The sequence below is a fragment of the Paenibacillus sp. FSL K6-2862 genome (genome assembly GCF_038005125.1).
GTDB classification, from domain to species: Bacteria; Bacillota; Bacilli; order Paenibacillales; family Paenibacillaceae; genus Paenibacillus; species Paenibacillus illinoisensis_A.
Genome location: NZ_JBBOSN010000001.1, coordinates 3254900 through 3485585 on the forward strand (window position 1 = coordinate 3254900; position 230686 = coordinate 3485585).

The following is a 230686-nucleotide window of genomic DNA, read 5'->3' on the forward strand; positions in this document are numbered from 1 at the left end:
GCGATTCAAAGGCATTCACCTGGATATCGAGCCCTACACACTGCCGGAATGGAATTCCGACCGGGATGCACTTTTGACAGAGTGGGCTGCCAATATCTCTTTTTTCCAGGAAGAAACGAAGAAGGACAGCAGTTTGGAGACCAGTGCCGATCTGGCCGTGTGGCTGGATAGCTCCCCTTTGCCTGGACAGGACATGTCTGTTAGTGAATTTATGATCCGCACATTGGATCATGTCTCTCTCATGGCTTTCCGTAACAACGCTGAAGGGTCCAATGGCATTGCGGCAGTGGTCAGTCAGGAGATGGAAATCGCCGACCGTTTAGGTAAACCGCTGCTGATTTCGGTAGAAATGAAAGAGAATCACGAAGGCGCACATATCTCATTTTACGAAAAAGGTGCTGCCGAGATGGAACAGCAGCTTGCGAAGCTGCCTGAACTGCTGAAGGCTTATGAAGCCTACCAAGGTAACATGGTACATGCGTACGATTACTGGATTAATGCCAAGCCTTAAATTGGGCTGGTTATATAGGAAATGTTTGTTCTCGGGACTTCACATGGGGTGAGGTTCCGGGATTTTTTTGTGGAAAAAAGTTGGATTCGTGTCACCGAATAGGCTCCTGCACAATACGATGTACGGTGATGAAGAGAGCTGAAGCAAGGGAGGAAACAGACTATGGCTGTTATTAAAGCCAACTCAGAAGACGTCAGGCTGCTGGCAAGGCTTATGAGGGCAGAGGCTGAAGGTGACGGCGTACAGGGCATGCTGCTTGTAGGTAATGTGGGTGTGAACCGGGTACTGGTTGACTGTCTGGATTTTGGGGATATTCGTGATATTAACCGCATGGTATTTCAAAATCCCGGTGGGTTCGAATCGACGCAAAAAGGCTACTTCTATCAGCGGGCAAGACAATCCGAGATTCGTTTGGCACAACGTGTAATCAATGGAGAACGGATTTGGCCAGCCAGCAATGCCCTTTGGTTTTTCAGACCTGTAGGCGACTGTCCTGCAACGTGGTATAACCAGCAAAATACGGGCCGTTTCAAAGCGCACTGTTTTTTCAGTCCGACAGGTGAAGATTGTCCGGAAGTTTATTAAATTTTAGGAGGAATTACAATGATTAATCAACCATATCAACCAACAACACAGGCAATGGGTCAACAAGCCAACTCGCAAGTTCAAGGAACATCCTACAAAATCGGTAACGGCGCGCCTTCGATGTCACCAACACCAGGCATGGTTTCTCCAAGTATGGTTTCACCAAGCATGGTTTCTCCAAGCTCTACAAGCGTACCACCGCTTGTATCCAGCGGCAGTCCAATGACGCCAACAGGTGGAGTTGTAACGACAACTGCGCCGCAGTTTGAACAATCATACATCGAAAATATCCTGCGCCTGAACCTCGGTAAATTTGGAACGTTCTACATGACATATGAAGGTAACAAGGAATGGAATGCCCGCATTTTTCAAGGAGTCATTGAAGCTGCTGGACGGGACCATATCATTATCAGCGATCCAAAAACAGGAAGACGTATTATGCTGTTAATGGTTAACTTCGATTATGCTACGTTTGATGAGCCATTGTTGTACCAATATCCAGGCGTTATCGGAAACTTTCCTCAAGCTCCAAGCAGATTCTAATTCGTTGTAACAGGGGGGTCTCCATACAAAATGTTTAACCAGGCTGTCCCGCATGTGGAATGAAATCCACAAGTGGGACAGTTTTTTTTCGTTATAATGGAGATTATAGTAACCTTTACTCGCAATCATGGCACTTATACATATACAGGCTGAGCAAGACGCTCGCAGAGAGGAGTTTACATCATTGAACGAGTGGATTGAGGGAGCCATCCGGGGCGAGCCTGAGGCTTATGAGCAATTAATGAAACAGTTCCGCGGAATGGCGCTTGCTGTAGCTTATAACAAACTGGAGGATGCTTTCTGGGCTGAAGATATTGTACAGGAGGCGTTCACAGAAGCATTCGCTAATCTGTCGAAGCTGGAGACAGCCGAAGCCTTTCCAGGATGGTTCAAAGTGATTGTTGAACGGCAGTGCTACCGTTGGTTAAGGCGCAAGCAGCACAGCACTTCCCCTGAACAGGAGTTAATGTACAACATCGATTCGAGCGAAGAGAGGGACAACCCTGAACAGCTTGTTTTGCAAAAGGAACGGTATCGGATTCTTCGCGATTCCATATCCAGTCTGCCGTTATCCATGCAGCATGTCGTGGACGTGTTCTATTTTCAGGGATATTCGCTTAAGGAAATTTCCGATTTCCTTAGCGTATCTGTTCCGGCATTGAAGAAAAGACTGTTCGATGCCAGGGCGAAGCTGAGGCGCAGATTACCTGTGGCGGACGTTATAACCGTATTTAATGAACTTTATGAAGGGGGCAAAGGCATGCTGCATATTACCAATGGGGATCATGCTGCAGATCGTTTGCGGCAAAGCGGGATCGAAGGAGAGGTTATGGTCTGGCGGGAACTTTACACCTTTGGTCCTGTCGTCCAAGATATGGGGAACGAGTTGGAGAGAAGCAAGCGCGCTGCCTATCTGGAACAGCAATTAGGGATTCCCCAGACGGAATATCTGCAAATTGCGGAACTGGAGCGAAAGCTGCATGCGTTTCATCAGTACAAGGAGATTGTACTCTGGTTTGAATATGATCTCTATGATCAGACGATGTTATCTTATCTGCTGCATGTTTTTAATGATCAATCGCTTGGGGATACCAAGCTGAATCTATTATGTATTGATGCTTATCCGGGAATAGAGAACTTTCGGGGACTGGGCCAGCTTACCCCCGGACAGATCGGACGTTTGTCTGGTACGTGGCATGTCATGGGGACGGAGGAGATTAAGGCGGGAAGTCAGTTCTGGCTAGCGTACACCTCTTCCGATATTCAGGATCACATGGATTATTTAAAACAAAACAATACGGTTCTCCCATTTGCGCATACTGCATTTGAAGCTCACTTGACCCGCCTGCCTTCACAGTCCAATGGTCTGGGTGCAATTGAACAAGCGACTCTGGAAGCTGTGAGTCAAGGTGTTGATCATCCATATCCACTCTTTAAGCATGTGAGTGAGCGGCTGCATGTGTTGGGAATGGGAGACTTGGAATATTGGGCACATCTGAGAAGAATGACCAATGACCCCCATGCTCTACTACAGATTAGCGGAGCAAACACGTTCCCTGATTTCACCCAGCACCAAGAACATTTCCGTAATGCAGTCTTGTCTCTGACTGAGCTCGGCATCCAGGTACTCGCTGAAGAAGCAGACTATGCAGAATTAAGAAAAGACGAAATGTGGATTGGAGGTTTGTGGAACGCACAAGGCGAAGAACCTCATTGGCGATGGGATACGGCGTCCCGTTTCCCTGTCAAAATAAGCACATAAGGTTATGTCCTTAAATCGCAGTACCATAAAAGAGTATTCCCCTATTGAGGATATCCAGGGGAATACTCTTTTTACATTTTACTTGGAATTCAATTTTGACACCCACCGAGCACGAGATATAAACAATAAACCTGTATGAGATTTGTTCAACATAGTCAGTTAGCAAATGTAAATAAGACGGCGTATTCGCTACCTTTGTAAAGTAATTTGCTGGTTAGCATCATTTCGTTGTCATAGGACACGGATTGACTGTGTAGTTTAGAGTTATATAATAAAAGAAGCATATCCTTTTATTCGACACAATCCAGAAGGAGGTGGAAGCATTGGGAAGTTGAACCTGCATATGAGCGGCAGAATGGCTAATATCCTACATTTTCGAAGGAGGTGGACCTATTTGCCGAAGAATGACGGCGAATAGGATGACAATTTGAGTGACCCCTTACCGAGTATATTAAATTTATTTTTAATTGCTTTGCTTGTTTTGATGAACGGTTTTTTTGTCTCGGCAGAATTCGCGATGGTAAAAGTTCGCGGCAGCCGAATTGAGGCTTTGGTGGAAGCAGGCAACAAAAGAGCCATCTATGCTTCCAATATTGTACGTAACCTGGATGCCTATCTGTCTGCGTGCCAATTGGGCATAACGCTGGCTTCCCTGGGACTCGGCTGGCTCGGAGAGCCTGCCATTGCACACTTGCTTGAGCCCATGTTTACCGCGTTTGGACTCGGCCCGGTATATGTACACGGAATTTCGATTGTGATTGCATTTGTTATTATTACGATTTTGCATATTGTACTCGGGGAACTTGCTCCCAAGACGATGGCAATCCGCAAATCGGAGACGGTCACGTTATGGTCTGCGGTACTGCTTACGTTCTTTTACAAATTGATGTATCCTTTTATCTGGGCTTTGAATGGCATGGCAAACAGCCTGCTGAGATTGTTTCGAATGGCACCTGCTTCGGAGCATGACTCGGCACATAGTGAAGATGAAATTCGTATTCTGATGAAAGAAAGCAATAAGAGCGGTTTAATTGACAATACTGAATTGGCGCTTGTTGATAATATATTTGATTTTACGGCAACAACTGCCCGTGAAATTATGATTCCGCGGACGGAAATGATCTGTCTGAACGCCAATCAGTCCATGCTAGAAAATCTGGAAATCGCCAGTGAAAGCATGCGAACCCGCTATCCCGTCTATAACGGTGACAAGGACCACATTATCGGCTTTATTCACATCAAAGACCTGATGCGGTCCCAGCTCACAGATACCATTTCTGTAATCCGACCAATTCTCGCTGTTCCCGATTCGACGCCAATCAGTGATCTGCTGAAGCGTATGCAGCGCAGCAAGACACAGATTGCCATTCTGATTGATGAATACGGCGGAACTTCAGGAATGGTAACGCTGGAGGATATTATGGAAGAGATCGTGGGCGAGATTCAGGATGAGTTCGATCAGGAGCGTCCTGCCATTGAGAAAGTGGATGAGATGGAATACTCCATTGATGGCATGATGCTGATTGAAGAAGTCAGTGAGCGATTCGAACTGGATATGGATCGGAGCGACTATGACACGATTGGTGGCTGGCTGTACTCCAGAGTGGAGACGATTCCGCCTGAAGTCGGTCAATCGGTTGAATATGGAGGATATGTTTTCGTCATTCAGGAGACGGAGCATAAGCGGATTTCACGGGTAAATGTAATTAAGCTTGAAATGTTGGTTGAGGAAGAAGGGGCTTAAGCTTAGCTGCTTCATTCCAGAGAGAGTTATTCGAAGCAGTCTAGGATGATATTTCATCCTGGGCTGCTTTTTTCATGCTTATAAGATTTCAAAACCTTAGGCTGAGGTGCATGATATTAAGCTCGGTATGGCTGTTCTCCCTATGGAACATTCCGTGCAGGCTAGATTAAATGTTACAGTTTTCTGGATTTGGATTAAAGTAATAATTATATCTGATTTTGCTCATAGGATGAGTATTGACAAAGGAATACCATATCCCGCATATTTAACTTAAACACTTTATAAAGTATATTTATTAATCCGAATGATCGACTACATCAAGAGAGGAGTTACAAAGATGGCAACCTGGTTTCTCATCGTAATCTATCTGGCTTTTATAAGCCTGGGACTTCCGGATTCACTGCTTGGATCTGCATGGCCGGTCATATGGCCGGAAATAGGTTCCTCCGTAGGCTCAGCAGGTCTCATTTCCATGATTATTGCCGCAGGCACCATCGTCTCCAGTCTGGCAAGTGGGAAAATGATACAAAAAATGGGCACAGGTAACATTACATTGTTCAGCTGTTTGCTAACCGCAATTTCGTTGATTGGATTTTCCATGGCACCGTCCATGATATGGTTTATGATCTTGGCCGTTCCGCTTGGCCTTGGCGCAGGAGCCGTGGATGCAGCGTTGAATCATTACGTCGCTGCAAATTACCAAGCGCATCATATGAACTGGCTGCATTGCTTCTGGGGCGTTGGCGCTACCATGGGCCCAATCATCATGGCTGGTTATATAGCGGATCAGAACTTTTGGAGAGGCGGTTATGCTGCAGTTGGTGTCATCCAGTTCGTACTGGTTATCGTACTTCTGTTAACGCTGCCGTTTTGGAAAAGGGTAGCTGCATTGCGTGAGACCGCACCAACAATTATGACCGATAACGAGACAAATTCGGAAATACGTATGCCAGGGAACGTCTTGAAATTAAGAGGCGTTAAGCCCTCATTGCTCGCTTTTCTGCTTTATTGCGGGGTTGAAACTACAATGGGCTTATGGGGAGCCAGTTACTTGGTTGGAACGAGAAGCATTTCGGCAGAGATGGCCGCGGGCTGGATCTCTCTTTATTACGGAGGTATCACGTTTGGCAGGTTCATTACAGGTTTTATCTCGTTAAGAGTCCAGAATCGATTATTGATTCGCTATGGGCAATGGATCACGATCCTCGGAGGACTCCTTTTACTGCTTCCGCTTCCTTCATCATTTTCGGTAGCAGGTTTTATTTTAGTCGGGCTGGGTCTTGCTCCAATCTACCCTGGACTTTTGCATGAAACGCCGGCTCGCTTCGGGAAAGAGAACTCCGTCAAGTTAATGGGATACCAGATGGCTGTCGCTTATAGCGGTACGACGCTGCTTCCTCCGCTTTTTGGGTTTCTTGCAGCGAAGACCAGTACAGATTCATTTCCGGTTGTCGTGCTTGTGCTGCTCATATTGATGTTATTTAGCGCGGAAACCGTGAATCGCATACTTCTAAGATCTCAGAATGTGGGGAGGTGAGAAAATGGCATATGTTATTTTAGCTGTTATCATCTGGGCCTCAGCCTATGCGTGTTTAGCGTTGTCGAAACAGTCTATGGAAGTGAAACCGATGCGCTCCGTCGATGATTGGTTCGAGTGACGGATGTACGGTCGTTAAAAAGTGGGTTGACATGAAACCAGTTACATGGATTACGCTTGTTATGTAGTCTAATTGCATACCGATTCCGTGAGAACATGATCATCCTATGTTTCTGCCCTCTTTATAAACATACATTATAAAGCGGGTGTGAAAAGTGTTATAAATTATCTTTAAACAAAGAGGGGATTGCTACATGATTAAACTTGTTGTAACTGACTTAGATGGAACGTTCCTCAATAACAAGGGATTATTCGATATTGAATTATTCAACAAAGTGCATGCAGAAATGAAGAAACAAGGAATGACCTTTGTGGCATGCACAGGAAAACAGTGTGAACGGGTAGAGAAGTTGTTTGGAGAACATGGCAAGGGGATATGGGTCCTTGGAGATAGTGCAGCCAGAATCAAGAAAGATGGGGAAGTCGTAAAAGAATTCAGCATTGAACGAGAACTTGCTTTACAAAGCATTGAATCGATACAACGTTTTGCTCCAGACCTGACCCTCATAGTATGTGCAAGCGATGCAGCATATGTTCATTCTTCCATCCCAGAGGAGATGTACAACGTGGTTAAAAGCTCATACGAACAGGTTAAGAAGATTGAATCTTTCGATGAGATCGACAGCCGCTTTATCAAAATAACAGTATACGATATCAATGAACGGAGTAGTGCCCTAAGGAAACATGTAGAAAAGACACTTGGCGGCCAAATCTATATTGTGGATTCAGAACCCAAGTGGCTTGATATCACGGCCCTGCATACGCATAAAGGAGAAACGGTTAAAAAATTGCAGGAGCTGCTCGGCGTCACTTATGAAGAAACGATGTCCTTTGGGGACGGAGAGAATGATGTAGAGCTTATGGCTATTGCCAAATACAGCTTTGCCGTCAGCAATGCTTGTGAGAATACCAAAAGAGCAGCGCGTTTTATTACAAAATCCAACGAAGAGAACGGTGTTCTGCTGACTATCCAAGACTGTATGGACCTTCAAAAAAACGTGAATTGATTGGGAGTTGAAAACATGACTGAGGAAGAACGGATATTAAACGGGATTTTATTCAGTCCCAGCCATCCGGAACTAAAGGCCATCAAACTTCGTTCGCACAACTTAAGCCATCAATACAGCCAGATGTTCGAGGATCAGGCAGAGGAACGTGAAGCGATTCTGACACAGCTCCTTGGTCGCAAAGGCGAATCCTGCTTCATTCAAGGGCCTGTATTCTTTCATTATGGTGTTCACACAGAGATCGGTAATCATTTCTTTGCCAACTACAATCTAACGATTCAGGACGATGCCAAGGTAACCATTGGAGACTATACCAGTTTTGGTCCCAATGTAACTATTGTTACTCCCATTCACCCGTTTATCGCTTCTGAACGCCGGCAAATGTTTGATCAGAACGGTGATCCGAAGTCTTTGTGTTACGCCAAACCCGTAACGATCGGAAACGATGTATGGCTATCTGCTAATGTAACGGTATGCGGAGGAGTTACCATCGGAGACCGTTGTGTTATCGGTGCCGGAAGTGTATTAACCCAGGACATTCCAGCAGACTCATTCGCAGCAGGTGTCCCCTGCAGAGTCATTCGCAAAATTACAGAAGCAGACAGCATGCGTTATAAACCGGAAATCATGGCGGATTGCCGTGTTATAGAATAGAAATCCATTCTAAAGGGAGCAAGTGCTTGTCCAGACCTGGATAAGAACTGGTTCCCTTTGCTGCGTACTTACCGTTCTGGGAACTCCGAACCCTTATCCTTGACCCACGAATCCCATCCATGTTAAGTTTTCTGTATCTGAAAGTTGAAACATTCGATTATAAAGGGGGATAGAGTTATGACTGAATTAGAGGTTGTAGATGTTTATGTGAACCTGTCACTGGATATGAACATTGGCATGGTTCACCAAATCATGAATCGGAATTCGGAGCTTTATCTATCCACGCAACGATTTACCTGGCTTTGAGTTTCTTTTTTGCTTGGATTCATCCGAGAGTGGATACAATAAGGGAATCATGTCATGATCATAACCTCATTTATTTAACATCAGAATATAAATGAAAAGGATGATCCCTTATGTCAATGATAAACGTATCAAACCTGACTTTTGCCTATGACGGCAGTTACGATAATATTTTCGAAAATGTGAGTTTTCAATTGGACTCCGACTGGAAATTAGGCTTTACCGGAAGAAACGGGAGAGGGAAAACGACTTTCCTCAACCTTTTGCTTGGTAAATATGAATATAGTGGCACCATCTCAGCCCATGTTGATTTTGAGTACTTCCCTTTTCCTGTTGAGCATAAAGACTCGATGACGCTTGATGTGATCAGTGACGTTTATCCAGACTATCAGCATTGGGAACTGGTACGGGAGCTTAACCTATTGAAGGTTTCCGAAGACGTGCTTTATCGACCATTCGATTCCCTATCCAATGGAGAACAAACGAAAGTCATGCTGGCTGCCTTATTCATGAAGGAAAATCAATTTTTGCTTATTGATGAGCCCACCAATCATCTCGACATGCATGCCAGAAAGCTCGTCAGCAGCTATCTAAGCAGAAAAAGTGGTTTTATTCTCGTATCACACGATAGATCCTTCCTGGATCACAGCGTAGACCATATTCTTTCGATCAATAAAACGAACATCGAGATTCAAAAAGGCAATTTTTCCGCCTGGTGGGAGAATAAGAAGAGACAGGATCAGTATGAGCTTGCAAGCAACGAAAAGTTACAGAAAGACATTAAACGCTTATCCGACTCCGCCAAACGAACGGGTGGTTGGTCACATGAAGTCGAAAAGTCCAAAAATGGGACTAGGAACTCCGGTTCGAAAGTGGATAAAGGCTACATTGGCCATAAGGCTGCCAAAATGATGAAGCGGTCCAAAAACATCGAACAACGGCAGCAATCTGCCATTCAAGAAAAGTCCAAACTTCTCAAAAATATCGAAAGTGCAGAGCGTCTGCAAATTCATCAATTGGAGTTTCATAAAAATGAAATAGTCCAATTGGAAAATGTGTCGATTGCATATGGCTCCAATATCGTTTGTAAGGATATTTATTTAACGGTTGAAAAAGGAGACCGAATCGCTCTCTACGGTAAGAATGGTTCAGGTAAATCAAGCATTCTTAAATTGATTTGCGGGGAGGATATTGCCTACACAGGTCAACTTCGCAAAGATCCGCAGGTCAAAATATCGTATGTATCACAGGATACCTCGGGTCTGGCGGGAAGCTTATCCGAGTACGCGATGACACAGGGCATTGATGAAAGTCTCTTCAAATCAATATTACGGAAACTGGATTTCTCCAGGCTGCAGCTGGATAAGGATATTTCAACGTTTAGTGCGGGACAAAAAAAGAAAGTACTGATTGCCAAAAGCCTCAGTGAGGAAGCACATTTGCACGTTTGGGATGAACCACTTAATTTTGTTGATGTCATTTCCCGTATGCAAATTGAAGACTTGCTGCTTGAGCACTCGCCAACACTTCTTTTTGTGGAACATGACAGCGAATTTTGCTCGAATATTGCCACGAGTATCATTGAGTTATGAATAATGTGGATGTGACTCTTTATAGCCTATACGGAATGGAAAATATTTAGGTTTCACTCACGCTGCAGAATTCACAGTAAGAAAAGACGCTGCCGACAGGAAAGTCGGAGCGTCTTTTTTATTTTTGAAACCGATAACCTCCTCCGTCCGTTATACCTTACACAAAATCAAATATGACATTGGAGGAGGAATACATATGTTGAAAATGAGTCTGTCATCCATTTTGAAAATTACCCTTGTTGCTGCATTATCGGTGCCTGCACTTCTATCCATTCCCGTTGGCAGCACTGCCGCAGCTAGTCCTAACATTGCATCTGGTGCACTCACCGCACCACCACCGCCGGAGGAGCAAATTGTTCACTCCCTGGCAGCTCTCAAGTATATATATCAGGCAGCAGGGAACGTTTCTCCGGGAGGAGGGCTGACAGCAAACGTCAGTACATCTACAACAACTTACAAGGAAATGAAATCACTTCAGGTGGATTACCGGCTGGAACGCTGGACGGGCTCAAATTGGGTGACGTATCGGTCTGGTACCAAAAGTAAAACACAAACACAATCCCTGTCGGCACAGTCGAGCTGGACGGTGATCACAGGTTATTACTACCGGGTCGTTAGCACACATACGGCGAATGACGGAACGAATTCTGAAAATACAATCCATATTTCTAATAATGTCTTATTTTAATTCATTGTCTCGTGCTGCCAGGGAATTTTTGTTCCTGCAGGTCATTGGCAATGGCAATCATTTCTTCCTTCGTGACCGTTCCAAACAAGCTCATGTTGACCGAACCCATCATCCACTGAAACGTATTATATGGCGGGCCGATGGATACAAAAGCATCACTACCGTCAGCTAATTTGACTACACTGGTTTCACGAAGCATAGTCCCTTGGATGACCTGCCCAGGCTTAACATGGTAATAATCAAATTGAATAATTTGTTCTTCACCATTCACGCTCTCACCCGTGTAGCGGACTCTCATACGATCGGATTTATAATACTCATCTGAATCGACCGGAATTTCAGGATTCACGGTAAGTTCAAATTTTATCTCTTTAAAACGCTCGGGTATAGCTCTTGACAATAAAAAGTCACCATTGAATCCCGAGCGGGCTATTTCTTCCGTTACGACGATATCATCAAATAAAATGTCTTTCTCCACGGTTTGTTTTGGCAACTCCTCGGCCTCCTCGCCAGTAGCAATTATAGGAGCTTCGTTAAGTCCGGGTTCAGGCGGTGGGAGTGTTTTGGCCGTAGAAGGATCTGCGCCAAGCTGTGCGGTGCGATCTTCAATAATGATGGATTTCATACCATTGCCCCAATCCTTGATTGACTGAACAAAAGGGGACACGGCCTGCGTTCCGGATGGCAGACTGAAAATGACGCCACCAATCGTTAGGGAGGCAGCAACCACAACGGACAATTTCAAGGTACGCATTCTTTTCTTTCTGACAGCAATCCGGGTAATTTCCTTTTGAACACGGAGCCAGGATTGATGCATCTGCTGGGAGTCAGGGGCAGGGGGAGCAGAGAGAGCCTGATTGAAAGCCTCATCAAAGGCCAGATCAAAGGCGGCATCAAAATACTCTTCTTCTTGCTCTGTATGATAGTGCTCAATATGTCTATCTGACTTGCCTTTGCTCAATGGTCCCACCCCATTCCTTATGTAATTGCTTCTTGATACTGCCTCGGGCCCTGAACAAACGTTGTTTCACAATTTCTTCCGAAGTGTCCAGCAGCTCAGCCATTTCCCGATAGGACATACCTTCTTTCCAGCGCAGCTCTATTAATACCCGGTATTCGGGTTTAAGTTGCTCCAGATAGAACTCAATAGATTCCTGCATCATTTGTGTCTCCACGGTACTCTCTACGGAAGCTGCCGTCTGATTGATCGTCTCCATATCTATAAAAACACTATCCGTATCCAGTTGGTTACGGTTATTTTTATTTTTTCTAAGATAATTAATGGCGGTATTCCGGGTGACGACCTTAAGCCAGGCTCTCAGTTTGACTTCGTTCTCGAAAGAGGGTTTGTTTTTAATAATTTTAATGAATGCTTCCTGAATAATGTCTTCTGCTGCAGCACGTTCCTTGATGATATAAACGATGAGTCCATGAACCATATTATAGTATTCGTAATACACTTCTTCCTGAAGTGAAGGGCTCAAATTATGGAAATCTGAGGCCAAGAGTAATTGGAGCCGATTGGCCATGATGTTCTCCTTTCTGGTGAACAGTCCACAAACATTGGTATCATTTCATTTTACAACATTATATGGAAACGATACAATGGGAGGTTGTTAAGACAACCTTAGAAAGGTGCACGCCGAAACCTAAAGAGGCTGCCCGCCACACCAGTCATTCTGGTCTGCAAGACAGCCTTAAAATATCGATACAACGTGATTATTCATTGAAAAAGCTTAAAATGCCCAATCTCCATTCAGGAAGACTGCTTCCCGTTCTCCGTTTGCCGTAATGCCATAAATGTTGGTTTCCGGAGAACCCATCATGAAGTCTACATGCGTGATGCTGGAATTCATGCCACGAGAAGCAAGTTCTTCGGAGGACATGGTTTTTCCGCCTTCCATATTGAAGGCATAGGAACTGCCGATCGCGAGGTGGCATGAGGCGTTCTCATCATACAGCGTCGTGTAATATAGAATGCCGCTCTCGGAGATCGGAGAATGGAAGGGTACAAGTGCAACCTCGCCAAGATAGTGAGATCCTTCATCCATGTTGATTAATCTTTCCAGCGTATCCTGACCTTCTTCCGCATGAAAATCAACGATTCGTCCATTCTCAAATGTGAGAGAGAAGCGATCGATAATACTTCCGCCATAACTCAGCGGTTTGGTGCTGGACACTGTACCGTTGACGCCATGTTTGCTAGGAGCAGTAAATACTTCCTCTGTCGGAATATTAGCTACGAAGCGAGTCCCTTGTTCGTTTACACTTCCTGCTTGTGCCCAGATATGACCTTCAGGTAGTTCAACCGTCAGATCCGTTCCAGGGGAGACAAAATGGAGTGCTTTATACTTTTTGCTATTTAGGGCAACTGCTTTATGTTCCAAACGATCAATATGCTGTTCCCAAGCTTCAACTGGATGATCCAAATCTGCTCTGACAGCGGCAAAAATGGCTTCCCAAAGCTGCTTCATCTGCTCAGCGGCAGGCAGGTCGGGGAACACTTTTGCAGCCCAATCCGGTGAAGGGCAGGCAACACCTGTCCAGCTCATTTTGTCAGCCTGCTGATACTGTCGGTATTTGGCCATGGCTTGTCCATATGTACGCTGATGGGTCGAAATTCGTTCAGGATCAATTCCTTTGAGCAGATCTGGGCTTGAAGAGAGTACGGTCAGAAAAGCAGCGTTGTTCGCTGCAAGCTCTTCAAGTTCCGCAGCATGCCACTTGGGCGGCTCCTGGAATGATTCCAGTGGAGCCATCTCGAATCTTAGGCGATTGACGGTTTCATCTCCATATTTTACGATGACTTGTTTGGCCCCGGCTTCGTACGCTTTACGAACGAGCAGGCGTACAAATTCAGCGGTATCGATCATAGCGCTGATGACCAGAATTTGACCGGGTTGTACGTTGGCCCCCACCTTGACTGCCAGCTCAGCATAACGATCCAATTTTTGTTCAAAACTTAACATGGTAGTGACCTCCGTATCTGTAATTTTACCTGCTTACGCAGGAAAAGAGAGGAGTACTCTCCTCTCTCCATGTAGCGTAAAAATTAGAATGCCCAGTTACCTTGCAGGAAGATCGGCTCTTCTTTTCCTTCGGAAGTGACACCGTGAATGTTCATGTCAGCTGATCCAACCATGAAATCCACATGGGTAAGGCTGGAGTTCAAACCATTATCGATGAGTTCTTGCTTCGACATCGTTTTGCCGCCTTCCAGGCAGAATGCATAGGCATTACCGATGGCCAAGTGATTGGATGCATTTTCATCGAACAGAGTGTTATAGAACAGAATGTTCGTATCGGAAATCGGTGATTTATGAGGAACAAGAGCGACCTCACCCAGATAGTGCGCACCTTCATCCATTTCGATGAGGTTTTGCAGGGCATCATGTCCTTGCTCGGCAGTAAAATCAACAATACGGCCATTCTCGAAAGTAAGAGAGAAACCATCAATCAGATTACCACCGTAGCTGAGTGGCTTGGTGCTGCGAACGGTGCCATTGACACCCGTTTTCAGCGGAGCCGTAAATACCTCCTCTGTTGGCATGTTGGCGATGAAGACATGACCCTGTTCATTCACACTGCCACCGGATACCCAGATGTGTCCTTCTGGAAGCTCAATGGTCAGATCTGTTCCAGGGGCAGTATAGTGAAGTTTCTTATATTTTTTTGTATTAAGCAGATCGGCACGAGAATCGAGGTTTTGCAGATGTGTTTTCCATTCGGAAACAGCATCCTGCTCGCCAATACGAACGGTTTTGAAAATAACATCCCATAGCCTATCCACTTGCTGCTCCGCAGGCAGATCCGGGAATACTTTGGCAGCCCATTCCGGGGAAGGGACAGCAACGATAGACCAGCTGAATTTATCAGCCATCTGATAGGCACGATATTTTTCCAGTGCTTTTCCGCGCACTTTTTGACTGGTGACGATACGTTCTTGAGCCACACCATTTAAAAGATCAGGGTTTTCCGCGATGACATGCAGGATGGCAGCCCCTTCTTCAACGAGTTCTGTCATTTCACCCGCAAACCATTTTGGTTCGATAGAGAATGCCTCATCCGGTGCGAGATCATAATGAAGACGTGTTACGGTTTCATCACTCCAGTTTACTTTGACCAGCTTGGCACCTGTTTCATAGGCAGCCTTCACGATCTTGCGTACAAAATGTGCTGCAGTGATTGGTGCATTTACAACGAGTGTTTGTCCAGGATGGACGTTTACTCCCACTTTGACAGCTAGTTCCGCGTACTGCTGTAGATGAAGCTCAAAATTATTATTCATTCTATATTCTCCTCCTGTAATATAAGGTTTCCGTAGCTCGTTCACTGGAACATGAAGCCCTCAAATCATGTATGTAAGGATACCCCCGAGGACCTTCATTTGAATAAGGTATACGTTGCTACGATATATATTGTACAATTAACCAATAATAATTACCAAACTAGGTTTACCATAATTGTTGTAGACCTGTTACAGATGAGAGATTAAAGGAGTGTATGTTGGTGAATATCGAAATTATTCGTGCCGAGATGCGTCGGGAAGACGAGAAATCCTATATTGGAACAACCGTTTTTCGTGCAGAAGGGGAAAAGTCCATTTATGAGGTAACGTTCATGAGCAAGAATGGCAAGGATTGGGATTATAGCCTCCATTTCACGGAGCAATCCGGTGATGAAGAAGAGCTTCTGCGGATGGACGAGCTGCTCGAAAACGACGACGATATATACGACAAGCTGCTCGACGCGGCTTTGGATGCTTTTCCTGCATGAATCAGAACATTAGGAAGTTGTTCTATTATGTGAATGAACAGACTATACTAGACGGTGTGTGCCCGAACGGGTATGCATCGTCTATTTTTAATTAGATGAGGGGAATAGATATCCAAAAAAGGGGCAGTCTATGGATGGCAAACAGAGGGACAATCGCCTGAATGGGAGGTAACCGTGGATGACATCTGACAATCTGATCACAGCAGGAATGACGGGGCTTGAAGAAGTCGCGCATGATATCCTCAGTCTGCGTACATTATTTGTTAATGTAGTATTCATCGGTGAACCGGGAAGCAGGAACTGGATTCTAGTGGATACCGGGATGGCTGGATTTACGGATCATATTGTGCGGATCGCAGCAGAACGGTTTGAGGGGCCACCGTCCGCCATCATATTGACACATGGTCATTTCGACCATGTAGGTACTGTAATAGAGCTTGAACAGTTCTGGGGTGTGCCGGTCTTTGCCCATTCACTTGAATTACCTTATTTAACAGGCCTTAAAGATTATCCACCTGCCGATCCTTCCGTAGGTGGGGGACTGATGGCAAGATTGTCATTTGCCTATCCGAACGAAGCAATTAACCTGGATGATCGCATCTTCAGCCTCCCGGAGGATCATTCGGTACCTGGTATGCCTGGATGGCGTTGGATCCACACTCCAGGACATACACCTGGTCATGTGTCGCTCTTTCGCGAGGAGGACCGTTTCCTGATCGCGGGGGACGCGATTATTTCGGTAAAACAGGAATCGCTATGGAGTGTGCTGCTGCAGGATGTACAGATGCATGGCCCACCTGCATACTTTACGACGGACTGGGACGAGGCTCATCGATCCGTTCATGTGATCAGGAACTTGGAGCCACGTATCGTGGTCACGGGGCACGGACATTCGCTGACAGGAGATTTTTTGCATGAATCGCTTGAGCAGCTTGATCTGGATTTTGAACAGGATGCTGTGCCGGAACACGGTAAATATGTCGATTAAACGATATGGAATGAACATTTGGAGGACAGCCGCGGACAGTGCAGCTGTCTTTTTTGTCGCCTGATGATGAAAATGTTCTATATCACAGATTGGTATTTTGTGCCCAGTCATGATATATTCGAGCCGTATAATATAACCCTAGTATGCAGGAGGTACATATAACAATGACACAGAATTCAGCGTATGAGGAGCAATTTGGCGGAATTCCGGCGGTATGGCTTCGATTCAATCAATTTGAGGCGGCCATAATTCCAAGCGTGGGCGCGAACCTGGTTGCGTTTCGTGATACAGAGCGCGGTCATCGCTATCTTCGTGAACCTGATTTGAATGATATGGATGCATTCAAGGCTGCACCAGCCGTATACGGCATTCCCGTTCTTTCTCCACCGAATCGCTATGAAGATGGCCGTTTTCCTTGGAATGGCGAAATCTATCAATTACCTGTAAATGAACCTGCTACGGGCAATCATTTGCACGGATTTTTACACGAGGCAGATTGGAAGGTAGAAGGATATGGAACGACCGAACTGGAGAGTTATATCCTGCTGAGCCAAGAGATAAAAGAAGGACACCTTTTCCATCAATATTTGCCGTTCACGTTCACGGTAACGCTTCGTTACTCTCTTGACAGCACAGGGCTCCAGCAGCAGCTGAAGGTTCGTAATAACGGCAAAGAGCGCATGCCCAATTTGTTTGCATTCCATACAGCCATTAATGTCGCCTTTGTTCCCGACAGTGAGGTGTCGGACTATACCGCCAAAATCACCATCGGCCAGCGCCGTGAGCTGAATGAACGTTCTTTGCCTACCGGCCAATTTCAACCGCTTTCACCGAATGAGGAGAAGTTGAAGACAGAAGGGGTTAGCCCATTCTTCGAATCCATGGATAATCACTATACAGCTGAACCACAGAATGGTCGAAATTATATGGAGCTCACGAACCAACGTACAGGGGATAAATTTGTTTATGATGTTGGAGCTTCATACAAACACTGGATGATCTGGAACAACAACACGGAAGGTGGATTCTTCTGTCCTGAACCCCAGATGAACCTGGTTAATGCACCGAATGTGCAAGGCTTACCAGCCGAAGAAATCGGATTAGTCGGACTTGAGCCGGGTGAGATCTTCGAACAAGCCAGTCGTTTGTATCCGATCTATTCATAATTTCATGAGTCAATAAACGATTTCGTGTTTTGATGCACGCTTACAATTTTGTCGAAAAGGTGAAAATCTGATCGACAATCATGTATAATATTACGAGATAATTAAATTTTCGAGAGACATAATTCATCTTTTTGGAGGAGGAAAATCAAGTGGAATACCGCATTGAAAGAGATACGCTCGGAGAGATGAAGGTACCAGCGGACAGACTATGGGGGGCTCAGACACAGCGCAGTAAGGAAAACTTCCCGATTGGTCGAGAGCATATGCCGATGGAAGTCATTCGTGCACTTGCCATTTTGAAAAAGAGTGCTGCAGCGAGCAACCATAAGCTCGGCAAGCTGTCTGCTGCCAAATCGGATGCGATTGCCTATGCAGCGGACGAGATCATTGCCGGTCGCATTGACGATCATTTCCCGCTTGTGGTATGGCAGACTGGAAGCGGCACGCAGTCCAATATGAATGTGAACGAAGTCATCGCCAATCTGGGTAACCAGCTTCTTGAACAGAAGGGCAAGGAAGAGCGTTTGCATCCAAATGACGATGTGAACATGTCCCAGAGCTCCAACGATACGTTCCCGACTGCTCTGCATGTTGCAGGTGTACTTGCTGTCGAAGACCAGCTCTTGCCAGCCATTGCTGTACTTAAATCTACCTTTGCAGACAAATCAGAAGCTTTCAAGGATATTATCAAGATCGGACGTACCCATCTGCAGGATGCTACTCCTATCACACTCGGACAGGAGATTAGCGGCTGGGAAGCGATGCTGGACAAGAGTGAGCGCATGATTCGTGATAGTGTTCAATATATGAAGGAACTGGCCATTGGTGGTACCGCAGTTGGGACAGGCATCAATGCTCATCCTGACTTTGGTGATTATACCGCCAAGGAGATCGGCAAACATACAGGTAAGGATTTTGTATCAGCACCAAACAAATTCCACGCACTTACAAGTCATGATGAAGTCGTTTACGCCCACGGCGCTGTTAAAGCGCTTGCAGCTGATCTGATGAAAATTGCCAATGACGTGCGCTGGCTTGCAAGTGGTCCACGTAGTGGACTCGGAGAGATCCGTATTCCGGAGAATGAACCGGGCAGTTCCATCATGCCGGGCAAAGTGAATCCAACCCAGAGCGAAGCACTGACAATGGTTGTAACGCAAGTGATGGGGAACGATGCTGCGATCGGATTCGCGGCAAGTCAGGGTAACTTTGAGCTGAATGTGTTCAAACCCGTCATTATTTATAACTTCCTGCAATCCGTACAACTGCTTGCGGACTCCATCATTGCTTTTAACGATAAATGCGCAGTGGGTATTGAACCTAATCTGGGTCAAATCGAACATAACCTGAATAACTCGCTTATGTTGGTTACTGCTCTTAATCCGCATATTGGATACGAGAATGCAGCCAAGATTGCGAAGCTGGCTCATAAAGAAGGATTGTCTCTGAAAGAGGCTGCTCTGCAGACCGGTTTGCTTACCGAAGAACAGTTCGATAAGTATGTGGATCCTGCGAAAATGATTGCTCCGAAGGCTTAAGTTTTTTTATAGTAAAAAAACACTAGAGGAAGAAACGACCCGCATAAAGCAGGTCGTTTTTTCTTGCTAAAAATATATCTAAACCTTCTGAACTATGTCTGAATTTGTCAGATCTTACAACCCAAGAATACTCAGATGAACCAAATGACCAAAATGCGTTTAACCCCAGAATGACAACCTTGCGTTATGTCAATGTCGAAATAAGACTTGATTGGATATAATGCTTGTCAGACTTCCTCTATCCATATAAACTACATAAGCAGATCAAAATTGTTGTGCGGTGAATTGATTGATTCCATTGGAGGTTTCAGCGTTGTCGAAGAAGAGAAGGTTTACGATACGCTCCAAAATTTTGTTGGGCTATCTCGTGGTTGTATTGTTATTTGGAGCTGCCTTGCTGGTTCTATCGGCTCAGATTAATGAATTGCAAAAAGAAAACGATTTTATAAGCCATCATGACCTCGAAGTACACAACCTGACCAATGCCATTGAGAAGGATGTACTTGATATGGAGACCGGACAGCGAGGATTCATGCTAACAGGAAAAGACAGCTATCTGGAGCCCTATAATCAAGCACTCTCGGAGTGGAATTCGAACTATGACCAGTTATACGGACTCATTAGTGATAACCCGTCCCAGCAACAGAGATTGCAAACGATCAAAACGCATATTTTACGCTGGATTGAGGTTGCAGCAGAACCTTCCATTGCATTGAAAAATCAGGGTGATCAGGAGCAAGTAGTTACGTTTTTCCAATCCGATCCGGGTAAAAACGAAATCGATTTGCTCCGTTCACAACTTACAGGCTTTCGTAATACAGAAATTGCTTTGACGGAAGCACGAGTAACCAATCTTGCCGAACGCAGTTCCACCTTGCTTACGATCATGTATACCCTATGGGCTGCTATTGCAGCATTTTCAATCGGAGCAGCGATCATGGTCTCTGGTAATATTGTTAAAACGCTACGTGACGTAAGACAGACTATTCGAGATATTTCTCAGGGTGGCAACTTGGCAGAACGGATTCAAGTGCGAACGGAGGATGAAGTGGGTGACCTTGGACGGGAGACTAACAAGCTGCTCGATAAGGTACAGGAGCAGAATCGCGTGAAGGATCAGCTTACGAGTATCGCTACACTCCTGCAGAACCCGACTAATCTGGAGGGCTTGTCACGTCTGTTCCTAAATGAGCTTGCCATTCTGCTGGAGGTTCCCTACAGTGTCCTGTACTATTGGAAGGATAATCGGCTCTTGCGTATAGCAGCTTATGCAGCAGATGGGGACAAAGAGCACTCCATCGGCAAAGTGTCCCTTGCACCGGGCGAAGGGCTCGTGGGTCAAAGTGCGGTGGAGAAACGCATACTGCATATGAATGACTTGCCACAGAACTATATTCGAATCTCTTCCGGACTGGGCCATGCTTCTGCAACATCTCTTACAGTCGTGCCTGTAATCTTCGAAGGCCGAACGATCGCGGTCATAGAGTTGGCTTCATTAAAGCCATTACAGGAGAACGAACTCGAACAGCTGAATGAATTAGTTGAAATATTCAGCGTATCTCTACACTCTACGGCGACACGCATGGAACTGCAGCAGTTATATGATGAATCCCAGGTACTGAACGAGGAGCTCCAAGCTCAATCGGAGAAGCTTCAGCTGCAGACCGAGGAAATGCTGTCACAAACAGAAGAACTGCAGATGCAAACCGAAGAGCTGCATATGCTGAATGAGCGTCTAGAAGTGCAAAAACATGCAGCAGAAACGTCTGCGAGTGAGCTTGCGAGTGTAGCAGACCAGCTGCGGACAAGTTCGGGATACAAATCTGAATTTTTGGCTAATATGTCACATGAATTGCGCACTCCCCTGAATAGTATGCTCATCCTGTCCGAGATTTTGGCTGAAAACAAACATGAGAACTTGAGCAGCGAAGAACAAAAATACGCATCGGTAATTCATACTTCAGGCAAAGATTTGCTTAATCTGATCAATGACATTTTGGATCTGTCCAAAGTGGAGGCAGGGGAGATGGACATTGATCTTGGCGAAGTTTATCTCGGCGTCCTGCCGGAGACGATGAATCAGTATTTCTTAAAAACCGCTGAGCAGAAAGGAATCGACTTCCGGATTCAGTTGCAAAGCCATTTACCGGAAACGATTGTAACGGATGAGATGCGCTTGCATCAAATTCTAAGAAATCTGCTCTCTAACGCATTTAAGTTTACAGACGAAGGCGAAGTTGCTCTGACGATCTCCCGAATGACTCTGGCAAGCCCGGAAGCTGGTGGCCCAGAGACGGATGTTATTGCATTTTCGGTCAGTGATACGGGGATCGGCATTGCAGACGACAAGCTGCTGCAGATCTTCGATGCATTCAAACAAGCGGATGGCGCGACTGCAAGGAAATACGGTGGAACCGGACTCGGCTTATCCATTTCCCAATCTCTTGCGACTTTGCTCGGGGGTTCCATATCAGCGACCAGTCGCGAAGGACAGGGCAGTGTATTTACTCTTTTCTTGCCATTGAGACTTGAGGAGCCTGAGACAAAGAATACTTCACGACTATTCATGAACGAAGTAGCTACAACGATTCCCATCGCGGGATCCCTGTCTAATACATCAAGGGATGATATTCTGCTGACACCTCTGGAAGAATCGTTATTAAGGGGGCGCGAAGTTTTTGTCGTAGATGATGATATTCGCAACGTATACGCTCTTGCGAATGCACTTGAACAGTATGGCATGCATATCATTACCGCGCAGAACGGGTATGAATGTCTGGAGATGCTGGAACGCGGGGAAGCTAAGCCCGATATTATTTTGATGGATATCATGATGCCGGAACTGGACGGTTACGATACGACACGTCAGATTCGGGAGCGATTGAAGCTTACCCAGCTGCCGATCATTGCATTAACGGCTAAAGCCATGAAAGAAGATCGTGATAAATGTATTGCAGCAGGTGCTTCGGACTATATTAGCAAGCCGCTGAATATCAAAGAGGTCATATCCCGAATGAAATTGTGGCTTAGTCCGGAAACGCTAGAGATTTAGGAACTTATTTACCGCAAATCAATCATTTCATACACGTTATAAAACCAATGATAACTTGCCAAGCTCAGGCTGCAATGTTGTCATTGGTTTTATTTTTGTCATGTAAGCTCTGAAATCAAATTTGATGTTATAATACTTAACAAATAGTTTGGTTTCGATGAAGTGAATGGGTTGTGGACCATGGTAATGAGCTTTTATTTCCATTATAAGTGATATATATAACTTGGTGAGTTATATATGTGGGAGGTCGTGTCTATGCAGCTTACGGTTAAAGAGGCTTTGCAAGTATATCCGTTGTCTGAGGCCAGACTCGTTGCCGGCGGGGAGGGGACTTCACGGATGATGAAATCCGTTAACGTCATGGACGCCCCAGATATCGCGGATTGGATTAAATCCGGAGAGTTGTTATTCACAACCGCTTTTATCATGAAAGACAATGAAACAGATGCCCTTCGATTAATGCGCAGACTAAATGACCGCGGATGTGCAGGACTCGGCATTAAACTCGGACGTTTCTGGCAGTCCATCCCCCAAGGGATCATAGAAGAGGCGGACCGTTTACGTTTGCCGCTGCTGGAATTGCCATTCCAGTTCACGTTTTCGGACCAAATGAATGCTCTGTTCAAGGCGGAACACGAGCGAAGTCACCGGCTGCTGCATGAAGTTGTACAGAAACAGAAGAAGCTGATGCATTTTGCATTACAACAACAACAGCAGCATCGAAATGTGTTTGCCGAGCTTGCTACCGTATTAAACTACCCGCTTGCAGTTATAGGCTCCAGGGGACATGTGCTCTATGGTAGTGAGACGATTGCCGGAGATGCACTGGTACAGGGGTGGCCATGGAAATCTGTAATGCATCGCGTGAAATGGAATCAGGGCAGTTGTCATCGGGTTCCCATCAAACAAAATGATGAAGAGTATGGGTTCCTGCTCGTGTTCACAGATTCAGCACTCTCCCTGCGGGCAGAGGAAGAATTATTTCAGCAGGCTGCGGACGTACTGGCATTTTATATGGATATGACCTATCGTGAACACATTAATCCGACCGTGCAGGATGAGATGCGTACATTGTTAACCCAATACCTCGATAACAAAATGACGGTGGAGGAGTTGACCAGACTCAGTGAGAACAAAGGCGTTCATCTGTTCCAGGGTACTTATCAATGCGTGCTCATTACGCTGGAACCTTCGGTTTTCGCCGAGGGGAGACTGCTGAAGCAAATTCATCGTGAACTGCAATACAATCCATTGATGCAATTTACGGCGTCGCAGCATTTTCAGATGGAAGATGGCATTCTGTCGATATATACATGCCCGACAGGGCGCGACTATGGGGAGGAACTTTCGGGTTTTCTACTCAGTCGCTTCGCGGATGTATTATCTGCCCAGGAGTCAAAAGGAGCATCTGTGCCGAGATTCTGGATTAGTAAAATGAAACATGAACCCAAATCATTACGTGAAGCTTATCAGGAATGCCTGGATACCCGGCAGCTGGCACGCCGCTTCGGAATGAAGGATCGCGCACTCCAGTTCGAGATGTTGGAGTTTGCCTATGTGTTCCAGCATGTCCCGGATAACATCATGGAGAATTACTGTAATAAAGTATTGGAACCTCTGCTGGCTAGAGATGGGGACCCTAATCACATATTGATGAACACACTCGAATCTTTCATTGAGAACGATGGACTGATCAACGAAGCTGCGAAGCAGCTGTTTGTTCACCGCAACACCATTACGTACCGCATGGAGAAAATCGGAAGTCTGCTGCAGATGGACTTTAAAAAAACGAATGACTTGTTAAAGTTAAAACTGGTATTTACGTTCCGTAAATTTGGCCGGGATAAAAGAACCGAAAGACCATAAGGATGCATTAGACAGAGAGTGAACAGATCATGGATAGAACTACAGCACTCGAACAAATCCAGAGTTGCCGACTTTTGTGCTTCATAACGATCATAATCATTTAGATTACAAACCGTACGCCCCTTATCTGGCGTACGGTTTTTTAGATTATGTGACATGGAGACTCTTAATTCCTGTGCACAGATAACAGTTCGTGAATATGATGTTATGTTATATTACAAAATTGCGTAGATATTATTGCTGCATCCTGCCCTGAACCTTAGAATGAAGAACAACAATTCACAGAAGACCGGAGGTTCTAACATGAGCGATTTTATGAAACTCGTTAACAGCTGGTCTGTCACACAGTTCGTGCATACCTTTGGTGGCTTATTTGAGGAATCACCATGGGTGGCTGAACGTTCATGGGCTTTGCGACCCTTTAATTCATTGGAACACATGATGAATATCATGAAACATGTTGTTGAAAGGTCTGACGACGAAGTCATTCTGCAGCTGCTGCGCAACCATCCCGATCTCGGCGCAAGAATCAGCATGAGCAGCAATTCCGTGAAGGAACAAGCTGGTGCTGGACTGGATTCTCTCTCCCCAGAAATGTATGGCGAATTGAATCAATTAAACAAGGAATATACAAGCCGATTCGGCTTTCCATTCATATTGGCGGTAAAAGGTCATACCGCTCAGTCCATTCTCGAATCGATGCGTCAGCGTCGCTCACGAAATAGGGATGAAGAATTTCAAACGGCTTTAAATGAAGTATTCAAAATTGCAACTATTCGTCTGGAGAAGTGGCTGGTTCAGATTGGGCATGAACATGAAATTGAACCGAAGCCTGCTCTCGAGCCGAAACGAACTATGTATTACGGCAAAGGTGACGTTTGGTTATATCGCTCCTATGCCAAACCTCTAACCGGGATCGGATCAATACCGGAATCCCCATTTACCGGCAGAAGCAATGTTCTCTTCGGCATGAACATTAAGGTAGCTGTACAAGGGGATGCATTCTTGCCTTCGTTTACGGAAGGGGATAATTCCAGCATCGTGGCAACGGATTCCATGAAGAATTTTATTCTCAAACACGCTGCGAGTTATACCGGTGCTACCGTTGAGGGATTTCTTGCGTATGTGAGTCAGCTCTTTCTTGAGACATACCCTCAAATGATGAAAGTTCAGATGACCGCGGATCAGATCCCCTTTGAAGATGTACCCATTGGAGTCGATGGAAGTTATCGATCTAGCACGATGGTATTCCGATATTCGCAAAATGATCGGGGAACGGCTGCAATAGAGGCAGAACGAAACGGTAATCAAATTGAATGGAGTAACCATTTCAGTGGTCTAGCTGATCTGCGACTGATCAAGGTCAAGGGTAGTGAATTTGCGGGATTTATCAAGGATGAATATACATCACTGCCTGAGACAAGAGATCGTCCCTTGTTTATTTTCCTGGATATCAATTGGCGGTACCACGACCCAAGAGATGGAATGGACGATACGCGCGGACGTTATGTGGCCGCTGAACAAGTAAGTGATATTGCTGCTGCCGTGTTTCACGAATGCCGTTCTGCATCCATTCAACATTTGTTGTATCAGATCGGACTCCGTGTCTTGAAGCGTTTCGGTCAATTGAGTGAAGTATCGTTTGAATCCAACAATCGGACTTGGGATACCGTGCTGGAAGAAGTGAATGAAGGAGAAGGCAAGGTGTATACCGAGCCCAGACCACCATACGGGTTTCAAGGTTTTTCAATGACCAGGGAAGATCTTGAAGCAGAGGACAATGATTCGAAGAGAGAAGGTAGATCGTAATGGCAGAGGCTGGAGGACGCATAACAACACACGTACTGGATACATCCAAAGGAGTACCAGCCGTGGGAGTTCGGATCGCACTGCATCTTGTCCAAACGGATGGAGAATCGGAGTCCAGGATAAAAGTTACTGAATCGGTGACCAACGGTGATGGCCGTCTGGATGCTCCCTTACTGGCCGGGGGCCGTCTGGAGCAAGGCATTTATGAGCTTCATTTTGACGTCGAAAAGTACTATGCAGCTCGATCACCTGAACAATCGGTGCAAGCATTGTGGACGGTTGTACCCATCCGTTTTGCCGTATCCGATACGGAAAGTCATTATCATATTCCTTTACTAATCGCCCCAGGAGGTTACAGTACATACCGCGGAAGCTGAAGAATTTTTAAACACTGGTTCTGACACAGGGAGGGCATCCAAATGGCAAATTTTGATTCGATCATCCGGGGAGCCCGGGTCGTGTTAAAAGATCGTGTACAGCAGCTGGACATTGGTATCCAAGATGGGAAAATCACAGCTTTATCCACTAGGCTGAAGGTTGAGGAAGGAACTGAGGTAATCGAAGCAGCCGGTTTCACCGTTATGCCTGGCGTAGTGGATATCCATGTTCATTTTAATGAACCGGGGCTGGCCAGTTGGGAAGGATTCCATTCGGGATCGGCTGCGCTTGCTGCAGGAGGAATTACCACTTATGTTGATATGCCGCTTAATGGAGTCCCACCGACAACAAGTCCGGAAGCTTGGGATATGAAAAAGCAAGCTGCACAGGATCGCTCCTATGTCGATTATACATTCTGGGGAGGGTTAGTTCCGGGTAATCGGCTGCAGCTAATGAACTTAGCTGAGTCCGGTGCAGCCGGATTCAAGGCATTTATGTCGGAGCCGGGCGGAGAAGGAGAGGACATCTTCGCGAGAGCCGATGAGCAAACGCTTTTGGACGGCATGCACGAGATAGCGAAACTCAATCGTGTACTTGCCCTTCATGCCGAAGATGAAGAAATGGTTGCGCAGCTTGGCACGAGAAGTATTGCCGAAGGAAAGACAGGGCCAATGGATTATGTGAGTTCCCGTCCTGCAGAAGCAGAGGTCTTAGCCGTCACCAGGGCGCTTCAATATGGAGAACAAACCGGGTGTCCGCTGCATTTCGTGCATATCAGTACGAGAGAAGCGTTAGAACGAATTGCGGAAGCCAAGGGTCGCGGTCAGGACGTCACTTCTGAAACTTGCCCGCATTACCTGACGCTCACAGAACAGGATGTAGTTCGGTTGGGCGCTGTGGCGAAGTGTGCTCCACCTCTCCGCAGCAGCGCCGAACAAGAGACATTATGGGATGCGCTGGCATCCGGGCTTATTGACGTCATCGCATCCGATCATTCACCGTGCCCACCATCCATGAAACAGTCGGATAATTTTTTTGAAATATGGGGCGGTATTTCCGGTGCGCAGAGCACGCTGCTGATCATGCTGGATGAAGGTCATCTTCGCCGCCGTGTAAGCTTGCCTTTACTCGGAAGGGTTCTTGCTTTGCAGCCGGCCAGAAGGCTTGGGCTTGAGAGTAAAGGTGAAATTGCGATCGGTAAAGACGCGGACCTCGTGCTTATTGATTGGAATACGAGTACCACATTAAACATGGACGATTTGCTATATACCCATAAACAGAGTCCATATATCGGACGTACATTTGCATGCGCCGTAGCTGAAGTGTACTGCCGAGGGATCAAAGTATATAGCGCAAAGGAAGGGCTATCCGCTAATCCTGCAGGTCAGTTTATTGCTGCTGGCTCGTATGGTAAAAATGGCACGCGCGGAACGGAGGAGTATCATGACAGAGTTTGAACCGTTCATGGGTTCCGAGACGGAAGTGCCGATTCTTCCCTTGCCGCAGCTGGCAGAAGTGAAACTTCAAGGTATGCTGGATTGGCTGTCCACATTCGGGGCTGATGCCAAAGGCGGCGTAACTCGCCTGCTGTATGACAAAGCCTGGTGCGAGGCACAGCATGCACTGGCTGCACGGATGGAGCAAATGGGACTGCTTCCCGAATTCGACCAATCCGGCAATCTATATGGCACGTTACGAGCTGCAGATTCTGCAGAAGGAGCTGAGCAGCTCCCCATTGTGACCGGATCACACATTGATTCTGTCGTTTACGGTGGAAGGTATGACGGTGCCTATGGTGTAGCGGCAGGAGTTCTTGGTCTGGAGTACTTACGAAGGCATTTCGGTACGCCGAAGCGTACGCTGCAAGTGGTTTCGCTATGCGAAGAGGAAGGAAGCCGATTTCCATTTGCCTATTGGGGATCACGAAGCATTACGGGGATCACCTCTCTTGAAGACATTCAACATTTGACGGATAAGGATGGAATACCTTTTTCACAAGCGATTCGAGAAGCCGGATTCGGGTCAGACAGCGGCTACAGACCAGCTGCTCAAAAGTATGGTGCCTTTATTGAACTTCACATCGAACAAGGTCAGGTGCTTGAACGACTTGGTCATTCGATTGGAATTGTATCCGATATCGTTGGTCAGAAGCGATTGAGCATTTCGATTAGTGGCGAAGCGAATCATGCGGGCACAACGCCTATGTCATGGCGTAAGGATGCACTGGCAGGTGCAGCCGAGATGATTACGGCGGTAAGAACGATTGCTATGGCAGCAGGTGAACCCCTTGTGGCAACGGTTGGCCGGATCACGGCTGAACCTGGTGTAGGGAACGTGGTCGCGGCACAAGCCGAATTCTCGCTTGATATCCGTCATATCCGGCAGGAGAGTATTGATCGGTGCTGGCATGACATGCTTCAGGCCTTTCTTCAGATTGCATCCAAACTGCAGCTTGAATTGAACTGGGAAGAACACTTGTCGGTTGCTCCGATTCCAATGAACGAACAGATCACAGCGGATCTTCAGAATATATGCAAACAGGAGCAGCTGTCCTATATGCATATGCCCAGCGGAGCTGGCCATGATTCACAGATTTTTCAGCCGGCCTGCCCGACAGCGATGATTTTTGTACCTAGTCAGGGCGGGATCAGTCACAGTCCCCTAGAATTCACAGCTGAGGAGGACTTGATGCGAGGATTTCGGGTTCTCGTTCAGCTACTTTATAAATACGGTTACGGGAGTTGATTGACCATGTCCAGCTATAGAGAATTATCTCCGTCCTTGCGAACCATCATGACACCGGGACCAGTTGAAGTCGACCCCCGAGTTCTAAGGGCTTTATCCTTCCCGATCCTCGGACAGTTTGATCCGGAGTTTACTTCCCTGATGAATGAAACGATGGTCATGCTGCGTGAATTATACATGACGAACAATGAGTGGTGTTATCCGGTAGATGGCACCTCACGTTCCGGCATTGAAGCGGTGTTGGTTAGTTTGATCCAGCCGGGGGATAAGGTATTGGTCCCTATATACGGACGGTTTGGACATTTGCTTGTAGAAATATCGGAGCGCTGCGGTGCGGAAGTTGTATGTATTGAAACGACTTGGGGATCGGTCTTTGATCCGGAAGAAGTGATCAAGGCCATTCATACTCATAAGCCGGATATTGTGGCCATGGTTCATGGAGAGACATCCACCGGCCAGATGCAACCTCTCGCGGAGATTGGCAAAGTATGCCGTGAATTGGATCTTCTTCTCGTCGTTGATGCGGTTGCCACCATAGGTGGTACGCCCGTTAAGACCGATACCTGGTATCTGGATGCGGTAATGGGCGGAACGCAGAAGTGTTTATCCGTTCCTTCCGGCATGGCCCCGTTGACATATAACAGCCGCGTGGAGAAGAAATTGATGAGTCGCAAAACGGTCGAACGCGGACTCCGTGACGCGACCAGCGCAAGGGCAGAGGGACGTACCATTGCAAGCAACTATTTTGACCTGAGTCAGCTGCAGGATTATTGGAGTTCTGCCCGGTTGAATCATCATACAGAAGCTACATCGATGCTCTATGGTTTACATGAAGGTTTGCGTATTTTGCTTCAGGAAGGACTGGAAGCCCGTTTCGAGCGGCATCGGATTAACGAAAGCGCGCTCGTCGCAGGAATTCAGGGTATGGGGCTTCAAATTTATGGAGACATGTCCAGCAAACTTCCGGTAGTTACGTGTATCCATATTCCGGAAGGGATCGATGGTGAATCGGTACGAAGCATGCTTCTACATGATTTTGGCATCGAAATTGCAAGTTCATTTGGTCCTCTTAAGGGAAAAATCTGGCGAATTGGAACGATGGGCTTCAGCTGTCAGCGCAAAAACGTACTGCATGTGCTTGGTGCCCTGGAGGCGGTTCTGCTCCGTCATCGCCAAGGGCTACCTGCGGGTGAGGCAGTGCAGGCAGCACTCGACGTGTACGCTGGAAAGGAGGAAGCCTTATGTTAAATCAGATGCCGGTGTCCCGAGAGGTGATGGTTACCTCACCACATTATCTGGCGAGCGCGGTTGGAAGCTCGATTCTCCAAAAGGGTGGTAACGCTTATGATGCAGCTGTTGCGGTGAGTGCAGCACTTGGCGTAGTTTATCCGCACATGACTGGACTTGGCGGAGATGCCTTTTTCCTCATTCACGATGGAGCAAGCGGAGAGATAACCGCTTATAACGGAAGTGGCCGCTCGGCTGCAGGTATCCATGCCGATACGTTCAAAGCAATGGGCATGAATGCCATTCCCCAGCGCGGCGTGCTCAGTGCGATAACGGTTCCGGGAATGGTGGATGCATGGTGGGAAGTGTGGTCCCGCTATGGGCGATTACCATGGGAGCAGCTGCTTGAACCAGCCGTGCAGTATGCGGAGAAGGGGTGTCCTGTATCGCGTAATCTGCGCCTGTGGCTGGAGCGGGATGAAGATTTCATTATGGGACATTCGCCGCTGCGAGCGGTATTTGCCCCCTACGGCACATTGCTTCAGGAAGGTGAGCTGCTCGTCCAGATCGAACTGGCTGCTTCCATTCGCCTGATTCAGGCGGGAGGACGGGATTCTTTTTATACAGGAGAGCTTGCAGATCGTCTGACTTCAGCGATTCGAGAAGATGGCGGCATGCTGGCACCACAGGACTTTGCAGCACACAAGGGAGAATGGGTTAAGCCTGTCAGCACGGAATACCGGGGTTATCAGGTTCACCAAATGCCGCCCAACTCGCAGGGCTTCTCCATATTGATGATGTTAAATATGCTCGAACACATAGATCTCTCTTCGGTAGGTCGTACTTCGCCGGAGTTCTACCATCTGATGGCCGAAGTGGTGAAAAAGGCGTTTCGTGATCGTGACCGGTACCTTACCGATCCTGACTTTCGCGAGATCCCTTTGAATCAATTGTTATCGAAGACTTACGGGGATGAGTTATGGAATGAGATCCAGTCTGCACCTCTAGTAGCACAGCCTTTCTTGTCCAAAACGATCGGGCAGGATACAGCCTACGCTGCTGTAGTCGATCAGGAAGGCAACGCCGTCTCGTTTATTCAAAGTCTGTACTTTGATTTTGGCGCAGCCTACGTTCCGGGAGATACGGGCGTAATTATGCAAAATAGAGGCTCCTTTTTCTCTCTCGATTCATCAGATGCGAATGTGCTTGAACCCAATAAACGCTCTTTTCATACGCTCATGCCTGGTCTTGTCACCCGCGATGGGAAACCTTATATGCTTCTGGGTACACAAGGCGGAGAAGGGCAGCCTCAGACACAGTTATCCGTACTTACTGGCGTTCTGGACTATGGTCTAACCATTCAGGAAGCAATCGGTTTGCCACGCTGGGTCTACGGACGGACGTGGGGTGAAGCAGGCGACACGATGCGGGTAGAGAATCGCTATCATGATGACGTATGCGAGACGCTGGCAAACTGGGGACATAACGTGGAGATCAGAGCTCCATGGGATGACATTATGGGTCAGTCGCAAGGGATTGTCATCCGTGAGGATGGCATGATTAGCGGAGCTGCCGATCCCAGAGGAGATGGTATGGCCATCGGATGGTAACCACGCTTTGTTGCTGCTTGGATTGGTTTTGATTTCTCATGAAAACAGCGTAAAAAAAGACATAGATACGATAGGGGAGATTATCATGGGAACGATCCTGCTGAAGGGTGCACAGCTTGTCACGATGAATGCGGAAGAAGATATATTTACAGGGGATCTGCTGATCGAGGATAACAAAATCAAAGAGATTGCCGAGCATATCGACGTTCAGGCTGATCAGGTTATTGATGCCCGTGGCAAAGTTCTGCTGCCAGGCTTTATTCAGACACATATTCATTTGTGCCAGACACTCTTTCGCGGGCGTGCGGACGACCTGGAGCTCATGGATTGGCTTCGTCAGCGAATCTGGCCACTGGAGGCAGCGCATGATGAGGAATCCGTCTATTATTCGGCGATGCTTGGGCTGGGCGAACTGATTTCGAGTGGAACCACGACCATTTTGGATATGGAGACTGTGCATCACACGGATTCGGCTTTTCAGGCAATGGCACAGAGCGGCATTCGGGTGATATCTGGCAAGGTCATGATGGACCATGGCGACGAAGTGCCTGAACCTCTGCGTGAAAATACGGCAACCTCGCTGCAGCAAAGTGTTGATTTGCTGGAGAAATGGAATGGTTTCGGGGGCGGACGCATTCAATATGCGTTTTGTCCACGATTCGTCGTTTCCTGTACAGAGGAGCTGCTCGTTGAAGTACGTGATCTATCGAACAAGTATCATGTGAAGGTTCATACGCATGCATCGGAGAATCGTGGCGAGATTGAACTGGTCGAACATGAACGCGGAATGCGTAACATTGTCTATCTGGATCATATCGGTCTGGCAAACCCACGTCTTGTCCTTGCACATTGTGTCTGGCTTAGTGAAGAGGAGAAGGAAATCATTCGTAAGCGAGGGGTAAAAGTTACCCACTGCCCCGGCTCGAATATGAAATTGTCATCGGGTATAGCGGAAATTCCTGACCTGCTTAACCGCCAGATCGCGGTGGGAATCGGTGCGGACGGCGCACCATGCAACAATAACCTGGATATGTTTCAGGAAATGCGTCTGACAGCATTAATTCAAAAGGTTCCTCATGGGCCTACAATTATGGATGCACGTACGGTTCTGCGCATGGCAACGATGGGTGGTGCCGAAGTGCTTGGCCTCTCTAAGGAAATTGGAAGTCTGGAAGTGGGCAAAAAGGCAGACATGGTGTTGTTGGATCTGGAAGATTTCCATACGTATCCTTCGTATGAGACAGATGTTTATTCCCGTGTAGTGTACTCCGCGACTCGGAGCTGTGTGGACACGGTCATTATTGATGGCAGCATTGTGCTCAAAAACCGCAAGATCCAGACGATTGACCGAGGCATCGTGCTTCGCGAATCGGATAAGAGCATTGCACGTTTGATGAAGAGAATCTGAGTTAGGTTATTTTCAGAGGGAAATGTTGTATAACTGCTGCTCGCAGAAGACTTTTCGGAAAGGTGGAGACGAATATGGAAATGCATGATCTGTGTGCAATTGCAGCAGGTGAGGCACGCTGTGTACTTGCAACGGCGGTCAAGGTAGAAGGTCATGCTTACCGTAAGCAGGGAGTCTCTATGCTCTTGACCGAAGATGGCAGAATGTATGGCAGCATCAGCCCGGGATGTCTCGAGAGTGATCTGCATGCGCGTGTAAAACAAGTGCTGGACACGGGACACATGGCATTTGCCGAATACGACATGCGCCCTGAAGATGATCTCTCTTGGGGAGAAACGATTGGCTGCGGAGGATTGGTTGTCGTTCTGCTGGAACCTGTCTGCGGCGAACTGAGAAGTGCATTAACTGAAATGCATGATTGTTTCAAATCTGGTTCAGCAGCCGAGTTTACCCGTTACTTTCAGCATAACTATTCTCTTATTCAATATGAATGGCATCGAGTTGATTCAATCGATAGGAAACTTGTTCCTTCCATAGATGTACCGCGCCTGTCTTTCGATTCGTTCAGTACAGAAATCGATAAGGACGAAAAATCAACTGAAACAGATTACTGGAATCTGCCTTTACGAATAACGACCATATATACTCCGAAACCGCGACTTATTATAATCGGGGCGGGAAATGATGCCATACCTGTTGCTATGCTTGCGAGGGTATCTGGATTTCATGTCATCATTGCTGATTGGAGAGAGGGTCTATGTACGTCTGACCGGTTTCCGGATGCAGATCTCGTTCTTGGTTTTCCCGCTGAAATCATGCCTGTGCTGAATATACGACGTGGGGATTACCTCTTACTGATGAGTCATCAATTCCCGCGCGAACGTGAATTCTTGGAGCTGCTGTCAGGAACTGAATATGCTTATCTCGGTATTATGGGGTCCAGAACACGGACAGCACGACTATTGAATGATTTATCACCGCTACCGAATCTCCATTCTCCGGTTGGTATCAGTATCGGGGCAGAGGGTCCAGAAGAAATCGCCATTAGCATTGCTGCTGAACTGATTGCGTGCAAACGCGCTGCTGGGACTGAGAATCGTTCTGTTCAAAGGGGGAGTACGCATGCGATTGACGGGCATTCTGCTCGCCGCAGGTAGGAGTACCCGTCTTGGCCGAGATAAATTAGCAGTGCCTATGCCGGATGGGAGAGCTTTGGCGGCCTGGTCGCTTCAAGCGGCACTCGATTCTGAACTGGAACAGGTCATCTGTGTGGTGAAACCGGAGGATTCCTTGGAGTGGCTGCCCGAGAATGTACTCCACGCATCAGTATCTTCAGCAAACTATAGGAGCCAGACTAAGCTCCAAATTGCTCTCAGTACAGAATATTCTTCTGGTATGGCCGCATCCCTTCAATGTGGTCTCAAGGAAGCCAAGGAATACGGGGCAGAAGGTGTAATGATTCTATTGGCGGACCAGCCTTTAATAAGGGCGCAGGATATTAATCAGGTTTCGGCAGCACTTGCAGTGAACAAACAGTCTGATTATGCAGCTGCTGCGGACGGCGAGGGGCGGAAGCCTCCTGTTGCCTTTCGCTCTCATATGTTTGATCACCTCCTTGCTCTTGTCGGAGATGAGGGTGCGCGGAAGATAATGCGTAATGACACCTTCTCTGGAACCCAGGTCAACTTGCCTGACTTTTGTTTCTGGGACGCTGATACGGAGGCTGAACTGAAACGCATCATGGATTATGTAAATGAATCAGCTCAAATGAAGTAACTTCGACCCAATAACATGCCCCCTCAATTGAATACAACGAAGTCGTAAGTTATCTACTTATCTCTGCTCTCTTAACATAAACAGGTCATCCAGTTCGTTTGGTTGGCCTTTTTATGTCGTTTATATGATTTCACGTGAGGAACAGTGTTAGGTATCGTAACTCCTATCATGCATGAAGCACAAAACGTGGATCGTATTTATACATTTATCCAAATCGATGTGAAGCTAATTGACGCTAATCCTATAGTCTCATATGATTTGAAGAATTATCTGGATCCTGTAGGATGAATCTTCTTCATCAGTCAGTGCCTATACGGATTGAATCCAGCGTCCTATATCGTGCTTATAAGAGAGAGGGGATGGAACGATGGTAATACCAGCATATGGGTCAGGAGCGAAGCCATCGGTATGGCAGCCGGAAGATCTGGAAGAACTCCGGATGTTGAGGAACAGGTTGAACGGAAGCTTCTGCTACGCTGCAGGCGCAACATTGCTGCGGACCCAGTGGGAAGGCGGTCTAATACCTTCACCGGAGCATATGATCAGTCTGGCACGTATTCCGGGAACAAGTGACGTATATATGGATGGAGATCGAATGGTGATCGGGGCCCTGACCCGATTGAATAGATGTATTACGGACGAATTACTTCATCATCTGCCGTTATTACAAGAGGCTGTGAAAACGATAGCTGCGCCGTCCATTCGCAATGTAGCGACAATTGGCGGCAACATTGTATCTGGAGTCGGAGATACGTTACCCGCATTGCTCGCATACAACGCAGAACTGCAGTGGATGACGGACGAAGGGTTGGAATTCCGTACACTAGACTCCTGGTTAAGAGGGGGGCGTGATGGCAGTCGCAATCCAAGTGATGTGTTAATCTCGATCCAGATCCCGCTGAATAAGTTGCCTGTCTCTAATCCGAAGAACCAAGAGCCTGACGCGAGAGAAATTACATTTTTCCGCAAGCTGGGCAGGCGAGAGACGTTTAGCGCATCTCTGGTAACCATTGCTTTTCGAGGAGAGATTGATACAGATGGTCGATGGAAAAAGGTTGCGATCGCTGCAGGCGGAGGGTCAGGTGCCGCCATGCGGTTACCAGCGTCGGAACAGCTGCTGCTTCGCGAAGAAGCTTCCCTTATGCAAGCAGAGCCGCTAGGAAGGACTGCGTCTGCGGAATTTGTGACCTATGGCGATGTCTTTGCAACTGAACAATATCGCAAGCAGACTGCTGGTAATTTGCTGGGGGCTGGTCTGTGGGAAGCACTGTACCGTTGATTCAAATCTTGATCAAGAAAAGGGGAGAGAGACCATGCTGCTGAATCGGAAACATAGCGGAAAACGGTGGCACTTGAGACCGGACGGAATTCCAAAGGTAACAGGACAACTCCAGTATCTGACGGATATGACGCTACCCGGAATGCTTCATGGAAGAGTTCTGCGAAGCACCTATCCTTATGCTCGCATTCTATCTATAGATACTACAGAAGCAGAGGCGATGGAGGGAGTATATGCTGTCCTTACCTCCAAAGACGTACCTGGCCTGAATCGTTTTGGAATTGCAACGCCTGATCAGCCTGTATTTTGCGAAGATGTTGTACGTTATGTCGGTGATGCCCTTGCGGCAGTAGCTGCGGATTCCCCGGAACGGGCAGCACTGGCACTCCGTGCAATCCAAGTGGAGTATGAGGAGCTTACCCCGCTGGACAGCACGGATGCAGCTCTCGCTCCTGACGCACCGGAGCTGCATCCACATGGACCGGGCAATGTACTGCATCGCACCGAAATTAAACGCGGGAATGTGGAGCAGGCTTTTGCTGCATGTGAACATATTGTCACGGAAACGTATTATACACCTCGTCAAATGCACGCTTATATGGAGACAGAAGGCGGCCTGTTTGTCCCGGATGACGAAGGAAGGCTTAATGTCTACGCAGCCACTCAGCACGGGTATAAGGACCGGATGCAGCTTGCACGGATTATCGGTTGTCCTGAGGAAGATATCCGTGTCGTATCGTCTCCCATTGGCGGTTCTTTCGGGGGGAAAGATGAACTAAACGTGCAGCCTTATGGCGCACTTCTTGCATTGACCAGCGGACGTCCCGTGAAAATGCACAATTCCCGCAAGGAATCCGTTCGTGCAGGACTGAAGCGGCATCCGATGAAAATTGAAATGCAGACGGGAATCAGCCGCGAAGGTATCATTCAAGCTCACCGGGTTCGCATTACGGCAGATACAGGAGCGTACGCCACGCTTGGAGCGCCTGTGCTGAACTTCTGCACGGAGCATTGTCTAGGTCCTTACTCTATCCCCAATGTGGATGTAGAGGGCTTGTCCGTGTATACCAACAATGGGTTATCAGGTGAATTTCGCGGATTTGGTGGGAATCAGGCTATCTTTGCTGTAGAAGGCCAAATGGATCGACTCGCTGAGATCATGAATATGGACCCATGGGAGTTCCGCAGACGGAACATGAGGGAAAAGGCCGACCCTGGTCCGTTAAATCAGAGAATTCTGACTACAGATGGACTGTCACAAGTATGGGAAGCCATGGATCGTTCTGAATTATGGCAAAAGCATCAGCATCCCCAGGCAGATCCTTCTCTGCCTCCCTGGATCAAGCGCGGCGTAGGAGCTGCAATTGCCATGCATGGTGCCGGATTGGGTTACGGGATCCCCGACCCGGCAGGAGGGCGCCTATCTCTTAATTCCGAAGGGAAAATAGAAGTGGCTTTCAGTTACGAAGAATTTGGTCAGGGGTTGATCGCTACATTGGAGATTATGCTCTGCGATCTGTTTCAATGCAGCACTTCGGATCTGAATATCATCATTGGCGATACGGATCGGGTTCCTCACAGTGGCTCGAGCACCGCTTCACGTTCGACAACGATGGCCTGGATGGCTCTGCAGCGATTGCAGACCCCTTTCCGTTCCAGAGTCCTATCGGCAGCTTCGGCCTTGTCGGGCATTCCGGCTGATGAACTGGTGACAGGACCTGGCGGTGTATGGCGTAAAGGCCAACTGCCTAGTACTGATGTAGAGACGAAATCATTGGGATTTGTTACTGCCTACTCAGATTTGGCGGGCCAGGGCACAGCGGAAGAATGGGTATTTGATACTCATTTCGATTATCCAACCACGCCTGACCATGTCGTGGGCGGACACTATCTATATACGTATGCGGCGGTTGCCGCAGAGGTAGAAGTGAACACGTTAACCGGAGAAGCCAAATTGCTCGATACACGTCATGTGGTAGCGGCGGGACCCGTCATTAATCCGATGGGCTTCATTGGACAGATCGAAGGTGGAAGTGTGATGGCGCTCGGGTTTACGTTAACGGAGGATGCTGTCATGCAGGATAGTCGATATCTTACGACCAATCTGGATACGTATTTGATTCCAACGATTAGGGATATCCATACCAATCTCGAGGTTGAGGCCATTGAAGACCTCCCCGAAGGAGATCCTTTTGGACCGAGAGGGATTGGCGAGATTGGTTCTGTGGCACTCGCGCCGGCAATCACTGCAGCAATTCATCAGGCAACCGGGGTGTGGGTGAATCGATTGCCGGTTCCGCGCGAACAACTGGTTCAATCACTACATGTACCTTTACAGGAAGGGGTGAGTCCCTCATGAGCAAGCCGCTTGGTAACATCTGGTCAGCAGTAGTGAATGGAGAAGAGAAGCGTCTTGACATTGCTCAAACAACCCGGCTGGTGGATGTGCTTCGAACTCATCTGAACCTGACCGGAACCAAGGTGTCCTGTGAAGTTGGTCGCTGCGGTGCATGCATGGTGCTTATGGATGGAGAGCCGGTCAACTCCTGCCTGATTATGGCTTATCAATGTAAAGGAAGTGAAATTACGACCATTGAAGGGCTTCATGGTGAGCAGGAAGGGAGTCTGCATCCGATACAGCAGGCCTTTGTAGAAGAGGGCGGGTTTCAATGCGGTTATTGTACACCAGGGATGGTCATTGCCACCAAAGCACTGCTTGATCATCATCCCCAGCCTACACAGGAACAGATCGAAACGGGATTATGCGGCAACCTGTGCCGATGCACCGGATATGGAGGAATTATAAGAGCAGTATGTAAGGCAAGTGAGAGTTGTAAGGAAACGAAGGCAATTTAGCCATGAGGTACAGGTGAGAGATTATATTTTAATATTAAAAGAATAAAAACCGGGCGTGAAGGGAGTGGTCAACTCCATTTCGTCCGGTCTTTATTTTATTGCCATTAGAAAGGGGAACGACTTTCCTGGAATGACTTTGAAAGGTATGAGTATGAAGATGAGGGATCAGGACAGTACATCCGAAAATATAATGTTGAAGGGGGACATCATTTAATAGTTAGTGGTAAGAGTTTGGATAAACAACCGGATCACATCTATGTAGTTCGTATGGATGGTCAACAAATAGATTTCCTAAAGGAGAATATTGAGGGTTTAGAAAAATAAAAAAACATAATAAATATTATGTAAACTTATTATTTTCGATAACTTCCATAAGCCTCATCTATATTGAGGAATAAAATAGTTGAACCAGCATCTACCGACATATTTAAAAATTCAACGCTAAATCATGAAATAAATATAACCCACTCTCATGATTGTTTCCGCTTCTTTATTTACTGGAGAGGGTAGAAATATAATCGTTTTCGAAGCTTGATAAAAAAGTAAGACCGCTATAAACAAACATCACAAATATATCAACTGTATGTTGTTTAAAGAAGTTTGGAATGCGTAAACTAATGTTCCTTTTTATATTCATCATTCTCGTGTTCTTAATATCTAAAAGGCACGCTGCAAGAAATCAACGTTGGAATCCCCTGCAGGTTATCTTTCAAAAAAACAACTCAATAACGATGGAAAATGATAAGAATTAGCTCCTTTATAGTGAAGGGGGTCAATTCCAAAAAAATGATTTTCAGCTGATTATAGATCATTTTCATATGGATTTGCGATGGATTTGGGAGTACTTTCCATGTATGCTGTTGAAAACTGGAAAGGAAGTGGGAAAAATGGAACGCGAACTGGCGTTGGAAATTGTCCGAGTAACAGAATTGGCTGCGTTAGCTTCAGCCCCCTGGATGGGACGAGGTGACAAGAACAGTGCAGATGAAGCGGCTACTTTGGCCATGCGCGCCATGTTCGATTCCGTGTCCATTCGCGGCACGGTGGTAATCGGTGAAGGAGAAATGGACGAAGCACCCATGTTGTACATCGGCGAGGAAGTGGGTAACGCTGAAGGACCTGAAGTAGACGTTGCTGTAGATCCTCTTGAAGGTACAGAAATTGTGGCCAAGGGACTGAACAACGCTTTATCGGTTATTGCAGTGGCGGGAAAAGGAAACCTGCTCCATGCACCGGATATGTATATGGAGAAACTGGCTGTAGGTCCAGCACTCGTCGGCAAGGTCAGCATCGAAGACCCGGTTGAGGTTACGCTAGAGAAAGCAGCTGCCGCACTGAACAAAAACATTTCGGATCTGACTGTCATGATTCTGGACCGTACACGGCATGAGAGCACGATTAAAACGCTGCGCAAGGTTGGCGTACGGATCAAGTTCCTCAGTGACGGCGACGTAGCGGGTGCCATGGCCCCTGCATTTCCTGAAGCAGGCATTGACCTATACGTTGGTTCTGGCGGAGCTCCTGAAGGCGTGCTGGCTGCAGCAGCGCTCTCTTGCCTGGGAGGCGAAATACAAGGCCGCTTAATGCCGGCCAATGCAGACGAGTTCCAGCGATGCCTGCAGATGGGCATTGATAATCCTTACAAAGTCTTAACGATGCAGGACATGATCGGTACCGAAGATGTTATTTTCGCTGCAACCGGAGTAACGCCAGGAGAGATATTGGGCGGTGTGCGTTATCTTGCAGATGACCGTGCCGAGACAGATTCCATTGTCATGCGAGCCAAAACCAAAACGATCCGTTACATTCGATCCGTGCATTTCCTGCCCAACAAGGAAGTGCTGCACAAGGTACGGAAACTGCAAGCTACGCCGGAACCCTCAGACCGTATCCAGAGCCCGGCTAAAATAGTGGAACAGGCAGAGTTTAGCCAATCTTCAGTTAATCAGAGTGTATTGACTTAGACAAAACTGCGCTTTAGTGGTCTAAAAGTCGCTTCTAAACCATAGGTTATCTATTAGAATCATCCCTAATTCTTAGGACAAGATTTGTGCTCTTAGATCAATCAAACAGGAAGGGAATCTGCATATAGAGATCCTCTTCCTGTTTTATGTTAAAAGCATTGACAACGGTTACAACACATGAGAAAATGTACGCGCGTACATAAAAATTATCTTCTACAAATAGTTTCGTATTTAAAGGACCTAAGGGGGTGAAATTCATGGCATCCCGCAAAGAGGTCGCTGACTTGGCAGGAGTCTCCGAAGCTACGGTCTCTCGGGTTCTTAACGGGGTTGGGCCGATCAAAGAGGAGACAAGGCGCAAAGTAATAGAAGCTTCCCAGAAGCTGGGGTATGTGCCGAGTGCCCTTGCACGCAGCTTCGCCAGAAGTAAAAGCGGCAACCTTGGAGTTGTTTTGCCTTATGTTCCAAAGGCACATTTGTTTTCTGCTTATTTTTTCTCCGAAATGCTAAGTGGTATTGGTAATAAGGCCAGAGACAGCGGTATGGATCTGCTGGTCATGTTTAGATCACCAGGTGAAGTCATGAATTATGCCGACCTGTTCCGACGTCAAAAAGTGGACGCCTGCATTATTCTTGGGGCCAAAGATGACCCTGGGGAACTGGCAGCGATGCAGCAGCTGCAAGAGGACGGTCATCCTTTTTGCGTTATGAATCAACACTTTGCTGGTGAAGCCTTCCTGGAAGTGGATGCGGATCATGTGGAAGGCAGTCGGCTCGCTATTCGTCACCTTACCGATCAGGGTTACCGCAACATTGCTTTTCTCAACGGTCCAGACAGTTATTCCAACAGTCAGGAGCGGCTGCAGGGTGTTCGCGTTGGTTTGCAGGAAGCCGGAATGGAGCTGGATCCCAGCCTGCTGTTTGAAGGGAATTATAGCAGAAGAAGCGGTGTGGAGGCTGCATCCACGATTGCAGCAAGGCTTGAAGAGATCGACGCTGTTTTTGCTGCCAATGACCGTATGGCTATTGGTGTTATGCACGGATTGCGTGAGCGTGGGATTAGGATTGAGGATTTCCCGGCTTTTGTCGGGTATGACGACTCCGATGCTGCTGAGATGGCCGTGCCTCCGCTAACTAGCGTCAGGGTACCTTTCTATGAAATGGGTGAACTGGCCGCATCAAAACTCATACATGGTTCTCTGGTTGGAAGCGCTTCAACTAAGGATTTGGATTTTTCATCTGAGTGGCCCAGAGAGTTATTGCCTGCAGAGTTAATCATCCGAGCTTCATCGATTCGTAAGTAACATAGAGCATGATTTCAAATTCCAAAGGAGGAAAAGAACATGTCACAACGTCTACGTGTCGGAATGGTAGGATACAAGTTTATGGGGAAGGCCCATAGCAATGCTTATCGCAGTCTGCCAATGTTTTTCCCGTCAGCACCACTGCAGCCTGAAATGGCGGTCATCTGCGGCCGGAATGAAAAAGGGGTCCAGGAAGCAGCGAACCAGTTCGGCTGGTCCGAAAGTGTAACCGACTGGCGTGAATTGGTACAACGCGATGACATTGATCTGATTGATATTAACGCTCCGAGTGATGCACATAAGGAGATTGCACTGGAAGCTGCCCGTCAGGGTAAACATTTGTTCTGTGAGAAACCGCTGGCCTTGTCGCTTGCCGATTCGAGAGAGATGCTTCAAGCAGCAGAAGATGCTGGTGTTGCCCACATGGTTGGTTTCAACTATCGCTTCTCCCCGGCAGTGCAGCTTGCCAAGGAATTGGTTCAGAGCGGTCGCCTGGGCAAGATATATCACTTCCGCGCGTTTTTCCTGCAGGACTGGATCATGGATCCATCATTCCCGCTTGTCTGGCGCTTGCAAAAGGAAGTGGCTGGCTCGGGATCGCACGGCGATCTGGGTGCACACTTAATTGATCTTGCACGCTTCCTTGTTGGTGAGTTCCAAGAAGTCATTGGAATGAGTGAGACGTTCATTAAGGAACGGCCGCTTGCTTCCGAAATGACTGGACTCAGTGCCAAAGGCAGCTCGAATGCGGACGCACCGAAGGGCGAAGTGACAGTAGATGATGCGACATTGTTCCTGGCCAGGTTTGCAGGCGGGGCGCTCGGCAGCTTCGAGGCTACACGCTTTGCAGCAGGTCACCGCAGTACAAATTCATTCGAGATTAACGGCAGCCTGGGCAGTGTCCGGTTTGACTTTGAACGAATGAATGAACTGGAAGTGTATTTTACGAAAGATGAAGAGGACGTTCAGGGATTCCGGCGTGTTCTGGCTACAGATCCGGCGCATAAGTATGCCGAGGCATGGTGGCCAGCAGGACATACCATCGGATTCGAGCACACGTTTACACACGAGATGCTGGAGCTGGTGACAGCCATCTCTGAAGGTCGTCAGCCTTCACCAAGTTTCCATGATGGTGTTGCCTGCCAGGCTGTGCTCGAAGCCGTAGAACGTTCTGTAACAGAACGGCGCTGGGTTTCCCTTGATGAGATGTGAGCAATGTTTAGCTGTTTATACATGCTAGAGAATTCGAAATGAAGAGAATCAAACGATCAGCGTGATAGCGATACACAGGCAGAATCTATAAAACTATCCGAAAGCGAGTGATAAAGCGATGAGTAAGGCACTTATTGTATGGGGCGGCTGGGATGGACATGAACCGGAGCAGGTAGCAGCGATTTTTGAGCGCATTTTGAAGGAAGAACAGTTTGAAGTTGAGGTCTCGAACACATTGGAAGCCTATGCAGATGCCGACAAACTGCTGGGACTCGACCTGATCGTTCCATTGTGGACGATGGGACAGATTGAACAGGAACTGGTCAACAATGTATCGGCTGCCGTTCAGAGCGGCGTTGGGCTCGCAGGTATTCACGGCGGGATGTGTGATGCGTTCCGGAACAATGTCGATTGGCAGTTTATGACTGGCGGTCAATGGGTTGCACACCCGGGCAATGATGGCGTGGAGTATACGGTTAACATCAAACGCGGTTCAAGTCCGCTGCTGGACCACATTGAAGATTTTCAGGTGAAAAGCGAGCAATACTACCTGCACGTTGACCCTGCGGTGGAAGTACTGGCAACAACTCGTTTCCCGGTTGTGGAAGGTCCCCATTCAGCGAATGGGCCAGTGGATATGCCGGTTGTATGGACGAAGCGTTGGGGTGCTGGCCGTGTGTACTACAACTCGCTCGGTCATCATGCAGATATCGTAGAGATGCCTCAAGTTATTGAAATGATGCGCAGTGGCTTCAAATGGACTGCAGCAGGCAAGGCGGTTGCCAATAATAAGACAGGTGAAAAAGCTGAAGTGTACACAGGCATGGCCGATAACCAAACTTAATTTCCGTTACTTTTTGTGATAAACCAAGGGACATACGTAAGTGAGCAAATCTTGACCAGCATTCCACAATTCCGATCCGCTTGAAGGGAGCCCACCTGCATGAAAACAATGAAAGTTGGCATTATTGGCTGTGGTAAAATCAGTAGTATTTATATGGAAAACTGTCACCGCTTCGAAATCCTAGATCTGGTTGCCGTAGCGGATATTGACCGCAAGAGGGCTGAAGAGCAGGCAGCAGCCTATAACGTTCCGAATGTATATACGGTAGATGAGATGTTGGCTAGTCCAGAGATTGAACTGATTATCAATTTAACGATTCCTGCTGTCCACGCAGATGTATGTTTACGCTCTCTTGAAGCCGGGAAACACGTCTACGTCGAAAAACCACTCGCCGTTACACGCGAGGAAGGGCAGGCTGTTCTGGAAACAGCCAAGCGCAAAGGATTGCTGGTAGGCTGCGCACCTGAAACGTTCTTCGGATCAGGCATTCAGACCTCACTCAAACTGGTTGAAGATGGCGTTATCGGCAAACCTGTAGCTGCTACGGCTTTCATGATGAGCCGAGGGCATGAACACTGGCATCCCGATCCGGAATTTTACTACGCTTCAGGCGGTGGACCGATGTTCGATATGGGTCCTTACTATCTGACAGCATTAGTGCAGCTGCTGGGTCCGATCAGCTCCATTGCTGGCATGACAGGCAAAGCGATGGAAGAGCGTACAATCACAAGTGAGAAAAAGAGAGGGCAAACCATCCCCGTTGATATTCCAACGCATGTGGCAGGATTATTGCAGTTCGAGCAGGGTGCTATTGGCACGCTGATTACGAGCTTTGATGTTTTTGGGGGAAGCGCACTGCCACCGATTGAGATCTATGGCACACACGGCACGCTGCAGGTACCTGATCCTAACACATTTGGCGGCCCTGTACGTTACCGTTTGCTGGGTGAACAGGAGTGGACGGAGGTTCCTCTTCTTCCGGGCTATCAGGAAAATACACGCGGGATTGGTGTAGCTGATATGGCGTATGCTGCTAACAGCGGCCGCGCTCACCGAGCGAGCGGAGAGCTTGCCTACCATGTGCTTGAAGCAATGTGGGCATTCCATGACTCTTCCGATGAGCAGACTTTCTATAAAATGAGAAGCACCTGTCAACGTCCTGCTGCTCTGCCAGAAGGTTTGGCTCTGTATAGTCTTGATCAATAATTTTGGATACGCAGCATGAATACAAATCAAACAGCCCTGTCTTCCGCTCAAGGAAGCAGGGCTCTTCGTTCATTTTTATCTTACAAATTGATCGTGCAAACCACATTTAAGGCTCAAATCCCGCCTGACTGATCCAGATCTCATGTTCCGTAAATTGCTTTCTCATCCGTTCCTCAACGATCTGATAGGCCTCAGGTTGATACCAGTCTTCCACGCCTAACTCCTGATAGAGTGACTCCATGCCCAATCTGCGCGTGCGTTTCCCTTGACTGCCATCGCCCATGAAGTAATCATCGATACATACACGTTGAACCAGAGGCCGAAGGAGGGAAGGAAAATTATCGCTGCTCGGAAGCACAGGGGCAATCGCAACTTGGGTTGCTATACCTGCATCCCTTAGTTTTTCCAATGCAAGTAATCTACCGGGAATGGGTGGTGCAGCCGGACTAAAATGCTTGCGAATATCATCCCGATCCGTTTCAATCGTCATGCTGACACGCACCCGGTCGCCCAATTGCTGCAGCAGGTCCATATCCCGTGTGACGAGAGGACTGCGTGTTTGAACCAGAATGAAATCCGGAGGATGCTGTATCATCACTTCGAGCAGTGAACGTGTAATTTGCTCTTTATATTCGACAGGCTGATATGGATCGGTACTGGATGACATAAAGATTGTGACTTTACCTTTGGAGCGAGCACGTTTCAACTCTTTGGCAAGTACGCTGGCCGCTTCCTGCTTCACATCAACCCAGCTTCCCCAATCCTGCTTGCGGAACAAAGAAACGGGCATTTGCCTGACGTAACAGTAAGAGCATCCAAAAGAACAGCCTGTATAGGGATTTAGCGTGTGGGTATATCCGTTAAGGAAACCGGACCCTTTGTTCAAAAGGGTCTTGGGTGTTTTATATAAATATTGGGTCTTCATCATTGGTGTTGCTCCTGTTCCCGGTAATGAGCAGGTGTCTGCCCTGTAAGCTTGCGAAACACAGCACTGAAATAGGCCGGATTCGTTATGCCTACTTGGCGACCGATATCTGAAATCGAGAGTGTAGCGCTCGCAAGCAATTTTTTCGCTTCGGTCATCCGTGTGTCCTGAATATATTGTACCGGAGTTACGCCCGTAATCCGCTTGAACACACGATGCAGATGATACGGGCTACCATGACTAATCTGGGCAAGAATATCCAGAGTAAGAGATTCTGAATAATGATGGTTAATGTAATTTGTTACGACGGAAACCCATTCCTGATCAGGAACGCGCTGTCCTGTAGGTTTGCAGCGTTTGCATGGTCTGAAGCCTTGTGCCAGTGCATCTTCAGGGTTATGGAAACCGAGTACATTTTCGTATTTCGGATCTTTGGATTTGCATGAAGGTCGGCAAAAAATACCTGTCGTCCTGACACCATAATAAAATTTTCCGTCATAGGAGGCATCATTGCTGATAATGGCTGTCCATTGCGTTTCGTCTAATGAAAAAGAAGGGAGCTCTTGTTTATCCCGAAGCTTCATAGGGATCACCTCACGACACATTATACCCTTGTACGAAAGATGTTCAACAGATTCTCGCATGAAAAAGCAAGATTTCAATGGCAAGCAGACGACGATCCTTTCCGTTCAAGGGAATGAAATATGCTACAATGAGCAGGATGAAGTACATGCGAAATTCATTCACGAAAGAGGTAGGTAATAATGGTTCGTTTCGGAGTTGTAGGTACCAACTGGATTACAGAACGGCTTCTTGAAGCTGCAGCACATGTGAAGGGATTCGAATTGACCGCTGTCTACTCACGGACAGAGGATAAGGCGAATGCATTTGCAGATCAATATAACGCCAAGCATCGATTCACTGACCTGGAGGAGATGGCAGCGAGTGACACGTTTGATGCCGTCTACATTGCTACACCCAATACATATCATGCTGATCAGACTGCACTGTTCCTGAGAAACGGCAAGCATGTATTATGCGAGAAACCACTTGCAGCCAATGCTGCAGAGGTTTCCCATGTGATTAACACAGCTCGCGATAATAACGTTTTGCTAATGGAAGCGATGAAGTCAACGCTGGCTCCCACGTTCAAAATGGTCCAGGCTCATCTGCACAAAATTGGACCTGTACGCAAATATATCGCGGGGTACTGTCAGTATTCTTCCCGTTACGACAAGTACAAAGAGGGGGTTGTGCTTAATGCATTCAAGCCTGAACTTGCAAACGGAGCTTTAATGGATCTTGGAGTGTACTGTCTGTACCCGCTAATCACTTTGTTTGGAGCACCAAATCAGGTTCAAGCTCAAGCCATCATGCTGGATTCAGGCGTCGACGGACAGGGCAGTGTACTTCTAGGCTATGAAGGGATGGAAGCCGTGGTGACTTACTCCAAGATATCCAACTCTCATGTGCCAAGTGAAATTATGGGAGAGCGCGGCAGCATAATCATTGATAAAATCGGTTCCCCCGAACACGCGGAAATACGATACAATGACGGTACGGTTGAACTGTTGACAGCTGAGCAGACCTATCCAGCCATGTATTACGAGGTGGAGGAATTCGTTAACCTCGTTCAGCAGGGGAAACAGGAATCCGAGCTGAACAGCTATGAACGCTCCTATGAAACGATGCAGGTGATGGATCAGATCCGCAAGCAGATTGGTCTGGTTTTCCCGAACGATTAATGGAATGACAGGAAAGTGAGCTGAGACGAGATGAGTAGAGAAGAGCAGCATGAGAACAAGAGTTTAGGTCTTGAACTGGAGAAGATTATTTTTATTGGACGAACGTATGAGGAATATATGTCAATGTTCAACCTTACAGCAGAAGATCTCCGTGGCAGATCCATACTGGACTGTCCGGGTGGGGCTTGTTCATTCAGCAGCTATGCCCGCAGGCATGGTGTGGACTCCATGGCAGCAGATATCGCATACGAACACGAAATCGACAAATTGGTACTCAAAGGGCAGCAGGACGTTGAACACACCATCGAGCAATTGGAACAGGTGCATGACAGATACAGATGGGACTATTTCGGCTCAATGGATGGCTTGAAGCAAGCAAGAATGAGTGCACTTCGGGATTGTACGGCAGATATGAGGAGCTTTCCCTTGCAGTATGTCTATGCAGAGCTTCCCGTGCTGCCTTTCACTGACGAACAATTTGATATGACGTTATCTGCACATTTTCTGTTTACGTATGCTGATCGATTGGACTTCAGCTTCCATGAGCGAACTATTCTTGAATTGCTGCGCGTTACAAGACAAGAGCTGCGAATTTTTCCTACAGTAGACTTGTCCGGGAAACGCTATGAACATATGGACGAGATCAAGTCCTTTCTGAAGAACCTTGGATGCAGTGTTACAGAAGTCAGCACGACGTATGAATTTCAGCAAGGAGCCCATACGATGCTCAAAATTACAAAACCTGAATCCTGAGTCATGATCAGAGGTCTTTCCGTCCTTGAAACACAGGTTAACTGTTGAGTTACGGGGTATATTTGTTGTAGTATTGCAAACCTCGCTATAATATACGAAACACCAGAAGAGGGTAGGAGGTCTATCGGATGAAAAAGGTACTCATTCTTGGCGGGACACGCTTTTTCGGCAAACGTCTGGTCGATCATTTGCTGTGGGAAGGAAAATCGCAAATTACCGTTGCGACGCGCGGCAAATCGAACGTGGACTTCGGGCCGGAGGTGAACCGGATCAAGATGGATCGGGAGGATCCACAATCTCTAGCTGAAGTGGCACAGATTGACCAGTGGGATGTGGTGTATGATAACATCTGTTACTCACCGGATGCGGCAAAGTCGGCGTGTGAAGCTTTTGCGGGACGTACCCAAAGATATGTGCTTACATCAACACTCTCCGTATATGGCGATCCTCAACCTGGATTCAAGGAAGAGGATTTTGATCCATACACGTATCCATTGAAATACGGGAATCACGAGGACTTTTCGTATGGAGAGGGCAAGCGGCTAGCGGAGGCTGTGTTTTTTCAGGAAGCGAGTTTCCCTGTCGTGGCGATGAGAATTCCAATTGTTCTCGGAATAGACGATTATACGAGAAGACTGCATTTTCATATTGAACATGTGCAAAAAGGAAAGCCAATTGGCATGCCGAATCCGGACGCCGAAATTGGTTTTATCAATTCCACGGAAGCAGCCAGATTTCTTGCCTGGTTGGGGCATTCGTCGATTACCGGACCTGTAAACGCCGCTTCGAAAGGATCCATTTCGCTGTCTGCCATGATGGACCTGATTGAGACTGTGACAGGCATGCAGTCCCAAGTATTACGCGAAACCGTTCAGGAGGATATGTCCCCCTTCGGTATCTCGGAATCGTGGACGATGGACACAACCAAGGCAGAGCAGGCCGGATATACGTTTGAAGCACTGATGGATTGGTTTCCGGGTCTCGTACGTGAAGTGGCACTGGCTCTGCAGTCCGAAGGTTAAATTTTTGGTGTATAAGCATGAAGGTAAAACAGGACGCACGGGAGCGAGTAACTCCTTGGCGTCCTGTATTTTTTTATATTAATTTAAGTCCAGTCATACGGATTCTATCATGATTCCAATGGTTTCGATTGCCCTAATGGTACGGAAGCTGAGGCACGGATACGCAGTTCGGATGGAAGAATGACCGTTTGCGGATCCGTTGGTGCGGTGCCTTCAATTCTGTCGATTAGCATATGCATTCCTTTGGCTCCAAAATCATAGGCAGGCTGTGCTGCTACAGTGAGGAAAGGATCAAAAGCGGAAGCCAGATCCAGATCATCAAAACAGACGACCGAGATGTCCTCTGGTACACGCAGTCCTCTTTTACGCAGCAGACGAATGACCCCAATCGCGAGCATATTATTGGCCGCAAAAATAGCCGTTGGCTTATCCGGCTGTGTAAGTAACTGTTCCATTCCAGCCTCATCACTGAAATCACGGTAACCTGTCCGAAGGACAAGCTTCGGATCAACCTTAACTCCTGCTTCACGTAACCCCTCAGCATATCCCTCTTCACGTAATCTGGCCGTAGAAACCTCGGAAGAGCCGTTAACGAGCGCAATGCGGCGGTGACCCAGTTCCGTCAGATTTCGGATCAATAGAAGTGCACCTTGCCGGCTGTCCCCCGCGATGACATCCGATGTGATTCCTGGTACTGTGCGATCCAAGATCACAAACGGGATGTTCCTCTCATGTAACTGCTGTAGATGATCGAGGGAACGGTCGCCCGCAGGGGCAAACAGGACTCCGTCTACACGCGTGGAGAGAATCGTCTCCACGTAGTTTTTCTCCTTGTTGTAATCTTCATCACTATTCCCGAACAACAGACGATATCCACGAGCGTTAGCTGCATCCTCAGCGCCGCGTGCGAGTGTCGTATAAAATGGATTGGTGATATCGGTAATCAGCAGAGATAACATCTGTGTTCGCTGAAGTACAAGGCTGCGTGCATTCGAATTGGGGATATACCCGAGTTCATCAATAACCTGCTGTACGCGTTCCCTGGTGGCCGTGCTGATGCGACCTGTTTGATTAATCACTTTTGAGACCGTCATGGCAGAAACATTGGCTTTCTTGGCAATATCATAAATAGTAATCAATAGAATCTAACCTCTCATAACATAGTCTTACCATTCTATAGGATAATGCCGATTGACAGCAATATGGGCGCGTGCTATGTTAGGGTTACCGATAACCCAAAATACAAAACGAACCATTTTTTTCAACAAAACCATTCTCAGTACTCATTCTTTTTTGCTCTATACTTCCGTTCCTGCATAGAGACAGGACTTCATCATGGTGATTCATACATAAAGTGGACTTTTGTTCAATTTGAATATGTAAACGCATTCATTTAATGAATTGCTCTCTTGTCCAGGACTGACGCACCAACGGGTATCGGGGTTACATCGTCAAGGTCTGACCGCTTTAACTGCATCCTGAAAGACAACGTGAAATCAATTCGTACCTATCCAGAAACCACTTGAAGGAGGACGTTTTAGTATGACACATCAGGATTACCGTTATAAACAGGCTTTTCCCAAGATTGGTATTCGTCCCACCATTGACGGCAGACGCAAGGGAGTACGTGAATCCCTGGAGGAACAAACGATGCGGATGGCAACATCGGTAGCTGAGCTGCTTACGGCAGAACTTCGTTATCCGGACGGCTCCCCGGTCGAATGCGTCGTTGCCGAATCCTGTATTGGCGGTGTAGCCGAAGCAGCTGCGGCGGCAGAGCTGTTCAATCGTTCGAATGTAGGAGTCACCATTACGGTTACTCCATGCTGGTGTTATGGTACGGAAACGATGGATATGTCTCCATCCATCCCTACGGCCATCTGGGGTTTTAACGGTACGGAACGGCCTGGCGCAGTCTATCTGGCAGCCGTACTGTCTGCACATGCTCAGAAGGGGATTCCGGCCTTCGGAATCTATGGCGAGGATGTTCAGGATGGCGGGGATACGACCATTCCAGATGACGTCCGGGAGAAATTGCTTCGCTTCAGCCGGGCGGGTCTTGCAGCCGCTACGATGAAGGGGCGGGCCTATCTGTCCATTGGCTCGGTATCCATGGGGATTGCCGGATCCATTGTGAACGATTCTTTTTTCCAGGAATATCTCGGCATGAGGAACGAATATGTGGATATGAGCGAGCTGACCCGGCGGATTGAGGAAGAAATTTATGATCCGGAAGAATATAAGTTGGCACTGGCTTGGGTGAAAGAAAATTGTATTGAAGGGCCGGATAACAACCCGACCCATCTGCAAACAGACCGCAAGCGGAAAGAGTATGAATGGGAAACCGTCGTGAAAATGACTCAGATCGTACGTGATCTGATGGCCGGTAATCCGAGATTGGCAGAACTCGGTTTTACAGAAGAATCAATGGGTCATCACGCGATTGTATCCGGCTTCCAGGGTCAGCGGCAGTGGACGGACCATTCGCCTAATGGCGATTTCCTGGAGTCGATCCTGAATTCATCCTTTGACTGGAATGGCAAGCGCTCCCCTTATCTGGTCGCCACAGAAAATGACAGCCTGAATGGTGTGTCCATGCTGTTCGGCTCACTGCTCACTCATACAGCCCAGATTTTTGCAGATGTACGGACGTATTGGAGTCCGGATTCGGTAGCACGGGTCACAGGACACCAATTGGAGGGAAAAGCGAAGGACGGAATTCTCCACTTGATCAATTCGGGCTCCGCGGCACTCGATGGCACTGGGCAGCAATCCAAAGACGGTAATCCTGCTCTGAAGCCTTTCTGGGAGATTACAGATGAAGAAGTTCAGAGCTGCCTACAGTCGACATCGTGGAGACCAGCCTCAGTCGAATATTTCAGAGGGGGCGGCTACTCCGCTGACTTCCTGACCAAAGGCGGTATGCCCGTCACGATGACACGTCTCAATCTGGTTAAGGGTCTTGGTCCTGTACTGCAGCTCGCGCAGGGTTACACCGTGGATCTGCCTGATGAAGTGCATAATACGCTGGACCAGCGGACGGATCCGACTTGGCCATCAACATGGTTCGCACCGATTTTAACAGGAACAGGCGCGTTTACCTCCGTTTATGAAGTCATGAACCAGTGGGGCGCCAACCACGGCTCGATCTCATATGGGCACATCGGAGCAGATCTCCTAACCCTGGCTTCAATCTTGCGGATTCCGGTGAGTATGCATAATGTTCCGGAGTCCGAGATATTCCGTCCACGGGCATGGGGGTTATTTGGAACAAGTGAACCTGAAAGTGCAGATTATCGTGCTTGCAGCGTGTTTGGACCTTTATACCGTTAGACTATCCTGTCAGACGCCATATTCTGCCTAATCAGAATGTGGCGTTCTTCCAAAGGAGGAGGCAAGAGAGATGGGAAATAAGGCAAACCATGTGCTTGCTGCTGACTATGGTGCCGGAAGCGGCAGGGTAGTCAGGGGAAGTTTTGACGGTGAGATGCTTGCGTTACAGGAAGTACATCGATTCAGTAATGATCCCGTTCAGCTTGCGGACGGATTGTATTGGGATTTTCTAAGACTGTTCCATGAACTGAAACAGGGCATTGTAAAGGGGACTCAGGGATTAACTCACCCGGTTCGTTCCATTGCCGTGGATACCTGGGGCGTTGATTATGGCTTGGTGGATGGAGCAGGAAAATTGTGCGGGAACCCACGTCATTACCGGGAGTCGCGTAATGCCGATTGGATGAAAGAGACGCTGCGTATGGTTAATGACGAAGATCTGTATACCATGTCGGGTGTCCTGCCTCAGCAGATTAATACGGTGTTTCAATTGGTTGGAAGCTTACGGGAAAACGCTGAATTACGTCCGGATACGCGGATGTTATTCATGCCGGATCTGTTTCACTTTTATCTCTCGGGACAGCAGGCCTGTGAATATACAATTGCCAGCACAAGCGGACTTTTGCATGCCGGAGAGGACCGCTGGAATGAATCCCTGTTTGGTCGACTCGGTTTACCTGAAACACTTTTCCCACCCATTATTCGGCCAGGCACTGTACTGGGGCAGTTAACAGATGATCTGTGTGCGGAGTTAAGGATCGAACCCATGCAAGTCATAGCTGTAGGCTCACATGATACAGCATCAGCACTTGCAGCCATTCCTGCTTCAGATTCGAATTTTGCCTTTATCAGCTGTGGAACCTGGTCATTAATGGGCATGGAACGCGACTCGCCAGTACTGGATGAACGCAGCCGAAGACTGGGTTTCACCAATGAAGGGACGGTCAGTGGCAAGACAAGAATATTGAAGAATCGATCTGGTCTCTGGCTTCTGCAGGAGTGCAAAAGGCAGTGGGAACGGGAAAACCATATTTTCAGCCATCAGGAACTGGTTCACCTTGCAGCATCGGCTCCAGCGCTACAAAGCTTTATCCTGCCGGGGGATGCGATATATCTAACACCGGGTGATATGCCTGAACGAATACGCCAGCAGTGCAGTGCCACCAAGCAGGTTACTCCGGAAACCATCGGAGCGATTGTACGCTGCATCTTGGAAAGCCTGGCTCTGGAATTCAGGCAGACACTGGATGAACTTGAACTTGTCACGGGGAGCCGGCCGAGCGTCATTCACATGGTAGGCGGAGGTGTTCAGAATCGTTTACTGTGTCAGTTTACAGCGAATGCTACCGGTATTCCTGTAGTAGCAGGGCCAGTGGAGGCAACTGCCGCCGGGAATTGCATGCTGCAATTCATGGCCCATGGCGAAGTAAGCAGTTTGTCTGAGGTCCGGGAGATTGCCGCCGCTTCCTTCACGTTGGAAACCTATGAGCCAGAGGATAGCCTGCCATGGCAGGAAGCCTATGAAATCTATCAAAAACTGAATGGGCGGTTTACGAAAGGATTGAAATAAAAAGAAGTTAAGGGAGTGGAGGAACACATGACTGAACAGCTGGTAAGAGAAGAACTGACCAAATATGCCCGCAGATCGGTAGCGCAGGGTCTCGTGGTTGGACCTGGAGGCAACCTGAGTGCCCGTTCGGAAGGGACGATGCTGCTCTCTCCGAGTGGTTATGCACTTGAGGATATTGAACCGGAGGAGTGGATTGCGGTTGATATCGGGACAGGGGAGACCCGAGCCGAATCAACACGTCCTTCCTCAGAAGTGTTAATGCATCTGTACAGCTATCGCGTGAATCCCGATATTCAAGCGATTGTTCATACACATCCTGCATATACGATCGCTCTGAGCCTCGTGTACGATGAACTGCCTCACCTTTTTCCGGATCAATCCGCACTTGTAGGGGACGTCGGTTTCGTTCCTTACGTTCTACCTACGACCAAACTGCTGGCTGATGCAGTCGCAGCTAAGGTGGACTCCCATTCGGCACTCATTCTTGTTAATCATGGACTGGTCACGACAGGAAAAAATTTGCGTGAAGCCTATTATCGGACTCAAGTGGTCGAGGAAAGTGCAAAAGTGTACATGATAGCCAAGGCAGCTGGAGAACCAAGGGTTCTTACGGCTGAACAATATAAGGAGATCCAATCTCTGGAGAGTGAAGCGTATCGTGTCCAGCTGCTGCAACAGCTCAAGTCATAATACCAAGAGTATCCTCATAGAGTTATTGAGTGCCAATATAGAGTGTATTCAAAAGTATTTCGTCATAATTCGACATAAAAAGCAAAAAGCTGAACCTTATTCCGACACCTATTGCAAATCCTGAAAAACCGAGTATAATACTCGGTAAATAGACGAAAAGGGGATGCAATAAACGATGAAAACACATGCTGAATTGAACTCACTTCTTGTTGACGATTATCTGGATCTCCTGAACATAGCGATACAGTTAGGTGACGATGAGTGGAAGAACTCCATTCTGCAAGCCCTAAAAGAAGAGGTGGACGCTAATCGTCACTTGGATTCTCGAGAAGTACGCCAGGATCTCTGGACCCAGTTTGAAGGGATTAATGAACAGATGCATGATCTCTTAATGCAGCTCAAACATGCCGATTCCGCTGAAGAGAAAGAGCAAATCGTTGAAATGCTCTGGGGCTTGAAAGTGGACCGTAATGCGATTACCCGCAAACTTGAAACCATAAGCCGTGCCAGTGCTGGTCAACAGTAAACTTATATCGTCTGGTATTATATAAAATAAAAGCCCGCTGTGTGCCCATTCGTACGAATAAGGGAGCATAGCGGGCTTTACTTTTTTCATTTCATGATTAAAACTGCTTCGCTACAGTTCGAGCCTGTTCAATTGCATCCTGTTTTATCTGATCCGCCCGTTCTCTGAATTGGTTGTGGCCTTCAATGAAGATCCCATCCAGCTTGGGTACACCCAGGAATGACATAATGATGCTCAGATATCGATGCCCGGATTCCGTTTGAGCTGCGGGACCTTCGGAATAAATGCCACCACGGGCCTGAATATGCAGTGCCTTTTTGTTCGTCAAAAGTCCGATCGGACCTTGCTCTGTATAGCGGAACGTTTTGCCAGCCACACATATGGAGTCAATGTAAGCCTTCATGATTGGAGGAAATGAGAAGTTCCACATCGGAGTAACAAAAACATACTTGTCAGCTGATGCAAACTGATCCGATAGCTCATTCAGACGGCTTACCTTGGACTGCTCTTCCGAAGTGAGTTCACTGCCGGATTGGAGTTTACCCCAACCACTAAACACATCAGCATCAATATGCGGGATGTTGGAACGATACAGATCGAGATGGACAACCTCATCCGAGGGATTGCTTTCCCGGTATGCATCTATAAAAGCTTGACCAGTGGCCATACTGAAGGAGGTCTCATGATCATGTGGATGGGCAGTAATATACAGTAGGGTTGGCATACAATACTTCCTCTCAGTCATGTATTTGGGTGAATTCATAACTCCTCAAACGATAAAGTGACCGCTGTAGTATGCACCCTAGAGTTCTTTTTATGCTTGGATTACACAAATCTTCTCTTATGACATTAGCTACAGAAGGAATAGTGACCTGGTACTTCATGATGTATAATAAACTGGACTAGCAGTGAATTAAAATATGAATCAGTATGAAACAAGAATTGCAAACGATACCATGGATGAGTGAGATGATTGCAAATGGGAATGGATATGGAGAAACAACGATTAAGCATTGAAGCAGCCAAATTGTATTATCAGTCGGATTACAGCCAGCAGGATATCGCCGTTAGGCTGGGCGTGTCTCGTCCAACCGTATCCCGGTTGCTCCAGTATGCCAAGGACCGAGGTTATGTCCGTATTGAAATTATGGACCCTCTGGAGGACATTGATATCATTGCCGGAGAACTCAAAGCCAAATATAATCTGGATACCGCACTCGTCTGTTTTGCACCATTGAAGAGTGATGAAGAGATACAGAGGCATATTAGCAAAAGAGCTGCGGACTATCTGCAGGACACCGTACAGGATGCAGATATTATTGGAGTGACATGGGGAACAACGATGTACGCGGTGGCCAAACAGCTTCGGGCCAAACAGGTTAAAGGTGTTGAAGTCGTTCAATTAAAGGGAGGCGTAAGTCATTCCCACGTCAACACGTATGCAGCGGAGATCGTGCATTTGTTTGCGGAAGCGTTCCATACCGTTCCGAGGTATTTGCCCCTGCCTGTTATTTTTGACAATATTGAAGTCAAGAAAATGGTGGAAGCTGACCGGCACATCGGACGCATCGTAGAGCTCGGCAGGCAGGCCAACATCGCCATCTTCACTGTGGGTACGGTGAAGGAGGACGCACTTCTGTTCAAGCTGGGTTATTTCAACGAAGAGGAACAGCAATTGCTGATGAATTCGGGTGCAGGTGATATCTGTTCACGTTTCTTTGATGCTGAGGGTCAATTGATTAGTGAAGAGATCAACAGCAGAACCGTAGGGATTGACCTGGCTGAATTACGGAACAAAGAGAAATCCATCCTTGTTGCCGGTGGTCAACGCAAAATCGAAGCCATCCACGCAGCGCTCAAAGGACACTATGCTAACATTCTGGTAACAGACCAGTACACGGCGCAGGCTTTGCTTCGATTCTAAATCTGAGGATGACAACATCTGCCACGGAAGAATGGTGGATGTTTTGCTTTTTTAGGGCAGAAGCTATAAGCGTTGGTTCGCTCACAGTAATGGGTGAATGAGAGTGAACAAAGGTTCATATTGATTTTTACATATGTTCATGTTAGTGTAAGGCTATAAAATAAACAGTTCAGATAAGGGAGAGATTCAATTGACTACAGCTCAATTAGCCAAAATGATCGATCATACCTTGCTTCGTGCGGATGCAACACAAAGCGAAATCAACAAATTGACTGAAGAAGCGAAACAGTACCAATTTGCTTCCGTGTGCGTAAATCCGGGCTGGGTTTCTTATGCTGCAGAGCAGCTTCAAGGCAGTGGCGTAGATATCTGTACAGTAATCGGATTCCCTCTGGGAGCTTCCACTTCCGAGACCAAAGCGTTCGAAACGACAGATGCAATTGCTAAAGGTGCTACAGAAGTAGACATGGTTATCAACATCAGTGCATTAAAAGATGGAAAAGATGACTATGTCGAGCAGGATATTCGTGCTGTTGTTGAAGCTGCAGCGGGTAAAGCATTGGTAAAAGTCATCATTGAAACGTGTCTGCTTACAGATGAAGAGAAAGTACGTGCTTGCCAGGCAGCGGTTAGAGCTGGCGCCGATTTCGTCAAAACATCCACAGGTTTCTCTACAGGTGGGGCAACACCAGAAGATATCGCTCTGATGCGTCGCACGGTTGGACCAGATATGGGTGTAAAAGCATCGGGCGGGGTACGCAGCCTGGAAGACATGCAAAAAATGATTGAAGCAGGAGCAACTCGTATTGGTGCAAGCTCCGGCGTGAAAATCATGCAAGGTGGACAATCTACATCCTCTTACTAAAAACCAGGTGGTTGATCTGTTCTCCAGAATCCGGTATATACACCGATCATGGGGAACAGGTTTCCAACCTTTATAAAATGAATTATTTGTAAGCGCTTAATAAACTTTCTGAAAGTTTAATTTTATTGTATGGCCTTTGAGCTGAATTTAACATCTGGCTAAACTACCTTCAAAGGAGAGATCAAATGAAATTTCTAATTGCCATACTTGGTTTACTTGTTGTTTTTGGACTGGCTTACATTGCAAGTAACGGCAAGAAGCAAATTCGCTACCGGCCGCTGGTCGTCATGATTATTTTACAGATTATATTGGCTTATGCCTTGCTGAACACCGAAGTAGGAACATGGCTGATTGGCGGATTTTCCACGATATTTAAAAATCTTCTGGACTATGCAAACGAAGGAATTACCTTTGTCTTCGGCAGTTTAGTAAACGTTGGAGCAGAAAGCGGTAGTGGCCCGTTTTTCCTGACGGTCTTGATGCCGATTGTCGTCATCTCTGCCCTGATTGGTATATTGCAGTATATCCGAATCTTACCTTTTGTTATAAAATATATTGGTCTGGTATTAAGCAAAGTCAACGGAATGGGCAAACTGGAATCATATAACGCGGTTGCTTCCGCCATTCTGGGGCAATCTGAAGTGTTCATCTCCGTAAAAAAACAAATCGGCTTGCTACCGAAGCATCGGCTGTACACACTATGTGCCTCAGCCATGTCCACGGTATCGATGTCCATTGTCGGTGCCTATATGTCCATGATTGATCCGAAATATGTGGTTACAGCGCTTGTGCTGAACCTGTTTGGCGGTTTTATCATTGCTTCCATCGTGAATCCTTATAAGGTAACCGAGGAAGAAGATATATTGGAAGTGCAGGAAGAGGAAAAACAATCGTTCTTCGAGATGCTGGGTGAGTACATTCTGGACGGTTTTAAAGTGGCGATCGTTGTTGCAGCAATGCTCATCGGTTTCGTTGCCCTGATTGCGCTCATTAACGGCATATTTAGTGCTGTTCTCGGCATTTCGTTCCAGGAACTGCTTGGTTATGTGTTTGCACCCTTTGCGTTTATTATGGGGGTTCCCTGGAAAGAAGCGATTCAGGCGGGAAGTATCATGGCGACCAAAATGGTATCGAATGAATTCGTCGCCATGCTGGATCTAACCAAACATACCGCACTGTCTGCCCGTACGACAGGCATCGTGTCGGTCTTCCTCGTATCGTTCGCCAACTTCTCCTCCATCGGTATCATTGCCGGTGCGGTCAAGGGACTTCATGAGAAACAGGGCAATGTGGTGGCCCGCTTCGGTCTGAAGCTGCTTTACGGTGCATCGCTTGTCAGCGTGCTGTCTGCGATCATCGCCGGACTGTTCTTGTAAGCCGGATAATTGGAAGGAGTGCGTAAGTTATGTCAACATTCAAAAGAGTACATCTGATTGTTATGGATTCTGTAGGTATCGGTGAAGCACCGGATGCGGCAGAATTTGATGACTACGATGTGGATACGTTTGGTCACATTGCACGTGAGCGTGGAGGTCTGAACATGCCGAATATGGCAAGTCTTGGACTATCCAACATTAAAGAAATTGAGGGCATTCCTGTCGCGGATGCACCCAAAGCGTATTATACCAAAATGCAAGAAGCGTCCCGGGGCAAAGACACGATGACAGGCCACTGGGAGATCATGGGACTCTATATTGATACGCCGTTCCGTGTATTCGAGAATGGCTTTCCGGATGAGCTGATTCAGCGCATCGAAGAGAAGACAGGCCGTAAAGTCATCGGAAACAAACCGGCCAGTGGTACGGAAATCATTGATGAGCTTGGTGAAGAGCATGTGAAAACTGGAGCGCTCATCATCTATACTTCCGCGGATTCCGTTCTGCAGATTGCAGCACATGAAGATGTGGTGCCGTTAAAAGAGCTGTACGAAATTTGTGAATTCTGCCGGGAGATCACGCTTGATGATCCATACATGCTGGGCCGTATCATTGCTCGTCCGTTCGTTGGGGAAGTGGGTAACTTCAAACGTACAGCGAATCGTCACGACTATGCTCTCAAACCATTCGGCCGTACGGTGATGAATGAGCTTAAAGACGGGGGATTCGACGTCATTGCCCTAGGTAAAATTGCAGATATCTATGATGGTGAAGGTGTGACAAAGTCTGTCCGTACAGTGTCCAACATGGATGGCATGGACAAATTGTCCGAGACGATGGATGAAGAATTCACCGGGCTTAGCTTCCTGAACCTGGTAGACTTCGACGCATTGTTCGGTCATCGCCGTGATCCACAAGGATATGCTCAAGCACTTGAGGATTACGATGCACGTCTGCCTGAGATTTTTGAGAAAATGACCAACGACGATCTGCTGATTATTACGGCTGACCATGGTAACGACCCAACGTATCGTGGTACGGACCATACACGTGAGTATGTGCCACTGCTTGTGTATTCCCCACGTTTTAATGAAGGTAAGCAACTTGAACTGCGTAGTACATTTGCAGATCTCGGTGCTACGGTAGCCGATAACTTCGGTGTTCAATTGCCGGAGTATGGTACAAGCTTCCTGAAAGATTTAAAATAGATTTCGTCGTTCAAGCTAAAACCAGATGAATAATGAAACTGTAAAAAAATATATGCAGAACACCGGAGCAGCTTCGGCTGCCCGGGATCTGGCATGACTATATTAATGGATAAAATGGAGGAGATTTAACCATGAGTACACATATTGGAGCCAAACCCGGAGATATCGCAGAAACGATCCTTTTACCAGGAGATCCATTGCGCGCTAAATATATTGCGGATACGTATTTGGAAGATGTTGTTTGTTATAACGAAGTTCGCGGAATGCTGGGCTTTACCGGTACATATCAAGGAAAACGCATTTCGGTGCAGGGTTCAGGCATGGGGATTCCATCGTTCGCCATCTATGCCAATGAGTTGATTAGCGAATATGGCGTCAAAAACCTCATTCGCGTGGGAACATGCGGAGGTATGCAGGAGCACGTGCGAGTTCGTGACGTCATTTTGGCTCAAGCGGCATGTACGGACTCCAGCATGAACAAGCTTGTGTTTGGAGGGTATGATTTCTCCCCAATCGCAACGTTCTCCTTGCTGAAAGAAGCATATGACCGTGCGACAGCAAAAGGCATGAAAATCCATGTGGGTAACGTATTCAGTTCCGATTCGTTCTACCGTGACGACCGCTCTGTTACTGAAAAGTTGATGCAGCACGGCGTATTGGGCGTGGAAATGGAAACGACAGCACTGTACACGATCGCAGCGAAGTTTGGCGTTAATGCATTGACGATTCTGACAGTAAGCGACCACTTGCTAACCGGCGAAGAAACCTCTGCCGAGGAGCGTCAAAAAACATTCAATGATATGATGGTCGTTGCACTGGAAACAGCAATCACGCTTTAGGTTTTATTATTAATCAAGCAATTGATTTGAATTGAAACTTTTGTTTTTGCACGTAGTGAAGGAAACGGATCAATTCTGAAGAAGCGAAGCGTTCGCCTTTGTCTCCGAGTTTTTTTACCACCACAATAACATACAAATTTACACGATAACGGAGAGGGCAGAATAAACCTGAAGAAGCGAAGCGTCCGCCTTTATCACAGGATTTCCCCCTTTAAAGGAGGAATCAAGAAATCTGGGGATAACAGTGGTCGGAAGGTTGTTCTGCCATCGGAGTGACTGTGTAAACACTCACCACAACAAAGGAGAGATCATCATGAGAATGGTAGACATTATTGCCAAAAAACGTGACGGAAAAGAACTGACAACAGCTGAAATTGATTTTGTTGTTCAAGGTTATACCCAAGGAGAAATTCCGGATTATCAAGTCAGCGCTTGGGCGATGGCCGTTTTCTTCAAGGATATGACGGACAAGGAACGAGCAGATCTAACGATGTCGATGGTTAATTCGGGTGAAACGATCGATCTATCCGCCATTGAAGGCATCAAAGTAGACAAGCACTCCACTGGAGGCGTTGGTGATACAACGACATTGGTACTGGCCCCGCTCGTTGCTGCACTGGATGTTCCTGTAGCTAAAATGTCCGGACGCGGTCTGGGTCACACTGGCGGAACAACAGATAAACTGGAGTCCGTTGCCGGTTTCCACGTCGAGCTGGAGAAGGAAGAATTTATTAGACTCGTAAACGAACATAAGGTAGCGGTTATCGGTCAGAGTGGTAACCTTACCCCAGCTGACAAGAAGCTCTATGCACTCCGTGACGTAACAGCAACAGTTAACTCCATTCCGCTCATCGCCAGCTCCATCATGAGCAAAAAAATTGCTGCAGGTGCTGATGCCATCGTACTGGATGTAAAAACAGGTGCGGGTGCATTTATGAAAACGACGGAAGATGCAAAAGAACTTGCACATGCCATGGTCAGCATCGGTAACAATGTAGGGCGCAAAACGATGGCTGTCATCTCCGACATGTCTCAACCACTGGGCCTTGCGATCGGTAACGCGCTTGAAGTGAAAGAAGCAATCCTGACACTGCAGGGCAAAGGACCAAAAGATCTGGAAGAACTGTGTCTTGCACTCGGACGTCAAATGGTGTTCCTTGCTGGCAAAGCAGACTCCTTGGAACAAGCGGAAGAGAAATTGAAAGAAGTGATCCAGAACGGGAAGGCACTGGAGAAATTCAAGCATTTCCTGGCCAACCAAGGTGGCGATGCGTCTGTCGTTGACCATCCGGATCGTCTGCCACAGGCGAAATATCTGATTGAAGTTGAAGCTGACCGGGACGGTTACGTCGCTGAAATCGTAGCGGACGAGATTGGTACTGCTGCGATGCTGCTTGGAGCAGGTCGTGCTACCAAAGAATCCGAGATTGATCTTGCTGTAGGCTTGATGCTGAACAAAAAAGTTGGCGACAAGGTTAATGCTGGTGAATCGCTGGTAACCATCCATGCCAATCGTGAGGATGTGGGAGATGTAATCGCGAAGATCAAAGAGAACATTACCATTGCGGATCATGCCGATGCTCCTGTGCTCGTTCATGATATTGTAACAGAATAATCAATCAGATCCCCCGAGTACAATATATCTTGGACTCGAATTGAAAAACCCGAAGCCGTGGATTCATGGCTTCGGGTTTTTTCTTGTTCAATGAATATGAGAATCGGTCTGGGCCTTAACTTAGGTTTAAACCAGACCTTTCATTTCCCTTGGAGTTTATCATAAGCCATTACGGAATCTGCATTGGTATAAATATAAGGCGTGGATGGCTCGGAAACAGCAGTTATTTTTGCTGCCCGGATCTCGATGGTATCTTTGCCATTCACCTGGGCAGATCCGATGCTGCCATCAATCTGTACCCAGCTGTCGGTAGGGAAGCTGTCGGCTTCAGGAATGTGGATCATTACGCCAAATGGCGCTGCATCTGCTGGACAGCACATGACGAGGAAACGACCAAGCGCAAAGTGCGATTCATGATCCATACTTTCATCCCGATAGACAAAGCCAGTAAGGGAGATCGATTTGCCTGCAAATTGTCGTTGAAACATGTCAATGGTGCCAAGCGTTTCTGAAAAAATCTCTGGATAAACCTTGATGACCGGTTCTGCAAACAATTTTTCCGCTAGCTCAGCAAATTCACGGCTGTATTCATCAGGAGGAATGAATTGGACTTTACTCGCTGACCCAGATGCAGCAGAAGATTGGTTCTGGGCAAAATCTTGAATATTCAAGCTGGCAGCTTCCTCTGGTGCAGGTTCTTTACGCCGGATTTCGGGAGGAGCGTAAGACAGCGACATGCCTTTCTGACTGGCCATGGAACTTCCGAGTGCCTGATCAGGCAGCAAAAAGCCGAGCAGCAGGGGAAACGTGATTAAGCCGTAGGTCACCAAGCTTCGAAGTCCTCCAGGCGGAGGTGGATGTTCACAATCACAATGGACCTGGCCGTGACCGAACAGTCCATGCCAAGCCATAATGACCGCGATGAACATGAGTGGTATGGGACAGCATAACAGCAAGCGCTGCATCGTAGGTGCCAGATAATAATGTAAAGAATCATTCTCATTCAAATGCAAGATGTATACGGCAAGACCACCAATCCATACCGCACGGATTAATGAATGCCACTGGATGGAGTGCCTCCTTGGAGTGTGACTATAGGCGTGAAAGGATGCAGGTTGAATCATCTAATCACCTCTTTTCAATTTTCAATGAAATGATCCTATACGCTATACCAGAAGGTTAATCAGCCATGATCCAGCGAAGACAAGAACAATAATGGATATGCTTAACCCAATGACAAACCTTGTGCGGAAAGTGGACAGCAGCATCAGTGTGCTTTTGAAATCGAGCATGGGACCAAGAACCAGAAATGAAATGAGTGGGCCGAGAGCGAAGGTATGCGAGAATGCAGAGGCTACAAATGCATCGGAAGTCGAACAAAGAGATAATACGTAAGCAAATCCCATCATAAACACATAGGAGGCAACCGGTCCGTTCCCAAGCGCAATCAAGTCATTTCGACTAATAAACGTCTGTATACAGGCTGTAATCATTGCACCAATGACCAAATACTTGCTCATATCCACAAATTCATCTCCGGCATGGATAAAGAAGCTGCGCCAGTTTTTCTCATGGTTATGGTCGTGGTCGTCGTGCTTAGATGGGTGTGCCATTTTGAATGCGGAGTGAGTCTTGACCTCTGTCACGGCAGCCTTGGCTTTGCGCAGAGGATTCTGCCGTACAAACAAATATACCAACAAGCCAATCGAAGCTGCGACGGCAAAAGCCAGTCCCATGCGGGCAATCGTGATTTCGGGATGAGATGGAAAAGCGAGCAGTGTTGCGGTAAACACGATAGGATTGACTACTGGGCCGCTAAGAATAAATGTAACTGCAATATATGAAGGCATGCCTTTATGCATCAAACGGCGAACAACGGGTATCATACCACATTCGCAGATCGGAAATATGATGCCGAGTAAACCAGCAACTAGTACTCCACCAACGGGGTTCTTTGGTGTAAGCTTGCGAACCATTTCTTCTGACACGAACCACTGCATGAGTGAAGAGAGCAGTACACCGATGAGTAGAAAAGGAGCAGCCTCGAGGAAAATGCCGATGAATACGGTTTTCACATTTTGCAAAGCTTCGCTGTTCCACGCCTGTTTCAGATCAGAGGACATCGTGATGAGCACGGGAACAAGAAAGGCGCAGGGAAGCAGGATGGACAGGAGCTTCATATTGGCTGCAAGCTTCATACAACAGACCTCCACAACCGGACTTTTAGTAATCTATATGCTTGTACCTTAAGCAACATACGCAGTTTGGTCTTTTAATCATAAATTTTACGATTTGTTGATTGGTATTGAATCGAGAAGTTGACAAGCGAAAGTCAAGTCAAGTATAGTGTTGAATGTTAATCGTAATAATTACGATTAACATTCAACTAAAACATATTGGTTCTTCCTTTTTATCAAAGAACCTTGGAGTGGAGGATTAGACATGTCTGAAAAACAAGAGAATCTCCGGGTACCCGTAACCGTATTAAGCGGATATCTGGGTGCAGGCAAGACAACCTTATTGAATCATGTGCTGCATAATCGGGAAGGTATGAGAGTCGCTGTAATCGTAAACGACCTGAGTGAAGTTAACATTGATGCCGGGTTAATTCGAGATGGAGGCGGATTATCACGTATTGACGAGAAGCTCGTGGAGATGTCCAACGGCTGTATCTGCTGCACGCTTCGGGAAGATCTCCTGAAAGAAGTGGAACGTCTCGCTCTGGATGGTTCTTTTGACTATATCCTGATTGAATCGACGGGTATTGGAGAACCTGTTCCCGTTGCACAGACGTTTACCTATATCGATGAAGAACTTGGAATTGATTTAACGAAATTCACCAGACTTGACACCATGGTAACTGTTGTGGATGCGGCGCAGTTCTGGCGGGACTTTTATTCAAAGGAAACATTAATGGATCGGGGTCAGGAAGCAGGAGAGGACGATGTCCGGGGAATCGTGCATCTATTGACCGATCAGGTTGAATTCTGTGATGTGCTGATTCTCAACAAGTGTGATCTCGTCTCTGAGGAGGAATTGCTGAAGCTGGAAAAGGCTCTGCATGCGATGCAACCCGAAGCTAAGCTGATTCGAACGTCTCACGGGCAGATCGATCCGAAGGAGATATTGAACACGGGACGGTTTGATTTTGAAAAAGCCAGTCAGTCTGCAGGCTGGATCCGCGAATTAATGAAGGAAGAACACACTCCGGAAACGGAAGAGTATGGCATTCACTCGTTTCTATACCATCGGAAACGTCCGTTTCATCCAGAACGATTGCTGCGCTGGATTGCGAAGTGGCCGGAGAGTATTGTCAGATCCAAGGGCTTGATGTGGCTGGCTACACGGAACCATATGGCTATTTCCTTCAGTCATGCAGGGACATCCAAGCAACTTGGACCAGCTGGCCTATGGGTGGGTGCGATGAGCGAAGAGGAACGGCAGATGCATTTTGGAGATACGTTACCAGCCATTCCGGATTGGGATGATACATGGGGAGACCGGGTAACGAAATTGGTGTTTATAGGAATTGATATGGACCGAGCAGTGATCGAGCGAACATTGGACGATACTTTGCTTACCGAAGAAGAGATGCAGCTTAACTGGCGTGAACTGAAAGATCCGTTTCCATCATGGGGTTGACAAAAGAAAAAGGATGGGATAGTATCATTAAACAGTAATCATTACGATTAAAAAAGGAGGTCACAACCATGAGAGTCATTGTAACTTTAGCATGTACAGAGTGCGGGGATCGCAACTATACCACGACGAAGAACAAACGTAACCACCCGGAGCGTCTTGAAATGAAAAAATATTCGCCACGATTAAAGAAAATGACGATTCACCGGGAAACGAGATAAATTTTTTTGTCATTTTTAAATCGTAATATTTACGAAAAGAGGATCTACCATGATTCTATCTTCCATGCGCGACGTGGTTTTTGGATATGGCAAAGAACCCGTCATTGATCAATTATCGCTGGATATTCATGTGGGCGAGTTTGTAGGCATTACCGGACCCAATGGTTCGGCGAAGACAACCATGCTGAAATTGCTGCTGGGGCTGTTACAGCCCTGGAGCGGCACGGTACATATGAATATTCAGAACAACAATGGAAACAAACTGGAGATCGGATATGTGCCCCAACAGGTGGCATCATTCAACAGTGGCTTTCCCAGTACAGTCATTGAACTGGTGCGATCCGGATGTTATTGCAAGCTTGGTCTATTCCGAAAATTCTCACCCGAACAGGAAGCCGTAGTCGAACGCAGTCTTCGGGAAGTCGGTATGTGGGAATATCGCAATACACGGGTAGGCGAGCTGTCGGGTGGACAGAAGCAGCGCATCTGCATCGCCAGAGCTCTGGCAGGACAACCCCAAGTTCTAGTTCTGGATGAGCCGACAACAGGCATGGATCGCCGCAGCCGGGAAGGTTTCTATGATCTGATGCGACACTATGCAGATGTCCATGGATTGACCATTATTATGGTCACACATGGCCTTGAAGAGATGGGCAACCGATTGGACCGGACTATCACCCTGGAGCGACAAGAAAGTGAGGAATGGCAGTGTTTGAGTACGAATTCATGCAGCGCGCCTTTTGGGCAGGCGGACTGATTGGCATTATTGCTCCGATTCTTGGTGTCTACCTGATGCTCCGGAGGCAGGTGCTGATGGCCGATACGCTGTCCCATGTTTCTCTGGCGGGAGTGGCCCTTGGTTCGGTCATGAATCTCAACCCGGTCATCTGCGGGTTTGCGATCGCTGTCATTGGTGCGTTATTGGTCGAACAACTGCGTAGAAGCTATCGTACATATAGTGAAGTACCAGTGGCGATCATCATGACCTCAGGCCTGGCACTGGCTGTGGTGCTTATGAGTTTGAAAACAAATTTGTCCAAGACCTTCAGTTCCTATCTGTTCGGTTCCATCGTTGCAGTCAGCAATGTTCAGTTATGGATGATGGCAGCTGTATGTGTCATTGGTTTGTTATTTTTCATTGTACTACGGAGACCGTTATATAATTTGACGTTTGACGAAGAGACAGCCTCTATTGGAGGCGTTCAGGTAAAAGGGTTATCGTTTGCTTTCGCCGTACTGACAGGACTGACGGTTGCTTCAGCTATGCCGATCGTAGGTGTACTGCTTGTATCCGCATTGATTGTGCTGCCAGCAGCGCTGGCACTTCGAATCTCTCGCAGCTTCGCTGCTGCATTGGTCATTGCCGTCATTACCGGGTTAATCGGCATTTTTGGCGGATTGACAACATCTTACCATTTGAATACTCCGCCAGGTGGAACGATCGCACTCATTTTGCTGGCCTTTCTATTGACTGGAATATCAGCTCAAAAGCTGATTCAACTATACAATCGTAAACGGCATCGCAAGGAAGTAAAACAGCAAGGCGCAAGGATATTAATACAATCAAGGGAGAATACACCACATGAAATTCAGTAAAAAATCAGCAATGGGACTGCTGTTCAGTCTCACACTTATTGCAGCAGGTTGCGGGCAAACCAAACCCGCATCCGATTCGGATGCAGCTTCAACAAGTACTCCGGCAGCAACTGAGAAAAAATTGAACGTACAGGTTAGCTTTTATCCGATGTATGAGTTCACCAAAAATGTAGCAGGAGATCTGGCTGATGTACATACACTCGTTCCTGCTGGTATGGAGCCTCATGACTGGGAGCCTACACCTCAGGATATAGCAAGCATCGAGAAAGCAGATGTACTTGTCTATAATGGTGCTGGCATGGAATCATGGATTGATCAAGTAAAGGATAGTCTGAGTAATGACAAGCTGGTACAAGTTGAAGCAAGCCAAGGCATTGATCTGCTTGAAGGCGTAGAAGATGGCCATCATCATGGGGAGTCTAGTGCAGATGAGCACGACCACGATCATGCAGATGAAGCAACTACAGAAGAACATGATCATGATCACGAGCATGGGGAAGAAGCTGCTGCAGAAGAGCATGACCATAACCATGCAGATGAAGCGACGACAGAAGAACATGACCATGAACATGATGCCGACACCGAAGAAGGGCATTCACATGATCATGGCGGACTTGATCCGCACGTTTGGTTATCACCTGTTCTGGCTGTTCAGGAAGTGCGGAACATCGAAGCCGGACTGGCACAAGCTGCGCCCGAACATGCCGAACAATTCAAGCAAAATGCGGATGCTTACATCGCCAAGCTGGAGACACTTGACCAAGAATTTAAAGCGGCTGTAACCAACAGCAAACGAAAAGATTTCATTACACAGCATGCAGCGTTCGGCTATCTTGCACAGCAGTATGGTCTGCAGCAAGTACCTATCGCCGGGTTGTCTCCCGAGCAAGAGCCATCTGCAGCACAGATGGCATCTGTAATCGATTTTGCCAAGGAACATCAGGTCAAAACGATTTTCTTCGAAACACTGGTATCTTCCAAAGTATCCGAGACTATTGCCAGTGAAGTGGGTGCCAAAACAGCAGTATTGAATCCCATTGAAGGATTAACCGAAGAGGAAATTGCTGCGGGTCTGGACTACATTGGTGTAATGGAGCAGAATCTGGAGGCCCTTAAACTGGCTTTGAATGAATAATGAAAACCCGTTTGATACCAGTCATCGAAAAAGGTACAATGGTACAACATGCTGAGGAATGGCCGTGCCATTCCTTTGCCTTTTGCCACGCAGAGAGCACAGCGATGTGCTCTTTTCGTTGTGTAAGATGCTTTCGGAGAACCAATGGGGGGAGGAGGAGAAGCTTATGGGTCTAAGTGAAGAACATGAAGTATTGCTAAGTCAGCAGCCGCCTCATCTATGGAGAAGACGCAAGCAGGAGCTGCTGCACTGGACGGAACGTGATAAATATACCGTGTCTGCGAAAAGAACGGTGTTGTGGAACGGTGTAGAAATAGATGCGGAGCTGCTTGAAGCCTTATCCTCACTTCAGCAAGCCGGTGTTGGGACCGAATTTTCATGTGCTGGAGTAAGTCCGCTAGATGAACCGATAGACCATTCGTTATATGCTTATGTTACACTAGTTCAAAGTGAAACCGCCGATCAATTCGTCCAATATGCACTGAAGCATATGCGAAATCGTCTGCTCGTTACGCTCGAGGTCGAGAAAGGACGTTATGATCTGTCTTCTTTCTTCATTGGGCATAATCGCAGCTTCTGCTGGTGGATAGAATATTGTGCAGCCCACTTCACAAGGAGAAACGAGAAGAGGGTTGATACGTAGTATAACGATGGGCATGTATAGTCGGTGATGAGGAGGGAACACGGAATTGAATAAATGGCTCAAAACCATATTGTTTTTGGTGGCTTCAGTTTTTCTAACACGTTTTATTCCGTTTTCTTCGTTGTTCCGGAATCTGGACACGATGATTCATGAATTCGGCCATGCTTTAATGACCCTGCTGTTATCCGGGAAAGTATTACGAATCGAATTATACGCCGATCACAGCGGCGTCACGTACTCTTCCATGTTAACACCAGGCAGATCCATTCTGGTGTCATTGGCAGGGTATGTCACGGCTTCTCTTTTTGCATGGTTGTTATTCTATCTTTACCGCAAAGGGCTGCAGTTGTGGGGGCTGGGTATCATGACCGCTGTAGCACTGGTTTCCCTTTTGTTGTATGTAAGAGGAGAATTCGGCATGTTATGGCTTACAGGTTTCATTGCTCTGAATGTCGTGATTATGATCTTTGGCGCCAAGATCGTGAAGTACTACTATCTGTTACTTGCTTTCTTGACCCTTGAAGAGTCTGTGGTTAGTGCCATGTACGTTGGTTTCATGTCCTGGACACAGCCTTCACGGGCTGGGGATGCAGCAAATCTGGCTCAACAGACGTTCCTGCCAGCCCTGTTCTGGGGTACACTCTTTGCCTTGTTTGCGCTCTGGTGTGCAAAGGGGGCGCTGAGTCTGTTTTTCCGCAAAGAAGGTATATCTCGCAGTCCACGTTCACGTGGTGTACGGTCGCGAAACGCTTAAATGCATTTAAAAAGGCACTTCCTTTTGCGATAAAGGAGGTGCCTTTCTGTATCATTTGTGATTTGGTCTACCCCTAATCTCCGAGATTCTCCCATAGGACGTAGAAATAATAAATCTCCTCCAAAATCGCCTGATCATCTTCAGCGGCAACGCCTCCCCTAATTCGTGCAAGGGTACCTAAAATGTCGTAAATGGTCTCACGTTCCACACTAAACTGAATACGATTGACGATGCGGTCCCAGGCTTGCAGTGCATATTCAATTTGAGATTTGGCTTCAGTCCACTGTTTTTTCTCCACTTGATTTTCCAATATTTGTACGGATTCGAGCAAACGGTCCTGTGTACCAAATGGTTTTTTGAGAAATGAGCCTGTGGCCATGATGGCTACAAACAGAACAAGCAAAAATATGGGTAGTACATACAGCAACCAGAAACGTGTTTTCATTCAACCGCCTCCATGCAGATAGTAAAAGAAATTAGAAGGGTCCCTTATAATCACCCATATCCGTTTTTTCTGAGAATTGGTCTTTGAAAAGATCGACATACAATTTGTCGTTAGGCAAGATAGCCGCAAAAGCAATGTCCTGGATCGTAATATTTTTCTTTTTTAATTGTTCAGTCAGCCAATTGATGTCCTTATTTCTCTCTTTCAGGTTTTGCTTGATCAAGACACCTTCAATAATGAGCTCGGTCATCAGTTTGCTTTTTGGAGGATGCATATGCATGTCCTTGGCTGTAACTGGCTGATTCTCGGGCTTCAAAACGACGGAGAGATTGCCGTCCGGTTCTAGGATTGCATAATCCAGTGTCGTAATGTCAAATACGTCTTTTTGACGCAGCATCATGGTCAATTCATCGAATTTGACACGCATTTTCTGCAGGTTCTGCTCAAGGATTTTACCGTTCTGTATGACAACGGTAGGATCAGAATCCATCAGCTTGGAAATGGTTCGATTTTTAAGTGTAATGTACTGAAAGATAATCGTAATGATTGTAAAAATGGTAAGTGCGACAAAATGAATCCATGCTTTAGAAGACAAATCAGTAGCGAAAGTTCCCGCAATGGAACCAATGGTAATCCCATTAATATAATCGAAATACGTAAGGTTACCCATTTGCTGTTTGCCGAGCACTCTGGTATAGATGATCAGGGTCAAAAAAGCAATTATGGAGCGCACAACCACAACCCATGTTTCTTCCATCATGTATGTATCACCTTCCTACATTTGGCGTACTGCAAAATCACATGTATATTAGTAGACAACTAGCTGCCAATTGTTAATGTTGACTATTACAAGCGTTGCCTCGGCTGGATGATCTTATTCGGAAAATGAAAAAACCCGAAATCAGGATACACACTCCTGATTACGGGTCGTTATTACATGTTAATAATTATTTTTAGTGCTTTACTATTAAGATATCTCTTATAAATGTACCGATCGGATCATTAGACTCCAGCATAAGCCATGAATCCCCCGTCGACGGGGATCACCGTGCCGGTGACGAACGCAGACTGCTTCTCATCCGCAAGCCACATTAGTGTTCCCAGCAGATCTTCAGGCTTCCCGAACCGGCGCATTGGCGTATGTGCAATGATTTTGCTGGAACGTTCAGTAGGAGAGCCATCAGGATGAAGCAGCAAATTCCGGTTTTGTTCCGTAAGGAAAAATCCTGGGGCAATGGCATTAACCCGGATTCCCGATTCGGCAAGATGGACTGCCAACCATTGTGTAAAATTGTTAATTGCAGCCTTGGCTGCACTGTACGCAGGCACTTTGGTCATCGGCGAAGGTGCACTCATCGACGAGATATTAATGACTGTTGCAGGCACGTCACGATCAATCATTTGTCTTGCAAAGATCTGGGTAGGAATAAGGGAGCCCACAAAATTCAGATCCATGACCTGACGAAACCCATCCACACTGACGTCAAAGAACGTGGTGACATCAGGCTGTTCGAGATCTTCCAATCTGAAAATTTCATTCGTCGTATTGGCACTGGCGTGATTACCGCCTGCACCATTGATCAGGATATCGCATGGACCCAGCTTTTCCTGTACCGCTGCCGCCGCGGCCTTCACACTGTCCACTTGGGTGACGTCACAAGCAACGGCAATGGCTGTTCCGCCAGCAGCTTCAATAGCGGCAACAACTTCTTCTCCTTTGGAAACCGTACGATTGAGAATGGCCACACGGGCCCCGTGACGAGCAAGTTCTTCGGCCATTGATCGGCAGAGGACGCCGGCACCACCTGTGATTACCGCTGTTTTGCCTTCCAGACGGGAAGATGTTTCAAATACATAATCGCTCATGCTTTTGTCCTCCTTTGTAGCGAATCCCAGACACCCCAGAGATACATGATACCCAGAGCACGATCGTACAGACCATAACCAGGTCTGCATTGTTCGCCCCAGAGGTGACGCCCGTGGTCCGGTCTTGCATAACCTTCAAATCCAATGTCGTGGTAAGCTTCAACTACACCTGCAATATCCACGTTCCCATCCTGGCCGCGATGTGAAGTCTCAATGAAGTCACCGTTATCATACACTTTGACATTACGAATATGGGCAAACGGAATCCGGTCACGGAATTCATGAATCATACCAATAATATCGTTATCCGGGTTAGCTCCAAGAGATCCGCTGCACAGGGTCACAGAGTTATAAGGGCTATCATAAAGATTCAGATATCTACGCAGGTTATCTTGGCTGATAATAATCTTTGGTAAACCGAAAATAGGCCATGGCGGATCATCCGGGTGGATCGCCATTCGAATGCCAAGCCGCTCAGCCGTAGGAATGATCTCCTGTAGAAAATATCGGGCATGCTCCCACATATCTTCCTCAGTCACATCTTTATAAGCTTCGAACAGACCAGTCAGGTACTGCAATCGTTCCGGTTCCCAGCCTGGCATCGTTAACGCGGAATTTTCGGTTATGCGCCGCACAAGTTCCAGTGGTTCAATATCTGCGAGCTTGCTGCTTTCATAGAAGAGGGCAGTGGATCCGTCTTCCATTTCCTTATGAAGATCCGTACGCAGCCAGTCGAAGATGGGCATAAAGTTGTAACAGATCACTTTTACGCCAACCTGGGCGAGTTTTTCCATTGTTTTTTTGTAATTATCGATGTATTTGTCCCGAGTAGGCAGACCCAGTTTGATATCTTCATGAATATTGACACTTTCCACTACATCCAAATGCAATCCTGCCCGATCAGCTGCCGCTTTGACAGCCAGAATTTTGTCCATGGGCCATTCTTCGCCTGCCGGAACATCATGCAGTGCCCACACAATGCCCTCCACTCCCGGAATCTGCCGAATATGATCGAGCGTCACCGTATCATTGCCTTCGCCAAACCAGCGAAAAACCATTTTCATCACGTTCACCTCATCAAGTGTAATTAGAAAAACCAGACATGTCATTGTTGAAAATAGGAAGGATATGTATCCTGAAGGATGGCCAGATCTGTGACGGTCAGGTGAAGATGTTCCTGCATAATTCGTTCTGCCGTCTGAGCATCATGCTGCTGAATGGCCTCCACCATGGACCGGTGCTGCTCGATCAGATGATCCCACTGATGATCCGAAGACAAACGAAGCATCCGGCTTCGATTGAGGTGTACATTCATCTGCTGGATCACGGTCCATGTTTTGCTTTTGTTGCATCCTGCAAAAAGGGTGCTATGGAATTCCTCGTCCAGTTGAAACATTCGTTCATCGTCCGGTTGCAGCAAACACGCTTGCTGCTGAGCAAGGTTTTGCTCTAATAAAATCATCTCCTGATCCGGAAAATGCTCGCATGCAAGCCGGATCACGGCCCGTTCCAGCTGCTCACGCATGAAGCGTGCTTCTTCAACGAGGTCTAGCTGTATAAGAGAAACATACGTGCCGCGCTGAGGATACACTTCAAGCAAACCTTCCTGTGCCAGTCTAACAAAACTCTCGCGAACAGGAGTACGGCTTACCTGAAACTCCAGCGATATTTCCTTCTCGGAGATAGCTGTGCCGGGAGGCAATTTTAAACTTAGAATCAATTGCTTCAATGTAGCATAGACGACATCCCGTGTTGAGGAGGCTTGCTTATTCTTGGACGACAGACCGTTTAGGGAAGACGACAAACCGGCTTTGGACGAAAACTTTGGGATATATTCCACAACTTCAACTCCTTCAATGACATACTACCATACTTGTATGGTAGTATGGAAGCGCTTTTATTGCATTTCAAATGAAATAATATATGAATAATTGAGTTTTATCTGAAGTAGGTATAAAATAGAAGTCGATAGGTTTAAACATTTAAACCAAATCACATAAATGTTACAATGATTGAGCAGATTGAGGTGATCATATGAGTCAACATGCGATAAGTATTTTCCAGTCCTGCATTCCATTATTTCAGGTTCTAAGCGATAACCACCGTCAAAATATTTTGTTAATCCTAACCGAGCGGGGTCAGATGACCGTAAACGAGATTACTGAACAATCCAGTCTGTCGAGACCAGCCATCTCTCACCATCTCAAGTTACTGCTTGAAAAAGGGCTTATTTCCGTGGAACAGAAGGGTACCCAGCGGTATTACTCTGCTTCCCTGAAGCCATCCGTTGAACTGTTGAAAGAACTGGTTGCTGCATTGGAGAAAGAGTGTCTGTAGACAACCGATAAATCTTAACGATGAAGCACGTAGTTTTCCGTTGGTTACGTTCGTTTGTTTAAACGTTTCATCAATACAAGTAGAGGAGACATACGATATGAGCACCTTGCAGGAATTAGATCATCAAGCGGTTAAGCTGATTTTGGAGCAGCAGCACCAGTTTTTCCGTTCCGGGGCTACCCGTTCAGCGGAGACTAGAATTGAGCGTTTAACCCAGCTGAAGCAGGCTATTCAGAAATATGAATCCAGACTCACCGAAGCGCTGCATCAGGATTTGGGTAAAAGTGAGTTTGAATCCTATACGACCGAAATAGGTTTTATGATGGACAGCATCAAACACACCATACGAAAAGTGAAAAAATGGGTCAAACCCGTTAAAGTAAAAACGCAGATGGCCCTGGTCGGCTCCAAAAGTTACATTATCCCTGAGCCGTATGGATCCGTGCTCATTATCGGACCTTTCAACTATCCGTTTCAGCTCCTCATAGAACCTCTGGTTGGTGCGATTGCCGCTGGAAACACCGCGGTGCTCAAAGCCTCTGAAAACACACCTGCGGTGTCGGCCGTTGTTCGTGAGATAATCTCCTCGGTATTCGAGCCGGGTTATGTACAAGTTGTAGAAGGCGCCAAGGACACAACGACAGCACTGATTAATGCTCCGTTTGATTACATCTTTTTTACGGGCAGTGTACCGGTAGGTAAAATCGTGATGGAGGCCGCTGCCAAAAACCTCGTTCCTGTTACCTTGGAGCTTGGTGGGAAAAGTCCTGTCATTGTGGACGAGAAAGCAGATATTAAAGTTGCTGCTGAACGAATTATATGGGGTAAACTGCTCAATACGGGACAGACCTGTATCGCTCCGGATTATTTGCTTGTGCATGAACGAGTGAAGGAGCAGCTGATCTCGGAGATGAAAACAGCTGTGGAGTCCTTCTTCGGTACAGACATTCAGCATAATTCCGATTATGGGCGCATCGTCAATCAGGCTCATTTCAGAAGATTAACGAAGCTTATTGAACGGGACCAGGACAAAGTGATCTATGGAGGTCACTCTGATGAAGCGGATCGCTACATTGCACCGACACTAATTGACGCTAAATCCTGGGACGCAGCCACCATGGAAGATGAGATCTTCGGACCGATATTGCCCATAATCAGTTACCACAGCATTGATGAAGCCATTGACGGGATCTTGAAGCGTCCGAAGCCGCTGGCTCTTTATTTGTTCACATCAGACTTACAGCTTCAGGATAAGGTGTTGAGCCAGGTTTCTTTTGGAGGAGGTTGTATTAATGATACGATCACTCACGTAGCCAATCCACGGCTGCCATTTGGCGGTGTAGGACATTCCGGTATTGGCTCTTATCATGGGCGGTACAGCCTCGAAACCTTCTCACATATGAAAAGCGTGCTCAAAAAGAGCGCCAAACTGAATTTGTCCATTTTGTACCCGCCATACGATGGCAAGCTAAAGACAATTAAGCGTTTGTTGAAATAAGCACTGCTGAATCAGCAGAGGGATTTCATATTCATCTATTTTGCTCTACATTCTGACAGACTCACTGTACAGCAGGCTGTTCTTGTCGGAATCGAGACGGTGACATGCCTGACCAACGCTTGAATTGACGGCTAAAGTGAGCGATATCCTTGTAACCGAGCATTGCTGCGATACTTTGAATGGATAGTTTCGGATTACCAAGCAGTACCTTCGCTTCGTGCAAAACCATCTCGGAGAGAGCCACGCGCGGAGACTGACCAAATACCTGCTTGAACACACGGTTACAATGAGAGGAGCTAATCCCCAGTTCAGCAGCAATGTCATCAATTCCATAGTGGCTGTCGGTTTCATTGCCTTGCTTAAACTGCTGGTTTACCAGCCCTTGCAGTCGATTCCGGATCTGATGAGCAAGCTCAATCCGTTCATATCCTTCGGAGAACAGATGCGCTGCCTCCTGAGAGACGGCTTCCCACAAATGCCCGAATAATTCGAATACAGCGGATTGCAGCTGCATGCGCTGAACCATTGTATTCGGTGTCGATTCTTCCTTTGCAGAATTCATTAATTTGCTCAGAACCGGCTCAATTTTTAATGTAACCGGATTGTCTGCATGGAAGAGGGTCTGCTTGATTCGGGCAAGCAAGGAGAGGAACAACTGATCATCGATATCAAAGTGCATGCAGAAATAGGTAAATCCCTGACCGTCCTGGCTCTGGCTGGAATGAACGCTTCCTGGAGGAATGAGGAGCAGTTCGCCAGCCTTTTGTGTATACATTTGGCCGTTCACCGACATGAGCTGTACACCTTCTGTCACATAGTTCAGCTCGTACTGCGGGTGTTCATGTGCCGGATAATTCCAGTTCGCACCAACACTCCGCAGATGAATGGCAAAGAGATTGACGGTGGTCTGGACATCTGGATAGAAGACCTCATGTACACTTTCACCCAGAGCGGGAGGCAAGTAAGTAGAAGACATCGGAGACCTCCTTTATAATAGAAACTGATTAAATGGGCAGTCAGCTTACAAGGCTGGCAATGTTCAAAAATAAATGTAATCGCTTTATTCCATTATATACGACCAGCTTGATTTGGGTAAATATCCGATTGATTTGTCCATGGTCTAGGGTGGAATGAGCATGTTAGGATGAGGCTATGAAAACGCATGCAAACCATATTGAGAGGGGTCATCGTTCATGAGCACATCCAAATCGATCTTTTATAACGCCCACCACTCACCGATCGGGGCTTTTGCAAGTTTTACACTTGGATACAAAGGTGCCAAGGGCGGACTCGGCCTGGAGCTGGGAAAACCTGCAGACCAAAATATATATATAGGATTACAATCTAGTGATGGCGAACATTATGAGGCACTACCTTTTTTTGAAGCTACCGAGGATGAGAGTGTTCGCTACGATGTTGAGAAGCTGGACAATGCAGAAAACGGAATAGAAGAGGGAGCCGAATCACAGGTTCAATCCCAGTCACATACTTCAACCCGATCGAAGCGTCCGCTCATTGCAGCATTTCGTGATGAAGAAATTACACGTGAATTCAAGTCCGGTACAGACACCTGGACAGCGGGAGATCTGACTTTCCGGATCTATTCACCAGTTCGTCCTGTACCTGAACCGAAGCATGGGGATCTTGAACAATTAAAGGATGCTCTGGTTCCAGCGGTTCTCGTGGAGATGACGATTGATAACACGCAAGGACAGCAGTCACGAAGAGCATATTTCGGATATCAGGGTAATGATCCGTATTCGGCAATGCGCATGATCGGCGGACCCGAGGGCGGAAAGCTCACGGGTGTCGGACAAGGAAGGCTTACAGCGATTATGTCATCTGATGATGGACTGTACCCTGCACTTGGGTTCACGTTAGATAAAATCCTGCAGGAAAAACATGTGGAGAATTTGGCTTTTGGATTAGGTCGCACCGCCGCATTGCTAATGGAAGTTCCAGCTGGAGAGAAACGTACATATCACTTCGCAGTTTGTTTTTACCGCGGTGGCATCGTCACTTCCGGTTTGGATACGACGTACTGGTATACCCGATATTTCGCGGATATCCAGGAAGCTGGCCAGTATGCCCTGGATCGTTTCGACACATTGACAGCATCTTGCGAGGAAGCAGAACAGCGTCTGGGTACCAGCTCACTGTCGGATGATCAGGCATTTATGCTCGCTCATTCTATTCATAGTTATTATGCAAGCACGCAGCTCCTGGACGCAGATGGAGAACCGTTCTGGATTGTCAATGAAGGCGAATATCGGATGATGAACACCCTTGATCTGACAGCAGATCAGTTATATTTTGAACTTGCCCTGAACCCTTGGACGGTTCGCAACGAGCTCGAGTGGTTTGTGAAACGTTACAGCTATACCGATCAGGTTCGCTTCCCCGGGGAAGATCAATTGTATCCAGGCGGCTTGACCTTTACCCATGATATTGGTGTGGCGAATGTGTTCTCCCGTCCAGGACATTCTGCCTATGAGTTAGTGGGAATAGATGATTGCTTTTCCCAGATGAGTCATGAAGAGCTTGTGAACTGGCTGTGCTGTGCAACTGTCTACATTGAACAAACCAAGGATCAGGAATTTGTGAAGCAGATGCTTCCTGTAATTCAGGATTGCTTCCAAAGCATGCTTAACCGGGATCACCCGGATGAAGATCAGCGTAACGGTCTCATGGGACTGGATAGCAGCCGCACGAAGGGCGGAGCAGAAATTACGACTTATGACAGCCTTGATGTGTCACTCGGTCAATCCCGTAACAATATTTATCTGGCAGGGAAATGCTGGGCTGTATATGTGGCCCTTGAAAAGCTGTTTGCCGCGGAGAAACTCTCGGATTTATCCCTTCAGGCAGGACGTCAGGCTGATCGCTGTGCCGCGAGTGTTGCAGCCCAGTTGACGGAAGGAGGCTACATCCCGGCTGTTATTGCGGAGAATAACGATTCCCGTATCATCCCGGCTATCGAAGGGTTGGTATTCCCTTACTTTACAGGTTGTGAAGGTGCACTGGATGCACACGGCCGGTTTGGTTCTTACCTGCAGGCACTCCGAACCCATTTGAAGAACGTTCTAGTACCAGGTACTTGTCTATTTGAAGATGGAGGATGGAAGCTGTCCTCAACAAGTAATAACTCGTGGTTAAGCAAAATCTATCTGTCCCAGTTTATCACTAGAGAAATACTGGGCATGGAATGGGATGAATCAGGGCAGGCATCCGATGCCGCGCATGTAAACTGGCTGCTGCATCCCGAAGAGTCTTACTGGTGCTGGAGTGACCAGATCCTGTCGGGCGTTGCTGTGGGCAGCAAATATTACCCGCGCGGAGTAACATCCATCCTTTGGCTGCTGGAAGGGAAAGGTACTCGTTTGGAACAGATCTATGCTAGCAAGGAGGCGGTACGATGAAGCGTTCAATCGTTCAACAAAACTTAGCTGGCCCGCAGTATGATGCGTGGCTTGGATATCTCTCTGGTGAATACAGTCGTAAGGGTACTGCAAGTCAGACTGTTCCTGCTTGGGTAAAACGTATAAATACAATCGAGAAGCATGAAGTCATTGCTACAGCTCTGGAGGAGCTTACACAAGGATTGGAGAGATTGTTCGGAGAGAAACCAATAACAGTCTTATCCGGTATCGACCTTGAGGGTAAACAGGCTTCCCATGATCCTGGTATCTGGATTGGCACATGGGCAGGCAATTCACTTCTTGCAGAGGCGTTCAGCGAGAGTGAACGTGCCGCTGTTCAAGGAGAAGGCTTCGTCATTCGTGAAGACGAGGAACTAGCCAGACTCTTCATTGGTGCTGAGACACCTCAAGGTGTACTGTATGGTACATTCCATTTGCTCAGAGAGCTGGTACTGGCACAGGGGAGTTCAAGTGAGGCGGATACATCCCCGAAGAAATGGAGTCATGTGATTGAGCAGCCACGGAATGCACTGCGGATGATTAATCAATGGGATAACGTGGACGGAAGCATTGAACGTGGATATGCCGGTAAATCTATCTTTTATGAAAATGGAGAATTCACGCAAGATATCGTACGCATTCGGGATTATGCACGATTGCTCGCTTCGGCTGGCATCAATGCCATCTCCATCAACAATGTCAACGTGCATCAGCGCGAAACATTGTTTCTGACAGAGCGCTTTTTGAGTGATGTAGCTCGTGTAGCCTCTGCATTCAGAGCTTACGGCATACGACTTTACTTAAGCGCCAACTATGCAAGCCCAATGGAGATCGGCGGATTGCTTACCGCTGATCCACTGGATGAGCAAGTACGAGAATGGTGGAACATTCAGACTGCCAAAGTGTATGCGGCCATCCCTGACTTTGGTGGTTACCTGATCAAAGCGGATTCCGAAAATCGCCCGGGTCCATTCACCTACAATCGGGACCACGCAGACGGAGCGAACATGCTTGCTGAAGCACTTCGTCCATTTGGTGGATTGGTTATTTGGCGCTGTTTCGTCTACAACTGCAAGCAGGACTGGCGTGATCGCTCCACAGATCGTGCGCGCGCTGCCTATGACCACTTTAAGCCTCTGGATGGACGGTTTGCTGATAATGTCATTTTGCAGATCAAAAATGGTCCGATGGATTTTCAGGTTAGGGAAGCTGTATCTCCGCTGTTCGGAGCGATGGATAAGACCAATCAGGTGCTCGAATTTCAGATCACACAGGAATATACAGGTCAACAGCGGCATTTGTGTTATCTGATTCCACAGTGGAAAGAAGTATTGGATTTCGACACCTATGCGAAGGGACAAGGATCGGAAGTTAAACGTATTGCGGATGGCTCCCTGTACAACAGACCTCATAGCGGTTTTGCCGCAGTTTCGAATATTGGCGCAGATACATGCTGGACAGGACATCCACTTGCTCAGGCCAATTTGTACGGTTATGGTAGACTCGCCTGGAATCCCGAACTGTCTTCGGAAGAGATTGCGGACGAATGGGTCAGACTCACGTTTGGGCACGACGAAGAGGTTGTTCGTCTGATCTCTGGCATGCTTCTGGACTCTCTAAACATCTATGAAAATTATACGGCGCCGCTCGGAGTAGGCTGGATGGTTAATCCGGATCATCATTATGGCCCCAATGTGGACGGTTATGAATATTCCAAATGGGGAACCTATCACTTCGCAGATTGCAAGGGCATTGGAGTAGATCGGACCGTACAGAGCGGTACAGGGTATACATCGCAGTATCATACGGAAAATGCGGAACGATATGAAAATGTCACGACCTGTCCGGATGAACTGCTGTTATTCTTCCACCATGTTCCTTATACGCATGTGCTGCATTCTGGCAAGACCGTCATTCAGCACATTTATGATACACACTTCAAGGGTGCGGAACAGGCGCAAGCTTTAGCGGAAACCTGGAGAAAGCTCGAAGGTAAAGTAGACCCGGAAACTTTCGAAACCGTAGCTCTGCGTCAGGACAATCAGGCCGAGCATGCCAAGGAATGGCGGGACATGATTAATACGTACTTCTATCGCAAGAGTGGTATTGAGGATGAGCAGGGACGAACCATTTATTAATAGAGAATTCAGCTACACATTCTTGTTTTCTTGAATTAAGGGTAGCATTGGCAACCAAGAGGAGGCGAAAACCCAATGGGACAGCATCAATTACCCCAGACCATGAAAGCAGCTGTAATGACTGAACCTGGACGAATCATTATCGAAGAACAGGCTGTACCGAAACCTACTGAGGACGAAGTTCTGATTCAGGTCATGGCAGTAGGCGTGTGCGGATCGGATGTGCACTATTTTGAACACGGGAGAATCGGCAGATTTGTAGTGGAAAAACCCATTATTCTGGGGCATGAATGTGCGGGTATTGTAGCTGCTGTAGGCTCGAACGTATCACGCTTGAAGGCAGGTGACCGGGTTGCCATCGAACCAGGCGTTACTTGTGGACGCTGCGTGGCATGTAAGGAAGGACGCTATAATCTGTGTCCAGATGTACAATTCCTAGCTACCCCGCCTGTTGATGGTGCATTTGTACAATACATGACCATTCGTGAGGATATGGTTTTTCCAATCCCGGATCATCTGTCCTTTGAGGAAGCTGCCATGAACGAGCCTTTTTCGGTAGGTATTCACGCTGCGCGTCGAAGTAAACTTGCTCCTGGAACCACGCTGGCGATCATGGGCATGGGACCTGTTGGACTGATGGCTGTCGCGGCTGCTAAATCATTTGGAGTCGACAAAATTATAGTTACAGACCTGGAGGAAGTTCGACTTGAAGCAGCTCGGCGTATGGGAGCCACGCATACGATCAATGTGAGAAACGAGGATGCACAGACGGTCATTCGTGAGTTAACGAATGGAATCGGTGTGGATACGGCTTGGGAAACTGCAGGGAATCCCAAAGCGCTCCAATCTGCATTGTATTCACTGCGGCGGGGAGGCAAACTTGCCATTGTGGGCCTGCCGGCACAGGATGAGATTGCACTGAATGTTCCTTTTATTGCCGATAACGAGGTTGATATTTACGGCATATTCCGCTATGCCAACACCTATCCAGCGGGAATTGAGTTTCTGAGCTCCGGTGAGCACGATGTATTGTCCTTGATCACGGATCGTTATTCACTGGCTGAAACTCAACAAGCCATGGAACGGGCGCTTCACAATAAGAGCGGCAGTCTGAAAGTGATAGTCTATCCAAACGGCATTTAAATCTCTTACTCAGGAAGTCCCGATTCAGGGACTTCTTTTTTTTCATTTTCACCAAATAAATGATTATACAAGCTCCCATAACATGGTATAATTCATGAAGATTTTAATATATAAATGGATACAAACCACTCTGGTTGATAAGCTACTTAGCGAAAGGAACTGAAGGTTGTGAGAACACATGAATTTACGATTCACTCTGATTTTCACCGGGATGATCTGATGTCTATATCTTCTCAAGCGTCACGTTTTGCCTCGGATATTTCATTGTCGTTTGTTGAGTCTGAGCATGAGCATCGTGTAGATGTCAAAAGCCTGCTTGGTATGGCGCTTCTTCCGATTCGTCATGGCAGTATAGTCAGATTACAGACGCGTGGAAGAGATGAATTGGAGGCTCTGGAGTACATGCTGGATGTACTGGAGAAGGGAATAACTTAGAACGCGATCAGGTGCAGATTGTGGCGAATAGGTAAATATTTATCGTTTCTTCAAATCCTGCTGGTACTTTGTCCAAAAAAAGAGTATAATAAAATTTAGTTCTATTCAAGGAAGTACCCATTTAAAGGAGTGTAAATAGATTATGCCAAAAGCTGATATCCATCCAAAGACACAAACGGTTATTTTTTACGATGCAAGTGCTGATTACAAATTCCTGAGCTCTTCGACTAAATTCTCGAACGAGACAATGGAATGGGAAGATGGCAACACTTACCCTGTAATCCGTGTGGACACTAGTTCCGCATCCCACCCTTTCTTCACTGGTAAACAAAGAAACGTGGACATCGGTGGTCGTGTTGACAAGTTCAACCGTAAATACAACCTCAAAAACTAGTTTGTCCATAGATGACAAGATCAACCTCGGGAATTCGTTTCCGGGGTTTTTCTATGTCTTAAACATCATTTGCAGGTCTACAAGGCTCCAAACTCTGACAAATTTTATTAAGGATTGCGCTTACATATCATTCAGAGGTAAACTAGGACTTGAGTGAAATCATATTGGAGGAGGAAATAGAGATGAGTAGCATTACACATATGGTTACGTTTACACTTTACGCTGGCAAAGATACAGCAGAGGCAGAAGCTTTTCTGAAGGAAAGTGCGGAAGCACTTGCAGTAATTCCAGGCGTGGAGAACTTTCAGGTTCTGCGTCAGGTAAGTGCCAAAAATGAGTTTGACTACGGTTTCTCAATGGTTTTCGCCGATCAAGCAGCTTATGATGCTTACAATGAGCACCCGGTTCACCGCAAATACGTGGAGGAACGTTGGGAGAAGGAAGTTAGTCGTTTTCAGGAAATTGATCTAATCAATCACGGAATATGATATAAGTCTTTCATTTTTAGGTAAGGGAATGACACGTTTCGAAACCGTTTTAGTTCATCATGCTGCATTTGCAGTGTTTTCATTCATTGATATAGAACCAGAGAGGTGCTGTCGCCATGCAATTGGATCTTACAGGCAAGACCGCGCTGGTCACTGGCTCCACTGGACAACTCGGGAGAGTCATCGCCCGTACGCTGGCTCGTTGTGGTGCCGATCTCGCGCTGCATTACATAAACAATGAAACGAAAGCTCTCGAACTTAAGCAGGAGATTGAGGCTTTTGGCAGACAAGCAGTTATCGTGCAAGGAGATATAACAAAACAGGAAACGGCTATGCAAATGCGGGATCAGATTCAGGCTATTCTTGGCGTCGCTGGAGTTGACATTGTGGTGGCTAATGCAGTTATTCAATATGAATGGACCACTGTGCTCGAACAATCTCCCGAAGACTATATCAGCCAGTTCGAATCTTGTGTGCTGCAGAGTGTGTATCTCGCCAAGGCATTTATTCCGTACATGAAGGAAGCTAGAGGCGGTCGATTTATCGGCATTAACACGGAATGTGCCATGCAGAATTTTGCAACACAATCGGCATATACCGCTGGGAAACGTGGGATGGACGGACTATACCGGGTTCTTGCCAAGGAAGTGGGAGAGTACCAGATTACCGTCAACCAAGTCGCTCCAGGCTGGACGATAAGCGATCGTGATCGTAACAGTGAGCCTGGACATGATGAGGGTTACACGCGTACAGTTCCTTTGAAACGCAGGGGTGAAGATCAAGAGATTGCCAATGCGGTAGCCTTTTTAGCCTCGGATCTATCCTCTTTTATTACAGGTGCCTATATCCCGGTCAGTGGCGGCAACGTGATGCCAGCTATTTAATATGAAGAAGTGTTAGAAGAAGTTTTAATTGAAACACTTATATAAATATCTTTGTTGAAAAAGAATCATTGAAACACCCCTATCTAGCTCCGTGCAGACGGAATGGCTTAGGGGTGTTTTGTTTTATATATCCAAAACGACATATGATTTTGATTCGTTTTTCGAAAGATTGGGGTATTAGAATAGGTATATTAACCCGGTGGAAACATAACTCAAAATAAGCGATTAAAGGAGATCAGCTATGAAAAAAACAATCGCAGATGTACTGGTAGAAGCATTACTAAATGCAGGAATTAAACGAATTTATGGCATCGTGGGTGATTCTCTGAATGCCGTACTGGATTCCATCCGGCGGTCGGGTAAAATCGAATGGATTCATGTTCGTCATGAAGAGGTAGCGGCATTTGCCGCTGGAGCTGATTCGCAGGTCAGTGGGAGTATCGCAGTCTGTGCTGGCAGCAGCGGGCCAGGAAACATGCATCTAATTAACGGCTTGTACGATTGTCACCGAAACCGTGTACCTGTACTTGCTCTTGCCGCTCATATTCCTAGCGATGAAATCGGAAGCGATTATTTTCAATCGACTCATCCGGAATATCTCTTCCAGGAATGCAGTCATTATTGCGAGGTCATTACGACACCCAAACAAATGCCTCGATCGGTTACGATGGCGTTACAAACTGCGGTCTCGCGTTCAGGCGTATCTGTCATTGTTCTTCCAGGAGACGTGGCAGGTCTTGAGGCAGCCGACCTGCCCGTTCCCGAGCATGTTTACCATGTGACACAGCCTGTTGTTCACCCCTCTGAGCAGGAATTGCGGAAATTGGCCGATTACCTGAATCAGGACAAAAAAATCACATTGCTCTGTGGTGCGGGATGTGCAGGTGCAAGAGAATCTCTCATGCAGCTGTGTGATCGTCTGAAATCCCCAATGGTTATCGCTTTGCGCGGTAAGGAGTATCTGGAGTATGACAATCCCTATTCCGTCGGCTTGACTGGCTTGATCGGCTACTCATCCGGTTATCATGCCATGATGGACTGTGATGTTTTGTTAATGCTTGGAACAGATTTTCCTTATCGTCAGTTCTATCCGGAGGATGCGATCGTGCTTCAGGTCGATATACAGTCATCCCATCTTGGTCGGCGTACGAAGCTGGACTATGGGTTGTGCGGAGATGTCAAATCGACCATTGAGGCTTTGATGCCTTTACTGACGCACGAGCATCATGACAAACATCTTCGTAAAAGTGTGGACCATTATCTGAAGGTACGTAAGGAGCTGGATGAACTTGCTGTCGGAAAACCTGGAAAAAAACCGATTCATCCTCAGTATCTTACCAAAGTAATCAGCGATGCTGCTGGGGAGAATGCAATTTTCACCTGTGATGTAGGTACACCTACGGTATGGGCCGCACGCTACCTGGAGATGAGCCGTAACCGAAGATTACTGGGTTCATTCAATCACGGTACCATGGCAAATGCACTTCCACAGGCGATAGGCGCACAGGTAGCGAATCCGGGAAGGCAAGTGATTTCGCTGTCCGGAGATGGCGGGCTTGCGATGTTAATGGGGGACATGCTAACGCTCAAACAGCATAACCTTCCGGTCAAAGTGGTCGTGTTCAACAACGGTGCGCTGAGCTTTGTGGAGCTGGAGATGAAGGCGGCAGGATTCCTTGAATCTGGCACGGAGCTCGTAAATCCAAACTTCGCCATGGTTGCACAAGCGATGGGCATTGAAGGTATTCGGGTGGAAGACCCCGCGGAACTGGAGGGAGCGGTGGAACGTGCACTTCAACATGATGGACCTGTCCTGATCGATGCAGTTGTGAATCGTCAGGAACTGTCCTTACCTCCGAAGATTAATATCAAACAGGCAGAAGGTTTTACGTTGTGGATGATGAAGGCGGTTCTCAACGGGCGTGGCGATGAATTGATCGAGCTTGCCAAAACCAACTTGCTCAGATAATGTGCGTGTAATGCGCAATCTACTTGCTCTATAGTACATCTCACATGAATGGAGAGCGTAAATTCACTGAATGGTGATTGCTCTCCTTCCCGAGATGGCAAGGTTGTGATCCAAATCATGGTATGTACTCATATGATATGGTTTGTTTTTATATCGTAAGTCCATTAAAATAGATAAAGTCAGGCAGGATTTATGTCAGTTTTAACCTACATATGTAGCAAATTGTTGAATTACACGCTATCGCAATGAGCCGATCCGATGACAAGATGACTAACACAACTGGAGGAGATCAGAATGAGTCACACAGGTAAAGTAGCCATTATTACCGGAGCAGGAAGTGGATTGGGTCAAGCAGCTGCACTGAAGCTGGCAGAGAAGGGCGCATCCATTGTCGTTGTTGATCTCGTCGAGGAGACTGGTCTAGCAACAGTGAAACAGATTGAGAAGCTTGGTGCCAAAGCCATCTTCGTACAAGCCGATGTTAGCAAAGCCAGTGACGTTGAGAATTATGTCAAAAAAACAGTTGAAGAGTTCGGTCGAATCGATATGTTCTTCAACAACGCAGGGATCGCAGGGCCTGGTATTAAACTCATCGAACACACGATTGAGCAGTTCGACCAGATTATCGATATTAACCTAAGAAGCGTATTTTATGGACTCAAATATGTCATCACCGAAATGCTGAAAACGGGTGGCGGTGCCATTCTGAACACAGCTTCAACGGCAGGTATTGTCGGTGTTCCGGCAGTTGCTCCTTATGCGGCTACCAAGCACGGCGTAGTTGGTTTGACTCGTACAGCCGCCATTGAGTACGGCAAAGACAATATTCGTGTCAATGCGATTGCACCAGGAACAATTGAGACGCCAATGGTCATTCAATTCGGTAAGGACAACCCGGAAGTGTTCAAAGCAACCGTGGACAGCATTCCATCCGGACGTCTTGGTAAGCCGGAAGAGATCGCGAATCTCGTTGCCTTCCTGCTTGGTGATGAAGCTCCTTACATCAATGGTGCTGTGTATCCGATTGACGGCGCAGTAACCGCACAATAATATTGCATAAAGAGAAAGAGGCCTGTCGCACACAGGGCCTCTTTTTTGTCTTTGCTCTCCAATTTTATATCCGTCACGACTTTGCTCATGTAGCGTTAGCAGCATCGGTTTCGAGAGTTAACAAGCAGATCAGGAAGAAGTACGTTCTAATGTATCAACATAATCTTTGGCGTCTTTAAGAGAAAGGTTTCTGGCTTCGCGAAGCTTTTTAATGGCCTTGATCTTATTGCCTTGTTGAATCATTAGGATTAATTCCTGATCCAGCTCTGACAACTCCGTTGGCTGTTCGGACGAAGATGACAGGGTAGATGATGAAACAGGATAATTGAATGAGGAACTTGGCGTTCGTTGCGTTATGCCAGCACCATTCTCAATGCGTTCCACATCTCGTTTAAGTTCATTCAGTTGGCTTTGCAGACTGATTACTCTGGTGAGTAGTATCACAATTAGAAGTAATAAAACGATTAAAAAAATGGTGTTGATTTCCATGGTGTAGAATGCCTCTCTTTCATTACGTGTGTATCATTTTATCATTTGAGTTGAACCGGGAGTTCCTTCAGTCCTCGAACAATCATGCCAGGTCTCCACTCCAGTTCGGTAACATCCGTTTGAAGCTGTATCTCAGGATAACGGGCTAGCAATGTACTGATGGCGATTTCGCCTTCCAGACGTGCCAGAGGCGCTCCGAGACAGAGATGAATGCCTTTACCAAAAGCGAGATGCTGGCTTTTCTCCCTTGTTATGTCGAAGATATCGGCATCCTTGAATTTCTCAGTATCCCGATTGGCAGAATCAAGCGCCACAATCACAAGCTCACCTTTGGCAATGTTCTGTCCACGGAATTCAACGTCCTCCAGCGCCCAGCGTGACGTACTGAATTCAACAGGGCCATTGTAGCGCAGCATCTCTTCAACTGCATTATGGATAAGCTCTGGCTTCTGAATCAGCAGATCTCTCTGCTCAGGGTGTTCAAGAAGGGCCAATACACCATTGCCAATCAAATTAACCGTAGTTTCGTGGCCAGCAATAATAAGCAGGGAGACAACACCGAGTAATTCATTTTCAGTAAGTTGTTGTCCGGATTCCTCTGCAATCACAAGCTGGCTTATCAGGTCTTTACCTGGCTTCTCGCGTACTTTGGCAAACCAGTCGGTCAGGTACTCGGTAAACTCCTTTGCATGCTGTTCAAACATCTCCGCGTGATCCGAACTTGATGCATCAATGATCGAATTGGACCATACGCGGAACTTGTCCTGATCCTCAACAGGTACACCCAGAATCTCACTAATGACAATAATCGGAAGTGGAAAGGCATACTCATCAATTAAATTCATTTTATCTCTGGTGCCTATTTTGTTCAGCAGATCATCGGCGATGTCCTGAATGTGGCTTCTCATATCCGCAACCAATTTGGGCGTGAACGCTTTCTGTACAAGTCCTCTCAGGCGGCGGTGATCCGGCGGGTCGGAGAATAGCATGTTATTCACAAAAACCGTTTGATTTTCAGGTCCATATCGTTTGGCTACATCCTTACTGAAGCGTTGATCCTTGAGTACTTCGACCGCATCCTCATACCGGGTTATAATCCATCCGAACTCGCCATGAGGAAACATGACCTTGAATACAGGGTCTGTCTCTCTCAACTTTTCGTACACGGGGTAGGGGTTTTGAGTGAATTCCTTGGTAAAGAATGTCGTTTGTGACGTTTCATTCGTATTCAATTCAATTCTCTCCTCTCATCCAAGAGCTTAAATATGAAGTCCTTTGCTAAAAGGATCATATGTATGCTTCTTCGGCTTGATACCTAAAGCCTGCATCCTCTATATATTCAATATTAAGAGCGTAGAAACCTTGTTTTCATTGAAAAATCGGTTTTCCTGTGGAGGAGCAGAGAAGTGGACATATCCATGGAGAGGAAGATTTTATTGGAAGGAGAAGGGAAATACAGACTGAAGAGAGAAGCAGTAGTGAATCAATACTAGTGAAAATTTCAAAGTTAGGAGCAATCTATCATGAATGAATCACGGCTTCCTCTGAATCGTCACCAAATTCCAGCGAGTCCGCTTGTATTAGGCTGTATGCGATTTGGAGGCGAGTGGGACGGACTTCCGATCACCGATGATCTTGTACATGAAGGGCACCAAGCCGTTGAGGCTGCTCTTGAGATCGGCATTAATCATTATGACCTGGCTGATATCTATACACGTGGCAAGGCAGAGCATGTATTTGGACGAATCCTGTCCGAGAGAAAAGGATTGCGTGATCAAATCATCATTCAATCCAAATGCGGCATACGTCTTGCTATGGAAGACGAGGGTCCACAGCGCTACGATACATCTGGTGCGCATATTCAAGCCAGTGTTGATGGTATTTTATCTCGACTCGGCGTGGATTACCTGGACATTCTGTTACTTCATCGTCCTGACCCTCTCGCGCATCCTCAGGAGATTGGTGAAGCACTAGCGAAACTCCATCAATCCGGAAAAGTCAGACATTTTGGTGTATCCAACATGGGTTCGGAACAGATTCGTTTGCTGCAGCTCAATAGTTCGGTGCCTCTAATCGTGAACCAGCTCGAGATGAGTTTGGACAAAATCGGATTCGTGGAAGCGGGGGTTACCGTGAACCGTCTACAAGCCAAGGACCAAGTCTTCCCTTATGGTACGATGGAGTATTGTCAGGCCGAGAATATCCAGCTGCAGGCTTGGGGGCCACTTGCGCAAGGTAGATTTACGGGCAGGGTAGTCGAAGGTCAGAGACCCGAGATAGAACATACCGTCCAGGTCGTGAATAAGATTGCCAGGGAACGGGGCGTAACGGCTGAATCTATTGTACTCGCTTGGTTAATGAAACATCCCGCAGGCATTCAACCTGTGATTGGTTCAATTCGGCCGGAACGTATCCGTGCCTGCCGTGATGCTACACAGATTGAACTAACGCGACATGAATGGTATGAGCTGTATTCAGCGTCCTGTGGAAGAAGAATGTAAGCAGAAGACATATGGATTGCTCATTAGTTGAAACATTTTTTCCTTAAACGAGAACGAAACACAGGCCGGCGGTCTGTGTTTTTTATTTGTCTATTTATTGATAGATTCAATACGGGTATTCGTAGTCTAGTGAATACATAAATGCGCTATACTCCATGTCCATAGACTTAGTTCAGAGTTCTGATAAGAGGGACGTTTCAACCATTTTTCCCGGTTTCTAGGGTGGTTGAGAAACCACTGTGATAAAATAAGAGGAATAAGAACATACGATCTGTTTTGTGGAAGGAGATTAAGGATAACGATGGAAATACTTAAGCCGCCGGCTGAGACATTATATGAGACTGAATTACGCGCACTTCGGGAGGAAGACAAGGGAAAACGGCCCCCCAACTGGCTATTATCTCCCGCATATGTGCGAGATTTCATTATCGGCAGGGACAAACCCGCTATATTGGATGGAGACGCCATACCGATTACTCGTAAATTTTATGGGAATGACGTCTTAATTGAACGTGCGGTGGTAACGCTGGCGGGCAATCGCGGCTTAATGCTGGTGGGAGAACCGGGAACAGCGAAGACGATGCTCAGTGAGCTGCTGACAGCTGCGATCTCGGGAACCAGTCTGAACACCATTCAAGGTACAGCAGGCACAACGGAGGACATGATCAAGTATTCTTGGAACTATGCGATGCTGCTTGATAAAGGTCCATCGGAAGCGGCTCTTGTTCCAGCCCCGTTATACAGCGGCATGAAAAAAGGCATCATCACCCGTTTTGAAGAGATTACACGTTGTCCGGCTGAAGCACAAGATAGTCTAATCAGTATTCTAAGCGACAAAGTCATGAGTATTCCTGAGCTTGATGGTGGTGTGCTGTTTGCCAAGCCGGGGTTTAACGTAATTGCTACAGCGAACATTCGTGATAAGGGTGTTAACGAGATGAGTGGTGCGCTGAAACGCCGTTTCAACTTCGAAACGATCAAACCGATCAGCAGTGTGAAGATGGAAGCGAAAATTATTGAATCCCAGGCACGAAGCCTTTTATTACATAGTGATATTGATATCGAAATTAATCCCGATGTGGTCGAGCTTCTTGCGACGACATTCATGGAGCTGCGTACCGGCATAAGCCGTGAAGGTTACAAGCTGGACACGCCACAAGCTTCCATGAGTACTGCAGAAGCTGTTTCCGTATACGTTCAGAGTGCAATGACTTCCTATTATTACGAGGATAAGGGAATTGCATTGGATCGCCTGGTTCAGAACATGCTTGGAACCATTGCCAAGGAAAATGACAAGGATCTGTCCGTTCTTAAAGCCTACTTCTCCAAGGTTGTGAAGGAACGCTCCAAAGAAGAGGGCATTTGGAAGGACTATTATGAGGAGAAAAAATGGATCGGGTAGCACCAATAGTGGAGCCGGATGTTACCCAGTTACAATCCCTCTTTGAGTCTCGGGTGTATAACCTGAACAATGGTACGGTTTATTTTCCGATAAGGCATCATAGTCCGGTTTGTTCTTATCATTTGTTACAACTGATTGAGGCATATCAGCCGGACAATATTCTGATCGAAGGACCCGAGAGCGGGAATCCATATCTCTCCGTGTTGGCTGATGATGCAACGATCCCTCCGGTTAGCTTGTATTATACCTATGAGAGCGAGGATGACCGTGCAGCGTGTTACTATCCGATGCTGCGTTATTCCCCAGAATATGTAGCGTTACGTGAAGCTTCAAGGCTTAACATTCCTGCACAGTTCATTGATCTCGATTACTATCATTTCGCTAACACAGAGAAAGCGGAACAGCATGAAATATCTGTTCAGGATGAGACGCTGCTGGCCAGCTCGGACTTTATCAACCGTTTGTGTCAAAAAATCAACTGCCGCAGCTTCGACGAGCTATGGGAGAAAGTGTTTGAGATCTGCGGCTTGGAGAAATCCACACAGGAATTTGTGCAGGATATGTTCACCTATTGTACGTTATCTCGTATGTGTTACACAGCAGATCGGTTACACCGTTCCGGTGATCTTGTCAGAGAAGAACACATGCGAAACTGCATCCGTGAGGCTTCCCTGAAATATGATCGTGTGCTCGTCATTACAGGTGGATTCCATACGTACGGACTACTGGGCTTGGAAACAGACTCGGCTTCGCAGAAGTCTTCAGACATGCCTGTGAAGAAGAATAAAAGCTATGGAACCACGAATTCGGTGCATCAGCAGATGTATCCCATGGTGTACACCTTTGCAGAAGCGGACCGTCTGAATGGTTACGCGAGTGGAATGCCATATGTGAATTACTACGACATGATATGGAGCGAGCTGCTCCGCAAGAAAAGTACCGCATACAACGTAACGGCAGTGAATCTGCTGTCCAAGCTTACACGTGCACTCCGTAAGGGCCATGAGCACGTTTCGACCAGTGACGCGATTGAGGCATACAGCATGGTTCAGGGGCTTGCAGCACTTCGGGACAAAAGAGAAGGCGGAGTTTATGAATTGATGGACGCAGCGACATCTTCTTTTGTCAAAGGTGAGCTGACACTGGCTACAGAAAAACCGCTGCAAGAGCTCCAGCTTCTTCTGACCGGAGATGCCATAGGAAGTGTGGCCCCCAATTCATTCAACATTCCGATTGTTGAAGATTTCAAAGCCCGCTGTGCGGTAGCGAAGCTGCAAATTCGTACGACTGGTCAGCACAAGAAGGTCCTTGATCTATATGCCAAACCAGAGCATCGGCAGCTTAGTCAATTATTCCAATGCATTACCTATCTGGTTCCCGAATTCGCGAAACGCCAATCTGGACCAGACTGGATTGCACAGCGAGATATGAATCTGGTCAGGGAAACTTGGATCTACACCTATTCATCAAGGATTGAAGCAAGATTAATCGAAAATTCACTCTATGGGGGTACCATTCAGGAAGCGGCAACGCGAAAAATGGCGGAACACATGCAGGATATTCCGGATCATCATAGTGGTGAGCTTGCTAGATCCATGCTCCAGGCTCTGCTTATGGGTTTACAGGATACGGCCGCTCAATTGTATGATCAAGTCCGCTCAGCACTGAGAAAAGACGGGAATTTCCTATCCCTATGCGGGAGTCTTCACATTCTGGACCGAATTCATCAGCACCGAAGATTACTTGGATTATCGGATGACAGCCATCTTCCCGAGCTGGTTGCCGAAGCCTACAATAACGCAGTGGACAAATTGCTGCAGCTCGCGAGAACGAATTCTGATGAGCATCAGCCTGTTATACAGGGGCTGAAGCTGCTCGCGATGCTGGCGGAATCTTCCGAAGAACGTTACCGCGATGAAACCTTCAGAGCTCATCTGAATGAACTGCTGGCAGATCACAACCTTCCGGCTCAACTCGAAGGTGTATGCTTGGCCATTTCCTCGGGACTCGGTGATCGGTCAAGGGAAGAGATCGTTGATCGTGCTCGGGGATACATTCGCGGTACCCCGGATCAAATGCGGCAGACAGCACTGTATTTACAGGGTGTGTTTTCCGTGGCACGAGATGCATTTTTATATGAAGATCAGCTGCTATCCGAGCTGAATTACATGATAGAGCAGCTGGATCATAATGATTTTATGTTGATGATCCCGGAACTAAGGCTTGCATTCACTTACTTTACACCTATGGAGACAACACTGATTGCGGATCGGGTTGCGAAGCTGCATCAGGTTCAATCCGAAGAGATGGCGATACCGGGGATCGACGAACACACACTGCTTCAGGTGAAATCCTGGGATGAAGCCATCCGGAAGGAGTTTGAGACATGGAAGCTGATCTGAACAGAGGGGCGAGAACTCCTGATCCATTGAAGTCCCTTCCTGATTCCAATCAGGCTGAAACGCTGAACCGATGGCGATTGATCCTGGGCGATTCTGCTGAAGAAGGCTTATCGAACACGGGTGCATACGACGCTGAGCATTTCAAGTATACCGAAATCGATGAAATTCTGGGTTACCTCTACAATCGGGAATACGGTGAAGAACAGGGATACCGAAAAGAAGGAGGACGCGGCTCCTCTAATCTTACGGTTCCAAACTGGTTGCATAAGGTTCGGGAATTATTCCCCAAGCCAACCGTGGAGCTGCTGGAGAAACAGGCGCTGGATCGTTATGGCCTAACAGAGCTGTTAACCGATAAAAAACTGCTTGAGTCTCTCGAACCCAACATGAACCTGCTGAAAAACATCATGCAACTCAAAGGACGAATGAAAGGGGACGTCCTGCGGAGTGCGAAGGAGATCGTACGGACTGTAGTAGAGGACCTTCAGCGTAAATTGGAGTCCCAGACCAAAGCCAGTATCATGGGAAAACGCAGCCGTTACACACCTAGTTCTATAAAATCCCTGCGTAATCTTAATTTCAAACGAACCATTACCAAGAACCTGAAAAATGTCGATCGAGTAAACCGCAGATTGGTGATCGATCGTCTTTATTTCGATGGTAATATCCAGCCGCATAATAAATGGAATGTCATTATTGCTGTTGACGAGAGCGGCAGTATGATGGACTCGGTCATTTACAGCTCAGTAATGGCTAGTATCTTCTATCGTTTGAATGCGCTGCGCACCCACTTGTTTATCTTTGATACCCAGGTTGTCGATCTAAGTGACAGGTTGGATGATCCGGTTGACGTGCTTATGAGTGTACAGCTTGGTGGAGGAACTCATATTACCAAGGCTCTGCGTTATGGCGAGACGCTGATCGATAATCCTGGCAAAACGATCTACATCCTTGTAAGTGATCTGGAAGAGGGATATCCGATCCAACAAATGTATAAAGCGTGTAAGGATATTATCGATGCCGGTTGCAAACTGCTTGTGCTCACCGCGCTCGATTTTAATGGGGATACCGTCTATAACAAACATGCCGCACAAACCTTAACCGATATGGGAGCGCATGTCGCCGCAATCACCCCTAACGAGCTCGCAGACTGGATCGGCGAGATTATCACGTAATGAGTTTATAACAAGGTTTTTCACTCAAAATTTAAGGAGGAATGTGTAATGCTTACTACAGATCGCGCTGTTGAGGCGTTAGTTGAGAAGTTTGCTGAGATGTGCTCGAAGGATTACTCCCTAAAAACAGATCGGAGTCAGGAAATCATTGATTATGTGCTGGGAAACACGGACAAGTTTCCTGAAATGATAGGGAATTCCAGCCATTATGTCTACTATACAATTGATGCGCTCATGAAGCTTGCCAAGAAAGATGATGGAGATATATTTTTCCGGGCAGGAGCTATTGTCATTCACCTGGAATCCCACTACTCCAGACGCAATTCGTGGGCCACGGATGGCTTTACCATATGTCTCGGCAATGACTCTGAAGCCTACGGCTTGAGTGGAAAGAGCAAAGGCCCAGATCGGATCGGTGGTCTTCTGTCCCGATTGGAGAAAATACGTCAGTTTGCCGGAGAAAAAGAAATTGTAGATGAGCTCAAAAGCAGGCTAAGCCGTGTACAGGTATTTGTTGAGTCCAAAAAAGGCAACGGATATGGTAACCATGAGCGGGAAATTATCGACGCCTTGCTTCTACTGAAACTGTATTCCAGGCTGAACGGAGTTCCTTCACAGGCAGCACAGTTGCAATTACTAAACAACCACCTGCCTGAGTTACTTCAACTGGTCGTTGCTGATGATGCAGAGCAGCTCCGCCCGGCGTTACATAAGCTTATTGAGCCACTGGTTGTTTGCTCCATGCAGAGCCGATCTAATCGGTCTGTGCATGATCTGAAACCGGAATTTCTTCAGCAAAAACGAAACCGCCTGATGGAAGAGCTCTACCCGGACACTTCATTGAATAAAAAAGAACAATTGTCTCAGAATGTGTTCCATCAGACCATGATCTTGATAAGCAGCTCGTTGTTGTATCTGATCAATGTCCATGGGGGAAAGGACCGGTTCCTCGAAAACAAAGGCGAAACAGGTCAAGCTCTATTGGAGGCAATTAATCAGCTGCATGAAATCTATCCGTTTGAGACGCGCATGTATCTGATGAGCATGGATTCCAGAGCCAAAAATGCAGACGGGCTGCTCGCTGGGCTGCTTCCTCTGGATGAACCATACCAATTGATCGAGCTTATGAATAACGAATTGAATATGTATACGATATCATGGCAGTCGATCCAGTCGGCCATTATGAGTGATCCGGAACAATCCATACGAGCTTATCATATTCTCAAAACCCCATACCTCAAGCTGGTTATCCAAAAGATAATGGAAGATCACAGTAGAGAAATCCCTAATGCGGACGGTACGCTTGAACAAGCCGTTTCTGCAGTACTCCGGGAGCCACTCGATGGAGGTCGCAGTGGTCTTGCCATCGCACGGTATCTGGAAGGTCAAACTTCGTTTGAAGATTACTGGAAAGACTCAAACAGCCGCAGTCTGTTTAACAATCTGAATCGTGACAAAAAACGTATTCAGACTCTGATTGCGATCAGCTTCCTGCCAGTGGATTCAGAGTCAATGCGCCGGTTTGTAATTTTGGCGACCTATCCGGAGTGGACGCTGGATATCGTCTCGGATATGTATCGTTCCTACGCTTTCAGCGGTGAGAAGCTGCTGCAGCGTTATGGGCAAGATCCAGAGGTACAGCAGGATAAACTATTGACCAGTTTGATCTCGCTAAACGGTATGACCGATTACAGGTACAAAGCAATGCCTCAGGATGAGTACCGCCGGATTATTCAGCAAAATCTGGATTATGCTCTGGGACAGTATAAAAAGCTCCCAACGGACACACGTATTTTAATTTTGGAGATTACCTTCGAGCAACGAAGTGAACTCAAGACGGAGAAGCTTGCCGAGGCGATTCGCGCCGGATTGCAGGATTCATCCAAAAAAGCCAACGGACTCGCATTATCCGAATTCAATCGTCTGCCCGATCCGGAACTTTTCACAACGATCTATCGTTCAGAGAAAAAAGCAAGCGTGAAAGAAATGGCGCTTAGCGCAATTCGCAGCCTGGATCATAATAAAGAGCTATATCGTGAGCTTCTGGAGGGTGAGAAGTCGGCGGAATGGAAGAACTTGATTCAAATTCTGCTGGATACTGCAGATCAAAGCCCGGAATATGCCCATGCTGCACTTGCTGATCAGGCGGATGCCAAAAAGCTGGCTAGATTTAGTTGGTTATCCCTGAAGGACTTGCCTTCGCTTATTCGTTCGGAAGACAATCAACCTCTGGATGATCGAATCAAGCAATATATTTTGGTCCAATCGGTAGATCATACATCTGCACCTAACGAAAGACTGAATGAACTGCGGGAGTATGCAGACGAAGAATCGTTATCTCGATTCTCGACGGAGCTGCTCCAGTTATGGATTCAGGACGGTGCTCCTGCGAAGGAGAAATGGGTGATGTATATCTCTGCGCTCTTTGGCAGTGTGCAAATCGTTCACATTCTGTCGCTTCAGATTAAGGAATGGACCGAAAATAGCCGTGGAGCTATTGCCGCAGATGCCGTGAAGGTACTAGCTTACCTGAAAGAGCCATCTGCACTCATGGCCATTGATAAAATTAAACGAAGCGTCAAGAACCGTCAGGTGAAAGGCGCGGCAGAAGAAGCACTTCAGCTTGCGGCCGACAACTTGGGACTTACACCGGAACAGTTAGAAGACCGGCTTGTGACCACGCTTGGCTTTGACGAGTCAGGAACGATGAGGCTGAGTTACGGTGAGCGTTCATTCCTGATTAAAGTGAATGGGGATTTGCAAATCGTCGTTCTGAACGAAGAAACGGGTAAAACGGTGAAAAGCTTGCCTGCACCAGCACAGAAGGATGATACAGAGCTCGCTGCGCAATCCAAAGCACGTTTTACGCAGCTGAAGAAAGATCTCAAAACAATGGTGGGCATTCAGGCACAGCGCCTGGAGGAGTCATTGTCCAAGCAGCGTCTGTGTTCCGCTGAAGAGTGGAAAGCACTCTTTGTTGAAAATGTGATCATGCAAAAATTCGCTGTAGGTCTGATCTGGGGCACGTATGAAGATGGTCAGCTGATCAGCACATTCCGCTATATGGAAGATGGCACGTTTAATACCGTCGATGAGGATGAATACGAACTTCCTTTGAATGTGCAGGTAGGACTTGTACACCCTCTTGAACTTGAAGCATCCACCCTGGACGGCTGGAAAACACAGCTCGAAGATTACGAAGTGAAGCAACCTTTCGAGCAGCTTAACCGGGAAATTCACCTGCCTGAGGAAGAAGACATCAAACTTGAAGAGTACTCCCGACTTCCGGAATCGGAGTTTTCACCGACAGCCTTCCCGAAAGCATTGGAGAAATTCGGTTGGATCAAAGGGACGGCAATGGACGGCGGCTGGTACCATGAATTCTACAAGGAGTACGATGAATACGTAGCTGAACTGCGTTTCAGCGGTACCAGTATCACGTATTATGAGGGGATGGACGATATTACGCTTGAATCTCTCCATTTCTTCAGACCGGAGAACAAGAGAAATTATTACTACAGCAATAACAAAAGCATTGCTCTGGGTCAGATTCCGGGACGGGTCTTCAGTGAAACGCTCTATGATATCCTAAGAGCAACGGGGCGTTGATTACGTGAGTGAATTCGAACATAAATTCAGGACATTTTCCAAATTATGCACGGAAGACTATCTCATAAGACATGCGAATAAGGGATTGTACAAGAGGTCTTTGAAAGACATAGATAACGGGGTGAGTGTGCAATATACGTGGAACGAATCATCAGTGAGCTGTCTGTTGAGTGATGGAACTCTCTGTACACTGGAAAGTACGATCGATCACTGGGATTGCTCCTGTCCGTCAGATCACATCTGCAAACATGTTCTGATCTCGATCCTGTATTATCAGCGTGAACATCAGACGGATGAAGATGCTATGGGGCAAGACATTCAGGTGGAGGCTGTACCAACACCTGAAGCGACTGACAAGGATTCTAAGTCCAGTTCGATTGCTATGGATGCAGAGGAGTTAACACCGGGCCATGAATCTCGTTTCCGCTGGATGACAGAGTCTGACCTGTCTACCTTAATCAAATCGTATAGCTCCTCGATGATTGAAGAGGTTTGGTTCCGGTTGAAGTATCCCGAGCAGATCGAAGTTCTGGAGGATTCGCTTCTTACCGTGCGACTTGTAAGACAAGGCATCGAGGTTTCATTCACCCAGGAACCCAGTCTCACGAAGGCGCTGTGTAAGGTTAAACAAACGGCTGGTAGTATGGCGAAGCTGGAAGCCTTGCTTCGATATCGCAGACAACAACATGTGGACGATGAAAATGTCTTGAGTGCAAGAGTATATGATACCAAGTTCTCCATTGAAACCGTCCGTGAATGCCGGAGCATGCTTGCCGATCTTTTAAAAACCGGGCTTGCCAGGCTGCCACAGTCTTATATGGCCCAGCTAGAGACACTCGCTGTAGCTGCGCATAGCGGTAACCTCCCTGATGTTGAACGAAATTTACGGGGAATTCAGGGTGAATTAGAGCTATTCTTCAATCGACATATTCGTTTCTCTATGCAAACCATGCTTGATCGGGTGTCTAAGCTGTATCTCGCATTACAGGTTTTGGAGCAAGAGTGTACTTCCGCTTATATGCAGAGCCAGCTTATTGGCAGTTTTCGCAGTAAGTATTACACAGTTCCACAGCTACATCTGTATGGTTTAGGAGCAGATGCATGGGAAACCAGGTCCGGTTACCGAGGCATTACGTACTATTTCTACTGTTTTGAAGACGAAGAAATATACACGTACAGCGATGTGCGCGCTGTTTACTATGGCGACAATTCATTTTCCTACGCAGAGCATTATGGGGCATTTACGCCATGGCTTACCAACGTGACTTTCCGTCAATTTGCTGGGGAAGAGCTGCAGTTCCAAACGGTAAAAGTGAACAATGACCGCAGGCTCTCTTCAGGGGAGGGTGCGAAGCTGGAACTTATGACGCGAACGAAAGTGGAAGATGTGAATCTGGGTAAATACATGCAGAATGTTCCTTCTCTACTTCTTGAGGATTCAAGGACATTTGAGCTATTTACCAATCCGAAGGAGCGTTTTGCCATCCTTCGGGTTGCCCGGATCGTAGATCACAGCTTTGACAAACGAACTCAACAACTTATCCTTACCATTGAAACGGAAGAAGGGGAACTGCTTCCTCTGACGCTTCCTTACTCCATGGACTGGCAAATGATGATCCAACGTCTCGAGTCAGGATACGGAGCCGCCTCGCTCGAACACTTTTATGCTTTCGTTCGAATGGAACAGAGCGCATTTTACCCGATCAGCTTTTTGAAGGGACAACGGGTAATCAGCCTAAAATTGGATATAGGCTATGGGAGGACGGGTAGACTTGGAAGACTATAATCAGTTCGTGCAGCAGATCGGCGGCTGGACAGAAGAATTGCTGCTGCGCGGGATATCCCAATTCACCTTGAAGGATGTAGGCGTGTTAGAACAGTTTCTTGTGGAGATCAAACGGTATCAACTGACATTCCTTGAGGAAATTGTAGGGCTATTGATAACCGAAGGACGCAGCCTGGCTCTTGGCAATGGTAACGAGGAGCTTCTGCTGAGCCATTATTGCCGCTTAACCCAGTATGTACAACTGAGCATTCAGGAATCATCCTGAAGCAATACGAAAGATTTGCAGAAGCGAGTGCCTCTGCAAATCTTTTTTTGTGGAGAGAGTGTTATTTGGTTTACTTTACCGAATCTACTCAACTCTGCATACTATACACCTTGCTGCTCACGATTCAGTAGTAATATTCGCTTAGATGTCATATCCCGGTTTATGATGCATACCATTAGGCGAATGCGGTCATAAGGGAGGAAACAGACATGTCGATGAGCGAGCCACTGTTAACTCAAATCGTAAAACAACAACTTCCGGCCGGCGCTAATGTCGTCACTATACTTAAACCTGTCGAACATCCAGCCATCTATGCGGCAGATCTCACCGGAGACGGGATGCCGGAGATCGCTGCGGTTTATAAACTGGATGGAGAATTAACCTTGTTGATTTTGAAATTTGTGCAAGGACAATGGACGAAGATGTCGGTCACCAAAGGATTGGGGTACAACGCAACCTTGCTGACAGCTGCCCCTGTAACATCTACGGCAAGAAGCAATCTAATTGTTGGCTGGCAGCTCGGTTCCATCTGGTCCAAACTTGCTGTATATGAGTGGACAGAAGCAGGGTTAACGGATGTAGCCCCAGCTGATCTATATTTCAGTCATGCCGAGATTATTGATATGCCCGGTCAGCATGGAAGAGATGGGAAAGTGGAGATTGCGCTTTGGACGCATGATACCGGGGAGGCTTATCGGGTTGATATTATTAGATGGCAAAATGGGAAATGGGTACCTGCCACAGACGTATACATGTATTACTTTCCTAAGGTTGTGCAGTACTACGAACAATTAACTCAGCATTATCCGGACTACACCTTTTACTGGTATTATCTTGCCGATGCCCAGTATCGCGCCGGGTTATTACCGGCTGCCCTGATTTCAGTTCAAAAAGCGCTAAGTTTCAACGAGCCTTACCCATCGCGGGAAGCGCTGCTTGAATTGGAGAAGCAGATCAAACAAAGTATGGGAGGTAGTCATGTACGTGAAACCACCTGGTTATTCCCCATTTCAGTAAGAACAATCCAGGGAACCCGGTGGGGCTATATGGATGCACAGGGTCGGATCCGGCTGGAGCCCGTACTTGATGATGCTCGTGATTTTCAGCCGAATGGCCTGGCTGTAGTTGTGAAGGATGGCAAGGCTGGTGTGATTAATCTGAATGGCCAGTATGTTGTTCAGCCTGTATATGATTCCATTAATTCATTCGAAGAAGAACGGGCGATTGTGATTGACGCCCAAGGCTTTAAAATGATCGATGAACAAGGTCATGTGCTTACGAAACGGGCTTATCCCTTTATCGCGAATATGAAGGATGGGCGGGCGCTTTTCTATGATACTTCCGGAGGTCAAGCAGGTGGAGATGTCAGTCGTTACGGCTACCTGGACGCTGCTGGCAATGAGGTGATCCGAGCACAATTCGTATCAGCCTACGATTTCAGCAACGGAAAAGCCGTTGTTCAGATCAAAGACAACGAGTTCGCACTCATAGATCGTAATGGAAACCGACTGGCGACATACCCTTACGCGTATGTAGGACCGCTAGGAGACGGTTTACTTGCTTTCCAGAAGGAGACACCCGGAAAATACGGATATATCGATGAACGAGGTCAGGTCCGAATTGAACCTAAATTTACTACAGCACTTCCTTTCAATGGTGGGCATGCGATTGTGAATACAGCAGAGGACTACAAATCGATTTATGGTGTCATTAACAAGCAAGGAGCTTTTGTCATTCAACCGGGTTACAATGATATCCGAGATTTAGGGGAGCAGCGTTTTGCGCTGGGGCAGGCCATTGATCCGGAGCAGCCTTTCATTGGCTCATTGTATGCGATTGCAGATGTTAATGGCAGGAGACTTACAGAGTTCATTTACAGGGACGTAGGCGACTACAAAGGGGGGCTCGCGTCTGCATCGGATGGAAGACAGACTGTTCTGCTTGACCTGAGTGGACGCCCAGCACCAGGATATCCCCGAGTAGAAGGTTCCGGTACACTGGAAGTCGTAGCACCGGATTTGATCAAAGCAAACGTTGATCAGCGTCTTTTGTATGTCAATCGAGCCGGACAGATCATCTGGCGGCAAAATACGATCGTTCCCCTTCAGCCACCTTACCGTGTTCGTGAAGAGAAGTATAAACCCAATATCGATTATCTGGTTTATTATCCGCAGGTGGAGGGATTAACCGACCAGGCCGCACAACTGGCACTTAATTTGAAATTGAGGAACTTGTCTCAAGTTAAACCGATTCCTCCAGACCAAAAGCTGGATTACAGCTACACAGGGGATTTTGATATTACTTTTTATCAGCAACAGCTGCTTCAGCTGCAGCTTACGGGATATAACTATCCCTTTGGGGCTGCACACGGTATGCCTACAATGATCTATGCCATTATTAATCTCAGCAGCGGGCAGCTGTATGAGTTAAAGGATTTGTTTAAGCCGAATAGCGACTACGTAAAAGTATTAAGCCAGATTGTAGGAGATCAGATCAAAAATGATCCTCAGTATTCTTATGTATTTCCGGATACTTATGAAGGAATTAGCCCGAACCAGCCATTTTTCGTGACGGCAGACGCGCTGCATCTGTATTTCAATCCATACGAGATCGCTCCGTACGCAGCCGGATTCCCGACATTTACCATTCCTTTTGTCCAGATCAGAGACATTATTAATACCGAGGGTTCGTTTTGGAAAGCGTTCCATATGTAATTTTAAATTCATAGCGTATATATGTGAGGCCATAGGCTAATTATGGCTTCTTTTTTATTTGATGATTTGGAAAGTGTGCAACATGGTTTGACACCATGATCGAAGACGAAGAATATAAGAGCCTTGATGATTAAATGGAAAGTTTATTTATGCTATCTGAAGATTTACGCAAACAAATTAAATTAAATTAATGTCTTGGTAAAGGAGTTTTTTCAATTTAACCAGTTTGGAGGAAACATCTTGTATAAAGCTGGCTTTTGGATAAGGCTCGGTGCAAGTATTTTTGATGGTATTATTATTGGGCTGCCTTTGATGGTTATCGCAGGGCTCATTACAGGTAACTTTGACAGCGATGAACCTATAGCGCAAATATTAAGTGCATTATATTCCATTTTATTGCCGGCATTCTGGAACGGAAGAACGATTGGAAAATGCATCTGTGGAATTCGAATTCGAAAATACGATACACAGGAGCCCCCGGGAATTAGAACCATGCTGATGCGAGTAATTGTAGCAGGACTTGTATATGGAATAACTTTTGGCATTGGTTTTATTGTAAGTGTCATCATGGTTGCTGTACGTGAAGACAAACGTGCATTACATGATTTTATCGCAGGTACCGAAGTCGTCTGGGACTAAACATGAGAAGGCATGCCCTGGCCAACATTTACGATGTATTCAAATCTCTTCATATTCACTCACGTTACAGATTATGAACCTTGTTCGTGGTCTGTTTTTTTGTGTTGTCAGTAGAACGGTCATAAACCCGCGCCAACACGGCAAATTTAAAACATTCCAGATGATTATTTAGTGAATTCGTCTATCATTTTGGCTAAATGATCAGTTGCTTGCGGACGAAATCAACATGTCATTTCATCTTTTGCGAATATCTCTGCAATGCGCTCTCCCTTACTCTGAGATAGAGCACAGACATTCCCAAAAGGTGGAGGATAAGTTCCATGAAAAGAAAAGTGTTATCTACGAGTTTGATGATTCTGTTATTAGGTACAACGATCCTGGGGTGTTCGTCCGGAGCCAGTACAGCGGGCGATACCGCTAAAGGGACACCAAGTGGATCAACGGAAGCAACCACCTATCCGATTCAAACGGATAAGACGCTTACGTACTGGGGTGAAATTAACGGAAACTTGATCGGGGTCAAAAATTCGCACAGTGAAATTCCATTCTTTCAAAAATGGCAGGAAAAAACCGGCGTGCCACTCAAATTCACCGCACCACCGACAGGTCAGGTCAGAGAATCCTTTAACGTGATGCTGGCATCCGGGGATTTGCCGGACATGCTGGAGTACAATTTCATCGGAGATTTCCCCGGTGGACCAGAGAAAGCCATTAATGATGGTTACATTCTCAAGCTGAACGATCTGATTGACCAATATGCTCCGAATCTGAAGAAATACCTGCAGGACAATCCGGACATCGACAAGATGGTGAAAACGGACAGTGGCAGCTACTATGTATTCCCGTTCATTCGGGGAGATGAGTATCTGCGTGTCTTCCAGGGACCCATCATTCGTAAGGATTGGCTGGATGAGCTGGGACTGCCAGTACCGGAAACGATTGATGAGTGGACAACAACCCTGAGAGCTTTTAAAGATAAAAAAGGCGCTGCCGCTCCATTCTCTGTTGTAAGTAAGCCACGATTCTTTAACGATTCCGGTAATGGTGCTTTCCTTGGCGCCTTCGGTGTAAACCGCGGATTCTACCAGGAAGACGGACAGGTCAAATTTGGTCCGGCGGAAGATGGTTTCAAAGAATACTTGGCGTTATTCCAGGAATGGTACAAAGAAGGTTTGATTGATAAAAACATCTCGACAGCGGATACCAAATCCGTTGACGGTAACCTCGCTTCGGGTGCTACTGGCGCAAGTGTAGGTAACGCAGGCGGAGGGATAGGCAAATGGCAGCCGCTTGTAGAGGCCAATGATCCGGATGCCGTCCTGGTCGCTGCACCATATCCGGTGCTTAACAAAGGTGATATTCCTAAATTCGGCCAGCTTAATCAGGGCTATGCCTCAGAAGGTACGGTTGCCATCACGACGGCAGCCAAGGATCCGGAACTTGCCGTTCGCATGCTGGATTACGGCTACAGTGAGGAAGGGCACCTCTTCTTCAACTTCGGTGAAGAGGGTGTCAGCTATAACATGGAAGGCGATTATCCGAAATTCACGGACTTGCTGCTGAAGAATCCGGATAAACTCGCTCCTGCACAAGCGATTTCACTATATGCCCGCAGCAGCTATAACGGTCCATTCGTTCAAGATAAACGTTATGCCGAGCAGTTCTTTGCTTTGCAGACCCAGCGCGATGCGATTGATATCTGGAAGAATACACAGGCCGCAAAATATAATCTGCCTTCAATCACACCTACACCTGAAGAGAGCTCCGAATACGCGACCATCATGAATGATATCAACACGCTCGTCGATGAGATGACCATCAAGATCATTCTGGGCAACGAGCCGGTGGATCAATTCGAGAGCTATGTCGCGAAAATGAAATCGTTGCATCTGGATCGGGCGATTGAAATCCAAACCGCAGCACTCGAACGCTACAACAAACGGTAATTGTAAAAGGGGAGGGCTCTGGCCCTCCCGATTGAAAAGAGGTGAAAAGGTACATCATGAGCAATCGTCAATCCTTTAGAAGCCGGTTCGTGCGGGACTTCATGATGAATAAGTATTTATACATCATGATGATTCCTGTGATTGGATATTATTTAATATTTCATTACGGTCCGATGTATGGTGCAATGATTGCCTTTAAAGATTATTCTCCGATGAAGGGCATTTTGGGGAGTGATTGGGTTGGACTGAAGCATTTTGAAGAGTTTTTCAACAGTTATTATTTCCTGCGTGTTCTGAAGAACACCCTTCTTATCAGTTTGTACACGCTGGTCTTTGAATTCCCCGCACCGATTATTCTGGCGCTGCTCATCAATGAAGTTCGCAAACGTACGTTCAAGCGGGTCGTTCAGACGATAACGTATATGCCTTATTTCATCTCTCTTGTCGTCATATGCGGTATCATTACGGACTTCACGAACGCGGATGGTTTAATCAACCGTCTGATCATGATGCTCGGATATGACGGTCAGGCGATGCTGCAGAAGCCTGAGCTGTTCCGTCCAATCTATGTCCTGTCTGAAATATGGCAGCGAATCGGTTGGGAATCCATTATCTATATCGCTGCGTTGATGAGCATCGACCTGGAGCAGTATGAAGCGGCGAAGATCGACGGAGCGAGCCGTCTCAAGCAAATGTTTCACATTACGCTGCCCGGGTTGCTGCCTATTATTACAATCATGTTCATTCTCCGGATGGGTAATATGCTGAATGTTGGGTTTGAGAAAATCATTCTCCTTTATAATCCGGTAACATATGAAACAGCTGACGTCATCTCCTCCTTCGTATATCGAAAGGGATTGCTGGAGTTCGGATGGAGTTACAGCTCGGCAGTCGGCCTATTTAACTCGGTGATCAATCTCGTTCTTCTTATTTCGGCGAACTATATCAGCCGCAGAGTGAGTCAAAACAGCTTATGGTGAGGTGGGAACTTTGATTAAGGAAAACGGTTGGTTTGACCGGATCTTCACAATCTTCAATTATACATTTGTAATCCTGCTTGTCATCGTCACATTGTATCCGCTTCTCTACGTGTTATTTGCGTCCTTAAGTGATTCGGCGCAGCTGTTAGCAAACAAAGGTCTGCTGTGGAAGCCAGTGGGCTTTAGTCTGGAAGCTTACAAGAGCGTGCTTGCCAATCCGGGTATAGCCACAGGATTCCGCAATACGTTGTTTATTCTTGTGTTTGGCGTCATCGTTAACCTGTTCATGACAGCGCTCGGAGCGTATGTGCTGTCCCGTAAAAACGTGATGTGGAACAAGGTGTTCATGTTCTTTATCGTGTTCACGATGTTCTTTGGCGGGGGGTTAATTCCGCTGTATCTGGTTGTCAAAGGCGTTGGCCTGTTAGACACACTGTGGTCGACTATTCTGCCTTTTGCCATCAGCACGTTTAACCTGATCATCATGCGAACGTCATTTATGGGTATTCCGGATAGCCTGGAGGAATCGGCCAAGATTGATGGAGCGAATCACTTTACCATTTTGTTCCGTATTATTATTCCGTTGTCCATGCCCGTCATTGCCGTGATGATTCTGTATTACGCGGTAGATAAGTGGAACGGGTGGTTCTATGCATCCGTGTTTATCAAGAGCCGAGAGCTGTTCCCGCTGCAATTGGTGCTGCGTGAGATTCTAATTGCCAATTCCACGGAGAGCATGTCAGCCGGAGCATCGGCCGGGGATCGCTTCCAGATCGGGGAGACCATCAAGTATGCAACGATTATGGTAGCGACGATACCAATCCTGTGCATCTATCCGTTTTTGCAGCGCTTTTTCGTAAAAGGTGTCATGGTTGGTTCATTGAAAGGTTAAATCTGAGAATTGAAGAGCGGTAAGGAGGTATGACAACATGAACGTATTAAATGAAGTGAACAAGGACGTGTGGGATCAGATTAAAAGTAAAGCCGACCAGATGCTTGTAGCCATCGGTAAAAAGTCTCCGCATGTTGCTGGAGCCAATGGCATCTATGACGACATGAGAATCGATTGGTGGACCTCGGGATTCTGGCCGGGCATGTTATGGATTGTGTACGATATGACGGGTGATGAGAAATATAAAGAGGCTGCATGGAATTGGGATGAGCGGCTATCGGAACGGTTTCTCGAAAATAACTACTTTGATCACGATGTGGGCTTTCATTTCCTGCCCACGGCTGTCATCAAATACAAGCTCACCGGAGATGCTGATGCGGCTAGACGTGCCTTATTTGCTGCCAACTTCCTGGCTGGGCGCTTCAATACCAAAGGCAGCTTCATTCGGGCCTGGAATGGAGACATGCTGGGCTGGTCGATCATCGACACCATGATGAATCTGTCGTTGCTTTTCTGGGCATCGGAGGAAAGTGGAGACCCACGTTTCAGCCATATCGCCAAAGCGCATACAGATATGGTCATGAAACATTTTGTCAGGGAAGATGGCTCTGTGCATCATATCATTCGGTTTGATCCCGAGACAGGTGAACGGGCAGAAGCGATAGGGGGTCAGGAAGCGGCGCCGGATTCGGCATGGAGTCGTGGAGCTGCTTGGGCTTTATATGGATTAACGAATACGTATCGTTATACAGAGGACCCGTCATATTTGGATGCTGCACAGCGTGTGGCGAACTTCTTCATTTCCAGCCTGCCTGAGGATAGCGTTCCGCATTGGGATTTCCGTGCTGAGCCGGAAGAAGGAGAGGAGATTTCACGGGACAGCTCCGCGGGTGCCATTGCTGCTTCCGGATTGCTTGAGCTTGCAGATGTGCTTCCTGATCCAGAGGGTAGACTCTATGCGACCGTTGCCAAACGTATCCTGAGTTCCCTGCGGGATCATTATGGAACATGGGATCTTCCTAAGCACGAAGGTATGCTTCTGGAGGGAACCGGTCATAAACCGGCAGGTCAGAACGTTAACGTCTCGCTAATTTACGGTGACTATTTCTACATGGAAGCGAGTGCCAAATTAAACGGATGGAAGCATCGCATTTTCTAAAAATGTTCTAAAAACAATTAAAAACATTCTCATTTTGATACCGAATGCCCGATAGACGAAAGTAGTCTATTCGGGCTATTTGTGCTTGATTTGACGGGAAAAATCGGTGGTGGCTACCCTTTTTGTCAATCGAATTGAACTTTTTATCTATATCCCAATCTCGCTCTTGCCGTTATAATAAATTCCTGATCCAAACATCGATAATCTACGAAGAGTTGGGTGATGAGTTGTTGCTAAACATTCGATATTTGTGGCAAAAACGAGAAAGCATAATTGTGACCTGGCTTCTCTCTTACAGTGCTGTTTTGATTGTGCCGATTCTGATCAGTTTGGTTATTTACATGCAAGCAAATGAGACACTGAAGAGTGAAATACATCGGGCCAACGATTCTTTATTGAAGCAGATGCGATATACGATCGATACACAAGTTGATCTGATGAAGCGGTTAAACATGGAGATGACGTGGAGCCCGAATCTGCAAACCCTGATGTATTCCAATCAGCCAGCCAAAGAGGCGCCGTACACGGCTTACCAACTGGTAAAGGAACTCCGTCTCTATAAAACATCCTACGCATCCATCGATGAATTCTACGTCGTGTGGAAAAAAGATCAATCCATTCTTCGTTCAGGTAATATTCGGGATATGCGAACGGCATTCCATACCATACATAATACAGGTGCAATGTCTTTCGAAGCGTGGCGGGATCAGATTCTGGGTACAGAGATGAATCAGTTCGTCATACTGCCACATCAGACTGCAGCACCGACGGAGTCTTCCATTGCGTACATTACACGTCTGCCCGATGATTTGAATGGTCAGGAGACGGGTACGGTTGTCGTCATGGCGGATACGCGAAGATTCCAGGAAGCAATTGAGAGCATTTCCGGTTTTAGTGATGCCACGCTGCTGATTCTGAATCAGAATAACGAGATTCTGATGAGCAATCATCCCGGGTCAGAGGAATTGAAGCCATTCATGAATGGCAATCAGGTTCAGTTGGATAACGCGAAGGTAGGCAAGTCGGAGATGTTCTACATGGACTCTGCGGTATCCGATCTGAAATACGCATTGATTATTCCCAGCAGCCTGTATTGGGAAAAGGCAGTATATGTCCGCAATTTTACGTATATCAGTATCGTGGTAAGTCTCATTAGTGCGGGTGTACTGACCTGGTTCTTTATGCGCCGGAATTACTCCCCAATTCAACAGCTCGTGGAATCACTAAAAGATAAAAATAGTCAGAACGAACCCGCTGATCGGAACGAACTTCGATTTATACAGAAGGTCATTATGAACACACGATCAGAAAAGAATGAGATTGCTCAGCAGCTGCAGAAACATCAGCAGGTGCTGCGCTCCAATATGATTAATCGGCTTCTCAAAGGTAAACAGGATACGCTCGTGCCCTATGAAGATGCATTCCGTTCCTTTCATATGCCGCTCTATTCAAGTGAATTTGCTGTTATCTTATTTGTCATTGAGAATGAAGAGAATCTCTATGGAAAACTGCCGGGTATTGATATCAACGAACGAAACAAGTTAATCCATCTCATTATTTCAAATGTGGTTGAAGAACTGGCTTCAGAGCGTCAGCACGTTGGATATGTGGCAGAAGTCGATGATATGATGGTCTGCCTTGTAAATATGAAAGCGGATTCTTCGGATTGGAACCAGGATCTTCATCACATTGCGGCAGAAGCGCAGCATTTCCTGGAACGCTATGATATGGAACTGACGATTTCCATCAGCGGACGCCATATGTCGTGGATTGGCATCGCCGAAGCATACCAGGAAGCAGTAGACGCGATGGAATACAAAATGGTGCTTGGCAAGAAAGGCATCATTACCTATGGGGATGTACGCAGCGATGCGATGGCGGATGACCCATTTGGCTACTACTATCCGCTTCAGGTGGAACAGCAGCTTCTTAATTTCATCAAAGCGGGAGATACCGACCAAGCCAGTGCTTATATGAACGAGATTACAGAGCGAAATTTTGATAAACCGATTATGTCACTCACACTTGCACGTTGCCTGATTTTTAACCTGGTAGGTACAATGATCAAGGCTATCAATGATCTGGGGGACAGGGATAACCATACGTTAACTCAATACCCGCATCGGATTGAGGACATTATTGCGGGTGATACCATCCAGGAGATGCAGGAGGCATTGCAGAACTTGCTTGAGGAGGTATGTTCATATGCCGCTGACAAGCGCGCAACGAATGTATCACAAGAACGTGAGGATTCCCTGCGTCATCTCAGTACCCAAGTCACACAGTATATTGAGAGTAACTATACTGACGTGAATTTGAACGTCAACGCAATTGGTGAGCATTTTGAGCTTAAGGGCAGTTACTTGTCCAAACTCTTCAAGAATCAGACTGGTGAGGGTCTGCTGGACTGTATTCATAAGTGTCGTATCCGACAGGCTAAAGAAATGATGGAGCATAAACAGGAATCCATTACCGAAATATCCCGATTGGTCGGATATAACGATGCAGCAACTTTCATCCGGGTATTCAAGAAATATGAAGGCATTACTCCCGGTAAATATAAAGAAATCAGTTGATTGATTTGAAAGGAGACCGGAACATGAACGTAAATAGGAAGTTGGCATTCATAACAAAGTTGACAGGATTCATCCTATTGCTTGGCATGCTGACTGCTTGCGATCAGAACGGGACAGATTCGGATGCCAAGTTGGATGAACGTTCCGGCTCATCAGATTACCAGACCATCTCAATTGCTTCACCCAATGACGATGGGAAATTAACCTACTGGGCAGAATTGAATGGCAATGCAGCGAGCATTAAGTCCAGCTTCAATGAAGTTCCTTTTTTTCAGGAGTGGCAGCGGAGAACCGGAGTCAACCTTCAATTCATCCGGCCTCCCGCCAATCAGGCCAAAGAAGCGATTAATGTGCTGCTTACGTCCGGAGAACTGCCGGATATGATTGAATACGAGTGGAGCAATTATCCCGGCGGGCCCGAGAAAGCGATTAAAGATGGATATATTCTGAGATTAAACGATGTTATTGATCAGTACGCACCTCATCTGAAGCAGTACCTGACCGAGCATCCGGACATTGATATGCAGATTCGTACAGCCAGCGGAAGTTATTACGCGTTTCCTTTTATCCAGGGAGATGATAAGCTTCGAACCTATCAAGGGCCGATTATCCGGAAGGACTGGCTGGATGAACTTGGACTTGATGTGCCAACAACGATTGACGAATGGCATACGATGCTTAAGGCTTTTAAGGACAAAAAGGGAGCTGACGCCCCGCTTACTTTTCTAGGTGTTCCGAATCCGTTGTTCGGTATTGAAGGTGGCGGTTTTATTGGCGCTTTTGGCATTAAAAAGGGGTTCTACGTGGAAGATGGCCAAATTAAGTTTGGGGCACAAGAACCTGAATATAAGGCGTTCCTATCCTTATTTCGTGAATGGTATGCGGAGGGACTCATTGACAAGAATCTAGCTGCCGTCGATTCGGAGACTCAGGATACAAACATGACCACAGGACGCAGCGGCGCGAGTATCTGGAATGCAGGGGCGGGAATTGGTACATGGCTCCCCATCTTGCAGGAGACGGTTCCCCATGCAAAGCTTGTGCCAGCGCCATATCCTGTTATGAACAAAGGAGATCGCCCGAAATTTGGTCAACTTGCTCCCGCTATCGGTTCCAGTGGAGTCGCCATATCCAGCAAGAGCCGTCATGTGGAAGAAGCAGCGCGGATGCTCGATTACGGATATGGGCCTGAGGGGCATTTGCTGTTCAACTTTGGTATTGAAGGTGTCAGTTTTGAGATGAAGGACGGGTATCCGACGTATACCGAGACTATTTTGAAAAACCCTGATAAGTGGTCGCCGGCACAAGCGCTTGCGATGTACACGAGAGCGAGTTATTTCGGTCCATTTGTCCAGGATACGCGATATATGGAACAATACTATATTTTACCGGAACAGAAAGAGGCGGTGCAGTTATGGTCCAGTACAGATGCTGTTCTGCATCAGGTACCGACCCTTCCCAAAACCGAGAAAGAAAGCACGGAGATGTCAGTCATCATGCAGGAAGTGAACAAAGTGGTAGACGAGATGTCGCTTAAAATCATTTTTGGCATGGAGCCGGTGGATGCTTTTGATACGTATGTCGAGCAAATTAAGTCATTGCAGATTGATCGTGCGATTGAGATTCAGCAGCAGGCGTTAGAGCGATATAATCGCGCTGTATCTTCTGAATAAATCCTTATATTGTATAAAATGGGTATTGAAGTGTCGTTTTTGTTAATGTAATTTCGTTCCCTCGTGCTCTACAATCGGTTATGACATGCTGAGTTGGCATGCACATGACTCTTGCTTAAGCAGGATCGGAGGTGACTACAGGGTTTATTGAAACCGCTCACATACTCTGAAATCCAAAAGGAGGAGAACGAAAGAATGCGTAGAAAGTGGCCTTTATTATTGTTGGCATTTACGTTGACTGTTGGATTGTCTGTACCTGGAGTCCATGAGGTTCGAGCGTCGGAGGGTGACTCTCAGCCGTCTATTGATCGTATTAGTGAGAATCTATCTCTGGGTATGGATGGCAGAAGCAGACTCTATCCAAACGATTGGTATCCGGGATTTAAAGACGAACAGGGAAGGTTTCTGCATGACTTTTCGTATGCCGGTTATCGGCGTGGGGAAACAGAACTACCTAAAACGGCTAAAAACAACAGTATTGACGTTACCAAATCACCTTATTTTGCCGATCCTTCAGGGAATCGAGATGCAACGCAGGCTATTCAAAAGGCAATTGATGATGCTGTTGCGTTAGGTGGGGGTGTCGTGTATCTTCCCAAGGGTACATATCAGGTTAACCCTCGGGACGGCAAGGATTATTCACTAAACATTCCTGCAAGTCGTGTGGTCCTGAAAGGTGACGGGATGAACAAGACTCATATCTATAATGCACAGCAAAATATGAAAAACAAGGATATTATCCGGATCGGCAACGGAGATTGGAAGAAAACCGGAATCTCTACGAAACTTCGCAAGTCTGTTACTGATCCAACCGTCCTGCTACCCGTTGAAGATACAAGTGGGTTTGCAGTGAATGATTACCTGGTCATTTCATTCGAAACGACGCCAGGTTTCTTACGTGAACTTGGCATGCAAAACAAGTGGTCGTCACGTCTTGGTAAAGTAGAACCATTATTCTATCGCCAAATCGTGGGCGTAGATTCAGAGAACAAAACGATTACGTTAGACATTCCGACGCGTTATCCCATGAAGCTGCGCGATGATATTACGATTAGTCAGACCGCAGATCCGATTGTCGAAGTAGGTTTGGAAGATTTCTCGATTGCAAACATTCAAAATGCGAAGTCGGGGCTTGGTGAAGATGACTTCAAAGTCGTTGGCACTGCTGGGTATGAAGCCGATAATGCCAAAGCGGTCAATGTGATTGCAGTGGCCAACAGCTGGATTCGAAATATTAACACCTATAAGCCAACTGGCAATGCGAATTATCATCTATTATCCAAAGGGATTATTCTGGACCGTACGAAGAACGTCACTGTGGATCATGTAACCATGCAGTATCCGCAGTATCGTGGAGCGAATGGGAACGGTTATTTATATCAATTTATTGGCAATGATAATCTCATTAAGAATAGTAAGGCAATCGGAGCTAGACATAGCTTCACATATGCCAACTTCTCTGCGAACGGGAATGTCCTGCAAAGTTCGTATTCTGAGAAGCCTTCATTATTGACTGATTTTCATATGTATTTGAGCATGGCGAACCTGATCGACAACCTGGTCGTTAACGGGGACGGGATCTCTGCCATTACACGGGATTATGGATCATCCGAAACGAATCGTCATGGGGTAGTAACCACGGAAAGTGTGTTCTGGAATACGACCGGTCAGGCAGCACACCCTAGTAAATCCGGCGTTATTGTAGAATCAGAACAATTCGGGAATGGATATGTCATTGGAACAAAAGGAAAGGACAGCGGCGTGAACGTCAACATTGTGGGTACCATACCGGATGCGAATACGCAGCCATTTGATATGGCAGAAGGTATTGGGGAGGGCGATCGTTTGTCCCCGCAAAGTTTATATCAGGATCAGAGCAAGAAACGAATCAAAGATATTCATCTGGGGCTTCAATCCCTGTTGGTTAATGGCGAACCTATAGGGGGTATGCAGTTCTTAAGAACGGATTACGATCATACTTTGCCTTATGGCACTACCGAAACGCCGATCATTTCTGCAAAAGCTTATGCCAAGGATGCAAAGGTTAAAATTAAGCAACCGCAAGGAACTAATGGAACTGGAGAGATTACTGTATCTTATCGGGATCACACCCAGAAAGTGCGAGTGAAGTTTAAGGTAGCTGATACACCCGTACTTCCAGAGAACATCTCCATCAGTCCTAATAAAACAGTACCCGGCTGGAGAGTCGCAGGGAATGCGATCAGTGCAGGCGAAAGCGGAGAATTATCCTCGTTTCTAACTTTAGATAATGGTGAGATCGTAAACATTGCAGAATTGAATGTTCCTGTGACGTACACATCAAGTGATGATACAATCGGATATACAGAAGGAACTACATTCCATGCGGTAAAAGCGGGAAAAGTCGACATCATCGTGAGCTGCGTCTTTAATGGCGTAACGGTCGAGGCACGGGAGAAATTTGAAGTTAAAGAGCCTGTGGCCGAACCGGAGGGACCTTTCGCTGTCGTAACCAAGGTTACGGCAAGTGCAGATGATGGCAATCTGCCGATTCATACGATCGACCGTGATCCGGACTCCAGATGGTCCGCAGATGGAAAGGGACAATACCTGCAGTTGGAGCTTGAGCAACAGACTCAAGTAGGGCAGGTAAGCATACAATTCTATAATGGACATACGCGATCCAATTATTTTGACTTGGAGATATCAGTTGATGGTATTAATTACCAAAAAGTATTAAGTAATGTGGCAAGTCAAAAACAGGCTGCTTATGAGAAATTTTGAATTTGAACCAGTTCAGGCCAAATTCATTCGATATGTCGGGCAAGGAAACGAATCCAATACCTGAAACAGCATTATTGAATTTTGGGTACACGAGAATTAAAAATGACGTAGGATCAGATTAAAAGAATTCGATTCAGATTTATAGTATCAAATATAATATGTGCTTATTTTAAAACTAAAATGGGTGCATATTATATTTGGATAGATTGGATAGCTGAAATGTGAAGAAGTGATATTAGAGATGTTAATGTGATTCGTATACAGATCACATATTTATCCATATGAAATTGAAAAGATCTCGGGGGTTATAAATCAAAAAAGCCACATTGATCCATATGTTAAAACTAAAACTATGATACTGTTTCACAAAACTCGTATTTTGTACATATGTAAAGGACAAGAGTACCGTTCAAAACAAAAAATTTTTTTTATTAGATTGATTTGTAAATTGTTCTTCAACAAAAAACAGTCGATCGCTAGTGACCAACTGCCTCGCTTAATTTATTGAACTAACGTTTCCCGTTAGCTTAACTGATTATCTTAAATTCACCGTTAATAACAGCTATACGGAGTGCATGGTCATTCACTTCACTAACGACCCAGTTTTTATATTCCGATACCCCCTTTGAAATGTCGTATAGATTCAGTTTCTCTAATTGCCCGTTCTTCATATCAAGATCCCTCTTTTCTTTATCGCTACATTAATACTGAATTTATTATACAAGAGACTAAAATCAAAATAAGGAAATAACAGAGCTTTTTTTTAGAAACCACAAGCTCTTTTCACTAGTTGAACCCTTAAAAGCACTCTCCTGTTGTAATAGATATTCGGTATTTAATTTCCTTTTAATGTAACTATCCTGCCCGTTAGTTTAATGAAGCAGATAAATATTGTAATCAACATGGGTATAAGGTACTTAGGCTTTTCATTAATGGAATAAGTTCTTGCCATAAGAAAAAAACCTAGGTCCTAATAAAAGAATCGTTTATTCAAGCGAAGTCATAATTAACTGCTCTTATCTCGCTTAACGAATTCCATCATGATACTATTTAGATAACTACCTAATCCGAAATGACACAATGTTCTAGTCCCTTGACAAACATGTAATAACCAAAAACAGATACAGCTAGAAGCCAGCGCTTCCGCCATATCTGTTCTCAACTTGTTCTCTTAATCTTCTAACAAACGAAGTAACATAACTGAAGCTTCTGCACGTGTTGCTGTATCGTTAGGTGCGAAAGTGTCGCCACCCCGGCCACTAATGTACCCTTGCTCACGCATTACTTCTACAGCTCCTTTTGCCCATTTGGGAATTTCTTGGTCATCAGCAAACCCAGTCGTGGTACTAGCGTCCATTGGAAGATCCAACGCCCGCGCGATCATGACTGTCATTTCTGTTCGGGTGACATGAGCATTTGGACGAAATCCTCCATCTTTATAGCCTTCGATTAATCCCGCACGTACAGCCTGGGCAGTTGCTTGCTTTGCCCACGGGCTAATCTGATCACGATCTGTGAAGTTAAGCTCAGTACTTCCCGCCTCTAATTGCAAGGCACTAGTCAGCATTACCGTAAATTCCGCCCGCGTAACGCTATTGTTTGGTTGGAACGTTCTATCTGGATAACCACTAATAAGACCTTTAGCCGCGGCGCGTGTAATATCTTTTTCCGCCCAGTGTCCGGCTAAATCGGTAAGTTGGATGATCTCCCCAGATTGATTTGGTTTTTCGCGGTGAATAGTCAGCTGGTATTCCTTCTTGCTTCCATTCTCTGCTAGTACAATCAATACGAGCTGATTATCTCCTTCCTCCAAATTCACCTTTATTCTATCTACCATCACTTCATCCTCAAACATCACCTTCGCTGCAGAGTGAACCGGTTTTATCGCAATTTCAACCTGGTCGGCTTCCGTTAGGATGGTAAATCGAGTGGTGTCAGGATTAAATGGAGGATTGGGCATCAATCTCTTGTCTTTATCCCCTATTTCTAATTCCCTTAGATCAGCGTTAGCGGATAGTACATGCTCATCTCCAGAGCAGACTGAACTCGAACCGCCGCCACTGCCCGTAGATGGTGCTGGTGCAGTTTTTGCTGGTTTGCTTAGCGGGGAGCTTTCATTACTCGCTGCGTCATACGCGGTTATGGAGAACGTGTAATTCGTACCTGCCGCTAGGCTTCCTACATTTACCCCATAGACACTGCTACTTACCGTCTCTTTCTCCAACCCATCTACGTAAATTTTATAACCCAACACACCAATATTATCCTTCGCGCTCGGCCAGGATAGCTTCACGCTCGTTGAGGTGATATTTGAAATCTCCAATTCACTACCATCCGGCCATTGCGGCGATTCAATATCCGGTTCAGGCGACTGTGGCAACGTCTTAGCAGACGCACTAAGTGCCGCGCTTTGGTTCCCTTCAGCGTTTAATGCCATAACTTGGAACATATAGGACGTGTCTGCAGTTAAATCATCCATAGTCATAGCATATACACTGCCGCTTACCGTCTCATTCTCCGCTCCATTAACGTAAATTCGATATCCGGACACCTCGACATGATCCATTGCACTCGGCCAGGATAGCTTCACGCTAGTCTGTGTGATCTCCGATATGCTTAGCTCGCTACCTTCTGGCCACTCGGGTGCCTGAGTTGTGGGAGCCTTCGGCGTGGCGCTAACTTCCTCTGAATAGTCACTTTCGATTTTGTCATTTCCTGCTTTTACTGTATAGTAGCGAGTCATGTTGTTAGGTAGTCCCTTTATTGAATAATGAACCGATCCATCTGTGATCCGTGCTACCTTTTCATAACTTCCTGGGGTATAACCTTCGTAAATATCATAATAAGTGGCTCCGTGTACAGGCTCCCATGACAAAATAACCATGCCATCACCGATTTCAGCTTTTACTCCATGGGGTGCAGATAAAGCTACCTTTGGCTCGATAGTCATCATGATTGTCTTCGTTCGCTTTTCTTGAGCCGAATCCATAACTGCAATTGTAGCAGTATACTTCCCTGGGGTTGTTGGAATTCCTGAGAGCAAACCAGTTTGCGGATCCAGTCTTATCCCATCAGGTAAGCTGCCCGTTTCGATCTGCCAAGCTGGAGCCCCAATACCACCTGAAGCCGTAAGCTGACAGGAAAACAGCTCTCCCGTGGTTCCGTTACATGCATCAGGTCCAATGATAACTAGCGGTTCATAGATCGTGAGATCCCAGCTATTGATCAAATCGAATTCGACCCCGGGCGCCTTAATTATGATGATTTCACTAACTGCAAATGAAGGGGCTGTGTACGTAAAAGAAAAATGTCCTTGTTCATCTGTGTATTTATGGATATTCCCCTGAGTCGTCGTAATTGAAATCGGCAAACGAGCTTTTGTATCCAAGCTTCCTTCGACGGTTATCGTCTTCCCCGTTTCCAATTTGGATGGAGCATTCAGGGAAATAACTTTTGGAGCTTGTATTAAGGAAATAGATTCTGATTCACTTTTAGTATTCGATCTGGCCCAGACATGTATCAAGCTGCCTGTATTGACAACAGGCTGAGATTTAAATCGGAGAGCATGAATATCCATCATCGGGTCTGTAGAATCAATCCCTAACGAATCCGCTCCCTCTATGATTGATAAATTGCCCAATGGATCTTTTAATACACTCCCTCTGCTAACCCCATCCACAGAAACATTGGCCAGATCAATTCCTTGAGTCGTGAATAATACATCTGCATAAGATTCATTTGTGAGATACACATTCTCATCTATTAGTTTAAACTTTTGCTGTTTATCATCTACTTCCGGATGATCCCAACTATGGGGAACTGGCCACATCCGTGTTATTAATTTACCGGAGTATTCCGGTTTAGGGAGCGTCACAGCTGTACTCACGATTGAACTTAGACCTGGGGTCTCAAATGAAAGCTGTGCTCCAGTGATTAAGTCATCATTAGTGGCACCAAGATCAGTAAAGGTAACGACCCCTGCTTGAGCTGTCACCGTCTTCACTCCAGTCAGTGTCCACGTTCCCTTATCCTTCTTTAACGCTGTCACCGTCGTACTGTTGTCATTTGAACTCGTATTACCATAAGTGTCCCGAAGCGTGATAACCGGTTGCTGCCCGAACAACCCACCATTACGATCTGGAGAGGTAATATCTTTTGTCAGCGTCATTGTGACTGCTTTTCCTGCTACTGGATGTATGATCAATGGATTAGCCGCTGGCGATGCCACGTCTGCAACACTTAGAGATATCGTTTGCGGCTTAGCTTTATGAAGCCGCACGTTAAATTTGGCAACCCCTCTAACAAAGGTAACACTAACCTTTTGCGAAGGTGCACTTAAAAGCGTTCCCTCTACGCTGCCGTAGGAGCTATCCGGTGCTTGCAAGTACCCAGAGATCGTCACATCATGAATTCCAGTAAACGTCGTATCCGTATAACCCTCAGCATTTTTTACGGTTAATGTTATAGCATTGTTTGTGCCGACTTCGGGGATGGAAGAAGCCGCAAACGCAACCACGGTCCGGGCACTCACATTCAAGCTTAATTCCCGAATTCGGCTATTATAAAGATCCGCCACATACAAATCTCCACTTCGATCTAAAGCTATCCCTTGGGGGGTAAAGAGTTCTGCCGATGTCGCTGGTCCTCCGTCTCCTCCATATCCCATCAAGTCGGTACCTGCTATCGTGGTGATTTTCCCAGAAGAATCCACTTTTCGTATCCGCTGATTGGAGGAATCAGCGATAAAAAGATTTCCACCACCGTCTATCACTACTCCGGTCGGGTTGTATAGATATGCCTCAACGGCAGCTCCTCCGTCTCCATTAAAGCCCCCGTTATCATTACCTGCTACTGTGGTAATCTTTCCTGAAGAATCCACTTTTCGTATCCGCTGATTGGAGGTATCTGCGATATACAAATTTCCTTCGTCATCTAATGCGACACCAGTAGGGAAAAACAGTTGAGCGGATGTGGCGTCTCCTCCATCTCCCGAAAATCCATACATCTCCCTGCCTGCTACAGTAGTAATCTTTCCTGTCTCATCAACTTTACGGATTCGGTGGTTTCCATAATCAGCAATATAGAGATTACCATTATGATCTAACACCAATCCTTCTGGGAAGACCAATTCAGCGGATGTCGCCGGTCCTCCATCCCCTGAAAACCCTGTACTTCCTTTACCCGCAATCGTGCTGATTTTCCCCGTCATATCCACCTTGCGGACCCGATGATTATTGTAGTCAGAAATGTATAGATTTCCGCTGCTATCCACTGCTAAACCGCAAGGCTTATTTAAGGCAGCTGATGTTGCCGGTCCTTCGTCTCCCGAATAACCAGCAACACCCGTACCCGCAATCGTACTAATCTTTCCGGACGTATCTACTTTCCTGACCCGGTTGTTGTCCGTATCCGTGATATAGAGATTCCCACTGCTATCCAGCGCCACTCCGCATGGTCTATTCAGGGAGGACAACGTTGCCGGCCCTCCGTCTCCAGAATAACCACTTGTACTCGTACCTGCTACCGTATGAATGGTGTAGCTACTTTCAGCATAGGCTAATTTTCCAGACCATTCAGGCATCATTGTAATTATTAATATAAACGCTAGCACAATGGTTATTGTCTTTCTTATCCGCTTGCTAATTTCCTTTCCCTCCCAAGGTAAGATGTATCATTTTGCAATTCCATATAAAAATAAACCTGCGATCTCATTTGCTAACATTTCCGGATTTTTAAATTGGCGTTTTTTTTGTGTCGCAATAAAGCGCTCCATCATACCTACGATACTATCCGCAACGATTCTCATGTCTGTATCTTCACGAAAATAGCCTTCCTGTTGTTCTGAAATTAGATTGTCATGGATATCATCAGCCAATTGGTCTTTAATCTCAGCCGCCTGGGGAGCAATTAAAAAACCAATACAAGCTAGATTCGGTTCTTCAATAAAAAATCGGAAGAATGGCGTTAATCCTTCTACAATTCGTTGGCGAATGATGTTCTTCTCTATCCCCGGTTCAAGACGACTGTTTCGAGTATAATTGCTCAGACGAGAACGAAATAAATGGACTAATTCTTGAAAAATCGCTTCTTTGTTCTGAAAGTACAGGTAAAAGGTTGGTTGAGTAACTCCAGCCTTCTCAACGATGCTGCTTATTTTAGTCTCATGATACCCCCGCAGAGCAAATTCCTCTGTAGCGATATTTAGCAATAACTCCCGACTTTGTTCTCCGCTCGACCCCCTCTTTCTTCCTCTCTGTGCCATATGTATCAATCTCCTTTTTATTATTATACTACTCTAGAGTATTATAATAACAATATCCCCTTTTTCGTCAAGTTATTATTTTGCGTTAGATATTTGACTATTCAGTAGCGATACAAAATTCTTGTACTGAAAAAACAAAAAAAACTTTAAACTAACCTGTCCATTAAATACAAAGAAGCAGGCGATCAGATTGATCAGCTGCTTCTTTGTATTAATGGGCTATCGTTCTCAATTAGTCGAAAGCTTCCCTATTTGGTTGCACTCTTCAGCAAACCAAACTGCGTTGTCCGACCCGATAATAATACCGTGAGGTTCCGCGTTCGGTGTCGGAATAGGGTATTCGGAAATAAAGCCGCACATGGTTATTCGGCCGATTTGATTTTGCCCCCATTCAGTGAACCACAATTCGCCTTCCGTTCCAGGCGTGATTGCATGAGGGCACGCTTCTTTGGTCGGAATTTCATACTCAGTTATTTGACCTTCCGTCGTGATCATCCCAACTTTATTTCCTTGGATCTCGACGAACCATACCGCCCCATCTGAACCACATGCTAATCCGACAGGAGAGGCGTTTTCCGTCAGGATTTGAAACTCATGAATTTCTCCATCTGAAGTAATTCGTCCGATCCGCTTGGCTTGGTTCTCCGAAAACCACATGGCGCCATCAGCCCCTCTTGTTATGAATGAGGAAATGCCTAAATACGGCTTTAGTGTCGTCTAAAGTAAGAATGGCGAGTTTCAACCTGTCTGTCTCTATTTGAGGAAATATAATAGACAATTCTTATGGCCTCCGTTAAGTAAATTTTTCTAACTATACAATACCACATATTGGAACTAACCTGCCCCTTAGTTGAACAAAAGCAGCTGATCACTTTGGATCGGCTGCTTTCTTTGTTCTATTACGCTATCGTTTCCCGTTAGTTTAATGAACTTATTGACTTCCAGGCGTAATCAGGTCATTTAAGGTAATTAAAAACCAACCACTTACGATTAGTCATAAGCTGATAATTTCGGCTCCTTTTTATTATTCTGCTAAAGTTCCTCTGTTAGTTTTATGATACAACAGCTCACAAGTGGAGGTCCTTTAATTCTAATTCCCATTGTTCTTCTAACAATACTTTATTGGAGAGAATCGAACGTTGAGTTATTTTTAATTTAAAACCGATCTTTTGGTAAATAAACCTTGCTGCCTCCAACTCTTCATTTGTCCAAAGAATCACTTTATTAAATCCATTATCTACACAAAAGCTGAGGGCCTTTATTATCAGATCTTTTCCGTATCCAGAGCCCCGAAAGTGGGGTTCTATAAGAAATAATCCTAATTGTGCTGTGTGCTCAGCAACTTGTTTAATACTTATAGACCCACTTGGTTTTCCCTCAATCTCTAGTATGAAAATATTTTCTTTTTTGTTTGATCTCACAATAAAACTGTTTACAGTTTCAGCAATGTAACTTCTGAAAGAGGAATCATAGTTGAATTCCTTTTTGTAAAGTTCGTAATGTGAATTGACAATGTAATCAACATCTTTGTTAGTATACGAACGTATCATACAATAATCCCTCTCATCCTTTGGATTGATTCATTTTCTCATTTGAACTCCACTGAGAAGGTAGCAGAAAGACGTAAGAATAAATATCTTAAAAATACTTGTTGTCATCGCTAAGTAAAGGCTTAGGGGCAAGGACCATAAACATGCGATTACCATTATAGAACGCTGTTTTTTTATTGAACCTATTAATGCGAAACATGCTGGGGCTAGAAGGAATAGCCCAGTTATTACTAAGACATGGCTACTTGTAAGGTCAGAATTGTATGGATTGTAGAAATTAAGAACTAGCCATAGCATGATCATTACTATTGATGAGAAAACGCCTAAGTAAGACCAATACTTCACCTTAGCCCTCCTTTGATTGAAACTTAATACATCGCAATTATACCATATATTGGTACTAACCTGCCCGTTAGTTGAACAAAAGCAGCCGATCTCATGGATCAGCTGCTTCTTAATTATATTAAACTAATGTTTCCCGTTAGTTTAAATAGCAGAGAGAAATGGCATAACTTACAGTATACCAAGCATTTTTCACATACAGAAAGCGCACTGTGGAAACATTAATATTGTACAGACTTCGGTCGGTAAGACGATATTTAATTCATTGAATAATATATTGGAACGAAAAAAACAGGTTGCAAAAAGGTGTTGCCTTAAAGTTACTTCAATGTTGTAACATGAAATTATTCCACAAGAGAAGGAGGGCTACACATTAAGATCAAAGAAGTGTCCGAGTACTTCAAGTTACCATCAGAAACCATTCGATATTGGGAAAGTATGAAGATCTTATCGTCTATACAACGAAATGATTCCGGATACCGCGAATATACACAACAAGATATTGATTGGATTCGTTATGTGAAATGTCTGCGAGAAATAGGAGTACCTATCGAACGAATTCAAGAATATACGGCACTTTCTTTAGAAGGTGACAGTACGTTAGAAAAAAGAAAAGAAATTTTGGAAGAGCAAAGAGCTCAATTAATTGAAAAATCCAAAGAACTTGATCAAGCCCTGGAACTTGCCAACTATAAGATCGAAAACTATGCTACTTTACTATCACCATCAAAAAAAAATAAAAATTAGGAAGTTATTGTAGGAGGAAATAATAATGAGGAAATTCACTTTCGAACTTCATGAAAAAGTTACAAGAACAGATATCCGTTTTATGAATCGCTTTGGCATTCAATTAGCTGGTGATTTGTATTTACCTAAAGATGTAGATGACAGTACACTCCCTGGACTTGTAATTGGTGGACCATTTGGTGCTGTCAAAGAACAAGCATCTGGCCGCTATGCAAATGAAATGGCCTCCCTTGGATTTGCTGCACTTGCTTTTGATGGATCATACACGGGAGAAAGCGGCGGAACGCCACGTAACACTGCAGCACCGGATATCAATACTGAAGATTTTATGGCAGCTGTTGATGCAATAGGAATTCGGCCTAATATTGACCGTGAACGTATTGGCATGATCGGAATTTGTGGCTGGGGTGGATTTGCATTGAATGCAGCTTCGGTTGATAAGCGAGTTAAAGCTGTGGCTACTGTTTCCATGTATGAATTATCTTCAGGAATGGCAGAATTACCAACAGATCAAAGAACTGCTATTCTAAATCTTCAAGCACAACAACGTTGGATTGATGCTGAAACTCAAACTAATGCTTTAGGCCCTGATAGATTCCCTGATGGATATCCGGAGAATGAATCAGATGAAGCCAAAGACGTATATAATTTCTATCGCACAGATCGAGGATTCCATGAAAATTCAATTTTATCAAATGGTGCATGGAATGCTACAATGCCATTATCTTTTATGACAACAAAAATGCTGCAATATATCGATGAAATTTCGCCTAGACCATTACTAATAATTGCAGGCGATAAAGCAGAGACAAAACCAGATAGTGTTAGGGCGTATGAACAAGCTAAAGAACCTAAGGAATTGTATATTGTGAAAGAAGCTGGACATTGTACTCTATATGATCAGATGGAGAAAATACCTTTTTCTAAATTAAGAAATTTCTTTGTGGAAAATTTGTAATATATTCAGATAAATACATCCGATCAAGCGTGGAGACCTATTAAGTCAAAATTTAGACTATGAACCTGTTTCACATAACACGCTATACACACTATATCGATCCAGGGCCTTGTGTAGCTCTGGATCGATACAAAATACCTCAGACTTCAAGATTACCTCATCGTTCCCTCACTCATCTATAGATAACTCATCATATTGCCTGTTATCAATTCAAAACAAAAAGACAGAAACTTTGACGATTTACTTTGTAATATATTTATCACCTTTAACTATAAGTTTCGCTCTATTAACATACCCAATTGTTCTGCCACAACTTCAGGAGGGTCAGGAATCCCTTTCATAAAATAGGTTTCCACTACTCCAACAATAGCTGCCCCAAAGAAGTTAAGAAGTACACTTTCACTAAATCTTTGATTTTTCCCTTTGATAATTTCTACGTCAATCTTTAATTCTTCAATGATGAATTCTAAAAAGTGTTTACGAAAAGCAAAAGCTCCTTTTCCTGCTAGCATTGTTGAAAAAAATAAATAATGATTATCCAAGTACTCAAACCAAATGACATTCGCTTCTTTAAAGTCTAATCCAGAGTGAGGCTTACACAATTTCTTAAGATTATAGATATGTTCTTCAATGAGTTTATCCAATAAGTCAAACTTATCAAGGTAATGAAGATAAAATGTTCTGTTTCCCACATTCGCTCCTTTGCAAATATCTTTCACAGTTATTTTATCAAACTCTTTTTCTGAGATGAGTTCTATAAAAGCACTTTTTATAGCTTCTTGAGATTTAAGTATTCTTCTATCGACCTTAATCATTGTTATAACCCCCGAACCTTCTAGCAACTATAAGCCTTATTATGGACATTGCTTCTCTAATTTAGCCTTGATAATGGATTTAGCAGTAGAAATGCCTCTCTTCATTGTTTTCGCAACAAAAGCTTCTTTGGTTTCTCAATTCCACAGATGGGCATAATTCTCTGAGCTACAGTATTTCTTTTTCAATCTATCACATAATGAACAAAAAATCTTTTTGTATAAAGAGAAACAATGCCTAGAGCCTTCTTATTCTTGTATCTATAGAAAAACACCTCCGCGTTGAACTATATCCTTCAACGAAAGGTGTTTTTTCTTCATATGTGATTAGAATGTATTTTATCAACTTCATTTCAGGACACTTATTATACTTATATAGGTCAAAAAAACTGGCAAAGATTAGATTAGTTTGTTTCTAATAAAATGAAGGTTTGTCCCAGTCGGTTCCTGGTTCACTGACTCCAAGGCTTGAACGAATAAAACGGCTGTCGTCATCTTGGATAATGTCTACAACCAATTGAGCTACTGCTTGCCGAGTTACCTGCGTACCCACAAAGGGTTCGCCTTTGTTAGTGAGCATGTAGTTGGTATTACCATCCTCGTTATACATCCAAGTGATTCGTAGTAAAGTGTAATCTAGAGAAGAGTTTTCAAGCACTTCAGCTGATGCAGCGAACTTAGGAAGTTGGCCTTGAGACATAGGAATAAGCCATTCTCCAAACTTCCCACCAACCTCATTATAGATTCCGAGGGAGGAAGCGGCGATAATTCTTTTTACTCCAGAACGTTCCATGGCTTTTACAATAGATGCAGTTGCTGCTTCATCATACATGTCGTTTACATAGACAACATCAATCCCTTTCATAGCCTCTACAAGACGATCTGTATCATTGAAGTCTCCGTCGATCAGTTTTACACGGTCAGATTCATTGCCCTTCAAACGTTTAGCGGCTTGACGTGCGTAAAGGATTAGGTGAGTGTCAGTCTGTTTGAGTAGCATGTCGGTGAGATAACGAGAGATTTCTCCAACCGCTCCTAAGATTAATATATTTTTCATTTGTTAAACCTCCATAATTAGAATTGAAAACACGGCATCATTTACGACCGTATCTCGTTCAATATTTAATACACACTAATGTATTATTACTCATATGTGTATTATAGTTATAAGGATAGAAGGAAAACATACTGTATGCAATCGTCAATTTCGTTGTTTTCAAGCATTAATGCGCAAATTAACAAACATTGTGCATTTACTTTGATTGTTTTAATGTCATCTTGTTTTTATAAAACATAGGCAGTTAATTTAATTCTATAATGCTATCGATAATATAATTTTAATTACCATCGATTATTGCGACTTCATTTGCTCGGTTCGAAGGTAATGAATTTGAAAGTCCTAGTACATTAACTTTTAAAATTGAAAAGAGAAGTGCACGAATTCATGAAGAATCCTCGGTCTTATATTGGATCAACCTCCTATGAATAGACGAAATACCGTTGGTTTGAAATAAATTTTATTAGACTAACCTGACCGTTAGTTTAATAAAAGCAGCTGATCATTTTGACCAGCTGCTTTCTTAGTTCTGTTACGCTATCGTTTCCGGTTAGTTTAACAACTTAGGGTGGTTTATTTTTTCACTACATTCATGACGACAAATCCTAAATCGTAATTGTGGCGAAAAGTTATTTGATATTTTTCTACTTTCTTGTCTACCTCATTGTTAATTACCTTGTGAACACTTGCTATTACATCCAGTACATAAAAACCACCATCTACCGTTCTCATATTCGCTACTTGAAACGGATCGATGCTATAGACATTTTCTTTCCCCGTCTTTAAGTATTGTTTTTCTTGGAGCGCAAATAGTGTCTTCCTTTGCAATTCAGTCGTTAACATACGCTCCAACTGTTCTTCTCTTGTTTGTGGAAATCCCCATAATGCAACCCATTCAATCGAATCCTTACCTTTAGTCGCTTCATCATGTGGATGAGCCACACTTACTGACGGAATGGATAAAATAGTCCCAATAGAAAGGACTAGAAACGACATCCAAATTTTTCTCATACAATCACCTCACCATGATCTTTCCTCATATGGGTGAGTTTTATGTATAAAGGAGTTGGTCTGTTAAACAGCCCGTTAGTTGAACAGAAGCAGCCGATCGCATGAATCAGCTGCTGATTTCTATTACTCTTCAATATTAGAGGGTTCTATCTTGTGCCACTTCTGCAAAAGTAATACTGGAGGGATATACACAGGCATGATCCACTGGTACATTAACGCTTTGGTTAAATCCCCCAACCAGAATCGCCCCTGGTCATCCAACTGCATTTTGTAAGCACCACTTGCCATAGAATAACCTTTGCTTATCAGTTCGCGAGCTTCATCGTAGCTAAATTCTTCTCCCTTATTCTGCTCAATTTGTTCTAAGACAGATTCATATGCTATTCGTTGTACCAGCTCTTCTCCCTCTGTCTTCTCAAGATCATATACTACTGAAAAATCCAACCCTTTCAGCTTATTTTTCTCCACCCAGTCTTTAAACTTGTCTGTAATAAATACTTCCACGGCAGCTGTTTCCTTAATTTTAAAAATATATGTATTTTCAGGTATTTTAGCTTTATTAAACACCAAATTTTCGAAACTCATCCACGATCCATCTTTAAATCTACGAATATCTGAACGATGATAATCCACACAATCCAGTACATTCGTAACATTTATCATAAATATATTTTTATCTTCATTACATAATGGTAGAAACTCTACTTTGTTTAGCAGAATGTGATCTTTCTCCATCATAAGCTTAACTCGCTCTGAAACAACGGGTTGACCAATAACATAATGAGGGAAATCGCTATAAACTCTTTTATAAAGAGTCTCTACATCAATTTTTATCCAACCTTCTAATTTTGATCCACCTTCAAATGAACTATTTATTGGATGAGATTCCTCTTCCACCGCTGCCAACAATTTAACATTAGGATGTTTAATTAGCTTAAAAACCTTCAAATTGTCCTCTCCTTACCTAGATAATACAACACAAACAATTATTATGTTAAGCTAACCTACCCGTAGTTGAATTAAAGCAGATGATCAAAGGGATCAGCTGCTTACTTGGCGTGATTACGCTATTTTTAATAACCTGCTATACATCCTTCTTGCGACGCACAAAGCTAAATCTATATTAACATACAGAATCCAACTTTATAGGGAGGTTTCGTTAACCTTCTAACAAATCCACTTCTGACCTTACTCCTCACTATCTTTCTGTTCAATTACAATTTGCCAGCCATTAGCTTTACCTGTTAAATATCCTTGCTCATAGAAATCTATTCCTTCAGAAGTGATGCTTACCGCAACCATTTCAGGTTTTTTTTCGACGGGTTGTGCGATTATATATCCTTTATCCAATAGATAAGATATTGCTCTATGCTTCTCTAAATGTTCTGTTTGATAGAATCTATCTCTTTCCACAAGCACAGCAGAATTTTTAGTAAACCAAGCTGTATATAATTCTTCTGTTATGTCATACCTCTCCTGTATCCTTTCCTTAATTTGGATCTCTCGTTTATTAAACATGCACACAACCTCCATTAATGAGATCAGGGAGCCTTTAATTGGGCTCCCTGGATAGCGGTGAATCGTACCAAATTGTTATTGGGCTAACTTTTCCTGTTAGTTTGATCCTGCTCGTTGAAGCTATTCCAGCTTAAATACAATCTTTGTTCCCGTCTCCTTGTCACTGAATGGCTTAATATATTCTATGAACGTTAATTCAAGTCCTGAAGTTTTATCGGGTAGTGGCGGAGATATTACATAATTGGTTGAAGCATGACCTGCGTGGCTGCCACCATGAATCATACGGCAATCATATTGTTCTCCAATTTGCAATTCAAAATGGCTGCGAGGCTTAGAGATGGAGGATACCTCTGACACATTCACATCCCAATCGATACTAAAAGTCACTACACTTGCTTTACTGTACTGCCTGATTGAATTTATAGTATAGAAAAAGCTTCCTTCTTCGACTGACTTTAGAACAGGTATATGTTTTCTAAAGTCTGATGGTTCAATTATTGGCTTATAAAACTCTTCACTTCTAAAAGTTCCGAAAACAGCTTTCAGAAAGTCCTCGTAAAGTTCAAAAGTTTCAGCCCATACAGAGATATATTCAAATGGCGGGAAACCAGGATTGTTGTTTGAAATCTGCTTCCGAAGTTTCAACATCTCACAAATTTGCTCGTCAATTTTAGAAATCCGTTCGTCATAGTGCTCCGTTGGTCGTTCAAAAGGCATTCGTTTCAAACTTTGATCTCCCCTTTACCTTGCTTTGTTATCGACTTCTCCCAGAGGTTATTCTCCAACTTCACTAAACTATCCTGCCCGTTAGTTTAATGATAAATGGAGCGGTCGCCATCAGACAAATCTTAGCTAACCGTCATTGTCAGCAGAGATTCCCTAAAACAACATCAAACCTCGTATAGATACGAATAAAGCAAATCCAAATACGATCATCATTAACCAGCCTTGGCGCTTTTTACTTTTCTTAAATTCTTGCAGCCCCATCACTAATATTGATAACCCTAAAGCTAAAATCATAAATGGTTGAAAATCAAAGTTGTTTGATATTAATCCATAACCCGCTATTGCTACTGCTACAATTAGAAATAATATCCGCAAAAATACTAACAAAACTTTTACCCCCTTTATGGAACCGCTCATTTTTCGCTACCGTAGTTGCAAGCTCTCTCCTGAAATTTACTTTAGTCCTCCTTTATTTGAAACTTAAATACATCGGAATAATACCATATACTGGTACTAACCTGCCCGTTAGCTTAATGAATTAATGAGTAAAATAATGATTAGATATACGCCTAATCGGCAATAGGAACATGTTCTTGTCCCTAATAATGAAAATTCAGCTCAAATTACGATATTGATGTTTTCAACCCTTGATACAAAAGCACATTCATCATTCTCCCCTTTTCCTTGCTAATGTGCTTATCAAAGAGCTTGTTGTATCTATTTCAAATAGGATTGCAATTCCAGTGGAAGTACTTCCGAGCGTTGGATCTGCTCTCTTGTTCACAATCCAGGTTTAGCCTGTTAATCGCTCAAAAGAGAGTCGCTACCCACACTTAGATATTTATCTAATCGGAAATGGGTACATGGTTCTTGTCAAGACACTACGTATAAAGTATTTCAGTTCAACAAGCGAATCAACGTTGGTTTCATTACAATTGTAACTATGAAGCCCTTCCTCCTATTGTCATAATGTTGTTAAGTACTCAAACAAAGGAGGTTTTCGGATGAATATCGCTACAATGAGCAATATCATTAAACGCTATGGGAATCACATTGTCCTTGACCACGTAAATATAGAGATCAGGCAAGGTGAAATTTTAGGTTTACTTGGACCCAACGGGGCAGGCAAAACTACAGTAATCCATGCATTATCCGGTTTAATTGGCATCGATTCCGGGAACATAGAGCTGTTTGGTGAACGGCAAAGCGGTTCTATGCTGGAGGCTAAACGAAATATAGGACTGGTCACGCAAGACATTACCATATTTGAAGATCTTACCGCGAAAGAAAATCTCGCGTTTTTCGGTGGGATTTATGGGTTGAGTGGCGCTGTTTTGAAACGGCGAATCGTTGAAACACTTCACTTTGTCGGGCTAATGGATCAAGCCAATAAACGCCCTACTAAATTTTCCGGGGGAATGAAACGGAGACTGAATATCGCCTGCTCTATTATTCACAGGCCCAAGCTCCTAATCATGGATGAACCTACGGTCGGCATTGATCCCCAAACCAGGAACCACATCCTCGAATCGGTACTCGAGTTGCAAAAAATGGGAACGACAATCCTTTACACGACCCATTACATGGAAGAAGTACAATTTCTTGCGTCCCGCATTGTGATTATGGATCAGGGCCACGTGATTGCACAAGGTACCATTGATGAGTTAGTTAAAAACATCCGCCATGAGGAGAAAATCATGCTCGAAGTTGTGGAGTTGACTGAAGCTCTATTAGATGACATCAAACAGCTAGATGGAGTCAAACATGTGACTTTGTTAGGAACAACGATTCAGATCACCTTACAGGCAGGGACGGGAAATCTGGATCGAATCCTGTCCTTGGCGAAAGGTGCGGGAGGTGTTATTAACATTCATGCGCAGAAACCTACACTTGAGGATGTATTGCTTACCCTTACAGGTAAGCAATTACGTGACACGGAGGGAATATAATATGCTTATATTCAGGATGACGTCTTTCTCCTTATTGCGCCTGATACGTGAACCCATCGGACAATTACTTCTGGTGATCCTGCCGCTGGTTATTATCTCCGTGCTGGGTCTCGTTATTGGTCCCTATCAAGGCATGGAAGGAGTTCCTCCGCTGGACTTAACTGCGATTACGACCATTATGGGTGTTCAGTTCTTTGGCGGGACCTATCTAATGAGTTATTTAGACAGCGATTTGCTGAAGACTCGAAGATGGAGAATCTATTCACTGCCCATCAACGTGACGGTCTATTCCAGTTCTCTTATTCTTGCCTGCACACTCTTCAGTACCTTACAAGGATTAGTTATGGTGCTGTTCACTTCATTGGTATTCGGTGTAGCTTGGGGTTCATTTGGCTGGGTCTTGATGGTATTTTTTATTTTTTCAATTTTTGCACAGTCCGTACATCTATTGCTGACATTAGCCGTCAATAACATAAAATTAGCCGAAAGATTTTCTGAAATTATCGGACTCGGATTCTTAATCTTGACCGGATTAATGTTTCCTCTTCCTAATCATCCTTTCTTTCATTTCATGTCATCTTATGGAAACCCGATATCTCTCGGAAAGATGGCAGTCATGGAGATACTTGAAGAGGACGGCCAAGGAATAGCGTACCTTGGCATTACAATATAATTAGCCTTCACGTTAATATGTATGGTGATCAGCGCATGGCTCGGGAGGAGGAAGCTCGCTTGACGATATTTAACTTTGCGCTTATTCGAAGTATCCGTAGCTTGCCCAATCTCATCCTGTTATTAGGTGTTTCCTTAGCCCTCGTTTTCCTTCCAGTAGACGGTTGGCATGCATTACCCCTAGGATATCACTTCAATGGAATTTTACTATTATTTTCTGCCTCCAAACTCGTTCATATGATTATGGAGGATAGGAAGAATAAAATTATGACTCGGATTGGTGCTGCGCCAGTGACCCATTTCAACTATTTGTCACAGAATCTACTGGCCTTTGCTTTGCTACTTATAGGACAAAGCGCTGTGATAACGTTCGGTGCCTGGTTGCTGCATGGTAATGTTTTTAGCAGTATGATTCAATTATTTACTGTTTTCAGTATTTTCAGTGTTTTCTCGGTCACCGCTATAAGTTTCTCCCTTGCTTGGTGTTCCTTGTTCCGTCAGCCTGAATCTTCTACAGCCGCCATGCTCGGAATCGTCATGGTGTTGGCCCTGCTTGGAGGAACTTTATTACCCATTCAGGCTATGCCAACACCATTACAAAAAATCTCCATGACATCTCCTATCTATTGGCTCCATGAGGGAATCATGCTTGTTAAAGGCGGTAGCATATTTGCAGAACTACTCACTCCGCTCGGCATTCTCCTCCTATTTGCGATAGCTTTTATACTGATTGGCAGCAGAAGAAGACTGGCTTGAAGAATATGTTACGATAGGGGAGAACATAACCTTTGGAGGTCTTCATGAAAAGTTATACCGATTCGTGGTCCCCTAAAATAGCCATATTGATTTGGAGAATTTTTACGTTACTAATCCTATTCGTCCTTTGGTTTATGGGAAATGTGGAAACCGAAGGATTTACGCTGGTCTTTGTCTTAGTTACCCTGTCATTAGCCAGATGGCGGTTTTCCCTGCCTGCATGGACAACACTAGTCGATCAAATTCTATGCATGACGATCATTCCATTTTGGCCTGAAGCCAGATTCGGACTGGTTCTCCCGCTTTTTGAAACCATGCTTGCTGGTAAACCACTATTTTCTCTTCCAATTCTGGCTGCAGTTGTCATCGGCTATGTCCATCATGACTTCCCCCTTATTTTTATGTTCGTTCAAGCTTCATTTGCAGGATGGATCGTTTTATGTTGGTCGAAGCAGATACATCACTATCGATTGGAGGCAGATCAGGAGCGGTGCGAGCGCTATGAGTTGGAAATGTTGAAGAGTGATCTGTTAGTGGCCAATGTACAAACGGCTCAACTAGCCGAGCTCAGAGAGCGCCATCGCATCTCTCAGAAGCTGCATGATGAGGTTGGTCATGAATTAACAGCTGCTATCCTTGCCTTGCAAGCTTTTGAAACACTGTGGAGGGAAAATGACCCGCAAGCGAAAGATATGTTTGTCCAAGCAGAGGTACGTTTGTCGAACAGCGCCTTGGAACTGCGTCAAACGGTCCAAAATATGCAGCCTGTCCTAGCGACAGGTATCCGTAACTTAGAGGAGATCTGCCGTAATTTCAATGCTTTGCCTGTTGATCTTCAGATTTATGGAGATACATCCAGAATAGCTGCACACCTATGGGTCATCCTAAATTCCTGTTTGAAGGAAGCCTTGACTAATGCGGTTCGTCATTCCAAAGCTAATCATGTTGAGGTGTCCCTGGATGTAAGTGAACATATCGTGCGGTTGATTGTCCTGAATGATGGTGTATTAGATTCAGCCAAGCTGCCTGGGACAGGACTTCGCAATCTAAGACAAAGGATCCAGGCTGTAGGTGGCAGTCTATCCACCAACATTTCCAGCGGCTTTCAATTGATCTGTGTACTACCTATGGGAAAGGAATGGATTGATGAAAATACTTATCGTGGATGATGATCCATTAGTATGCCAGAGTCTACGGCTGCTTCTCTCCAGGGAACCCGATATGGAAGTGATTGCAACCGCTAATGACGGTACTGCAGCCATTGAATGCTGTGAGAGGACCCCGCCAGATATCATACTTATGGATATTCGGATGCCTGGTGTGGACGGAATCCAAGCGACGAGGCAAATAAAGCAGAACTGGCCCAAAGTGCGAATAATGATGCTGACCACATTTCAAGATGAGCATAATATCCGTATGGCATTACTAGCTGGCGCCGAAGGCTACATGCTGAAATCCACGAAGGTTTCCAGTATGGCTCAGCAACTGCGTGCCTTGTCTTCTGGTAGTTCCGTAGTGGATGTTAATGTGCTGAAAACCTTGATGCTGTCCGAAAAAAAGAATCGTTCCGACCTTACCCCAAGAGAAAACGACATCTTGGAGTTGGTAGCCTTAGGCTGCTCGAATCGAGAGATTGCAGAGCAATTGTTTATAAGCGAGGGAACCCTGCGCAACACTCTATCGATCATACTTGATAAGCTGGAGCTTCGAGATAGGACTCAGTTGGCTATTTATTATTGGAAGCGATCGTTGTAATATTATTCTCTATCCTAAAGATAGATCACTCTAATTCCAGATTAATTCCACATCTCCTTCAAATCTAATTTCCATAATAAACGTAAATTATTGTCAAAACGGATAATCTCCTCCTATAGGGATCACAACCGTCATAATTAGCGTAGCAACATTTAAAGCCTTCTGATAGAGCTATTAAATCTATTTTGCTCAAGTGGGAATTTCACTCCATGCATATACGTTTCTCGTTAGTATAATAAGAACTAAACGGATGTAAAAGAAGATTAATCAATTTATATTGATGATTAAGATAGTTTTATTCTCAGAATGAAAGGAGTAGTAAGGTGCGTGACAATGTTAATAGAATTGATAGCTCTTCAAGAGTCATATATGCATCACCGAAGGCAATCTTTAGTGCTTTTTTAAGACCACGAATCGTAAGATAAGTCTACTTAGTTTTTCTAGAGTAAATCATGCAACTTCATCCTCAAAGAGACCCTCAATGAATCGTTTATGTAGTGGGTGCTTATACTCAAGTATTCCAGTTTTGTTGTACGTGCTCAACTGGCTAAAGCGATAAAAGAAAAAGTCGCTATAATAGCGACTTGTCTCTCCAGTGAGTCCTGATTCTCCAGTAACTCCGGTGGCTCCGGTCGAGCCAATGCTTACTAACAATGTAAATTCTGGAGATGTGCCTGGTGTTCCTAAAGGGTCGGCAGTATCGACAACATAGGAACTACCTTCATAAGTAACAACTTGACCAGGTACATATGAACTAGCATTGAAAGGATTGAACGGTTCAGTGTTCGGTAACCCCAGCGGTCCTGGTGGTTCTGGAGGACCCGTATTCCTGGCGTCCTTGAGAACCAGCTGGTCCCTCATTACCTTGTGCCCCGGCTAGACAGCTGAACTTGTGCCACTAATCCCCACAGACGCGATGACAAGAGCCACGTTGGTAGACCTGATTTCACCAACTAGATGATCCTTATTAAGAGGTGAGATGCTTAGAAGAAGCGTAATTTGCATTAGTTCGGCTAGTAAATATTGTAAACTGATTGATGTATTGAGCCTAGGAAAGGGGCCAACCTCTAATCCAGTGATGGCAAGCTCGAGAACGGATTGCAATTCCGCTTTAACAGCAACCGGAAACACTGACGTATATGTGAATAGAAGTAATTCCTTCAAAATCCCCTGTAGAGCGCCAATATTAAAAGGTGTTGGTTTCGAGATAGCAGCAGGTGCTGTCTTCGAAAATAAAATTAATAAATCTTTTAAACGCTCCAATTCCTTGAATGGAATAGAAATCTCTATAAAATCCCCTTTCGATAATTTTAATTTACTCCCTCTTACTGGCAAAGAACGAAGTAGACGATCTCGTTTTTTTTCTTGGACACATTATTCACCTCAACCCATTTTATGACTTTAAGATGAACAATATTTTCTTAAAGCTAAGGACTGCCTGTAAATAACCAGGCATCGAAAAAAGGAGTTATTTCATATCGCTAACTACTCCTTTCATTAAACTAACGTACCCGTTTAGTTCAATAAAACAAAGAAGCAGCTGACCAATGATCGGCTGCTTCTTTGTTTTATTGGGCTATCGTTTCCCGTTAGCTTAATCTTGTATCTCGTCGGAACGTCATTTGAACTGTTTCTGGCTGCTCTTATTTCATCACTGTCATTTCCAAAATAGAATTAGCCTCCAATTATTTGAACCTTGGATTGGTAGCATGTGGACGTTCGCGTACAAAAAGTTGTCATGGTACTTTTGACGAAGAGTACTCATCATTTGACGAATTATTTCAATGATCAACGCCTGCAGGATTTACGAGCATTGCGTTGTGTACTGACAGGGTTTCTTCGCCTGAAGCTGAAGTTCTGATTAGCGAAGAAGTTAACCCAAGCGCTAAAACGATTGTCAAAATTAGCTTTATCAAATGGAAGCAACTCATAGTTGGGATATTTTATTTTTCTCAAAATGAGGAGTTTAATACGGTCTTGAACTAAACTGTCCATTACATGAACAAAGGCAACCAATCATGTAGATCGGCTGCCTCCTTGGTTTTATTGAGCTATCATTTCCCGTTATTGATAACTTATGGGTGCTGTTTGCTTCAATATTCCCCTTTTATCACAAAGAACGTACCTCGAATTGTCCCAGCCAGTTTGGACTTCTGTCTAGCAAATTTAAACTTCTTTTCTTCCAGCTCTTGAGGCACTTCCATCCCCTCTGAAAGCTTAAAACCAACGGCCCGCTTTTTGGGGTTATCCAATGTATACATGATGTTGACCGCCAGACCATCTTCATAAAAGACGTAGGCCCATCTAATATTATCCACTTGAAAGTGAGATGTTTCCAATGGTTTGGCCGCAAACTCAATACCACGTTCTTCTTTCAAAATTCGGCTCACATACGCAAGCGTCTCCTGGCTCTCGCCGGCTGGTACGACCGTAAATTCATGCTTGTATTTGTTCATAAAGTAACGAGCTTCATTCGCTCGCATACCAGCAAGCGCTTCTGCTACTGGTGAAGATTCTAGACCAACTGTGGACACATTTTTAAAACCAACGATAGGGGACATCCTCGTTCCTCCTCTGATTTCATTTACTTCTCCACAACCGGAATCCACATTTCCCCATATACTAGGCCGTCTCGCTGCCCCATCTCAACCGTTGCATTGGGCCCGCCAACATAAGCAAAATCGTCTGCAGCTGGCAAGACTTGACCAAAGGCAATACCAGTCAGCCTATTACTCAACTCATCAGCCGTCTTTCCTTCCCCTTTGACGACGAGATATTGTCCTTTAGGGAATTGGATCACTCGGTGTTCTTCTGGTACCGATGCTTCGGTCATGACACCGGCATAATACATCATCTTGTGATTTATCGCTTCGTTCACAGCAAAAATGTAGTCGTTCGCAGCGACGGCCTTTAAAGCGTCAAGCCTTCCATCCTGCGCCACGGATTGCCAAAAGTCTTGCTTCTCCTTGTTCATACCTGCATAATCCGTGTAATCGCTCTTCAGCTCCGTGCCAATACCTAGAACGATAAAGCTGTCTTTTTTTTCAAGGGTATACACTGCCATGATTAACACTCCTTTTTCTGAAATGGATCAAATGAATTGTAATTCACTTGATACGTCTATAATAACTATAAATCATGTCAAAATGTGATACTGTTCATTGGAGCCATGCACGGCCCTGTGTTAATTTCCCTATCCATTACAATTTGCGGCTTTTCGGACGCAGCGCCCAGGAGGCAATGCTAAGCAAGGCATATAAAAGCGGAAGAATAATATGGAATCCGTAATCGCCGTAATCGTTAGCGAACGCATGGGATAGGGCAGCACCCGTCATGAGAAAAAAGAGACCACTATAAGCCCATTCCTTAAGCCGGGGGGAAACCTGGCATTACGATCACGATGACTCCAAGCAATTTCCAACCTCCAAGAATGTTCGTGACATATAAAGGGAAACCAATATCGGTCACCAGATCGACATTCCCCCCATATCGCATCAGTTGTCCGATACCGCTTAATGCAATGGAGAATGCGAGTACTATTGTGACAACCCAATAAGCGACCATCCTTCCAATAGGACGGTATTCTTCTTTCGCAATTTTTTCATTACCGATGATCGTACTCATTTTCATTCCTCCAATGATCTCGTTTATTTTGAATTGATCAAATGATTTGTTATTTCCCTTGATACGTTTATAATAGCTATAAATCATGTCAAAATATGATACTGTTTAGAGGGCCAAATGAAAAAAATTGAACGGATTAACATCATCATGCGGTACATCAATAACCGCGCTCAATTTACCATTTCTGAAATCATGCGAGAATTTAACATCTCTCGTTCAACTGCCATTAGAGATATCAGAGAAATTGAAGCAATGGGGATGCCTCTTGTCGCCGAGGTCGGGAGGGACGGGGGTTATTTTGTTATGAACAACTCTGTCCTGCCGACTGTCCGCTTTACCGATAATGAGATTAAAGCACTATTTATTGCCTTCATGGCCACAAAAAATCAACAACTCCCTTATCTCAAGAGTCGCCATTCTTTAGCGGAAAAATTACTCGGTCTTATCTCGGAAAGCCAGCAAGATGATCTCGTTCTGTTAAATCAAACCCTGTTGTTCGAAGGAACCAACCCCCACAATCCCGACCTGCTTGATCTGTCAGATCTGCCCCATCCTATGTTAGAACAATTGATCCAAACCATTCTTATGGACAGCTATTTAATGGTTTCCGTCGAGGAATCGAGGCAAATAAAGTCTTATCCCATCTATTTGTTGCACCTCTACCGCGAAAAGAGCTCTTGGCAAATTAAAGGCTTTGATCTCGAGGAGGAAAAGAGGCGGATTATTCCTGTCGACAATCTTACAGATGTCAAACCATACCCTAAGAAAAAAAGAATAAATAAGAAGAAGATTGTAGAACAACTAAACAAGCAGGAAGAAGCCATTAACCTTGTCCTAGAACTTGGTCCAAAATCGATTGCCCAATACAAAAAATACCATCCCTTAAAAATCTCAATTTCATACACAAACCCTTTTCAGACTACGGCTATTTTAAAGACTTTCATCAATGTTCATCATCCGGATGAGTTGGCCGAAATAACAAATTGGCTGCTTTTCCTAGGTCGAGATATTAAGGTCAGGGAAATGCCGATAGAGGTTGTGGAAAGTTTGCAGGAGAGTATAGCTTTATTAGGGAACTCTTGAGGATATAATTTTATTTGCATTTGCGATCTATTAGGGAGCCCCCACTATTCACGAACTTTGCAAATTACCTAGCCATACTTTCGTACCTGAATCGCAAGCCCACCAGCATTCCTCGGTACACTGCAAATGATCTCAAACTAACCTGCCCGTTAGTTTAATAAATTGAAGGACAAAATGACGATTAGATACACGCCTAATCGCCAATAGAAACATGTTCTTGTCCATTCCGACAATCGGTACAACTGCTGTGTTACCGGATACTTCATTACATAGAATGGTTCGATCTTTTCAGTCCATGTGACTGCTTTCTTAACACTTTCAGGGTTTGATAATGTGTAATCAGAACTAAGCCATTTATCCATATTTAAATAGTCACGGAATTCAATGCTTCCTCCCTTTATGGGCACACTCAAATTAATTAATTCCCTTAGAAGCCGCTCTCTGTCACTTTCGTACTTTGGAATTTTCATCATTCCCACATCTCAAAATCTCCTGATCTACTTAAATAGCAGATGAATTACCTTCTTTGTTCATCATTATTTAGCCATAAGAAAGTTGATCTCGTGTCCGTTTTACATAATTATTCTCCCATGCTAATTACTATTCTGCTCAATTAAGAGCATCTACCTGACTCTCCATCCCTTTTCCCCTCCAAATGGGATAAGTAAGTTCTATCCGTGCCTAACATCGCAAGATAACTAAATGCTTCGTATTGCTTCTTAGCCAATTTTATCCCCCGCCCTGTTAAGATCCCTTATATGGACTCTGTAGATGAAACATAGCCTTAGAAGTAAAAGTCAGATTTTTAGAAAGAACAACGGTTGGTGGCACTTCAAATCAATTTCTTCCTTCTAAATCGTAATTGTTTTCATTATTGTCTCACAAAAACAAAGCTTTTAGCATGAATTCGTACATAATTTAAGATAATTGACAATAAAAAGAAAATGAAGTACTTTGAGAATGAACAATTCATTCTTAAAACGGGAGGTGTTCACAGTAAGTTAATTAACGCGTTCGATTTAATTAGTTCAGGTGATTTCATTGTTAATTCGTTAATTCTTACATTGAGTTAATCTATACAAACTCGTTAATAAAGGGGAAATGACGACGTGAACACGGAACGTGCTATTGTTATTGGTGGAGGCATTGCCGGACTATTGGCAGCTAAAGTTCTGTCTAATTGTTATACTGAAGTTGTGGTTGTAGACCGAGATCACTTTTCTGAAGAACCTGAAAGTCGTTCTGGAACACCCCAAGCATTTCAGCCTCATCGTTTAACGCCGCGCTGCAGTTTGATCCTGAACCGTTTCTTCCCTGGACTGATGGATGAATTAATCAAAAAGGGTGCTTACTCTACTCGCGGGAAAACGACACATCTCCTCAGTCCTTATGGCAAAATGACTTCCGTCGAACATAGTCATAACGCATCTTTCAGTAGAGCTCTATTCGAATGGGTCATTCGCCAATATATTCAAGACATTCAAAATGTCAGTCTGCTCGGGTTGAATGAAGTCGTCCACCTTCATGCTTCTGAAGATCGTTCAAAAGTAACTGGCATTATAGTCCGAGAACGTATTTCAGGTGAACGCAAACAATATACGATGACGGCAGATCTTATCGTCGATACCAGTGGCCAATTCTCCAAGACTGTTCAGTGGCTCTCGGAGCTAGGATACGAAGTGCCTCAGTCAGAGCGATTAAAAATATCTCTCGGTTACAGCACTCGGCGTTATCGCATACCGGGTGGACGCAAAGAAGAGCTGGATGTCATCCGTTTAGAAGGAGATCCGCTCAAGACTACCCATGCAGCTGCGTTTTCGATCATAGAAAACGATATAGCTGAAATGGTACTTTGGAACTTAAATGGTCAGTATCCCTCCAACGATCCAGCATTATTTGAACAAGATATACGCCATCTGGGTTGTCCTTTATTAAATGAGGTCCTTGAAGGATTGGAGCCTATCGGACTACCTCGTGGTTTTCGGGTGTCTGAATTGTCCAGGCAACACTTTGAACAGATGCAGCAATGGCCAACTGGGTTACTTGTCATGGGAGATGCCTTCTGCCAACTTGATCCTGTTTATGGTCAAGGTATGACGCTTGCTGCAATGGAAGCGGAAATTTTAGAAACAAGCCTTCGACATCAGTTAATTCATCTTCAACCTAGCTTTGAGATCGATGTCCATCAAAAGATGCAAAATTGTATTGAAGTAGCATGGTGGTTAAATGTTGTTTCAGACCTTAGATGGAAAGGTGTAGAGTATGTCGGTACAAAGCCGATTCAAGGGTTGCAGTTTGCTCAGAACTATCTCGAGCATGTCCTTCAGGTGTCCACGGAGCAAACCAATTATGAGATATTTGGATTGTATTGGCTCGTTAACTCCCTATTCTTATCCCCTAGCGAACTGTTCAATGTGGAAATGGTGACAGCCTTGCTCGCTGCGGGAGGATCCGGAGAAGCTAAACAACGGTTAGATCACTGGATGAAGGAGTCAGATGAACCACTTGAGGAACGACTGGAACGTTTGCTTCCCTCATTCAAGGGAGCCACCTTTGCAACCATAGATCAACTTATGCCATCATAAGTCATTACTAAAAAAGGAGTGCCTAGCTGGTGACACCATTATCTAAGGAACAATTGAATACACGAAGAGAATCTCGAAAACAGCAAATCTTAGAGGCAGCCTTAAAGGTGTTTGCAGGCCATGGTTTACATGGAGCTAAAATGAGCATGATTGCTGAAGAAGCCAAGCTGAGTGCAGGGCAGCTTTACCGATTTTTCGAATCAAAGGAAGAACTATTTATCACCTTGATTCGGCAAGTAGCCGAGGAAACTACACTGGAGGTTATTTACGATATTCCTGGTTCTCCTTTCGAAAAAGTTCGAACCTTTATTGCAAGTATTTTAGAGGAGGAAAGTATACAATATCCTTTTAAGCTCATTCAACACGCCAATAATGATGAGAATGTGCCAAATGAAGCTAAACAATTACTCCACCAATTTTCCGTGAAGACCTTTATTGATCAACTTCTACCCCTGTTCGAAGAAGGACAACAGATTGGGGACTTCGCACCAGGAAATGCACACGAGCTCATTTCCGCTTTGTTGACCATGCTATCCGCATTAATCACGCTTAACATGCCAATGGATGATGATCACCATATGCCGAATGCGGATATGCTGATGCGAATTGTCGCGGGTCCACGAGTCCAAAAATGGTAAATGTAATACTACTGAACGTTTAACTATAGAAATAAAGGTAGCCGATCACGTAGATCGGCTGCCTTGAATTGCAGCTTAAACTAAAGTAAGTTATTTCATTTTTCGAGTTGTTCCATTTGAGAATCTAATAGACGAACTTACCAAGTTCTCCTATTTATTTTTTGGGTTATCTGATTTGAAGTTTATAAACCATGTTAATGTCTAGGTGGTTGAAACTGAGTGCGGTAGTCTCTTTCAATATTGTATTAAACTAACGTTTCCCGTTAGTTGAACAATATAACAGGCCAACAGCAAGTAAGTGAATACATATTGTTTTACAATCAAAACCGATTTCAAAAAACTAATAATTTGGCATCTATTACTGAGGTGCTTACGCCCAGAAAATTACACCCCGTAACCAAAGAAACGTACACAAAAACTAAACACAAAACAAAAAGATATTTACGCATCATAACCCCCTATAACACTTTTATAATATCATCTAACTAGTAGACCAGAAAGACGAATTATATATATCCTTCCGCTATCTTATGCTAACCTGCCCGTTAGTTGAACAAAAGCAACCAATCTCATTGATCAGTTGCTTTCTTGTTGTTATTGATCTAACGCTTCTTCGTTGGCTTAACGATTATAAGCATATAATCCTCGAAGAATTCCCTCCGGTTTTCAGTTGAAATAATGTAGTAACATGACCTCTTTTTTCACTGTCCACCATGAGTCGAAAATACCATTCGTAAAATCAGAAATGCGAAACCAGCGTATTTACTTCATTTTCAATCGATAAGATGTTCCCCCAGATCTTATCATTAAATACTCCATCTTCACTAATTAATTGACTCTGCTGCAATGATAGATCTTTATAGAGAGTAGATAGCTTTTTCAAAAGATCCATTTGTTGTCTTGAGAGTTCATTTTCTTTAAATGTTTCGTAAATATAGTCACTCGTATTCGGGCCATTTAATAGATGTTGATACTTCCTTTCAAGAGCAACATACAAGGCATCGGATTCGTAACCGTTAAGTGTCAGCAATGAACGAACAAATTCTGTTTCAAGTTTATTATTCTCTACCGCATAGGTCAACGTATCACTTATTCGCAATTGAGTTTGCCATATTACTCCGTTTAATAAATATAAAGTATGTGGGATATCGTTTTGTTTATCCTGGAATTTTTCTTGGACTACGTATGCTAAACCACAGATAACGATTAAAATGCTTAAGATATATATGATCTTTCTTTTCAAGTGAACACCCCGTAAAAAATTTTGGTTGAGTTAATGAAGTCGCTCTAATGAGAAAATACTGACTAAAACTCATGATTATAATATGTCTCAATTTTTGGCGTTACGAAGAACGTAAGTGATTTTCCAATATTACATAGGTATACTGTCTTAGCTTTAATAAACATTTTATTCGTCCCATCTGTTTGCTCCTCAAAGAAGAAGTGTGCCGCAGTACCTCCATCTAAGTCTGCGGAAGAGGTCATTCCTGCAGTTTTACCTGGAAGATCCGCTTTCTTGGCAATAGCGCCGTTCCCAGTAAGCCGTCATCACTTCTGTTCCATAGATATTATCTTCTGTGGCCTTAAGATACTCTTCTACAGAAGGTGTGTTACTCCATTACCTTGTATCGATCATAGAAGAGCCATCTCCCACCTGCGGTCTCTCTCTAGTGTATATATTGACGCCCAGAGTAGCATATTTTGTTGCTGGAAAACTACTTGGTGTGCCTGCAGCTGTTCCAGTTTTGCCTATCGCTTGAGTCATAAATGATGTTTTATAATTGAACGTACTCGACGAGTCTATTTTAAGAGTGTCGGCATTATCCACTCCTGACCCAAAAATGCTGTTGAAATTCGATGGTGTAGATGAAGCTACGTTTTGTTCATTAGCATTTTCCATATCAGAAACAATTTGATCTTTCAATTCCAAATAACTTGAGGGTACCTCTCCAAAAGCTAAGATGCCAACCCCGTTGTCACTTTGTAATGTTCCATAGGTCTCTGTAACATAAAATTCCTCGGTCTGAGGATCAATGAACAGAGTAATCACTGTATCAATATCTATGTTTTTTTCATTTTTAGCCTCAGCAATAACAAGACCAATATAAACAGTTTGATTATTTACGGTATATTTCGTTAGCTCTCCATCCATCAAAAATTTAAATTTTTCAATCGATTTAACTTTAATCTTACCTTCCCCAATAATATGTACTAAAGTTTCATCTATTTCATCAATAGAGAATTTAACTTTGCAGATCCGTCTGTTTTAGCCGAATTCTTGAAATCATCATTAAGAAAATGTTCATTACCTTCTTTTAGGGCATATAAGTATTCTTTTAGGCATATCTTTAGCACTCTCCAATATGTAAATTTAGCTTATTAAACTTATCACATATAAGTGTATGTTTTAATGTCCAACTATTGGTAAAAAAAAGCGCTCCACTTGGAACTAAAAGGCTCTAGTTTGATTTATCATTAAACTTAAGCATTGGATAAATAAGATTCTGTTCTTTAAGAGGAAGCCGTCAAAGTTCGACTATATAGTTAAACTGAATAGTCAACCACAAGGAGTTCTCGTTTGCAGCTAAAACAATCTGATATGTTGAGAGATTAACGGAGTATCCACACTAATAAAAAGATTAACACAAAAAAGCCGCTAAGTAGCGACTTTTTGTGGGACATGTTCTTGTCCTCGACAAAACTTATTCATGTTTAATTGAGTGAATTCTTGCAAATATGGCGAAATCCATTTCATAAGGTTTGTAATTATAAACTTTATCGCCATTCCTTACATGAGCCGAAGAACGAGTTTAAAATCATGCTATTTTGGCTCTATTGATGGCTTGTTGGATGATTTTCCGTCACTGGAATTTGGTTTTTTAGCATGCGATTGATGTCCCCTGCAAGGCGGAGGTAAAAGTCAGAAGATACGGCAACACCGTCGGCATCTAGCGACAGAAAATATTGATTGGATGGAATCATGGAGCTGTTCTCTGCCGCCTTAGCAACGGCAGTACCTTCATCGTATTCGTCAAACATCGCGATATATCCGGTATTGATACCAATACTCTTCAGATTGTAGGCTTGCCTCCACATGAAGTCACCATGCAAACGCGGTATTTGGTTTTTTGCACCACCGGTCATGTTGGACCAGGCAAAACCCGGCCAGATAACGGGCTGATAATCAATTCCATTCTGCTGGGTGAAGGACAGGTCAGGCTGAAGTAGATTCGTTTTGAAATTGTCGGCTTCCTGAATATTACCGAAGCGGCCAACGGACCAAGGCGAGACCATATCCAACGATTTGTAGACGTTTATAAAATCAGATCGGGAGTCATTGTTACCCGTTCTCCAATACGTAGGCACACCGCCGATGACATAGATCCCCTGGTTTTTAAACCAACCGATCAAATCGGCCGCCTCTGCTGCAGTACCCGGCCGATCAGTGAAACCAATCCCCCAGATGCAGACAACCAATTTTCCGTTCTGCTTCGCATAAGCCGAAGATGATGGCAGGTGCATGTTGTTCACGACATTGGTCGTCCAGTCATGCTTGACTGCCTGGACCCAATTGCTCGCATTCATTCCCGTAATGTCGTACATGACATAGAACTTGCGGTTATAGGATTCCGCAGCATTCTTAACCTTGACGGCTACGCTGTCCCGGTTGCTTTTCCAGTTGTTAGGTGTGTCACTCTCATCTGCGCCGAACCGTTGCAATGCTGCACCGTCGATATTGTAGGTCTGCATCCACTCAAAATGTTTGTTGACCGTCTCCTGATCGTATGAAGAGAACAATTTGGCAGGAGAACCATTGCCGAGGTTCGCCAAACTTGTCTGATACAGCTTGGAATATTCCCGAAGATCCGGATACAGTTCGAAATTCACATTGTTATTTGCTAATGGAGCACTGCTATTTTTGGCCCAATGCACCCAGGCTCCGTTCGGAGAACCGTCCCCGGCAGTGTTGAACCAGCCTTGATATCCCGCATACAATTTGCCTATGACATCGCCTCCGCTACCTGCGGTGGAAGCGCTGAACTTGAACCAGAGTATATTGAACAAATTTCCGGTTCCACCAGTGAATTTAAGGTAGACCGTGTGTACACCAGTGGCACCACTGATTGACCCGGACTTGGTTTGCCAGGATTGCCACCCACCCGTACCTGGAACAGCAACAGTTCCCGCGAGTGTTCCGTTTAAGCTATCCAGACGGACCTCAATTGAACCGCCACTGTTATTGCTTGCAACTCTCACGTCGATTGAATTGGCACCGCTACCAAAATCCACATTGTTGAATACAATGTAATCACCGTTGTCGATAAATGCGACATTTTGACCGCCCTCACTGGAACTTTCCAATTGGACGCCGGATTGACTGTTGTAACTGGAAGCCATCGTTTGATTAAAGGCGGAAGCTGCCGATACGATGGAAGGAGAGATAGACAAACACAACGTAAGAATCAATAATGCCGCACTTGCAAAAGCCAATGCCCTCTTGTTTTTTTGCATGAAATTTAGCATAATATCCCCCTATTCATTTTAGTTGCGTGTGAACTATCCCTGTTCTTCATCTGTCCATGAACGCTTCGGTACCCAGGATAGAACTTCTTTCGCCGTTCCATTACTGACAATAGCTTCTCGATTAGAGAAAGGTGTACGCAGATCTTTTACATTGGGATAAAAACTGGCCAGTAATTCTGTAGTTTTGCGATCACTTAACGTATCATCAGCGGTAACATTAACATGAATAGCCCCATCATAATCGGCATGCAGAGCAGCCAAACAAGCATCCACGGCATCCCTGATATCGATGTAGCTCCACAATATGTGCTTGAACGTTTCCGGCTTCGCAATAGCCAGATTTCTGTACTCTCCCTGGGCCACAATCATTGAAAAACGTAGGGAAATCACCTGCAACCCGCTTCTCCGATGAAACATCTCTGCTGTGACCTCATTAACGATTTTGGACAGACCGTAACATTCCTGCGGCTGTTGCGGATGCTGTTCATCCACGGGAAAATAATCAGGTGCGAAGAACTTGTTTGCCCAGGCAAACCCGTAGGATGATTCGCTGGAGCCCATGACCACCTTTTTTATACCGAGCAAAGCGGCCGCTTCCAGCACATGGTAGCCGGAGAGCGAGTTATTTGCAAAGATGTAGGTGTGCGGGTAGTGAAGCGGTGCAGGAATAGCTGCAAGATGGATGATTTCATCCACTCCGGCAAGTCCTCCCACGACTTGACCATAATCATTCAAATCAACAATGATCTGCTTGCAACGCACCCGGTCAGAGAGGTGTTTATCCAGCGATACGACATGATGACCCTGTAATTGCAGCTTCTCAATGACCTGTGAACCCAGCTTTCCGCCTCCGCCTGTAACTGCGATCGTCTTCATTTCTATATCTCTCCTGTCTGTTCTTGTCACTTCGTTAGGGTCGTACCAATGTCCCATCTGCTTTGCGGTCCAGAGGATACGGCCGATGGTATTTGTTGATATCCCATGAGTCACTTCGTAATGATTGGGCCTTCACCTCATCCAGTTCAATGCCTAATCCTGATTTGTTGGAAGGATATAAATATCCACCCTCTCTGACGACATGTCCCGGGAATGCCTCCAACTCATGAGGTTTAAAATGATTGACTTCCTGGATACCAAAGTTCCACAGCGCCATATCTAGATGGACAGCAGCTGCCTGATTAACCGGATCATTCTCCCCACCCTCCTGCCAGGCTGTTCGTACTCCGTAGGCTTCGCCCAGTGTAGCGATCTTGCGGCAAGCGCTGATTCCGCCTGCTTTCGATACCCGAACCCTGATAAAATCGATCAATTTCTCCTGAATTAGACCGGTCCACTCTTGGGGGTTAACAAATAATTCTCCTACTGCCTGCGGCGTCGCGCTTTGCTGACGAAGCTGTCGATACCATCCAAGCTGTTCCGGAGCCAGTGCATCTTCCAAAAAGAAAAGATGATAAGGCTCAAGCCGCTTCGACAACTGAATGGCATGAATGGGAGATAAATGCTCATGCACATCATGGGTAAACTGAATTCCATTACCAAATTCCAGGCGCAACTTTTCGAACATATCAGGGATGGCATGCAGATACGCATGTTCATCGAATACAGTACCAGTGCTCCAGGGGTCTCGCGGCAAATTCGCGTCCTTGCCGCTGACAAATCCTCCGCCACCGTAGCCTCCCATCTGCACTCGAATGACCGTGTATCCTTCTTCCATAAAACGAGAAACGTCTTCTTTCAGCTCGCTGATATCAGCACCTCCGGCATGGCCGTAACAGGGAACTGCCGAACGGCAGGCCCCTCCTAACAGTTGATATACCGGCAGATTTGCTTCCTTACCTTTGATATCCCAAAGGGCCATGTCAATTCCACCAATCGCCGTATGAAGGATTGCCCCATTTCTCCAATATCCGCTCATATGCATGAGATGCCACAGATCTTCAATCTGGGATGCATCCCTCCCCATGAGCAATGGTGCCAGCAGTTGTTCGATGACCTGTACCACCGCTTCGGGATTATAAAGATCGGAAGCAGAACCCAATCCGTAAAGACCATCCTGATCCGTCGAAATCTTCACAATGGTCCAGCTTCCGTCATGCCTTGTACGTATGCATTCTATCCTTGTAATTTTAGCCATACGCGCACTCTCCTCATTTGCTCCATTTCGATCTTACTGGAAGATTTAAGGCAAACGGTTGTATAAACGATACAGCAGCACTGCGGTCTCAGCACGTGTCATTGTATCTTCTGGATGGAAGCTGCCATTGCTTCCTTCCATAATGTTTGATCTGGTTAATGAATCAATGGCATCGCGGGAATATGCCTTCATCAAATGAGTATCTTTATAGTCATTCAAACCGGATTCACCTTCTGGATGAGGATGCATCCCGATAACTTGCGTAGCTCGGTAGATCATAACCGCAGCTTCTTCCCGGGTAATTGGAGACGCTGGCGAGAATCGGTCGGCGCCTGCCCCTTGAATGATGCCCAGCGCTCTTGCGGTATTCACGGACTTTTCGTAATATACATACTCAGGTACATCCGCGAAGCGTTCCACTTTGGTTCCCTGATCAGGTTGTAATTCTAAGGCATTGACAAGCAAGGTTACGAAATCCGCTCGGCGGATCATGGAATGAGGCTGATATTCAGCCTTTGATATTCCACGAATAACCCCTTTGGACACTAGAACTTCGATGGCATGACGGGCCCATGATAGCTGCCGTATATCCTGGAATGTTCGATTATCCTGAGTGATTGCATAAACTCCGTTTTGCCGTGTTTTGAAAATCATTTGTTCCGATGTTTTGTTGAATTTCCCATTTGGAATGGAGATCATTTGACCGTCATCCACTATGCGACGTACTGCGAGTTTTTCCAGGTCTAGCAGTTCAGTTCCATTAGGCTGATAAGGTAAACTTACGGTGATTGGCGTAATGGTATTTTGCCATGCAACGGAGTTACCGCTCGATAGCACAGATAATGAAATCGCAGGTCGCTCTCCAAACTCTGATTTCAATTTGGCATTCCAAGGGCTACGGTCAGCCTTGCTTAATACGAAGGTAACGTGCTCTCCAATCGTTCCTTGGGAATTAGTCAGCAAACTGCTCGGAACCAGCAGCACTCCCCCTGCTGTTCGAATCTCCAGCCAATGGGTAGATGGACTTTCTTGCAAAAAGATGGTTGGAAGTGTCAAAGCATACCCTTCAGCACCATTCACGGATTCGATATTCACAATCAGCTTCTTTTTCCCGTCCTGCTCAGGAGTAATGCGGTTCAATACATCCTCTATCATCTGGTTAGTGATCTCGGCTGTTGCTAATGCAGCCGTTTTATCCAGTTTAGGTTGAAGCTGTATTGTAGCACCAGAAGCGGCTGGTGTTGCTTCATTCTTCCCTCCAGTTGTAGAGCCCCCTCCAGCACTTGGCGTCGAACCAGAACTCGAGCCTGGCTGTGGATTGGGTTCACCGGGATTTGGATTGGAACCTGATGTAAGAGCAGCGAGTCTCACGAGTAATGAGGACTTCAATGTGCCGCCTGGTAGCAGAGTGACGAAGTTGGTTGCTGTATCTATAGAGGTAACATCTTTCTTTTGCTCCGCAGTATGAACCCTCGCCTCAGCCGATTGCTCCAACAATGTCACGTAATCACCCGTAAGTAGATATAAGTTTCCGAATAATCGTGCGTCTTTACTTGTACCGATCCCTCCATTGAACTCCATAAAGCCTGATCTTCCTTCACCATCGTTCTCGTTCACAAGGATTGCAATACCGATAGGTTTGTCAGGTTGGAACGAATATCCTTCCTCATGGAGTGCTTCAAAAGGTAGTGTAATTTGATAATGAGTACTATGCGTTGTCTCGTCTCTGGTGATATTTGCTGAAGCGGATTCCAACAAACCTGTAGCAACCCCTTCTGGTGCTCGCCATCTCCATTTCGTGATGACACCATCCTGATTCAGTGCAAAACCAAGCTCATTCACTTGTTTGCTGGCCGCACCATCCTCTTTGCTAAGGTCGATACCGAGTTGTAGACTGTCTCCTTGCCATATATCGCCATTGGTATTGGATTGATCGTGGATATCGTCCTTGACGTCCACCTTGATAACTAAATTTTCCGCTTCCCAACTTGCTTTAGCTTGGATGCTGAGGTCATTCGGACCTCCCCAGCTTCCACCGACGCTGTTGTAATGCTCTGGACTGGAAACCTCAATGAAGGGCAGCGTTCCAACAGCATCTTTTTGCGCCGCAAAGGATTGTGACAGCTTGACCGAAGTCTCATAACGGAATCCGTTCTCAAGCGTTACTCTGAATTTGAGCAAGTCACTTGATATATAAGGAAGCGGCACATCCACACTTTTCCCAATGCCTAATCCCTCAAATCGCACTGGCTTAAACATCGCATGATACACACTCGGTTCAATCAGTTCGATCTGCCCTTTAAGCAAAGCCCCACCTGCAATATTAGTCAAAGTCAGCGTGCTTCCGGGTTCACCTGGTCTGGCTGGATCATACCCAAGCTGGTTCAGTTTGAGCGCTAAAGGAAACAGATTGGTACCCGTCACTTTGCCAGGAGGGGCTCCATTCTCAATCTGAAAACCGCCATTAAACAGGTTGTTGGATATGACCATCTTCTCTACGTTTGGACCTGCAATGACATGATTGGTGCGAGGCTGTTGAAAATAGGAGTTGTAGAGGTTAATATCACCACCGATTGCGTTAATGCCGATTTCACCAACGTTTGTGAAGTTTCCCTGCTGTATGCGGATATCTCCTCCGTGAATATCAAAAGACCTTGTTGTGTCTCCCCACATGGACGTATTAAAGAACACCGCTTTAGAGCCAAAGTCTGGCCCAACCTCAACGTATACCTTGTCTGTTGTACTCATGGAAACAAGCTCTGTGTTGATAAACGAAAGACCTGCTGTTCCCGCATGTTGCAATACGGCTCCCTTTTTACTGCCATCCGTGCCATGACCAATAACGACGGCTTCGGGCCCTCTTCCATTCTGTTCTTCAAAATGAATACCGTACTTTGAACCGTATACGAAAGTATTGAAAATAACCTGATTGGTGACATCTCCAATACGAAAGGCGTCCAGATTCTCCTTTTGATAATTCCATATTTGATTAAATTCTTCGTCATTCGAAGGATGATTCGGATAATTGTTCCGTCCATAATAATGCGGATTGAACTGCACATTCCGCATGTATCCTCCATCTGACTCGCCACCAAGATATATGCCTTCCTTGAGCGGAGATCCCGCTACATAATCGATATAATGACCACTTGTATCATGGGTGCCGAAGTCGACAGCCTGATAGGGATTAACCAAGGTTGTATCGATCAGATAGACGTTTTCCCCTTGACCTTGCACAGTCCAGGCATACGGTTTCACCGGATTAGCATCAGACCATGTTTGTTGATCGTAATAGACGGATAATCCACGTAATCCCGCTGCTTCCTCTAGCTGAATGAAGGCATCGGCATCCGGATCATTTTCGCCATAGTTCGTAAAAATAACGGTTCCGTTTCCGATCGTATGGTGAGGTACATCATAATTGCCCCGCAGTTCTACAGCAGTCGGGACCACCAAAGCCTGCTCAACGCGGTATATGCCAGCTGGCATATAGACCGTTCCTCCACCTGCCGCTTCGGCATCATTCAAAGCCTGTTGAATGGCTTGGGATGAATCCGTATTCCCTGTATTATCAGCCAAGTAGGGCTGGCTCACTACGTTAAACAATTCGCGAGTACCTGGCTTGGGCTTCACTGTAATATCTACTGAAGGAACATTAGGGATCGTTTCTAACACCAAATCTTCTTCCTGATGGATGTTCAGTTCCGCAGAGGTACTCTCATCGTTCACTGCGAGATTGCCTTCGTATCCGGAATGCATGGCATTGATTGTCGCCACATCTCCCTGAAGAAGCAGGTGCCGATCCGGCTTGGCGAAGGTAGAACTGCCCAGTATAAGCGACCCACTTTTGGCAACTATGGCATAATCTCCGCTTCCTTCACCCCAATTCTCGAAAGTACTGCTCTCAAAGGACAACGTTCCACGCCCTTCATTCACAACCGCATGTTTGGGTTCTCCGCCCACCGTTACGCTGTTAAACTGGGCAATGGAGTGAAAGCCTTCCGTAGCATAAATGGCAACAGGATTCGAACCAGCACTCGCTTCAAATTGACTGTCTGTCACCAGCAATCCATAATCATTGACGCCTTCAATCTTCATCGCTACGTTGCAGTCGTCGATCTGAATCTTGTACAGCTGCGCATTAGCTGTTTCAAGGCTTCCTGTTCTTGTCGTAATTCGTAGCCCTGTCTTATAACCCGAGATATGAATGTTGGACATATACTCCCAATCCGAGCGACCCATTACGATGCCTTCGGATTGCTGTATCATATATTCACGCAATAGAGACCGATCAGGTGCTCCTGGCAAACCGGAGTTCGCCCATACATCCGGGGAGAGGTGAAGCTCTTCCAGTCTCCCAATGTCTGTTGTAAAGTCTAGAAAGATACCGGTTTTCAGTGTGGTGCCGTATACATCCTTCACGTAATGAAGTTCGTTCCATTCGGGGCCAATCTTAATCCCCTGGTACGCATTGACCAGTGTCACATTTCTTACTGTGGCACTGTCACCTGGAAGCTGCTCCATCGTCCATGGATAGGCCACCGGGTTATTGATACTCTGTTCGGGATACCAGATAGACAAATGTGTTACTCCACTAGAGGGCTCCATCTTAATGAAGCTGTTCCCGTTAGCTTGACCTTTACCGCTGTATACGGCAAGGATCGTACCTCTGACTAAACCGCCATAATGTTCTGGATTCGCCCAATCGCCGCGAAGCGTAACGCCTGTTGGAATAACCAGCTCTCCGGTTAATTTATAGGTTCCTGATGGTACGAATACAACGCCACCACCTTGACTTCCGGCTATTTCCAGCGCTTCTTTAAATGCTTGAGTATCGTCTGATGCCCCATCTCCTTTAGCTCCATAATCGATGACGCTACGATCTGCAATGACGATATCTGATGTAGGGAATTCCGTATCGTAGACCTTGGTTTGAGTAATCGTCTGTTGCTGAGGTTGCTTACGGACGGTTACTTTCGCTAGATGAAGTTCAGGATTGTTGGCTGGTGTCCCAGCGCCGGTAACTCCAATCCGAAAGTCCGCATCATGGGTGCGGTTACCGAAATTAGCATCGCTCAGCTTGAAGGTATGTGTCTTCCAGGTTCCCGTATTTTCATACCGGAACAACGGAGCATCCTTGAAGTTGATTTGCTTCGAATCGTATTGCAGAGACATCGCTCCACTATTGCTATCGTAATATTCAACAGTCACGAATACGTCCTGATCGGTATTTTCAAACAAATATTCATCCGCAACATTGAAGTAAAAGTACAGGATGTTATCGGCCGGATTTGTTGGATTTACCGTCTGATTGGTTTTCCAATACTCCTTCCCGTCAAACGTCCCCACTTGAAGACCTGCTGGAGGCCCATCGCCAGGACGCGCAGTTATGCCCTGCTGCACAGGAGTTTCCCCCAACGTAATACTTACCGAGTCAGGTGACACATCATATGGATGGACAACCCCCTGTTCAGCAATATCTTCTCCCTCTGCTGCCGCGTGTGTGGTTGCTGGTGTGATGGATAGCCCTGAACATAACATGACAATCGTCAACAGCACTGAAATGGTACACCTGGCACCTAACCATAATCGTTTGTTCACAATCGTACCTCCCATTCACTTGATCATGTAATCAAGCTGCACGAAAACAGGATTGTCGTATGTGGAACATGATGGATCCGTTTTCAATCCGCAGCAGTGGAGAGAACTCCAAGACTGAATTTTTACTTTACACGTGTTGTGGTTTGAATGCCGATCGTCTGAATTTTTGCTGGTCCCACATTCAAAACATAACTTCCCTCATCCGTTACCCTCATGGTTTCACCTTGATCTTCAACAATTGTACTTTCGTACACTTCCTTAGCCTCAAATGAAGGTGTTACCTTCAGTGAAGTTGTCTCCGATGATACATTGAACACCCTGAACAACATGTCATCAATTGCCTCACCCCGTTTAAGCGCGCTAAAAGCGAGATGATCACCCTCCCATTGCAAAAACTCGTGGGTAGCGGGTAACGTACCACCATGTACCCCTGTCTGTTGAACGGTCCAGGGAACCGGGAACTGATACGCCTGCACATATGCATTGGACTCAATAACATCCAAATCATGTGAGATGAGCTCCATTTCCACAATGTGCTGGCCGAGACATTGGGCCTCCGGCGTTGCAAATACCCCCCAATCCCCAAGCTCGCGTACCCCACGCAGTAGTGTCACAGCAATGGTGTTCTGACTAGCCAATACTTCGTACTCATTAAGACCTTTATTCGCAATCGTCAGCCCTTCACGACCATTACTGATACTGACAAATGCATTTTGATGCTGTGTATTGCTAGGATTTCTCCACTCCGCCTTCGGCTGTATCGGGCGTTGCGCCAGTTCGTAAATAGAGTCAACGGTCACATGATTTGCTTCGAGTCCCGTTTGAAACAACATACGAATTCGATGATCCTTAACCGTGTTATCGATATAGCTTTTGATGCCAACCGAACGCCCTGATTTTTCAAGGCTCAGCTCTGTACGAATGGTCACCTCCCTTGTTTCATCAAGCCGCCGGGATTTCCGATAACGAAACGGAACCATGGAACGAATCTCTTCATCCAGCAGTTCATCCGCGGAGACTGGGAGCCTCCAGTTATGCACGATCTCATAAACGGCTTTCAGTGATGTATGATGCACCAGCTTAATCTGGGCAGGCTGCCCCTGTGTAGTTAACGGAGTTTCCTGATCCGGTTGTCTGTACATATACTCATTTCCGATATCCCCCGTATCCTCATAAATGCCAAGCCCTGTATAATTACGACCGTTCACTTTATCCAACATGGTAAACGATCCATCCCCCGCAATCTCGATCCGCACATAATTGTTCTCCATCATTTGCCCTTCTGTAACAAGTTCAGGGGTATTCCGTTGGCTAAGCGGGTTCTCTCCAGAAACACTCTTAGGAACAAGAGCAAAAGTATGATATCCAAAACCTGGGATGTTCTGAACATGAAGCTCTATCTCCACTTGGTATGCCCAGTATGGTTGACGGAATCGATCATCCGGTAAATCATATCCAAATGTCGGTCCAACAGATGTGATAACAGCTTCCACTTGCATGCCTTCCGCGTTCAATATAACCCAATCGTTCGGGTCAAAGGCTTCATATTCGCGCTTAAACTCCTGGTACTTCTCATGCGGAGGCTGATGGTCAAAGTACCGTCGCTCAATATACATTCTAGTTACAATCACATTGGATCGACGATGTCCCGAAGTGTTAAACACGACAAAAGGCAACGCAAAATCTGCGTAAAAGCCTGATGTATCCACGGATTCGGCTATTGTACGAGCACTCTGAACTGATATGGTTTCAGCGACTTCTTGCGATTTGGCAAATCGGGTCATCATTTCCCGATGGACCTCGTCAACACTGCACCCACAGATACTGTCATGAGGATGATTCTTCAGCAATGTCTTCCAGGCATATAACAGCTCATACCGTGGATAAAGCCCTGTAGACAGAGAGGCCATGACTGCCAATGGCTCAGCCACTTTCTCCAGCAAGGTTTGGCTTTTTACATTTTGCTGTTTGATATACACCCTTGCTGAAGCCGTATTTACAAGTGTAATCCAGCCGTCAGTCCATTGGCTTCGAAGTTCACCACGAATGACATCCAAGGATTGTGGTTTTGCTTTTTGAAAAGCCTGAATGTACTCAGGAAAGCTGGAATGACGAAACGTCACATCAGGCATTATTTCGGTGGCAGTTTTTAAAGCTCGTGTTAGATCCTTCTGGAGTGGCTGATGATCACATCCGTTCATGAACAGGAGTTCCGAACTTGAAGCAAACTGTTTCGCTGCACCCAGCTTATCGGCCCAGAAAGCTTTCGCCTTCTCCGGCTCCACCGGAATCTCCATGCCATTGTTGTACCAGTTGGCGAACAGGATCGCCAGTACACGAGTACCATCGGGTGATTCCCAGTACATCTCAGAGTATTTGGAGGTATGTTCATTGCCAGACTGAATTTCGTTATTGAATCCAACTGGCTTCACTCCACGTCCATATACTGCTACCTCAATGCCGGCCTGGCTAATGAGCTGTGGTGCCTGACCCATATTGCCGAAGGAATCCGGGAAATATCCGATTTTCGCATATCCTCCCATTTGTTCAGAGGCTTGAATGCCGATTAACAGATTGCGTGCATTGGCTTCACTGCTGACGAGGAATTCATCTTGAAGGATGTACCATGGACCGACAATCAGCTTGCCTTCTTCAATTAACTTGCGGACTTGGTTCGACCTATGCGGCATGATTTCCAGGTAATCTTCCAGTACAATAAACTGCCCATCCAGATGGAAATTCGTAAATTCCGGGTCATTTTCAAACGTCTCGATTAAATTCTCCATGAGCTGAACGAGCGACATTCGGTGCTTCTCGAAGGATAGATACCACTCCCTGTCCCAGTGAGAATGTGCAACAATATGCGCGGTTTGTGTAGTCATTCATTTCATTCCAATCTTGTATGATTTAGTTGTTGTATATTTACATTTTCACTGAACCTACGGTCATGCCCTTGACATACATCTTCTGCATGAACGGGAAGGCAAGCAGAATTGGAATGACCGTAATCAAAGCCCCTGCCATGAGTTCATTCCATTTCTTAAATGAAGATGAATCCAGATACATGAGTCCCATCGGTAACGTAAACATATCCCGGCTATCCACGATGATCATCGGCCACAAAATATTGTTCCAGCTTCCGATAAAGTTCAGAATTGCAATGGTTCCGATCGCTGGCAACGCTAATGGCAGATAGATTCTGTAGTAGATTTTGAAATTGTTGCATCCATCCAGTACAGCGCTCTCGTATAATTCATGTGAGATTGTACGGAAGTAACTGGTGAACAGGAAAATGGCGAAGGGCGCAGCACCATTAATCATGGGCAGGATCATGCCAATATACGTGTTTTGCAGCCCCAGATTGGTCATGTTGATATATAGCGGAATCAATGTGGTTACACCTGGAACGAGTAGCAATGCAATAAACGTGTAATAGATGATTTTTTTGCCTCGATAAACAAATTTGGCAAACGAAAAGGCCATCATAGTATAGATGAGAATAACGCCTATAATCACGACGGCACTTACGATCACACTGTTGATGAAAAACTGATAGAAATTCAATTTGTTCCATACGTCACCAAATGTGGACCACATCGGTGCCGCTTGTGGAAACGGACTCTGTGGATTGGCTAGTGCATCCTGTGATGTCTTCAGGGACGTGCCGATCATCCAGACAAAAGGATACAGACAGGTCAATCCGTACAAGATTAGAATGATATGCTTAATATATTTGACCATGTGCTCCTCCTTTTAGATGTCTGCCTTGAATGAGCGAATACTGAATATGGCAATGGCACCTGTAATCAGAAATGATACCCACCCGATCGCGCTGGCCAGACCATAATCATTGTTTAGAAAAGCAGTACGGTACACGAGTGTACCAATAACCTCTGAACTGCCAGCCGGTCCGCCGCCCGTCATGATGAACACATTCTCAAAGGCTTGAAAGGCTCCGTTTACCATTTGAATGACAGCAATAAGTGTGATTGGCTTCAGTAATGGCCAAGTAATTTTCAATATCATCGTTGTTTTCTTGGCACCATCCACACTGGCCGCTTCATACAGTGTCGGATCAATGGAAGTCAGACCAGCGTAGTACAAAATCAACGTCCCTGGCAGACCGCCCCAGATTGATGTCAAAATAATACCGAGTAAAGAAGTAGACGAACTTCCCAGCATTCCACCAGGTACAGCAAGGAAATCCAAACCCATCCAAAGGAAGAATGAGTTGAATGCTCCACTAGGTTCAAACAAGCCTTTCCATACATAAAAGATAGCTACGCCAGATGCGATCATCGGCAGAAAATAAATCGTCCGGTACCACGTTGCTGCCTTCGTATTTTGCAGCACAAATGCCAGCACAAGTGAGATTGGAATGACGACCACCACCTGTGAAACCGCAATAATCAGATTGTGCAGAACGGCATTATAGAAATTCCGGGTTACAATCGGATCATCACCGAGCAGGAACTGACGAAAATTCGCCAGCCCTTCAAACCTTGCGGTGGAAAAATCAATCCCGGACCAGTTATAAAAGCTGAGCATGATCGAGAATCCAACCGAATACACACCGATGGCAAGAAACAAAAGCACGCCAGGCAATAAAAAGAGATATGGCATCCACTTATTTCGACTTTTTATCATGAGCAATCACCTTTTACTCCTAATTTGGCAATCAACAGCCTCGCGGGGCCTGTCGATTGCTTTGATTGTGCTAGTTCCCGCTGGCTTTCAGACTTTCCATAGTGTCGTCGAACTTTTTGGCGACTTGTTCAGCAGTCATCTTTTTCTCGATCATGGATTGCATGGACTGGGCATACACTTCCCACTCTTTGTGCTTGCCACGATACGTATTGATTGCTTGTGAAGCTTGACTGTAAGGACCAGGTTCGGTAGCGAACGTATCTGAGATTGATTTCAATCTTGGATCTAAATCATTTGCACGGTCTCCCAGATTCAACGCAGGCACTGTGTACGCCGCATTAGCAAAAGCAACAGCAGCATCTGGATCACCCGTCAGGAATTTAATGAAATCGAGCGCTTCAGCCTTATTCTGCGAATCTTTATTCACCGACAACATCGTTAACGTGAATGGATCAGTTGTCCAGCTGTTAATATTCGATCCTTCAAGTGGAGGGACAGGAAAGGTGAAAATATCGTCAGAACTCATCCCCATAGCCAGTAACGTTGACATTGTGAAGGAACCACCGAGGTCGAAAGCAGCCTTGCCAGCAGCAAAAGCTTGGTCTGCTCCGTCAATATCCGTTGACAAAATTCCTGGCATCAGTAAGTCTTTGTTTGCCAGTGTCTCGATTGCTTTCACTACCGGCAGATTTGAAGGATCGCTTAGTTTGGACTTTCTTTCGAGCAGATCCATATAACCTTGAGGTTCGTTCAGCATGATGGACAGTGCCGATCCCGCCCAGTTTTCCCACAAATCAGGCAGCTTTGCACCAAACACAAGCCCCGGAGTACCGGTTTTCTCTTTGACAGTCTCCATCATGGTGACAAATTCTTCCCATGTTTTGGGCGCTTCGGCTGTCAGCCCTGCTTCTTCGACCAACTTCTTGTTACCATAGAAAGTAAAGAATCCTCCGATATCCAGCGGCAGTCCGTAGAACTGACCAGTTTTCAGTGACTTTTGAATTGTGGTGGCATTTTTGTCTTCTTGCCAAGAGTCAACCTGGCTCTGTGTAACGATGATCGGGTCCATTGCAGCACTGTAATAGCTGTTCAAGAGATCATCGTCGACTTCACCTGACAGTTCGAGCACCGAGTTTTCGATGGAATCGCCTGCCGTCGCCCACCAGTTCACGATATCCGGCAAATTTTTGGAGTTGGCTGCTGCCTGGAATTTTTGGCGATACGTATCATCTGGTGTAAAGGTCTCAAGTTTGACTGTGATCCCTGTTTTCTCTTCATACAATTTCGCGGCTGCTTCGATTCCTGGCGTGTAAGCAACCTTCCACGTCCACATCGTCAGTTCTTTACTGGCTTTGGGTTCCGTCCCCCCGGACTGTGTGTCACCGCAAGCGCTTACAACGAGTGAGAAAACAGTTAACAAAGTAACGATCATGCCTGCTCTTTTTTTCATCCCGCAACCACCCTTATCTTTAATTTTGGTTCGTTTCTGGCTTAATGAATATCCCACAAAAACAAATGGGCGTTAAAACTGCTGCACCCCCTTTTTGAATGATGGAGGACTCGAGAAAAAATCAAGGTGAAAAAAAAATTGTGAAGGCTCGTTGGAAACGCTTTATTCAACGAACTTTTAAAGAAAATATAAACAACATATTTTTACTTGTAAATGTTTATTTTTAGATACAACTTAATAAAGTGTATTGTTAATAAGTTGTTTATTTATAAGGGTTTTATATCAGATTTTTTCGTAACCTTAATCTTCTTGTCTTACTCACTTGTTATTGATTATTTGCACTTGTATATGTTGTATCAATGTAATATATTTAGAACGAACTGATAGTGAATGGAGATAAAATGCCATGATGAGAACCTTTAAGCCGATGTACAAGAAAATCGAGACATTTATCATTGACCAGATTCGAAGCGGTAATTGGAAACCAGGCAGCCGAATTCCTTCCGAAAATGAATTGGCTGAACAATTCAGTGTGAGCCGCATTACGGTGAAAAATGCCCTTACTGCTCTAGTCGATAAGGGAGTGGTCTACCGACTTCAAGGTAAAGGCACCTTTGTTAACAATCACAGCCCCGAGGAGATTCATAACATCACTTCAGCGGTCAAAGAGCAGCTCACAGCTCCAACGATCGGGTTCCTTCTTCCCCGTCTCGACAATCGATTCACAGCGAATCTGCTGAGCGGAATTGAAGACATCCTTTCAGAGAATGGCTATCAATTGTTATTTGCTAAGACGAATGATTCACAAGAGACAGAGATTCTCAAAATCCAGGAAATGAAACAAGCAGGCGTCAGAGGACTAATTATCTATCCCGTTGAGGGCGAGCACTATAACAATGAAATTCTTGCACTTACGCTAAATCGCTTTCCTCTTGTTCTTCTGGACCGAAATCTAAAAGGGGTGGAGACTAACTCCATCAGCTCAGATAACCATGAGGCAGCTATTCAGGCTGTTGAGCATCTCCATAAGCTGGGGCACAGTCGAATTGGCTTTATTTCCACTCTTGCTGAAGGGACTTCAAGTATTGAGGACAGATTGCATGGGTATGAGAAAGCCTTGGAGGATCGTCATATTCTAATTGATCGCAGTATACAGATGACACGTCTGGCTATGAGTGACAGTGATGAAGATGTTATCGTGATGATTCAAGCTTTTTTACAGGCAAATCCGCAGATGACGGCCCTTCTATCCTCCAATTTCAGTCCTCATGTAATACAAGCGGCAATTCAGATGGGAATCTCTGTACCGGAAGATTTATCTGTCGTGTTCTTCGATGATGTGGAATTTCCTGAGTTCTGTACCATTCCTCCTACGGCTGTTGTTCAGCAAGAACTTGAACTCGGGCGTGAAGCTGGTAGAGTCATCCTAAAACAAGTGGAAGATCCCGCCAGTGAGTATCTTCAGATAAAGTTACCAACGATGCTAATTCCCAGACAGTCAACAGCAAAGGTGAAATTATAGCGACCGTACTTCGCAAATAACAGAATGTCCCTACAGAAAACGTTTATAGTGGTAGTAAATATACCATTCCCATGCCTCAACTTGTTTTTCACGTAACTATGAAGAAGGACCCTTTCCGCTTGAGAAGGGTCCTTCTTCATAGTTACGTTGAACCATTTCTATTGTGAATTACTGAGATAACTGTCTTCAGATGAATATTCGTTCGTATGTTAGACTTTTTTTCGGCAAAGTTCATTTTCCCCTCTAATTCATTCATTGATCCATATCTCATTAGCTGTCAAATGACTTTGATGTTGTCCTCCAGTTTTACTCCATTCCCCTGTGTTTTTTTCATCCTTTGATCTAAAAGCACATCATCATGTGTCCCCTTTCTTTAATAATTTTAGGTTCTTATGGAGCCTCATTCAACTAACCTGCCCGTTAGTTTAACAAAAGCAGCCGATCTCATGGATCAGCTGCTTCTTAATTGTATTGAACTAATGTTCCCAGTTAGTTCATATCGTACGAGATCACGAAATAAAGAAATGGTGCACGAAGTAATCGATTTTCAGTCCTAATCGATATCCCTCGATATTGCTAGAGATGTCGATATCCGTCTTGATATTAGTGCTGCATTAGCCCGTTTGAATGAATTAGATCAGCAAATCATATCATGCGTTTTTTCGTCGATTGCACTTTATTGGAAATATCCAAAATCATCGGGATGACTGAGAGCGCAGTCAAGAACAGACTCTATCGTGCCTTAAACAAACTAAAAAAGAATTAAAAGAATGGGGTGACATTACAATCATGTCTATTAAAAAATTGATATCAATTGTGGATAAAAGCGAGGCTCCCTCCAAGAATGCTAGTATGAACAAGGTGTACCATGACTTATTTGAAGAGTTGAAAAGCAATGAAGAGCGAATTATTACAACCTATCGTCATCAACATTCTCAGAAAATCGCTATTGAGATCTATCCAGATCTGCCCACTTTTCATCAAGCAATAAACGAGCTGGATGCGCCCAATTGGTTTATGGGAACCTATGAAGACAATAAAATTAAAATCGTATCCCCACTCAACCCAGGCCCTGAACATACGTATCAATCGGTACTACGGCACGCTATAAGCTTGTTTACGGTGTGGTTAGTGAATGATATTAATCCGTTGGCACCGAAATGGCTAACACACGGTCTCGGCGGGCATGAAGCCAAACAAATGTCACAAGAATATATCCTGCCCGTTAGTTTAATGAATTAACGGATATAAAATCCCGCACTTAGATATTCATCTAATCGGCAATCGGTACAAGTTCTTGCCCCTCGACATGTATCGTAGAAGCTTCGTTCTTACTTTATTACATAAAAAAAGTAAATTATGAACTGCAAGTCCAGTTAGATGCAGATAACTTTTGCAACCTATAGATGGAGCATAGACTATAAATATGAAAGCAGCAACTTGATTCTCAAGTTAAAGTTTCTTCTATATCTATCTACTGAATACGAGTTTCATGCCATCATGACTATCAACAAATCCAAGTCGTTCATAGAACCTATGGGCATCTTTTCGTTTTTTATCTGTTGTCAGCTGTATCATCTCGCAACCCATTGATTTTGCCTCACTAATTGCATAACGAAATAGCGACTCGCCAATACCTCTACCTCGATAACCCTTGCCAACACGAACACCCTCTATTTGACCCCTTGTTGTACCTAATCTTGAAATCCCCGGAATAATAGTGAGCTGAAGGCATCCAACAACTTCGTCTTTATCCATAGCAACGATGATGGAATTACCAATCTGTTGTTCAATCTTGGCGAATGCCTCAATGTATTCTTTTGGCAGTGGTATTTCATAACGTTCTCGGGTGACACCGAATTCATCGTCCGCTAATAATCGAACAATTGCAGGAAGATGGTCCACAGTTGCTGTTATAAATTCCATAATTACCTCCCATATTATATTGAATTCCTCCGTAAGTTACCATAACAGAATAGGCTCAAAAATCTTGCTTCAAATACCAATTAACTGCATTTTTATACAGCACTTTTTCACTTTGTTCCTCATCTAGAGTATTATAAATAAGTTCAATGTCAGAATTATGATAAGGTCGCCTTGCTCTCGTTGAAGGCAAATCTGTACCAAACATTAAAGCATCTGGATTGACTGCATAAATGGAACGAATAGCCTGCGCTACATCGAGTTCAACCCTGCCAAAGCCCGTTGCTTTAACTCTAATTCCTTTATCAACTAAGGAAAGAAGATGCTTAAATCCCTCTTTTGATAAACCCAAATGATCTACTGAAACAGCCGGAAGACTGCTCAATGTTGATGCAATTTGAGGTAAAAAAGTGGAGTCAATATATAATTCTGCATGCCAGCCTACTAACTCATGGACTCGTCTTGCAAAGTACTCCAAATGAGAAAGATCTTCTGAACCTCCTCGTTTGACATTAAAACGGATGGCTCTTACACCACAGCTGTTAAGTTTTAAAATTTCATCATCCGATGTATCATGTGGTAATTGAGTCACCCCAACATAGTTTTGGCCGAGTTTTTGTAATGAATCAATCAAATAAGTTTGATTGAATCCTTGAAAGGAACCTGATACAACTGCGCCACCTTTAATATTAAAACCCTTAATCTTCTCCAAGTAGTCTTCACAAGTAAAAGGATTAGGTAAAAATCCTTGGTTTTTTATTAATGGGAATTTCGGATCAATGATGTGTAGATGAGTATCAAATATTGTTTGCATAAAATTCTCCCTTTCTAATAATTAAACACTTCACTGTTTCATCAGATGAAACTCAGTTCCGTTTATGTAATTGATTGTACATTACAATTGTTTAAATGAAAAGCAGCCGATCATCTTAGTTCAGCTGCTTTCTTAAATTTATTGAGCTATCTTTACCCTTTAGATTAACAACTAACAATAGCGTTTCTTATGCTTACGAAAGCTCATCAAGTTCCAATGTATACGTTTTAACTTACTGTGTCTTATAATCCGCTGGCTTAAAAAGTACATAATTTTATGAACAATTACTGAATATTTCGAATCTAACTTTTCATCGAATTATAGTATGCACTACAATGTGTAGTACATCATTATCTAAAATTTTATATATCGGGAGGCTTATAATAATGCTACTTACATTATTAAGCATATTAATGGTTTTGGGTTTATCTGGAATCATCGTTCTGAATACCTATAGACGAAAAGAGAGAATTACAGGTATGTCTGGAATGATGATTGCTATGAGCATTGGAATGATGTCTAGTATTGCTCTTGGATTTCAACTTGGTATTGTTTTTGATCATGATCTGGCCATCCCTTCAATTATTGCTATTTTATTCGGTTTGGGCGTTGGTTACCTTACAGGCAAGCCCATAAGTGTACTTGCCTCGTTGGATGGCATGTTAGCTGGGATCATGGGTGGAATGATGGGTGCCATGCTCGGATCTATGCTTGGCTTTACTTATATCATGGTATTGTTTATTGATATCGTATTTATCTTTATATTTTTTGTTGTTCTTCAGTTGACAAGTTCAGAGTCAGTGGAAAGAAAAAAAACAAATAAAAGCGGGATCAGCATACCCTTCATCGCAGGTATAGTAACTGTCGCTTTTGGTGCTGTTTCAGTAGGCTTGTTGCTATTTAATCAGTACCAAGATAATCGAACCACCGTTGTTTCTTCTCAAAATCAGGAGCAGAGTACTGTTCAAGAAAATAATGGCTATCAAGTCATTTCAGTCGATGTAAAATCCAATGGATTTAGCCAAAATAATATTGTGGTCAAATCCGGTATTCCAACAAAAATAAATTTCTTAAAACAAACAGGATACACTTGTATAAAGAGTATCGAATTTTCTGATTTAGATATTGATGTTTATCTTGAAAAGGGAGATAACTTCATTACTCTGGATGATTTAAAACCTGGAACATATCATTTCAATTGTGGGATGTACATGTACTATGGAACCATCACAGTTGTGTAACTGCATTTGAGATTATGCTGCAAGGTCTTAGCGGCGGGTTCTAACGAAAAATCGTCGCTCCTTGCTAAAACATAAATTGGCATTTTTTTTGTACAAGAATTAAGCAATGTATATTCTCGTTTTCTAATGACCAAAGGCAGGTCCGTTCAACTAACCTGCCCGTTAGTTTAATGAATTGAAGGGCAAGATGACGATTTCATGGTAATTAATAATCTTTAAGTGCGTGTGACCAATGATTAGACGTACATCTAATCGGTAATCGGACTATGTTCTTGTCCATTCCGGCATACCGATAAAACAAAAAAAGTTGCTAAAATTGCGACTTCAATGGGATCATGTTCTTGTCCCTCGACACCACTTCAGCCATGCCCCGAATCCTGCAGCCATACCGTCTCCCGCCTTCGTTGCCAAATCCGTGAGATCGATTACATATTTCTGGTCATAACCTTCCGAATAAAAGGTAATTACCGAATCTGTCGTTAGCGCAGCACCGCAATCGTATCCAGCGTAATACTGCCCGCGAGCACCCTTACCATGGTTATGATCCAATGGTTGCCCCCGATTTCGCTGTGTCCAGCCGCGCTGAATAACTTGCTGCCCACTTGTACGCCAAAATACTGTCCGAATGATTCATTGAGCTGCGTGTAACGTGCTGTCTGTTCTTCCAGTTGTTGCTGACCATACATTTGGGCAAGCAACGGTTGACCTAAAGTGGATATGGATATGCAGCATTTATTTTTCTACCTGAATGATGAACGATAGCGGGATTACTTCATGCCCGTTTCTTTTCCATTATCTCAGCTTCGTTTTCCGAAAAGGTAGGGTAGGATTGAAAGTTTGTAAGCGTTTTTTAAAGTTGATGTCTTCACAATCATACGGGCTTAACGTCACTCCAATGTAAATTGATTAACTCAGAAAAGGTGCAATGCTCTCCTCCAACGAAGTTATTGGTTTGCCCATCAATTGCTCAAGGTCCTTAGACGTAGATCCGGTATCAATACTGCTTAAAAAAGGATAGATCCAATGCTGTACCGACACATCCTCGATGTGCATGACAGGTTTTTCCGCCAATGCTGTGAGCACCTCAGCCAGATCAGCAAAGTTCCAAGTCTTTGGCGCGGCCAACTCATATATCCTTTGCTCATGCCCTTTCTCTGCAAGCACGTTCGCAATGGCCCGTGCAAGATCACTGCGTGTAACCGCATTAAACCGCCAATCTCCGGCTGAAGTTGTTAGCACGCCACTTTGTATCGCCTCCTGTAGCCCAAGGACATTCACAAAATCAATATACAGCCCATTGCGCAAAATCGTATACTTCATCACCGAATCAAATATGACCTGCTCGGTAAGTCTATGCACGCTACTCGAACCTTTAAGACTCGTCTGTGGGAAAGCAAAACTGGTATAAAGGATATGTTCAACTCCAGCATTCTTCGCCGCATTCATTACACTTGTATGTTGAGTTAGCCGGACTGTATCATCGGTATGTGAGCTGGAAATCAGCAGCAATTTATTCACACCGGCAAAGGCTTTCTGCAGCGTTTCCGCCCTATCATAGTCAATACAGCGAACCTCCCCACCCTGATCCTTTAAAGCTTTTAAGGTTGCGGACATCCCCCCATTACGGACACCTGCGATAATTTCTGTAGCGGGGACCCGGACTAGAAGATTTGCAATAATCAGATTGCCTAATTGACCTGTGCCTCCTGTAATCATGATCGTCATCCTGCTATTCCCTCCTGTAAATGAATTGCATCAAGTAGTTAAGTTATTAACTAAATGAACAGAGTGTTTCACTGGACTAAAACACATTCCTTAAGGATCAAGATCTGTTCAGCTTCTGTAACAGAACAATCAACTTATGCTGCTCCTGTTCATCCAACTTGCCCATTTGTAAAGCCACAGCTTCACGGTTACCCGGCAGATGCTCCCTCAATAATGTCCGTCCTGCATCGGTAATGGAAATCACCGTCTTGCGACCATCTCGGGCGTGTTCAGCCCTCGCAATGTATCCATCACGCTCCAGCGGAGTCAGCAGCAAGCTAATGTTGGCCTTGGTGACACCGATTTTTTCGGCAAGCACTGAAGGCAGCATCATTTCCCCAGCTTTTGCAATCTCTACAAGTATGCGAATTCTTGCTCCATTCAGCCCTTGGGATTGCCAGTATTTCTCCGACACGGCCACCAGATTGGCAGTCGCCTCAACCATCGTAAAAAAAGCTTCGTTGGGCAGTGGCAGACTAAGCAAATATTCTTGCAGCGTATCTTGTTTAGGATCAATTGGCAGTAAGTTCTCTTCTTGCAGATTATCCATGTGTTCTGTCATCTCCATTTAGTTAATAGCTTAACTATATGGGCAAAGATAACTTACCCCACAGAAAATGTCAAATCATTATTTCTTTTCTATGAAAATCAAAACGCTCGCATGCTGGACTTCGTCGATTAAAGGTAGCCGTTTCTTTAAAATGACCCATAGATGCACGGCCTTTCGCTTTTTAAACATATTCATAATCAGTTCATCCAGCTTCTTCGGTAAGGCATGGAATCCTGGCTTCATCCAGATCTGCCTGTAAACGATCTACCTCAAACAGAAGCTCAAAAATATAGAATTCGAACTGAGTAATGTCTTCAATAATTTGACTCTTGTTGCCGAACATAATCGCTTTGGCCACTGTATCCGTCATGTAGATATAACCAGGAGTCGTATCCACCCCAAGAACAAAGTCTTCTGTGTATAGATGATATCCGCATCAATGCGCATCAGCCCTTCAGACAAAATAGATTGAGTACGTTTGCTGGTAGTTCCGTGGTAGAGGGTAATCTTTTGATTTATTACGTTATCCATCAGGCTAAAACCTCTTAAATTCAGTCATTGCATGACTATAATAGAGTACGATTTGAACGGAGCTGGGATGAGGAAATCCATGATTAATACACTGCTCAGTAAAATCAGAAAGCTCCTTTGTTGAAAATGGATTGATCAAAGTAGAACTATCCAGATTTATGGCCATTATGTATTCGGATCCGGTAGACTTCTTCACAAGCATTACTAGATGATGGGATTCATCGCCATGGTTTATTGAAACTTCCAGTGTTTTAATTATTTGATCATCGGCATCAACAATTCATACAAACGGCCAGAAGCTCGCTGGTACTTTTGTAGCATCGTAGTTTTTCCTCATATTAAGCTTTTGTGTACTAGATGCATCAAATGTATCTGGAGTAGATGCACCACTTCCCAACAATAAGGCAACGCTTGTCACAACAGCAATTCCTAAAAATCCTCCTGCAGTTAAAGTTGCTCCTTTTTGTTCATTAACCCCCCTCCTAATTCTTTGTGTCTTTAGGACTGCAACCCTAAAAAAACAGGAATTAAGGTATCTTAAATAAAAATGAATTAAAAGGAATGATTTTATACGAAGATTAAAACCATCTTAATGTATGTATTTTTAACCTTGTTAACCGCAATAATTAGCAGGACAAGGAAATAATTACTAACGTCAAAGGTAAAAATCCATGAGGTAATAAGTTTCAAACCATGTAATAAAGTAACTAAGTTATTTGGGACTCCGGAAATGAGCAGACGGAAAATTGTTAGCAGTCCCCGTCATCATTGTTCAAAATTAAATTAGTGTGGGAATCCAACTAGGAAAGCTAAATAAAACCCTTTTCAACGAAACTAAACTGCCCGTTAGCTTAATCAAAAGCAGCAGATCTCAATGATCGGCTGCTTTCTTGGATTTATTGAGCTATCGTTTCCCGTTAGCTCAAATCTTTGGCGGACCAAGGGAGGAAAGGATGAAGTCAGCCTGCCGAGTCAGTCACTTTGACAGAGTTCATCCATAATTGTTGTTTAATCTCTTTATAATAATGTCTACAATTTCAGTTGTTTTTAAGTGATCCGTTAATAAATGCTCTTGATAAATTTCGCTCCTAAAAGCTTCGACAGAAGTAGAAATCCGTTGGAATGACCATCCCCCTACCTTGTCACCGCGCTTGACTAATCTGTTATAAATGGTGTCCTCTGAAGCTATCAAACAAAAATGATACAGTTCTTTATCCAATTCTTTAAATCCATTGTAAATGTAATTGAAGTTCTCCTCTTTATACAGGGTCATAGGCACAATGAAGTGTTTTTGATACTTCTTCTTTACCTCCCCCGCCACATTTACAGTCAAGGTTTTCCAAAGCTCCATGTCCTGGAAATCATCCGTTTGTTCGTGGGTATGCCTCACTTCTTTAGGTGCAATTTTCCAAGTCATAAGTCCAATATCTTCAGGATCAAATATCATACTATTGGCAATTAAGGGTTGAAGCATTTGAGCTGTGGAGGTCTTACCAGAACCAAAAGCCCCATTAATCATGATAATCACGTGATCACTCCTCTGGTAATATAGCCTTCCTAGAACATTGTACTTCATTGGTTATTGTCCAAAAAAGTCCAATTTTCATGTATCATCTTTACATGTTAATTTGGTCATTTCCACGTTAACCTGCCCATTAGTTGAACAACAACATGAATTATTACTATCAGATATTGTAGACAAGATAATGTCCCAATACTCCAATCAAACAAATACTAAAAGTATCAATCATGTTGTTCCCTCCATCCTCATAGCTTAATTCACTCGAGATAAGATTATCTCTTACTTTATATAGCCATAATCATATGTACACTATCTTTTTAGATAGTATCTATCAATAAAGTGCGTACTATATTTTTAATTAAGTTCATTTTATACTAACCTTACTTTGAACTGAGGAGAGAAAAAAATGACTAACATTAAAACCTATAATCACGACCTTTGGGATCACGGTATCGCTCAGGGGTACAGCGTCAACGGCACAATCTACATTTCGGGACAATTTTCCCACGATACGGAGGGCGCATTCGTTGGCGAAAATGACATCGAGGCACAAACCCTGCAGACGCTGAAGAATCTCGATCGCGTGTTAGCAGAGTTCGGTATCACGAAGTCAAACCTCGCTTATGTTGAAATTTATCTGACAAATGCACAAGAGCATATCGAGCCATGCATACATCTCTTCAAGGAATACATGGGACAACACCGGCCGGCCGGCAGTTGTATCGGCGTGACATACCTGGCGTCTCCTGAGCAACTGATCGAAATCAGTGCCGTCGCTCACATAGATTAGATTACGGTGATGTATTTTTTATGTCACACCAACACTAGGAGTATTTTGCCCGTAGGTTAAGGGAACTGCAGCCGATCAATTGATCGGCTGCAGTTTTATCTGAATTTAGCTATCGTTTCCCGTTAGTTGAATGAATATTTTACTTATATAACTTCCAATCCCCTCTTCTCTAGAAATAATTAAAAGTGGGGCTCGAATATGAATACGTTCTCATTATGTTGCATTAAGAATGAATTGTCCTTCTTCAGCTTTAGTCTCAAATAAGTACTCTGTATCATTAATCAGGCCATCTAAATGCTTGCTGGTCCCAGGAGATACTTGGAATTCCTCAATAACAATATCTCCTTTTGCATGTTTAACTCTCAATAACACGTTTCGGTCACTATTTGCATCATTAATGATGGCCTTGTGATGACTATGAAAAGGCGGACTCATTATTCCGGTACATTCTTCATTAGATGTTCAGGTTTAAATGTCGAAGCTTCCTATCACTATCATTACCGGTTAGTTCAGAGACAATGCTCGCCTCTAGCATCGACTCGCATAAGACTAAAACTAATCGCCGTAGTTTTTTCTAACATTTTCAACTTAATTAAATTTTTGAAGTCACAAGCATAAAATGTTTTGTTCTTAGCCAGAAAAAAATGTGCGCAGCAGCCTCCGTAGCCTCGGTTATTAGGCTACTCTGAAAGATTTGCTATGATCTATGGGCATTTCCAAAAGGCAGTAATTTCTCCAATAAGACCACTGTAGAATACCCAGCAAGTCAGTTGAACAAAGGCAGCCGATTATGAACTGCACCCCAATTGTTAGACACAACTACCCATTGGAGGTACAGTTTTTTCATGACTAAATTCAGTTCAGAATCTCTCCCTGAATCGAATCGTTCTACCTCTATGGTTTTGCCGAAATAATCGGCTGGATCAACGTCTTCCATTAGTCCCCATTCGACCATATCTGGCGTACGGTTCAGCAATTTCCGATGCCACTGTCGAGAATCCTCTCTATCGCTGGATATTCCTCGAATCTTCTTTCGATGAAATGTTGAATAACCGTCCTTTAAATGGACGATTTTCTTAGGCTTGCATAAATGATTCTAACGGTTCCAGAATCGCGAACGTCTTCTTTGCATCCTTCTTCCGTTGCTCATCATAAAGTTTGGTCAACTCTTCGAATGATTTAGCTTTAATCTTCGTATAACTCGATTTGGTGTATCTGATTATGTACGTCTTTACCCCTTCCTCTTCACTCCACTCGTAAACGACATCATATTGGTCCCTCAAATTCTTTAAATGAAGTGACCGGCGCAACACTGCAAAGTGTTCTTCAATGGCTTCATCGCATTCCTCCATAATCTTCTCGTATGTGCAGCCAACTCGCATCAGAATCTCCGATGCCCGTTCATCGCCGTATCTCGCGAGAAATTCCTTCAACGAAACCAGCGCATATAGCAATATTTGTTCCTTGTCATTCGGATTCCTATGTTCATAACAGCCTACAACCAAATTGCGGTCGGTCATCTCCTCCTTACTGAATTGCATATTAAACAAATACTCGAGTGTCTTTTGCTTCATAACGGTTTCCAACATCTGTTCTTTATCAATCCTGATGCCCGTTGTCACCCACGGAAACGGTAGTTGGCCGTTACCTTCACGCGGTATGCTACCCCTAAGATTTAAAATCGGCATACCCGTAGCAATTGCGTACGACCTGTTATATCCTTCACCCGCGAATATTTCCTGTTCTTCTAGCATGTGTCCTGCCTCCTTTTTGTATCAAGTTCCATTCGGCGACTATTGCATATCCATAAAACTACCACTTTTATGTGCTGGTCTCTTATTAGTTCATCAGCGCTTTTCATTAACCCACGAAGATATTTCTGGAATATATTGTATCACAAGAGAACAATAAGTCCATCTAATGGTTCCGTTATCCTGCCCGTTGACTAATGCCGGCGCAACTCACACACCCAGGACGTTCCTATTAAACTAACCTGCCCGTTAGTTTAATGAATTGAAGGGCAAGTTGCCGATTAGATATAGGCCTAATCGGTAATCTGTACAAGTTCTTGTCCCTCGACAATAAACGTTTCCCATATATCTTCAAATACGGATGATGTGTATTCAAATTCAACTTGGTTGTTCCTAATTTGGTAGCTCATAGACTTTTCTCATAAGCCGCTGACCTCAACTCCAGTTTCTATTGCATTTGTTTCAGGTGTACTGTTTGTATTAGCTTACTTATGCTCCAATAACACTATCGCGACGACGTACATAGTGAATTTCGATTATGTCCACAAAAGCCTCTGCGTAGTCTAAATAGCTGATATAGCTTTTGCATTCATCGTTGGTAAAAAATTCTTCTCTCCCAATGATATAATTCCCACTTTCCAGACCATCAATAGTTTGGTATAAGTCCCCTCTAGCAGCTGAGCCAAGTGGGAAATACTGTCAGTATGAATATAAAAGGTCTCTTCTGTCCAACCACTAACTGTGTGCAACCTGAATTATCTTAATTTATAGAATTTTCTTGCATTCTCTCCAAACAGACCGGATCGGTTCTCTTCCACCCATGATTGTGGAATTGTATTATTCAAGATGCCAAGAACATCATCGTAGCTTGCTGCTAGCAAACAGACCGGCCAATCCGAACCAAACATAATACGCTCCGGCCCGAATAAACGAAGAATATGTTCAATATACGGCTTAAAATGTTCCACATCCCAATCATCATGATCAGCTTCGGTTACCATTCCAGAAATTTTACAATAGATCTTTGGATGTTTTGCTATCTCTCCCATCAGGAATTCCCATGGTTCAAAAAGATGTTCCTTTATACGAGGCTTACCGATATGATTAATAACCCCTCTTAAGTCAGGAACCTCTTTGAGAAGTTCATTAAGTACAGCCAGTTGATTTTCTTGGACAAGAATATCTATAGGGATATCCAAGGTTGCATAGTATTTAAGCGCTTCCAAATATGGCCGTTCAAGTACTCGGCTGACATCAACCATCTCCTGCAACATAATGCGGAAGCCAACGAATTTCTTATGCTTACGGAAACGATCGAAATGTTCCTTATGAGATGGAGTAAATAAATCTAACCAACCTACTACACCCAATATCGAATCCGACAGATTGGCCAATTCCAACAAATATTCGCTTTCTTCAATAGTAGGTGCGGCCTGCACAACTATTGTTCCGTCGATGTTATGCTTCTCTAAGTGAATTTCATAATCTTGTGGCAAAAAATCTCTGTATAAAATAGGTAATTCTTTATTTATCCAGCCATAATCGTTACGTGACATTGACCAATAATGCTGATGAGCATCAATTCGCATAATAAACTTACTCCCTCTCGTGATACTTATAATTTTACACACCTATAATGTGGATAGGAAATATCTAATTCTTGCAAGTTTATATCCAATTATGATGTTATATATTGAAAACATGTACACTATGGGGTGCTTACATGGATCCTTTTCGTCGGTACAAATTCTTGTGCTCAACAGCTAGTTTCAGACCGATATTTCTCTTTTTAATACCTAGCCAACCGTCTTAACCTCACATCTTGACAGTTTTCACATAACAATGTGAACATTTTCTGTATTATGGTACTTAATAAAAGCCTTAAGTACATGTGATCAGAATTTAGATGTATATATAATCGGTAATCGGACTATGTTCTTGTCCATTCCGGAAATCGGTACAAGTTCTTGTCCCTCGACAATTTCTTTACATATCAATGCTGCTCGATGAGCTTCTCTCATCAAAGTTATATTTCTTTGCGAACATTTTGTAATCTTCCATACCAAGATTTTGCTCACCAATTTGATCTCCAACGAGTGATACGCTTTTCCTAGGTGGTGCCCTCAATTAGCCCGCAATTAATCTCTCTATACGCTCATCAGTGAATACGTGTACTCCTAAACATTGCTGAATGATTTCAGCAGTTTGGCCTGGCTCTTGTTAGATTACATAGTACCTAGTACCACATACTGGAACTAACCTGCCCGTTAGTTGAACAAAAGCAGCCGATGACATTGGTCAGCTGCTTTGTTGGTTTTATGAGTTATCGTTTCCCGTTAATTTAATGAATTATTACATAAACCTGCCTCCACAAGCTTCTCGTCCAATCTTGCCTTTTGGCGCAAATGATGTCTGCTGTGCATGCCAATCATCTCAAACCAATCACTCGCGTTAAGCCAGCCAAACCAGCCATGACGCACCTTGCAAGCCTGATTCGTTCCGCGAACGTGTTCCTCCCAGTATTTCATTTTTTTTAACACCTGCTCTAGACCGGCTATGAGCTCTTCCTTACTATTGGGGTTACGTGTCCTGTTGACTGGTTCCTCAAGTTTCACACGGACATCGGGCCACACTTTTTCGATAAACGCCTTCGTTCCGACTTCAGTCTTGCCTCCATGTTTTTCTTGAGTCTCCATCGTACAAGTTTGAATATGATCGATGTACTCTTCTGCCACATCGATCACGTGAATATACATTTGTCCAATCGACCAAACGTCTTCCTGGAATTTATACCGCAACTGGTCTATCGTATATCCAGCCAGGTTTCGCTTATATTGCTCGATAATAGCCACGGAATCATTTTTTAACATACGGTTTTCACCCCATCACATCATAGTCGTTAAAGCACCTGCGCTATCTCCCAAATATGCCCGTCAGGGTCGGCAAAACAAGCCGTCCGCCGCCCCCAAGGACGCGTTATTGGCCCATTTAACAATGTAACGCCTCGTATTTCCAACTCATTGCATACCCGGTCAACGTCGGGCACTTGGATTGTAAACAGGAACCTTGCACCATCCTCTACACGACCAAACTGAGCCGGATCATGTATTTCCGTAATCAAATACTACACAGTTTTCGTCTTCGTATTGGATGAATAGTTGAAACGACTCTTGGTAAAACGTCTTCGACCGCTGCAGATCTTCCACAAATAATGTGATTTCGGTAATTTTATTCACCCAGCCAGTTATCCCCATCTACATCCGCTCCTATCATTTATTAGAAAACTCTCGAATCATTCCGGTCATCTGCTTGTTCGTTCCTTCTACTCTACATCTAGTAACTCTATTTCGGTTGGTTGGATTTTTCTGTATGCAATATTGTTTCGACGTTCTTATTCAACTAACCTGTCCGTTAGTTGAAAGAAAGCAGCTGATCACTTTGACCGGCTGCTTTCTTGGTTTTATTGAGCCATCGTTTCCCGTTAAATTAACGCCGTTATAATAAGTTTCAGTATAATGAGGCTACCGTTGTTTTTTGATCTAACATTTTTTAGTCAAAATGAAACTGGGCTTCTACCATATCACTTGCGGTTGGTAACTCGTCACCCTTTTTCCAAATGAGGATAGGTTTTTCCGGTGACCCATAATATACGGCTCGAATTCCCACACCTTGATTGGCTCTTATTTGTTCAAGGTCAACAAAGTCATACATATTGGCTAATCCTTTTTGATACCCTTGCTTGGATTTAATAAGAGGACGAACCGGTACCATATAGACATCCCCATCACTATTTACTTTATAATTGATTTGGTTTACATTGAACCCGTCCGTCATTTTTACATGATATACAATCTTTCCGTCCCTCAACTGACTTATATCCGTTATACGTATTACCTCAGTAGGTACAATAACAATATTCCATTGAGTAAGGCCTAAATAAACCAAGATCAACAGTGAGAATACAGAAGCAGCAACTAATAATCCCTTAGCAAATGCCCTTGCCTTTGATTGTTTCCAAAATGCCGCTAAACATTTAAGTTCGTTTCCTTCCAACTTATTTTTTTCTATTATTTCAATAGAAAGATACTCTTGATCTTTTAAATTTTTCAGCATCTGCTTGCAGCCTGAACATGTAACAATGTGCGCTTCTATTTCTCCTTTTGTGGCTGTGCTGCATACATTATCATAATATAGCGGCAATAAATCTCTTACAACATTACATTGCAGTTTACTCAATTCTCTTCCTCCTTCAAGAAATCTTGTAATTTATTCCTCGCTCGGTGAAAAGTAACCCTTGCCCAACTTTCCGTTTTACCAAAAACTTGGCTTATATGGTTGAAGGATAACTCTCCGAACACTCTTAGCATAAATACTTCCTTGTATGGATCATCCAATTCATGCAGCAATTTATGGATGCGTAGGGATTCTGCTTTGTCGATTAGTTTCTTTTCAATATCAATATCATTAGCTTTTGCGAGCGATTCCTCTGTCTGTAACCGTTCTTGCTTGTGTAAATACGTAAAGTAGCTGTTTTTAGCAATTTGACACAGCCAGACTTTAATGCTGCAATCCCCTCTAAACTGATTTATATTTTTCAACGCTTTAAAAAAAGTTTCTTGTGTAATTTCCTCGGCAATTTGCTTATTTCGACTCAAAGATAAAGCAAAACAATACACTTCTTGAAAGTACTGATCATAAATCCTTCTCAAATCCGTCAATTGTTCACCACCTTCAGTAATAAGACTGCCATACAAACAATTCGTTACAAATTAGTTCATATATTTCTTAAGTCATACTAAAAAAGGACCGCGGACGGGTCCTCTTTAGCTGACTTTCATGTTCATCGTGATTGTACTACTATTGGTCATTGTTTTAGGAGTAAAATCATTCTTTCTTGTCTTGATAATTTTACAACTTATCGTTCCAAACTGTCTCTTATTCATCAGAGTGTCATATACTCTTCTTACAAAGACATTCATAAGACATTAATTCTATTTTGTCATTGTACTAACCTGCCCGTTAGCTTAATGAAATAGATAATGATTCTTATCAACAGCGATACCATGTTCTTGTCTGTAATAGAACCTTTTGACGAAAAACACAGTTTCTGTTACAAAAAAATCGTTCTACAAGCGAAGTCTTATATTCATATACTTTTATGTAGCCACATGATCACCATCATGATACTATTTTGATAAATATCTAATCCGAAATGACACAATGTTCTTGTCCCCCGACACCCCTCAAAAGTGGTACAATTCTCTGTGACTGCTTTTTGAGTTAAATACTTTGCGCTAGGACTGCAGCTATCATCCAATTAATAAATTTAGCTCTCGTTTTATATCCTCGTTTAGGCCATGGATTTTGATTAATTCTTCAATTAAATTAATGTTCAACTTTTCTTTGCTTGAATTTAAATATTTTAGGATGATGTTCGCTTTTGATTTTCTGTTCATTAGGTAATAAGCTACGTACCATAATTCTGGACTTGAGACATTTATGATATCCCACTTACCCATAGAATGAACAGGTAAATTGATTATAGTATCATCGGAATATAATGCAAAGTATCCAATAAAGTCTATCTTAAGCGACTCTATACTAATTCGGTACTGACTAGCAAAAGGATAGTCCCCACTCTCTTGTTCCGTAAAATCGTATTCGTTTATTATACTGAACAATAGGTGTTTTGGGCATTCCACAACGATATCCCAGTCATTCACAAAATCAATTAAACCGAGATAGTGCAATAATCCACTGCCCCCAAGCGCGTATGGAATATTGTTTTCTTCTAAGCGTTTTATCAGCGGAAGAAGCACTTGATAATTCATTAGAATCACCTCAATCATATTTAATGAACACGGCCAGTTAACCATAAGAACAAATTTGCTTGTCCTTTCGGTTGATTCTATACAAAAATGATGTTAATACTTCTTTAACCTTACTTTACACTCCGTGGTGGAGTAAACCTCTCTTTACTTTGCCTCTTGCCGTTTACAAAAGCCGAGCAGTTTTCCCAGTTCAAGTCCTCAATTTCTAACTTCTTCACCTCACCAATACGACATCCTGGATTTGGAGATTGCTTTCGTTGAGTTATGACGAAAAGAATAAACCGCCCAAAGTCCAATAAGGTTTTTGTGCGGTTTATTATTCTGCCTATTTTGCTTGAACTGCCTGTCCATACGCTGTTCTGAAACACTTTATGATTGTTCTCGACAAACCTTTCATGGCTTTCTTATTGAGATGCTTGGTTAAGAGCTTTTATAAATACCTCTGTTGGTTGTGCACCGGATATCGCGTATTTTCTATCAATGACAAAGAAAGGTGCTCCTGTTATCCCTAATTGTTTTGCTGTGGATTCATCTGAACGCACTTCGTTAGCATATTTGGATTGAACATGGAGAACTGTCATTGACTCGTCCCTATTCATTCCAATTGATTCTGCAATATCTGCTAATGTATCATGATCGCTAATCAGCTTGGCATCCGTGTAATAAGAATAGAATAACTTCTCTGATAATTCCATATCTTTACCAACAGATTTGGCATATTGGGTTAAACGATGAGCATCAAACGTATTGGTAGGTTTCATTTGGTCGAAATTATACACTAGACCCATCATCGCCGCTTGTTGTCCAAGTTCAGCATTTGCCTTTTTCGCTTGCTCGATACTCATACCATATTTCTCAGAAAGTTTTTGGTGCATATTTTTGCCTGAGTACATGGATGCTTGCGGATTAAGTTCAAAGCTTTTATATTCAATAACCACTTCATTCGGATGAGCGAATTGCTCCAGTGCAGACTCTAATCGTCTTTTTCCGATATAACAAAATGGACAAACATAATCCGACCATACCTCGATTTTCATTTTGAACGCTCCTTCACTATCAATTACAATAACCTGGGAAGGTTCCCAGCATCCCTAAACGGTATTTTTCGAGCTTATTTATTATAAATAATAGGCATTTTTCTAATCAATTGGTTGTCACGAGCGGCAGAGTACATGAATTCGGCAACATTTTCCCTGGAAACTGATAATTTAGCCGATTTATCTCCGAATGAAAAGCCATAAGACTGCCCTGTGTATTTAACATTTGGGTTAATAATTCGAACGACTGTCCAATCCAGATTCGATTCTTTAATCATTCCTTCCATTTTCTTCATTTCTGCATAACCGTTTGGAAGGAGAACTTTGGCTAATACACCTGGAAGTATCGTGGACATGTTTTTCTTATCGTCATCTGATTGCAGAGCTGGCGTCGCAAGTGTAATGAACCTTTTTTTGTTAAGTTTGTTCATAGCCCTAATCATCAATTCGTGTCCGTCAGCAATCGGCGTGCCTTTAAGCTTTCGTGACATATCGGATGCTGGCCCCAATGTGCTGATTACGACATCGGATTCGGCAATGGCCTTCTCGATGGTTGAAGTATTCGAAACCTCCCCTTGTACAAGGCTCAAATTTGGATGTTTGAGGCTGATTTTTTTGAGGTTTCTAACGTATGCCGTAACGAAATCTCCGTGATCTAAAGCTAATTGTGTTACAAGCTGTCCAATTGCACCACTTGCACCAAAAATGGTGATATTCATATTCTTTTCTTATATCTCCTTCAAAATAAATTATTCAACTCACACTTTATCTTCAGTTATAAACTCTTCTACTCTGTCTCTTTTGGTGTACATGTCGTACCAAATATCAGCGATTTCATCTTGAACTCCTGAGTTCGGCTGCATCCAGATTCCGATCGAAAGGTGACCTGCATAAACCCCTTTGTCCGCTAGTTCGCTGTTCAAATTAAAGATATAATTGCGAAGTCCTGATATTGCAATTCCGACATTGCCCATCATCGGTACCGGGTGAATTGCAGCACCTCCAGTCGTAAATAATAGGGCACCGCTTTGCTTAACCAACATCTCCGGAAGCACTTGTTTAACACTCGATAAAGCACCTAAAACATTATATTGAAATTGGTATAACGCATTTTCTTCGGTTACCTCTAATGCTGGTGCTACTGTGTCAAAGCTCGGCGTTGGACTGTATTCAAGAACATCAATAAATCCGTATTTCTCTTTAATAGCGGCAAATGCCTTATCAATTTGTTCTTTATTCAATATGTCCGCTTGAAAAGAAGCAGCTTCGATTCCCAATTGTTCTAATTCAATCACCAGTTGGTTCAACTTTTCTTCATTTCGCGCAATAAGCGCTACGCGAAAGCCATGTTGTCCGAATTTCTTAGCTATGGACATTCCTAAACCTGCTCCTGCTCCAACGATTGCTATCGTTTTCATTTAAAAATCTCCCCTCTAATTAGAGTTAATTATCAGCAAGATAAATAATGGTCAACGTGTTGTATATTTATCTTTTGTTTATTATGATTAATACAAGGTCAGCATTCAATGTTTAATAATTTTGATTTTGAGAGATAAAATACAGTTTGAGCCCAAATGTCGTATATCTAACAAAAAAAGTTAAGGGAACGAGTCATAATGAACAAAAAAACCGATCTGCGTATTCTTCGCTCCAGACATTCGATAAAAAAGGCGTTTATAGAACTTCTTAATGAAAAGGGATACGAAGGAATTACGATCCAAGATATTGCCGATAAAGCAATGATTAACCGGAATACATTTTACCTTCATTATCAGAACAAACCAGATTTATTAAATGTATCTATGGACGAATTATTAGAAGAATTAAAGAGTACACTCAATCTTTGTTCGAGCAGCAAATCTCCTATAAGTGGCTCTATGCTTGAACAACTAATGCAAACCATACTGGAGAAAATTAAGAACAATATTCCCTTTTACAAAGCGTTGTTACTTGATGAGAATAGAATTTATGGTTTTCAATCAAAAATGGAGGAAATTATAAAAAACACAGTGGAAGATGGCTTGGAAAATACGCCCCTGAAGATTTCAAAGGAATTATTACTTCAATATATCGCATCTACTTTTATGGGCATTGTAATATGGTGGGTTAAAAATGATTTTTCTTATACTCCCAATGAACTCGCTTCTCAATTCGGAAAAATTCTAACTCATGGACACTTAAAAGCCGCAGGTATTTCAATCGATGATTAAAGTGATAAATGCGTACGAACAGTAGCTGGGGAGATAGAAAAGAGGAGCCCCTCGAATGACTCGAATGATGGCTCCTTTTCTGTTATTACACATTCAAAAGGGAGTAACCTAATTTTTAACGGTAAATCAAAAAAAATTGATCTATTACCCTAACCTGCTCGTTAGTTGAATAAATAAATCAATCCAGCAACTGCAAACGAGCATACACCAGCTAAAGCAGACCATGTGGCAACTTTCTTCTTTATTTTACGATCTTCCTTAGACTCTGAATAAAAATTACCTCTTTGTTGGTTACCAGTCGTCCATGCTCCAATACAAATTCCAGAAACAAAAATGAGAATGACCCCCAGATAAATAAAAAAATTCATATTTCATCTTCCTTCCTAATTTCCCTAGTTCTTAATAAAACGTATATTTCAAGGAAAGGTTACACGCTAAGAAGTAAAGTCCTATTTACGTTAAACTGCCCATTAGTTGAACAATTGCAGCTGATCACATTGACCAAATCGGTACAAGTTCTTGTCCTTCAGCACTATTTTCTTGTTTAAGTGCATGTGATCAATGTTTAGATGTACATCATACTAACGATAAGCATTTTTTTGTTTAATTTGGGCGACTGGGACAAGAACTTGTTCCTTAAAACAAAAAAGCCGCTATAATAGCGACTTTGAATGAAACAGTGTTCTTGTCCTCCATTGACGATTCACGTTGTTCCTCTCTTCATTTTATCCGGGTAACGCCCAACCTCCTCTTGATGCAGATTCATTTGTATTTTTACTCACTTTGCACAGTGAATTTATAATAACTTTAAGCTTTGCGAAGCATTTGTCTCTCGCTTAGCTGTGAAAGCATATCCTTCGTCATGGCCTTCAAGTCGTAGCGGGCATGAAATCCCCATTCTGTTTTTGCTGCCGTCGCATCAATGGAATGCGGCCAGCTATCGGCAATCGCCTGTCTTTTCGGATCAACCTCATAATCGAGGACAAAGCCGGGTAACTCTTCCCGAATCGCTGCAGCGATTGCCTCCGGATCCACGCTCATTGCAGTAACATTAAATGAGTTTCGATGCTTCAACCGGTATGAATTCGCTTCCATTAAATCGATGATCGCGTTCAGGGCATCTGGCATATACATCATGTCCATGTTTGTGTCTTTGGCGATATAAGATGTATACCGGCCAGCCGTCACGGCTGCGTAATAAATTTCCACAGCGTAATCCGTCGTTCCTCCGCCGGGAGGCGTCATATAAGATATCAAACCTGGGAATCGCAGCCCCCTAGTGTCCAGGCCGTACTTGTGAAAATAATAATCACAAAGCAGTTCGCCGGATACTTTGTTCACGCCATACATCGTATTGGGCCTCTGGATCGTATCCTGCGGAGTATTGTATTTCGGAGTCGTAGGGCCAAAAGATCCAATGGAGCTTGGAGTGAACAATTGACAACCGAGCTCTCTGGATATTTCAAGCGCATTCATCAATCCGCCCATATTCAAATTCCAGGCAAGCAGGGGTTTCTCCTCTGCAGTAGCCGACAGCAGCGCAGCCAAATGGATGATGGTATCCACTTCGTACCGCTTGGCGATTTCGAACATTGCCTTATCATTCGTCACGTCCAGCAGCTCGAATGGTCCTGATCGGGTAATTTCGTGGGCTGATGACCTGAGATCCGTAGCAACGACATGATCCGCACCATAAATCTCACGTAATTTAACAACTAACTCAGAACCGATTTGGCCCAGTGCTCCGGTCACCAAGATCTTGTTCATAAGACATTCCTCCCGAAATATACTCCCGCGAAAGCAGCTAAAATGCAGCTAAATCAGCTTCATTTCCTTGCCAACTTTCTCATAAACAGAGATCACCTGGCCCAGCATCTCCTTGGTATGAGCAGCTGTCGGCATGTTGCGTATTCTTCCAGTTCCTTTCGGGACCGTAGGAAATACGATTGCCTTAGCATAAACGCCTTCTTCATAGAGCCTTTTGCTGAACTGTTGGGTGGTTACTTCATCGCCAATGATACAAGGTGTGATCGGAGTTTCACTTTGGCCTACATCATATCCAAGCCGTCTCAAACGTTCTTTCAAATGATTGCTATTCTCCCACAGCTTATCGATCAGCTCTTTGTCATTCATCAAAATGTCGATAGAAGCGCTACAAGAAGCGATTGCAGCCGGAGGTAGCGATGTCGAGAACAGAAACGGACGGCTTCGCAGCTTCAGCCATTCGATCAATTGTTTTTTACCCGCCACATAACCGCCGACAACGCCGATCGCCTTGGAAAGAGTACCAATTTGAAAGTCAATGCGGTCGGACAATTCAAAATGTTTCACGGTTCCCGCACCTGCTCCGAGAACGCCCGAACCGTGAGCATCGTCCACATAAGTAATCAGATCGAATTCTTCTGCTATTTTCACGATTTCGGGTAGCTTTGCTATATCACCATCCATGGAGAAAACCCCGTCGGTGATGACCATAATTTTATGGTACTGACCGGATTCCTTGGCCTCTTTCGCCAGCCGTCTTAAATCATTCATATCCGAATGCTTAAAGCGTATCACCTTGGCTCTCGACAGGCGGCAGCCATCAATAATTGAAGCGTGGTTCAGCTCATCGGATAAAATCGCATCATGCTGGTCCATTACCGCGGATATAGCAGCCATATTACAGTTAAATCCCGATTGATACACGATAACGGCTTCCGTTTTTTTGAAACGGGCCAGTTTTTCTTCAAGCTCAATATGAAGATCCATCGTACCATTAATTGTTCTCACAGCGCCTGCCCCTGCCCCGTATGTCTGCGCCGCCTTAACTGAAGCATCAATCAGGCGGTAATCTGTTGCCAAGCCCAAATAGTTATTAGAAGATAAATTGATTAGGGACTTTCCGTCAATACGAATAACAGGACCATTTGCACCCTGCAGTGTATCGATGAAGTTATATAGACCGTTATTCTTTAGATCTTCGATGTTCGAACTTAAAAAATGGTCCAATGCTTGACTTGACATTCGATTCCCTCCTTGATATACGTTTGTCCTCATACAGGAGACATGTTATTCTGCGGAAAAACCTTGTTATACAGGGGGTTATACTGATTTCAATGTAGCATCTTTTTTATTCTTTGTACACATGTGGAGGACAAAAAGTAAAAAAATACGCAAATATACATAGTGATTATTCCCCCCCTTCTCCGGAAGCAATCGCTATTCAATTTTTGTTTATATCTTTTGCTGCTCGGTAACTTCTTGTGCAGCCATTATTTCTTTTGTTTATTCCTTTAAATCAATCGATTTACCCCAGCCAAACGGGATTCTTCCATGGCCAACACAATGAGATGAGTCCGAACGGGAGCGCTTGCCAAAGTTAGCTTCGCCCCAACACTTAGATATCCATCTAATCGAAAAAAGGACTATGTTCTTGACCATTTCGGCAATCCGTACAAGTTCTTTCCTTGGCTCGGAATTTGGAACTTTTACGGATAAAATAAAAAAGCCGCTATAATAGCGACTTCAATGGGACTATGTTCTTGTCCATCGACCATTTTTATTTAGAATTATCCTCCCTCTTGATTGAAACCAGATACGGTAATCGGTACAAGTCCTGATAATAAATAGTTTGTTCAACTACGTTTTACGTTAGCACAGTGACTTAATGTGATTAGGTTCACCGCGCTGTCTCTAACCGCTAAGTTTAATGGTCATCTACCCGGATGGCCTTTTAGTGTTAAAAGCTACAAATTTTACAACGATTACTCTGATAACGGGACGATAGCATCAATGAGAACAAGTCGTCGGAAACGAACGCGTTTACGAAATGGTTTGTAAAATGCGAATGATTTCTTTTTCGACAACTGAATCGTCAATAGTATCCAGATATTCAGGACTAATCACTTGATACTGTTTCATTCTATAAAACTCCATAACAGCTTGTTTCAAGGTCAGATCATACCATTGAATACTAAAGGTCGGTTCCATAATGCGCCGAAGCGTCGCATCATCTTGAACTAAGGACAGTGCAGCGTGCATTCTGTTAAAAATCTTCTTATCCATACCGGATTGAAAAAAAGATTGTAAATTTTTAATTCTATTTTGTTGAGCGATGGAAATATTTTCAAAAAGTCGTGGATAAAACTCCTTAAGATCTTGCAGGAACAAATCGGATATATATATAACACCTATTAACGATTCCAGAAACGTTTTTTGAAATCGATCAATATATGAAACGGAATCATCATTTACAACGGTGTCGGCCTGCTGCAAATACTGAATTCCATATTCTACAACCTGTTCGATGATTTCATCTTTGGATGAAAAGTGCTTGTACAGCGTCACTTTACTAATATCCATATGTTTTGCGATATCGTCAATTTTCAGTTGGCTGAATCTGGTTCTTCTAATTACAGGTTTGATTTTGTTTAGATATTGATCTGCGCTCACGGGTTTTCTCACGATTGAAGCCTCCTCTAATGCTCATCAAATCATATTATATCAAAATAGCTGTATCAACAAACAATATTGAATAAAAATATTAAATTAACTAATTTTATTATTTTAGTTTACTTAGTTAAATAACCGTTGTATAATCTCTCTTGTAATGAATAGCCAATCGAGGAAGGGTTAACGGTCTCATAAGCAATATACATTTCTCGAAATTACATTATTAAAAGGAGAATACACAATGAAACTCACAGTTCTCGGCTCACTCGGCAATATTAACCGTAACTACCTGCCATCCCTAATCGCAGACGGCCATGATGTCACCGTCATCACAAGCTCCAATGATCGTATCGCCGACATCGAAGCGCTTGGTGCCAAACCAGCGGTCGGATCAAACCTCGACGTCGAATTCCTCGCACAGGCCTTCTCGGGTAGTGACGTCGTTTACCTCATGATTTCGGGCATAAATTATGCCTCTGGCACCGACATGCGGCAGACCGCTATTGATCTTGCTGAAAATTATAAGGCCGCTGTGCTAAAATCAGGCGTAAAAAATGTCGTCAACCTCAGCTCAGTCGGCGCGGACAACGCAAACGCCGGCATTCTATACTGCTATCATTCTGTAGAAGACGCGCTAAACTCGCTTGAAAGCGTGAATATTGTCCACATCCGGCCTGTCGGCTTTTACAGCAATCTTTTTGCCGACATGCAAAGCCTCAAAACCCAGCAGACTATCTTCAGCCCAATTTCTGTTGACATCCCACAAGGCTGGGTCAGCCCTGTTGATATTGCAAACGTTGTTTACGCCATGATTTCTCACACCCCAGCGGGTAAAAGCGCGAAGTTCATAGTTAGTGACTGGGCCACAGGCAACGACTGGCTCAACGCCCTTGCTGAAGAAGGTATCGAAGCCAAATACCAACAAATATCTGTTGAAACTCTTGCTGAGAATATGATGAAAATCGGCTTCCACGAAAACACTGCCAACGGGTTTGCCCAAATGAACCGCGCCTGCGAGAACGCCGACGAGTTCTACGCCAGCCTCCGTGCAACCGACTACCACCTTGGTAAAGTTAAGGTCGGAGACTTTGCGAAAGTTTTTGCAGACGTGTACAATAAATCTGTTTAAACGTCCAGAATACTGTTAACCTGCGGATGAGAATGCGTCTAAGTGCGTTCTTCATTTGACAACTTGACCTGGAGACTCTTGAGATGGCAGCCTGTTCATCCTGCTCTAATCTCAGACCTCGAACAAGAGTTTTACTCTGACTTGGTTTTGACATATAAAGAACAGAGCTCGCTGAAGTGTTAGCGAGCTCTGTTCTTTCTTGATAAATGCGCACAAAAAAAACTAACTGTGATAAGGTTCATATCGAATGACTTAAAACTAACCTGCCCGTTAGTTTAATGGTCACTTACAAGTAACGATACTAGTCCCCCTTTTACTATAGAATCCTCACTTTTAAAAAATAAAAACGAACTATCTAATGATAGTCCGTTGAATTAATTAGAGTTGAAGCCATCTAGTCACATCTTCAGATATAAGACCATTCTGACGATGTGTGACAGGCATTTCACTGATTTGTAGTAAAAAGTAACTATCGTGTGTACGCAGACACTCAAGAAAGTACTTCTCTAACAATTCAATATCATCCGCTGTTTTAATTAAATACACTCTGTCATGAAGATGTTTGACCTCAAAGAGATTATCCAGATGAAAATTGATACATTCCTCGGTCCATCCTTCATTTTTAGGCTTATAGGAAAACAAATAGAGCTTAGATATAGTATTCTCCCCCTTTTACTCTTATAGCCTGCCTTCTTTTAATGCCGTTTCCTTACGTGGCTTAAATAACACCTTTAACAAAGGTGGCGCTATTAAAGTTGTAAGTATGACCATTATCACAACTGAAGTGAAGTATTCAGGTAAAAGAAGCCCTGCTTGTAAACCCGTCGATGCAATGATCAATGCAACTTCTCCTCGTGATACCATCCCAGCTCCTATAGCAAATGAAGAAACATTGCTGAATCCTGTAATCTTTGCTCCCAACGCACCACCAAGTAATTTGGTTAAAACAGCAGCAACGGTTAGAACGATAAGGAATCCGATCTGTTGTCCTACACCTTCAAATGAAACATTGAGACCAATGCTCACAAAAAATACGGGAACAAAAATTGAATATGCAATGGGCTCGACCTTTTTTTCAACAACGTTCTTAAAATTCGTTTGTGAGATTGCAATACCGGCAGCAAATGATCCGATTATCCCGGCCATACCCATCAAATCAGCAAAGTACGCAAATCCAAAACAAATGAAGAGTGCGATTGATATTATGGGTTCAGTTACCTTAAGAGTGGAGAGCCACTTCATAACCCGAGGCACTATAAATACCCCTGCAACAAATACACCTATGAAGAACAGCACTTTTTTACCTACTAACAGTCCTAACGACACATCCTGACCTGTACCCAAGAAACTCATCATAAATGCCAAAAGGATAACAACTAAAATATCGTCTACCACAGCAGCTCCAAGAATTGTTGTGCCCTCCCTGGAACTTAAACGATCCATATCCTTTAGCACTTGTACTGAAATGCTTACAGATGTTGCACTGAATAAAACTCCCATAAAAAGTGCATAGTTCGTGGTTAATCCAAATACATCTGCTACTCCGAACCCACCTATAAAAGGTAGGATAATTCCACCCACAGCAACGGCAACTGCTGATCTCCAGTTTTTCTTTAACTGATCTAGGTCAGTTTCTAATCCAGCAATAAACATAAGTAATAACACACCTATTTCAGAGACATAATGAATGAATTCATTATTATCAATCCACCCCAGAATTGCAGGTCCCAAAATAATACCAACAACCAATTTCCCAAGCACAGAGGGTTGCCCCAACTTTACTGATACATGTCCTGCTATTTTTGTGCTAACAATGATTAAAGCCAAATACCATATAAACTCCATTCTACCTACTCCTCAACAATAACATATCAACCATGCGAACGCGTTCCTCAACATAATAATAGACCCAAAATCCTAGGTCAATACAGCTTTTAAACCGCCTTAAACAGGCCTCTAACCCCTATAACAACCACAATTAATCCCTGTATACGCATTTTTAATATAAACCTTGAAAACAAGCGTGAATAAGGTTTTTATATATATAAATGTATACATAATAACAAGTAATAGTATGTAATCAAATTCGTTCTCATGGTAAATATAGCTTCGCTGAAAGACGTCCTTTTGAATGGTGGGTAATTTAATCATCTTGTTTGTTCTTTGTAACATCGTACATTCCGTTTTTGTCTTGCCGAAGTAGGCAACTAAAACACTCAATTGGATTTACTATCTATGCATTTATTAAACAAACCTGCTCATTAGCTGAATAAAAGCAGCCGATCAATTGACCAGCTGCTTTCTTTGCTTTATAATGCTATCGTTTCTACGTTAGTTTAACGATTAAGATCCTTGTTCTAGTATATTTCCTTTAATAATTCCTTTTGCATAGGTTTAATATTGATGATACTTCTGATACTTTTTGCTCTTATTTCAGCATCCTCAAACATATTTGCCAACCCTAGCTCTAACAATATCCCAGCTGCAACGGTTCCCGTTCTACCCTTGCCTCCTCCACAGTGAAAGGCAACTTTCTTGCCAATGTTATACGCTCCAACAACCTCAACATTTACTTACCTTCTTTCAAGAACTGCTCGATCCGAGCTTTAATTGAATCGCGGACCTCAGCGAATGTAGCTGTGATTTCTTCCTCTGTACCTGTCGCCTTGGCTGGATCATCGAAGCCCCAGTGCCATCTTTCAGCTTTATCATTACGTACAACTGGACAATTATCGTTGGCATGACCACAAAGCGTGATGATGTAGTCTGCTTGTTTTAAAATCTCAGGATCAATCACATCTGATGTATGACTCGAAATATCGATTCCAGCCTCTTTCATCGTTTGAACAGCACGAGGATTTAAGCCATGGGCCTCTAATCCAGCACTTCTCACCTCATATTTGTCACTACCAAGTGCCTTTAAAAATCCATCGGCGATTTGGCTTCTGCAAGAGTTTCCGGTACACAAAAAGTAAACAAGTGGTTTGTTGTTCATGATTATTGATCTCCTTTATCTTTGGTTTGGCTTACTTGCATTTTCATTTCGTCCATTTTAGAGTTAATCAACGTTTTTATGATGATAGCGATAACAACCAATGCTACTGTGATTACGGCAATCATTAACCAAACATTCAAGTTTGTTGAATGTATCAAATGTAGCCACAAATACAGTCCGGTTAACGTAATAAAGAGAGTTGGAATAGTGAGAACAATCCCAATTTTGAAATAACTTCCCCACGTGATTTTTACATCCTTACGGGACAGTACATGTAGCCACAAAAGTGTGGCGAGCGATCCAATCGGTGTGATTTTGGGACCCAAGTCACTGCCAATAATATTGGCATAAATCAGTGATTCCCGGATGACACCTTGCGTACTCGTCCCATCAATAGCCAGCGCATCAATCATCACTGTCGGCATATTGTTCATAACCGAAGATAATATTGCAGCTAGAAAGCCCATACCCAGTGTGGAGATGTAGAGCCCCTGGTCAGCAATAGCTTGAATGACCTTACCAAGTTCATCCGTCAATCCCACATTTCGCAGTCCATAAACAACGACGTACATACCAATGGAGAAAATCACAACTGCCCATGGAGCCCCTTTAATGAGCTTCCATGTTTGAATAGCGTGACTCCGCCTTGCAGCTAATATAAACAAGATGGCAATAACCCCAGCGATAACAGACACCGGAACTTGAATGAACTCGCTCATCAAGTACGCCACCAGCAGCACGGCTAAGATCACCCAAGATATGTTGAACAGTTTCTTGTCCTTGATCGCTTCAGCTGGCTTTTTGAGCTGACTGACTTCGTAGTTCCCTGGAATGCTCTTTCTAAAGAACAAGAACAGGACCAGAAGACTCGCTAATATTGAAAAGAAATTTGGAACAATCATACGACTTGCATATTCCACAAAGCCAATACCAAAGTAATCCGCAGAAACGATATTGACGAGATTGCTCACGACGAGCGGAAGTGAAGTTGTATCTGCAATAAAACCACTTGCGATGATAAAAGGTAAAATCATCTTTGGATCAAATTTGAGCGCTCGGACCATAGCAAGCACAATGGGCGTTAAGATCAGTGCGGCACCGTCATTTGCAAAGAACGCTGCCACACCTGCCCCAAGCAGCACAACATAAACGAACATCAGCTTGCCATTACCTCTTGCGAGCCTTGCCATGTGTAGTGCAGCCCATTCAAAAAATCCGATTTCATCTAATATCAGTGAGATTAAAATAATAGCTACAAAAGCAAGCGTGGCGTTCCATACGATTCCTGTGACCGTACCTACATCGGATAGACTGACGACTCCAAAAAGAAGAGCAAGGACAGCTCCGGCTGACGCTGACCATCCAATATTAAGCCCCTTAGGCTGCCAAATCACAAAAGTCAGTGTAAGCAAAAAGATTAAAATCGCGATAATGGTCATGCTTCCTCCTGAGGACCGCAGCAGTTTTTCAATCCTGCTATTTTATCTTTCATGGATGGCAGATAGGGATACACACACTGAACATAGGCTTCTGCATCTGGATTAAGAGAGTAGTACACCCACTGCCCTTTTTTCTTTTCATTAAGGAGACCGGCTGCCTTTAGTTTTCGAAGATGCTGACTGGCGTTTGGTTGTGACATGCCAATAATGTCTGTGATGTCACATACACAAAGTTCCTGTTCCTGAAGTAACGCAATAATCGTCAAACGTGTTTTATCAGCTAATAACTTATACGCCTCAGCCATCTCCTGAATGTTTTGTTCCATATGTACACCTCCTGTGACTATTCTCGTCGGTTTCATTTAATGATATAAGCATATAATAAATCACTTATATAAGCAATGACGAATATAAGGGTGTTGTACACCAAAAAAGCTACTGCATCACGATTTGGATGTAGTAGCTCTGAATTCTTGATTATCCGCAGCAGGAATTTGATCCTGCCTTTTCCGTTTTTGAAGGTGAGCAACAATTTGCAGTGTCTTCCTTCACTTGAACTGGTTCACAGCAGCTGTCCATAATACTCGCACCTAGACTGCACACGCCCGTCTCCGGCAGTTCCAGTTCTACTTTTTGAGCTGACTCCATATCTCCCACTAGTGCTGCTACAATGGATCTAACTTGCTCATATCCCGTTGCCATGAGGAAGGTTGGCGCCCTTCCATAACTTTTGGCACCTACGATATAAAAGTCCTTTTCAGGTTGACGGAGTTCTTTTTCGCCATGTGGTCGAACTGTACCGCAGCTGTGGATATTGGGATCAATCAATGGCGCCAGTTCATAAACACAGTCTAAGCTTGGGTCCGTTAATATCCTTACTTCTCTCACCATCGATAAATCAGGACGAGAACCTGTATTAACTACAATTTCACTGATTTGATCTATAACCACTTGTTGACCTTGAATGGTCCCAGAAACCTGGATCTGTTCACCTTCTTTTTGAAGTTCTTCAATATAGAATCCTGTCAGGACCTTTATGGCGCCGGATTCAACCACTTTCTGAATTCGAGTACCCAGTTCACCCCTTGCCTGAAGCCCATCTAATTCTCGCCCGCCATAAACATCCTCAATATTTGCTTTGCGAATAACCCAAACGATCTCCGTTCCTGACTCCTCTTTTTGAAGCTCGGCAAGCTCAAGCAGCGTGTTGATCGCAGAATGTCCGCTTCCTACAACAAGCACCTTCTTGCCGCTATACCGATTTCTCTCTTTTCCTAACACAGCAGGAATGCTGTATGAAATGTGACTATGAAGTGCTTTTTCCTCTTTTGAAAATATACCGTCTGAACGAAGCGGGTTGGGATTGGACCATGTCCCCGAAGCATCAATAACAGCCCGCGCTTCATAAATAAACGAAGATCCGTTTTGTTCAACATGGATCACAAACGGCAGTTTCTCACGCCCACTTGTTTTCACTTTGCTCAACCCTTTGCGACTGATCGCGGTAACTTTCGTATTTAAATGTACATTTGGACTTAATTCAGGCAGCGCAGCCAATGGTTTTAGATAATGCTCAACAATCTCCCTACCCGTTGGGATCGTTTCGTTTTGTGGAACAGTCCAATTCGCCGATAACAGTAACTCTTTAGCAGCTTTATCGATGTTATACTGCCATGGCGAGAACAGGCGTACATGTTCCCATTTTCGAATGTTTGCCCCTACTTCATCTCCAGCTTCAAACAATATAAACGGCTCACCTTGAGAAATGAGTTGTGCTGCAGCAGCAAGACCAACGGGTCCAGCTCCAATGATCGCAACAGGTAAGTTATCCTTCTCTTGCACTGGTGCTTCGCAGCAGCTTGCTTGGTTCAAAGGGATATGTTTAATCATCTTAGTTTCCTCCTCATAATTAGTTGCATTTTGCAAGTATTATATTAAATAAATGGGATAAGTATTATCCCAGTGTTGTACAGCATACGCTGGATTTCGCCATACTTTCGTTTAGCAGTTTAACGGCGTTGATGACCATATCCCGTTCAAACTCAGACATGTGCGAAAAGACTTCTTTTAAATAGTCATTCATCTGCTCATCAATGACCGTAGCAACAAACTTACCTTGTGTAGTCAAGGATAATATGTAAATACGTCGATCTTCAGGTAAGGGCGTTTTCTGAACCAAACCCAACTTTACGAGACTTTGAACCTGGCGACTAAACGTTGTGATGTCAATGGAGAGTGCATCTGCCACTTGCTGAATGGATGGATTATGCTTACGGTCAATTTCATAAATAATATGACTCTGAACAAGTGAAATATCCAGCCCTCCTGCAGTGCAGCAGTTTTTATCCAATAATCCAAAACGCCGTGTCATGATCTGAAACATCTCTCTTACGTTGTTTTCCAATGACCTCACCTCTTGTTATAGTTATACCCTCATTATTTGCAAAATGCAAATGTTTTTTTGTTTTTCTTCCCCCTTCCCATTTCAAGTTACATTGTGATATAAACATGTACAAAAACAAAATGTAGGAGTGATCAACATGGTAATTCTGCGGCAAGCTACCGAAGTGGATCTGGGAAGCATTCTAACTATTTATAATCAAGGTATTGAAGACCGCATTGCCACGCTAGAAACAGACATAAAAGATGAAGCTTATATGTCTGATTGGTTTAACAAGCACCAGGGGCGTTATTCGGTACTCATAGCTGAACAGAGTGATCAAGTGGTCGGGTGGGCTTCTATCAATTTATATAACCCTAGAAGCGCAAATGACGGTGTCGGTGATATCTCCATTTATATTCATCGTGATTATCGCGGCAAAGGGATCGGAAAACAGTTGCTTCAGAAATTAGAGGAAATCGGTAAGCAGAATAACTTTTATAAGTTTGTTCTTTTTACCTTTCCATTTAATACGCTAGGTCAGCGCTTATACCATAGAGCCGGATACCGAGAAGTGGGTATATTCCGGAGCCAAGGCGTTCTAGAAGGCAATTTTGTAGATGTGATGGCAATGGAAAAATTATTTTAAGCGTCGTTGTTTAATGTCCAGTTACAAAAGGTCTTATCATCGTCGGAATTTAAGATGCTAGCAATATATTTAACTCGGTTTACGAATTACTCAAACACAATACATTAAACTAACCTGCCCGTAGTCATCCATGCCCCTCTCGGGGCACCACAGCGTAATGAACATTTTGTTACGGCGTTTTATACTATTCTTACGGCTGGTGAGGAAGGTCGTTAAGCTGTGGTGTCGTGAACCCATCCGTTAGTCACTAAAGCTGGGTGATATTGTTATGATTAAAAGAGAAGCGTTATTTTGTTTTTTTAGCAGCATGGCGGAAGTATTTTATCACCCTTCGATACATTGTCTTGTCCTTTAATTGGTTGAAAATATAAGGGTCCGGTTTGACGTTCACCTCAATAATCCAGGGTTTCAAACTCCGGTCCAGACCAATATCCACGCCGATTTGCTTAAGGTACGGGTATTTTTTCTTCATGTGGCGTGCAATACGTAATCCAAGCTCATTCATCTCCTGGATGAGTTCATTTCTGCGTTTCAGGGATGCATGAGATTCCAGCAGTCTGTGAACATCCATTGGTTTACCACCGCTGTGATAATTGGTCACGATTTTTTTCGGATGACCGAGTCGGCCGATGATTCCCGTAGCCTCCCACTGATTGTCGGGACTTAACTGTATCATGACTCTTATATCAAAACGCCTCTTGTTGTGCTTAAGCAGATTGATTCCTCTCTGAATGAGATAGCTTCTTTTATTTACCAGACGTACAAGACTTTCATGGAACGAGTCAAAATTGTCAAACGACAGTCGTTTTTGTTCAATCTGATAGGCAAAATTCTGATGACTCACCATCTCCGCCTTTATGACACCCATTCCGTAAGTGCCAATCTCGGGTTTAATATAAACCATACCGTATCTGCTGATCATGGACCACAGGTTGGTTTTGTTATATCGCTGCGTATCAGGTATAAATGGTTTGATAAAACCATTATTGAGGATCACTTTTGTTTTCAACCATTTGCTTCTTAACGGCTTCAATCTATCCACCCCCATATAACACTTCTCCCTTCAACAAATGAATCCAACCCTGATGTTTCATCAAGATCATGCAGTATATGTAATACCGATAAAACTACCCTAAACAAATGCCCTTGTTCGTAAAAATGGTATATTCGCACATGCCCTGACCAAACCAATTTTGCACACATATCATGAACAAGATGTAACCATTTGTCCAAGGAGTTGAGAAGATGCCAGTTCAGCATGAAATAAAGTTAAATCGTGCGCCTATGATCGATGTTCTTATACCTGCAATCGAAAAAGATTTGAGCACTCTTCCTCAAGTTATCGATAGCATTCGTCGTTATGTGCGGCACCCGATTGGACAGATTTATATTGTTTCCCCGACCAGCAACAAAATCAGAAACCTTTGTTCCCGCAAACACTGCATTTTTGTTAACGAGCAGTCAGTCCTGCCTATCACCAAAAACGATATACACTATCAATCATCCCGCTGGGACCGCTCAGGCTGGTTATATCAACAACTGCTTAAAATGAACGGGGATCACATTGTGAGAGCGAAGCACTTTCTGGTGATGGATGCGGATACGGTGCTCATTAAACCTCATTCATTTATTGTTGAAAATAAGACGGTATTTTACTGTCGCGACTGGAGTCAGCCAGAATATTTCAACACCTACCGCAAGCTGTTAGGCATGAAAGCGCCGCGCCCACGCTCTTTTGTCACCCATTATATGCTGTTCGAAAAATCGAAACTCTCTGCTCTGAAGAAGAAAATTGAAACGATCCATCAGCTGCCATGGTACAAAGCGATTATCTCAACTATCAATAAGAAGAAGCAGTTTGGGTTCTCAGAGTATGAAACCTATGCCAATTTTATGTATTCGAAAAACCCGGCCAGCATAATCCTAAAGAGTTCCATGAATAAAAGTCTCAACATGAATGCTTCTTCGTTAAAAGAACAACAAATTCGCAATTTTGCGCTTAAATACCGATCTCTTTCCTTTCACAAACGTAAAATCTATAGCAAAACTCCCCGAGTTTAAGGAGGAAGCCAATGCATATCGTACTGCTATGTGGCGGCGCAGGCAAAAGGATTTGGCCGCTGTCCAATGAGCTTCGCTCCAAGCTGTTCGTGGATATACTTCCGTCACCTGGAGGCGGAAGAGAATCCATGATCAGCAGAGTATGCCGCCAGCTTGACAGCTCAGACCTACTCGACTCAACGCTCATTATTTCACATCAGAACCAGACCGACATTACCACCCGTCATACCAAAGGCAAGATACCCGTCATTGGAGAACCTTTTAAGCGTGGGACTTTTACTGCAGCTGCCTTGGCGAGCTTGTATCTGAAATCCTACGGAGCGGCTGAACCTGACGATATGATTTGTATCGCGCCAGCGGATGTGTTCGCAGACGAGAACTTTTTCAGGAGCTTCAAATTACTTCCGGAAATATTGAAACAGAGTCATGCCGATATCATTTTAATTGGGACAAGGCCCACATACGCTTCAGAACAATATGGATACATCCTGCCAGGAAAAAAAGAACCTAATGGTTATGCACCGGTTACACAATTCATAGAGAAACCTGAATTGGATGTCGCTGAAACCCTGCTACAGCATGGCGCATTGTGGAACTGCGGGGTGTATGCCTTCTCTCTTGCGTTTATGTTGTCCCATATTGAAAAAAATGGCCTTCCGGTTCATTACGAACAATTGTTAACCCTGTATGAACAGTTGCCTGAACGCAGTTTTGACAAACAAGTTGCTGAACAATCGCAACGGGCTGTTGTACTGCCATATGAGGGTGTATGGCAGGATATCGGGAGCTGGGATGCTCTGTGTGATCAGTTGGATTCCAATGTATTGGGACACGGCAGAATATCCGAATCTTCCCCGGATTCCTACATCGTTAACGAGCTCCCCTACCCGATCCACGTCATCGGAGTCCCAGGTATTATCACTGTCGCAAGTCCGGACGGAATTCTCATAGCCAACAAAAAAGATTCAAATGAAATTAAAGAGCAATTGGGCAGTATTCCACTGCAACCGATGTACGTCGAGGCAACTTGGGGCAGCTATCGCGTCATGGAGAGAGCGGTAGAAGACGAAAATACAACCGTAACCACATTAAATATGACGCTTTTGCCTGGCAAACATATCGGATTACGCAAGCATCGATTAGGGTGCCGAGCATGGACTGTCATTTCAGGCAGTGGGCAGGTGCTTATTAACGGGCAGATCAGGCAGGTGACCACAGGCAATCAGTTTGCGATTACCTTGAATAGCCTCTTTTCTATTCTGGCCGAAACCAGGATGGTAATTCTTGAGGTCCAGCTTGGCGTACCGGAGAATGAGGTAAGCATGCCTTATAAAGCAGAGGATTGGAAGGTAATGATTGAGCTTGCAGGATCTTATAAATCACCGGACTAATGCAAGATGAAGAAAAAGCCGCCCATATGGCGACTCCTTATGCTTTCTAGACAAAGGTAAGCCTTACGGAAAGGGCTTTATCGTCCTTCGCACTCGTGAAGGACGATAAAGCTTTTCATACGTTCTTAAAGCTTACTCGAGGAGCAAACGGATCACCAACCTATGATCATTTTGGAATCAACAGGACATTACCATCTTCCTGTTACTCGTTTTCTGGAAGATCATCATTACTTGTTTGAAGTCGTTAATCCGATGCTCGCCTATCAGCCAAGAATACTAATAGAATGTAATGCACGGTTTCGACAAAGGCAACAATTTATGCTTCATATCCGCTCCCCTCTATTCAGTTCGACTATGTAGTTCAACGGAATAGTCAACTTCAAGACTTTATGTTTATCAGCTAAACCTATCTGATTCGAAATTGGTATTATATTTGGGATGTAAACTTGCATTTATAAACCGATCGGTTTATACTAATACAAACAGTACAGAAAGTGAGGAAAATGTAATGAATAATTTAACTCCCCCATTCACTCTTGAGACAGCAATCCAAAAAACGCGTATGGCCGAAGACAGCTGGAATAGCCGCGACCCTCAGCGCGTCTCTCTTGTGTATACTGAGGATTGTTATTGGAGAAATCGGAGCGAATTTATAACAGGCCGCCCAGCAATTGTTGCTTTACTAACTAGAAAATGGGCTAAAGAATTGGACTACCGCCTCATTAAGGAGCTTTGGTCATTTACGGATAACCGTATTGCCGTTAGATTCGCATATGAATGGCGTGATGATAGTGGCAATTGGTTCAGATCGTATGGAAACGAGAATTGGGAATTCGCTGAAGACGGCTTAATGCAACGTCGATTTGCTTCGATTAATGACATGCCAATTAAGGAAGAGGAACGAAAGTTCCATTGGCCTCTCGGTACGCGTCCCGCTGACCATCCAAGCCTAAGTGAGTTAAACCTATGACGCGGACTGTTTTTGAAAAATCTGATGTCATCCCTCTCATTACTGAGGTATTTCGTGAATTAGGTTATGAGGGAGCATCTTTGAGTAAAATTACAGCCCGGACGCGTTTATCTAAAGGAAGCTTATATTATTTCTTTCCGGGTGGAAAAGATGAGATGGCTGCTGAAATTCTTGCTCATATTGATCAATGGTTTATCAAGAACATTTTTGAGCCGCTCGAACAGAATGAACCCCAGGCAGCCATTGATCATATGTGGCAAGAGGTCAATACTTATTTTCAATCCGGACAGCGTATATGCCTTATTGGTGCATTCGCTTTGGACGAAACAAGAGATCGATTCGCTGCAGTAATTCGGCAGTATTTTATTAGATGGATTGAAGCATTAAGTGCGGCACTAGTTCGAACAGGCATTTCTAAAGAAGCTGCTGACCAGATTTCAGAGGAAACGATTGGCAGTATTCAGGGGGGATTAATTCTGAGTAGAGCACTTCATGATGAATCCTATTTTGAACGTTCGCTGGCAAATCTGTCACAACGAGTCTCAACTTATGTTTCTAAAAGCAACTCTGCTCACTGACTCAAAAGAGTTTTTTTGTAAGACTCGCGGAATTTCTTCACCCAAGAAACAAGTGATTTTTCTTAACGATTTCATTAGCGACTTTACGGGAGGTCAATATCATGAGCAATGTTGTCACAGATCAATTGGGATTTGTTCGCCGTCAGGCAGTTGAATACGTGAGGAATATAAATGACCCCGACTCGGAAATCATTCCAACAGGTTTGACAAACAATATAAAATGGAATCTAGGCCACATGTATGTTATACATGAGAAGTTCGCTTTCCAACTTACTGGGCAAGAAACCACATATCCTGCTAATTTTAGTAAGTTGTTTGATCCAGGAACTAAACCCTCTGACTGGAATATAGAGCCTCCAACGTTGTCTCAAATAATCGACTTGTTAACTGAACAAATTGCAAGGGTTGAATCGGTACTTTCAAGCAAATTGAAAGAAGAAATCAATCCTCATTACAAGTCTTCTACAGGACTTATCTTTACAAATGTAGAACAATTACTGGGTTTTCTGATTTACCATGAAGCAATGCACTTTGCAACCATTAAAAATATCAAGAGCATAATTGACAGTTAGAATTAATAAAGAATTAGCTAAATCGACCATTCTGGCAATCGGTACAAGTTCTTGTCCCTAGACAACTAGAATTACAGCACTCTCCCTAACCTGCAACAGGGTCGCCAACGTGATTCCTTGGACTTATCTGTAGAGCGAAAGTAAAGGCACCCATTTGGGTGCCTTCGTTGTTCTTACTGTCTCTCTTTGGCTAGTTCGATAAACGAACTTAAATTCATCAACCAACCTTATTGGGACACTTATTCACTGCACAGAACGTGCAAGTGCTGCAACCGAACCGCGGAAATCGGGTCTGCCGTCAGCCGTCCACAAAAGCTCCGTCACAAATGTATGGCGATTCGGATCGTACAGCGGATCTCCTATAACTTTCTTGTACGTTCTTGCATGGAACACAAATAGCGTCTTTTCGTCGGTCTCTGACACCGTGAAGGAATTATGACCGGGACCATACATCGAGATGCTCTCATCTGTCGATAAAACCGCTGACTGCGACTTGCGCCATGAGGCGGCATCGAGCAAATCAGCATCCGCATCGGCTTCAAGCAGGCCCATGCAATAATTAAAATCAGTGGCGCTAGCCGAATAAGAGAGGAATACCCGATTACCCTTGCGAAGAAATGCCGCGCCTTCGTTCACTCTATAACCAATGATCTCCCAGTCATATTCCGGCATCGAAATCATCGTTTGCGGCCCAGTCAACGTCCACGGATTGCTCATTTTAGATATATACAGATTAGAGTTGCCTTCGATATTCGGATCCTTTTGTGCCCATACGTAATAACGGCTGCCATTATGCTCAAAGGTAGTAGCATCGAGGGCGAAGGTTTCCCACGCGGTGCGAATCTGTCCTCTTTCCGTCCAACTGCCTTCTAGCGGATTGGCATGTTCATTCTCTAGCACATACATCCGATGGTCGAACAAGCCTTCATTCGTATCCGTCGTGTGTGCGGCAGCGAAATATACGTACCATTTGTCATCAATAAAATGCAGTTCAGGCGCCCAGATATTGGCACTAAGGATACCAGTCTCGCGCTTTCTCCAGATCACTACAGGAGTTGAAGTAACAAGCCCCTCAAGGCTCTGGGCTCTACGGATTTCAATCCGATCATACTCAGGGACAGATGCTACGAAATAATAATGTCCATCCGAATGTCGGTAAATAAAAGGATCAGCTCTCTGCTCAATTAATGGTTGAATGTCGTGTAACGATCTTTGTTGGATTTCCATCTTATCACCTGCTTCATCATAATATACACTACCCTTTAACAGCACCTGCTGTCATACCGTCTATGAAATATTTCTGGAAGGCAATAAACAGTATGAAAATTGGAATGATGGAGAAGAAGGAGCCTACGATCAATAGGTCATAGTTATTGCCATAAGGAGTTAACAACGTTTTCAAACCGATTGGAAGTGTGAATTTACTCTGATCTCCGAGCACCATGAATGGCCACAACAGATTATTCCAGCTATTCATACCATTCAGAATGGCCATTGCTGCAAAAGATGGCTTCATAATCGGCATAATTAGTCTGAAATAAATCGCATATTCGTTTGCGCCATCAACCCGCCCGGATTGAATAATCTCTTTGGGTATGCTTCTTAGATATTGCCTAAAGAAAAATATCGTCGCGGCATTGGCTACACCTGGAAGAATGATTGCTGAATAGCTATTCACCATTTTCAAATCATTAATCAGGCTGTACAAAGGAACCAGCAGTATTTCGAAAGGCACCATCATAATGAGCAAAACACATATAAAGAGGAAGTTCTTACCCTTAAAATCATATGCTGCGAAACCATATCCAACAAATGCGCTTACAAAAAGTGTTAGAACCACTTGAACGATGGTTAAAGTCATACTGTTCCAAAACCATACAAAATAATCATGTTCTCCAGTAAACAGATAGATGAAATTGTCAAAACTCATGATACTAAAATCCAAACTTAGGTTAAGACCATATCTAATTAATGATTCACCTGGTTTAAAGGAAGATAGGGCCACTGCATAGAATGGAATCATAATTATAACGAATAGTATAATAAACAAACAAATAATTACTATTCTGGAAATAGAATTATTCCTCGTCTGGCTTTTGCCCACTTTAATCCTCCTCCTTTTTGAACATTCCACTAAATTTCAACTGCGTTAAATTGATAATCATAGCAATGACTAACAGAATGATCCCAACTGCAGCTGCGTAACCCAGCTTATTCTTCTCAATCCCTTGTCTATACAAAAATCCAACAATGGTTAAGCCAATATTTTTGGGTGAATTGTTACCGTTAAACATCATCAGGCTCTCGGTAAACATGGCTAAACCTGCATAAACACTAATTGTCGTAACATATACCGTGGTCGGCTTCAATAATGGCATTGTGATCGTTCTAAACTTCTGCCAAGCAGATGCCCCGTCAATTGAAGCAGCCTCATAATATTCATTGTCAATGCTTTTCAAACCGGATAGATAGTAAAGCATATTAACACCTGTCCATCTCCAACATGCGAGGATTAACAGTGCTGCCATACTCCATTCTCCGTCTTTCAGGAATTTAATAGGCTCTACACCAAATAGACCTAGGAAACTGTTCATTAATGAACCTTCCATTTCACCAAATGTAAGGCGGAAAATGGTACCCGCAACTGCGACAGATGTCAATGCAGGGAGAAAGAACGAAGATTTAAAAAACTCTCTTCCCAGCATTAACTTACTGTTGATCATAACGGCGAATAACATGGGAAAGGGAATTAATAGCACTAAGGTTCCTAACATGTAAACAACGCTATTTTTAATCGACGTCAAAAACACTTTATCTGTAAGTAATTTCGAATAATTCGCTTCACCAATCCATTTAGGATCCTGTCCCAACATCTTATCTTGAAAGCTCATTATGAATGAATTTACAAGCGGATATAACCAGAATAACAAAAATATGAGTATAAATGGCAATACAAAAACATAAGGCGCAACCTTTTGAGAGTATACAAATTTCTTTATCATATTCTCAATCTCCCTTGACTATGGTTAAACCTGCCGACTACTATACCTGCCGACAGGTTTAATCAAATCATTTACTTATTATATTTATTTCAATTCTTGTTCGATTGCTTCTTGTGCTTCATCCAGCGCTTCCTTCACGTCTTGGCCATCTTCAAAGATAGCATTCAAGGTAACCGTATTGAATATATTGCCGATGGTCGGTGAAGCTTTAACGGACTTGATCGCTCTAATTTCGTCCTTGATTTCATTCAAAGTATCAAATGCATTTGTTTTAAAGTATTGGACGTATTCATTATCAGGGTTTTTCGTTACTGCATCATCTTGCCATACCTCCATGTTGATTGGGTCAAATCCAAGTGTATTCCAGATTTCAGTCGTAGCTTCTTTCGAAAGCTTGGCAAAGGCTACAAATTCTTTGGCCAACTGAACGTCTTTACCATTCTTAGTAACAACTGTGCCAGTACCGCCTAAGCCAACAGAACGAGGATTACCTTCTTCAAATACAGGCAATGGAGCAATTGCATACTTCCCTTTAAGGTCCTTCATTTCATTTACAAAGCGGGACATGTACCACTCAGGCATCAATGCGCTCGCGTAGTTGCCTTTGTTGTATTCGCCTTTTGCTTCTTCTGTGTCGGGTTGACCGCCAGGGATCGTATGAATAACATTGTTCTTCTGCAGATCGACTAACATTTCATACGCTTTAATCATTTCAGGCGAGTTCACTTTTGGATTACCATTTTCATCTGTAAAATCAGCGTTTTGTTGAGCTAGCAGCAGCGATGCTTGCCAAGTAGCTGATGTATCAGCAGTACCTAAGTACTTGCCAGTCTTTTCATAAACCTTGATACCTGCTTGTTTGTAATCTTCCCAAGTTTTGATTGTCTTGTAGTCAACACCTGCTTGTTCCAGAATTTCAGTGTTGTAGAAAGCAAGCGTAGCACCTACGTGATAATCAAAGCCATAAACCTGGTCGGCTTTGGAGTAAATCTCCACACGTGAAGGAACAACAACGTCTTTGTATGGTGCAAATACATCATTCAAAGATTCCAGTGGAACGTTGTCACCTTCCAAGAATTTAGGGAATTGACCCAGCTCGATATCCGCGATATCAGGAGCACCTTTTCCGCTTGTAACTGCCAATAAGAGCTTGTTGTGCATATCGTCGTAAGGCATAACCGTTACATTCAACTTAATCTGTTTGTCTGGGTTCTCTTGGTTCCATAACCCCAGCATTTTATCCAAATGCTTGCCGTGCAAATCTACGAAGGTCCAAAATGACAATTCCGTTGCATTCTCACCGGCATTAGCGCCTAATTGCTGTGTTTCCGTTTTTGAATCAGAAGGTGTACCACATGCTGTAAAAACAAGCGACATAATAAGGACTGTAACGATGGAAATTAAAGTACTGCGTTTTTTCATTTGTTCGTCATCCTCTCTTTTTTGGTTATGCATTTGAAAAGTCGGCTGACTAGTTAGATCTGTTAATTTAAGCGGGTTCAATCCACCTTGGCACCACCATCCTTAACATAAATTCTAACCGTTTAAAGAAAAGACCCCTTCGCAACATTTTCTCAGATTCCATATTGTAAGCGCTTTACATGCCGTATTATAATATAGATGAAATATGCTTTATATAACCAATTGATTATAAAATCATAAAGTTTATGGGGAGATGCAACTTTTTGAAAAAGCTGGCGCTCTACAAACAAATTCGAGAAGATATTCTACAGAAAATTAAATCAGGGCGGCTTCGGCCAACGGACCGCATTCCTTCTGAGCAAGAACTAATGGACGAATTCAGAGTAAGTAAAATAACCGTCAGGAACGCCCTAACCCTACTAGCTGACGAAGGATTGATTATACGCGTACAAGGCAAAGGCTCTTTCGTATCTTCTAGTCTCGTTGTTTCCAGCATCAATTCTCTGCCATCCCCATGCACCGCGTCCTCCATGCCGCTCATCGGCTTCATCATTCCGACGATGAGGACCCGTGTCATTCAGAAGCTCGTTGATTACACGGAACAATTCCTGCATGAAGCCGGTCTCAGCATGATACTTAGCATCACGCGCGAGTCCTCCTCTATTGAATCAAACGTCATTCGTACACTGACGGAGCTTGGTGTGAAGGGGCTGATCGTTTTTCCGACAGAAGATGAGAAATACAACGAATCATTACTGCGTCTGTCGCTCGATAAATTCCCGTGTGTGTTCATCGACCGTTATCTGCGAAACATTGAGACGTACACCATTACTTCCGACAATTACGGCGGCGCGTACAAGGCTGTCTCCCATTTGCTATCCAAGGGTCATCAGCAGATTGCGCTCATCTCACCTGAAAATGCCAATACAGCCGTCGAGGATCGCACGCTCGGCTTCGAGCAGGCATACACAGATCAAGGCATCTCGATTGACAAGAGCTTGTGGTGTCACATCCCTCTCGACATTCTACGCGGCGAGCAAGCATTGGACTATGTAAGCGACTTCTTGCAGGAACACAGCGAAATTTCGGCAGTCTTCTCCTTGACTGAAGAAACCGCACGCCTTACATCGGCCGCTATCCGTCGTCTGAACGATCACTCCAATATCGATTTGCTATCTTTCGATAATCCACATCTTTCTGGCGTAGCTTATGTACAGCAGGATGAACAGGAAATGGCACGAACAGCCGTAAAGCTGTTACGTGAACAAATGGAAGATATTTATTCTCCTAAGAACGCCGTCATTCCCGTGCAACTCATCTTCCCTTGACACGGCAAAAGTTGCAGCCATGGCGGAGCTGTTGCGGGAAGAATGGCAGTTCGCTCTAGTTTCTCGCCACAATAACACGCCCAACACTGGGAAACATCATAGACCAAGAATAGCGAAAGAAGCGAATGTGCCGTCAAAAGCACGTTCGCTTCCAGCCGCGACACTCCTGACACTTTTCTTTCCCAGCCTCGGAGTGTCTCCTCCATTCACGAAGCCCTCTTCCATCCGTGGGATGTGACGAGGATGCACCACTCAAAACGCGATAGCCTATGTACCTTTTCAGCGTTACCATGGCCCGAAATCTGCACACATATATACCAATCCATGCCTCGCAAGGAACCTCGCAAAAAACTTGCGCTTATTTATGATACGGTTCACCGTAATACATCTAAAACACAAAATACAGTTTGACCACAGAATCTACATTAGTATATAGACAAAAACCACTCCCGATGTTTAAGGAGTGGTTTCTTTGCGTAGAGATTCCCTCTTGTTTCACTAACCTTTCCGGTTGTGTATAACCCTTTTTTTAGTGTGTTCATTGTGTATTACTACATAAATATTACCTTAAATTTGAACTTAACTCATGAACCCTCCCATGCCTCACAAAGTCTTCGCTCCCACAATCCTTCATCACCTGGCCATGAGGTGGAGGTCAGAATATGCTACTCCGTATGTTAAGGCTGTCCAACTCATCCGTGCTGTTGTTGTCATGGTTTCTGCTATTGAAAACTGTTACTTATGCGGTCTTCTTGGAGTAGAGGTTTACTACAAGGTTCATATTTAGATCGTAAGCACAGCTTTGCCTGTAAAATCGCGATTGATTAATTGACGTGCCACGGAATCAATCTGCTCCCAGGATTCTTGCACCGCGATACCCGTCTGCAATTTCCCTGCTCCAACCAACCGAGTGAGCATGGCAAGATCTTGCGAAGGCGCATGGCGGTTCATTTCTTCACCGAGAAAAAAGCTATACAACGTCCTTCCGCCTAAACCGATCATGTGCAAAGAAGAGGTATCTGAAGAAGAATGACCCAGGGATACGCAGACGCCTTGTGGGATCAACTGTGGGAAAAGAGCCGCAAGTGTATCTCCGCCAACGGAATCGATGATAAAATCATACGGGCCATTCGTGGCGATGGCTTTCGTCACGTCTTCCCCAACAAGGACTTCATCTGCGCCAAAAGCCATAGCTTGCTTGGCCTTGGACTCGGAACGTGCAACGCCGATTGAATAAGCACCAGATAAGGCACCCAATTGATGAGCGAATGCACCGACCCCTCCGGTTGAACCTGTAATTAACACTCGCTTGCCTAGCAAGAGTCCTCCTTTACGCAAGGCGTATAGAGCCGAGAGGCCGGCAACTGGTAAGCTAGCAGCTTGTTCGAAGGTGATCTCGTCTGGAATTTCTGCGAGAGTCAGGGCAGGTACCGCGATTTGCTCCGCCCAGGCTCCCGTTAGCAATAAACCGACTACACGGCTTCCTTTCTTTGGGCCGACCCCGTTTAAGGCCTCCTGCCGTACAACACCGGAGAAATCCCAGCCGGGCCTGCTCGTTTCCTGGCGCTGGATTGCATCGACGATTTCGCCGCGATTAAGCGAGAAGGCTTTAACTTCCACGATGGTCTCCCAAGGTTGTGCTTGCGGTGTTTCGACTTCCTGAATAGTGAACGGATTTTTGTTGTGCGGGTTGACAAAAATCGCACGTATCATAATCATTCCCCCTTTTTTCAACGCCTGGTGAATTGGTATAGTATGTAGTATATTCACAACAATCTCATTTCCCAAGTGCAGAACTACACCTGTTTTTTGAAAGGGGAGAACACCGTGACGACATCGAATCAAGCTAGTAGTGCTGCTGAATTAAAGCGTGTACTAGACACGATAGAACGGCTTCGGATACAGCGGCAACAGAACCCGGGTAAGATTGCCTCCCAGATCCAGAACAAGAAGCGATTTACCCAACAGGAATTGAATGATGAGGCTTGCGGCACATACAAAAACTTGCTGACAGGACGTTCACGGCGCTTGCCTGATCGTAAAACCCTTATGGACATCGCGAATTATTTGGATTGCACTGGCGAAGAACGGAATGATCTGCTTCTATCCGCAGGTTATGTGCCGATTCCCCTTCCCTTATCTGGCCGACAATTGGACAGGGTTCTGGACCAAGCCAGATCCATGCTGCATCAGTTGCCTTATCCGGGGATGATCGTGACCGATGTGCTGGATATCGTCGGATTTAATGAGGCTTTCTGTAACTTGTTTGGTCTGACCGATTTCTATTTTGCCTCTAATCCGCCTAATATGATTGATCTTCACTTCAATGAGGATATGCCTATCCGAGCAGCTTCTTCATTTGACGAGAAGTCGCAGGCCCGCTGGGAATCCCATGGAATTGTTGGCATTCAAGCCTTTAAGAGCCACCACCCAGCTCTATTTGTTGACCCTAAGTATGCGCGTTTTCATAGGATGATGGAGAAATATCCAGAGCTGCACGAGTTTTGGAATAGAGAGGCATGGACGGTTGAGCAGGATTTAACTACGGCGAAACATTTCCTCGCAAGGCAGCCATGCTCAGCAGAACGTAAACCTATACGGTATAACCAACTACACCTTGCTGTGACCTATCAAGCTTACCCGCGAATCGAATTCTTTGTACCGGCGGATGAATCCGCACGGCAAGTGTTTGCTGCTTGGGGTTGTGCTACCGATTGCTCATTTAAAAGTTGGCGCTACGTATGATGTAAATGGCGATTTGAACAGGTAAAACTGTTCGTAGCTTGGGAAGGCCAAGCAGGAAAGAGGGAGAGGGAACGTACGCATTAGCTCAAGACAAGAATAGATGCAATTCCTAATATATTGAAGGACACAAATAGCAAGCCGTGCAAGAAATGCCGCCAGCTTGCTTTCTTTTTTCTACCCCACACAATTAACTAACCTGGCAAACTTGAGAAGTGGCTTGTTGAGAAAACTCGTACAAAATTCGAGTCGTTTGATCCATAAGTGATCATCCGATCAATCCCCCATACTTGTTTATGATTGAGCTAGATTAGACAGCGACAGCCAGGGAATTGAAAGTAAGTCAACGACTAGTCGTATTTTGGTTAATCTTGCGTTTCCCGGTCTCTTAATCAATTTAACGTCTTCGCCGTTCAGTGCTCATCCACTCAGGAGTCCAGCTTTGTTCTTTATCGTCAATACGTTTGCCCGGTGGATTAATGGCATCGATAGCATCCAACACATTTGTATCGAGTTTCACCTTAGACCCAGAGATATAGGCTTGTAATTGACCTATGGTACGTGGTCCCCACAGGGTTGATGTGACAAACGGATGACTTTGCGTAAAAGCAATCGCCATGTCCGCTAATGAAATCCCCACTTCATTTGCCAGTTGCTGCAACTTCTCAATGACCTTAAACTTATATTCATTTTCAGCCAATTCGGGATCTAATGTATCTGCATAGCCTTTTAATGCAGCAGCACGTGAACCGCTCTGTGCAGCCTGACCAGCTTTGTATTTTCCAGTTAGTAGGCCACCAGATAAGGGGCTGTACACAAACAGAGATAGTTCATAAAGCTTTGCTATCTCAGCAAGTTCAAACTCCATTCTTCGATTAATCATAGAATATGGCGTTTGCTCGCTTACGAAACGTTGAATATGAAATCGATCGCTACTGTTTTGTGCGTGAACAATTTGCCATCCCAGATGATTTGAAGTTCCGATATGATGAATTTTCCCTTCTTTCACCAAGTCGTTTAATGTCACTAGAATCTCTTCGTAAGCAACGAATTCAAAAGGAAGATGAAGTTGATAAAGATCTATATAGTCGGTTTGTAAACGTAACAGGCTTTGTTCAACAGCGGTTCGTATCCATCCTCGTGATGCACCATTTTGGTTTATTTTATCAGCAGCTTCCGCTCCAAATTTAGAAGCTACTATGACATTCTGCCGTTTATTCTTAATCGCTTTACCGATAATACGCTCTGATTCCCCTTTTCCGTAGATATTAGATGTATCAATCAAGTTGATTCCGAAGTCTAAAGCTTCATCAATGATTTTTATGCTCTCATCTTCGCTTGCTCTTGTTCCAAAACTTGATCCGCCTAATGAAAACGCACTAACTTTTGTACCTGTCTTCCCAAGATATCGATATTCCATGGTACCCTCCTAAATGTAGTCAGCTTAAAATAATAAACACATGTTGATTAAAGCTGTAGAACCTATTATAATTTGACATTATTGGATGATCAATAAACACAAAAGGCTACGTGTTGATTAATAGACACGACGTGAAAATTGTTCACAAATATATACAATTTCAGACTAGGAGAAAAATAGTGATCAAAAATAGTACTGATATGAGAGTGATCCGTAGTCGCACACTAATGGAGAATGCATTGATATTTATATTAGAAAATGAAGGTATTAAGGGGTTGTCCGTTAAAAACCTTTGTAAAATAGCAGGAATTAATCGAGGAACATTTTATTTGCATTTTAATGATATTTTTCATCTGATAGAGGAAACTGAGTTTGTTCAGGGATTATTACGTGTATTCGAACCCATCAATATTCAAGAGTTAATGAGCCACGAGTACGATAATGCAGCTTACCCTCCAATCACGAAAGCCTTTCAGTACTTGCATGTTCATGCTAACTTCTTTAAAACACTAATTTGTTCGGGAGCTCCAACTGAATTAAGAGAGCGACTCCAATATTTGGTGGGCACACGAATGTTTGAAAATTTAACAAAAGATCCAGCCTATATGTTTTCTGACTATGCAATTGCTTATTTAGGAAATGCACAGTTTGGAATTATTCAGCACTGGTTTATGACAAATCGTGCATTTCCACCAGAAGATATAGCGAGGATATTAACCGGATTTATCCGCAAATCTCCGTGTCTTGTTTAATGAGGATTATTGAGGAATTTCAAATTTGAAGAGCACCAGTTCACTTTTTGAACTGGTGCTCTCATTATTAATGACTTTAAGAATGTAGCATTTTAAGCACTGCAGATGCTGAATCCATGTTGCTCTATGTACGTGCTTCCACTGTTTATAGAACGCTATAATAGCCAAGCCTGGCCTAAGTATATAATTAATAAGGACGGTCACCAATAATGGAAATCCGTTCCGCTATGCGACGGTTTGGATAATAACCGGAAGAAGCGTAATGCTGGGTCGAACGGTTAGCCCACAGCGCAATTGAATTTTTCTCCCAATGGAAGCGCACTTGGTATTCTGGAATTTCTGCCTGACGGAACAGGTACTGGAGCAGCTCCTCTCCTTCCTTCTCATCCAGGCCAACAATTCGGGTCGTAAATACCCGATTAACAAACAGGGTTTTCCGCCCCGTCTCCGGATGCGTGCGAACAACCGGATGTTCGGCTGCAGGGAATTCCGCCTGCTTCTGTGCCAGCAGCTCAGGCGGCATTGACCGTCCGAAGGTTGGCGTGAAACCGTGAATGGCCTACAGCCCGTCAATGCGCTCCTTCACCTCATCCGGAAGGTTGTCATAAGCAGCGCCCATATCCGCCCACACCGTATCCCCGCCTTGCGGCGGCACCTCGGACAAGCGAAGAACGGCACCCATGGAAGGCTCAAGACGCCAAGTGACATCCGCATGCCAGTTGTTCTCCTGCCCCTTCATATTCGCATCTTTCTCGAAACGGGTAAACTCCGCTGCCGCACCCTTTGGTAGGAACGGATGATTCTCAAGTTCTCCCCAAAGGCATGCGCAATTTATCAGGGGTTAATAAATAAAATTATCTTATTCTGGATAATGAATTTAACGGGCGAAAGTTCGTAAGTGACCTCCCATGGAAGTCAATGAGATTAACGCATTCTGGTTGTCCATCGTTACTTTCAAACTGCTGAAAGGGTATCTCCGTTATAAATATATATCACAAACGACGTCATTCAGGACCTACGAGCACGCCATGGTCCTGTTTGGCTCTTGAAGTTAGCTATGGTTTCCTGCTCGAGTTATTACAAGTGAAGAAAGAAAAAGCATAGCAGCGACAATTGTACATCTCGAATAGCCCCTATTTAGTTACAGCAAGATTTGAAAAGTGCATTTTTAACCTCTGTGTTATCTTGAGATCATTCATAATAATTCAAAAAGAACGGAGGGCATGAAGTAAATTATGGTAGTTAATATGCTGAATCAATCGGCAGTTTCTTGATAGGTGCATAAATGTGGAAGGCAGATTGAAAATTGTGTATATCATCAAAAGTTTGAATGAGCTCAATATGTGAATCCTCGGTTTCCTGTCTGGAAATTTTCAAAAATCTTGCATAATCAGTTTTAAGGATATCTCCTATTTCAAGGAGATCACCGAAATACTTGAATTTGGCACAGAAGAGTTGTGGTACGTCAATAGTAAAATAAAAAGGTTTATTGATCTGAATGTCATGCGGAATTCCAAACAGGACTTTAAAGCGGGTTGAATTAGGTTGGCAATTGGAATAGATGACATAACATGGACCACTTATTGTTTTATCAATGGTCTGCAACAATTTGTCAGAATGAGAGCGAATCTTTGTCTTATAATCATCTTCAGCCAGATCAACTTCAAAAGCTATTCCGGTAACCCGTATGGATTCAAAGTCTGTTAGGGTGAAGTCAGTGACAATATCACCATTGATGTTCTTTACGGGTCTTTTGACCACTGAAGGCATTGGTGTTAGAGGGATTTTCATATTTTGTACTCTTAGAGCGCTCGGGGTTATTCCATATTGGCGTTTAAAAGCACGAGTAAATGATGATTGGGCTCCAAAGTTAAGTAGGTACGAAATATCTGTAAGGGATAATTGATCGGATTGTATGAATTGTAGTGAAGCATTCAATCTTCTGGAAAGTATGTAATTGTTTAAGGAAGAACCTGTTATGGCAGAAAACAGTCTGTGAAAGTAATATTTCGACATGTTGACTGTATCCGCTACAGAATCTAATGATAAGGGCTGATCTAAATTGTTCTCAATATGGAGTAGAGCGCTCTCTATGACTGCGTAATGGTCCATAATAACCTCCAATACATTTTTCAGGTTAACTCAGCAATGATATACCTAGACAGTAATTAATTTAAGGAGGTACGGTACAATGACGCAAGACAGAAGGAATGGAATTATAATCGGAATTTTTTATATTGTTGCTGCAGTCACTTCAGTTATCGCTGTTATCTCTTATGAGCCGGTATTATCTGAACAATGGTATTTGTCCGTGGCAAATGGTTTTAAAACAAAGGTCTTGCTCGGAGTACTTAACGATCTCATACTCGTTCTAACTGCAGTTGGTACATCGGTTATGCTGTTCCCTTATCTTCGTCGTTGGAATGAACAACTCGCGTTAGGATATCTATGCTTTCGATTCATGGAAGCTGTGCTTATTGCCGTTGGTGTGGTAAGTATACTAGGTTTAGTGCAGCTTAGTATATATTATGAAGGAAACAGCTTAGCGAGTATAGAAAATCTTAAAGAGCTCGGTTACATGCTGCAAGCTTTTCATCGATGGACATCGATGTTAGGTCCTAATTTTATGCTCGGTATTAATACTGCACTGTATAGCTATTTACTTTTTAGAACAAGGTTGGTTCCAAGAACGTTAGCGCTATCTGGTATTATTACTGCTACACTTGTATTTATAGCGGGTCTTTTAGAAATGTTCGGTATTATAGAACCTCTTTCTGCAGTAAAAGGAGTGATTGCTCTTCCCGTTGGCGTATATGAGTTGAGTTTGTCTGTATGGTTAATTGCAAAGGGATTTGACAAGAAAAACCTCAAGAAACTAGAAGCGAACTAGGGATGTAGTCCTCAATATTTAATTTATCCACCTCACCTTTACTACACTTAAATCTTTTGAATTGCCATTTCAATTGGTTTGTTAAATTTCGCATTCTTCGAATTCTCTACGGTTTCATGATGCCAATAAAGAATAAGAACATTTTTGTATTCATAGATGTTCGGTATTTGCATATCATACTTTTCCTTTTGATGATTGAAATCATGTAGACCTTCTTTTCGATCTGTCTCTGAATTAAAAATGTATACTGAAATGTACTCTTTATAAACTTCTTTTACAGTTAGTCGAGACACAGAAAACCTGTTGGCGTTAACGTTATTTAATACCCAATCATTATTCAGTTTCTCTTTAAACATATCAATTCCCTCAATTTTTAGGCCGGCTGTCACTTTTTCCAAAGTAAGATTGTTTTCGTTTTCCGTCACAAGTTTCACTTTATCATTCACATTCAATGGCTCATTTCCCGTTTGATTAGAAAAGCATCCAGTTAGAATGAAGCAAATGCCTATCAGTTTAAATATCATATTTTTCATTATAATCCCCCTTATCATCAGTTATCGACGTTCCGAAATGGAGGAAGGTTGCTAAGATAAGGAATTATAATATTATGTCGATCCTGCCCGCAGGTTCTTTTTTTTTGTTCGCAATATAGCCCCCAAAAATCCTCCCTGACTCAAAACTTGCCTTACTTATTATTGTCCAGATCGGAAATTCACGTTGAATTGTGTGGTCTTCACAGGAAACAAAAAAGTCGCTAAAATAGCGTCATAAATGGGATTATGTTCTTGTCCCTCGACATTTTTCATGTTAATAATGTCAGGAGACCCCCTCAATTAATTGTGTACATAGGTCATATCATCAACTCTTCGTCTATCGGATATTCCCATAGTCCCAGTTTTCCCTTCGCGGGAATATAGGGCTTCAGCAGACGGAAACCCGCTATTTCCCACGCAAAATAACCTGGACTATAATCGCCTAACAGTAAGTCCTCACCCGTCACAACCTTCCCGCAATCCAGAATGGCTGACGTATGATTAGCGTCGATGACTTGATAACAATTGGAAAGCTCGCAAGTTGCAAGGATCACCCCTGTAGGGAGGTTTTGTTGCGTATAGCCATTCTTGGCGAGTAAAGAGCGTATGGGTTCATATTTGCAGGCCTGCTTATCGACTTTCTGGCTTGCATGAATGGCCAACGGACCGCGATAACGGGTCTTCCAGGATCTTGTTTCATAGAGAGTCTCGCCTTGGACGAGCAGGGTCGCCCAGGGTTGAATCATAGATAATACTTTCATTCCTCTACGCTCCATTCCTGTTCATAATGAATTACTATTCCCCAAACATCCTCGAGACTTTCCATACTCGTATGATGCGACTCTAGATATAAACCGAGACCTCCCTGCTTAAATAACATCAATTCAAATTAACAACAAACAAACCGTTGATCATCATGAATCAGATCAACAGTTTGTTAAATGTGGAAACAGCAATTTTATTACTGTTCTTTATACACGCGTACATAATCCACTTGCATAGTCGCCGGGATATCGGAGGCGTTCGGAGTACGGCCTCCGTCAAAGTTTCCGCCGATTGCCAAGTTCATAATGAGGTAGAACGGCTCATCGAAAGGTGCATTCGGATTATTCGGTGCAGCTGCGGAATACCACTGATCGTTAGTGACTTTATAGTAAAACTTGCCGTCTACATACCATTTGATATTGTCCTCTTCCCAGACTACCGAGTATACATGATAATCATTGGCGAAAGTTTGCCCCTCCGGGAAGTGATAATCCCCGCCCAAATACTGGTTCGCGGGCCATTGTCCACCAAAGTGTATGGTACCGCTTACTGATCCAGGCAGACGGCCTCTCGCTTCCATAACATCAATTTCACCTGATGCAGCCCAAGTACCGTATACCGAGTCTTGTGGAAGCATCCATAGTGCTGGCCATACACCATCACCTGTAGGAAGCTTGGCGCGAAAATCAACTCTCCCGTACTTCAAGGACAATTTATCCTTGGTGTTAATCTTGCCAGAAGAATACTGTGCATACCGATTCGGATCCTGCGGGAAAGATTTGCTATCGTTCATGGCTTTGATATTCAGCTTTCCGTCCTGTACATATACATTTTGGGTGCTGTTCGTGTAGTGCTGCAGCTCTGCATTACCCCATCCCCATGTAGCGGGATCGTTGTTGAGATAATAGCCTGTTTCATAGTTCCATTTGCTTGTATCCAGCGTAGTTCCGTTAAACTCATCCTGCCAGATAAGGTTCATGCCCGCGATTGCCGGGTTGGTTGGCGTCCCGATGGAGATATCCTCTTGATCGGATACATCCGGACGCGGAGCATTTGGATTGCCAATGAAGGTATAGTTGACAAAGTTGTTGCCAATATTCCCACCCGCCTGTCCGTTCAGTGGATATCCAATACGAATCTGCATATTCTCTTGGATCGGCTGAAACCAAAGGCCATAGACGTAATCGGCCCAGTATCCCCATTGATTGGCATCGGACATATTGTTGTACCCATTACCGGAGTATGCAAATTTGCTCTGGCTGGAGTTACTCAAATCAACCCATTGCCCATTGATGTTAATCTGGTATACAAAATTGCCCAGTTCCTTGGCGATTGGCGCCCCCCCATCAATTTTCGGAAGCGGAACCCCAATGGAACCATTTGCATCTGCTGTGAAGGTTGTTCCTTCATATGGCGTAATCACATATGAATTTCTTGTAGGTTCATTAAACGTAATCGTATAAACAAGATTAGCCGAAGAAGTCTTTGATTCCAATTTGACATTAATCGACTCCGTTACGTTAAACCAGTATCCGCCGCCGCCATCTGTGAATTGGCCAAAATTGTGGTCGTAGATCCAGCCGCTGGCTGCGTTATTGTCAATATCGATCCAGGTGCTGCTGTTAACAGGTTTAACATACACCTTCAGATCATCCGCAACAGCTTCATAAGTGACCGCAGGATCATTGTTAAACGTTGGATATGTAAAGCCTGCACCGCCTGTGAAACTTGCTGTGATCTGTGGACCTTGTGTTGCATTCATCGCTGTGATGGTCGTTTTGTTGATGTTTTGGAATACAAGTTGATACTCCAGCTTAACACCATTTGCTTTGGAGTACAGTTGAATCTCGGTTGTTGCGGAGAGGGTGAACCAATAGCCATTGAAACCTCCATCGCTCCAGTGCCCCCAGTTTTGGTTATAGATAAACCCCCCTGCCTGGTCGATATCAACCCAGTTGTTGCCCACTTTTACATTAACGCCTACATCACTGTTTACATCATTCCATGTCGCGGAGCCTCCATTGAACTTAGGCATAACAAATCCGTAGCTGGCCTTGCCAACACCTGATTTTGAAATAACAGGCCCGTCTGCTGGTGAGAAGTACTCCATTGAGGTTACGGTAGTTCCCGCAGCTTGAACCTTTGAAGCTGGGAGTATGCCAACACTAGCCAGCATCACAACCACAAGGAACATACCAAGTACCTTTTTCATAAATCGTTTCTCCGTAAAATGAGATGGTTTCATCATTGCCCTCCTTTAATAGAATAATAGATTCTCCCAATCCATGCGTATTAAGGTAATCGCTTACATGAGGGATGTCTTTATTCTATCGAATAGGATAAATTGCTGAAAAGGTACAATTGTTTTTGTGGTATCCCAATTTTTTGGATTTTGATTCAATCTGCCCTCTGCCGCATCATCTGTCGGTACTCTGTGGGTTGGATCTGCATCACAAGTCGGAATGCGCGTGTAAAGCTTTTGTAACTTTCATAGCCTACCATAGCAGCCACCTCAACAATTTTATAATCGGTTTCGGCGAGAAGCCGCCGCGCTTTATCCAGACGCACATCTCGTAGGTATTCAGCAAAACCTTTACCAATATTCTTCTTAAACAGATTTGAAAAATAAGCATAATTAAGCGATACATGATTGGATACCATCGCGAGGTCCAGAGGTTTGTGGTAACTCTCGTGGATAAAACGAATGGCTTCATTTAGATCCTGCGAATGACGATAGCTGCACTTATAGTCATAATAGAACTGATTGAGCCGAAGCAGCTGTTGTTGCAGTGCTTGTATATAATCACGCATCCCTGGATAATCAAAGAGATTACGCAATGATTCAAGGTTCAGCTTTTCTTCCCCCATATAAGGGCGGATAACCTGTTCGTATTCCTCCATCATCTGAACGGTGGCGGCGCAGAGGTGTTGGGTATAGCGAATAGGATAGCGTTGCAGCACCTTTTTGTGAAATATTGCAGAAATACCCTTAGTAATGGTTCCACTGTTATCTGTTCCAACCGACTGGAAAAGTTCATATAAGTCTTCATAGGGAAGCTGCCACTGCTGCTCCATATGCTCGATATGCGCTGGGAAGATACTGTACTGATCAGGAAACAGGTAACTGTGGCGATAGAGCTCAAGCACTTGGGTATAGCTGTCTGGTAGTGCTTTTAACCCCGAAATCGGATTAGTCATGGCCGTTATGGAAGCGATCTTTGCTTCCTTGAGCGCTGCAGGCAAAACACTTGGATCTATGGACGCATCCACAGCAATGATAAGGTATGGGCGATGCTGCAGGCAAATACAACCTTGTCTGCCAAACACCCGATAAGCAATGGATTCCATGCTATGGGCGCTGCTGGCTCCGGGCTGGCTCATGCAAGCATCTTCTCGCAGCAGGGCCAGGCGATAATTTCGCCATAACGCCTCATGTTGTTCCTCAATCTGAACAATCCATGCATCATCACTTAACGCACCTTGCATAAACATTCTTAATTCTTTACGATTAGTCTCTTGGGCTAGACGGGAAACATGCTGCATATTATGCGTAAGTGCCTGCCGTGTCTGGATCTCCTGCCATACATGCTCCAGGGAATTTTTCAGATCCTCTCGTTTCAAAGGTTTTAGCAAGTAGCCTTTTGCACCAAGCCCGATCGCTTTTTGGGCATATGTAAAATCACTATAACCGCTGATAATAAGGTATTCCACATCTATGGATTCCTCTTTGGTTTGAGCCATAAGTGCCAACCCATCCATATCCGGCATCCTGATATCGGTAATAACGATGTGAATGCAGTGCTGCCGCAATAGGGTCAGTGCCTCAATCCCGCTCGCGGCACAGTATATGTTGTTCAGCTCCAGAGGAAATTGATGCAGCATGGCCTGCAGGCCGTCGCGAATGTGTTTTTGATCGTCCACAATCAGGATATTAATCATGCTCTACCACCCTCCGAGATTTTCATTTTCCCAAGGCAAACGTATCGTTACACAGGTATATGCACCTTGCACACTCTCAATCCAAAGACCGCAATTCTTGCCATAATGAAGCTGCAACCGCTTATTCACATTTTCCAAACCAAGTCCGCTCCTGCGAGTAACCATCGGCGTATCTGATTCGCTCCGCAGTACCGCCTGAAGACGATGTAACGTCTCAGGTTCTAACCCCTCTCCGTCATCTCTAATGTTAATGAAAAGTAGACTGTCATCCTCCACAGAAAAGGTAATCTCTATAGCTACCCCGCCGCCCGAAGGTGCCCCGTGATGAATTGCATTTTCAACGATGGGCTGCATACACATTTTGGGAATGGCGTAGCGAAGTATCTCCTGAGGAAGATCTGCCGTCATAACGATACTGCCGCCTTCCATAAAGTTGATAAATTCAATATAACTTTGGATATTGGCAAGCTCCTCCCGAAAAGCAACGGTATCGCTACGCCACTGCATGCTGTAGCGCAGCTGGGAGCCGAGCGACACCAATGAATTGGCTATAGCAGGCTGCCTCTGTACCTCTGCCACCATGCGGATCGATTCCAGGGCGTTATATAAAAAATGGGAGTTAATCTGCGAATGCAGGGAGTGAAGCTGTGCGTTTTTCGCAATTAACTGCTTATCCACGACCTGTGTCATTAGACGTTTGACCTCATGTAACATTTTATTGTAATTCACCGCCACCTCATCGATTTCATCTCCTCTTTCATTCTCATCAAGGCCTGTATCAATCATTGCATCCAGCTCGCCTTTCCGTACCTGACGCATGGATACCAGTACGCTGTCCAACCGTCGGAAAATACGCTGCGTCGTTTGGGATACGAGTAACATAATCAGCAGCAATACACATAATGTAATCGTTACCACAAATGCATACCAACTGCGCGGCCCCTTCATCAATGCCTGATGAGAAGCAATATCGACCACATAAGTGTTCAACGGAGCGATGTATCGATACAATGCATAGTAGCTCTGATCTCCTACTTTAACCTGAAGTGGGCTTTCCTGCTGCGATATATCGAGCTGGCGATGAATACTGCCAAGGATCTCCTCCAGCCCCTGCCCGTACTTTTCAGAAAACTCATGCTGCGGGTTGTAAACATACTGGGGAGGATCGCTTGCGTTCATCAACACCGAAAAGAAGTCCCCCTTGCTCTCCTGGAGCAGGTCGCTGAAAAACATGCTGTGCGGGACTCGCACTTCCATAATACTAGGGCGTTTTTGTTCCTGCCCTTGAAGGCGAACCAGACGATAGTAGGATAAGGTGTGTTCACCATCCCTAAAAGAAAATAAACGGTAAGCCGCACCACCTTCATCCCGAAGCTTTGTCCAGTAATCCTGCGGCCAAAATTTCTGATAATGATAGATTTCAGGCCAGATTTCATACAGGTTTGGGTTATCGACGTAAAAGCTAAGCTCACTGATCATCGCATTGCTTTGAATAATATTGAGCATTTGCTCAAATTGATTTTGCTTAAACTTTACCAAGCGTAGTCCATCCACAAGCATATTGGAATGAATAAAATCCACAAATGACTTTTGAGTTAGGGCTGTATTGGAAGCGTTCTCAATCATATCCATTCTTCTGCGCAATTGTTCATTCAGCCATGAAACATGGCTGTTGCCCGTTGCCATAGCGTCCTTATATAGCTGCGTTTCTTGCATGCGGATATACACAAAGGATATCAAAATAACCGGTATGGCAATCATCAGGCTAAATGCCAGAAACAGCTTCTGGGATATACGGGCATTGCGATAAAGCTTCCTCAATCTCGTCAGTAGGTATTTCATTCTGATGTATTCACCACCTTTGTTATACCCTATATTACGAGTGTAATAATGTATTAGGAAATGGTTATCTGGCTATCTTGGCTTTCCGCAGTTCCAGTTCAGCCTGGCGATATTCCATCACCTGGTTGAAGCCGTAGTTCACACGACGGATCAGAAAATTTTCAAAAATTTTGTCAAAGGCAGCTTCATCCTTCGCTGTAATCAGTTCTGGCAGTACTTCTTCCCAATTCTGAGAAATACGTGACCAGGCTAACGCTATATCGGAATCACCTACAGGATCTAATCCCTAATAGATGCCGCTGTCCAGATCGGCCTGTTGGTTGGCGAACTCCTCCATTTGCTTAATGGATGGGGTATGCTCTGGTCTCCACTGGTTAACGAAAGCAGGATTTCTCAGCATCCAGTAGGTATCCATTATGCCATATTCCTTTTCCAGCCGCTCCCGATCCTTGTCATGCAACTGGACCATTGCCGCCTTTAACTGCGGTTTACCGTTCTGCATCGTCCAGGTTTCACCTTCTTTGCCCAAAAATAAATCCCGTTGGCCTTCTTCGCTGGCCAGATAGGTCAAAAATCGGATGGCTCGTTCAGGGTTTTTCGTGGATCTGCTAATCATCGTAACCATCCAGCCGTCCATGCTGCCGGGGAACAGTTTGGCGGGTTCTCCCCTGCTGTTCCGGGGGCCATCTACAGCGATATAGTATGAATTCTGGTTCGTAAGTACTTCCAATTTCGAATTGAGGTCCGATATGTCTGTCCATTCCCGGATCATCATAAAATATTGGGCATGGTTGGTTTTTTCCTGCACCTGTGCACTGGAGTCGACCAGAAAATCAACATTAATCAGGCCCTGCTCGTAAGCGGTACGAAACGTTTTCAACCACTCGATATAATCGGGATCTGTCATTCGGTCGTATACTTTACCGTTCTGCTCATGGGGGATCGCAAGCAGATTTTGCAAATATTCGGTCATCCCATAGGAAGCATTCCCCTGTGCCCAAAATGGACTGATCAGCTGGCCTTTATAAACCGAATATTGATTCTTTAGCAACTGTAGTGCATTTAGAAAACCTTTCGGCGTGCTAAGGTCCGGTTTGCCCATCGACTCATAGAGATCTTTACGTACGAGAAAGGTTTGGTTTGCTCCCGTCAAGCCGGTTGAACGCATCTGTTCGGGACTGTACGCATCATTGGGAATAACATAGGTATGGCCGTCTTCCTGCCGATACCATTGTAGAGCACCATCACTTGCTAACTTGTAAAAGTAAGGATCATACTGGTTGGCTAACTCATCCAGGGCATAGATGAGATGACTCTCTCGAAGTTTGTTAACCGCACTTTCCCAGGAGCCGATGGTTATCAAATCCGGCAGACTACCGGTCGTCAACATCCGTGATAACATCTCGCTTGGTTCATCAGTTGCTACTTCGAATTCGATATTGACCCCTGTTTTTTGGGTGATATATTTGGAAGTCAGGCTCTCCCCCCAAGTGTGCCCGTACCATTCGGCTCCAACGAACCACGTTAGATTGACGGGGGTGGTATCCAGCTTCCATGATGGTTCTTCCATATTAGGGCTCTGTATCTGCTCCGTGAAGTCAGCCTTTGTCAAAGCATCCCTATCTTCCGATTGCTCTGACTCAGAACAAGCAGTCAGGCCTGACATCAGACACATCATCAACAAGGCTAAAATATAAGGACTTCGAAACATGTATACCTAAGCGCCTCCTTTCGATACTTGCCTTTTCCAATTCCCATCTGTCCCAGCATTCCTACTAGTGGTGGTACAACCGATTTTACTATCCTTGGATTAAAATGGAAATGTTTTAGTGGTCGATTCTCATATGATCCACATCATTCGCCTAACGAAATATAACTTGTACTGATATAACAAAATAGCCGCTAAAATAGCGACTTTCAATATGACTTATAGAGGAAGCATTCGCCTCAATCTCGCTGCGCAGATCATCCGGAATCATGCCCGTCGCCGTTGCTCCCCCCGGAAACAACATATTGACCGAAATTCCAGATTCCTTAAGATCCTCTGCCATGATCGCTGACAGCGATTCTGTTGCGGCACGCGACGGACCGTACGGAACAAAACCCTTTCTTTTCATGGTCTCATGATTCATTGAGATGTTAATGATTCGTCCTTTTCCTTGTTCAATCATGAGTGAGGTAAATCCTAGCGCTACCAGAAAATAACCGGTGAGTTGGTTTCGATAAGATCGCGGAAGCCTGGGATCGAATGCATACATTAAATCCTATGTGATATCATGTATCTAATCAATCGAGAGGGAGAGAACTGCAGTTGTTGAAATGTTCTTCATGCCATTAAACGTTACAGCTTTCATATTCACCCTACTGTTATGGCGTGCCTTGGATTTGCCTGCATGCTCTTAATATAGAATTGAAGAGTGAGGATCATACATTCGATTCACGGTATTTTCGATAGGATAATCGAAGTTCTAACTGTCTACTCTATTCTATATTTAATCTTCGATATTCATCCTTGTTCAATGTCTTCTCTACATAATCCTGACCCCAATCACAAAGAGCTCGCAAAGTAGGTTCAAGTGACATACCCATTTCTGATATTGCATATTCCACTTTTGGTGGTACCTGATTGTACACTTTTCTTATAATCAAATGATTACTCTCCAACTCCCGCAGCGACTGTACTAACATTTTCTGAGAAATGGATGGTATGAGCCTTTTCAATTCACCGGTCCGTTTAGGTCCTTTTATTAAGTAATACAGAATAAGAGGTCTCCACTTCCCACCAATGACATCTAAGGTAATTTCCAGATCGCAATAAATAGTTTTCAATGGAGAAACACCATCCCTCATTTAATTTCCATTATTATAGTACACTTATTGATTAAATCCACCTTCTTGCCATATATGCTGTCTGTTTTTATCAATACGCTTGTCATAATAAGGAAAAGGGAGCTCGATAAGCTCCCTCCTCTGCACGAATAGCATCTATTGGATAATCAAATTGAATCCATTTTGAATCTGATGTACATTGGGGTTCGCAATGTTGCTCGTTATCAGATGGTTAAACGTTGCTGAACCATTGCCGGTATACGTATATATCGCTGCTCCTTTGTGCGGCGTTGTGAAGCGCGATGTCTCAATTCCATCTAGACCGGTACCATTAATATTGATGTTGTTAAACACTATGTTCTCGAAACCACCGCCGTAGCCGAATTGAATGGCACTCCTCTGTGTATTGAGAATATCGATGTTCGTAAAGGTTACATTCTTAATGGCATCATTGGAAGCTTCCAGATCGATCGCTCCGCGTTCCCCGTTATACAGATCCTTGCTGGTACCACAATTAATAATCGTGGTATCCGAGAACTGAATGCCTGTGTTGTTTTGGAAATGGTACCCCGGGAAGACGGTATTCATTCGGATTGCTGAACCGCCAACTGTATCAATAATCAGATTGTTGGTGGCCTTATGTCCGCTACCTCCAAAAAAGGCGATTCCCGCTGCACGCCAGTTGTTCTCGATGGTGTTGAACGAAAAGGTGTTGTTCACTCCTGCAGGGGCACCATTCACGTTGCTGGTCCATACGGCCAGACCATCATCGCCGTTGTTGCGAACACTGCTATTGCGCACTGCCGAGTTGCTCGTGCCTTGGGCAAAATTGACACCATCAGCAAGGTTATTCCGAATACGACTGTTCTCAATTACCAAGCCATCGGCGATGATCGCTGGTGTGTGTGCATAATCCCCTACCCAGAACCCGCATTCAAAATGCTCAACCCAAACATTGCTGACCTTTGAGTTTTTACCAAAATTGTCCATAAAGCCCTTGTAGACTGCATTCTCACTATAGCGTGAGCGAAGCATGGAGTTCATATAGACATTGCTAAAATCCAGTTTTCCTTGCACCCGGAAAGAAATACCACCCGATGCTGCATTCGGATTGGTGAATTGAATATTTGTGTGCCAAATACCTGCACCAACCACAGTTAGGTTATTAATCATGTTTGTTGGCGTTCCAATCTTCCACATGTTGCCCAGATGGAATGTACCTTCTGGGATATATAACGTTTTTCCTGTAGAAACGGCGGATTGAACGGCTG

The 230686-nt window shown here is 44.4% G+C and carries 200 protein-coding genes and 3 pseudogenes (2 of these 203 cut by a window edge); 108 read left to right on the forward strand and 95 right to left on the reverse strand.

Going from position 1 to position 230686, the window contains the following annotated elements; translation table 11 throughout:
* The 11 genes from MHB82_RS14810 to MHB82_RS14860 all read left to right on the forward strand — a co-directional run.
* Positions 1 to 511: the end of a hypothetical protein gene (locus tag MHB82_RS14810; protein ID WP_341175097.1), read on the forward strand. It extends 1181 nt beyond the left edge of the window; the window shows 511 of its 1692 coding nt (coding positions 1182–1692); its start codon lies off the left edge, out of view; the stop codon is at positions 509 to 511.
* 162 nt (positions 512 to 673) lie between these two features.
* On the forward strand, positions 674 to 1096 hold the full coding sequence (locus MHB82_RS14815; protein WP_095358035.1) for a cell wall hydrolase: 423 nt from the start codon (positions 674 to 676) through the stop codon (positions 1094 to 1096).
* A gap of 18 nt (positions 1097 to 1114) precedes the next feature.
* Positions 1115 to 1639 carry a spore coat protein GerQ gene (gene gerQ / locus MHB82_RS14820; RefSeq protein ID WP_095358034.1) on the forward strand — a complete coding sequence of 175 codons (525 nt, stop codon included), beginning with the start codon at positions 1115 to 1117 and terminating at the stop codon, positions 1637 to 1639.
* A 127-nt stretch (positions 1640 to 1766) separates the two neighbouring features.
* Entirely contained in the window at positions 1767 to 3401 is a 1635-nt protein-coding gene (locus MHB82_RS14825) for a sigma-70 family RNA polymerase sigma factor (RefSeq protein ID WP_341175098.1), read from the forward strand.
* Between the two features lie 427 nt (positions 3402 to 3828).
* A complete protein-coding gene (locus MHB82_RS14830; protein ID WP_095287117.1) occupies positions 3829 to 5145 on the forward strand; it encodes a hemolysin family protein in 1317 nt (438 codons plus the stop codon).
* A 337-nt stretch (positions 5146 to 5482) separates the two neighbouring features.
* Positions 5483 to 6682, forward strand: coding sequence for an MFS transporter (locus MHB82_RS14835; RefSeq protein ID WP_341175099.1), 1200 nt, complete (start codon positions 5483 to 5485; stop codon positions 6680 to 6682).
* Positions 6683 to 6996: 314 nt separating this feature from the next.
* Positions 6997 to 7809, forward strand: coding sequence for an HAD-IIB family hydrolase (locus MHB82_RS14840; protein WP_341175100.1), 813 nt, complete (start codon positions 6997 to 6999; stop codon positions 7807 to 7809).
* Positions 7810 to 7824: 15 nt separating this feature from the next.
* Entirely contained in the window at positions 7825 to 8463 is a 639-nt protein-coding gene (locus MHB82_RS14845; protein ID WP_341175101.1) for a sugar O-acetyltransferase, read from the forward strand.
* Between the two features lie 177 nt (positions 8464 to 8640).
* Positions 8641 to 8769 (forward strand): hypothetical protein, encoded by a 129-nt coding sequence (locus MHB82_RS14850; protein WP_255247820.1) that lies wholly within the window; start codon positions 8641 to 8643, stop codon positions 8767 to 8769.
* 110 nt (positions 8770 to 8879) lie between these two features.
* Positions 8880 to 10358, forward strand: a complete 1479-nt coding sequence (locus tag MHB82_RS14855) for an Lsa family ABC-F type ribosomal protection protein (RefSeq protein WP_341175102.1) — start codon at positions 8880 to 8882, stop codon at positions 10356 to 10358.
* 196 nt (positions 10359 to 10554) lie between these two features.
* A complete protein-coding gene (locus MHB82_RS14860) occupies positions 10555 to 11046 on the forward strand; it encodes a hypothetical protein (RefSeq protein ID WP_095358028.1) in 492 nt (163 codons plus the stop codon).
* Position 11047: 1 nt separating this feature from the next.
* Here MHB82_RS14860 and MHB82_RS14865 read toward each other — a convergent pair whose 3' ends face one another.
* The 4 genes from MHB82_RS14865 to MHB82_RS14880 all read right to left on the reverse strand — a co-directional run bounded on the left by MHB82_RS14865 (position 11048) and on the right by MHB82_RS14880 (position 15334).
* Entirely contained in the window at positions 11048 to 12007 is a 960-nt protein-coding gene (locus MHB82_RS14865; protein WP_095358027.1) for a hypothetical protein, read from the reverse strand.
* Positions 11985 to 12575 carry an RNA polymerase sigma factor gene (locus MHB82_RS14870; RefSeq protein WP_341175103.1) on the reverse strand — a complete coding sequence of 197 codons (591 nt, stop codon included), beginning with the start codon at positions 12573 to 12575 and terminating at the stop codon, positions 11985 to 11987. The genes MHB82_RS14865 and MHB82_RS14870 overlap by 23 nt, the downstream gene beginning before the upstream one ends.
* 207 nt (positions 12576 to 12782) lie before the next feature.
* Complete coding sequence (locus tag MHB82_RS14875) at positions 12783 to 14015, reverse strand: aminopeptidase (RefSeq protein ID WP_341175104.1); 1233 nt, start codon at positions 14013 to 14015, stop codon at positions 12783 to 12785.
* 83 nt (positions 14016 to 14098) lie between these two features.
* Positions 14099 to 15334: an aminopeptidase gene (locus MHB82_RS14880; protein ID WP_095358024.1), complete on the reverse strand. Its 1236-nt coding sequence runs from the start codon at positions 15332 to 15334 to the stop codon at positions 14099 to 14101.
* A gap of 215 nt (positions 15335 to 15549) precedes the next feature.
* On the opposite strand from MHB82_RS14880, the gene MHB82_RS14885 reads away from it, so the two are divergent.
* The 23 genes from MHB82_RS14885 to MHB82_RS14995 all read left to right on the forward strand — a co-directional run bounded on the left by MHB82_RS14885 (position 15550) and on the right by MHB82_RS14995 (position 46050).
* Positions 15550 to 15822 (forward strand): hypothetical protein, encoded by a 273-nt coding sequence (locus MHB82_RS14885; RefSeq protein WP_309147247.1) that lies wholly within the window; start codon positions 15550 to 15552, stop codon positions 15820 to 15822.
* A 178-nt stretch (positions 15823 to 16000) separates the two neighbouring features.
* Complete coding sequence (locus tag MHB82_RS14890) at positions 16001 to 16810, forward strand: MBL fold metallo-hydrolase (RefSeq protein WP_341175105.1); 810 nt, start codon at positions 16001 to 16003, stop codon at positions 16808 to 16810.
* Positions 16811 to 16974: 164 nt separating this feature from the next.
* Positions 16975 to 17976, forward strand: coding sequence for an aldose 1-epimerase (locus MHB82_RS14895; protein WP_341175106.1), 1002 nt, complete (start codon positions 16975 to 16977; stop codon positions 17974 to 17976).
* Between the two features lie 149 nt (positions 17977 to 18125).
* Positions 18126 to 19514, forward strand: coding sequence for a class II fumarate hydratase (fumC, locus tag MHB82_RS14900; RefSeq protein ID WP_341175107.1), 1389 nt, complete (start codon positions 18126 to 18128; stop codon positions 19512 to 19514).
* Between the two features lie 313 nt (positions 19515 to 19827).
* A complete protein-coding gene (locus MHB82_RS14905; protein ID WP_341175108.1) occupies positions 19828 to 22566 on the forward strand; it encodes a CHASE3 domain-containing protein in 2739 nt (912 codons plus the stop codon).
* A gap of 255 nt (positions 22567 to 22821) precedes the next feature.
* The gene (locus MHB82_RS14910; protein WP_341175109.1) at positions 22822 to 24432 is read left to right on the forward strand and encodes a PucR family transcriptional regulator; all 1611 of its coding nucleotides are present in this window, start codon (positions 22822 to 22824) and stop codon (positions 24430 to 24432) included.
* Positions 24433 to 24735: 303 nt separating this feature from the next.
* Complete coding sequence (gene pucL / locus MHB82_RS14915) at positions 24736 to 26241, forward strand: factor-independent urate hydroxylase (protein WP_341175110.1); 1506 nt, start codon at positions 24736 to 24738, stop codon at positions 26239 to 26241.
* The gene (uraH, locus tag MHB82_RS14920) at positions 26241 to 26618 is read left to right on the forward strand and encodes a hydroxyisourate hydrolase (RefSeq protein WP_341175111.1); all 378 of its coding nucleotides are present in this window, start codon (positions 26241 to 26243) and stop codon (positions 26616 to 26618) included. Before pucL ends, uraH begins: the two co-directional genes overlap by 1 nt.
* A gap of 42 nt (positions 26619 to 26660) precedes the next feature.
* Positions 26661 to 28076, forward strand: coding sequence for an allantoinase AllB (gene allB / locus MHB82_RS14925; protein ID WP_341175112.1), 1416 nt, complete (start codon positions 26661 to 26663; stop codon positions 28074 to 28076).
* Complete coding sequence (locus MHB82_RS14930) at positions 28063 to 29364, forward strand: Zn-dependent hydrolase (protein WP_341175113.1); 1302 nt, start codon at positions 28063 to 28065, stop codon at positions 29362 to 29364. The genes allB and MHB82_RS14930 overlap by 14 nt, the downstream gene beginning before the upstream one ends.
* Before the next feature lie 6 nt (positions 29365 to 29370).
* A complete protein-coding gene (locus MHB82_RS14935) occupies positions 29371 to 30612 on the forward strand; it encodes a pyridoxal-phosphate-dependent aminotransferase family protein (protein WP_341175114.1) in 1242 nt (413 codons plus the stop codon).
* Positions 30606 to 32201 (forward strand): gamma-glutamyltransferase, encoded by a 1596-nt coding sequence (gene ggt / locus MHB82_RS14940; protein ID WP_341175115.1) that lies wholly within the window; start codon positions 30606 to 30608, stop codon positions 32199 to 32201. Before MHB82_RS14935 ends, ggt begins: the two co-directional genes overlap by 7 nt.
* 85 nt (positions 32202 to 32286) lie before the next feature.
* Positions 32287 to 33609: a 5'-deoxyadenosine deaminase gene (locus tag MHB82_RS14945; RefSeq protein WP_341175116.1), complete on the forward strand. Its 1323-nt coding sequence runs from the start codon at positions 32287 to 32289 to the stop codon at positions 33607 to 33609.
* A gap of 74 nt (positions 33610 to 33683) precedes the next feature.
* The gene (locus MHB82_RS14950) at positions 33684 to 34766 is read left to right on the forward strand and encodes an XdhC family protein (protein ID WP_341175117.1); all 1083 of its coding nucleotides are present in this window, start codon (positions 33684 to 33686) and stop codon (positions 34764 to 34766) included.
* Positions 34732 to 35385 (forward strand): nucleotidyltransferase family protein, encoded by a 654-nt coding sequence (locus tag MHB82_RS14955; RefSeq protein WP_110822129.1) that lies wholly within the window; start codon positions 34732 to 34734, stop codon positions 35383 to 35385. Before MHB82_RS14950 ends, MHB82_RS14955 begins: the two co-directional genes overlap by 35 nt.
* Positions 35386 to 35752: 367 nt before the next feature.
* Positions 35753 to 36664 carry an FAD binding domain-containing protein gene (locus MHB82_RS14960; protein ID WP_341175118.1) on the forward strand — a complete coding sequence of 304 codons (912 nt, stop codon included), beginning with the start codon at positions 35753 to 35755 and terminating at the stop codon, positions 36662 to 36664.
* Between the two features lie 34 nt (positions 36665 to 36698).
* Complete coding sequence (pucD, locus tag MHB82_RS14965) at positions 36699 to 39023, forward strand: xanthine dehydrogenase subunit D (RefSeq protein WP_341175119.1); 2325 nt, start codon at positions 36699 to 36701, stop codon at positions 39021 to 39023.
* Positions 39020 to 39520, forward strand: coding sequence for a (2Fe-2S)-binding protein (locus MHB82_RS14970; protein ID WP_341175120.1), 501 nt, complete (start codon positions 39020 to 39022; stop codon positions 39518 to 39520). The genes pucD and MHB82_RS14970 overlap by 4 nt, the downstream gene beginning before the upstream one ends.
* Before the next feature lie 887 nt (positions 39521 to 40407).
* The gene (gene glpX / locus MHB82_RS14975) at positions 40408 to 41484 is read left to right on the forward strand and encodes a class II fructose-bisphosphatase (RefSeq protein WP_095287732.1); all 1077 of its coding nucleotides are present in this window, start codon (positions 40408 to 40410) and stop codon (positions 41482 to 41484) included.
* Positions 41485 to 41741: 257 nt separating this feature from the next.
* A complete protein-coding gene (locus tag MHB82_RS14980) occupies positions 41742 to 42788 on the forward strand; it encodes a LacI family DNA-binding transcriptional regulator (protein WP_341175121.1) in 1047 nt (348 codons plus the stop codon).
* A 39-nt stretch (positions 42789 to 42827) separates the two neighbouring features.
* Positions 42828 to 44000: a Gfo/Idh/MocA family protein gene (locus MHB82_RS14985; protein WP_127540147.1), complete on the forward strand. Its 1173-nt coding sequence runs from the start codon at positions 42828 to 42830 to the stop codon at positions 43998 to 44000.
* Between the two features lie 118 nt (positions 44001 to 44118).
* A complete protein-coding gene (locus MHB82_RS14990; RefSeq protein WP_095358005.1) occupies positions 44119 to 44844 on the forward strand; it encodes a ThuA domain-containing protein in 726 nt (241 codons plus the stop codon).
* 99 nt (positions 44845 to 44943) lie between these two features.
* Positions 44944 to 46050: a Gfo/Idh/MocA family protein gene (locus MHB82_RS14995; protein WP_110822122.1), complete on the forward strand. Its 1107-nt coding sequence runs from the start codon at positions 44944 to 44946 to the stop codon at positions 46048 to 46050.
* Positions 46051 to 46156: 106 nt separating this feature from the next.
* On the opposite strand, the gene MHB82_RS15000 is transcribed toward MHB82_RS14995, so the two are convergent.
* Positions 46157 to 46975, reverse strand: a complete 819-nt coding sequence (locus MHB82_RS15000) for an SPL family radical SAM protein (RefSeq protein WP_341176638.1) — start codon at positions 46973 to 46975, stop codon at positions 46157 to 46159.
* Positions 46975 to 47559 carry a bifunctional transcriptional activator/DNA repair enzyme AdaA gene (locus tag MHB82_RS15005; RefSeq protein ID WP_095358003.1) on the reverse strand — a complete coding sequence of 195 codons (585 nt, stop codon included), beginning with the start codon at positions 47557 to 47559 and terminating at the stop codon, positions 46975 to 46977. Before MHB82_RS15005 ends, MHB82_RS15000 begins: the two co-directional genes overlap by 1 nt.
* A gap of 180 nt (positions 47560 to 47739) precedes the next feature.
* Between MHB82_RS15005 and MHB82_RS15010 the strand changes: the two genes are divergently transcribed.
* The 3 genes from MHB82_RS15010 to MHB82_RS15020 all read left to right on the forward strand — a co-directional run bounded on the left by MHB82_RS15010 (position 47740) and on the right by MHB82_RS15020 (position 50495).
* Complete coding sequence (locus MHB82_RS15010) at positions 47740 to 48720, forward strand: Gfo/Idh/MocA family protein (RefSeq protein WP_341175122.1); 981 nt, start codon at positions 47740 to 47742, stop codon at positions 48718 to 48720.
* 30 nt (positions 48721 to 48750) lie between these two features.
* Positions 48751 to 49473 (forward strand): SAM-dependent methyltransferase, encoded by a 723-nt coding sequence (locus MHB82_RS15015; RefSeq protein ID WP_341175123.1) that lies wholly within the window; start codon positions 48751 to 48753, stop codon positions 49471 to 49473.
* Positions 49474 to 49601: 128 nt separating this feature from the next.
* On the forward strand, positions 49602 to 50495 hold the full coding sequence (locus tag MHB82_RS15020) for an NAD-dependent epimerase/dehydratase family protein (protein ID WP_095358000.1): 894 nt from the start codon (positions 49602 to 49604) through the stop codon (positions 50493 to 50495).
* A 107-nt stretch (positions 50496 to 50602) separates the two neighbouring features.
* On the opposite strand, the gene MHB82_RS15025 is transcribed toward MHB82_RS15020, so the two are convergent.
* Entirely contained in the window at positions 50603 to 51634 is a 1032-nt protein-coding gene (locus tag MHB82_RS15025) for a LacI family DNA-binding transcriptional regulator (protein WP_095357999.1), read from the reverse strand.
* Between the two features lie 403 nt (positions 51635 to 52037).
* Between MHB82_RS15025 and MHB82_RS15030 the strand changes: the two genes are divergently transcribed.
* From MHB82_RS15030 to MHB82_RS15045, 4 genes are all read left to right on the forward strand, one after another.
* Positions 52038 to 53828, forward strand: a complete 1791-nt coding sequence (locus MHB82_RS15030) for an L-fucose isomerase (RefSeq protein ID WP_095357998.1) — start codon at positions 52038 to 52040, stop codon at positions 53826 to 53828.
* Positions 53829 to 53898: 70 nt separating this feature from the next.
* Positions 53899 to 55398 (forward strand): rhamnulokinase, encoded by a 1500-nt coding sequence (locus MHB82_RS15035; protein ID WP_341175124.1) that lies wholly within the window; start codon positions 53899 to 53901, stop codon positions 55396 to 55398.
* 27 nt (positions 55399 to 55425) lie between these two features.
* The gene (locus MHB82_RS15040) at positions 55426 to 56088 is read left to right on the forward strand and encodes a class II aldolase/adducin family protein (protein ID WP_341175125.1); all 663 of its coding nucleotides are present in this window, start codon (positions 55426 to 55428) and stop codon (positions 56086 to 56088) included.
* A 175-nt stretch (positions 56089 to 56263) separates the two neighbouring features.
* Positions 56264 to 56614: a hypothetical protein gene (locus MHB82_RS15045; protein WP_341175126.1), complete on the forward strand. Its 351-nt coding sequence runs from the start codon at positions 56264 to 56266 to the stop codon at positions 56612 to 56614.
* Positions 56615 to 56711: 97 nt separating this feature from the next.
* Here MHB82_RS15045 and MHB82_RS15050 read toward each other — a convergent pair whose 3' ends face one another.
* Entirely contained in the window at positions 56712 to 57338 is a 627-nt protein-coding gene (locus MHB82_RS15050; RefSeq protein ID WP_095357994.1) for an FMN-dependent NADH-azoreductase, read from the reverse strand.
* A gap of 261 nt (positions 57339 to 57599) precedes the next feature.
* Between MHB82_RS15050 and MHB82_RS15055 the strand changes: the two genes are divergently transcribed.
* From MHB82_RS15055 to MHB82_RS15080, 6 genes are all read left to right on the forward strand, one after another.
* Complete coding sequence (locus MHB82_RS15055) at positions 57600 to 58538, forward strand: sugar-binding transcriptional regulator (protein ID WP_095358634.1); 939 nt, start codon at positions 57600 to 57602, stop codon at positions 58536 to 58538.
* Between the two features lie 214 nt (positions 58539 to 58752).
* Entirely contained in the window at positions 58753 to 59403 is a 651-nt protein-coding gene (gene deoC, locus MHB82_RS15060) for a deoxyribose-phosphate aldolase (RefSeq protein ID WP_095358633.1), read from the forward strand.
* A gap of 185 nt (positions 59404 to 59588) precedes the next feature.
* Positions 59589 to 60779: a NupC/NupG family nucleoside CNT transporter gene (locus MHB82_RS15065; RefSeq protein WP_341175127.1), complete on the forward strand. Its 1191-nt coding sequence runs from the start codon at positions 59589 to 59591 to the stop codon at positions 60777 to 60779.
* Positions 60780 to 60808: 29 nt separating this feature from the next.
* A complete protein-coding gene (gene deoB, locus MHB82_RS15070) occupies positions 60809 to 61987 on the forward strand; it encodes a phosphopentomutase (protein WP_341175128.1) in 1179 nt (392 codons plus the stop codon).
* Between the two features lie 131 nt (positions 61988 to 62118).
* On the forward strand, positions 62119 to 62826 hold the full coding sequence (deoD, locus tag MHB82_RS15075) for a purine-nucleoside phosphorylase (protein ID WP_095357991.1): 708 nt from the start codon (positions 62119 to 62121) through the stop codon (positions 62824 to 62826).
* 313 nt (positions 62827 to 63139) lie between these two features.
* Positions 63140 to 64441, forward strand: coding sequence for a pyrimidine-nucleoside phosphorylase (locus tag MHB82_RS15080; RefSeq protein ID WP_341175129.1), 1302 nt, complete (start codon positions 63140 to 63142; stop codon positions 64439 to 64441).
* Between the two features lie 140 nt (positions 64442 to 64581).
* On the opposite strand, the gene MHB82_RS15085 is transcribed toward MHB82_RS15080, so the two are convergent.
* Both MHB82_RS15085 and MHB82_RS15090 read right to left on the reverse strand, forming a co-directional pair.
* Positions 64582 to 65565 (reverse strand): TIGR03943 family putative permease subunit, encoded by a 984-nt coding sequence (locus MHB82_RS15085; RefSeq protein ID WP_341175130.1) that lies wholly within the window; start codon positions 65563 to 65565, stop codon positions 64582 to 64584.
* Positions 65566 to 65607: 42 nt separating this feature from the next.
* Positions 65608 to 66639, reverse strand: a complete 1032-nt coding sequence (locus MHB82_RS15090; RefSeq protein WP_341175131.1) for a permease — start codon at positions 66637 to 66639, stop codon at positions 65608 to 65610.
* 244 nt (positions 66640 to 66883) lie between these two features.
* On the opposite strand from MHB82_RS15090, the gene MHB82_RS15095 reads away from it, so the two are divergent.
* The 7 genes from MHB82_RS15095 to MHB82_RS15125 all read left to right on the forward strand — a co-directional run bounded on the left by MHB82_RS15095 (position 66884) and on the right by MHB82_RS15125 (position 72429).
* Positions 66884 to 68083, forward strand: a complete 1200-nt coding sequence (locus MHB82_RS15095) for a GTP-binding protein (RefSeq protein WP_341175132.1) — start codon at positions 66884 to 66886, stop codon at positions 68081 to 68083.
* 68 nt (positions 68084 to 68151) lie between these two features.
* Positions 68152 to 68301 (forward strand): 50S ribosomal protein L33, encoded by a 150-nt coding sequence (rpmG, locus tag MHB82_RS15100; protein WP_036613813.1) that lies wholly within the window; start codon positions 68152 to 68154, stop codon positions 68299 to 68301.
* 49 nt (positions 68302 to 68350) lie between these two features.
* Positions 68351 to 69058, forward strand: a complete 708-nt coding sequence (locus MHB82_RS15105) for a metal ABC transporter ATP-binding protein (RefSeq protein ID WP_341175133.1) — start codon at positions 68351 to 68353, stop codon at positions 69056 to 69058.
* Positions 69004 to 69897, forward strand: coding sequence for a metal ABC transporter permease (locus MHB82_RS15110; protein WP_239297776.1), 894 nt, complete (start codon positions 69004 to 69006; stop codon positions 69895 to 69897). The genes MHB82_RS15105 and MHB82_RS15110 overlap by 55 nt, the downstream gene beginning before the upstream one ends.
* Complete coding sequence (locus MHB82_RS15115) at positions 69884 to 71032, forward strand: metal ABC transporter solute-binding protein, Zn/Mn family (RefSeq protein ID WP_341175134.1); 1149 nt, start codon at positions 69884 to 69886, stop codon at positions 71030 to 71032. The genes MHB82_RS15110 and MHB82_RS15115 overlap by 14 nt, the downstream gene beginning before the upstream one ends.
* A 166-nt stretch (positions 71033 to 71198) precedes the next feature.
* Positions 71199 to 71675, forward strand: a complete 477-nt coding sequence (locus MHB82_RS15120) for a hypothetical protein (RefSeq protein WP_110822105.1) — start codon at positions 71199 to 71201, stop codon at positions 71673 to 71675.
* A gap of 46 nt (positions 71676 to 71721) precedes the next feature.
* Positions 71722 to 72429, forward strand: a complete 708-nt coding sequence (locus MHB82_RS15125; RefSeq protein ID WP_341175135.1) for a M50 family metallopeptidase — start codon at positions 71722 to 71724, stop codon at positions 72427 to 72429.
* 73 nt (positions 72430 to 72502) lie between these two features.
* Here MHB82_RS15125 and MHB82_RS15130 read toward each other — a convergent pair whose 3' ends face one another.
* The 5 genes from MHB82_RS15130 to MHB82_RS15150 all read right to left on the reverse strand — a co-directional run bounded on the left by MHB82_RS15130 (position 72503) and on the right by MHB82_RS15150 (position 76523).
* On the reverse strand, positions 72503 to 72874 hold the full coding sequence (locus MHB82_RS15130) for a DUF4363 family protein (protein ID WP_341175136.1): 372 nt from the start codon (positions 72872 to 72874) through the stop codon (positions 72503 to 72505).
* A 31-nt stretch (positions 72875 to 72905) separates the two neighbouring features.
* Positions 72906 to 73634, reverse strand: a complete 729-nt coding sequence (locus tag MHB82_RS15135; protein WP_095357980.1) for a DUF421 domain-containing protein — start codon at positions 73632 to 73634, stop codon at positions 72906 to 72908.
* A gap of 242 nt (positions 73635 to 73876) precedes the next feature.
* Entirely contained in the window at positions 73877 to 74740 is an 864-nt protein-coding gene (locus tag MHB82_RS15140; protein ID WP_110822102.1) for an SDR family oxidoreductase, read from the reverse strand.
* The gene (gene uxuA, locus MHB82_RS15145) at positions 74737 to 75804 is read right to left on the reverse strand and encodes a mannonate dehydratase (RefSeq protein ID WP_341175137.1); all 1068 of its coding nucleotides are present in this window, start codon (positions 75802 to 75804) and stop codon (positions 74737 to 74739) included. Before uxuA ends, MHB82_RS15140 begins: the two co-directional genes overlap by 4 nt.
* A gap of 41 nt (positions 75805 to 75845) precedes the next feature.
* A complete protein-coding gene (locus tag MHB82_RS15150; RefSeq protein WP_258377843.1) occupies positions 75846 to 76523 on the reverse strand; it encodes a GntR family transcriptional regulator in 678 nt (225 codons plus the stop codon).
* Positions 76524 to 76774: 251 nt separating this feature from the next.
* Here MHB82_RS15150 and MHB82_RS15155 point away from each other — a divergent pair, with 251 nt between their 5' ends.
* Both MHB82_RS15155 and MHB82_RS15160 read left to right on the forward strand, forming a co-directional pair.
* Complete coding sequence (locus MHB82_RS15155; protein ID WP_110822100.1) at positions 76775 to 77077, forward strand: ArsR/SmtB family transcription factor; 303 nt, start codon at positions 76775 to 76777, stop codon at positions 77075 to 77077.
* 97 nt (positions 77078 to 77174) lie between these two features.
* Positions 77175 to 78575 (forward strand): aldehyde dehydrogenase, encoded by a 1401-nt coding sequence (locus tag MHB82_RS15160; RefSeq protein ID WP_341175138.1) that lies wholly within the window; start codon positions 77175 to 77177, stop codon positions 78573 to 78575.
* A gap of 61 nt (positions 78576 to 78636) precedes the next feature.
* Here MHB82_RS15160 and MHB82_RS15165 read toward each other — a convergent pair whose 3' ends face one another.
* A complete protein-coding gene (locus tag MHB82_RS15165; protein ID WP_341175139.1) occupies positions 78637 to 79551 on the reverse strand; it encodes an AraC family transcriptional regulator in 915 nt (304 codons plus the stop codon).
* Positions 79552 to 79768: 217 nt separating this feature from the next.
* On the opposite strand from MHB82_RS15165, the gene MHB82_RS15170 reads away from it, so the two are divergent.
* The 9 genes from MHB82_RS15170 (at position 79769) to MHB82_RS15210 (ending at position 90495) form a co-directional block, all read left to right on the forward strand.
* Positions 79769 to 81994, forward strand: a complete 2226-nt coding sequence (locus MHB82_RS15170; RefSeq protein ID WP_341175140.1) for a glycoside hydrolase family 52 protein — start codon at positions 79769 to 79771, stop codon at positions 81992 to 81994.
* Positions 81991 to 84132, forward strand: a complete 2142-nt coding sequence (locus tag MHB82_RS15175; RefSeq protein ID WP_341175141.1) for an alpha-glucuronidase family glycosyl hydrolase — start codon at positions 81991 to 81993, stop codon at positions 84130 to 84132. Before MHB82_RS15170 ends, MHB82_RS15175 begins: the two co-directional genes overlap by 4 nt.
* 75 nt (positions 84133 to 84207) lie before the next feature.
* Positions 84208 to 85275 carry an NAD(P)-dependent alcohol dehydrogenase gene (locus tag MHB82_RS15180; RefSeq protein ID WP_341175142.1) on the forward strand — a complete coding sequence of 356 codons (1068 nt, stop codon included), beginning with the start codon at positions 84208 to 84210 and terminating at the stop codon, positions 85273 to 85275.
* Between the two features lie 168 nt (positions 85276 to 85443).
* Entirely contained in the window at positions 85444 to 85710 is a 267-nt protein-coding gene (locus MHB82_RS15185) for an HPr family phosphocarrier protein (protein WP_236146554.1), read from the forward strand.
* 142 nt (positions 85711 to 85852) lie between these two features.
* Positions 85853 to 86104 (forward strand): type B 50S ribosomal protein L31, encoded by a 252-nt coding sequence (locus tag MHB82_RS15190; protein WP_095357971.1) that lies wholly within the window; start codon positions 85853 to 85855, stop codon positions 86102 to 86104.
* 182 nt (positions 86105 to 86286) lie between these two features.
* Positions 86287 to 86592 (forward strand): Dabb family protein, encoded by a 306-nt coding sequence (locus MHB82_RS15195; RefSeq protein WP_181429948.1) that lies wholly within the window; start codon positions 86287 to 86289, stop codon positions 86590 to 86592.
* A gap of 116 nt (positions 86593 to 86708) precedes the next feature.
* Entirely contained in the window at positions 86709 to 87476 is a 768-nt protein-coding gene (locus MHB82_RS15200) for an SDR family NAD(P)-dependent oxidoreductase (protein WP_095357970.1), read from the forward strand.
* 241 nt (positions 87477 to 87717) lie between these two features.
* Positions 87718 to 89445: a ubiquinone-dependent pyruvate dehydrogenase gene (gene poxB / locus MHB82_RS15205; RefSeq protein WP_110822094.1), complete on the forward strand. Its 1728-nt coding sequence runs from the start codon at positions 87718 to 87720 to the stop codon at positions 89443 to 89445.
* Between the two features lie 294 nt (positions 89446 to 89739).
* Positions 89740 to 90495: an SDR family NAD(P)-dependent oxidoreductase gene (locus tag MHB82_RS15210; RefSeq protein WP_127540066.1), complete on the forward strand. Its 756-nt coding sequence runs from the start codon at positions 89740 to 89742 to the stop codon at positions 90493 to 90495.
* 129 nt (positions 90496 to 90624) lie between these two features.
* On the opposite strand, the gene MHB82_RS15215 is transcribed toward MHB82_RS15210, so the two are convergent.
* Both MHB82_RS15215 and MHB82_RS15220 read right to left on the reverse strand, forming a co-directional pair.
* A complete protein-coding gene (locus MHB82_RS15215; protein WP_095357968.1) occupies positions 90625 to 90984 on the reverse strand; it encodes a ribosomal protein L7/L12 in 360 nt (119 codons plus the stop codon).
* Positions 90985 to 91025: 41 nt separating this feature from the next.
* The gene (locus MHB82_RS15220) at positions 91026 to 92216 is read right to left on the reverse strand and encodes a cytochrome P450 family protein (RefSeq protein WP_341175143.1); all 1191 of its coding nucleotides are present in this window, start codon (positions 92214 to 92216) and stop codon (positions 91026 to 91028) included.
* A 291-nt stretch (positions 92217 to 92507) separates the two neighbouring features.
* On the opposite strand from MHB82_RS15220, the gene MHB82_RS15225 reads away from it, so the two are divergent.
* From MHB82_RS15225 to MHB82_RS15300, 16 genes are all read left to right on the forward strand, one after another.
* A complete protein-coding gene (locus tag MHB82_RS15225; RefSeq protein ID WP_095357966.1) occupies positions 92508 to 93485 on the forward strand; it encodes an aldo/keto reductase in 978 nt (325 codons plus the stop codon).
* A gap of 301 nt (positions 93486 to 93786) precedes the next feature.
* A complete protein-coding gene (locus MHB82_RS15230) occupies positions 93787 to 94887 on the forward strand; it encodes an ATP-binding protein (protein WP_341175144.1) in 1101 nt (366 codons plus the stop codon).
* The gene (locus MHB82_RS15235) at positions 94875 to 97289 is read left to right on the forward strand and encodes a DUF5682 family protein (protein WP_341175145.1); all 2415 of its coding nucleotides are present in this window, start codon (positions 94875 to 94877) and stop codon (positions 97287 to 97289) included. Before MHB82_RS15230 ends, MHB82_RS15235 begins: the two co-directional genes overlap by 13 nt.
* A complete protein-coding gene (locus MHB82_RS15240) occupies positions 97274 to 98464 on the forward strand; it encodes a VWA domain-containing protein (RefSeq protein WP_341175146.1) in 1191 nt (396 codons plus the stop codon). Before MHB82_RS15235 ends, MHB82_RS15240 begins: the two co-directional genes overlap by 16 nt.
* Before the next feature lie 48 nt (positions 98465 to 98512).
* Positions 98513 to 102073, forward strand: a complete 3561-nt coding sequence (locus MHB82_RS15245) for a DUF4132 domain-containing protein (protein ID WP_341175147.1) — start codon at positions 98513 to 98515, stop codon at positions 102071 to 102073.
* A gap of 121 nt (positions 102074 to 102194) precedes the next feature.
* Positions 102195 to 103859, forward strand: a complete 1665-nt coding sequence (locus MHB82_RS15250; protein ID WP_341175148.1) for a hypothetical protein — start codon at positions 102195 to 102197, stop codon at positions 103857 to 103859.
* Positions 103846 to 104124 carry a hypothetical protein gene (locus tag MHB82_RS15255; RefSeq protein ID WP_095357960.1) on the forward strand — a complete coding sequence of 93 codons (279 nt, stop codon included), beginning with the start codon at positions 103846 to 103848 and terminating at the stop codon, positions 104122 to 104124. Before MHB82_RS15250 ends, MHB82_RS15255 begins: the two co-directional genes overlap by 14 nt.
* A 209-nt stretch (positions 104125 to 104333) precedes the next feature.
* Entirely contained in the window at positions 104334 to 106838 is a 2505-nt protein-coding gene (locus MHB82_RS15260) for a WG repeat-containing protein (protein ID WP_341175149.1), read from the forward strand.
* A 240-nt stretch (positions 106839 to 107078) separates the two neighbouring features.
* Positions 107079 to 107477 carry an RDD family protein gene (locus MHB82_RS15265; protein ID WP_095357958.1) on the forward strand — a complete coding sequence of 133 codons (399 nt, stop codon included), beginning with the start codon at positions 107079 to 107081 and terminating at the stop codon, positions 107475 to 107477.
* A 320-nt stretch (positions 107478 to 107797) separates the two neighbouring features.
* Positions 107798 to 109423, forward strand: a complete 1626-nt coding sequence (locus tag MHB82_RS15270; protein WP_341175150.1) for an extracellular solute-binding protein — start codon at positions 107798 to 107800, stop codon at positions 109421 to 109423.
* A gap of 56 nt (positions 109424 to 109479) precedes the next feature.
* Entirely contained in the window at positions 109480 to 110403 is a 924-nt protein-coding gene (locus tag MHB82_RS15275; protein WP_095357956.1) for an ABC transporter permease, read from the forward strand.
* Between the two features lie 10 nt (positions 110404 to 110413).
* Positions 110414 to 111295, forward strand: a complete 882-nt coding sequence (locus tag MHB82_RS15280) for a carbohydrate ABC transporter permease (RefSeq protein ID WP_341175151.1) — start codon at positions 110414 to 110416, stop codon at positions 111293 to 111295.
* A gap of 100 nt (positions 111296 to 111395) precedes the next feature.
* Positions 111396 to 112454, forward strand: coding sequence for a glycoside hydrolase family 88 protein (locus MHB82_RS15285; RefSeq protein ID WP_445671259.1), 1059 nt, complete (start codon positions 111396 to 111398; stop codon positions 112452 to 112454).
* Positions 112455 to 112702: 248 nt separating this feature from the next.
* Positions 112703 to 115030 (forward strand): helix-turn-helix domain-containing protein, encoded by a 2328-nt coding sequence (locus MHB82_RS15290; protein ID WP_341175153.1) that lies wholly within the window; start codon positions 112703 to 112705, stop codon positions 115028 to 115030.
* Positions 115031 to 115053: 23 nt separating this feature from the next.
* Complete coding sequence (locus tag MHB82_RS15295; RefSeq protein WP_341175154.1) at positions 115054 to 116703, forward strand: extracellular solute-binding protein; 1650 nt, start codon at positions 115054 to 115056, stop codon at positions 116701 to 116703.
* A gap of 195 nt (positions 116704 to 116898) precedes the next feature.
* Positions 116899 to 119466, forward strand: coding sequence for a glycosyl hydrolase family 28-related protein (locus MHB82_RS15300; RefSeq protein WP_341175155.1), 2568 nt, complete (start codon positions 116899 to 116901; stop codon positions 119464 to 119466).
* A gap of 527 nt (positions 119467 to 119993) precedes the next feature.
* Here MHB82_RS15300 and MHB82_RS15305 read toward each other — a convergent pair.
* The 5 genes and pseudogenes from MHB82_RS15305 to MHB82_RS15325 all read right to left on the reverse strand — a co-directional run bounded on the left by MHB82_RS15305 (position 119994) and on the right by MHB82_RS15325 (position 127278).
* On the reverse strand, positions 119994 to 120137 hold the full coding sequence (locus tag MHB82_RS15305) for a hypothetical protein (protein WP_341175156.1): 144 nt from the start codon (positions 120135 to 120137) through the stop codon (positions 119994 to 119996).
* A 500-nt stretch (positions 120138 to 120637) separates the two neighbouring features.
* Positions 120638 to 125047 carry an NHL domain-containing protein gene (locus MHB82_RS15310; RefSeq protein WP_341175157.1) on the reverse strand — a complete coding sequence of 1470 codons (4410 nt, stop codon included), beginning with the start codon at positions 125045 to 125047 and terminating at the stop codon, positions 120638 to 120640.
* Positions 125048 to 125137: 90 nt separating this feature from the next.
* On the reverse strand, positions 125138 to 125728 hold the full coding sequence (locus tag MHB82_RS15315; RefSeq protein WP_341175158.1) for a TetR/AcrR family transcriptional regulator: 591 nt from the start codon (positions 125726 to 125728) through the stop codon (positions 125138 to 125140).
* 228 nt (positions 125729 to 125956) lie between these two features.
* Positions 125957 to 126415 (reverse strand): annotated as a pseudogene (locus MHB82_RS15320) (Vgb family protein); the annotation flags it as partial.
* Positions 126416 to 126795: 380 nt separating this feature from the next.
* Positions 126796 to 127278 (reverse strand): GNAT family N-acetyltransferase, encoded by a 483-nt coding sequence (locus MHB82_RS15325; RefSeq protein ID WP_341175159.1) that lies wholly within the window; start codon positions 127276 to 127278, stop codon positions 126796 to 126798.
* 729 nt (positions 127279 to 128007) lie between these two features.
* On the opposite strand from MHB82_RS15325, the gene MHB82_RS15330 reads away from it, so the two are divergent.
* A complete protein-coding gene (locus MHB82_RS15330; RefSeq protein WP_341175160.1) occupies positions 128008 to 128367 on the forward strand; it encodes a MerR family transcriptional regulator in 360 nt (119 codons plus the stop codon).
* 25 nt (positions 128368 to 128392) lie between these two features.
* Complete coding sequence (locus MHB82_RS15335; RefSeq protein WP_341175161.1) at positions 128393 to 129325, forward strand: alpha/beta hydrolase; 933 nt, start codon at positions 128393 to 128395, stop codon at positions 129323 to 129325.
* A gap of 269 nt (positions 129326 to 129594) precedes the next feature.
* On the opposite strand, the gene MHB82_RS15340 is transcribed toward MHB82_RS15335, so the two are convergent.
* From MHB82_RS15340 to MHB82_RS15370, 7 genes are all read right to left on the reverse strand, one after another.
* Positions 129595 to 130140, reverse strand: coding sequence for a TetR/AcrR family transcriptional regulator (locus MHB82_RS15340; protein WP_341175162.1), 546 nt, complete (start codon positions 130138 to 130140; stop codon positions 129595 to 129597).
* 412 nt (positions 130141 to 130552) lie between these two features.
* Positions 130553 to 131194, reverse strand: coding sequence for an NAD(P)H-binding protein (locus MHB82_RS15345; protein WP_341175163.1), 642 nt, complete (start codon positions 131192 to 131194; stop codon positions 130553 to 130555).
* A gap of 573 nt (positions 131195 to 131767) precedes the next feature.
* Complete coding sequence (locus MHB82_RS15350) at positions 131768 to 132205, reverse strand: hypothetical protein (RefSeq protein WP_341175164.1); 438 nt, start codon at positions 132203 to 132205, stop codon at positions 131768 to 131770.
* A 123-nt stretch (positions 132206 to 132328) separates the two neighbouring features.
* Positions 132329 to 133153: an imm11 family protein gene (locus MHB82_RS15355; RefSeq protein ID WP_341175165.1), complete on the reverse strand. Its 825-nt coding sequence runs from the start codon at positions 133151 to 133153 to the stop codon at positions 132329 to 132331.
* A 240-nt stretch (positions 133154 to 133393) separates the two neighbouring features.
* Positions 133394 to 133723: a hypothetical protein gene (locus tag MHB82_RS15360; protein WP_341175166.1), complete on the reverse strand. Its 330-nt coding sequence runs from the start codon at positions 133721 to 133723 to the stop codon at positions 133394 to 133396.
* 120 nt (positions 133724 to 133843) lie between these two features.
* Positions 133844 to 134440 (reverse strand): hypothetical protein, encoded by a 597-nt coding sequence (locus MHB82_RS15365; protein WP_341176639.1) that lies wholly within the window; start codon positions 134438 to 134440, stop codon positions 133844 to 133846.
* A 162-nt stretch (positions 134441 to 134602) separates the two neighbouring features.
* On the reverse strand, positions 134603 to 134836 hold the full coding sequence (locus tag MHB82_RS15370) for a DUF3953 domain-containing protein (protein WP_341175167.1): 234 nt from the start codon (positions 134834 to 134836) through the stop codon (positions 134603 to 134605).
* 617 nt (positions 134837 to 135453) lie between these two features.
* Between MHB82_RS15370 and MHB82_RS15375 the strand changes: the two genes are divergently transcribed.
* From MHB82_RS15375 to MHB82_RS15395, 5 genes are all read left to right on the forward strand, one after another.
* Complete coding sequence (locus MHB82_RS15375) at positions 135454 to 136398, forward strand: ABC transporter ATP-binding protein (RefSeq protein WP_341175168.1); 945 nt, start codon at positions 135454 to 135456, stop codon at positions 136396 to 136398.
* 1 nt (position 136399) lies between these two features.
* The gene (locus MHB82_RS15380; protein ID WP_341175169.1) at positions 136400 to 137071 is read left to right on the forward strand and encodes an ABC transporter permease; all 672 of its coding nucleotides are present in this window, start codon (positions 136400 to 136402) and stop codon (positions 137069 to 137071) included.
* Positions 137072 to 137130: 59 nt separating this feature from the next.
* Positions 137131 to 137826, forward strand: coding sequence for an ABC transporter permease (locus MHB82_RS15385; protein WP_341175170.1), 696 nt, complete (start codon positions 137131 to 137133; stop codon positions 137824 to 137826).
* Between the two features lie 134 nt (positions 137827 to 137960).
* On the forward strand, positions 137961 to 138995 hold the full coding sequence (locus tag MHB82_RS15390) for a sensor histidine kinase (RefSeq protein WP_341175171.1): 1035 nt from the start codon (positions 137961 to 137963) through the stop codon (positions 138993 to 138995).
* A complete protein-coding gene (locus MHB82_RS15395; protein WP_341175172.1) occupies positions 138973 to 139581 on the forward strand; it encodes a response regulator transcription factor in 609 nt (202 codons plus the stop codon). The genes MHB82_RS15390 and MHB82_RS15395 overlap by 23 nt, the downstream gene beginning before the upstream one ends.
* A 450-nt stretch (positions 139582 to 140031) precedes the next feature.
* Here MHB82_RS15395 and MHB82_RS15400 read toward each other — a convergent pair whose 3' ends face one another.
* From MHB82_RS15400 to MHB82_RS15420, 5 genes and pseudogenes are all read right to left on the reverse strand, one after another.
* Complete coding sequence (locus MHB82_RS15400; RefSeq protein WP_341175173.1) at positions 140032 to 140442, reverse strand: hypothetical protein; 411 nt, start codon at positions 140440 to 140442, stop codon at positions 140032 to 140034.
* A gap of 15 nt (positions 140443 to 140457) precedes the next feature.
* The gene (locus MHB82_RS15405; RefSeq protein WP_341175174.1) at positions 140458 to 140916 is read right to left on the reverse strand and encodes a collagen-like repeat preface domain-containing protein; all 459 of its coding nucleotides are present in this window, start codon (positions 140914 to 140916) and stop codon (positions 140458 to 140460) included.
* 758 nt (positions 140917 to 141674) lie between these two features.
* A complete protein-coding gene (locus MHB82_RS15410; RefSeq protein ID WP_175395035.1) occupies positions 141675 to 142142 on the reverse strand; it encodes a phage tail protein in 468 nt (155 codons plus the stop codon).
* A gap of 23 nt (positions 142143 to 142165) precedes the next feature.
* On the reverse strand, positions 142166 to 142645 hold the full coding sequence (locus tag MHB82_RS15415; protein WP_341175175.1) for a GyrI-like domain-containing protein: 480 nt from the start codon (positions 142643 to 142645) through the stop codon (positions 142166 to 142168).
* 136 nt (positions 142646 to 142781) lie between these two features.
* Positions 142782 to 143205 (reverse strand): annotated as a pseudogene (locus MHB82_RS15420) (DoxX family protein).
* Between the two features lie 117 nt (positions 143206 to 143322).
* Between MHB82_RS15420 and MHB82_RS15425 the strand changes: the two are divergent.
* The 3 genes from MHB82_RS15425 to MHB82_RS15435 all read left to right on the forward strand — a co-directional run bounded on the left by MHB82_RS15425 (position 143323) and on the right by MHB82_RS15435 (position 147511).
* On the forward strand, positions 143323 to 144288 hold the full coding sequence (locus MHB82_RS15425; RefSeq protein ID WP_341175176.1) for a helix-turn-helix transcriptional regulator: 966 nt from the start codon (positions 143323 to 143325) through the stop codon (positions 144286 to 144288).
* 1109 nt (positions 144289 to 145397) lie between these two features.
* Positions 145398 to 146873 carry an NAD(P)/FAD-dependent oxidoreductase gene (locus tag MHB82_RS15430; RefSeq protein ID WP_341175177.1) on the forward strand — a complete coding sequence of 492 codons (1476 nt, stop codon included), beginning with the start codon at positions 145398 to 145400 and terminating at the stop codon, positions 146871 to 146873.
* A 53-nt stretch (positions 146874 to 146926) separates the two neighbouring features.
* A complete protein-coding gene (locus MHB82_RS15435) occupies positions 146927 to 147511 on the forward strand; it encodes a TetR/AcrR family transcriptional regulator (protein WP_341175178.1) in 585 nt (194 codons plus the stop codon).
* A 739-nt stretch (positions 147512 to 148250) separates the two neighbouring features.
* Here MHB82_RS15435 and MHB82_RS15440 read toward each other — a convergent pair.
* From MHB82_RS15440 to MHB82_RS15485, 10 genes are all read right to left on the reverse strand, one after another.
* A complete protein-coding gene (locus MHB82_RS15440; RefSeq protein WP_341175179.1) occupies positions 148251 to 148754 on the reverse strand; it encodes a hypothetical protein in 504 nt (167 codons plus the stop codon).
* A gap of 375 nt (positions 148755 to 149129) precedes the next feature.
* Complete coding sequence (locus MHB82_RS15445) at positions 149130 to 149663, reverse strand: hypothetical protein (RefSeq protein ID WP_341175180.1); 534 nt, start codon at positions 149661 to 149663, stop codon at positions 149130 to 149132.
* Between the two features lie 680 nt (positions 149664 to 150343).
* Positions 150344 to 152023, reverse strand: coding sequence for a carbohydrate-binding protein (locus MHB82_RS15450; protein ID WP_341175181.1), 1680 nt, complete (start codon positions 152021 to 152023; stop codon positions 150344 to 150346).
* 45 nt (positions 152024 to 152068) lie between these two features.
* Positions 152069 to 152911 (reverse strand): NAD-dependent epimerase/dehydratase family protein, encoded by an 843-nt coding sequence (locus tag MHB82_RS15455; protein ID WP_341175182.1) that lies wholly within the window; start codon positions 152909 to 152911, stop codon positions 152069 to 152071.
* Between the two features lie 34 nt (positions 152912 to 152945).
* The gene (locus MHB82_RS15460; RefSeq protein WP_341175183.1) at positions 152946 to 154169 is read right to left on the reverse strand and encodes an enolase C-terminal domain-like protein; all 1224 of its coding nucleotides are present in this window, start codon (positions 154167 to 154169) and stop codon (positions 152946 to 152948) included.
* Between the two features lie 45 nt (positions 154170 to 154214).
* Positions 154215 to 159770 carry a glycosyl hydrolase family 28-related protein gene (locus MHB82_RS15465; protein ID WP_341175184.1) on the reverse strand — a complete coding sequence of 1852 codons (5556 nt, stop codon included), beginning with the start codon at positions 159768 to 159770 and terminating at the stop codon, positions 154215 to 154217.
* Between the two features lie 122 nt (positions 159771 to 159892).
* Positions 159893 to 162652: an alpha-mannosidase gene (locus MHB82_RS15470; RefSeq protein ID WP_341175185.1), complete on the reverse strand. Its 2760-nt coding sequence runs from the start codon at positions 162650 to 162652 to the stop codon at positions 159893 to 159895.
* Between the two features lie 40 nt (positions 162653 to 162692).
* Positions 162693 to 163511 carry a carbohydrate ABC transporter permease gene (locus tag MHB82_RS15475; RefSeq protein WP_341175186.1) on the reverse strand — a complete coding sequence of 273 codons (819 nt, stop codon included), beginning with the start codon at positions 163509 to 163511 and terminating at the stop codon, positions 162693 to 162695.
* Between the two features lie 12 nt (positions 163512 to 163523).
* Positions 163524 to 164417: a carbohydrate ABC transporter permease gene (locus tag MHB82_RS15480; RefSeq protein ID WP_341175187.1), complete on the reverse strand. Its 894-nt coding sequence runs from the start codon at positions 164415 to 164417 to the stop codon at positions 163524 to 163526.
* 70 nt (positions 164418 to 164487) lie between these two features.
* Positions 164488 to 165867 carry an ABC transporter substrate-binding protein gene (locus MHB82_RS15485; RefSeq protein WP_341175188.1) on the reverse strand — a complete coding sequence of 460 codons (1380 nt, stop codon included), beginning with the start codon at positions 165865 to 165867 and terminating at the stop codon, positions 164488 to 164490.
* Between the two features lie 406 nt (positions 165868 to 166273).
* Between MHB82_RS15485 and MHB82_RS15490 the strand changes: the two genes are divergently transcribed.
* The 3 genes from MHB82_RS15490 (at position 166274) to MHB82_RS15500 (ending at position 168631) form a co-directional block, all read left to right on the forward strand.
* Positions 166274 to 167389, forward strand: coding sequence for a GntR family transcriptional regulator (locus MHB82_RS15490; RefSeq protein ID WP_341175189.1), 1116 nt, complete (start codon positions 166274 to 166276; stop codon positions 167387 to 167389).
* Between the two features lie 652 nt (positions 167390 to 168041).
* Positions 168042 to 168155 (forward strand): RNA polymerase sigma factor, encoded by a 114-nt coding sequence (locus MHB82_RS15495; protein ID WP_341175190.1) that lies wholly within the window; start codon positions 168042 to 168044, stop codon positions 168153 to 168155.
* A 23-nt stretch (positions 168156 to 168178) separates the two neighbouring features.
* Complete coding sequence (locus MHB82_RS15500; protein ID WP_341175191.1) at positions 168179 to 168631, forward strand: hypothetical protein; 453 nt, start codon at positions 168179 to 168181, stop codon at positions 168629 to 168631.
* Between the two features lie 228 nt (positions 168632 to 168859).
* Here the strand turns inward: MHB82_RS15500 and MHB82_RS15505 are convergent, their stop codons facing one another.
* Together MHB82_RS15505 and MHB82_RS15510 are read right to left on the reverse strand one after the other, a co-directional pair.
* Entirely contained in the window at positions 168860 to 169315 is a 456-nt protein-coding gene (locus tag MHB82_RS15505; RefSeq protein WP_341175192.1) for a GNAT family N-acetyltransferase, read from the reverse strand.
* Positions 169316 to 169370: 55 nt separating this feature from the next.
* A complete protein-coding gene (locus MHB82_RS15510) occupies positions 169371 to 170126 on the reverse strand; it encodes an amidohydrolase family protein (protein ID WP_341175193.1) in 756 nt (251 codons plus the stop codon).
* A 386-nt stretch (positions 170127 to 170512) separates the two neighbouring features.
* Here MHB82_RS15510 and MHB82_RS15515 point away from each other — a divergent pair, with 386 nt between their 5' ends.
* Positions 170513 to 171367 (forward strand): cupredoxin domain-containing protein, encoded by an 855-nt coding sequence (locus MHB82_RS15515; protein ID WP_341175194.1) that lies wholly within the window; start codon positions 170513 to 170515, stop codon positions 171365 to 171367.
* 333 nt (positions 171368 to 171700) lie between these two features.
* Here MHB82_RS15515 and MHB82_RS15520 read toward each other — a convergent pair whose 3' ends face one another.
* The 6 genes from MHB82_RS15520 to MHB82_RS15545 form a co-directional block, all read right to left on the reverse strand.
* The gene (locus tag MHB82_RS15520; RefSeq protein WP_341175195.1) at positions 171701 to 171916 is read right to left on the reverse strand and encodes a hypothetical protein; all 216 of its coding nucleotides are present in this window, start codon (positions 171914 to 171916) and stop codon (positions 171701 to 171703) included.
* Complete coding sequence (locus MHB82_RS15525) at positions 171847 to 172053, reverse strand: galactokinase family protein (RefSeq protein WP_341175196.1); 207 nt, start codon at positions 172051 to 172053, stop codon at positions 171847 to 171849. Before MHB82_RS15525 ends, MHB82_RS15520 begins: the two co-directional genes overlap by 70 nt.
* A 220-nt stretch (positions 172054 to 172273) precedes the next feature.
* On the reverse strand, positions 172274 to 173092 hold the full coding sequence (locus MHB82_RS15530) for an NAD(P)H-binding protein (RefSeq protein ID WP_341175197.1): 819 nt from the start codon (positions 173090 to 173092) through the stop codon (positions 172274 to 172276).
* 97 nt (positions 173093 to 173189) lie between these two features.
* Positions 173190 to 173681, reverse strand: a complete 492-nt coding sequence (locus tag MHB82_RS15535) for a MarR family winged helix-turn-helix transcriptional regulator (protein ID WP_341175198.1) — start codon at positions 173679 to 173681, stop codon at positions 173190 to 173192.
* A 202-nt stretch (positions 173682 to 173883) separates the two neighbouring features.
* Positions 173884 to 174078: a hypothetical protein gene (locus MHB82_RS15540; RefSeq protein ID WP_341175199.1), complete on the reverse strand. Its 195-nt coding sequence runs from the start codon at positions 174076 to 174078 to the stop codon at positions 173884 to 173886.
* A gap of 1125 nt (positions 174079 to 175203) precedes the next feature.
* The gene (locus MHB82_RS15545; RefSeq protein ID WP_341176640.1) at positions 175204 to 175731 is read right to left on the reverse strand and encodes a tunicamycin resistance protein; all 528 of its coding nucleotides are present in this window, start codon (positions 175729 to 175731) and stop codon (positions 175204 to 175206) included.
* Between the two features lie 409 nt (positions 175732 to 176140).
* Between MHB82_RS15545 and MHB82_RS15550 the strand changes: the two genes are divergently transcribed.
* Positions 176141 to 176524: a RidA family protein gene (locus MHB82_RS15550; RefSeq protein ID WP_110822023.1), complete on the forward strand. Its 384-nt coding sequence runs from the start codon at positions 176141 to 176143 to the stop codon at positions 176522 to 176524.
* Between the two features lie 213 nt (positions 176525 to 176737).
* On the opposite strand, the gene MHB82_RS15555 is transcribed toward MHB82_RS15550, so the two are convergent.
* The 13 genes from MHB82_RS15555 to MHB82_RS15615 form a co-directional block, all read right to left on the reverse strand.
* Positions 176738 to 176959, reverse strand: a complete 222-nt coding sequence (locus tag MHB82_RS15555) for a hypothetical protein (protein ID WP_341175200.1) — start codon at positions 176957 to 176959, stop codon at positions 176738 to 176740.
* Positions 176960 to 177290: 331 nt separating this feature from the next.
* On the reverse strand, positions 177291 to 177500 hold the full coding sequence (locus tag MHB82_RS15560) for a hypothetical protein (RefSeq protein WP_341175201.1): 210 nt from the start codon (positions 177498 to 177500) through the stop codon (positions 177291 to 177293).
* A 100-nt stretch (positions 177501 to 177600) separates the two neighbouring features.
* Positions 177601 to 178278 (reverse strand): hypothetical protein, encoded by a 678-nt coding sequence (locus MHB82_RS15565; protein WP_341175202.1) that lies wholly within the window; start codon positions 178276 to 178278, stop codon positions 177601 to 177603.
* Between the two features lie 752 nt (positions 178279 to 179030).
* Complete coding sequence (locus MHB82_RS15570; RefSeq protein ID WP_341175203.1) at positions 179031 to 179864, reverse strand: amidohydrolase family protein; 834 nt, start codon at positions 179862 to 179864, stop codon at positions 179031 to 179033.
* A 747-nt stretch (positions 179865 to 180611) separates the two neighbouring features.
* The gene (locus MHB82_RS15575) at positions 180612 to 181145 is read right to left on the reverse strand and encodes a DinB family protein (protein ID WP_095357921.1); all 534 of its coding nucleotides are present in this window, start codon (positions 181143 to 181145) and stop codon (positions 180612 to 180614) included.
* Positions 181146 to 181174: 29 nt separating this feature from the next.
* Positions 181175 to 181321 (reverse strand): VOC family protein, encoded by a 147-nt coding sequence (locus tag MHB82_RS15580; RefSeq protein WP_341176641.1) that lies wholly within the window; start codon positions 181319 to 181321, stop codon positions 181175 to 181177.
* 55 nt (positions 181322 to 181376) lie between these two features.
* Positions 181377 to 181529, reverse strand: coding sequence for a hypothetical protein (locus MHB82_RS15585; RefSeq protein ID WP_341175204.1), 153 nt, complete (start codon positions 181527 to 181529; stop codon positions 181377 to 181379).
* A gap of 295 nt (positions 181530 to 181824) precedes the next feature.
* Positions 181825 to 182511: a zf-HC2 domain-containing protein gene (locus MHB82_RS15590; RefSeq protein ID WP_341175205.1), complete on the reverse strand. Its 687-nt coding sequence runs from the start codon at positions 182509 to 182511 to the stop codon at positions 181825 to 181827.
* A complete protein-coding gene (locus MHB82_RS15595; RefSeq protein ID WP_341175206.1) occupies positions 182508 to 182993 on the reverse strand; it encodes an RNA polymerase sigma factor in 486 nt (161 codons plus the stop codon). Before MHB82_RS15595 ends, MHB82_RS15590 begins: the two co-directional genes overlap by 4 nt.
* 591 nt (positions 182994 to 183584) lie before the next feature.
* Entirely contained in the window at positions 183585 to 184106 is a 522-nt protein-coding gene (locus tag MHB82_RS15600) for a hypothetical protein (RefSeq protein ID WP_110822014.1), read from the reverse strand.
* A gap of 404 nt (positions 184107 to 184510) precedes the next feature.
* Positions 184511 to 185143, reverse strand: a complete 633-nt coding sequence (locus MHB82_RS15605; protein ID WP_341175207.1) for a DsbA family oxidoreductase — start codon at positions 185141 to 185143, stop codon at positions 184511 to 184513.
* A gap of 74 nt (positions 185144 to 185217) precedes the next feature.
* On the reverse strand, positions 185218 to 185862 hold the full coding sequence (locus MHB82_RS15610; protein WP_341175208.1) for an NAD(P)-dependent oxidoreductase: 645 nt from the start codon (positions 185860 to 185862) through the stop codon (positions 185218 to 185220).
* A 39-nt stretch (positions 185863 to 185901) separates the two neighbouring features.
* Entirely contained in the window at positions 185902 to 186561 is a 660-nt protein-coding gene (locus MHB82_RS15615; RefSeq protein ID WP_341175209.1) for an SDR family NAD(P)-dependent oxidoreductase, read from the reverse strand.
* A gap of 198 nt (positions 186562 to 186759) precedes the next feature.
* Here MHB82_RS15615 and MHB82_RS15620 point away from each other — a divergent pair, with 198 nt between their 5' ends.
* Entirely contained in the window at positions 186760 to 187353 is a 594-nt protein-coding gene (locus MHB82_RS15620; protein WP_341175210.1) for a TetR/AcrR family transcriptional regulator, read from the forward strand.
* A gap of 161 nt (positions 187354 to 187514) precedes the next feature.
* Here the strand turns inward: MHB82_RS15620 and MHB82_RS15625 are convergent, their stop codons facing one another.
* The 4 genes from MHB82_RS15625 to MHB82_RS15640 form a co-directional block, all read right to left on the reverse strand.
* Entirely contained in the window at positions 187515 to 187721 is a 207-nt protein-coding gene (locus MHB82_RS15625; RefSeq protein ID WP_095357913.1) for a DUF5316 family protein, read from the reverse strand.
* A 439-nt stretch (positions 187722 to 188160) separates the two neighbouring features.
* Complete coding sequence (locus tag MHB82_RS15630; RefSeq protein WP_095357912.1) at positions 188161 to 189120, reverse strand: L-threonine 3-dehydrogenase; 960 nt, start codon at positions 189118 to 189120, stop codon at positions 188161 to 188163.
* Positions 189121 to 189168: 48 nt separating this feature from the next.
* Positions 189169 to 190359, reverse strand: a complete 1191-nt coding sequence (locus MHB82_RS15635) for a glycine C-acetyltransferase (protein WP_095357911.1) — start codon at positions 190357 to 190359, stop codon at positions 189169 to 189171.
* A gap of 798 nt (positions 190360 to 191157) precedes the next feature.
* The gene (locus tag MHB82_RS15640) at positions 191158 to 191799 is read right to left on the reverse strand and encodes a TetR/AcrR family transcriptional regulator (RefSeq protein WP_095357910.1); all 642 of its coding nucleotides are present in this window, start codon (positions 191797 to 191799) and stop codon (positions 191158 to 191160) included.
* A 229-nt stretch (positions 191800 to 192028) separates the two neighbouring features.
* On the opposite strand from MHB82_RS15640, the gene MHB82_RS15645 reads away from it, so the two are divergent.
* On the forward strand, positions 192029 to 192916 hold the full coding sequence (locus MHB82_RS15645; protein WP_341175211.1) for an NmrA family NAD(P)-binding protein: 888 nt from the start codon (positions 192029 to 192031) through the stop codon (positions 192914 to 192916).
* Between the two features lie 678 nt (positions 192917 to 193594).
* On the opposite strand, the gene MHB82_RS15650 is transcribed toward MHB82_RS15645, so the two are convergent.
* The 7 genes from MHB82_RS15650 to MHB82_RS15680 form a co-directional block, all read right to left on the reverse strand.
* Positions 193595 to 194761 carry a cation:proton antiporter gene (locus tag MHB82_RS15650; protein WP_341175212.1) on the reverse strand — a complete coding sequence of 389 codons (1167 nt, stop codon included), beginning with the start codon at positions 194759 to 194761 and terminating at the stop codon, positions 193595 to 193597.
* A gap of 512 nt (positions 194762 to 195273) precedes the next feature.
* Entirely contained in the window at positions 195274 to 195459 is a 186-nt protein-coding gene (locus tag MHB82_RS15655; protein ID WP_341176642.1) for a protein-tyrosine phosphatase family protein, read from the reverse strand.
* Between the two features lie 26 nt (positions 195460 to 195485).
* Complete coding sequence (gene arsC, locus MHB82_RS15660) at positions 195486 to 195911, reverse strand: arsenate reductase (thioredoxin) (protein WP_176475961.1); 426 nt, start codon at positions 195909 to 195911, stop codon at positions 195486 to 195488.
* Between the two features lie 2 nt (positions 195912 to 195913).
* The gene (locus MHB82_RS15665) at positions 195914 to 197350 is read right to left on the reverse strand and encodes an arsenic transporter (protein ID WP_341175213.1); all 1437 of its coding nucleotides are present in this window, start codon (positions 197348 to 197350) and stop codon (positions 195914 to 195916) included.
* Positions 197347 to 197676, reverse strand: a complete 330-nt coding sequence (locus MHB82_RS15670) for an ArsR/SmtB family transcription factor (RefSeq protein WP_127539643.1) — start codon at positions 197674 to 197676, stop codon at positions 197347 to 197349. The genes MHB82_RS15665 and MHB82_RS15670 overlap by 4 nt, the downstream gene beginning before the upstream one ends.
* A gap of 151 nt (positions 197677 to 197827) precedes the next feature.
* Entirely contained in the window at positions 197828 to 199240 is a 1413-nt protein-coding gene (locus tag MHB82_RS15675; RefSeq protein ID WP_341175214.1) for an NAD(P)-binding domain-containing protein, read from the reverse strand.
* Between the two features lie 64 nt (positions 199241 to 199304).
* Entirely contained in the window at positions 199305 to 199733 is a 429-nt protein-coding gene (locus MHB82_RS15680) for a MarR family winged helix-turn-helix transcriptional regulator (protein ID WP_341176643.1), read from the reverse strand.
* A 151-nt stretch (positions 199734 to 199884) separates the two neighbouring features.
* Here MHB82_RS15680 and MHB82_RS15685 point away from each other — a divergent pair, with 151 nt between their 5' ends.
* Complete coding sequence (locus MHB82_RS15685; protein ID WP_341176644.1) at positions 199885 to 200379, forward strand: arsinothricin resistance N-acetyltransferase ArsN1 family A; 495 nt, start codon at positions 199885 to 199887, stop codon at positions 200377 to 200379.
* 286 nt (positions 200380 to 200665) lie between these two features.
* On the opposite strand, the gene MHB82_RS15690 is transcribed toward MHB82_RS15685, so the two are convergent.
* A complete protein-coding gene (locus MHB82_RS15690) occupies positions 200666 to 201427 on the reverse strand; it encodes a YheC/YheD family protein (protein WP_341175215.1) in 762 nt (253 codons plus the stop codon).
* Positions 201428 to 201624: 197 nt separating this feature from the next.
* Here MHB82_RS15690 and MHB82_RS15695 point away from each other — a divergent pair, with 197 nt between their 5' ends.
* The 5 genes from MHB82_RS15695 (at position 201625) to MHB82_RS15715 (ending at position 205951) form a co-directional block, all read left to right on the forward strand.
* Entirely contained in the window at positions 201625 to 202440 is an 816-nt protein-coding gene (locus tag MHB82_RS15695; protein WP_341175216.1) for a DUF6492 family protein, read from the forward strand.
* 11 nt (positions 202441 to 202451) lie between these two features.
* Positions 202452 to 203831, forward strand: coding sequence for a sugar phosphate nucleotidyltransferase (locus MHB82_RS15700; RefSeq protein ID WP_341175217.1), 1380 nt, complete (start codon positions 202452 to 202454; stop codon positions 203829 to 203831).
* 508 nt (positions 203832 to 204339) lie between these two features.
* Positions 204340 to 204801 carry a nuclear transport factor 2 family protein gene (locus MHB82_RS15705; protein WP_110757647.1) on the forward strand — a complete coding sequence of 154 codons (462 nt, stop codon included), beginning with the start codon at positions 204340 to 204342 and terminating at the stop codon, positions 204799 to 204801.
* Entirely contained in the window at positions 204798 to 205379 is a 582-nt protein-coding gene (locus tag MHB82_RS15710; protein WP_110757649.1) for a TetR/AcrR family transcriptional regulator, read from the forward strand. Before MHB82_RS15705 ends, MHB82_RS15710 begins: the two co-directional genes overlap by 4 nt.
* Before the next feature lie 101 nt (positions 205380 to 205480).
* Positions 205481 to 205951, forward strand: coding sequence for a DinB family protein (locus MHB82_RS15715; RefSeq protein ID WP_341175218.1), 471 nt, complete (start codon positions 205481 to 205483; stop codon positions 205949 to 205951).
* Between the two features lie 243 nt (positions 205952 to 206194).
* Here the strand turns inward: MHB82_RS15715 and MHB82_RS15720 are convergent, their stop codons facing one another.
* The 4 genes from MHB82_RS15720 to MHB82_RS15735 all read right to left on the reverse strand — a co-directional run bounded on the left by MHB82_RS15720 (position 206195) and on the right by MHB82_RS15735 (position 210375).
* Complete coding sequence (locus tag MHB82_RS15720) at positions 206195 to 207178, reverse strand: glycoside hydrolase family 43 protein (RefSeq protein ID WP_341175219.1); 984 nt, start codon at positions 207176 to 207178, stop codon at positions 206195 to 206197.
* A gap of 28 nt (positions 207179 to 207206) precedes the next feature.
* On the reverse strand, positions 207207 to 208025 hold the full coding sequence (locus tag MHB82_RS15725) for a carbohydrate ABC transporter permease (RefSeq protein WP_375335080.1): 819 nt from the start codon (positions 208023 to 208025) through the stop codon (positions 207207 to 207209).
* 31 nt (positions 208026 to 208056) lie between these two features.
* Positions 208057 to 208953, reverse strand: a complete 897-nt coding sequence (locus MHB82_RS15730; RefSeq protein ID WP_095357894.1) for a carbohydrate ABC transporter permease — start codon at positions 208951 to 208953, stop codon at positions 208057 to 208059.
* A gap of 84 nt (positions 208954 to 209037) precedes the next feature.
* The gene (locus MHB82_RS15735) at positions 209038 to 210375 is read right to left on the reverse strand and encodes an ABC transporter substrate-binding protein (protein WP_095357893.1); all 1338 of its coding nucleotides are present in this window, start codon (positions 210373 to 210375) and stop codon (positions 209038 to 209040) included.
* 263 nt (positions 210376 to 210638) lie between these two features.
* Here MHB82_RS15735 and MHB82_RS15740 point away from each other — a divergent pair, with 263 nt between their 5' ends.
* Complete coding sequence (locus tag MHB82_RS15740) at positions 210639 to 211703, forward strand: GntR family transcriptional regulator (RefSeq protein WP_341175220.1); 1065 nt, start codon at positions 210639 to 210641, stop codon at positions 211701 to 211703.
* Between the two features lie 783 nt (positions 211704 to 212486).
* Here the strand turns inward: MHB82_RS15740 and MHB82_RS15745 are convergent.
* Complete coding sequence (locus tag MHB82_RS15745; RefSeq protein WP_341175221.1) at positions 212487 to 213416, reverse strand: zinc-binding dehydrogenase; 930 nt, start codon at positions 213414 to 213416, stop codon at positions 212487 to 212489.
* A gap of 114 nt (positions 213417 to 213530) precedes the next feature.
* Here MHB82_RS15745 and MHB82_RS15750 point away from each other — a divergent pair, with 114 nt between their 5' ends.
* On the forward strand, positions 213531 to 214448 hold the full coding sequence (locus MHB82_RS15750) for an MmyB family transcriptional regulator (RefSeq protein ID WP_341175222.1): 918 nt from the start codon (positions 213531 to 213533) through the stop codon (positions 214446 to 214448).
* 394 nt (positions 214449 to 214842) lie between these two features.
* Here MHB82_RS15750 and MHB82_RS15755 read toward each other — a convergent pair whose 3' ends face one another.
* Positions 214843 to 215865: an aldo/keto reductase gene (locus tag MHB82_RS15755; RefSeq protein ID WP_095357889.1), complete on the reverse strand. Its 1023-nt coding sequence runs from the start codon at positions 215863 to 215865 to the stop codon at positions 214843 to 214845.
* Positions 215866 to 216044: 179 nt separating this feature from the next.
* Here MHB82_RS15755 and MHB82_RS15760 point away from each other — a divergent pair, with 179 nt between their 5' ends.
* Positions 216045 to 216617: a TetR/AcrR family transcriptional regulator gene (locus MHB82_RS15760; RefSeq protein WP_255247805.1), complete on the forward strand. Its 573-nt coding sequence runs from the start codon at positions 216045 to 216047 to the stop codon at positions 216615 to 216617.
* Between the two features lie 187 nt (positions 216618 to 216804).
* Here MHB82_RS15760 and MHB82_RS15765 read toward each other — a convergent pair.
* Both MHB82_RS15765 and MHB82_RS15770 read right to left on the reverse strand, forming a co-directional pair.
* A pseudogene (locus MHB82_RS15765) lies at positions 216805 to 217443 on the reverse strand (TauD/TfdA dioxygenase family protein); the annotation flags it as partial.
* A gap of 416 nt (positions 217444 to 217859) precedes the next feature.
* A complete protein-coding gene (locus tag MHB82_RS15770; RefSeq protein WP_095357888.1) occupies positions 217860 to 218729 on the reverse strand; it encodes a helix-turn-helix transcriptional regulator in 870 nt (289 codons plus the stop codon).
* Between the two features lie 79 nt (positions 218730 to 218808).
* On the opposite strand from MHB82_RS15770, the gene MHB82_RS15775 reads away from it, so the two are divergent.
* Complete coding sequence (locus tag MHB82_RS15775) at positions 218809 to 219507, forward strand: DUF4386 domain-containing protein (RefSeq protein WP_341175223.1); 699 nt, start codon at positions 218809 to 218811, stop codon at positions 219505 to 219507.
* 47 nt (positions 219508 to 219554) lie between these two features.
* Here the strand turns inward: MHB82_RS15775 and MHB82_RS15780 are convergent, their stop codons facing one another.
* The 9 genes from MHB82_RS15780 to MHB82_RS15820 all read right to left on the reverse strand — a co-directional run.
* The gene (locus MHB82_RS15780) at positions 219555 to 220040 is read right to left on the reverse strand and encodes a hypothetical protein (RefSeq protein WP_341175224.1); all 486 of its coding nucleotides are present in this window, start codon (positions 220038 to 220040) and stop codon (positions 219555 to 219557) included.
* A gap of 317 nt (positions 220041 to 220357) precedes the next feature.
* Positions 220358 to 220801 (reverse strand): 2-oxoglutarate dehydrogenase E1, encoded by a 444-nt coding sequence (locus tag MHB82_RS15785; protein ID WP_341175225.1) that lies wholly within the window; start codon positions 220799 to 220801, stop codon positions 220358 to 220360.
* A 200-nt stretch (positions 220802 to 221001) separates the two neighbouring features.
* On the reverse strand, positions 221002 to 223050 hold the full coding sequence (locus MHB82_RS15790) for a glycoside hydrolase family 16 protein (protein WP_341175226.1): 2049 nt from the start codon (positions 223048 to 223050) through the stop codon (positions 221002 to 221004).
* Between the two features lie 152 nt (positions 223051 to 223202).
* A complete protein-coding gene (locus tag MHB82_RS15795; protein ID WP_341175227.1) occupies positions 223203 to 224744 on the reverse strand; it encodes a response regulator in 1542 nt (513 codons plus the stop codon).
* Between the two features lie 3 nt (positions 224745 to 224747).
* Positions 224748 to 226586, reverse strand: a complete 1839-nt coding sequence (locus MHB82_RS15800; protein WP_095357883.1) for a sensor histidine kinase — start codon at positions 226584 to 226586, stop codon at positions 224748 to 224750.
* 286 nt (positions 226587 to 226872) lie between these two features.
* Positions 226873 to 228297, reverse strand: coding sequence for an extracellular solute-binding protein (locus MHB82_RS15805; protein ID WP_341175228.1), 1425 nt, complete (start codon positions 228295 to 228297; stop codon positions 226873 to 226875).
* Positions 228298 to 228448: 151 nt separating this feature from the next.
* Positions 228449 to 228757 (reverse strand): SDR family NAD(P)-dependent oxidoreductase, encoded by a 309-nt coding sequence (locus MHB82_RS15810; protein ID WP_341175229.1) that lies wholly within the window; start codon positions 228755 to 228757, stop codon positions 228449 to 228451.
* A 310-nt stretch (positions 228758 to 229067) separates the two neighbouring features.
* A complete protein-coding gene (locus tag MHB82_RS15815) occupies positions 229068 to 229415 on the reverse strand; it encodes a winged helix-turn-helix transcriptional regulator (RefSeq protein WP_437126802.1) in 348 nt (115 codons plus the stop codon).
* A 156-nt stretch (positions 229416 to 229571) separates the two neighbouring features.
* Positions 229572 to 230686 carry the 3' portion of a discoidin domain-containing protein gene (locus MHB82_RS15820; protein WP_341175231.1) on the reverse strand. 2257 nt of this gene lie beyond the right edge of the window, so the window shows 1115 of its 3372 coding nt (coding positions 2258–3372); the start codon falls outside the window, past its right edge; the stop codon is at positions 229572 to 229574.

Coding starts and splice junctions, on each gene's coding strand:
- poxB (WP_110822094.1), top strand. CDS start 87,718: ATGAAAAAAACAATCGCAGATGTACTGGTAGAAGCATTACTAAATGCA.
- MHB82_RS14870 (WP_341175103.1), bottom strand. CDS start 12,575: ATGGCCAATCGGCTCCAATTACTCTTGGCCTCAGATTTCCATAATTTG.
- MHB82_RS15455 (WP_341175182.1), bottom strand. CDS start 152,911: ATGAAGACGATCGCAGTTACAGGCGGAGGCGGAAAGCTGGGTTCACAG.
- MHB82_RS15000 (WP_341176638.1), bottom strand. CDS start 46,975: ATGAAGACCCAATATTTATATAAAACACCCAAGACCCTTTTGAACAAA.
- MHB82_RS15425 (WP_341175176.1), top strand. CDS start 143,323: ATGAAAAAAATTGAACGGATTAACATCATCATGCGGTACATCAATAAC.
- MHB82_RS15115 (WP_341175134.1), top strand. CDS start 69,884: ATGAAATTCAGTAAAAAATCAGCAATGGGACTGCTGTTCAGTCTCACA.
- MHB82_RS14970 (WP_341175120.1), top strand. CDS start 39,020: ATGAGCAAGCCGCTTGGTAACATCTGGTCAGCAGTAGTGAATGGAGAA.
- MHB82_RS15755 (WP_095357889.1), bottom strand. CDS start 215,865: ATGGAATATCGATATCTTGGGAAGACAGGTACAAAAGTTAGTGCGTTT.
- MHB82_RS15180 (WP_341175142.1), top strand. CDS start 84,208: ATGGGACAGCATCAATTACCCCAGACCATGAAAGCAGCTGTAATGACT.
- MHB82_RS15065 (WP_341175127.1), top strand. CDS start 59,589: ATGAAATTTCTAATTGCCATACTTGGTTTACTTGTTGTTTTTGGACTG.
- MHB82_RS15620 (WP_341175210.1), top strand. CDS start 186,760: ATGAACAAAAAAACCGATCTGCGTATTCTTCGCTCCAGACATTCGATA.
- MHB82_RS15600 (WP_110822014.1), bottom strand. CDS start 184,106: ATGAATTATCAAGTGCTTCTTCCGCTGATAAAACGCTTAGAAGAAAAC.
- MHB82_RS15015 (WP_341175123.1), top strand. CDS start 48,751: ATGAGTAGAGAAGAGCAGCATGAGAACAAGAGTTTAGGTCTTGAACTG.
- MHB82_RS15360 (WP_341175166.1), bottom strand. CDS start 133,723: ATGTTTAATAAACGAGAGATCCAAATTAAGGAAAGGATACAGGAGAGG.
- MHB82_RS15570 (WP_341175203.1), bottom strand. CDS start 179,864: ATGCGAATTGATGCTCATCAGCATTATTGGTCAATGTCACGTAACGAT.
- MHB82_RS14815 (WP_095358035.1), top strand. CDS start 674: ATGGCTGTTATTAAAGCCAACTCAGAAGACGTCAGGCTGCTGGCAAGG.
- MHB82_RS15300 (WP_341175155.1), top strand. CDS start 116,899: ATGCGTAGAAAGTGGCCTTTATTATTGTTGGCATTTACGTTGACTGTT.
- MHB82_RS15030 (WP_095357998.1), top strand. CDS start 52,038: ATGACACATCAGGATTACCGTTATAAACAGGCTTTTCCCAAGATTGGT.
- MHB82_RS15240 (WP_341175146.1), top strand. CDS start 97,274: ATGGAAGCTGATCTGAACAGAGGGGCGAGAACTCCTGATCCATTGAAG.
- MHB82_RS15610 (WP_341175208.1), bottom strand. CDS start 185,862: ATGAATATCACCATTTTTGGTGCAAGTGGTGCAATTGGACAGCTTGTA.
- MHB82_RS15735 (WP_095357893.1), bottom strand. CDS start 210,375: ATGAAAAAACGCAGTACTTTAATTTCCATCGTTACAGTCCTTATTATG.
- MHB82_RS15680 (WP_341176643.1), bottom strand. CDS start 199,733: ATGTTTCAGATCATGACACGGCGTTTTGGATTATTGGATAAAAACTGC.
- MHB82_RS15575 (WP_095357921.1), bottom strand. CDS start 181,145: ATGTTAAAAAATGATTCCGTGGCTATTATCGAGCAATATAAGCGAAAC.
- MHB82_RS15545 (WP_341176640.1), bottom strand. CDS start 175,731: ATGATTAATGGGGCTTTTGGTTCTGGTAAGACCTCCACAGCTCAAATG.
- MHB82_RS15635 (WP_095357911.1), bottom strand. CDS start 190,359: ATGTCAAGTCAAGCATTGGACCATTTTTTAAGTTCGAACATCGAAGAT.
- MHB82_RS15710 (WP_110757649.1), top strand. CDS start 204,798: ATGACGCGGACTGTTTTTGAAAAATCTGATGTCATCCCTCTCATTACT.
- MHB82_RS14910 (WP_341175109.1), top strand. CDS start 22,822: ATGCAGCTTACGGTTAAAGAGGCTTTGCAAGTATATCCGTTGTCTGAG.
- MHB82_RS15035 (WP_341175124.1), top strand. CDS start 53,899: ATGGGAAATAAGGCAAACCATGTGCTTGCTGCTGACTATGGTGCCGGA.
- MHB82_RS15480 (WP_341175187.1), bottom strand. CDS start 164,417: ATGATAAAAAGTCGAAATAAGTGGATGCCATATCTCTTTTTATTGCCT.
- MHB82_RS15500 (WP_341175191.1), top strand. CDS start 168,179: ATGTCTATTAAAAAATTGATATCAATTGTGGATAAAAGCGAGGCTCCC.
- MHB82_RS14875 (WP_341175104.1), bottom strand. CDS start 14,015: ATGTTAAGTTTTGAACAAAAATTGGATCGTTATGCTGAGCTGGCAGTC.
- MHB82_RS15670 (WP_127539643.1), bottom strand. CDS start 197,676: ATGGAACAAAACATTCAGGAGATGGCTGAGGCGTATAAGTTATTAGCT.
- gerQ (WP_095358034.1), top strand. CDS start 1,115: ATGATTAATCAACCATATCAACCAACAACACAGGCAATGGGTCAACAA.
- MHB82_RS15665 (WP_341175213.1), bottom strand. CDS start 197,350: ATGACCATTATCGCGATTTTAATCTTTTTGCTTACACTGACTTTTGTG.
- MHB82_RS14930 (WP_341175113.1), top strand. CDS start 28,063: ATGACAGAGTTTGAACCGTTCATGGGTTCCGAGACGGAAGTGCCGATT.
- MHB82_RS15315 (WP_341175158.1), bottom strand. CDS start 125,728: ATGGCACAGAGAGGAAGAAAGAGGGGGTCGAGCGGAGAACAAAGTCGG.
- MHB82_RS15170 (WP_341175140.1), top strand. CDS start 79,769: ATGAGCACATCCAAATCGATCTTTTATAACGCCCACCACTCACCGATC.
- MHB82_RS15260 (WP_341175149.1), top strand. CDS start 104,334: ATGTCGATGAGCGAGCCACTGTTAACTCAAATCGTAAAACAACAACTT.
- MHB82_RS15005 (WP_095358003.1), bottom strand. CDS start 47,559: ATGAAGCTTCGGGATAAACAAGAGCTCCCTTCTTTTTCATTAGACGAA.
- MHB82_RS15305 (WP_341175156.1), bottom strand. CDS start 120,137: ATGAAGAACGGGCAATTAGAGAAACTGAATCTATACGACATTTCAAAG.
- MHB82_RS14945 (WP_341175116.1), top strand. CDS start 32,287: ATGGGAACGATCCTGCTGAAGGGTGCACAGCTTGTCACGATGAATGCG.
- glpX (WP_095287732.1), top strand. CDS start 40,408: ATGGAACGCGAACTGGCGTTGGAAATTGTCCGAGTAACAGAATTGGCT.
- MHB82_RS15475 (WP_341175186.1), bottom strand. CDS start 163,511: ATGGTCAAATATATTAAGCATATCATTCTAATCTTGTACGGATTGACC.
- MHB82_RS15310 (WP_341175157.1), bottom strand. CDS start 125,047: ATGCCTGAATGGTCTGGAAAATTAGCCTATGCTGAAAGTAGCTACACC.
- MHB82_RS14990 (WP_095358005.1), top strand. CDS start 44,119: ATGAGTAAGGCACTTATTGTATGGGGCGGCTGGGATGGACATGAACCG.
- MHB82_RS15790 (WP_341175226.1), bottom strand. CDS start 223,050: ATGAAACCATCTCATTTTACGGAGAAACGATTTATGAAAAAGGTACTT.
- MHB82_RS15555 (WP_341175200.1), bottom strand. CDS start 176,959: ATGAGTCCGCCTTTTCATAGTCATCACAAGGCCATCATTAATGATGCA.
- ggt (WP_341175115.1), top strand. CDS start 30,606: ATGTTAAATCAGATGCCGGTGTCCCGAGAGGTGATGGTTACCTCACCA.
- MHB82_RS15795 (WP_341175227.1), bottom strand. CDS start 224,744: ATGATTAATATCCTGATTGTGGACGATCAAAAACACATTCGCGACGGC.
- MHB82_RS14885 (WP_309147247.1), top strand. CDS start 15,550: ATGTTGGTGAATATCGAAATTATTCGTGCCGAGATGCGTCGGGAAGAC.
- MHB82_RS15235 (WP_341175145.1), top strand. CDS start 94,875: ATGGATCGGGTAGCACCAATAGTGGAGCCGGATGTTACCCAGTTACAA.
- MHB82_RS14895 (WP_341175106.1), top strand. CDS start 16,975: ATGACACAGAATTCAGCGTATGAGGAGCAATTTGGCGGAATTCCGGCG.
- MHB82_RS15090 (WP_341175131.1), bottom strand. CDS start 66,639: ATGAAGCTTGCAGCCAATATGAAGCTCCTGTCCATCCTGCTTCCCTGC.
- MHB82_RS14935 (WP_341175114.1), top strand. CDS start 29,371: ATGTCCAGCTATAGAGAATTATCTCCGTCCTTGCGAACCATCATGACA.
- MHB82_RS14860 (WP_095358028.1), top strand. CDS start 10,555: ATGTTGAAAATGAGTCTGTCATCCATTTTGAAAATTACCCTTGTTGCT.
- MHB82_RS15745 (WP_341175221.1), bottom strand. CDS start 213,416: ATGATACGTGCGATTTTTGTCAACCCGCACAACAAAAATCCGTTCACT.
- MHB82_RS15395 (WP_341175172.1), top strand. CDS start 138,973: ATGAAAATACTTATCGTGGATGATGATCCATTAGTATGCCAGAGTCTA.
- allB (WP_341175112.1), top strand. CDS start 26,661: ATGGCAAATTTTGATTCGATCATCCGGGGAGCCCGGGTCGTGTTAAAA.
- MHB82_RS15110 (WP_239297776.1), top strand. CDS start 69,004: ATGGCAGTGTTTGAGTACGAATTCATGCAGCGCGCCTTTTGGGCAGGC.
- MHB82_RS15485 (WP_341175188.1), bottom strand. CDS start 165,867: ATGAAAAAAAGAGCAGGCATGATCGTTACTTTGTTAACTGTTTTCTCA.
- MHB82_RS15585 (WP_341175204.1), bottom strand. CDS start 181,529: ATGGGGATAACTGGCTGGGTGAATAAAATTACCGAAATCACATTATTT.
- MHB82_RS15400 (WP_341175173.1), bottom strand. CDS start 140,442: ATGAGGGACCAGCTGGTTCTCAAGGACGCCAGGAATACGGGTCCTCCA.
- MHB82_RS15160 (WP_341175138.1), top strand. CDS start 77,175: ATGAGCACCTTGCAGGAATTAGATCATCAAGCGGTTAAGCTGATTTTG.
- MHB82_RS15340 (WP_341175162.1), bottom strand. CDS start 130,140: ATGATTAAGGTCGATAGAAGAATACTTAAATCTCAAGAAGCTATAAAA.
- MHB82_RS15490 (WP_341175189.1), top strand. CDS start 166,274: ATGATGAGAACCTTTAAGCCGATGTACAAGAAAATCGAGACATTTATC.
- MHB82_RS15230 (WP_341175144.1), top strand. CDS start 93,787: ATGGAAATACTTAAGCCGCCGGCTGAGACATTATATGAGACTGAATTA.
- MHB82_RS15085 (WP_341175130.1), bottom strand. CDS start 65,565: ATGATTCAACCTGCATCCTTTCACGCCTATAGTCACACTCCAAGGAGG.
- MHB82_RS15445 (WP_341175180.1), bottom strand. CDS start 149,663: ATGGATGGAGAGCTAACGAAATATACCGTAAATAATCAAACTGTTTAT.
- MHB82_RS15345 (WP_341175163.1), bottom strand. CDS start 131,194: ATGAAAAATATATTAATCTTAGGAGCGGTTGGAGAAATCTCTCGTTAT.
- MHB82_RS15080 (WP_341175129.1), top strand. CDS start 63,140: ATGAGAATGGTAGACATTATTGCCAAAAAACGTGACGGAAAAGAACTG.
- MHB82_RS15700 (WP_341175217.1), top strand. CDS start 202,452: ATGCATATCGTACTGCTATGTGGCGGCGCAGGCAAAAGGATTTGGCCG.
- MHB82_RS15165 (WP_341175139.1), bottom strand. CDS start 79,551: ATGTCTTCTACTTACTTGCCTCCCGCTCTGGGTGAAAGTGTACATGAG.
- MHB82_RS15050 (WP_095357994.1), bottom strand. CDS start 57,338: ATGCCAACCCTACTGTATATTACTGCCCATCCACATGATCATGAGACC.
- MHB82_RS15095 (WP_341175132.1), top strand. CDS start 66,884: ATGTCTGAAAAACAAGAGAATCTCCGGGTACCCGTAACCGTATTAAGC.
- MHB82_RS14890 (WP_341175105.1), top strand. CDS start 16,001: ATGACATCTGACAATCTGATCACAGCAGGAATGACGGGGCTTGAAGAA.
- deoB (WP_341175128.1), top strand. CDS start 60,809: ATGTCAACATTCAAAAGAGTACATCTGATTGTTATGGATTCTGTAGGT.
- MHB82_RS15210 (WP_127540066.1), top strand. CDS start 89,740: ATGAGTCACACAGGTAAAGTAGCCATTATTACCGGAGCAGGAAGTGGA.
- MHB82_RS15295 (WP_341175154.1), top strand. CDS start 115,054: ATGAACGTAAATAGGAAGTTGGCATTCATAACAAAGTTGACAGGATTC.
- deoC (WP_095358633.1), top strand. CDS start 58,753: ATGATCGATCATACCTTGCTTCGTGCGGATGCAACACAAAGCGAAATC.
- MHB82_RS15130 (WP_341175136.1), bottom strand. CDS start 72,874: ATGAAAACACGTTTCTGGTTGCTGTATGTACTACCCATATTTTTGCTT.
- MHB82_RS15715 (WP_341175218.1), top strand. CDS start 205,481: ATGAGCAATGTTGTCACAGATCAATTGGGATTTGTTCGCCGTCAGGCA.
- MHB82_RS14960 (WP_341175118.1), top strand. CDS start 35,753: ATGGTAATACCAGCATATGGGTCAGGAGCGAAGCCATCGGTATGGCAG.
- MHB82_RS14835 (WP_341175099.1), top strand. CDS start 5,483: ATGGCAACCTGGTTTCTCATCGTAATCTATCTGGCTTTTATAAGCCTG.
- MHB82_RS15055 (WP_095358634.1), top strand. CDS start 57,600: ATGGATATGGAGAAACAACGATTAAGCATTGAAGCAGCCAAATTGTAT.
- MHB82_RS15045 (WP_341175126.1), top strand. CDS start 56,264: ATGAAAACACATGCTGAATTGAACTCACTTCTTGTTGACGATTATCTG.
- MHB82_RS15020 (WP_095358000.1), top strand. CDS start 49,602: ATGAAAAAGGTACTCATTCTTGGCGGGACACGCTTTTTCGGCAAACGT.
- rpmG (WP_036613813.1), top strand. CDS start 68,152: ATGAGAGTCATTGTAACTTTAGCATGTACAGAGTGCGGGGATCGCAAC.
- MHB82_RS15040 (WP_341175125.1), top strand. CDS start 55,426: ATGACTGAACAGCTGGTAAGAGAAGAACTGACCAAATATGCCCGCAGA.
- MHB82_RS15675 (WP_341175214.1), bottom strand. CDS start 199,240: ATGATTAAACATATCCCTTTGAACCAAGCAAGCTGCTGCGAAGCACCA.
- MHB82_RS14840 (WP_341175100.1), top strand. CDS start 6,997: ATGATTAAACTTGTTGTAACTGACTTAGATGGAACGTTCCTCAATAAC.
- MHB82_RS15720 (WP_341175219.1), bottom strand. CDS start 207,178: ATGGAAATCCAACAAAGATCGTTACACGACATTCAACCATTAATTGAG.
- MHB82_RS14845 (WP_341175101.1), top strand. CDS start 7,825: ATGACTGAGGAAGAACGGATATTAAACGGGATTTTATTCAGTCCCAGC.
- MHB82_RS15550 (WP_110822023.1), top strand. CDS start 176,141: ATGACTAACATTAAAACCTATAATCACGACCTTTGGGATCACGGTATC.
- MHB82_RS15350 (WP_341175164.1), bottom strand. CDS start 132,205: ATGAGAAAAATTTGGATGTCGTTTCTAGTCCTTTCTATTGGGACTATT.
- uxuA (WP_341175137.1), bottom strand. CDS start 75,804: ATGAAAATGGTTTTTCGCTGGTTTGGCGAAGGCAATGATACGGTGACG.
- MHB82_RS15335 (WP_341175161.1), top strand. CDS start 128,393: ATGAGGAAATTCACTTTCGAACTTCATGAAAAAGTTACAAGAACAGAT.
- MHB82_RS15415 (WP_341175175.1), bottom strand. CDS start 142,645: ATGGCAGTGTATACCCTTGAAAAAAAAGACAGCTTTATCGTTCTAGGT.
- MHB82_RS15195 (WP_181429948.1), top strand. CDS start 86,287: ATGAGTAGCATTACACATATGGTTACGTTTACACTTTACGCTGGCAAA.
- MHB82_RS15785 (WP_341175225.1), bottom strand. CDS start 220,801: ATGAAAGTATTATCTATGATTCAACCCTGGGCGACCCTGCTCGTCCAA.
- MHB82_RS15805 (WP_341175228.1), bottom strand. CDS start 228,297: ATGTTTCGAAGTCCTTATATTTTAGCCTTGTTGATGATGTGTCTGATG.
- MHB82_RS15105 (WP_341175133.1), top strand. CDS start 68,351: ATGATTCTATCTTCCATGCGCGACGTGGTTTTTGGATATGGCAAAGAA.
- MHB82_RS15245 (WP_341175147.1), top strand. CDS start 98,513: ATGCTTACTACAGATCGCGCTGTTGAGGCGTTAGTTGAGAAGTTTGCT.
- MHB82_RS15800 (WP_095357883.1), bottom strand. CDS start 226,586: ATGAAATACCTACTGACGAGATTGAGGAAGCTTTATCGCAATGCCCGT.
- MHB82_RS15390 (WP_341175171.1), top strand. CDS start 137,961: ATGGGAAATGTGGAAACCGAAGGATTTACGCTGGTCTTTGTCTTAGTT.
- MHB82_RS15325 (WP_341175159.1), bottom strand. CDS start 127,278: ATGATACGTTCGTATACTAACAAAGATGTTGATTACATTGTCAATTCA.
- MHB82_RS15510 (WP_341175193.1), bottom strand. CDS start 170,126: ATGCAAACAATATTTGATACTCATCTACACATCATTGATCCGAAATTC.
- MHB82_RS15810 (WP_341175229.1), bottom strand. CDS start 228,757: ATGATTGAACAAGGAAAAGGACGAATCATTAACATCTCAATGAATCAT.
- MHB82_RS15135 (WP_095357980.1), bottom strand. CDS start 73,634: ATGATGGAAGAAACATGGGTTGTGGTTGTGCGCTCCATAATTGCTTTT.
- MHB82_RS15190 (WP_095357971.1), top strand. CDS start 85,853: ATGCCAAAAGCTGATATCCATCCAAAGACACAAACGGTTATTTTTTAC.
- MHB82_RS15630 (WP_095357912.1), bottom strand. CDS start 189,120: ATGAACAAGATCTTGGTGACCGGAGCACTGGGCCAAATCGGTTCTGAG.
- MHB82_RS15140 (WP_110822102.1), bottom strand. CDS start 74,740: ATGAGCGATTATGTATTTGAAACATCTTCCCGTCTGGAAGGCAAAACA.
- MHB82_RS15410 (WP_175395035.1), bottom strand. CDS start 142,142: ATGTCCCCTATCGTTGGTTTTAAAAATGTGTCCACAGTTGGTCTAGAA.
- MHB82_RS14950 (WP_341175117.1), top strand. CDS start 33,684: ATGGAAATGCATGATCTGTGTGCAATTGCAGCAGGTGAGGCACGCTGT.
- MHB82_RS15605 (WP_341175207.1), bottom strand. CDS start 185,143: ATGAAAATCGAGGTATGGTCGGATTATGTTTGTCCATTTTGTTATATC.
- MHB82_RS15215 (WP_095357968.1), bottom strand. CDS start 90,984: ATGGAAATCAACACCATTTTTTTAATCGTTTTATTACTTCTAATTGTG.
- MHB82_RS14855 (WP_341175102.1), top strand. CDS start 8,880: ATGTCAATGATAAACGTATCAAACCTGACTTTTGCCTATGACGGCAGT.
- MHB82_RS15515 (WP_341175194.1), top strand. CDS start 170,513: ATGCTACTTACATTATTAAGCATATTAATGGTTTTGGGTTTATCTGGA.
- MHB82_RS15375 (WP_341175168.1), top strand. CDS start 135,454: ATGAATATCGCTACAATGAGCAATATCATTAAACGCTATGGGAATCAC.
- MHB82_RS15695 (WP_341175216.1), top strand. CDS start 201,625: ATGCCAGTTCAGCATGAAATAAAGTTAAATCGTGCGCCTATGATCGAT.
- pucD (WP_341175119.1), top strand. CDS start 36,699: ATGCTGCTGAATCGGAAACATAGCGGAAAACGGTGGCACTTGAGACCG.
- MHB82_RS15525 (WP_341175196.1), bottom strand. CDS start 172,053: ATGTATGGTCAGCAACAACTGGAAGAACAGACAGCACGTTACACGCAG.
- MHB82_RS14980 (WP_341175121.1), top strand. CDS start 41,742: ATGGCATCCCGCAAAGAGGTCGCTGACTTGGCAGGAGTCTCCGAAGCT.
- MHB82_RS15645 (WP_341175211.1), top strand. CDS start 192,029: ATGAAACTCACAGTTCTCGGCTCACTCGGCAATATTAACCGTAACTAC.
- MHB82_RS15625 (WP_095357913.1), bottom strand. CDS start 187,721: ATGAATTTTTTTATTTATCTGGGGGTCATTCTCATTTTTGTTTCTGGA.
- MHB82_RS15505 (WP_341175192.1), bottom strand. CDS start 169,315: ATGGAATTTATAACAGCAACTGTGGACCATCTTCCTGCAATTGTTCGA.
- MHB82_RS15285 (WP_445671259.1), top strand. CDS start 111,396: ATGCTTGTAGCCATCGGTAAAAAGTCTCCGCATGTTGCTGGAGCCAAT.
- MHB82_RS15775 (WP_341175223.1), top strand. CDS start 218,809: ATGACGCAAGACAGAAGGAATGGAATTATAATCGGAATTTTTTATATT.
- MHB82_RS15365 (WP_341176639.1), bottom strand. CDS start 134,440: ATGCCTTTTGAACGACCAACGGAGCACTATGACGAACGGATTTCTAAA.
- MHB82_RS15460 (WP_341175183.1), bottom strand. CDS start 154,169: ATGGCTAAAATTACAAGGATAGAATGCATACGTACAAGGCATGACGGA.
- arsC (WP_176475961.1), bottom strand. CDS start 195,911: ATGAACAACAAACCACTTGTTTACTTTTTGTGTACCGGAAACTCTTGC.
- deoD (WP_095357991.1), top strand. CDS start 62,119: ATGAGTACACATATTGGAGCCAAACCCGGAGATATCGCAGAAACGATC.
- MHB82_RS15470 (WP_341175185.1), bottom strand. CDS start 162,652: ATGACTACACAAACCGCGCATATTGTTGCACATTCTCACTGGGACAGG.
- MHB82_RS15730 (WP_095357894.1), bottom strand. CDS start 208,953: ATGATAAAGAAATTTGTATACTCTCAAAAGGTTGCGCCTTATGTTTTT.
- MHB82_RS14880 (WP_095358024.1), bottom strand. CDS start 15,334: ATGAATAATAATTTTGAGCTTCATCTACAGCAGTACGCGGAACTAGCT.
- MHB82_RS15690 (WP_341175215.1), bottom strand. CDS start 201,427: ATGGGGGTGGATAGATTGAAGCCGTTAAGAAGCAAATGGTTGAAAACA.
- MHB82_RS15650 (WP_341175212.1), bottom strand. CDS start 194,761: ATGGAGTTTATATGGTATTTGGCTTTAATCATTGTTAGCACAAAAATA.
- MHB82_RS15175 (WP_341175141.1), top strand. CDS start 81,991: ATGAAGCGTTCAATCGTTCAACAAAACTTAGCTGGCCCGCAGTATGAT.
- MHB82_RS15495 (WP_341175190.1), top strand. CDS start 168,042: ATGCGTTTTTTCGTCGATTGCACTTTATTGGAAATATCCAAAATCATC.
- MHB82_RS15770 (WP_095357888.1), bottom strand. CDS start 218,729: ATGGACCATTACGCAGTCATAGAGAGCGCTCTACTCCATATTGAGAAC.
- MHB82_RS15535 (WP_341175198.1), bottom strand. CDS start 173,681: ATGGATAATCTGCAAGAAGAGAACTTACTGCCAATTGATCCTAAACAA.
- MHB82_RS15705 (WP_110757647.1), top strand. CDS start 204,340: ATGAATAATTTAACTCCCCCATTCACTCTTGAGACAGCAATCCAAAAA.
- MHB82_RS14955 (WP_110822129.1), top strand. CDS start 34,732: ATGCGATTGACGGGCATTCTGCTCGCCGCAGGTAGGAGTACCCGTCTT.
- uraH (WP_341175111.1), top strand. CDS start 26,241: ATGGCAGAGGCTGGAGGACGCATAACAACACACGTACTGGATACATCC.
- MHB82_RS15450 (WP_341175181.1), bottom strand. CDS start 152,023: ATGCAAAAAAACAAGAGGGCATTGGCTTTTGCAAGTGCGGCATTATTG.
- MHB82_RS15530 (WP_341175197.1), bottom strand. CDS start 173,092: ATGACGATCATGATTACAGGAGGCACAGGTCAATTAGGCAATCTGATT.
- MHB82_RS15010 (WP_341175122.1), top strand. CDS start 47,740: ATGGTTCGTTTCGGAGTTGTAGGTACCAACTGGATTACAGAACGGCTT.
- MHB82_RS15155 (WP_110822100.1), top strand. CDS start 76,775: ATGAGTCAACATGCGATAAGTATTTTCCAGTCCTGCATTCCATTATTT.
- MHB82_RS14995 (WP_110822122.1), top strand. CDS start 44,944: ATGAAAACAATGAAAGTTGGCATTATTGGCTGTGGTAAAATCAGTAGT.
- MHB82_RS14850 (WP_255247820.1), top strand. CDS start 8,641: ATGACTGAATTAGAGGTTGTAGATGTTTATGTGAACCTGTCACTGGAT.
- MHB82_RS15780 (WP_341175224.1), bottom strand. CDS start 220,040: ATGAAAAATATGATATTTAAACTGATAGGCATTTGCTTCATTCTAACT.
- MHB82_RS15225 (WP_095357966.1), top strand. CDS start 92,508: ATGAATGAATCACGGCTTCCTCTGAATCGTCACCAAATTCCAGCGAGT.
- MHB82_RS14985 (WP_127540147.1), top strand. CDS start 42,828: ATGTCACAACGTCTACGTGTCGGAATGGTAGGATACAAGTTTATGGGG.
- pucL (WP_341175110.1), top strand. CDS start 24,736: ATGAGCGATTTTATGAAACTCGTTAACAGCTGGTCTGTCACACAGTTC.
- MHB82_RS15120 (WP_110822105.1), top strand. CDS start 71,199: ATGGGTCTAAGTGAAGAACATGAAGTATTGCTAAGTCAGCAGCCGCCT.
- MHB82_RS15565 (WP_341175202.1), bottom strand. CDS start 178,278: ATGCTAGAAGAACAGGAAATATTCGCGGGTGAAGGATATAACAGGTCG.
- MHB82_RS15275 (WP_095357956.1), top strand. CDS start 109,480: ATGAGCAATCGTCAATCCTTTAGAAGCCGGTTCGTGCGGGACTTCATG.
- MHB82_RS14825 (WP_341175098.1), top strand. CDS start 1,767: ATGGCACTTATACATATACAGGCTGAGCAAGACGCTCGCAGAGAGGAG.
- MHB82_RS15270 (WP_341175150.1), top strand. CDS start 107,798: ATGAAAAGAAAAGTGTTATCTACGAGTTTGATGATTCTGTTATTAGGT.
- MHB82_RS15200 (WP_095357970.1), top strand. CDS start 86,709: ATGCAATTGGATCTTACAGGCAAGACCGCGCTGGTCACTGGCTCCACT.
- MHB82_RS15615 (WP_341175209.1), bottom strand. CDS start 186,561: ATGAAAACGATAGCAATCGTTGGAGCAGGAGCAGGTTTAGGAATGTCC.
- MHB82_RS15380 (WP_341175169.1), top strand. CDS start 136,400: ATGCTTATATTCAGGATGACGTCTTTCTCCTTATTGCGCCTGATACGT.